Source organism: Ochrobactrum sp. A-1 (genome assembly GCF_022488005.1).
Lineage (GTDB): Bacteria > Pseudomonadota > Alphaproteobacteria > Rhizobiales > Rhizobiaceae > Brucella.
This window is the reverse complement of sequence record NZ_JAKVQC010000007.1, coordinates 1,107,501-1,330,872: the sequence shown is the minus strand read 5'-3', so window position 1 is coordinate 1,330,872 and position 223,372 is coordinate 1,107,501. Positions and strand designations below refer to the sequence as shown.

Below are 223,372 nucleotides of genomic sequence, written 5' to 3'. Positions count from 1 at the left end.
TCCGGCAGGCGTGGAAAGTGTGCCATCACGCCGTCGAGGGAGACCCATTCGTGCTTCGATTGCTCGAACACAGACAGGGTGGGCGGGGCAAAAGCCGGATCGGCAAAGGAACCGACCGCTACGCCGATCACGGATGGAGCAGCTTCGGGCAGCCAATAAACGGTTGAGCCGCAACTTGGACAGAAATGCATCCGGACCTTGCGACCGCTCTCGGCTGTCCGCACGAATTCTGCCGATGTGCCTGAAATTTCAACACAGTCTATCGAATAAAAAGCATTCGCACTGAAAGGCGAGCCCGTCCTTCGCTGGCAGGCGAAGCAATGGCACAGGGCCGTCAATTGTGGCGGCTCATGAGGCGTTACCGTCAGATTTCCGCATGCGCATTGAGCATAGGTCATGGATTTCTCCTGCAAGGTGAGATCGCATCGTCTGAAATGGAATTGGGATATTGCCCAAATGGCCAGAGTGGGCCGGAAGGAGCTGGCGAGGGCTTCGGGTTCGGCTGCAATTCTGGCAGCATCTGAACCGAATACTGTGCATTATCATCTCTCTGCACTCTATCCGCAAGCTCGGCTGGATAGAATTTCTCCCGCTTGCTTTTGCGCAAGATATTGCGGACGTTGTTGTCGGACTCCCATTCGGGAGAACACATGGGAGGAAAGATATGCAGCATTACAGGCAGCATTACAGACTGAAATCGCTTTCCCTTGCCGCTGTCATTGCCGTTGCGGGCCATCTGCCTTCGGCCTACGCGGCATCACCAGCGCCAGCAGAAGGCCAGAATGGCATGGTGGTTACGGCCCAGCATCTTGCCTCGCAGGTCGGTATCGATGTGCTGAAGAACGGCGGCAATGCAGTCGATGCGGCTGTCGCCGTCGGCTACGCGCTGGCGGTTGTCTATCCGACGGCCGGTAATCTCGGCGGGGGCGGCTTCATGACGATCCGCTTCAAGGACGGAAAGAGCACTTTTCTTGATTTTCGCGAGCGCGCGCCGCTCGCCGCCACCAAGACCATGTATCTGGACAAGGATGGAAAACCCGTCGAAGGCGCCAGTACTGAAACCTATCTCGCCATCGGCGTGCCAGGCACGGTGGCTGGCCTTGAGGAAGCGCGCGAAAAATATGGCACCCGCAAGCGCGAGGAGTTGATCGAGCCAGCACTGAAACTTGCCAAGGACGGCTTCACGCTGGAGCTGGGCGATATTCTCTCCTTTGCCGATGGCAATGAAAGACTGGCGAAAGACCCGGCAGCGGCGAAAATCTTCCTGAAAGACGGCAAGCCGCTGGGCTTGGGCGAGAAGCTTGTTCAGCCGGATCTGGCGAAATCGCTTTCGGCCATTTCGGAAAAGGGCACGTCGGCTTTCTACCAGGGCGATATTGCCGATCTGATCGTCAAATCGAGCAAGGAAAATGGCGGCATTCTCGCCAAGGCCGATTTCGAGCAATACAAGGTCCGTGAGCTGGAACCGGTCAAGTGCAGCTATCGCGGCTATGACATCGTCTCATCGCCGCCGCCTTCTTCCGGTGGACTGATCATCTGCGAAATCCTGAACGTGCTTGAGGGCTATCCGATTTCCTATCTCGGCTACGGCTCGGCAGAAACCACGCGTTTGATGGTGGAAGCGATGCGCCATGCCTATGTGGATCGCAACACGGCGTTGGGCGACCCTGATTTCGTCGACAATCCAATCGAGAAGCTCACCAGCAAGGCCTATGCCGCAGAAATCCGCAGTCGTATCGATCCTTATCGCGCCGGTGTCAGCGAGGCGCTGAAACCGGCCGAATTCAAGGAGTCCAACGAAACCACGCATTATTCCATCGTGGACAAGGACGGCAATGCGGTCGCCGTGACCTATACGCTGAATGGATCGTTCGGCACGGCCAAAGTGGCCGAAGGCACCGGCATTCTCCTCAACAACGAGATGGACGACTTCACCATCAAGCCGGGCGTGGCCAATCTCTACGGTCTCATACAAGGCGAAGCAAATGCCATCGAACCGCGCAAGTCACCGCTGTCCTCGATGAGTCCGACCATTGTGTCGAAGGATGGCAAGCCGTTCATGGTCATCGGCAATCCCGGCGGTTCGCGCATCATCACGATCACGCTTGAGGCAATCATGAATGTGATCGATCACGGTATGGACATTCAGGAGGCGATTGACGCCCCGCGCATCCATCACCAGTGGCTGCCCGACCGCGTCTATACGGAAGCGAACGCGCTTTCGCCGGATACGATCCGGTTGCTCACCGGTATGGGCTATACGGTCGGTGAAGACGCTGACTGGCCGGTCTGGGGTGAGGCAGCGGGCATTCTTGTCGGTGGCAAGGATATGGCAGCCATCGAAAAGGGCGGCGACAACCGCTATTATGGCGCCATAGACAGCCGTGCCGTCGCTGGTGCTGCATTAGGGTACTAAAACTGAACCACTTCGGCGGTAGCTGAGGGCATAGAAGCGAGGAGACGAGATGACGTCACGTCTCCTCGCTATTGAGGCTGATCAACCAGCGCTTCTGTCGGTTATCCGTGCAGTCTTCAATATTTCGATCACCATTTCCGATGCCTTGTTGAGCGAACCGACCGGCAGAAACTCGTAAATCGAGTGGAAGTTATGCGCGCCGCAGAACAGGTTGGGGCATGGCAGCCCTTTTTCGGATAGCACCGCACCGTCATAACCGCCGCGCATAGGCAGCGGTGTCGGTGTCACGCCTATTGCCTTCATGGCCTGAAGGGCAAGCACGACCGGGTAGCGATTTTCGCCCTGCAGGCTTTCGGCGGCGTTCCGATAGACAGCCTTGTAGTCTACATGAACTGTGCCGTCGCCATGGAGCTGGTTGAAACTTGCGGCGAGGTTCTCGATGAACGCACGACGTGTTTCGTAACCGTCCTTCGTGAAATCCCGGATATCGATAATGAGGCTTGTCTCGGCAACGGTCCCCTGAATGCCCTTGGCCCAATAATAGCCTTCAGTGCCTTCCGTATATTCCGGGCGTTCGCCGCCTGGCATCATTGCAATGAATTGCTGAGCATAGAGAATGGCATTGCGCAATTTGCCCTTCGCCGACATCGGATGGGCTGGCTGGCCCTTGAAGGTGAGGCGGAATTCACCGGCGTTCCAGTTCTCATACACGATCTCGCCAACCGCACAGCAATCGAGCGTATAGGCGAAATCGGCTTTCAGTGACGCGACGTCGAGCGCCTTGGCTCCAAGCAACCCGATTTCCTCATCGGGAACAAAGACGACCTTGACTGTGCCGTGCTCGATTTCGGGGTGAGTAGTCAGGAGCTGCATGGCATGCATGATCTCGGCGATGGCGGACTTGTTATCGGCGCCGAGCAGGCTGGTGCCGTCCGTCACGATGATCCTGTCTCCGACATAACGTTCCAGCTCGGGAAATTCGGCAAGTCGCATGACGGCGCCAGTCGCTTCATTGAGCAGGATATCCCCACCCTGATAATCGACCACATGGGCGCGGGTGTCGGTCGTATATTCGCTGGACGTATCGAGATGGGCGACCCATGCAATCGTCGGGAACTGCTGATCGGCATTCGAAACATTGGCAGGCAATGTGCCAACAACGATCGAGTGGTCACGCTCTTCGACTTCCATGCCCATGGCGCGCATTTCGCTGGCGAGCAACTTTGCGAGATCGGTTTGCCCTTCGCTCGACGGGAGTTTGCCTGCATTCGGCACAGCGGTTGTGTTGATGCGGGTATAGGCTAGAAAGCGGTCTACGATATCCATCTTGTTTTCTCGGCTAGAGCATTTCCAGCAAAAGTGCGAAGCGGTTTTGCGTCGGATAATGCGTAAAAACAAATAGATAGAGCATTTTCAGCAATTCGGTTTAAATTGAAAATGCTCTATTGGTCAACTTGGCTCGGATTTCATCTGAGCACGAAAGAAGAATAGCGGGCGTTTAGGCCCGCCACCCGGAATTTATCGCCAGTTGTCGAACCGGCGCAGGAAAAGACTTATTCCTCGATGTCGACGTCTTCGAAAAGATAGCCGCCAAAGGGATCGATGCGGAAGTCTTTGACTTTCTTGCTGATCGGCTGTTCGACGATCTGATGGGCGATTGTCAGCCAGGGGGCCTGTTCCTTGAAGACGACCTGCGCCTGCTCATAGAGCTTGGTGCGTTCTGCCTGATCGGTCGTCAGCTTGGCTGCCTGAATGAGCTTCTCGAAATCCTGATTGCACCAGTTTGCGCGGTTTGCGCTGCCGATGGCCTGACAGCTCAGAAGGGCTGCGAGGAAATTGTCGGGATCGGCGATGCCACCGGTCCAGCCAAGCATGACGGCGCCGTCGCGATCCTTTTCCAGCGAACGCTTGAGATATTCACCCCAGTCATAGGTGACGATTTCCGCCGTTACGCCCACCTTGGCGAAGTCGGACTGCATAAGTTCGGCTGCGCGGCGCGCGTTCGGCATATAGGGCCGCTGCACGGGCATCGCCCAGATTTTCATCTTCAGGTCTTTGACGCCCGCTTCATCAAGCAGCTTGCGCGACTGTTCGGGGTCATAAGGATCATCCTTGACGTTCTTGTTGTAGCCCCAGACACTCGGCGGCAGCGGATTGACCGAAACGACTGCCGAGCCGAGATAGACTGCATCGATGATCGCGGCCTTGTTGACCGCCATGTTCAGCGCCTTGCGGACACGTACGTCGTCAAACGGCTTCTGTTGGGTGTTATAGGCAAGGAAGGACAGATTCAAACCTTCCTTGTGCAGCATCTCAACAGCCGGGTCCTTCTTCATCTCCGCAATATCGGCAGGGTTGGGAGCGGCGATGACATGGCACTCGCCCGACTTCAGCTTCTGATAGCGCACTGCCGCATCCGGTGTGATCGCAAAGATGAGATTGTCGATCTTCTGCTTGCCTGCCCAGTAGTCGGGATTGGCCTGATAGCGGATGGCGCTATCCTTCTGATAGGCGACAAACTGATAAGGGCCGGTTCCGACTGGCTGCTGGCTGAACTCCGTAATACGGCCTTCCGCAACGAGCTTGTCGGCATATTCCTTGGACTGAATGACGGCGAATGTCAGCGACAGTGTCGAGATAAAGGTCGCTTCGGGATGCGCCAGCACAAACTTGACCGTGTGATCGTCAATCTTTTCGATTTTCTCGATCAGCGAAGGGAAGGAATAGGCCCCGAATTGCGGCCATGCGCCCTGATTGTAGTAGGGATTGTCTTTGTTCCCCTGACGGTCGAACGTGAAGATCACATCGTCCGCATTGAATTCACGCGTCGGGGTGAAAAAACTTGTGGTGTGAAACTTCACGCCTTTTCGCAGATGAAACGTATATTCCTTGCCGTCGGCAGAAACGTCCCAGCTTTCCGCGAGGCCGGGTTCCAGCTCCGTCGAGCCGCGCTTGATCTTGATAAGTCCATTGGAAACATTGCGCGCCGACGCGTCATATACGGCGCCAGACGTCGTCTGCGCTGCATCGAACATTTCAGGAGATGCCTCGGAGCAATAGATCAATGTCTTCGCAAAGACCTGTCCAACTGCCGTGCTGTTGAGCGCAGCCGCGACCAGCGCGGCTGAAAATAGTTTTCCGTAAGTATTCATGAGGCTGCATTCCCTTGCTGGCGACGCGACCGACCTTCGGCGGTGTGTTGTTCAGTATCGACTTTTCGAGATGATTCTAAACAGCGGTGCAATTTTATATGAGCGCGCAAAGGCTCGCGAAGCAAGCTCAAAAGGTTCGGGCGGCATGCCTGGAAAGGGATTAACCGGCGCTGCCGGTCCCGGGAATTTCAGGGATCATCTGGCGCAGCAGGTTTCGCAAGATCGAACGCACGGCGACCGTGGCCGCAGATTGTTCACGGTCGCGGGGCGTGATGAGGCGAACCTCACGCACGATGGCCGGGTCTGTCAGGGGGCGGGCCACGATGCCACGACCGCGCAAGGCGGTGAATGCATAGGCGGGCAGGACAGCGATACCTGCGTCGGCTTCAATCAACGATAGCACCGTATGGACTTGATTGACCTCCATATGAGGGCGAAGCGACAATTTCGTCTGTTCGAAGCCAATTTCGGTCAAAAGCCGGATGTTGCTTTTCTGTGTGAGCGTGATGATGGGCTGATTATCGAGTTCGGACCAGGCGACCTGTTTATATCCCGCAAAATCGTGATGGGGTGATACGAAAATCATCAACTGATCGCGCAGTGCCGTCTGGCTTTCGACGTCCGAATCTTCCCCGGAAAAAGTGCCGACACCGAGGTCGCAACGCCCGTTGCGAACCTGTTCGATGACCACTTCAGGCCCGACATCCTCGATCTTGATGACCAGGTTGGGATGCTCGTCCGCCACGCGGCGAACCAGATGTGGAAGCACTGTCGTGCACAGCAATGGCGGGGCGGCGATACTGACTTGGCCGCGCCGTAATTTCCCCAGATCGCGCACAACTTCGGCGGCACGATCAATCTCTGCAAGACCGGCAAGCGCACCCTCGGCAAAGGCGCGTCCTGCATCGGTCAGGCTGACGCGTCGTGTCGTCCGGTCGAAAAGCCGTGCATCCAGCACCGTCTCCAGGTCGCGGATCGTATGGGAAAGATTGGCCTGGGTTGTCCTGACACGTTCGGCGGCGCGGGAAAAATTTCCCAGTTCGACCACGGCCTGAAAACATTCGATCTGGCGGAGAGTGGGGCGCATCGGATCACTTATGAGTTTTTGTTTATGAATATATTCTACTTACAAGACTTCTCGAATGAAAGAAAGTCAGGCTCGATCAGGAAGACGCGGGTTTGGAGTGACCCGCCCCCGAAGCGAGGATTCCGATGAAGTATGACCGCCAGAACGCCAAGGCCCACTCACGCGCTACAATGCGCGGTATCTGGGCTGCGGCAAACACACCTTTCAACGAGGACGGATCGATCGATGAAGGCGGCTTTCGCAAGAATGTCGACCACTGGATCAACGACCTGGGCATTGAGGGACTTTTCGTCGCGGGAAAGCAGGGCGAATTCTTCTCGATGTCGGTTGACGAGCGCAAGCGCATGTTCGATCTGGCTGTCTCGGCGGTAGGTGACAAGGCGCAGACGATCATGTCCTGCTCGGACCAGAACATGGATGTGGTTATCGATCTGGCCAAGCACGCGCAGGCCAGTGGTGCTGACTATATCGTTGTCCATGCGCCCGTTCTGCATTTCCTGCGTGCACAGGATGAAACGCTGCTGCGCTACTATGAAACGATTGCCTCGAAAGTGGATATCGGCCTTGCGCTGTGGTCCCATCCCGATAGCGGCTATCTGATGAGCCCGGAGCTCTGCAATCGTCTGGCCGATATCGAAACGGTCGTCGCGATCAAGTATTCGGTCCCGCGCGACATGTATCGCAAGCTCACCGAACTGGCGGGCGACCGCATTCTGGTCTCGACCGCATCGGAAGACGAGTGGCTGGACAATATTCTCGAGCTCGGCTGGCAGCTTTATCTCTGCTCTTCGCCGCCCTACACATTGCAGACCAAGGTTGATCGCCGCATGCGCGATTATACCGATCTGGCCTTTGCGGGCAAAGAAGCTGAAGCACGCGCCGTCTGGCAAAGCCTCGAGCCTGTCCGCCATGCCTTCAAGTCGACGCGACCGGCTGAAAAACCCACTTCGCATCAAAAATACTGGCAGGAGCTGCTCGGTCAGGTTGGTGGACCTGTTCGTGCGCCGATGCTTGAACTGACCGATGCCGAAAAACGGGCAATCCGCGAGGCCTTTGATAGCTGCGGCCTCAAACTATCCTGATCGAACCGAAAAGGGGAACAAGAATGACAAAACTAAGCGCTTTCAATTTTCAAAAATGGATCGATGAACACAAGCACCTGCTGAAGCCGCCTGTCGGCAATCAGCTGGTGTTCAAGGATGCCAACCTGATGGTTACGGTCGTCGGTGGTCCGAACAAGCGCACCGATTATCACGACGATCCGGTGGAGGAGTTCTTCTACCAGCTCAAGGGCGACATGCTGCTGAAGCTGCATGATACGTCGACGGGCGAGTTTTACGATGTGCCGATCCGCGAAGGCGATATCTTCCTTCTGCCAGCGCATATCCGTCATTCACCGCAGCGCCCGCAGGAAGGCTCCATCGGGCTGGTGATCGAACCGGCACGGCCCGAAGGTTTGCTCGACGCCGTCGAATGGTACTGCTTCGAATGCAGCAGCCTCGTTCATCGCGCCGAAGTAGATCTGGAGTCCATCGTCGAGGATCTGCCGCCGCTTTACGCCGCTTTCTACAACGACGAGAAGCTGCGGACCTGCCCGCATTGCAAGACTATTCATCCCGGCAAGAACCCGCCTGAGGGCTGGGTTGCGCTCTGATGAGGCACGCCCGGCGTAACTGCCGGGCGTCCACGCATGAAAAGACAAGGGGAAATGAAATGAGAACGAAACTCCTAATGATCGGCCTGTTGGCGGGGCTGACGACAGGTGCTGCTGCCGAACCGGTCAAGATCGGTGTGATAACGACCTTGTCGGGCCCGGGAGGCTATCTAGGCCAGGACGTGCGCGATGGCATGAAGCTTGCCATTGATGCAGAAGGCGGCAAACTCGGTGGTGTGCCGGTCGAACTGAAGGTCGAGGATGATGCGGCCAAGCCCGGAAACGGACGACAGATCGCCGAGCGGTTCATGTCGGAAGACGGCGTCAAGCTGTTTACCGGCATCATCTTCTCGAATGTCGCCGGTGCAGCAGTGCCTGATATCATCGACAATGACAGCCTCTATATCAGCGCCAATGCAGGACCGTCGAACATGGCGGGCAAAGGCTGCGATGCCAATTATTTCGTGGTTTCCTGGCAAAATGACTCGCTCCATGAGGCATCGGGCATTGCTGCGGAACAGGAAGGCTACAAGCGTGCTTTCATTCTTGCGCCGAACTATCAGGCGGGCAAGGATGCGCTGGCTGGCTTCAAACGCCGATTCAAGGGCGAAATTGTCGGCGAAATCTACACGCAGCTCGATCAGACCGACTACTCCGCAGAGATGGCGCAGATACGCGCTGCCAATCCCGATGTAGTTTTCCAGTCGCATCCCGGCGGCATGGGCATTGCGTTCCTGCGCCAGTATCAGCAGGCTGGTCTTCTAGGCAAGATTCCGATGGTTCTTTCCGAACCCTCCAGCGATGCAGTGATCCTGAAATCGCTGGGTGACGCTTCGGTCGGGCTTATGGCCACCAGCCACTGGAGCCCGGATATGGACAATGCCGCAAGCAAGGAACTCGTGGCAAAGTGGAAAGCCGCCTATCCTGACCGCCCTCTGACTTATTACGGCACGCAGGGTTACGATGTGGCCCGCCTGATTGCTTCTGCCTTGAAGCAGACCGGTGGCGTCGACGATATAGATGCGGTGCGCGAAGCGCTGCGGAAAGCTGATTTCCAGTCGGTACGCGGTAATTTTGCCTTCGGGCCGAACCAGCATCCGTTGCAGGATTGGTATCTACTCGACATCATCAAGGGGGAGGATGGCAATCCGACCACCAAGATCAAGAAGAAGCTGATCGAGAATTACGGTGATTCCTACGCTGCAGAGTGCAAGCTCTGACAGCAAAGCCGTCCGGCGCGCGCGAAAGTGCGCGCCACGCTTCTTTTCATTTCTTATGAAGGTCGTTTCGTCCAATGACACTCATCTTCGAGCAACTTTTGAATGGCCTTCTCTACGGCGTCATGTTGTTCCTTCTGGCAGCAGGGCTGACGCTGATCTTCGGGATCATGGGCGTCATCAACCTCGCTCACGGCTCGCTCTACATGATAGGCGCTTTCATCGGCACATGGGTGGCCGTGCAGACGGGAAATTTCTGGCTCGGTCTGCCCGCAGCAATTCTGGCCGCGACGATTGCCGGTATCGTGATCGAGCTTGGCATCATGCGAAAGCTCTATCAGCGCGATCATCTGGATCAGGTGCTTGCGACTTTCTCGCTCATTCTGATTTTCAACGAACTGACCGTGCTGATCTTTGGCCGCCAGCCGATTTTCACGCAGTTGCCCGCATCGCTCGCGCAGCCGATCGAGCTGTTTTCAGGCCTGAGCTATCCGCCGTTCCGGCTGCTCATCATTGTGGCTGGTTTGTTGGTTGCCGGTGGTCTCTATCTGCTCATCAACCGCACCCGTATCGGCATGCTGGTCCGGGCCGGGTCGACCAATCGCGATATGGTGCGCGCACTCGGTATCGATATCCGTCTGCTCTATACGCTGGTGTTTGCACTTGGTGCAGCCTTTGCGGGTCTTGCGGGTTTCATGACCGGGCCGATCCTTGCCGTGCAGGTCGGAATGGGCGAGCAGATTTTGCTTGCCACCTTCGTGGTCGTGGTTATCGGCGGCGTCGGTTCGATCAAGGGGGCCTTCATCGCTGGAATTTCACTTGGCATCATCGATACCTGCTTGCGTGCCTTTCTGCCTACCATACTGCGCCATTTCATGGCGGGAGCCGAGGCTGACGCACTAGGCGTGGGCATCGCCTCCATGGGTATCTATCTGCTGATGGCTATCGTTCTTCTGTTCCGCCCGAGAGGCCTCTTTCCGGTGGGAGCCTGATTCATGTCATATCGCTTTTTGTTCGTTCTTCTTGGCTGTGTGGTGCTCGCACTTTTCCCCTTTGGTGCCGAAGCGCTGGGGCAAACGGCTGCGTCGAGCCTTGTCGCCCGGATCATGATCTATGCTATCGCCGCGGCCAGCCTCAATCTGATCCTCGGCTATGGCGGGATGGTTTCCTTCGGTCATGCTGCCTTCTTCGGCATCGGCTCCTATGTCGTGGGCATCCTTTATTTTCACCATGCCGAAGAGACTATGCTTTTCGGCTTCATTCCGGGTTCTGACCAGTTTCTGATCACCGTTCCGGCGGCAATGCTGGTGGCAGGTCTTGCCGCTTTGGTGATCGGAGCATTGGCATTGCGCACTTCCGGTGTGCAGTTCATCATGATTACGCTCGCCTTCGCGCAGATGCTCTTCTTCCTCTTCGTTTCGCTCAAAACCTATGGTGGCGAAGACGGTATCATCGTGCGTCGAGCCAATGATCTTTTCGGCCTCAGCCTGCGTGACAAGACGACGATGTATTATGTCATTCTCGTCTCGATGATCCTGTATTTCGCTTTCCTCTGGCGGGTCGTGCATTCGTCCTATGGCGCGGTGCTTTCCGGCATTCGCCAGAGCGAGCGGCGCATGACGGCCATGGGAATCGAAACCTATCGCTACAAGCTCTATGGCTTCGTCCTCGCCGGAATGGGCGCTGGTCTGGCGGGCGCGCTTCTCACTATTTTCATGCGGTTTGCGAGCCCGGATACGCTGCACTGGACCAAGTCGGGAGAGTTGATGGTGATGGTCATTCTGGGTGGTGTCGGCACTTTCTTTGGGCCGATCTGGGGCGCGGCTGCATTCCTGATCCTCCAGACCTATCTCGCCTCCTGGACCGAGCATTGGCAGCTCGCCATGGGCATCATTCTGCTCGTCGTGGTTTTGGGAACCAAGGGCGGCATTGTCGGCGGCTGGCGTGCGCTTTGCCGTCCGTTTCGCAAAGACCGCAAGGTGGAGGTGCCCGCATGACTGCGATATTGCAGGTCCGCGATCTGGTGAAGCGCTTTGCCGGTCTGGTCGCGACGGATCATGTGACACTCGACGTCACGGAAGGGCATATCCATGCCCTGATCGGACCGAACGGAGCGGGCAAGTCAACGCTCATCAACCAGCTTTGCGGTGAATTGACGCCCACATCGGGAACGATCAGCCTGATGGGCGAAGATATCACCAAACTGCCAGCGGCCACGCGTGTCGGGCGTGGATTGGGACGCACATTCCAGATATCGACGCTCCTGAACGATATGAGTGTACGCCAGAATATCGCCATGGCGGTGCAGGCGCGCGAGGGGCACAATTTCCGGATTCTCGACAGCCTGAAAGGCCGCAGCGCCATCTGGCATGAGGTTGATGCAATCCTTGCCGGGAGCCGTCTGGCCAATCACCCGGAGAAGCTTGCAGGCGATCTGTCGAGCGGTGGGCGCAAGCAGCTGGAACTGCTGATGGCGCTGGCCGGAAAGCCGAAGCTTCTGCTCCTCGATGAGCCGATGGCTGGTCTCGGCCATGTCGAAAGCCAGGAAATGATTGAGCTTTTGCAGGGGCTGCGCGGCAAGGTTTCAATGCTGCTTGTCGAGCACGACATGGAGGCGGTGTTTGCGCTCGCTGACCGCATATCGGTGCTGGTCTATGGCCGTGTCATTCTGACGGGTACGGTGGAAGACATACGGGCGAGCGAAGCTGTGCGGGAAGCCTATCTCGGCGGGGAGGAGGAACTGTGCTGAAAATCGACGGACTTCAGGCTGCTTATGGCCATTCACAGGTATTGTTCGACGTCTCGCTGGAAGTGAATGAGGGGGAACTGGTCACGCTCATGGGCCGCAACGGCATGGGCAAGACCACGACCATACGCACATTGATGGGTCTCCTCGCTCCCAAAGGGGGGCAGGTCCAGATCGCAGGTCGCGACACGACCAGCTACAGCCCGGAAAAAGTCGCGCGTCTGGGTGTCGGCCTCGTGCCGGAAGGACGGCAGATTTTCCCGACATTGACCGTGCGGGAAAATCTGGTCGCAACCGCGTCGAACCGCTGCAAGCGGCAGTCGCCGTGGGATCTCGGCAAGATATATGCGCTTTTCCCGCGTATGCAGGAGCGTGCGGATCAGACGGCGGGCACGCTTTCAGGCGGCGAACAACAGATGCTGGCCATCGGGCGTGCATTGATGACGAACCCGCATCTTCTGATCCTCGATGAAGCGACGGAAGGTCTTGCACCTGTCATCCGCACGGAAATCTGGCATTGCATCATGCAATTGCGTGAAATGGGCCAGTCGATCCTCCTGATCGACAAGAATATTGCGGTTTTGAAGAAGTTGGCGGATCGTCATTATATTGTCGAGAAAGGCCGAACGGTCTGGCGCGGGACGAGTGCTGATCTGGAACGTGACCGTGACCAGGTGCATGCCTATGTCGGCATCTGAGACAATCATCCTCGTTGGATGGGGTGCTATCGGCAAGCGGGTCGCAGAACTTCTTGCTGAGCGAAAAAGTGCCGTAAGGATCGGCGCTGTGGCGGTACGCGACAGGTCGGCATCCCGTGACGGACTGCCTGCTGGTGCTATGCTCATCGAAGATCCTGCCGAGCTTGCAGCCACCGGCGCGAGCCTTGTGGTGGAGGCGGCAGGTCGTCCCAGCGTCTTGCCTTGGGGCGAGGCGGCGCTTTCCGCCGGAATGGATTTCGCGGTTTCATCGACATCGGCTTTCGTAGAAGACGCGATCTTTCAAAGGCTGAAGGATGCTGCTGCGGCCAGCGGTGCGAGACTGATTATTCCACCCGGCGCGCTGGGTGGCATCGACGCGCTGTCGGCTGCAAGCCGGCTTTCGATTGCAAGCGTCGAGCATCGTATCATCAAGCCTGCAAAAGCATGGGCGGGCACGCGGGCCGCCCAAATGGTGCCGCTTGACGAAATCAGCGAGGCCACGGTCTTCTTTACGGATACGGCCCGCAAGGCAGCGGATGCCTTTCCGCAAAATGCCAATGTCGCGGTCATTACTTCGCTCGCAGGAATTGGTCTCGATCGCACGCGTGTTACACTGGTTGCAGATCCGGCGGCGCGCCTCAACATGCATGAGATCATCGCTGAAGGCGATTTCGGCAGGATGCACCTGCGTTTTGAGAATGGGCCGCTGGCGACTAACCCGAAATCGTCCGAAATGACCGCGCTCAACCTCGTGCGCGCGATCGAGAACCGTGTCGCCACAACGATTATCTGATACGTAAAAACAAAAAATAGAGCATTTCCAATGGTTCATGAAAAACCGGAAATGCTCCAGGTTTTAACAAGAAAAGCCCGCCATCTGGCGGGCTTTTCTATTATGCGGACATCCTATTCCGCATCCATCTTGCATTGTGCGGCATAGATATCGCTATGCGCGGTCAGGACTTTCTTCTCCGTCTTCAGGTAGGGCTTGCCGTTGGAATCTTCAGCCACGCCGAGCGCATACCAATCCTGGACGGGATGCTGGTTCGTTCCGAGTTTGAATTCCCCGCGCACGGAAGGAATTTGCGCGGAAAGCCTTGGTATCGATGTCGTCACCCGAGACGCCAGCAAGACCTGCACCCATCATCAGTGCGGCATCATAGCCTTGTGCGGCATAATAGGTGATCGGGCGATCCCCGAATTTCGCTTTCCAGGCGGCAACGAATTTCTTGTTTTCCGGATTGTCGAAATCGTCGTTCCAGTGACTGGTTACCCGTACGCCGTCGGCTGCCTTTCCGACCACATTGACGATGACCTGATCGAGCGATGCCGGATGAACGACCATCGGGATTTCTTTCAGCAGGCCTGACTGCTGATATTGCTGCAGAAACGCAATGCCCATGCCGCCGGGCTCAAATTCATACACCATGGAAGGCTTCGCAGCGCGGATCTGCGCGATTTCCGCAGCAAAATCGGTCTGATCCATCTGGGTATAAACTTCGCCGACGATCTTGCCCTTGTAGAAGCGCTTGAACGCATCCATCGTCTCGCGCCCGGCCTGATAATTCGGTGCGATCAGGAAGGCCGAGTTATAATTCATCGACTGTGCCAGTGCGCCAGCACTTTCCCCCTGGCCGTCATCCTGCCAGGAGCTGACGAAATAGTTCGGATGGCATTCCTTGCCTGCAAATTCGGCAGAGGCGGTGTTGGGGCTGATATAGATGCCGCCTTCATCGAGAATATCAGGCAGAGCCGCACCGGCGACATTGGCGAAGACCATGCCGGTAAAGAGCTTTACGCCCTGTTCGGATAGCATGCCTTCGGCAATCTGCTTGGCATTGCCCGGCTTGAGGCCGTCATCCTCGACCTTGAGCGCTACCGGTTTTCCTCCCAGTTCGCCGCCGTTCTGATCGATTGCGAGCTGGAATCCGTCACGAATATCCTGCCCGAGATAGCCGGCCGGGCCCGAAAGGGTCGTGATCATGCCGATGGTGACGGGTTCCTTGGCAAAGGCCGAGATAGTTCCGGCCAAGGATAGACAAAGTGCCGAAGCACCAAGCAGTGAAAGCTTGAGCATGAAAGTTCCTCTCTTGATTGCCCTTCACGACCTTTTCTCTGCCCCGCACTTGAACGCGCAGTTTCTGACAGGAGGTCTTGGCGGTCATTTCATGCTGAAACTTGAAGCCCGTAAACTGAACACTCTTCGCACTGCTATGAGGCTTAGGAATATCAGAACGGTGTGTTGAGGGTGAGAGGGAGTCTGCTTTCAGTTCTCCCGGGCAATTTCCCGAAGCACTTGAATGAAGAGGTCTGCCGTGGCCGAACGGTTGCTTTCGGGAAGCGTGGTGATCCCCAGAAAGCCCGACGTCGCGCCGAGCTGCACAGGCAGAATAGCAAGCTGGCCGGAGGCTTCTTCAATCCGGGCCACCTGCGCGGGCATGACGCAGATATAGTCTGCCTGCAAAAGCAGTCCCTTGTTGATGAGCGGCGAAACGGATTCAACGGATTGCGCAGGTGGCGGAACGCCCTCTTCGCGAAAGGCGCGGTCGATCTGAAGGCGGAGATTGGTTTCCTTTGGCGGCAAAATCCAGTACCATTCGATTAGATCATGGAGACAAAGCGCGGGGCGCAGCGTCAATGGATGGTCGCGGCGCACCACGACGACGGCGTTATCCGGAATCAGGACTTCCTGCACAAGATTGACCGGCTCGTGCCGCTCGGAAAGACGGCCTATCACCATGTCGAGCTCCCCCGCCCGCAATGCTGGCATCAAGACGTCATCCGTTCCCGTTACGACCTTGACCACGATGCGGCGATTGTCGCGCCGGACTTTGGCAATGGCTCTTGGAAGCAGATCGGCTGATGCAGAAAGCAAGGTTCCGATGGCCAGCCGCCCGCCAGTGCCATCGCGCAGATCGGCAAGATTTTGTTCTGCCACCATAAGATGGGCAAGGAGACGCCTGGCGTCAGTGGTCAGTTGCATGCCCGCGTGGGTCGGGACGACGCCCCTGTTGGTGCGTGTGAAAAGCCGCAATCCGGTCAGGGCTTCGATTTCCTGCAACGCCTTGGTGACTGCGGATTGGGTAACGTTCAACCGGTCGGCAGCGCGCGCGATGCTGCGCTCCTCCTCGATCGCATCGATGATGCGGATATACCGGATCGTCAGATGATTGGTGAGCAATGCCATATCGCCTCCTCAAGGATATGCCTGCACACAGATATTCTATTTCCTCATATCTGTCGCGGTCAGAATTCACTTTCCTTTGTCGGCAGGACTTGGAAATCTCTCCTCGAAATGGGTTGAGGAGAATTGGAATGACGAAACGTCACGCGGAGATCGCTGGCGCGGGCATTGCGGGACTGGCTTCTGCTACAGCGCTCGCGCAGCGCGGGTGGAGTGTCAGGGTACATGAGCGCTCGCCCAATCTGCGCACTTTCGGCGCCGGGATTTATATCTGGAGCAATGGCCTGCATGTACTCAAGGCCTTGGGTGCCTATGACGAGGCCGTGATCGGCGCTCATGAGGGACCGGAATTCCATACGCGCGATCACCGCAATGAAACGATGGAAGAGATTCCAATCAATGGCAACGGACCAGCGCGCCTTATCACGATCCTGCGCGAGACATTGCTGACGGCATTGCTCAATGCTGCGCGTCGTGCCGGAGTTGAAGTCGTCACTGGGGCGGAAGCTGTCGGTGCAACGCCCGAAGGCGAATTGCTGCTGGCCGATGGTAAACGACTTGCCGCCGATCTGGTCATCGGGGCGGATGGCATCAATTCGAAGGTCAGGGATTCGCTTGATCTCATGTTGTACCGCAAGCCGCTCGGCTACGGCGCGGTGCGCATGATGATAAAGCGTGAGAGCGCAGACGCTCCCGTTGAAGATTTGCCGCGCTATATCGAGCATTTCTCAGGCTCGCGCCGCATCCTTTATACGCCGGCCAGCGAGACCGATCTCTATATTGCGCTCTGCGCAGCGGTCGAAGACGAGATGGCTTATCGCATACCGGTCGATACCGCGCTCTGGACCGAAAGTTTCCCGCATCTTGCATCTTTGATCGCTCGTTTCGGCGATGCCGGGCGGTGGGATGCATTCGAAGTCCTGAAGCTGAAATCATGGAGCAAGGGCCGGGTGGCAATCCTCGGCGATGGTGCCCATGCGATGCCACCTTATCTCGGACAGGGTGGCGGTTGCGCCTTAATGAACGCGCTGGGGCTGGCTGTTGCGCTGGACGAACATACGGATGTGAGCAAAGCGCTGGCCGCTTGGGAAGCGCGTGAGCGTCCGATGACCGAACATACGCAGGACACTGCGGAGCGGCTTGGCGACATGAATTACTGGCCCGACGACGTGCGCTCGCAAGTGCTGAAAATTACCGGGAAATGCGCTCAGCTTGGTGCGGAACGCATGAAGACCGCTTTGCATATTCCAACAGGCGCAGCCTGAAACACCGGATGATGGAGATTTTTATGAAAACGATGAAAATTGGCAATAATGTTTTTTCCTGGGATGAAACTGGAAGCGGTCCTGCGATCGTGCTGCTTTCTGGATGGTGCCAGGATCACCGCCTGTTCAAGACATTGGTGCCGGAACTGGCGAAAGATCATCGCGTTATCCGCTTCGACTGGCGCGGGCATGGCGACCATCGCGAACATGACAGTGATTTCGACATCAACCAGCAAGCCGACGATCTCGTCGCTTTCGTCAACGCTCTGGAGCTCGAGACCTTTCTTCCCGTTTCGACGTCCCATGGCGGCTGGGCCAATATCGAGGTCACCGATCGGCTGGGTTCCAGCCGCGTGCCCAAATCAGTCGTAATCGACTGGATCATGAACCAGCCGAACGAAACCTTCTTTGAGCTGATCGACGGTATTCAAGACCGGCAGGTCTGGGAAAATGGCCGTGAGGGCTTCTTCGACTACTGGATCGGCGATACGAAGAACGCCGATATCGTCAATCACGTGAACAACGAGATGGCGGGTTATTCCTATGAAATGTGGGCGCGTTCGGGGCGGGAGATCGGCAAAGCCTATCGCAAATGGGGCAGCCCAATGCAACGGATGGCGGCCATGGCCGAAAACCGTCCGATCACCCATATCTATTCGCAGCCATTCGAACCGGAATATACGCAGGCGCAGGTGGATTTCGCAGCACGCAATCCATGGTTCCAGCCCAAGAAACTGCCCGGTACGACCCATTTCCCAACGCTTGAACAGCCTGTGAATGTGGCAAACGTTATTAGCGTGTTCAACGCATGATGCATTTGGTTGAAGAAGCAGGTTTCGAACCGGCTCGCCTGGATCGAGACTATAATGCCAAGGCGACCGTTTCGCCGGACGCCTTTGCCGCCGAAATGGCACGCTATCGCGCGGCAAGTGTTGCGCCGCGGGCCGATTGGGGTCGGCACTTCGACGTGGTCTATGACGAAGAAAGCGGACAACGGATCGATATTTTCGGTCCGTCGTCCACGAATGAACCATGTCCGGTTTTCGTGTTTATTCACGGCGGTTACTGGCGCGCTTTGTCAAAGGATGATTCTGCCATGATGGCGGAAATGCTCGCAGCCGAAGGCATTGCGACCGTCACAGTCGATTATCGTCTGGCGCCGGAAGTCTCCCTTGCGGAAATTACGCGGGAGGTGCGCGCGGCACTTGCCTTCGTCTGGCGTCATGGACGGGAATACGGTCTCGACCCGGACCGGATATCGGTTGGGGGGAGTTCGGCGGGTGGTCATCTTGCCGGAGCGCTTGTTGCGGAAGGCTGGCATGATGATTTCGGAGTGTCTCGAGATATTGTGAAGTTCGCCATGCCGGTCAGCGGCCTTTTCGAACTTGCGCCCCTGGCGGCAACTTTCCCACAGGAGTGGTTGAGCCTCGGTCCTGCCGATGTCGATGAACTTAGCCCGATCCGTCACATTCCCGTGCGGGGCTGTCCGATTACTGTGGCATGGGCAGAGCATGAGGCAGACGGCTTCAAGCGTCAGTCGCGAGCCTATGCCGAAGGCTGGGCTGCGGCAGGCGGAGAGGCGAAGACCATCGAGGTCGCCAACCGGAACCATTACAATATTCTGATGGACTGGTGCTCGCCCGAAACCGAGATGTCGCAGGCTCTTCTCGCCGGTATTCGCAACATCGGTTCAAGCGCATCCCGAAAAGTGTGAAACGGTTTTCGGAAAAGATGCGCGGTTCAAAACAAGTGATTAGAGCGCCGATCTGATCCAATCAGTTCGAAACGCGCTTTAATCGGCTTCCAAAAGAAATTCCGCAGCCGCGTTTCGATGCGCGGCTGACGATCTTACATGGGCAAAATTGCCTCCATACACACTAATTCATGCGATTATCCTCATGGATATATAGTTTTAAGATGAATTGTCGCATGAATTAAAACATCTCATTCTGACTGTAACGATGATCTGGGCGTGACCCGAATTTCTAGATTGCAGAGGCTTTCTGATGCAAAAATCCGATGTGCAGCTTTTCATAGGCGGTGAATGGCGCAAAACCGCCAATACGCTTCCAATTATCAACCCTGCGGACGAAACTGAAATCGGGCAGGTTGCGGTCGCGGAACGTGAGGATCTCGAGGCGGCACTTCAGGCGGCGTGGGACGGTTATCAAATCTGGCGCAATACTTCGCCGGCGAACCGTGCAGCGATCATCATGAAAGCGTCGGCGCTCATGCGCGAGCGCCAGGAAGAGATCGCACGGGCGATTACGCTGGAAAACGGCAAGCCGATCACTGAAGCCCGGCTTGAGGTTATTCGCGGTTGCGAATTCTTCGAATGGGACGCTGGTGAGTGCATTCGTTTCTATGGCCGCGTTATTCCGAGCGCACCCGGCATTCGCTATATCGTCGTGCATGAGCCGATTGGTCCGGTCGCAGCATTTGCACCGTGGAATTTCCCGATGAGCCAGCCAGCACGCAAGATTGCAGGCGCTCTGGCCGCCGGTTGCTCCATTATCCTGAAAGCTTCCGAGGAAACGCCGACGGCGGTGACGCATATTGCGCGCGCGTTTGAAGATGCGGGCCTGCCTGCCGGTGTACTCAATCTGGTTTTCGGCGTTCCTGCCGATATTTCGCAGTTCCTGATTCCGCGCCCCGAAATCCGCGCTATTGCATTCACCGGATCAACTGCCGTCGGCAAACATCTGACCGAGATTGCTGCGCGCCATATGAAACCGGCTCTGATGGAACTTGGCGGGCACGCTCCCGTCATCGTTTGCGAGGATGCCGATCCGGTCGTCGCGGGTATCACCTCGGCGCGCCGCAAATACCGCAATTCCGGCCAGGTATGCACTTCGCCGACACGCTTCTTCGTTCATGAAAGCCATTATGAACGTTTCACTTCGGCTTTCATCGAAACGGCCCAGTCGATCCGCGTCGGTAACGGCATGGATGAAGGGGTCCAGATGGGTCCCGTTGCCAATGATCGTCGCGTCACGGCGCTGGAAGAACTGGTCAGCGATGCCGAGGCGAAAGGCGCGAAACTGCTTTTCGGTGGTCGTCGCCTGAAGAATAATGGCTATTTCTTCCCACCGACGGCTCTGGCGGAATTGCCGGACGATGCCCGTGTTATGTCGGAGGAGCCCTTTGGTCCGCTGGCACTCATCAATCCGGTTGCGTCTCTCGATGCGGCCATTGAAAAGGCAAATTCGCTTCCGTTCGGTCTGGCGGCATATGGCTTTGCCAGTTCGGCGGAAAATGTGGATCGTCTGATGACGGGGCTGGAAGCTGGAAACGTCTCGATCAATACGCTCGAAGCTTCTGTAGCCGAAACCCCGTTCGGCGGCGTCAAGGATAGCGGACTTGGCCGCGAAGGCGGAGCCGAAGGGCTGCATCACTATACGGTCGTGAAAAACGTTTCACACCGTCTGGTGAGCAGTCTCTAATCAGGCGTATGCCATTTTTCAAACCCGTCGCCATCGATCACCGGCGGCGGGTAGCCTTTATCAGCTGGATGTAAGGGCCAGCGTGCGGATTGCTTCCAGATGTGCGCGCATGGCCTGGTGGGCACGGTCGCTTTGCCGTGCCTCGATTGCATCGACGATTGCCAGATGCATCGCGCTTTGCTCTGTCGCGTATTCGCGTTTACGGGCCTCCCGAAAGATCGCATCATGTCTGCGCTGCCATGTCGAGCGTCCCCGGACAGAGGCGAGCGAACTGAAAATCGCGGCAAGTAGTGCATTACCGCTCGAGCGCGCGACCGCCTTGTGAAAGGCATCATCCAAACGTTCATATTCCCGCCAGTCATGAGCCGTACCCGTCGCCAGCGCAAGCTTGCGCAAGGAGGCGAGGTCATCTTGCGTGGCATATTGGGCTGCGGCTGCGGCAAGGGCGGGCTCATAGACCAGCCTTGCATCCATAAGGTCCTGAGCGGATGCGGATTCGATGATCCGGTCCAGGGGCCGTTCGATGGTCGAGGCGGGCGGGCCCATGAAGGTGCCCTTGCCCTGTTGACGCCACACCAGGCCTTCGATCTCAAGCTGCCGTAGCACCTTGCGCGTCGTTTCGCGGCTGCAGCCGAGCGCCGCCGACAAAACACGCTCGGGCGGGATCTTATCCTGCGGGCCGAAATTCTTTTCCACGAGCAGCTTCCGCATGCGTTGCATCGCTTCGGCGGTCGGCATGCGATCTGTCATCCGGTGGCGCTCCATACCAATTTGTAGACCAATTACGCAGGGACCTATCCCCCATGCAACGGTCGGTCAAGTTGACGAATGGCCGACGAACCAATGGTGGACGAATAGATGCGCCTTGATCCTTTTTTGATTCTGATGATTGCCGCGGTTGTTCTGGCAACTCTCTTTCCGGCGACCGGCAACGCAGCAGACATTGTCAGTATGCTGGGAACTATCGGTGTTGCCCTGCTGTTTTTCGGCCACGGAGCGGCCCTGTCTCACAAGGCGATCGTTTCGGGTTTGAAGCAATGGCAATTGCATGGGTTTATTTTCGCGACGACATTTATCGTTTTCCCGTTGATCGTGCAGCCTTTGCGGCTCGTTCCCGAAAGCATCCTGCCATCTGATCTGGTTCTCGGTTTCATCTATTTGGGTGTTCTGCCTTCGGCAATTTCAAGCTCTATTGCCTACACCGCCATGGCCAGGGGCAATGTGCCTGCCGCGGTCTGCAATTCGGCAGGGTCGAATGTCTTCGGATTGTTGCTGACGCCGCTTCTGATGACGATTTTCATGCGTTCGTCCGGGTCTATCGATTTGGGGCAGGCTTTGCGCGATGTAGTGATTGAATTGCTGTTGCCGTTCGGTCTGGGACAAGCCAGCCATCGCTGGCTCGGGCCGTTCCTTTCGACGCGCAAGCACTGGCTGGAGAATTACGATCAGTCGGTGATTGTGCTGATCATATATTCGGCTTTCTCCCAATCGGTCACCGCCGGACTCTGGCAGGTTTTGCCACCATCGGGGCTCATCATGGCAATCGTGCTTTGCGTCGTTCTTCTGGCGGGCGTGATTGGCTTTACGATGGTTGGCTCGCGCTGGTTGGGCTTTACCCGTGAAGATGAGATTGCGGCTGTGTTCTGCGGGTCCAAGAAGAGCCTGGCATCCGGGCTTCCACTCGCTCAGGTCCTGTTCGCTGGCCTGCCCGGCTTCGGCATGATCGTGTTGCCGATCATGCTCTATAACCAGATCCAGATTCTGGTGGGCGCTGTTTTGGCGCGCCGCTATGCGATGCGGTTTTCCACAACCGACACCGCCACGCAGACGGGTTGAGCATGGCAAAAGACGAGATGGTACGAGATGGGCCAGCAGAATGGCTGCGCCCATTAGACAGGCAGCCGCTTGTGATACAAGTTGCGGAGAGCGTGCGGCTTGCGATCCTTGAAGGGCGATGGCGCAGAGGCGAGCGCCTGCCAAACGAGGCTGATCTGGCCGATGATCTCAAGGTTTCTCGTGCAACCTTGAGAGAGGCAATCGGCATGTTGGTTTTTGCCGGAATTGTCGTGCGTCGGCATGGATCAGGCACATTTGTTAGAGACGAGAAGCAGGAAGAAAGAGAGAGGGCGGTTAAACCGGCTTCCTTTTAACGGGAACTGCTCTAGGAGCGGAGGACGTCGACGACACTCGCAAGCTGCATGTCCTGCTCACCCGCCTCCATGGTGCGCCGGAGGACTTCGGACACGCTAGCGGCAGCACCGCGCGCAGCCTCGACCAGCGTGTTCCCTCGCGTAAGTTTGGCAGTCAGAAGGCCTGTGAAAAGGTCGCCGGTCCCGACCGGAACGATCGGCAGGCGCGGTGAGGTCAGTCGCGTGCAGGTTTCGTGGTCGAAGACAATATTTTCGAGCAAGCCGTCTGGCGTGTCCGCCAGATTGCAACCTGTCACGACCAGCCTTGCGCCGCGAAGCGCCTGCACCTGAGCAGCTGCCATTTCAAGCACAGGCCAGGACATCACTTCGCTGCGCGCAATAAGACCCAGCTCGAACTGGTTGGGGGTCAACAGATCGGCCAGCGGAACAAGTCTCTCGATGATACATTCCACCACCTGATCGGCGACGAAAATGCCCAGATTCATATCGCCCATCACCGGGTCGCAAATGTATTTGATGTCCGGATTGATCTTGCGCGCGCGTTCGACGAACGCGGCGACAACATCCCCGTTGGCCCGAGAGCCGAGATAGCCAGAAACGATATAGCGGCTTGTTTCAATCAGCCCGCGTTCTTCAACGCCGCGCAGGAGATCGCCGACGAGTTCGGATTCGAGAACACGCCCGCGCATGGTTTCGAAATGCGGATTGTTCGACAGCAAAGTCGTGGGGACTGCGGCGACATTCAACCCATGGGTCTGCATGGGCGGAACCGCAGCGCTGTTGCCGACATGTCCGTGCACGACCTGGCTCTGGATTGAAATGATGGAGGTGGTCATTTCCTTGATTTCTGTAGTCATTTCGCAGCTCCTTCGCTCATGCTCAGTTTGGCCCGTTCACGGCGCGGCAGGCGACCGTTGAGAACGATAAAGGCAACAAGTCCGATTATCAGCCCCCAGAAAGCGCCGCCGATACCGAAGAGACTGATGTTCGCGGCGGACGCCAGAAAGGTGATCAGCGCTGCCTCGCGATGCGTGGGGTCAGACATTGCACCAGCCAGACTACTGCCTATCGTGCCCAGCAGGGCCAGACCTGCGAGTGTTGTGATGAAGCTTGCCGGAAATGCCATGAAAACAGCGGCGAGCGTCACACCGAATATGCCGACGAGAATGTAGAACACGCCCGCTGCAATACCGGCAATCCAGCGCTTTGATGGGTTCTCGTGTGCTTCGGGTCCGGTCGCGATCGCCGCCGTGATTGCCGCAATGTTGAAGGCATGCGATCCGAAGGGCGCCATGATGAGCGAACCGAGACCTGTTGCGGTGACGATTGGATTGGCGCTGGTCTTGAAGCCGTCATTGCGTAGAACCAGCATCCCCGGCATGTACTGCCCCGTCAATGTGATGAGGAACAATGGCAGCGCGACGGACAGCAGGGCATTGAGAGAAAATTCGGGCATGGTGAAAACCGGAGCTGCAAATTCCAGCCGCAATCCAGACAGGTCGACCCGGTTTTGCAGAAGCAGAAAAGCCAGCCCGAGCAGGAGAATGCCGACCACAGCATAGCGAGCGGATAGCCGTTTCAAAATGACATAGGCAACAATCAGCAGTCCGACCAGCAACGGATCAATAGTGGCACCGCCGAAGGCTCCGATTCCGAATTGCAGAAGGATGCCAGCAAGCAGACCTGCCGCAATACCCGGTGGTATCAGACGGATGACTTTCTCGAAATAGCCCGACACACCGAGGATAATGAAGGCGAAAGCCGAAATCATGTAGACACCGATCGCCTCTGCATAGGATGTGGTGGCAAGCGCTGTGACAAGAAAGGCAGCGGCTGGGGTCGACCAGGCGGTAATGATCGGCTCACGATAGTGCCAGCTAAGGTAAAGGCCGGTCAGGCCGACGCCGATAGAGACTGACCAGACCCAGGAGGCCGTCAGTTCCGGGCTCAATCCCGCGACCTTTGCAGCCTGAAAAACAAGAATAAATGTGCCACCATAGTTGACGATGACGGAGATCAGCCCGGCCACAATGGGATGGGTAAGATCGCTCAAGCGGATTTTTGATGTTGATGCACGGGATGAAACCATCCTGGGAAACCTCCTGGGAATCGAGGCGCATGGCCGACAAGATGTCTTGACAATTAGTCGTTTAATGGCCTGATGATCCCATCCATTTTTCCATTTAGGACCAGACCATTTGTTCAAGCACTCCCAACTTGAATCTGTGAAGGCGTGGATTGCCCATCCCGCCCATGCGGCCATGCCGCTCCACGCCCGCATTCAACGATCGATCAGGCAATTGATCGTTGATGGGGCGCTTGGACCGGGAAAGGCGCTTCCGGCTTCGCGTGGTCTCGCCAAATCGCTGGGCGTGTCCCGAGACACGATTGAGGCGGCCTATGCGCAGCTGCATGCGGAGGGCTTCATCGACCGTCGGATAGGCAGCGGCAGCTTTGTGGCGCAGATAACGGAATTCACGCCCGGACACAGCGTTTCCCAGCGCGATGCGCTTTTGCGCAATCAGGCGCCCAATCTGAGCAAGCGCGGCGCGATCATGTTTCGCAGCGGTGGTGTGCGTGAGCTGCTGGCACCGCGGCCTTTCGCTCATGGTGTTCCCGAAACCCGGAACTTCCCGCTTCCGCTGTGGGAGCGTCTGGAGCGGCAGGTGTTGAAGGAAATCGGTACGCAGGCCTTGCTCCATGGCCATCCGCAGGGAACCGAGCCTTTGCGACGCGCCGTCGCCGAATACATGAACCTGGAACGCGGCGGCCGTGCGACGCCGGACAGGGTGCTGATCCTCACCAGCTCGCAACAGGCACTGACTTTATGTGCAAACATGCTGTTCGATCCCAGTGACCGGATCTTCATCGAGGATCCTGCCTATTACGGCGCACGCAAAGCGTTCGATGCCGCTGGACTTGAAGCCATCCCGGTCGGTGTGGATGACCAGGGCATTGTGATCGAGCGGATGGTAAGCGAAACGAGTAAAGCCAAGGCCGTGTTTCTCACGCCTTCGCACCAGTTTCCAACCGGTGCGACCCTGTCACTGGATCGTCGCCTGGCACTGATCGAATGGGCCGCCCGCCAGCAGGCATGGATTATCGAGGATGATTACGACAGCGAGTTTCACTACGCTGGCAAACCGACGGCCTGTGTGCAGGGCCTCGACCGGCATGACCGGACAATCTATATCGGCACTTTCACCAAATCACTCTTTCCGGGCCTGCGTATCGGCTACATGGTTTTGCCGCCGCAACTGGTCAAACCGATGACCGTTGCGCGCACCCTGCTCGACGGGCATTCCGCACCAATAGCGCAGTTGACGCTTGCCCGGTTCATGGAGGGCGGACATTTCGGCGTACATGTCCGGTCTATGCGCGGCATCTATGCCGAACGGCGTGATGTGCTGGCGGGACTGATCGAAAAACATCTGGCGGATTTCGTTGAGCCACAAGTACCTGCCGGAGGGTTGCAAATGTCTTGCGTGCTCACCGGCGACCTATCGGAACGCAATGCCGTAACGGCTGCCCAGCGTGTCGGCATTGAACTCCTCGGCTTGTCCGGGCTCTATGCTAAGGGTGGTGGAAAAGCCGGTTTTCTGATGGGATTTGCGGCCTATACGACAACGGAAATCGAAATCGCGGTCAAAAAACTGGCAAGGGCTTTTCAGGCGGCCGTGAAACCATAATTTTTTCAGCAAACGCCGCATTTGCCAGCCTTGTTAAACTCCAATAATCTCACAAGACTTAATAATATTATGATTATCAGTTGGGTCGATACTCTGTCTGAACAGCGGCTGATACCGGGATGTAATTTATGAACCTCCACAATAAAAGCATCCGGTCTGCCGCACTTCCGATCCTCATGTGGTTGCTGTTCAATATTCTGGCGATAGGTAGCCTTGTCCTCTATCAGCGTGCCGCGTTGTTGTCCGAACTTCAGGCCGCCAGCTTTACGTTGCACCGCGAGGCTTCACAACGTGCTGACCAGCACGATGCCCATTTGACGGCGCTTTCGACGATTGCTCAATCCAAGGCGCGAACGGCCGATCTCTCGCAGGACGATGTTTTCGTCGAAGTGGCGGCAACGATCACTCGTTTCTATCCGCGCATAGATGAAATTCAATTGGTGCCGATGGAGCCAACCGCCCCAGTGACCGGCACCAGAAAGCTGGAACCGGAACTGGTCGACGCCATACGGGCGGCGGCTCGCTCGTCCCACGGCGTTCCCGAACTGTTGGCACCGGCAGAACGGCCCGGACATTATCTGATCGTAAAACGCAGCCCGAATACGGATAATCCGCATGACGGCCTGGCTCTGGCGATCAATGCTGGCAGCCTGATTACCTCTGACGACGCATTCTGGAGCGGTAAGGGCGTTGCCCGACGCCTCGTCATGCCCGACGGAACCGTTCTGTTCAGTAGCCCGGCCTCGTTCGGCGAAGCGCGCTTCTCCAAGAAACTGGGCAGTGCTACACAGCCGCTTCTTTTCCAGACCGCTCTCGCAATGGGATGGACCGATCTGTTGCCACTCGACCAGTTGATTGCGATTCTCACCCTCACGAATTTACTGTTCTTCGGCGGATTGGTCATCGTTCGCCAGACACAGCGCACACGCCATGCGGAACGTCGGGCGGAACTGAGCAGCCTTGAGGCCCGGCTGGCTCACGCCTCGCGTGTCAACACGATGGGCGAAATGGCAAGCGGCATGGCGCATGAACTGACACAGCCTCTAACGGCAATTCTCGCTGGCGCGCAGGCAGGGCGCCGCTTGTTGGTCCGCAACAATACGGAGGCTCTCGCTGGAGCGCTGGACGATATGGTGGACCAAGCGCGCCGTGCATCGGCCATTCTGGATCGGCTGCGCAACTGGTCTCGCCCACAGCGTCGGCAGACGACACCCGCCGATCTACGCCTGTCGCTTCAAAATGTGCAGACCTTGCTGGCTTCCGAAGCTGCCCGGCAGAATGTCAAAGTTGAGCTTGTGATGCCGGAAACACCTTTGATGGCTGCGGTTGATCCGGTAGAAATGGAGCAAGTGATGTTCAACCTTCTGCGCAATGCGATTGAATCCTTTCATGACGATGATCAGGACCGGCGGGTAAATGCATCACTGAAAGCTGACAGATCGGTTGCCATTCTGGAAATTGCGGACAATGGTCCCGGCGTTGCGCCTGAACTCTTGCCGCGCCTCTTTACCCCCTTTACCACAAGCCGCCCGGAAGGAACCGGCCTCGGTCTGGCGCTCAGCCAGCGGCTGGTGGAGCGTTTTGGCGGCGAGATTTCCTATATTCCAGAGGAGCGCGGCGCGCTGTTTCGCGTTGTGCTTCCAATCGCTCAAGACACGGGAAATTAAGAGGATGGTTCAGCCGGTCTATCTCGTCGATGACGATGAAGCAGTACGAAAGTCGCTCAGCCTTCTCCTGTCGACCATAGACATCGAGGTCAGAAGTTTTGCCGATCCTTCGGCATTTCTGGCCCAGCTGCCACGGCTGAAGCCGGGATGTATGATTTTCGACATTCGCATGCCGGTCATGACGGGGCTGAAACTCCAGGAGCTGTTAGCCGGGCAGGAGATTGACTGGCCGGTGATCATCATCTCCGGCCATGGCGATATCGAAGCCTGCCGTCGCGCCTTTCGAAATGGTGCGGTGGATTACCTTTCCAAGCCCGTTGATGAGCAGGATCTGATCGATGCAATCCAGAAAGCGCAGCAATTGCTTGAACACAGGCTGGGGAGCAAGGCGCTGAGAGCCGAAACGCTGGCACTGCTCGATACGCTGACAATACGTGAACGCGAGGTTCTTGACCGTATCGCGCAAGGATTTACCACCCGGCAAATTGCCGATGGTCTTGAATTGTCGCCCCGCACGATAGACAGCCACCGTGCGGCCATCGGCGCGAAACTGGGTACAACCTCACAAGCGGAAATGACCCGTTTGTGGCTGGAGGGGCAGCCAAATCCGTAGAACTACCGATAAGATCGTAAATGCTACGGATTTCGCTGGACGCTGGCGGCGACTAAATGTTCCTCATCACAAACGAGGAACGACCATGATCCGTAAACTTGCAATAATCGCCCTGTCGATGGCTCCGGCTACCGGTTTCGCTCAAACGCTTCCCACCACGCCCTATCTGCCGCTTGATCTCGCAACCAAGGCTGCACAGGCTGCGCTGGATGCCTGCGTTGCCAAGGGCAACAATGTGAGCGTCGCAGTCGTGGCCCGCGACGGATCGACCAAGGTTTTGCTCAAGGCCGACCTTTCCGGCCCGCATACTGGCAATAGCGCTGAAGGAAAGGCATTCACGTCAGCAGCTCTCGGTCGCGATTCCGGTGAACTGGCGGAGTTTATTGCATCGAAGCCAGCCAATAATGGCATGCGGGACATGGATTCTCGCTTCGTCATTCAGGCAGGCGGACTGCCGATCAAGATCGGCGACGCGCTGGTCGGTGGCATTGGTGTTGGCGGTGCGCCATCGGGTGCAACCGATGCGGAATGCGCACTTGCCGGTCTGCAGGCCATCGCAGCGAAGTAATAAATCAGGTCGGGGCTGGACGTTGTCCGGCCCCGGCTTTTTAAGATTATTCATCAATATTGTTGAACGATATCTTCTATGTTAGAGCTTGTCCGTCAAGGAATACGCAGTCGCGTATCGTGACGATCCAAATGCAAGAGAATGGCAGAGCGCTTCATGAAGATAAATTCAATCACGTCGCGACCTAACGATGCGGCCGCTCGCATGGCTGTCAAACCGGTGATCTGCTATCCGGTCGATACGCTGCCACGGCCTGATCTTGATGCCTATCGCGCCCTTCGTGACAAGCTTGTTCTTGTCGAGCGGATTGTCGTGCAACCAAGGGAAGCGGAGTGTTGGACCATTCCGGCAGGGCATTTCTGTCGTATCGTTTGCAGCGAGGGGCCCCAAGTGGGCGACCTCAATCTGTTTAATGCGGACGATCTCAACGAGAAATTTTATAGCGGCAAGACGCGCGCACTGAACGGAACCCATGTGGGAATGGGGGATCAGCTTTTCTCCAGCTTTCCTTATCTACGGCCGATGGCGACCATCACCCATGATAGTCTCGACTGGTATGGTTTCGACGAGTTTGGCGGTGCAGTCCATGATGTGATCGGCACGCGCTGCGATCCGTACACGAACAATCTTCTAACTGATGGGGCGCAGTATCACCACTGCTGCCATTCCAACCTCACGCGTGCCTTTGCGAAACAGACGGGCAAGCCGCTGCATGAGGCTGAAACCTACATTCACGATGTGCTCAACGTGTTCATGTGCACCGGTTTCACCCGCGATACGGGGCAATATTTCATGAAGGCAAGCCCCGTACGGCCAGGCGATTATCTGGAGTTTTTCGCGGAGATCAACCTGCTCGGCTGCCTCTCGGCCTGTCCGGGAGGGGACTGCTCGGCGGAACATTCGTCCGATACTGCAGCTTGCCATCCGATGGTGGTGGAGCTTTACAAGCCGGAGCGTCTGCCGGGAGGCTGGGCGCCCGCTACTCTTAATGGATATGATCGCACCACGGTCTTTGAGCGGGGCCGCAAACCAGTAAAAACGCCGCGATCAATCACGGCGTTTTTTTCGACTGCCGAAAAATCAATGCTTCATACCAAGCCTCGTTGAGTTTCTCTCATCGAGACTTGGTTAAGCCCGTGCCGCAATCAAGCATTTTCAGGGGTGTGATGCGTTAGCATCTTAACGCCCGGCTATCAGTCGGCAGAAGCGTAACTGCCGTCTTCGCGATGCACTTCATTGCCTGCCAGCGGCGGCGTGAAAACGCAGACCAGCACGAGGTCGCCCTTGGTGGCGCGCAAGATATGCGGGTCATTTTCATTGAGAGCGTAGATGGTACCGGGGCGGATCGGAAACACCTCGCCGGTCAGCTTGTGTTCGACTTCGCCTTCACCTGAAATGCAATAATTGGTTTCGAAGTGGTTTTTATAATGTAGGTGCAGTTCCGCGCCGTCCTTGACACGGGTTTCATGCACCGAATGACCCATGCCGTCGTCACGTACGATCATGCGGCGGCTCTCCCAGCCGGGCCCGGAAGCGTCACGTGCGGTGCCGGCGATTTCGTCGGATGTTACGACAATCATACTATTCTCCTCATGTCAGTGTCAGAAAAGCTGTTAAAGTTTGGCGGCCAGCGGCTCGAGTAACTCTGCGATGGCCAACAGTGCTTCGTCCTCGCCGCGACGTCCGGTCAACATGAGACCGACAGGGTGCTTGCCGATTGGCAGCGAGATGCTGGGCAGGTCCAGACGATTGGCGAATTCGGTCAGCGAGAATGCGCGCCGGTTGAGCGCCAGATAGGTGTCCTCATCCACAAGTGCTGCCAGCACGGGAGGCAGCATGGGAACGGTCGGCAGAATGAAACCGTCAAACCCCTTGATGTCCGCATCGAACTGTTCACGGCAGGCTGCAAGAGCACTCACAGCGTTCACATAGAGATAGGCGGGGTTTTCCCGACCTTTCTGAATGCGCGTTCCGACCAGAGGGTCGTAGCTGGCGAAATCGACGGCGAGCCGGTCGCGATGGAGCGCATAGGCTTCAGCGCCGATCATCCCCCCATCGACGGCGATCTTCGCGCTCTCGGTCAGGCTGGGAAGTTCTATATCCCGAATGACAATCCCTGAGGCTTCCAGCGCGGACCGGCACGTACCGAACAGCTTCCCGATGATTTCATCAAAGGCGGTTTCCGAAGGCAATCGGGGAACTGCCAGCCTTATCGGCTTTGAGGTCGATGGCTTCCTTGTTGCGGTGCCGGTTGCAACATCGTCGATCAGGCGGCAATGGGCGACCGAGGAGGCGATGATGCCCGGCACGTCGAAGCTCGTCGACAGCCAGTGCATTCCATCGGTTTCGTAGCGTCCGCGACTTGGTTTGAAGCCCACTACACCGCAGAAGGCGGCCGGGATACGCGCCGACCCGCTCGTGTCGGAGCAGACGGCGAAATCGCTGTATCCCCGCGCGACGGCCACGGCCGCGCCGGAACTTGAGCCGCCCGCGATCGCCTCTCCTGCAGGGTCCAGCGGCGTGCGCGGCGTGCCAAAATGCGTATTCACCCCCAGCGCGCCATAAGCAAATTCAGTCATGTTGGTCTGGGCGAGCAAGGTCGCGCCGCCCAAACGAAGCCTGTGCACCAGAGCGGCACTTGTAATTGCGGGAGCAGCGTCCTGAAGCGCTTTCGAACCGCAGCTCGTCACCCAGCCTTCTGTATCGAAACAGGCCTTGACGGTCATGGTCAGACCAGCGAGTGGCGGGAGTTCCTCATTACTTTCGCTGAGTGATTGCCAGCATCCAAGCTCCGTGCGAGCCGTCTCGAACCGCTGGTTGAGAAAAATCTCTCGAGCATTCCAGTCGCGTACCGCATAGTCGGCCAGCGCCAGATCAAGCTTTTCGATCCGGTTGCACGATATTGCGAGTTCTGATCCGGACTTATCTTGCGGGGCGTATTTCATAAGTTGTGTCCATTGGCGCAATCGGCTTCGATCAGTTTCGGATCAGCGTTGTCAGCATTTTTTCCGAATCCGTCAGATAGTTTTCAAGCTGATCGGCTGCTGCTTCGCAGTCTCCCGCCGCAATGAGGCGATAGATTTCGGCTTCCCTTTTCAACCACGGCTCATGGAAAGCCTGTTCGTTGCCAGTGACGAAAACCAGACGCAGCTGGGTGACGAGCAGAGAGAACATCTGATCGAAGATAGGGCTGCCGTGCAGGGATACGATTTCCTGATGGAAGCGAAGGCTCTGGCGGGCCACAGCCGTCCAGTCCGACCGGGCGGTCGCCTCGCTTTCGTTGCGGATAACCTCATCCAGCCTTTCCAGCCAGTCGGCTGGAATTGAGGTGCGCCCTCGGAGCGCACCCAGCTCGACCACGCGGCGCACCACGAAGATGTCGCGAATATCCGTTTCCGTCAGTCTTTTGACGCGGACACTCTTGTTCGGCTCCTGCGAAACCAGTCCTTGCTGGCGCAAAAGCTGCATGGCTTCGCGCAAGGTGTTGCGCGACACGTCATAGACATTGATCAGTTCGGCTTCGATCAGGCTCGTGCCGCTGAGCAGGCGGCCTTTGAGAATGTCATCGCGTATGGCATTTGCTACACGGATGAATGCGGGATCGCGAAGGGCGGAAGGCTGGTTCATGGATCAGACCGTCATATTTTTCAGAAAAGGTTTCAGCTGCGGATAGATACCCGATTTGAGTTTATCCGGCGTATCGTCGCAGACGACCTTTCCTGCGTCCATAAAGAGAATCCTGTCGGATACCTCGAAAGCGAAGTTCATTTCATGTGTGACAATCACCATCGTCACACCTTCGCTTGCAAGTGAGCGAATAACGCCCAGCACCTCCTCAACTGTTTCCGGGTCAAGCGCCGAAGTCGGCTCATCGAAAAGAATGATACTTGGTGACATCATCAGGGCGCGAGCGATCGCGACACGCTGTTGCTGTCCGCCGGAGAGCTGATGCGGATATTTTCCTGCATGGGCGGCCATGCCCACCTTGTTCAGATAATGGAAGGCCAGCCGCTCAAGATCGTGCCGCGCACCGACTTTGTGGTACAAAGGGGCGAGCAACATGTTTTCAAGCACTGTCTTGTGATTGAAAAGATTAAAGCTCTGGAACACCATGCCGACATCCCGGATCAGCGAGACGTCTTCCTTGAAGGTATGCTTGCCAGATGCCGTCACTTCTGCCGAGATGAAGGGCGATCCATGCAGTTTTATTTCACCGGCATCAAGGCGCTCCAGTCCGTTGAGCAGGCGAATGAAGGTCGTCTTGCCTGATCCCGAGCGACCGATGATAGAGATCACCTCGCCGGATTTCACTGTCAGGCTGACGCCCTTCAACACCTCATGCGAGCCATAGGCCTTGTGAAGCTCGGTTGCTTTCAAGGCTATTGTACTGCTCTGCTGGGTTTTGGCTTGCACGCGGTCAGCAGGAAGCTCGTGACCGGACAGTTTGGCAGAAACCTCCTGTGGCGACAATGTGCGCGCCTTCTTGCCGCGCCGTATCACATCCGAGCGTCGTTCCAGCATTGAAAGACCGCGATCGAACAGTGTGACGATCAGGACGTAAAAGAAGGCGACGACAGTGAGCGTTTCGAGTACCAGGAAATTCTGCGTATAGAGCCGCTGCCCGACGAGCAGGATTTCGGCAAGCGAGATGACCGAGACCAGAGAAGTAAGCTTGACGATGGTGACAAGCTCGTTCGACATGGCGGGTAGTGACACCCGGATTGCCTGCGGTATGACGATCAGGCGCTGGATACCGAAAAAGCTCAGCCCCAGTGCGCGTCCAGCCTCAAGCTGGCCCTTGTGAATGGCGAGCAGGCCACCGCGATGGATTTCAGCCATATAGGCGGTTTCGCTGATGACAAGCGCGATCAGACCAGCAGCGAAAGCATTTGAAAGGAGAGAACGAAGGACTGGGAAAACCTGCGGCAGACTGTAGATGAAAATCAGCAGTACCAGAAGCGGAAGGCTGCGGAAGAACCAGATATAGGCCCGCGCCGGGCCGTTGATCACCGCCCAGGACGACTGCTTTGCCAGCGCCAGCCCGAACCCCGCGATCGCCGCCAGAAGCCAGCTTAGCAGGCTGAGCTTGATAACAATCCAGCTCGCCTCCCAGAAGTCCCGATCCGCGAGCAGACCGAGCGCATAATGCCAATCATAGTTCAAGCGTGCCTCCCGTTTCGGCCATGCTGAGGGTAATGGGGGCAAACCGCCCCGATACCGGTGTGGAGCGCGTTTCGATCTGATTGAACCAGACCGACGCTCCAACTATTTGTTTTGTAAATCACTTCTGGTCCGAAGCCGTTTCGCACTTTCCGGAATGTGCTCTATTGAGCCGTGGAAACAACCGCTTTGATCTCGTCGTCGGTGACGGGTTCCATGCCGTAGGCTTTGATGAGCGCGTCATAGGAACCGTCCTTTCGCATCTGCGCGAAAGCATCGTTCACAGCAGTGAAAAGCTCTTTGTTTTGGGGCGTAGTGGCGACCCCCACCATGATCGGATAGATGAGTGCGCTGGATGTGACGGCATAATCGTCAGGAACTCCGCAACGCTTGCGTGACCTGCGCATCGGTGTCGAATTCGCGAGTCTCGATGGTGCCAAGATTGTTCTTTGCGCAATAGTCTTCCGACAGCGCCTTCAGCTTTGGAAGCCAGGTGGCGCCTTGCATCGAGCCGATGACCTTGCCACACAATTCCTTCTCATTCGACGGACGGTATTTCGCATCCTTCAGTACGAGCAGAGACGAACCAGCCTTGATGTAAGGGATGAAATTAAGGATTTTCTGCCGTTCCGGCGTCACATAAAGCGCCGATGCAATGACGTCGAAGTGGTTGGCGCGCGCACCTGTGATGAGGCTGGTGAATCGCGTGTCCTTGAATTCTGCAGCAAGCCCGAGCTGCTTTGCGATCCCTTGCATCAGCTCGACGTCGAATCCCGCCGGCTTGCCGTCCTTCATGTAGACGAAGGGCGGATAGGTCAGGTCGGACCCGACGGACAGCGTGTTTTCCTTGACGGTCTGCGGCGCAGCCGCTGCCGCGTGCGGCGCAAGGGCGGTGGCTGCAAGCACGCCGGCCAGCACGGCTGATTTCAGCTTGGCTGCGTGTTTTGCAATTATCCGAATAGACATGCTTTCCCCTTTTTGTTCAATAATATTGTTCAACAATTATAGAACAGAAAAGGCGGTGTCAACTCAAAGACGTTTTCGCGACAACGATCTCGAACCGCTAGGCGGATAGGCGAACTCATCGTTACCTTTAATTTCGGATGCCGGCTCCAGACCTTTTGAAGGTCTGAACAATACGGCGTCACCTGCAGAATCCGGCTGATGCCGCCAGATCGTATCGTCATTCCTTCAATTCGTTAGGCGTTCGGGCTGGGCGCGGGGTCAAATAAATAAGCGTAATATACAATACAAATCTAATATACGAATGGATAAAATAAGTATAATTAAAATATGATATAATAAATACACTATTTTAAGATGTTGACTGGAAGTATATTGAAATGAAATAACGATTATATTTGAATGGCAGTGGTCGTGATTCCGCCTTTTATTTTGATGGCGTCGTGCATTTTCACTGCAGTTTTGATTGGAATTATGTTTTAGCGCATTGCGATGCGCTTTTGCCAAGGGGCCTTACGGCATGATCGATTGCTGCTTTGCTGAAAAATTCCGCGACGAGAACAACCGCACTCTCGTATCCCATGAGCTAGAGGGCGCGCCGTTGCCGCATGGAATTGGGCGGGGGCCTTGGGATGCAGCCGCTCTGAGCCAAACGGGCAAGGCGAGTGGCAGGAGCCTCTTGGCGCACGTGGCACTGGTATTGGCGCTGTCCGTTTCCGGTCTCGCGCACCTTTAATACCTACCAGAAGAATCTGTGCCATCGCTTTTGAAAAGCTAGGTGTGGTCGAACTTTTTTAGATAGTTCTGACAACATCGTGGATTCTCCAACTATCATTATGATAGAATATTTATAATTACGCGTCGCTAAGCAATATCGGAACAATTGCGGCGTTCTCCGAGTTTGTCTCACGCAGCAAATCTATGTCTTCGACGAAACATAGGGGAGAGTGAGATGGGTGAGTTGTTGTTTTGGATTGTTCTGGTTGGACTGCCAGTGCTTCTCGTGGGCGGCTTCGCATTTGCGCGCTATCTGCAGCGTATTGGTCGTGCCAGCCCAGGCGAAGATGGCGCTTAGCGGAAGCAGGGCTAGATCGATGGCACCCCGTGCAAACTGGAAAGGACAGCTGAAAATTGATCAGCTGTTGTGCCCAGTCGCGTTGTTTACGGCAGCATCGACTTCTGATCGTGTGTCATTCCATCTAATTAATCGCAAGACCGGAAATCGCCTCAACCGGGAATTCGTGGACAGTGATACAGGCAAACCAGTACCGCGCGAAAACCAGCTCAAGGGTTATGAAGTATCGTCCGGCACCTATTTGAGTTTTGACGAAGAGGAAGTTGCTTCGGCCATTCCCGAAAGCGATAAAACACTGAATGTCACGCGTTTTATCAAATGCGACGAGATCGATGATGTCTATCTCGACCGGCCATATTATCTCGCCCCTGTTGGAGACAGCGATAGTTTCGTACTCGTTCGTGAGGGCATGAAAGCCGAAAACGTGGCCGCAATCGCAGAGGCTGTTCTTTTCCGACGTACGCGACAAGTTCTGATCCGTGCCGACGATGATGGTTTGATAGCCACGACGCTTAATTTCGAATATGAGGTACGAGCGACAGCGGAGGCATTTGCCGACTTGGGCACTTTCAAGTTCGATCAAGAAATGCTCGACCTGGCGCAGCATATTATCGACACCAAGATGGGCAGTTTCGACCCCGTAGGCTTCGATGACCGTTACGATGCAGCACTGGCAGATTTGATAAAGGCCAAGATTGAGGGGAGACCGCTCAAGAAGCCGGTTGCGCCGAAGACTGCCGAGGTTATCGATCTCAAGGAGGCTCTTCGCAAGAGTGCAAGCCTGGGTCGGGCGGGGCAGGCGCCGACCAAAGCAACAAAAGGCAAAGCCAAGTCCGGGGCAACGTCTAGGACAAAGTCTAGAAAAAAGGCCGGTTGATCATGGGACAGGCGCTTGAAACCTATCGCAGGAAACGCGATTTTACGCGGACTAAGGAACCACGCGGTAAGTCCTCACGAATGAAAGGTGATCTCTTCGTCGTGCAGAAACACGATGCCAGAAGATTGCATTATGATTTTCGCCTTGAGATGGATGGCGTGTTGAAAAGCTGGGCCGTGACGCGCGGTCCAAGCCTTGTTTCCGGTGAAAAGCGACTTGCTGTGCATGTCGAGGACCATCCTCTTGAATATGGGGGCTTCGAAGGCACGATCCCGAAAGGTGAATATGGGGGAGGTACAGTTATCGTCTGGGATACAGGGCGCTGGAAACCCATTGGCGACCCACATAAGCAATACAAAAAAGGACATCTTGAATTTGAGCTCTACGGGGAAAAGCTCAAAGGTCGCTGGCATTTGGTCCGGATGCACGGAAAGCCAGACGAGAAGCGAGAGAATTGGCTCCTCATCAAGGGTGAGGATGAATTCGCCAGAAATCCAGATGAACCTGACATTCTCGAAGAGATGCCGAAATCAGTAAAAACCGGTCGCGTCATCGCCGATGTCGAACACGAAGCGCCAGGCTGGTCGTCGAAAACTGGTCCGATCGACAAGAAGTCGACCGCTCAAGAGAAGGGTGGGGGCGCAAATATCAAAAATGCGAAGAAGCGACCGATGCCGAATTTCGTCAAACCTGAGCTCGCTACGCTCGTGTCATCTGCTCCAGATGGAAACCGCTGGCTTCACGAGATTAAGTTCGACGGTTATCGCATCCAGGCTCATATTGCGGGGGGCAAGGTCGCCCTTTATTCGCGTGGGGGACTGGATTGGACTGAAAAATTTGGCCAGCAGATCGCCAGCGATCTTGTTGGTACGGGTGTGAACGAAGCCATATTTGACGGGGAAATCGTTGTCGAAAACCAGTCGGGACTGTCCGACTTTTCAGCTTTGCAAGAGGATTTAAGCGAAGGGCGTTCGGATCGGTTCGTCTATTATCTCTTCGATCTTCTGCATGTTGATGGCGAAGATCTCCGCCAGACTCCTCTGATTGAGCGCAAAACGTTGCTTGAAAAATTAATTTCCGGATCATCGTCAACGCTTCGCTTCAGCGAGGCTTTTGATGCCGATGGGGCTGCGGTACTGAAGAATGCCTGCGGACTTGGCCTTGAGGGCATTGTGTCGAAGCTCAGAGAGGCCGCTTATAGAAGCGGTCGCAGCAACGATTGGCGTAAGTCGAAATGCATTGGACGACAGGAATTCGTCATTGCAGGCTATGTTCCCTCGACGGCAACGCGAGCGGCAATCGGTTCGCTTCTTTTAGGTGTACAGGATAAAAAGGGGCTGGTTCCCGTGGGCCGGGTGGGAACGGGCTTTTCGGTTAGGATGGCAAAAGAACTTTACAAACAGCTGCAAGCCATGCGGCTGGAAGAAAGCCCATTCGCTGTGCAACTGACGGCAGATGAAAGGCGCGGTGCCAATTTCGTCACACCGCAGCTGGTAGCGGAAATCGAATTTCGTGCCTGGACTGCCGATAAGCGATTGCGTCACGCGTCCTTCAGGGGGGTGCGAAACGATAAGGCTGCCAAGGACGTCATATGGGAGAAGCAAACCATGTCACCTCGTATTTCCAGTAACGGCCCCGAGGAGATCGACGTGAAGCTCACACATCCCGACCGGGTTTACTGGCCGGGCGAGGGTGTCACAAAACAGGGTCTCGCAGATTATTATTCCGCTATCTGGTCTCGCATCGAACCTTTCATCGTCAACCGCCCACTCGCATTGTTACGCTGCCCAACCGGAATTGACGGAGAACACTTCTTTCAAAAGCACGCGTGGAAGGGGTTGAATGAACATATTATCGAGGTTCAGGACCCAAAGAACAAGGAAGAAGAGCCTTATATCAGCATTCGGGACTTCAACGGGCTGATCGGTTTGGTGCAAGCCGCGACGCTGGAAATTCACCCATGGGGTTCGACTCTCAAAAATTGGGAGCTACCGGATACATTGACGATGGATCTCGATCCGGGTGAGGGGGTTCCCTGGCCGCGCGTGATCGAAGCCGCAACCGAGATCAAGGAACGTCTAGAAAAACTCGGATTGACGACGTTTGTTAAAACGTCCGGCGGCAAGGGACTGCATGTGGTCGCGCCATTGAAGCCGAAGGTCGACTGGGACGCCCTCAAGAGCTTTACAAAAGCTATTGCCGACCAGATGGCTGCAGACAGCCCTGATCGCTATGTTTCGACGATTTCCAAGGCCAAGCGTAAAGGAAAAATTCTCATCGATTATCTGCGCAATCAGCGCGGCATGACTGCTGTAGCACCCTATTCGCCGCGGGCACGTCCCGGTGCTGCAGTTTCCATGCCGCTTGGGTGGGAGGAAGTGACGTCAGCAATAGGCCCGGCCCATTTTACTATTCTCAACACACCGACCCGGCTGGTCGCATTGAATAGCGATCCCTGGCAGGATTTTCGCAGCGCGGAAACGCCGCTGCCTAAGCTGAAGAAATAGGCAGAGCTCTTCGCATCAGCTTTTTTTGTTTTCACCGGCGAGGCTTTTTCGTAGAGCATCCATGATGTTGATAACATTGCTTTCGGTTTCTGGTGCAGTCTTGCGCGGCTTCGACCCCGTTGCCGTTTTCTTTTTCTTCTTTGCAGCAATCATCGACTGAAGGTTCTTCTGCATTGGGTCCTGAAGGAAATCGGGATTCCAATCTTCCGTCTTGCCCTTGATGAGCTTGCGGACCATGGAAAGAAGCTTCGTATCGGGTTTGCCTTCCTTAGTGTCTGAAAAATAGTCGGTCGCTTTCCGCACTTCATCGCCGAAGCGCAGCGTCCACAGGACGATCCCGTGTCCGCGTGGCTCAAGCAGCACTGCTCTTTCGCGTCGGTACATGACAAGGCGGGCCAGACCGAAGACTGCGCTTTTTTCCATTGCCTCCCGAATGACGGAAAAGGCTTCCTGGCCTACTTTGTCGGATGGCGCGAGATAATGCGGTTTGTCGTACCAGATCCAGCCAATGCGGTCGCGCGGTACAAATTTGTCGATGTTTATAGTTCTGGTGCTCTCGAGTGCCACAGCCTCCAGCTCATCCTCTTCAAGAATGACATAGCTGCCGTCGCCTTTCTCAAACCCCTTGACCTCGTCGTCATCCCGCACGGGCTTGTGCGTAACCGAATCTACGTACCGGCTGATCACCCGGTTGCCGGTCTCCGCATTCAAGGTGTGAAAACGCACCTTCTCGCTGTCGCTGGTCGCAGGCGTCAGCTCCACCGCACAGGTGACAAGCGAAAGTTTGAGATAGCCTTTCCAGAAACTGTGGGGCACGACCTGATCCTCCGGGAAGAACAGGATAACCTGTTTGACGCCCGATAGTTCCCGATCAGATTTGTTCAGCCTGGGAACCAGTCGCGGTTTTTAGTGGTTATGCGGCAAGGAAAATACGACTGGGGTTACCCATTGCTTAAAAAGTCTTCCGCTGTCCCACAGCTCAAAAACGCTGCTACTCAGGACGGGCTGCTTCACGTCAGCGACACCGCGCCGGGAATTAGACGGCTGCGTTGTGGGAGTGGTTTTCGTTATGTCCGTTTTGATAAAAAGGCGATTTCCCCTGCTGATCGAAACAGGATTGCTAAGCTTGCCATTCCACCTGCATGGAGCGATGTCTGGATATGTTGCGATCAGCGCGGACACATACAGGCGACCGGTCGCGATGCGCGCGGAAGAAAGCAATATCGTTACCATTCCGCGTGGATGGCGATGCAGGAGGAAACCAAATTCTCAAGTCTGCTAGACTTCGCCCGTGCACTCAGCCGACTGCGTAAAGCACTTGATGCCGATATGCAGCGACGCTCGCTCTGCCGTGAAAAGGTCATAGCGACCGTCATCTGGCTGATGGATCGGCTATTGCTGCGGGTTGGAAATCCAGATTATGCGCGGGACAACAAGAGCTTTGGGGTTACTACCCTTCGCAATCGGCATCTGCGGGATGACGGTAAGGAATTGCGGCTCGTCTTTACCGGCAAATCAGGCAAAATGTGGAGTCTCAAGCTTTCCGACAAACGGGTTGCGCGTATCGTGCGCTCCATACAGGAACTGCCTGGGCAGCAGTTATTTCAATATATTGACGAGGCGGGTGATCGCTGTCCTGTTTCTTCCCAGGATATAAATGACTATCTGCGGGTGACCATGCGAACCGATTTCACGTCGAAGCATTTCCGGACATGGGCTGCAACGGCAACTGCCCTTGAGTTGCTACGCTGCCTCGATTTGCCTGACAGTGACAGGGTGCAAAAGGAGAGGCTTAATAGCGAAATCGATAAGGTTGCGCACCTGCTCGGCAATACCAGAGCGATATGTCGGAAGTCTTATATACATCCTGCCATCCCCGAATACTGGCTGGCCGGAAAACTTGGCTCGCAGATCGATGCCGCTGGAGCTATCCGGCTAGTTGCGCCTGAGCTTAGCGATGCCGAGCGTCGCACTTTGAAATGGCTGCTTTTCATCGAGGCGGAAAAGAGCTGACCAACGGATGACGATGGCTGTTGACGGTTCACGATTTCGCGGCACGATGCGGTTATTGATTGGCAGGCGCAGAACGCCATTAGTCATCATGATGGCTCGATCAATATGTTTTAGGTTAGTGGAAAGACTTAATTAACCGCTTTTAACAGCAGGTGGCGAAATGTCGGCTCTCGATCTGGTTGTGACATTAATACTACAGACATATTTCATTCATGAGTTATCCTTTAAATAACGAAATAACCTTAGGCTATTAGATCACGGAGAAATGCCATGAAAATTAAGTCTCTTCTTTTGGCGTCAACTGTTGCTCTTATTGCTACAACCGGTGCGAAAGCTGCTGACGCTATCGTTGAGGAGCCTGCGCCAGTAATCGTTGCTGAACCTGTTTTTAGCTGGACTGGCGCTTATATTGGTGGGCAGATTGGCTACGGGTGGGGAAAATCGGAATTCGAAGATGCTTTCCGTGTGAAACCGGACGGTTTTCTCGGTGGTCTTTATGCCGGTTATAACTTTGATGTCGGCAATAACTTCATTCTCGGTATCGACGGCGATATCACCTATAATAATCTAAAGGACAACTACAGCGCTACTGACGGAGATATTGCTGGTGACCTTGAGAGCAAGTTGCGGTGGTCGGGTGCTGTTCGCGCACGGGCTGGTGTCGCATTTGATCGCTTCATGCCCTATATCGCGGGCGGTGTTGCCTTCGGTAGCGTGAAAAACACGCTTTCAGCAACGGACGGTGTGGATGAAATCAGCGTATCGCAAAGCAAAACCTATACTGGCTGGACGGCTGGTGCGGGTGTTGACTACGCTGCTACTGACAACCTCATTCTGCGCCTTGAATATCGCTACACTGATTACGGTAAGAAGGACTTTGATTTTGGCACGGATGTAAGTGTCGAAGACAAGTTCAAAACACATGACGTTCGTTTGGGCGTAGCTTACAAGTTTTGACAAGCGTAATCTCGGAAATATAGAAAGGCGGCCCGTGGGGCCGCCTTTTTGTTGCAGAGGCTCTTACGAATAATATTCGCCTGGCATTTACGGCTTGAACCCAATATGTTTTTCCTTGGTCGCCTTTGAATCTTCCGCATACCGGTATGGAAAAATTTATGGATAGTGCAGTGCTTTTCTTGCATGCGCGTGGACAGTCGGCCGATGAAATCCGGATGTTGGATTGGAACAGCAATCCAATCGGAAAGCCAGAAAAGTGGCCCACTTCTCTGATAACTGCGGTTCAGATGATGCTGGCTTCGCATTTCCCAAAGGCTATTATCTGGGGACCGGAATTCACCACGATTTATAACGACGCCTTCCGACAGATTCTCGGTGAGAAAGAGAACTGCATGGGAGCATCATTCCGCGATATTTGGGCCGAGGCTTGGGATGAAATTCAACCGATGGTCCAGAAGGCCTATGCGGGTGAGGCCATTTTTATAGAAGACTTTCCCTTGGTGATTGATCGGCACGGATATCCTGAGCAATGTTATTTTACTTTCTGCTACAGCCCGATTTACGATGAAAGAGGGCGAGTGGCTGGCATGATGGATACCGTCATCGAGACCACGACAAAGGTTGAGGCGGAAAAGCATGCTCGCATACTGAATGCCGAACTCGCTCATCGGATCAAGAATACCTTTAGCGTCGTAGCAGCGATTGCTGGCCAGACCTTCAATAACAATGCTGATGAAGAGGTGATCAACACCTTTACCAGGCGCCTGTTTGCACTCGGAAATGCACACGATGTGCTGCGATTGGGCAAAAGTTCTGAAGGTTCCCTTCGTCAGATTGTGAGCGGAATAACAAACGCGCTGGCGGTGGCGGATCGCGTGCAGATAAGCGGACCGGACGTTCTGATCGGCCCTAAAGGAGCTTCAACGCTTTCGCTTCTAATCCACGAACTGACCACCAATGCGATCAAATATGGCGCTCTTTCAAACAGTGAGGGGCGTGTGCTGTTGGAAGTGGCTGTCTCAAAAAGGCAAGACGATGCGGTCTTCTCGTTGCATTGGGCTGAGTTTGGCGGGCCACCTGTTATCGCGCCAACTAAGACCGGATTTGGCTCCAAGCTGATAAGAATGGGGTTGTTGGGCGCCGGCGAGGTTGACGCTGACTACCGAACAGAAGGGTTTGCTGTGAAATTCTCTGCCCCTCTTCGCCAATTGCAGGGTGAGGGTCGTCTTTTTGACTCTACTTAGTTGGATCAGGAATGCTTCATTCCAGTCCCTTTTCGTCATGATCCCCCTTATGAGCAGCAGACAGATGGGTATTTGACGTGTTTGGGCCGCCTTGAGATCGGTTCTGAAAGGTCATGCTCGGCCAAAGAGTTACGCCAGGATTCCTGACATCGAAGCGGCCTGTTCGAAAGCAAGTCTCGCGTCTTCGGTACTTCCAATGTCGTGCGTGCATAAAAGGCAAGCCTTGATAGCGACGCCGAGACTACATAATTCGAACCTATTCCATTGAGACAGTAGTATATTCTCGGCATCTGCTACGGTTCTCACCGTCTGCGTAATGCCGTCCGCAATTTCAATGACGACAGCGTCATCCCAGTGCACCTGTTCCATGTCGAAATCCTTTATACAGTGAACCCTTCACCAATTCGAAAGTTCCGTGGCTCAACAAGTTTATCGCCAGGAGTCGATCAGCTCACCCGTGCAGACGAGTTCCAATTGCTCACTAAATCGTTGGTGACAAAGAGAGATAATTGCATCGTGGGTTTGATTGGAAACGCTGCATACTGCGTCGTGGACAATGATCACCCGATATCCGCGATCTACCGCGCCCAATAGTGTTGCGAGAACACAAAGATCGGTCTCCGCTCCGCTGACGATCACAGTATGAACGCGCCGTTTGTGCAGATATCGCTGGAGGAAGCCTTCGGTCCAGGGGGAGTAAACAGTCTTATCAAGTACAACAGCAGGTGGCGAAAAATCTCCTAACGGGTCGACGAGGTCGATGAATGACGGATCAATACGATTGAGAGTAAAGGTTTCCCACTTGCGGTAGTAACCTCTCCATGCTCCTAGGGCAGCGTCGGGTGACCTTGGAGGTATAAAGCGGGTAAAGATCGTTTCTTCACTGCGCTGGGAGCAGATATCCACGATATTGGGCAAGATCGCGTCAATCCATGGCACGTGCCAAGGCGAAGCAGGTCCGAAAAGATTCTGCATGTCTATGCATAGATGCATGCAGCCGTCCCGCAAATCTCCACGCAGAAGCCCGGTTTCCAGAGGCATGTTATCCTTCAAGTCTTTCTACGACGATCTGCCCACAGGCTCCCTCAAGGAGACGCAACATCCGCGCCCTTGCTTCGTTCACCGCGTCGGCTGTTGACAAGTGAACATGCTGCGGGTTTTGGAAGTAGACAGAAACGGCAGTTCCTGCATCGTCAAAAAACTGAACCGTATAGGCTTCATCGTCTTCCATCGAAACGACTTGGGTTTCCATAGTCATTTGCCAAACTCCTGCCAAATATGCCGAACCAGCCAGCATTGCTTTCGTTCCAGATTGAAATTCTCGGGGTTTCAGCGACGAGGCGAAGCCGAATACGGCTGGTTCCAACGCTCATCGCGTTCCGCTTCAAAAACCGTACGCTATCGTACAGACAGTCCTTGAGGAGGAACTAACTGGCTGGCTGGGCCTTACCTTACCTGGGGAAGGAGGAGACAAATGCCCTCGATATCCGAGTTCGAAGAAGAGTTGCTGGCACTTGGACCTGCGCTTCACCAGTTCGCCAGAACGATGTGCCATCAGCGTTCCGACGTGGAGGACCTTGTTCAGGAAACGCTATTAAAAGCTCTACGCCATCGCGATAAGTTCGTCCCCTATGGATCGCTCAAATCCTGGCTGTTCACCATCATGAAGAACACATTCTGCACCAAGATCAAGAGATCCCGCCGCGAAGATGCAATTGAGGAGTGGGAGGGGCCAAAAATCAGCCCATCGCAGGACTGGGCTATGGAATTGCAGGATGTCGGGCGGGCTTACAGTAAACTGTCGCCGGCACATAAGAGCGTTCTCGATCTGGTGATATTTAGCGGGCTGAGTTACGAAAAGGCAGCGATGGCGACAGGCTGTACGGTCGGAACGATCAAGAGCAGGCTTAATAGAGCCAGAGCGCAACTCGAGAGCAGCTTGTATACGGCTGAAAAGAGTCTTCGGAAACGATAGCTTAAACGAATTTCTGCAAGTGATTAGAGTTGGCCGCGAAATCCTGATGTCGGGGGGCAAATCGTGGGGGAGTAAGTCTTACTGCCAGCTCTGAAATGTAATCAAGGTCGCGCAAGCCGCTTTCATATAGTCGTATGATGCATCCTGCAAGCTCAGAGGCTGAATAAGGACGGTCGCTTTCTTCGAGAATTATCGCAGACCGAGAAAAGCAACTACGCATGAAATTAACTTCATCTGAGGAGTAAATCCTGCTGGCTTCATTAAATAACGGCATAACAGTCTCCATCAAGAAACGAAGCTTCAACGATACGCCGTTTACTGCACATAGATAGTCTTAAAACTTCTTCTTTCGCTTTGGTACGATAGCGTACGGAATGGAGACGGTAACCGGTGGGTTTTGGGAACCAACCTTTGTTCCGCGTGTTCCTCTTCATGATGTTGGAATGAGGTTCGCCATATGCCGTTTCCGCCACAAAATACCATGGCCAACAAACTCTTGGCATTGCTTCCGTCGTCGGATTATGAGGCCATCATCCGCGACACGATCTATGTGGAACTTCCGCGTGGGACGATACTTGCAGAAACGGGAAAACCGATCGCGAAGGTTTATTTTCTCACGACAGGTATCGGTTCGGTTATTGTGACGACCGCCGAAGGAAAACGTGCAGAAGCGGGAATTTTCGGCTTCGATGGGTATATTCCAACCTCTGCAATCGCTGGCGTCGAAAACAGTTCTTATGATGTCCTGGTTCAGGTTGCTGCGCAAGGTTATGAAATGCCTTATAAGAAGTTTCGGTGGTGGATGGACGAAAACCGCAGTTTTTCCAGGATCATGATCCGCTCCATCGAAGCGTTTTCCGTTCAGCTTGCCTATACCGCCGTCTCGAATGCCATTCATGAAGTCACGCAACGATTGGCCCGATGGCTCCTGATGTGTGATGATCGAATATTAGGCAATGAAATAGCAATCACTCACGAGTTTCTGTCGATAATGCTTGCCATTCGTCGTCCAAGTGTCACGACTTCTCTTCATGTTCTTGAAGGATTGGGCTTGATCAAGTCCAAACGAGGAGTTGTCTTTATTCGGAATCGTCACGGGCTGGAAAGCTATGCTCGAGACGCCTATGGCTGGCCGGAAAAGGAATACTTGCGGCTGATGCAGGGATTTCGACCTGTCGGTGACGCCTAGTTTTGAGGGCCGAAAAGCTGGCTATATTCTTCTTCGGGTTTTCCATAGGCTTCGCCGGCGAAATCTTCGAGCCCTCTCCGGTCACGTATTGTGATGCGGCCTCGCTCTGATCGCACCAGTTTTTTGCCTTCCAGTAGGTGAAGTCCTGTCGTAATGCTGGGGCGTCTTACACCGAGCATGAGAGCTATGAAGTCGTGGGTCAGGATAATTTCATCCCCGTCAACACGATCGTGCGACATCAAGAGCCAGCGCGCCAGCCGTTCGTGAATATGCAAGTTTACGTTCGCCCAGACAGTATAAGAAACCTGTGAGGCGAACGTCTGAATGTAGCGAGCCAATAAACTGGCAAACACGCTGTTGCGATTGATTTCCGCTTGTGCAGCACTGACGGCTATCCGATAACCATATCCGCTGACTTGCATGATCACTTCATGAATGCTGGTTGTAGCCCCAACCGCTCCTGAGGTTGGTGAAAACCCTTCGCGTCCGACCATGCCAGCCTCTGCCAGCTGACCTCTGGTCGTTACGGCGATGACCGAACTGATCCCGCCGCAAAGAAAGTAGAGATAGTCGATCGGTTGATTGGCCCTGACAATAACCTGACCGCGCTCAAGCGTGACAGGTTCCAGGGACGAATAAATACTATTGAGAATATCTGGAGGCAGACGCTTCAACAGGCGGTTGTTCAGTTTAGATTCGTCGTACATCTGTGCTACTGCGGGCAAAGTATCAGCTATTCGCCGTCGTGCCCCCCCCCACTCTCTTTGACGGTTGGGATTCTATAACACTCTGATCCGGCAAATGATTTTTGGTACGGTAGCAGACAAATCTGGAAATGTGCTGCGATCGAATTTTCCTTTGACGGCAAGCTGAAACTTTTTGTCCCGCTATTGGTTGCATCTTCACAACCCGAAAACAGGAGGCCCAGATAATGCAATTCAAACTGCTGGGAGAGGGAGCGGGGCAGCGGATCTTCGTCGTCATTCTCGTTCCGGAAGAAGCGGTGGTCGCGACACTTACCCGGTTTGTGCGGGAACAGGATCTAACGGCAGCCTCGGTGACCGCGATTGGAGCTTTCCGACGCGCTACGCTTGGATTTTTCGACCTTGAGCAACAAGACTATCACCGGATCGAACTTGACGAGCAATGCGAGGTACTCAGCTTGCTGGGTGATTGCGCTCTGGACGAAGAGGGCAGTCCAAGCCTTCATTTGCATGTGGTTTTGGGAATGCGCAATGGTGAGGCGAAAGGCGGGCACCTGATTGAAGCCTTGGTGCAACCGACGCTCGAAGTAATTATCAAGGAAAATACCAGCACTATGGTGAGGACCTATCGACCGGAATTCGGCATAGCGCTGATTGATCCACTAAAATAACAATGCAGGGGAGCGATGGCCGCAAAGCGAACGAGTACGCATCACAAAATTGGCTTGCCACCCGTGACTGCTATGGTGGCGCCGGATGTGAAACTCGATAGCGGGTCCGCCAGCATGACATAAGCCGAAGCGAGTTCCGCCGGTTGAGCAGGTCTTTTCATCGGTGTCTGTTTGCCAAAATTCCGCACCGCATCCTCTGGCAGAGTCGACGGTATGAGCGGGGTCCAGACCGGACCGGGCGCAACCGCGTTGGCGCGGATTCCCTTTTCTGCAAGAAGCTGTGCAAGACCTGCGGTGAAATTCTGGATCGCACCCTTTGTTGTCGCATAGGCCAAAAGGGTTGGATTTGGCATATCCGAATTGATGGAGGCCGTGTTGATAATGGCAGCGCCGGGTTTCATATAGGGAAGGGCTGCTTTTGTCAGATAAAACATCGCGTGAATATTGATGCGAAATGTTAGCTCCCATTCTCCGTCGCTGATATCACCGAGTTCGGAGAAACTTGCCTGATGAGCGGCGTTGTTCACCAGAATATCGATTCCGCCTAGTTCGCCTACCGCACGATCAATCAAATCGCGACAGATTTGGGCATGCTGGATATCGCATTTCATCAAGACGGCTTTTCGGCCGTCTTTCTCGATAAGCGCTTTGGTTTCCAGTGCGTCCTCATCCTCTTCCAGATAAGCAATCAGGATATCCGCGCCTTCCCGTGCAAATGCAATCGCAACCGCACGACCAATGCCGCTATCTCCTCCAGTAATGATTGCCCTCAACCCCTTCAGTTTCCCCGAACCGCTATAGGTTGTTTCGCCGTGATCTGGTTTCGGATTCATCTTATTGGTTATGCCCGGCATCGGTTGCTGCTTTGTTTCGAATGGTGGCTTGGGATATTGGCTTTCCATATCGGCTTGTCCTTCCTTTTCGCCTTATCGCCCTAACAACGAAATACGCTGCCTGTTCCAGGCGCTCAGAAGCATTTGAAGGAGAAACAGTGATCAATCGATTTGGAAGGACTATTACTGTTCCACATTACGATGAAGAAACAGTGCTTCCGCTATCGTGGATAGGTCATTGTTGCGAGCGCTGAATATAAACCCAGCGAAGCGCTGGCCATCCAGCCTGGGATTGTCCGACAGGGCAAATATAAAGGGTACGGCGCCTCGTTCCAGTTCGGAGATGAGTGGAAGTACCGCTTCCGGCTCCAGAGCGACATCCATAACGACGGCGTCAATCGCTTCGCATTCCAGATAGTCCAACGCCTGGCTGGCCGTTGTGACGGGGCCGAGTATTACTGCGCCAGCATTCGCTAATCTGAATTTCGCTTCTTCCGAAAGCAGAAATCCATCTTCGAAAACCAAAATGCGCTTTCCTGCGAAAAGACGCATAGCATCATTATTAGGACTAATCATTACAAGCAGTTGGCCATGTCTATTACCGAATGACAAGATGTCTCGTGCAGAATTTACATTCCGAGCGATGACACGATTTCGGGAGTGCCGATGCTTGGATAACACCATCTAGGCTCCATCCACGATATCGTGAAGTTTATGACGGGCGCGGTGCAGACGGCTTTTGACCGTTCCGATCGAGCAATCGCAAAGCCTGGCTGTGCGTTCATAACTTTTGCCTTCCAACGCCACCAGCATCAGAACGCGGCGATATTTAAGGGGCAGCGTTTCCATTGCTGTTTGCACGTCGTGCGCCTCAAGCGTGAACTCTTGAGAAGGTTTGACCGAGGCTGTTGGCGATACACATTCGGTCAGGCCCGGCGCCTCGCGCTTTTGAATGCGAATACGCGTGCAGAACGTGTTGCGCATGATGGTAAAAAGCCAGGATTTAAGCGGCGAATAGGGTATGTATTTTTCCCGGTTAGCGAGCGCCTTCATCAGTGTTTCCTGCACCAGATCCTCTGCATCTTCTCTTTGATTATAGAATGTGCGGGAAAACGCGCGCAAAGCCGGTATCATCTCAACGAGATGTTCCGGCTCCAGCATGTAGTCGGGGTTTGGCTTGAAAGACATCGTCTTAGCCTTTCCGAACAAAAGTCCGGTTTGAGAATGGGGCGGCACGAGGCCGCCCCTTTGAATTACGAATTCTTATGGCTCTGTTGACCTGCCTTTACATGCTGCTCATGGGTTCCCCCACGGGAAGACGTCTGCTGTTGCTTGTCGCCGCCTCCGCTGCTCGCATGCTTGCCATCGTTTTTGTGGCTCTGCTGGCCGGCTTTCACGTGTTGTTCGTGTGTGCCACCTTGCGTGTGGTTCTGTGCCATTCTCTTTCCTTTCAGTGGTTTTAGACCATTGATTGTTGGGAGTGGAATTTGTCGCGCGTGACATAAGCCTAACCAGAGATAGCAAATGATGTTCCGGGAAAACGACTGTAATAAACTTCACGTTTCAGCGGCGCGCTCGAACTCCGCGACTTTGGCCAGTTCTTTGAGAAACATCGCCCGTTCGCGATCAAAGCCGGTCTGGGCACGTAAGCGTAGCAGGTAGGATGGGTGGATCGTCACAAGGATAAGGTGGTTCTCGAACTCGAGAGGGATGCCGCGTATCGCTGCGATTTTCATCGGCTTTCCGAAAAGGGAACGGGCGGCAACTGCGCCCAGCGCAACGATGATGTGGGGTTCAACCAGTTCAATTTCCTGCTGGAGCCACCAGCGACAAGCTTCAATGTGGCTGGTTGACGGGCGCTGGTGAATGCGTCTTTTACCGCGCTGTGTATGTCGAAAATGTTTAACCGCATTGGTGATGTAGCATCGCTCTCGTTTGATCCCGACTTCACTGAGGCACCTATCGAAGAGTTGGCCAGCCGGGCCGATCAAGGGGCGGCCTCCGATATCTTCCTTGTCGCCGGGTTGTTCGGCAACGAAGAAAATTCGGGCATCAATGGGCCCTTTGCCGAAAACGGTTTGTGTTGCATTTCGATAGAGCTCGCAACGCTGACAAGTCTGCGCTTCTGTGCAGACTTGTTGAAGGATGTGCTGGCGACGCGTGATTGCTGAAGATGTCATTGCCGACCTGTGGCCGAAGGTGGCGGCTGCGATTCCGTGGATGCAGGTGGTTTGCTGTTGTCATCCATGAAACCGCGACCGGGGCGCATTTTTCCGTAGAATTCAACGGCGCCCCAGACAATCATTGCCAGTGTAAGACTGGAAATGAGTATTGTGAGAATACGTCGTCCATTCAGACCTTGTCTGGCCTTGCGTGGATCTACCTCTTTCATAGAACAATCCACCTAGCACCAGCGCTGGCGTTCGCGTTCAATTTCGTCTGCGGTGTAAGGTGCGCCCGACGCATTGAAACTTTCCCATCCTTCTTCAAGATAAGCGTCACGTCTCTGACCGATATTGACGCGTCCCCAATCTTCCAGAATAGCTTCGACTTTCCTTCGCTCGGCTTCATCGCAACGAACTGCAACCAGCGTGCTACCACGGCGAATGGCTTCGCTATAGGCCTGCGCCTCTTCTTCCGGCACGCCGGTTTCGATAAGCGCACCCACAATACCGCCGGCGACACCGCCAGCCGTGGCGCCGCCGACCAGCCCGACCAGCGTGGCTGTCAGCCAGCCACCGGCCACGACCGGACCGACCCCCGGGATGGAAAGCAGGCCCAGCCCGGTCAACAATCCTGCACCCCCACCTGCGACGGCGCCGAGACCGGCACCAGCTTCTACGCCTGTGACGGCACTCTGTTCGTCCTTGAGAGCTTCGCCTGCATATCGGCCGTCGGTGTTATTCGAGATCAGGCTGATATTTTCAGCCGGAATCCCTGCTTCTTCGAGCGCACGAACGGCATCGGCCGCTTCGTCGTGGTTGTCGAATAGACCCGTGATATATGCCATTTTAATCTCCTGTTTGGTTTTCCGATCTCAACCCGTCATTGCGTGGTGATATTTCCTTGAAAATCGAGAAGGACCTTCACGGGCTGACCGTCGCGCGCAGCATCGGCGCGCCAAACGCCATCTACACCGAGTTGAAGATTCATGACGTTGGTGAAACCCTCTTCGTTCAGGCGTTCCTTTGCCTGATCCTCGGTAAAACTGTTCTGCCCAGGCACCGGTGCCTTCGGATTTTTCTCTCCGGGCGTGGTAACTGCGGGAGTCTGAGGTTCTTCAGTAGGTGTGGTTTGGGCATACGCCGCTGGCGCGAGCAGCAAGAAGGTTGCCTCTGCGAGATATCGAATAGACCGTTTCATCGTTGGCTCCCTTGTTTCTGAGGGACTGCCCCAACCAATGAACCCGTACATTGTTCCGTTAGCGTGCGCCGAGAACCATTTCTCTGATCCAGCGGGTCAAAAGCTGATTGTAAATCTTTTGATGATGGTCTTCGGTTAGTGCGTGATCCGCGCCACCCAACATCCGAACGGTCAACGAACGGGAATTGATGAAAGCAGTTTGATAACTTGCGACCGTCGGATGGGGAACGATGGTATCATGCTCGGACTCGACCAGCAGCACATCGCCATTAAATTCTCGGGCCTGTCGCAGTGCGCGGTTGTCATCAAAGTTTATGAGCGCGGAACGATAGGATTGCAGGTCATTGCGATCGAGCCTTGCTTTAGGGATTTGCCAAAGCTGGTCGCGATAAAGTGCAGGGGCTCTTAGTGCCAACCAACGGACGGGCCGGAACTCGGTCAGCAAAGTTGCGAGATAACCGCCATAGCTGCTGCCTATGACGACAATCGACCCCTCTTCGACCATCTTGAGACTGGCCAGTCGGTCATAAGCGGCAATGGCGTCATCAAGATTTTCCCCGCGCGTTACCGTTTTGTTGCCAGACAGCAATTCGCCGTGGCCACGCATGTCGAAGGTGAGGCAAACGCAGCCGAGAGAGGATATCGCATTTGCTCTTTCGATATCGCGTTCCTGGCTACCGGCCCAACCGTGCAGAAATAGAACGCCTGGGATGGTGGTATCCGGAGAGATGACAGTCGCGGCCAGTTCGTACTGGTCGACGCTGACGGCGGTCACGTTACGGATCATGATAGATTTTCTCAATTCGCGCATATTTGTGGAGAGGTCGCCCGAAATCGTCGTCACCGACATAGACGACGAAATCGTCCTCGTTGAATGTAGATGGCTGACCATAGCTCTCGCGCAATACTGCCTGTACGGCGGTAACAGTTTTGTCCTGCGCCAGTTTTTCCAATGCCAGAACTTCGGCAGGGGAGGCACCTCCCACACGCCATGATTGTTCCAATACGCCGCAGCGGACGCCATTTTCCGTTATCGGCCCGACAAGAACGTCGTAGTTTCTGCGCGACGCAACGAGACCGAGATGTTGCAGAGCTGCTTCATCGTAGCGTCTGGCATTCTCTACGATCCTGCGTGCAACGGGCGATTGGACTTGGTGAAGCAGAGCGTCCCAGCCGCCGCGCACCACACGCAAACGGATACCCGCATAAACTTTACTCCCGTCCTCGTCGTGCGAAGTATATTGACGGCCTAGATAACTTCCGATGTGATTTTCGATCTGGACCTGTCCGACGGAATAGGTGGTGGAGTTTTCAACGTCCTCTTCGACGACGAGCCCGTTCGCAATTTCGCGATCAGACACGGTTTCCAGAAATCCGTCGAGGGCGCGAACGGTTTCGATGACGGTCTGGTCTTTGCCGCCGGACGCATAGGGATTTTTGAATCGAACCTTGTGCTTTTTTAGCAGGGCACCAGCGGCATCCAGTGCATGGCCATGTGAAAAGACCGAAAAGCCGGGTAGAACACAATCCTGCAAACAAGCTGCAAAGTTTCCCACCCAACCTTCCGGCAAATCATCATCGTCGCGCCAGTGTGGATGGGTAACGAGTTTTGTTGTCATAAAACCGTGGTGAACGATGCCACCGTAAAAACTATCAATGCTCATTTCGGGGTGCCCGTCCTGGCGGACTAAAGCAAAAGTCGGGATGAAAAAAGTTCCATCACTCTCGTCAAAGGCTTGCAGAGTGGGTAATAACTGTCTCCCGGTTAGTGAAGATAGGCGTGCCGCCAATGCTTCAACGCTAGCTACATTATGAAAACTATCGGAAGACCGGCAGACGACGCGAATTTTTCGCACGGGATCATCGCGGAACTGTGCGCTTTCCATGTCCTCACCTCGCTGCCGGTCTTGAAAAGTTTGCAATCAGGCGGCTTCCGCGCGGAGATTGGCAGAGGACTCGGCGAGTTTCGTGAGATCCTTATCGGTCTGGCCTTCTTCCTGCAGGGTCTGGTCGAGGAGTTTCGCCATATCCTTGTGGCCCAGGGTTTCGGCCCAACGCTTCAATGTGCCGTAACGCGTGATTTCGTAATGTTCGACCGCCTGGGCCGCAGATATCAAACCGGCATCAAGGGCGGGACTATTCGCAAACTCCTCGATGATTTCCTCACCTTCAGCAATAATGCCTTCAATGGCGTCACAGGTCTTGCCCTGCGCACGCTTACCGAGAATCTCGAAGCATTGTTGCAGTCGTTCCACGTGTCCTTCGGTCTGTTCCCTGTGTTTTTCGAACGCGCTCTTCAGCTTTTCATCTGTGGCTGCACGGGACATCTTGGGAAGCGTTTTAAGAATCTTGCGCTCCGCATAATAAATGTCCTTGAGCGTGTCATAGAAAAGATCGTCAAGATTGCGTTGCTTGGTGCTGGCCATTTCCGGCTCCTCCTTGGTAATGAACTGTTCTTGTCGTGCGGTTGAAAATTGCGACGACGGTGCACCTAACCCGCTAGGAATAATTTTGTTTCGCGCGATCGAAAAAACAGGCGAGCAGTCGCAATCAGGGTTGCGTCGGGGAACTGGACGGTTGGGCGGGACTTTCTGGAGAGACGTCCCCCTTGTCCGATGTGATGAACAGGGTTCCCAGCCCGAACAATGCGGCGGCTAACATGATGACGGCAAGCCACTTCAGGATAATCATCGTTATTTCCTGTTCGTTCTGTCAGGACTTCGATTTATGCTCCGGCTTGCCCTTCTGTCTGGTGGAGGCCAATTTTTCGAGCTCTTTCTCGCTCATGGACTTGGCCATTTCCCTGGATGCTCCACGGAGTTGACTTTTTGATTTGTCTCCGCGTTTTGCAGCCAAGGCCGCGCCCGCAGCCTGTTGTTGTGCTTTGGATTTTGAAGGCATCTTCATCTCCTGTGAGGGTTCAATCGGTCTCGACCGTTGTTTTCGCGTCTCATTTTGTGCGGACGGGGTTGGCAAGATCATTTGGGCGCTCGCCATTGGAGCGTTCAAAGTCGAAGTTCTTTTGCGGGTCGTTCGGTTGAGGATGACATGGATTGCCGGGCGCGTCGGACTGCTCGTGCGTCGGGCGTGCCTGATGGTCCCGTGTTTCGTGCTGGGATGGTTCGCCCGCTCCGACGCGATCCTTGTTGAAGAAGAGTAAACAGATGTTTGAGGGTGCAGTGTTGAACATTGTGCTTTCTCCGTTCCGACGTCCCGATGGTTAACAGCGCTCCGAACAAGCTTGCAGGCACATTGTTCCACCAAGAGCAGCGAAACTCTGGGGCGCTGGATCATGGATCACGGTTGCAGACAAGTGAAAGGGAACATGAGCTGCCCTCAGCGGTTATCGAAACTTGCAACAGAGGAGTTTTGATATGGTCCAGGCAAAGAAATGGTCAGCCGACGTGACCGAACACAGCGACGCTCTAGATCTCGAACCGCATGTATTCGAGCAGGAGGATCCGAAGAAAATTGCAGCTTCCCTGAAACGCTCGGCTGACAAGAGCCACAAACGCAAGGCAGAACCGTTTCGCTCGGCCATGTCCATGCTGACCTTCTACATCAACCGCGCTGGCAAGAACTTGCCGGAAAAGCGCAAGCAAGTGCTGGAAACCGCCAAAGAAGAATTGCGCAAGGCTTACGGCAAACCAGATCAGGCTTAACCTGCTTTGGACAAGGGAGAGACCAATGAAAATCTATATCGCTGAATGGTGGACAATCGCTCTATCTGCGGGTTCTGTGACAGCGTCCGACCCGCCGGAAATTCCCGAAAATGAACCTGAAGGCATTCCGGTCGAGCCGCCGGAGACCATTCCGCAACCAGATAAGGGGCCATTCAGCCCCGACGAACCCGAACAGATACCGCCCCTTCCGATACCAGAACATCCATCACCCGGGCCGGTCAATCCGGGCCAGCCGACAATGCTTTGCGCGCCACCCTCCTGTTATTCTGAACCGGGATAAGGAGCGGCCTTCAACAATCGTGCCAGATGTACGCAATTGGCAGCCAGTATTTTGGTAGCGGAAACGACTGTTTCGGGTACTTCTTCCAGATCGACGAAATTGGTTGATTGCATCGCCTCGCCCACCCAATAGGTTACGCCGTTGGCAGGCAGGGTGAAGCCCACATCGTTCAACGCCTGATAGAGCTGGGATGACACGAAATGCGCGCCGTCCTCGTTGCCGACCACGGCCGCGACGGCCACACGCCCGTAAGACGGCATTCGGTTGGCATCATCGGTCTCTGAAAGAAATGCATCCATACGTTCCAGCACGCGCTTGCAGATGCTTGATGGTTGTCCGAGCCAGATCGGCGTGCCGAAAATAAGAATATCCGCATCTAGGATTTTGGTTCTGAGTGCCGGCCACTCGTCGTCTTCGCTTTCGCGCGATGTGACACCGGGTTCGATGTTGAATTCACTCAGCCGCACATGCTCCGTTTGCACGCCATAAGGAACAAGATGCGTATCGAGATAATGTAGCATCCTGTCAGTCGAGGATGGATTCTGGTCGGCACTTCGTTTCAAGGTGGCATTGAGCGCGATAGCTTTGAGCGGAGGAAGGGAAGACACAGTCATTGTCCACCTCCCTTTCTCCTGGTGTGCTTGGGTTCACTCAACGCATCAGCAAGGTTTTTGCGGTCAGGATCGGCAAGATTGTGCCCCGCGGCATCGCGTTTCTTTGCGGGATCGTCGTCAGCGGGTTCGTAACCACGAGGCCGGTTTTCCGACGGGCCTTCCCATTTCGGCTTCTGATCGGTGGTGCCGGTTTTCGGATCGTGTTTCATGGAAACCTCCGTTTATTGAGACGGCGGCCCAACCTTTCAAACCTCGGATTGTTTCATTGAGTGAAAAGGAGCACCGAATGATGGAGCGGGAAATGGCAAGGTTGAAGCAATGAAATTCTGCGGAACAATTGGTTTTCCTCATGGTTGGAGCTTAGAGGCCCACAATGATGAAAACAGTTCCACCGGATAAAAGCTCTGGCGCTCGCGCAAGAGGCGCGATCCAACGGGGTGAAACCGGCGACAAGGTTCCCGGCTTTGATCCTGCGGTAGCGCCAATGGAAACAGATGCAGAGGCTGGCGGCAGCGCTCAACCGGCTGAAAATCACGGGAGACGGCCGTTAGCGGCTCCGGTAAAACCCGATGACAGCAATGCTTCCAGTCATGCGTCCGGCCTGCGCGCATGGCCACCGAAAGAGAATGCGCGATCCGCAAGAAAAACTACGCAGATGCGTGAAGGTCCAGCCTACATGGTCTGGTGGTTCATCATTGCCGTGGTTGTCATCGGATATTTTATAGTCTCATGGATGTGGTCATGAACAAGCGATCAGAACATGAACGAGGGGAGAGACAGGCTTCGCCGCGAGCGCTCCGATATTTTCCGCGCTTCGTATTAGTCATAGTGGCAGTTCTGCTCCTTCTCCTTCTCGGGTGGAGCCTGACCGGTGGTGGATCGGTAACGCAAAAGCAAGGCATCCAGACACCTCCCGCCATAGGTTCCGCCGACCAGAAGACCAAGCCGCCGGTAGAAAATGACCGACCAGAGACCGGCACGGGCGGCGACCAGCCGGTGCAGGCGCCCGCTCACCAGAAATGAGGATCAATCATGAACGAGAAATCAACCACCCCACTGACGGATGATGAAGACATCAAGTTCCTGGCCGAGAACTCGGATATTTCTCCGCTGCAGGCTCGGCAGTTGATCGAGCGTTTTGGAAGAGATCGACAAAAATTGCTTGAAGAAGCAAAGAAATTTAAAGCGGAAGGGTAGAACCATGGCTCAGATCACACGTGACCACGATGAGATCCGCCAGTGGGTTGAAGACCGAAATGGGCGGCCCGCAATGGTGGAAACCGGTAGTGAAGGCGGTATATTGCGTATCGATTTCGCAGAAAAAGACCAGAATCTGGAGGAAATCAATTGGGATGATTTCTTCGCCATCTTTGACGATAGAAAGCTGGCTTTTCTCTACGAAGAAACGGAGGATAGCCGCTTTAACAAGTTTATAGATGCTGAGCAGAATTCCTGATTGCAACTAACCCGCAAACCCTAGTTCGGTTCGGAATTCAGGAAGGAGCCTTCGAACCGGGCAGAACGTTCACATTCGCTGCGACGGGCGTATCAGGGTGACGCTCCATATGTCTCTTGTGAGCAAGTCGCGACGCCAGTTCCGCGATGTAGTTCAAATCCCTCAGCCCGTTCTGGTAAAGCATAACGATTGCAGACGAAAGGTCAGTCGCAGCATATTCCCTGTCGCTTTCTTCAAGAATGATCGCGGCGTTGGAAAAGCAGCTGCGCATGAAGTTCACTTCTTCTGGCTTATAAATGCGGCTCGCTTCGTTGAAGAGCGGCATCTCCTTCTCCTTTCCGAAGCATCGACGATACGCTTCCAGACTATTTAAGATAGCCCCATTTGATCACTTCGTGTTTCAAGCGCGCTGAGGGATCAAGGTAATCGTCCGCTGCCGTCTTCGGGGTGGCGTTCGAGATTCTGTCTGTTGAGACAGTCGAGAACCCGCTCTGCCTCTTCTTCGTTCAATGCGATCTGCAGCTTGCCTTCAAACGTGATCGGATTACCCTTGAAAGCGTCAATCACCGACCACGTACCATCGCCATTTTTGTGAAGTTTGTATCCGTTTTCTATCATGGTCTTCTCCCGTTCTTCGCGGCCAAAATCATATCAGTTCATGTCGGGCCAGGCCTTATTTCCCACAAGCGGTACGAACATCACACCGCCGAGATCTTCCTCGTTGAATTCCTCCGTAGATTTACGGGTGATGCACAAAAGGCGCTGGGTACCCGCCATACTGCCGACCGGTATGATGAGCCGCCCGCCTGGTTTGAGCTGCTCTTTGAGCGGGGAGGGGACTTCCGGAGCACCCGCTGCAACAATTATCGCGTCGAAAGGAGCTTCTTCTGGCCAACCATTGCTGCCGTCGCCCGTGCGCACATGGATATTATCGCAGCCGAGGTCTTCGAAGCGTTGTTGCGCGGCTTCGGCAAGGGTGGAATACCGTTCGACAGTAAATATCTGACCGGCAATCTGTGCTATGATCGCCGCAGCGTAGCCGGAGCCTGTTCCAATTTCGAGAACGTGTTCACCCCCACCCAGATGCGCCGATGCAATCATAAAGGCAGTCATATATGGTTGTGAGATCGTTTGGCCATTTTTGATTGGTAGAGGTGTGTCTTCATAGGCAAACTCGATAAAGCCTTCATCGATGAATTTCTCACGAGCCAACGTGCCCATCGCTTCCAGCACGCGCGTGTCATGGATACCGCGATGGACAAGCTGCTTCACCATTTGGACACGAGCTTTCTCAAAATTTCTCATGGTCGCTCTCTCGGATCGAAATGGACTGAATTCAATCTCTGTAGACATCAGCACCAAGGCCAGAGAAACAGGAAAAACGAAAGGCCTATCCAAATGGTTCCAATGAACGGCTCATAAGCGGGCGTGGCATCAGTATTACGCTAATCAAATATGATGCAGCATTTCATGAGAAAGGCCGAATGCTGATTGCGAGCTTTGGCCCCGGATCATCATATCGGTATCAACTGCTGGACTTCACGATAGACGGGTAGTATCCCGACTAGCAACGAGATGGCCGGATCAACAGTCACGACCGCTTCCGAGTTCTTTTTAGTTAAAACCCGATAGTCTCGTACGAATGTGACGATTGAATGCTGATCGTTAGAAAGAACGTCAGGGAAAATCAGCCGCGCTAAGGAGTTGGCGTTTGTCTGCTTTAGTCCCAAAAAACTAACATGATTTTCAAGTTGCTAGGCTGTTGCTAAGCTAAATTCATTCTTGGCGCAAAAATTTAGTTTGTGCAAATCATCTTAACAATTCCAAGGAGATCGAATGGTGGGCGTGACAGGGATTGAACCTGTGACCCCTACGATGTCAACACACGGATTAGGTGTTTTGTATGACACATGTATGATGCGTAATACATATAAATCTAATCAGTTCAGCAAGTTAGTATCGGGCGTTGTCTGGCGTTTGTAGGCTAAATTTGCTACCATCTTGCAAATATTTGCAAGCGCGCTAGCAACCGCTACCATGGAATTTCGCACTCTTCTATGTAGCGAATTGCGTCATCTGCGGGCGCTTCTCCCGTACCGCTACAAAGCGGGCAAGAAACGTACTCATGTTGGGAGGCAAAGAACTCATTCCCCAGCTGAGTGCATACGGAAATAAGCTTTTGCCCTACGCATCTGGGGCATTTGGGGTAGAGTTCGCCTGCCTCTATAGCAATTAGGGTATCTGCAAACAATTTTTTCATTCTGCTGCCTCCAAAGATCCGCCAGAGATTGTGTCTACAGCCGCGCGCAGATCGTCCGGGCTGTGTTTCGCATAGACCTTTTCAACCATGGCCTGCGAGTTTCCTAACACTTTCGCGATGATCCACAAAGGAACGCCGCGACGGGCCATATGCGTCGCTGCCGTGTGGCGCAGGACATGGGGTGAAATGCCGGTGCTCTTGGGCTTGGTTCCGGCCGGCACCTTGGCACGCTTGCCGACGATGCCGGATTTGATCACGACGTGCTGGATCGGTGCCCAGATTGCCCCGCCATTATCCATGACGAGCTCGCCTATCCGCTCTTTATAAGCGCGCTCCAGGATCGGCAGCAAAGCTTTCGAAATCGGCACCACGGCACGACGCTTGTTCGTTTTCTTCCGTCCCGGAACGTTCAGGTCAATCACCATTGTTTCGAAGTCGACCCGATCCCACGTCAGTTCCATAATCGCGGACTTGCGAGCGGCCGTCTCAAGCGCGATCCATAGGAACCGCTCGACGCGTGACAGACGCTCACCGCGGCGGCATAAGGCTGCGGCGTCGAGCAGCCGCTGGATCTCTTCGGTGCGCAACCAACGATCACGTGGTTCACCCGGAGAAGGGAGTTCGATCGCTTCAATAATAGCGGCCGGGATCAGCTTCTGCTTGGGTGACGCGGCGAAGTGCAAACAGGCCATCAGATAGGACAGTTCCTTCGCGCAGGTCTGCGGCTTAACCTTCCGGCCGAGCTGGCCAGATGTACGTTTTGACACGTAGTCGTCTGTCGTTATTTGCGACACTTCCGGCACGGTTAATGACCCGAAGTGCGGCTGAAGATTTTTCCATGCGTAGTTGGCAGCGTCCTGATTGACGCCTTCCTTTAGCACGTGCTTCTTCCAGTACACGCTCCATAAGTCGCTAACGTACGTTTGCGGAACGCCCGGGGTAGATTTCCCCTTATGCTCTAAGGTCAGCCATCGGGAAAAGAAGCCCTTCGCTTGTTCCAGATCTTTAGTGCGAGCGCTGACCCGTTTTCCCACGCGCTGCTCTGTCCAGTGGACGTAATAGACGCCATTGCTGGCTCGTTTAAGGTACGGTGCGTTTGACACTTAATTCGCTCCAGATATTCATTCAGATCCTTTTCGTCGATCAGGACGGGGCGCCCGGGCAGATATGGAAGTTTGCCGGACAGCCGTAGCGCCTTGATCTTCGAACGTGAGCAGCGCATCCGCGCCGCCACTTCGGCTTCAGTCATCAGCATTGCCGTCTGCCTGGATGAGCTCGGCGATCTTGACCGCCGTCGCCAGCGAGACAGAACGATCGATCTTGATCCATGCACGGGTAGGATCGCCCGCACTGGTCTTGAACTCGAAATCCGGATGGGCGCTGGCGATGGCCTCTTCAACCATGTTCGGCAGTAACTCTTCCGCCGTGACCCCCAGTGCTTCGGCCAGCTTCGCCGCGTTCTGTGGTGACGGGAAAGAGCGGCCAGTGACATAGGTCGATATAGCGTCGCGCGTCAGTCCGGAACGCCGTGCGAGTTCCGCCTGTCGCCATCCCTTGGCGGTCATAAGCTGGTATACACGACGACCGAACTGTTCTTTGGTCAGGTACGACGGCGTTAGTTCGCTTTCGGGCGAAGAGCCGCCAGACAGGTGGGTTCGAGTAGCCTTAGCCATATTCAAAATCCGTTTCATCTGTTTCAGTGGCTGTTTCGTATGCGTATTACATAGCGCAAAACGACATACTGTCAACATATTCCGTCATATAGCCGCTTGACGTCGGACAAAATGTCGGCCATGGTTAACAGACAATCAACATACATCATACAGAGCAGCCATGTTTGAGACGTTAACCTTTTTGAAAGAGAATTTCGGTTCGCCGCAGAATGTTCTTGCTCTGTTCTCATTTTACGGTTTTAATGCCCCTACGTTGTCAGCAGTCGAAAAATGGTTCCAGAGGGGCAGCGTACCGGGGGGTTATCTAATCCTTCTTCTTTGTATCGTGGAGATGGAGCGGGGCGAGCCAGTACGCATTTCACATTATTTGCAAGGTGGTAAATGATGTCAGGGTATAGTGAGAATGAGTACAGGTTATTCTGGCAAATCGTTGGCGAGCTTCGCCAGGCGATACGGGACGAGGAAGAACAGTCCCTGATCGATTACCACATCGACGAACTCCAGACCGTGTTTGCGCACACGGACAATCCGAAACTGCGCAAGCACTGTGCAGAACTACTTGAAGTTCTCCGACCGAAACAGGCCCACCGGGCCTGATATTTTCTTTTCGACGAGTGTATGAAATGACGACCAACAAAGTAGAAGTTGTGCTTTTAGGGCCGCCGCTGGCCAAGGGGAGGCCGCGCTTCGTGAAGTCGACGGGCCGAACTCACACACCGGAACGGACGCTGAATTATGAAAGCCGGCTCGCACATGCTGCAGCCGAGGCAATGGCCAATCGACCGTTGTTCCAGGGGCCGCTTCTGGCCGAAGTCCTGATCCGCATGCCGATCCCGGACAGTAAGCCAAAGAAATGGAAAGAAGCGGCGCTCGCCGGTTCCATCTATCCCACGAAAAAGCCGGACGTGGATAACTTCGCGAAGATGCTCGATGCGTTGAACCTGATCGTCTGGACGGACGACAGCCAGATCGTCGAACTGACCGTTCGCAAGATATACAGCGACAAACCGGCTTTTGTAGCGACAATTACAGAAATCGAGCCAATAGGAGCTTTCGGATGACGTCTGCTGAGAACCTTATCAACGCTTCGCTATCGCAAGGTCTGGAACCACTACTAAAGAGTAAAGCGGTTCCAGATCGCGTCTCAATCCTCCAGGAAGGCGCGAAGCTGACCTTCGGTGCGCGCGACGCGGAATACGGTCCGCCAGAAGTCAATATGGCCTGTTCCGGTGCTTTGAAGAAAGCGCTTCGCGATCACATGACCCGCAAAATGACGCCCGCTGAGCTGGAGGCCATCGATATGGCCTTGACCAAAATAGGCCGTCTGGCGACCGGCACGCCGAAGCGCGACACCTATGTCGACGCCGCTACATATCTTGCAATCGCTGGCGAAATCGGGCTGAACGCGAAAAGTGAATAGCCGGTAAATTATTCGCTTGACTATGTGTATGACATGTCGATAATGACGACATACACGCCATACAAGGCAATAGCAGTGACGACCACACGGGAGGATATCATGTAACCGCATCTGCGCGACAGCCGGAAAACGCGCCCGGCACCCTACCTTCCTGAACATGATGAAACTGACTGAGCTGGTATGCTGTACACCCCGAAACCCACCCAAATTTCTGGCGCTGTCTTCCTTGCGAAGAATACCAATGCGCTGCTCGCGGACGAACCCCGCGTAGGCAAGACCGGTGCGGCAATCATCGGCGCAGACCTCATCCTTGCAAAATCTATTCTGGTCGTTACGACAGCTTCCGGGCGCGGCGTGTGGAAACGCGGTTTCGCTGACTGGTCTGTGCTGGATCGTTCCGTCCAGATCGCGCTCCCCAAAGACGAACTACGTGCCGATGTCGTCATTGTTGGCTGGCAAACCATTTCGCATCCGAAACTATTGGCCGCTCTTCTTTCCCGTAAATGGGATCTGCTGTTGTCTGACGAAGATCACTTCGCGAAGAGCTTTGACGCTGCGCGCACTCGCGCCATGTATGGTGAGTTGCACAACGGCGGCGAAGTCCTGAACAATCTGAAAGCGCTATACGCCCGCGCCGCCTGCGTCTGGCCTTTAACGGGAACGCCACAGCCGCATGACCCAGGCGACTGGTATCCACGAATGCGCGCGCTCTGTCCGGAACGTCTGAAAGCCAATCCCGAGAAAGGATGGCCAGATGTCACTACGTGGGAGGCTTTCAGATATCGCTATTGCGTGGTCAAGCCGAAGAAGATTTCCAACTTCCGCAAGATACTGGTCGTCATCGGCGGGCAGAACCTCGCCGAGCTGAAGGACCGGCTGCAAGGCTTCTTCATGCTTCGCACGCAAAAGGATGTCGGCATCCAGCCGCCAGTTTATGAACTTCTGCCGCTGATCGTCACTGACAGGCAGCGCAAACAGGCCGAAGGTGATTTGGACCGCGCGACCATCTTGAAAGCCGCAGCGGAAGGAAACACCAGAGATCTCGACATGCATCTTGGGCCGCTACGCCGGATAACCGGTGAAATCAAAGCCCATGCGGTCGTCGATGCAGTCAAGGAAGAATTTGAATGCGGGCTCGACAAGATCGTGCTGGCCTACTGGCATAAGGAAGTCGGAAAGATCCTGCTGGACGGGCTTTCGCACGTCGGTGTTGTAGGAATTGACGGTTCAACGCCGTCATACATCAGACAAAAGAACGAGGAAGCGTTCAAGCAGCCGAACGGCCCGCGCGTGTTTCTCGCGCAGATCGAGGCCGCCGGCGAAGCGATCGATCTGTCCGCTTCGGCCGTTCTCTGGTTCGTCGAAACCGTATTCTCCCCGAAGTCGATGAAGCAGATGTCGCTTCGGGTCACAAATCACACACAGGCCAGACAGGCCGTTGTGAAGGTCTGCGTTTTGGAAGGGTCCATCGACGAGGCGCTGCAGGCCAGCCTCATGCGTCTATGGACCGCTATTCGCGAGGTAATATCCTAATGAGCATCACCATCACTATCTCTGGAAATACCGCCAATGACGTTCAGGAGCACCTGCGTCAGTTGCTGAACGGCACGGTTGGCGGCACTCTGATCGTCCAGCCGGTCGAAAACCAGAATGTCGTCACGGATGAATGGCTGGCGTCGCAGGGCAAAGACGATACGGCGGCCGCGCCAGTCAAGCGCGAACGCGGCAAGCCAGCACCGGGCCGCGCACGCCGCACCAAAGAGGAAATAGCCGAGGATGAAGCGGCCGACGCTGCTGACGCCAAGTTGTCGGAAGAAGCGACAGACGCTGGCATACAGTCCGATACGGGCAAGGACGTGAAGGCTGCGATCTCTACCGGTGAAAGCCGGGTCGGCCCAGAAGACGATCCGGAAACTGAAGCGCAGGACGCAGCGGACGAAAAGGCCGAGGCGGAAGCAAACCGCAAGGGCCTGACGCTTGACGACGTTCGCCATGCCGTCGGTGCGTACAACAAGAAATTCGGTATGGCCGCTGCGGTGGCCGATATCCCGTCTATTCTTGGCTGCGCGATTGTCGAAGTGCCGGAAGACGGCATTGCCGACGCAATCGCCAAGATCGAGGAAGCAGTCAATCTGAACCCGATGGGCCGCGATATCGTCGGTGCGGAGAAGTCGAAGGCTGAACCGGCGAAGAACGAACCGGGCGCGACGTTGGACGACGTAAAATCGGCCATGTTGGATTATGCCGAGAAGTTCGACGGCCAGCGCACTGACTTCAACAAGATGCCGAACACGATGGCCGACTGCCCGGCGATCTTCAAGCTGATCTTCGGCGACAAGGTCACGAAGCTTTCCGAGATCCCTGCTGATGGCGAGGCTTACGCCAAGGCCGTTTCAGGCATCCGTGAAGCTATCGCCAAAGATCCATTCAAGCGAGGCGCGAAGTAATGGCTCTGTTCCGTAAAAAGCCTGTGGTGGTCGAAGCCCGCAAATTCGACGCCGTCTATCTAAACGAGCAAGAGCAGTTGGCTGATTGGTGTGGGGGGAGGTTGCGGGGGGTCAAACTTCACGTCCAGGATCGAGTTATTCAGATCGACACTCTCGAAGGTGAAATCGAAGCGAGCTTCGGCGACTGGATAATCAAAGGCGTCAAGGGCGAGTTTTACCCATGTAAGCCTGACGTTTTCGACCTGACGTATGAGGCCGTAGATGGTTGATCATGGCCAACGCGCTCACGCCACTTGGTCCGCGTCTGCCACGGCCAGAAACTGGCATTGCTCCGGGGCGCTGGCGCTTGGCCGCTTCGCCCCGCCGCAGAAGTCCAGCATTCACGCAGACCGCGGCACGGCCTGCCATCAGATCGCGGAAAAATGCCTGCGGTCTGGCGAAGATGCCTTAGCTTTTCTCGGCACTGTCGAGAAGTGCAAGGATCGGGAAATAGAGATCGACGAAGAACTGGTCAATTCGGCGCAGGAATACGTCGATTACTGCCGCAAGCGCATTGAGGCTTATCGTGTCGAAACCGGTGGTGAGGCCCAGTTCTGGATCGAGGAACGTTTCAGTCTATCGGTTCTGAATACGCCGTTCGATGCGGGCGGAACGGGCGACTTCGTGCTGTACTTCCCGTTATGGAAGCTGCTCGAAATCGTCGATCTGAAGAACGGGATGGGCGTCGTTGACGTCAACGAAAACCCGCAGCTTCGGACTTATGGGCTCGGCGCGCTTCTGGCGCATTCCGATCTCGACGTTGAAAACGTCAAGGTGACGATCGTCCAACCGCGAGCACCGCACAAGGACGGCCGTATTCGATCGGAAACCTTCCATGTGGCCGATCTCATCGACTGGACCGCCGCATTACTGGAACGCATGAAACTGTCCAAGCAGGCTATGGAGGAATACGACGCCTGCAACGGCAATACGGTTTTGATCGACGAGTGGGTCGAAAAATGGCTGACGCCAGGAAAATGCACGTTCTGCCCAGTAGAAGGATCCTGCCCGAAACTGCGGAAACGTGCCTTGGAAGTGGCGGCTGCGTGGTTCGACGACCGCGACCAGCTGCAGATCGGCAATTCGGCTCTTGATACAAGTCCAGAGGCGCTGAACCGGGATCTCAACAACATCTCTATTCTGGAAGACTGGATCAAGGCGCGTCGCGCTCTTGCCCATTCCATGGCTGAAGATGGTGTTGTTTTTGACGACTGGCAACTGGCAGACAAAATCGGCAACCGAAAATGGGCCGACGACGCTGAAGCGGCCACGCTGCTTCTGGAACAGGGCTTGGACGAAGACCAGGTCTATGTCCGCAAACTCGTCTCCCCGGCGCAGGCCGAGAAGGCACTAGGATCGAAACGAAAGGGCGTCATCGACCCGCTCGTTACGCGAGAGGTCAGCGGCACCAATTTGGTGTCAAAGGCCAAAACATCCCGCCCGGCCGCCAAGAGTAAGGCCGAGCGTTATTTTGAACCGCAACAGTGAAAAGGACTGCCAAGATGGCTAAATCTATGTATCGCACCGAAGAGTTCAAGGCTCCGGATTGTGTTGTTTCGTTCGCGTTCAATATGTTCAAGGGCCGCGAGCTGAAGAAGGACGACGGCTCGACGAAGACCCAGTTCGGCGCGACCTTTATTTTCGAAGACATCCACCGCCCGTTCTTCGAAGAGTGGCTGAAGAAGGCCATTATCGGCGAATGGGGCGAAAAGGGACTGGAACGCGCGAAGGCGGGTTTGATCAAGTCGCCGCTGCTTTCCGGCACCGGCAAGGAAGCCCGCAACAAGGAGACGGGTGATCTTCATCCCGGCATGGGCGAAGGCAAGTTCTTCATCCGTGCCAACGCCAACGAAGCCCCGCAGGTGCGCTGGAAATCACCGATCATCCCGGCCACTGAACAGGACGTTTATTCCGGCTGCCGTGGCTTCCCCGTGTTGAACGCCTACACGTGGCATAATGACAAGAATGGCGACGGCGTGTCGTTTGGCCTTCAGTATTTCCAGAAGACTGGCGAGGGCGAGCGTATCGGCAGCAGTGGCGGCGTCGACGTCAACAAGTGGTACGAAAAGGTCGAAACCGGCGAGGAAGCTCCTGAAAGCACTTCGAACGGCGCCGGAGCGGGCGGCCTTTTTGGCTGATATGTATGAAATAACGACCGACAACGGCCAATGGTGGCCGTTGTCCTAAAATCACGGAGAGAAGAAATGAACAATCTCGATATTCAGAGCGCCAGCAAATTCGGCATGCTTGGTGGATCGGCAGCGGTGAAGAAGCAGACCGTTTTCAGCCGGATCAGCAGCACAAACACGCAGACGGCCACCATTGCGGCTCGCATCGAAGCTCTGACGGATCAGCTGTTTGGTGTGACGCCCGAGGCCACCGGGAAGGGCGGCATTGACGCCGCTCCGGCAGGAGTAGTGCAGCAAGCCTTCGACGACCTGAACAGTGCGGACGATAATCTGGCCCGCATCGTGCGCGCCATCACCAAGCTGGAGGAGCTTCTGCCATGAGCGAAAAGCCAGATCTCGAAGGTGGCGACAACGCACAGGTTATCGCGGTCGGTCAATTGCGGGCTTTTCTGGAGCGCCGGGAACGACTGGAAGAAGAAAAGGCCACCATCGGCGAAGACATCAAAGAACTGAACGCGGAAATCAAAGCCTCTGGCTTCGACATGAAGGCGTTCAACGAAATGGTGAAACTTCGCAAAATGGACCCAACGGAACGCAAGATCCGCGAGGCGCAGCGCCAGCTTTATGGCGAGTTACTGGGGGTATTCGGATGACAATTGGAGAAGAAAAACCAAACTTAACCCGAGTGAACGCCCGTCTGTTCCGCGCCGCTTACAATTGTGTTTCGACGGAAGAAACGCGCTACTATCTCAACGGCGTTCAGATCGAGCGTCACCCCGTTAAAGGGGTATTTCTTGTGGCCACTGATGGTCGCAGAATGGTGGTCATCCATGACGAAAGCGGCTCGATTGAAGGTGATAGTCGGATCGTACGCTTAGATAAGGTCGCGCTAACGGCGTGCAAGGCTGGCAAAGGTGAAGCAAAAGACCGCATATTGGTCGTCTCAGGTGCAAATGCCACTGTGACGTCTTATGACGATTTACCAGTTCATGCCGCTTACGGCGTCGTCATCGACGGCACGTTTCCAGACTGGCGGCGCATTGCACGGCCAAACCTATCTAGCGTGGGCGCTGCCGCGTACAATCCGAAACATTTGGCCGATTTTGGTAAAGTCGCTGACGAATTAAGTGAGGGAAAAAACACCGCAATTAGTATAGCTGGGGGGCCGCCTGACCCTGCATTGATCAGGTTCAATAACATCGATCACGCCTATGGCGTGCTGATGCCGATCAGGTTCGCCGGTAACGTGCTTGCCTTCCCTATGGAGGTTGAACGCTATGACCCTTGAACAAGCAATCGACGAGGCGGCCACAAACGGCCGTCTCTCCATCACACTGTTTCCATCCAGCGCGGGCGGTTATCAGGCCAATCTGTCATTCGACGGCCGCAAGTCCTGGCGCGTGGAAATGTCTTCCAACCCGGCCGATGCTCTTAAAAAGGTGCTCGGCCTGATACCGGGCGCTGCAGGTCAAATGAGGCCAGAGCCCGAAAATGACGGAGGTGTATTCGGATGAGTTTCTTTCGTGAAGTTGAAGGTGAGGCGGCCATTCTGATTGAAAATGGCGTCTGCAAACAGACCGCTATCTTTGTGCGTGACGAGCAGCTTTACGCAAAGGTCAGCGGCGGGTTCATCAGGTTAATGGCCGATGGCTCGACAACCAAGGCCAAGTTTCAGTTGAACTTCCTGTCGTGGAACGGGCCATTGTGCCGTGACGCCTTGGGCCGTCTCTGCACTTCGAAAGCCCCAGGAGCGAAACCGCTTGGCGATGACCGCCGCGTCGCTTTGCTCGGCGCAAGCGTATGAAATGACGACCGCCATGGCAGCCTATTACAACGAGTTCGACAAGAACGCCGCGGCATGGCTGCGGGAGTTGATCAAAGCCGGTCTTATCGCGCCGGGCGATGTGGACGAAAGGAGCATAGAAGATGTTACGCCGGCCGAATTGCGAGGATACACGCAATGCCATTTCTTCGCCGGGATCGGCGTCTGGTCATACGCGCTCCGTAGAGCAGGATGGCCAGATGACCGCCCCGTCTGGACCGGTTCCTGCCCATGCCAGCCTTTCAGCGCGGCAGGCAAAGGAAATGGGTTTACTGACGAGCGGCACCTATGGCCGCACTTCCACTGGCTTATTGAAAACTGCCGCCCTCCAGTCGTCTTTGGCGAGCAGGTTGCGAGCAAGGACGGACTTGGCTGGCTCGACCTTGTACAAGCTGACCTGGAAGGATCGGGCTACGCCAGCGGGGCAGTCGATACCTGCGCTGCGGGCTTCGGCGCGCCGCATATCAGACAGCGGCTCTATTGGGTGGCCCACTCCGACAAGTCGGGATCACAAGGACGGTGCGGAGTGCCAGAACGTACCGCTGAACGCGCTGTTGGGTCGAGTGGCCTGGTTGACGGGCTGGCCGACAGCGCAGGCGTCGGACGGATCGGGCGGTGGGCAGGCGGCGAGGACCATAAACCCGGAGAGATCGAACGATCTGAACGACTTTGCGATGCTGGCAGGTTGGCCAACGACAACGACGACGGGCGCATTGCGACACCCATCGCCGGATTTCACAACTCCGAACATCACGCTGAACCACGCAGCAGCATTGTCGGACGGACCCGCCCGACTAACGGCCACTGGCGAGATGCTGATTGGCTCTTCTGCCGGGATGGAAAGTGGCGGCCAGTTGAACCCGGCACATTCCCGCTGGCTCATGGGGCTGCCGCCCGAGTGGGACGATTGCGCGGTTACGGCAATGCAATCGTTGCGCCTGCAGCGCAAGCGTTCATCGAAGCCGTCGACGAATGTCTTCGATTGACACCGATGTATGAAATAACGACCGATACAGGAGTGTTCGGCTGATGGACTGGAACCGCTATTTTATGGGCTTTGCAAAACACGCAGCCTTGAAATCCAAGGACAGCACGCAAGTAGGAGCCATTCTTGTCGGCCCGGAAAAGGAAGTTCGCCTGACAGGCTTCAACGGCCCCGCCCGTGGCGTGCAGGACTTGGCCGAACGTCGCGAACGGCCAGTGAAATACCTCTACGCATCACATGCCGAAGCCAACCTGATCGCTTTTGCGGCCCGGGAAGGCATCAGCACGAAGGACTGTTCGGTCTACGTGACCCATCATCCATGTGCCGGCTGCGCTCGAACGCTTATTCAGGCGGGCGTCAAACACGTATTCGTTGCTGACGGGAAGACCGCTATGCCGGTTGAGGACTTCCAGGCCGCATCGATAATGTTCGGAGAAGCGGGCGTCGAGGTACGGCAGATATGAGTAAGGGAGTAGAGATAGATTTCGAAACCCGTAGCGCCGTGGAGCTGAAAACCCACGGCGTTTATCGCTATATGGCAGATCCGTCGACGACGGCGCTTATGGCCTCATATCAGATCGATGGTGGCCCGGTCCAACGTTGGCGCTATGGCCAACCCTGTCCGGCCGATTTGCGCGAAGCAATAGAGCGTGGCGACACGATATCGGCGCATAATGCTGCGTTCGAACGCCTGTTGATGCAACGCGTTCTGGCGCCGCGTCATGGCTGGCCAATGCCGAAGACGTCGCAATTCCGTTGCACCGCAGCGACGGCCGCAGCGATGGCCTTGCCTCGCAAGCTGGAACATTTGGGCGAGGCGCTGGACTTGCCGGTTCAGAAGGACAAGGCCGGGGCGGCGCTGATCCGGAAATTCTCCAAGCCACGTGCCGCGCGTAAAGGCGAGACTGCCATCGGCATTCTGTTCAATGAGCCGCAGGACTTCCAACCGGATTTCGAACGCTTCCATGATTACTGCGACGACGACGTCAGGACAGAGGCCGAAGCTGACAAGCGCATGGTGCCGCTTTCGACGTTCGAGCAGCAAGTCTACACGATGTCGGAGATCATCAACGATCGCGGCGTTCGCATCGATCTGAAATCAGCACATGCCGCACTGCGCCTAGCGGAGAAAGCAAAAAAGGCGCTCGACCGCGAAATGCGACTTGCCACAGGCGGCTTCGTCACTGCCTGCTCGCAAGTGGCCAAGCTCACGGAATGGGTACAGGCACAAGGTGTCCCCATGTCGTCGGCCGCAAAGGCCGAACTGGAATCTCTACTGGAGCTGAACGATCTCCCCTCGCACGTTCGGAAGGCCATAGAAATCCGACAGGAAGGCTCCAAGAGCAGCGTTTCCAAGATCAAGGCTATGATTGATCGTGCCGGAGATGACGGCCGCGTGCGAGGCGCTTTCGTCTATCACTCCGCATCGACTGGCCGGTGGCAGTCTGTCGGCGTGAACTTCGCCAATATGCCGCGCCCTCGACGCTGTTACGATGACGCGCATCTGAATACGCAGATCCTGTTCGAAGCGATCCGCTCCGAAGATCCTGATTATCTGCAGATGATGTACGGCGCCGAGCTCGGGCGGCCGCTTCATCTCCTGTCCGACGCTATTCGCGGCTTCATCTGGGCTGGTCCAGGCCGCAAGCTGGTTCAGGCCGACTATTCCGGTATCGAAGGTGCTGTCATTGCCTGGTCATCCGGCGAGGATTGGAAAGTCGCCGAAATGCACAAGATTATCGCCGATCCATCGATCCCGGACCTGTATCGCCAGACCGCGGCCGACATCATGAACACCACAACAGATGTCGTGACGAAGAAGCATCCTTTCCGCCAGTCCGTCGGCAAAGTTTCCGAGCTGGCGCTCGGTTTCGGAGGCGGTGTGATGGCCTTCGTTTCCATGGCGAAGAACTACGGCGTCGATCTGAACATGCTGTTCGCACCGGTTTGGGAAACGGCTGACGAGGAAAGACGCGAGAAGGCGGCCCGTCGCTATGAGGGCGTGCTGAAACGCGGCAAGGAAGGCACCGATATCCTGACACGCGAGGCGTGGCTGGCGTGCGAGTTGATTAAGGTCGGCTGGCGTGCCAAGAACGCGGCGATCGCCAAGGGCTGGTCGCTGCGCGAGGAAGCCATACGCGAGGCAATCCGCAATCCCGGTCAGAAAGTCCACGTGCTGAACCTGACTTATCTGGTAACGAACGGGTTCTTGTGGTGCCGTCTGCCGTCTGGCCGTTGTCTTGCTTACGCATCGCCGAAGCTGAAGGACCAAGTCTGGGCGAAGGTGAAGCTGCCCGACGGCGAATGGTCCGACAGCGAGGTCATGGATCGTGAACTGGCCGAAAAGCTGGCGCTGAAAGGCGAAGTGCAGATCCAGGGACCGACGTCGCCAGCGATTTCAGTCTTGGGCGTCGGCAAGAACGGCCGTATGCAGCGCGAGCACCTTTATGGCGGTCTGGTCGCGGAGAATGACACGCAGGCCATAGCTCGCGATTTGCTCGTCAACGGTATGATAAAAGCTGAAGCGGCCGGCTATGAAATCGTCGCGCACGTCTACGATGAAATGATCGCCGAGGTTCCCATTGGTTTCGGGGATTTGCGAGAATTCGAGAAGCTGATTTGCGAGCTTCCGGACTGGGCGGCAGGGATGCCGTTGACTGCAGGCGGGTTCGAAGCGAAGCGGTATCGTAAAGATTAAACCACGTGGCGCCACCACTCGCCACGTATTGCGTAGCCTATCGTGTTATGTGACACGCCGAACAAAACCGCCATTTTCCTTTGCGACATGGCGGTTTTATTTTGCCTTATCCATCGCACGTCATCATCCGTGAGTTTACTGTGATAGTGTGCTTCGCCCTTTTGTGGGTTCATGGTGCCATGCTCAATCCGATCCAAGGCGTTGCTCGATCGCGTGCCGTACCGTAGATTTTCTACCTGATTATTAACGCGCGTTCCGTCACAGTGGCAGACCTCCATACCATTCGGGCAAGGGCCTATGAACGCTTCCGCAACTACCCGATGCACGTAAGCGTACTGCCGCTTCATTGCGGGGAAGGTGAAGGAAACCATCAGATAACCGTTCTTCGCCGCGCTGGCTTTCAAAACACGACCGCTGCAATACTTCCGCGGAATAGACCTTAAGCGACCCATGTCGCTCACCTCATACAACCCTTCCCAACCTACGACAGGCAACCATTTTTCCATAACGCTATCCTCTTTGGTGAGGCCGCATTATAGCAAAGCGTATGGTGTATGTCGATTGTATGTTGACAGCCAAAAGATCGTGTATTACACATATGAATATCGGTTAACCGAAAAGAATTTGACGGAGACGAGATGGTTTTCAAGCCGAAATATGACGCCCCTACTGAGATGATTTCCGCTCGTATCCCGGTCCCATTGCATGAGCAGCTGAAGGACCGTGCGAAGGAAGAAGGCAAGCCGAAGAACGCGGTTCTGATCGACATTCTGGAAAACGATCTTGGCGCGCAGCGGCCGTCGACGACGGAAGGTGCGTTCGGATGACTTTCGACGAATTGAGGCAAGCGTTCCCGCATCTGGGGTTTGCGGTCTATGCGATGACCCCGGGCGCACCGGTCACTCTGGAAGTGTACGACGGTGGCCGCGTTTTCAGCTTCAGCGCCGCGTCGGCGCAAGAGGCGATCGACGAGGCCTTCCCGGTCGAGGAACCGGAAACAGCGGAGCCTGTGCCGAACGCTTTCGAATAGCGTGTATGGAATGACGACCAACAAAGGAGTAAGCTTATGGACGCTGACCGGCTCATAAACATAAAAGAAGTCCAACATATTGTAGGGCTTAAACACGCCATGATCTACGCCATGGTCAATAAAAACACGTTCCCAAAGCCGATAAAAATTGGACGGGCGGCGCGCTGGTCACCCAACGTAGTTCAGAACTGGGTAGCCGAAACCGTCAATAATGGCGGTGCGAAATGACTGGCCCTTCACTAAAAACCCAAGCCAAGCGCTTCATGGTTCGTCGCATCGCCAAGGCATTCGGCCCGTCTACGACTGTTCGCGAGATCGCGGAAGAAACTGGACTGGACCGGCATTTCGTCGCCAAGGTTCTGCGCGGGATGCGCTTGCCCCATACGGACGGTCGCGACGGCAATCACAACGAAAATATTCGTATGGCGTCCACCGCACCGGTTGACGTGCTGATACGCGGGGCGTTGCTGCATTCAGAAGTTCGTATGCGCGTCTTTGACTAACCGCAATGTATGAAAAGACGACCAACATAGGAGATAGTAATGTCGCGTCACTTTGCTGACAAGATTCTGATCGGTTCGATCCTGGCGATGGGCCTGATCATGTTCGCGGGGGTGCTGCAGCCATGAGCATCCATCAACAGAAAGTACGTCCGGGCAGTCGTCTGATGGAGCGTGAAAGTTCATCTCCATACGGAAAGCCGCAGCCTGCGCGCGTAATGGCCATTGCCGAAGGATGGGTCATGGTTAGGTTCAAAGGCGCTGCCCCGATCCTGGTTTACATGCGCGAGCTCCATCTGCGTTTCGAGGTGACGAAATGGTAGAGCGCCTTCCGCAGTACCGTATTCGCAGCCAGCATTCGGAAGCACCGACGGCCGCCCTTGAAGTGGCCATTACCAAGCTGCTTCTCGACATCGGCTTCACCCAGAAACGCATCGCCGCGCTTTTCGACTGTAACCAGGGCCGCATTGCCGAGATTTCGCGCGGCAAGGTCGGAGCGGGCATTTCCTACAAATTTGAAACTATCAGGGGGATTAAATGACCACCACCGACAAATCCCATCTTCTCCGCTTCGGATATGCGCCAGGCAACTATTGGTTTGTTTGTAAAGACTGCGGAGACAAGCAGGCTGTAGGAGATAAGCGTGCCACCCGTTGCTATGCGTGTGCTGAAACCCTGTACTCGCAAGTGTCATCTGTCGAAGCCGTAGCAGACAAGCACCGGGCCATCACCACCCTACCGGAAGAAGCCGTGAAGGCGGCACTTGATACGTGGCTGGATCACGAGTTTGATGGAACTCTTGACTATCCAAGGATGAGAAACGCCCTCACCGCAGCTCTCCCCTTCCTCCCCGTGCAAGGGGCTGTGAAGAAGCTGGAGTGGCGCGACGTAGATGCAGCATGCGCTTGGTGTTATGCCCAAACACCTATCGGTGAGTATCGCGTCACTTGGTCGTTTAACGAGAGCGGTCAAAAACTTCATTACCCAGACGGTACGACAAAACAATTCGATGGCGCTGGATATGGCGATAGAGACGCCGCCAAAGCCGCAGCTTTCCAAGATTATCAAAACAGAATTCTATCGGCATTGGAGCTGTAACATGCGTCAAGACGTAGACACATCTATACTCCGCGACATTCTCCATTACGATGCAGATACAGGGATACTGTTCTGGAAACAGCGCCCAAGTAAATATTTCAGTGACACGCCGACACGGAATAAAGAAGGCCACGCCAAATGGTGGAACGGAAGGTTTGCAGGAAAACGAGCTTGTAAATCAGATGGTCACCGTGGGTACTTGCGTGTAAGCATCTTTAGGGAAGAATATCCAGCCCATCGTGTTATTTGGGCCATGGTTCATGGAGAATGGTCGACCAAGAGCATTGATCATATCGACGGTGACAAAGCCAATAACAGGACTAGCAATCTTCGTGAGGCGACAACAGCCGAAAACAACAAGAACCGGGCACCCCACGGAAAATCACAGTACCGTGGAGTAAGCTGGCGCACTCGTCAGAATTGCTGGGTATCTGCGATTAAAACTGATGGGAAGGTAAGTTTCCTAGGATGCTTCAAAGAGGAAATTGAAGCGGCGAAGGCCTACGACCGCGCTGCGATAATACAGCATGGGGAGTTCGCGCGCACGAATTTCCCAAAAGCCGACTATGAGGCTCGCATCCTCTCCGCGCTTGAGCCATCCGCTCCCGATATGGGAAATCCCATAACGGACAAGACCGTGAAGATGGTCTTGGCGGAAGCCATTGCTCAAGTTTGGTATCAGACACGCGATTGCGATGTGGAAGAGATAGACCGCATCATCGCTCACCTGAACCGCAATGGGTTGCTGATCGTCGGTATCCAGCGTTTTAAAATGATGGCGGACGCTATTCAAAGTGCCGCTGCGTATCTGGCATTGTCACAGCCGAACAGCGCAGAGAAGCTCATTGCTGACCTTGATGCGGCATTGAAAACCGAGGTCGGAAATCCGGCCACGGAGCCATCCGCAGCGCGTGATCTGGCTGGCCTACCCTTCTGGAAATGTGACGCTTGCGGCAACTTTGTCGGATGCCACCACAAGACCAAGCAGCGAACCGCCCCGCTCGGATGCATCCCGACGCCGGAAATCAAGGAAGCCCGCTCGCACATACATCGCATCCTTGATCCACTATGGAAATCAGGGCGGTTCTCGCGTCGGGAACTGTATTCCAAAATCGCGAACTCTCTTGGCATCAAAGAATATCACACCGCCGAATTGCGAAGCGTCGAACAGGCGCGAGACGCATATCGTGCAATTCTGGAGATTTCAGCATGGCCGACATCATTACGCGTCTCTCCAAGCTAGACGCGCCTGACAGGGAAGTGGATGAACGCGAAGGCTATATTCGCGAGCTTTCCAAAGGAACACAGTACGGACACGAACATGATGCGTCTGCAATTGCACACCACACGGATCGCATCGCCCTCTTGCGCGCAAAGGAGGCCAGCAAGCTATGAGTGAGAGCCTTGTATTCCGCAAAAGCCTTAAACAGTCAGATGCATATAATCTCGTGATCCGCCGACACGACCTATCTGGCGTCGAATACGAACACATCTGCACGGTATCGACGGAAACCGCCGTCGAAATGAACCGTCTAGCCGAACGGGGGATAGGCTTTCTACACTGCCATCCTTATCAATGGGGAACCAACCATGCCGAGTAAGGAACTCATCGAGAAGGTGGCGCGGGCCATCAACGGACCTTTCCACCCTGTGACGGAAGGATCGCCATACACATTGGATCAGCTTCGCGATATTCGCTGGCAACAGATTAATGACGTGGAACGAAAGCTGTGTTTGTCCGGTGCAAAAGCCGCCATCTCCACCATCCTCGCCGCTCTACAGGAGCCGACAGAGGAGATGCTTCTAGCCGCGAAGGGCTTTGGCGACACGCAGGCGTGGCAGGAAATGCTCGCCGCATCCGCACTTGGGGAGCAGAGCGAATGAAGCTGACAGCGGGGAAATGCATTGTCGCCTATTGGATGATTGCTTTGCTGACGTTTGGCTACATCGCGTCAGCGGAAAGGAAAGTAGACCCCGGCGTTGAAGTGATAGCCGTTCAGTCTGTAATTGGCGGTGTAGGCTGGCCTCTTTACTGGACGTGGGAAGGTTTCTCTATCGGTCGCCAAGCTCTGAAAGGCGGTGAGTAGATGGACTGGAAACCAATCGAAACAGCACCGAAGGACGGGACGGAGTTTCTTGCTTTCGGATCATACCGATATGAAGGCGACGACGTTGACACGATTTATCATTACGTTGTGTCCTACGCCAACAACGAAACTCATCCTTGGGAAGCAGACGGCACTCAGTACGGGCCTAAATTCTTCAGCCACTGGATGCCATTGCCGCCGCCACCGTCTGGCCGCGCCGCACTGCGGGAAAGGGAGTGAGGATGACGCTACTTCCCGCCAATTTTATGCATTTCAGACTTACCCCAAAACCGAGATTTCGCGATGGTTTCACCGGCTGTCATGATTTCCCGGCCAAGGCGGTCCAGAAGCTCATAATCTTCACTCCCGATTTCCAAATGTGTAGAGCAGCTATTCATAAGGTCTTTCAGCGCGATAAGCCGCAACAAGAGCTGCTGCTTTTCAGCTTCGGTAAGCGCCGGATTGCGGAAGGATTTGGATCGAGAAATGGCGTTTCTCCTTGTTCAGGCTGGCTGTCTTACATTGAGAACAATCAGAGAACAAATCACAATTCCAAGGACGTTTAGAAATGTCGAACAAAGACGTTCCAAGAAAAACCGCCAGGCTGGAAGCGTCCAGCAATTACCCGCTGGTCGTCGATCTGTTCTATGCGATCGATAACGATCCACGCACATTGAACCAAGTTGCGGATAGCGCCGGGGTCTATCGTTGTGCCGTCAGAATGTGGAAGACGGGCAGGAGCCTGCCGTCACTGGCTCTGTTCGACGCAATGGCCCGTTCCGTTGGGTTGAAGCTGATGCTGGTTCCAATCGACGCCGAAGATCCGATCAGGCAGGCGAGGTCCAGACGTCGGCCGATATAGTTGTATGAAATAACTACCGACAAAAACGGCGATCTGCTATCTTGCGGGTTCGGCCAAAAGAAAACGGCGCAGTTCTGATCACCGCGCCGTTTCCATAAGCTTCACCATCCAAAGGAGTACACTGGTATGAATACATCATCCAGTATCATAAATCAATCCGAAACACATTATGTAGGTTCCCGCGACACCGAGATTGTAGCGTACGCTCCGATCAGCGAAGTCAAATCGCTCGTGTCTGTTCTGCTTGAAAAGACGACCATCATCGGCAGCCATGGCAGCGAATACCGTCGGCTGCGCGACCGTCGCTATGCAAAATATCTGCTCCGCTGCGCTGAAAACATGGCCTCTGTCGGCGCGCAAAAGGTCGCGCTGACAGCCGAGGACTACAAATGGCTGAAGACCGCAGCAGGGGAGGGTGCGCGATGAGCTACGTTAATCTGGAAAAGGACCGGCTGGAAAATTTGCTGATCGACGCCGAGAACGCATTGCTTCTGCGTCGCGCGAAAGCTGACCAGAAAGCCAATGAGGCAATGGCCAAGGAAGAGGAACGGCGCCGTAAAATGGGTTGGTTTCGTCGTGTTTTTGAGTTCATCGACGAAGCGCATCCCGGCTACCTCGCATGCCGCGACATGGACCTCTGGTCAGCAAACCAAGCCCGCATATGCATCAACCGGGATCTGACGCGCGTTCGCAAGCTCAACACAATCCTGAAGGTTGAAGGTAACCTGACGCTTTCGGTCGAGACATACCAGTTCCTGATGAGGGCATGCGATGAGCAATGACAACGTCGTGCCGTTGAACCCGTTCCGGGATCTCTGGGCTCTTGGATACCATCGTCTTGTTCCGATCACCCCGCCGAATTGCACAGTCTCCGAAAAGTCCAGCTTCGCACGCAGATTGAAAGCCGGCGACGACGCCCGGGGAAAAGCCCCCGGCGTGCGCTGGTCCGACGGATCATGGTCTGGCTTTGACTGGCTGCATCATGAGACGGACGAAACGGATCTGGACAGATGGGCAAGAATGGGCGCTGGCGTCGGTATCAGGACGGGCGATGGCCTTGTTTTGATTGACGCGGATACGGAGAACGAGGACCGCGCCAAAATCATTTTGCAGAAAGTCCATGAGCACTTCGGTGATCTGCCGGTTCGTATCGGCAAATATCCGAAAGCCGGATACCTGGTCAGGACTGACAACGACTTCCAGTACACGCGCATAGAGTTCGGCGAGCGTAACGAGAATGGCAGCCTGCAGGAACGCGTCGAGATACTGGCAGAGGGCAGGCAGTTCGTTGCCCACGGGGTCCACCCGAAGACAGGCAAGCCCTACAGATGGCCAAAGCCTCTCCAGCCATTGAATGCACTGCCTTATGTCCAGAGCGACGCACTGGTCGCGTTTTTGAACGATCTGCGGCCGTTGCTGCCAGCAGCGTCCGACGTCGTCAGGGAAGGCGCGCAGACCGATATCAATCAGGCTGCCTTGAAGGCCGATATCGAACTGGTCAAACGCGCAGTCAGTCTGATCCCAAACACATCCGATCATTTCCCGACGCGCGAAGCCTATCGCATGATGGGCTATGCGATCAAAGGAGCGACGCAGGACAGCCCGGAAGCAGGCTTCGAGATGTTTGCAGAATGGTGCGAGCGCTGGCAGGACGGAACGAACGATCCGGACGTGGTTGCCGGGGACTGGGGCCGCATGAAGCCACCTTTCCGTGTCGGCGCGGCTTTCCTGTTCGATCTGGCCGAGAAACACGGCAATGGCCAGTTCAGCCGGGCGGAACAGTGGTTCGACGCAACAGTGGCCGCTTCTGCGAGCTATGAGCCCCTGTTCCCGCCAGAAAGTTTGCCAAAAGGTTTTTTGGAAGGAGAGGGCGGAAATGGTGGACGGCGGTTCATATTCACGCCGCTTATGGAAGCTGCCGAAAGCGCGCTGACCAGCTCGACGGCCCCGCTTGTGAAGGGGCTGCTGGATCAAGGGGCTATGACTGTTCTGTATGGGGAAAGCAACAGTGGCAAAACGTTCGTTACCATGGATCTTTGTTACCACATTGCATCCGGTCGCGAATGGGGCGGCATGCGCGTGACACGGATGCCCGTGCTGTATGTGGCCGCGGAAGGCGGGCAAGGTGCGAAGAAGCGTGCGGCCGCTCTGGCGGCTAAATATGGGGCGGTGGAAGGATTTTACTTCCTGTTGCATCCGGTGAACCTGCTGCGGGTCGATGCAGACTTGAAACCGCTTATTGACGGGGTGAGGGCTTTTGACGTCAGGTTCGGGCTTATAGTCATTGACACGTTATCGCGTGCCATGGCGGGCGGCGATGAAAACGCGTCGACGGATATGGGCGCCATGGTCAAGCACTTGGACGTGTTGCGCAAGGCAACCGGCGCGCATGTCCTGACTGTGCATCATTCCGGCAAGGACAAGGCCAAAGGCGCGCGTGGGCATAGTCTGTTGCGTGCTGCCACAGATACGGAAATCGAAATAGCCGACAATGAAATATCTGTCACGAAACAGCGCGATCTGGACAAGGCTTTCGCGTCGGGGTTTGCGCTCGACGTGGTGACTTTGGGTATTGATAACGATGGGGATCCTATCACGTCGTGCACCGTCAGGCTCGTGAAAGAGCAGGCAATCGTCGTTGAAAAGACAACGGACAAGGAAAATCTTGTCCTGGATGCTATCAAGATTTTCCACGATGATATGGGTGATACACGTGACTTTTCGGCCGCTCAAATCGCTCAAATCATGGCCGATTTTGCAGACAAAATGTCCGCAAATGCGGTCAGAACGTACCTCGGACGGCTTGTAAAAAAGGGCCTTTTGAAAAAGGGGGCGCAACAAGCGTACAATTTGTCCGGCGCAACAAGCGCAACAAAAGGCCGTTGCGATGCGTTTGAATGATTTCAATAGGTTAGCTATGGGGCGCAACAAGCGCAACAAGAGCGCAACAAGCGCAAAATCGCTCGGCGGCCTATGCGCAACAAGCGCAACAACCCCCTATAAGGGTGTTGCGCTGTTGCGCCTGTTGCGCAACGTGCTTTGGCCTCTATATTATTTGATAGGAAATAGAAGATAGGCCATAGTTGTAATACATATGGCGGGTCAGAGAGGGGAATTGGCCGTGTCGACGTTATCGGAAGCAGAGTGGAAATTGCTTGAGGCTGGAACGCCAGATATCAAAACATCAGCGAGCGTGTTTGATGTTGCGAAGCGTGAGGGGCGAAGCTTTTTTATTTACGGGCTTGCCCGGTCAGCTCTGGCACGTAAGGGGCTGGTCGTTGCATATAGCGGCGGGTTCTATGTCTTGACGGCTGAAGGGGTCGAGGCTGTTCAGGACATGAAAACGTCGATTGTGTTCTAGCGTCGCGTGGCTCGCGAATAGAGCCACTTGACCAGAAGGCCGAACAAGAGCGGCACCGCGGCAAATGCCAGCACTCCTATGATCGCCAGCGACCCCAGTTTCAACAGCCCTGGCAGGAATAGGAACGCGACCAGTAGAATTGTGGCTATGGTTGCGAGGATGATCATACTTCCACCGTTACCGTTGTCATGAATTTTGAAGTGTCGACTGTCATGCCTTCAGGCGCGGCATTCGTTTTGAAATGCCCGTAGGGGAACAAGTCCCGGCGTACTCGCTTCAGTATGCCTAGAAACAAATCGCTATTGGCATATGCACCGTATTTGCGATGTTGGCGGAAGGCCTGCATGTCGCAGTGGTGGCGCTTAAATTCGGGGACGTAAATAATCAGGTTGCCCGTCTCCGAGCCGTCGGCGTTAAGTTCTGCGACGGCCTTTGTTTTGAAAGCTATGGTTGCCATGTTGGTCTCTCCTTAAATTTCGCGGGATCCGAGAAAGCCGCGCTCACCGTCACGCGCCAAGTAGAACGCTTGTCTAGCTGCGTGGGCTGCATCCAGCGCCGACATGACGGATTTAGGAACGTCAATTCCGCACTCAATCGCGCGGTACGCTCCCCAACGACCATCTGTGTAGTGCGGCTTGCACGCGGCGTCGAAAGCGGCGTCGGCGTCGTCTGCGATGACGCGGAGGGTTTTAAGATCAGCGGGCATGTTGTTCACTCCGTAAGTGATGGTCGTTGAATGATACAAATCACGCGCGGATGATTGCGTTATGCGGTCCGCAGTGGCGTCCGTGAGGGGTGATTGTCCAGTTTAGGGAGTTGTGGAAAACGCGCGGACGATCCAAAGCCAAGGCGCAACGGATTGCTCTTGCTTCCTTTGAACCTATCGAGTTTGATTTCATCCACACTGCATCAAATTGGTCTCTTAGCGCTTCACGTTCGGCGTCTAGCTGTTTACGGTTGCCTATTTTCATGTCGTTTACTCCGAAAGTGCTGGTCGTGTTATCAGACAAATTATTCGCGTTCGCCCGATGTATTTATGTGGTCGCCACGTAAGTAGATCTCCGTTGCGCTGCGCCATTTGTCGTCAGCGTTCGCCATTCCGCCTGGAAAGAAGCTGTCGACTTTGCGGACTTCGATCACGTTTTGAACAGTAGCGTTCAAGTGCTCAGCTAACGCGTCCGCGCTTTCCTTGCGTTCCCATACCACGATGCATTGTACAGGGCGGACGTTTGAGACTGTTACTGCATATAGGTTCACGTCGGTTACTCCGTTAATCGTTGGTCGTCATTTCTTATGTCGCTATGTGTAATACACATGAATATGACGTGTCAACAGGCAAATCATACAAATCATACAAAATGTCTGAAATGTGTGGTATACCCGCGCTTCGCATCACGGATTTTCGGGATGGGACAGATTTATAGTAAAGTGTTATAACATAACGGCAAAGGTAAGGTGGCACATGCCGAAGAAAAACGGCGGCTTAACGTCGATGGAAAGAGCCTTTGTGAAGGTGATGGCGGATACGAATAATGCTCCATACGCGGCGGCAAAAGCGGGTTATCGGCACCCCGACAGCAACGGTTCAGTTTTGATGAAGAAGCCAGCAATTGCAGAAAGCGTCCGAGAGAAAGCCCGGCAGCGGCTGCGCAATGAAGGCGCGGAAATAGGCGTTCGGGTGCTTATCGAGATCGCCACGGACGCAAAACAGCCCGCGGGCGCACGCACCACGGCCGCGACAAACCTTACGAAATTGTCGGGTATTGCGGTTGATGACGCCACGCAGGGCAAGGAATTGCACGAAATGACCGGCCAGGAGCTGGCAGCGTACCGCAACCAGCTCGAACGGCAGCGCCAGCTCATTGACAAGGCCATGTCCGACGCCGCAACGCCGATCATTGAAGGCGAGGTCAAAACGATCGATGAGCCTGAAAATGATGGTGCTTTCGGGTAGATATTTGCAAGGTGCTACCAAGCGAATAGGCTAAGTACTTGATAACACTGCAACTACCACTGTGTTAGAAACGTAGTGGCTTGCGAATAGTGGGGCTGCAAGGTGGCCCGGGGCGGCGTCGAAGGGTGGGGCCGCCCCCTGGCATCAGTCCGAACGACCCAACGCTGGCGCCACCCCACGCCCGCACAAATTTGCGCCGAAAATTACGATCCGGACATCACGTCCGTCGCGCCCGAACCAAATTTCACTTGCTTTCTGGCGTCGGGTTGATGTATGAAAAGGCGACAGATGAAATTGCGATCCAGGTGCTATGGGTTGGCGGGTGTCTCACCGAAGCCAACGTGTTAAATGCCCGTCCTTCTGAGGGTGAGACTACCATTAGGGGATCGCAGCCAATACCGCACATGGTGATCGGTGCTGTTCCGGGATAGCAGCCCAATTGCTAACCGATCACAGACAAGTGGCCCGGCTATGTGCGGGAACAAAGCAGAACGGCGGCGCTTAAAAAGCGATAGGTGACATAAGGCGAGCTTGCTGTGGTCACGTACAGGCACCGCCAAGTCGTTCTGATATTATCCGTATGGTGGTAGGCCACCGCGTATCGATAGTTGACTTCATCAGACAAACATCATACAAAACAGGCGTTCCTCCACAGGACAACTCCGTGATTTGGTCGTCACGAACGCAAAACCGCTGATCCATCCTCCCGGATCGGCGGTTTTTGTTTGCCCATATCGCGGACGTATGGCATAAGTCGGTCGACAAAACCGGCAACAGGCCAAAGGTACGGGCGATATGGCGGATCCCACGAAATATACTCCGACGTATAACTTCACCGCGTTCCAGACGCAGGCTCCGACGTCGCCAATGCCTGCGCCCCGGCTGGACGAACAGTTCGACAACATCTCGCAGTCCGTCAACCAGACCGTCGATGCGCTTGGCGACATCCGACGTTCAGACGGCCGGCTGAGAAATGGGATTGTCACCCCGGAAAGCCTGTCATCGGCGCTGAACATCGGTTTCACCATGGCCGGGCAGTGGACCGTTGGAGAGAGTTACAACGGCGGCGACGGTGTCGTCCATAATCAGAAATTCTACGTGGCCAACGTGGCAAATATCGCTACGCTAGCCAACGCACCGGATCTGGACGCTGCGACGTGGAGTTATCTGTTTTCGGTCGACGATCTGGTTGTTGCAGGCGCCCTCTCAATTCCGGTCGTTGCGGGCGTGGGTGATGGAACGACGAAGACGTTCACTCTGCCTGTTGCTCCCGCCAGCGTGAACAACGTTTTCGCCAAGGTTGGCGTGAATGTCCTCAGCGTGAACGCATATACCGTTTCCGGACCCTCGATTACACTGGCCACGGCACCGGCAATCGGCGTCGCTTATGAATTTCGCATTCTGTCGACGATTGCAGTGACTGAACTTGAACAGGCAGTCTATGACGCCCGGGACACTGCCATCGCCAAGGCCGCAGAAGCGGCCGCAAGTGCTTCGTCAGCGGCCGGATCGGCGTCTGCGGCGTCTGGAAGCGCGTCGGCGGCCGCATCCAGCGCCAACGCGGCCAATACCAGCAAAACTGATGCTGCGGCGTCAGCGTCGGCTGCTGCAGGAAGTGCTTCGGCGGCCGCTACCAGTGCCACGAATGCGTCGGGATCTGCCACATCGGCCGGAAACAGCGCCTCGGCCGCCGCTGGAAGTGCGTCGGCGGCTTCGACCAGTGCAACAAACGCCTCAAACAGCGCGACAAGCGCCGCATCCAGCCAGACGGCCGCCGCAAACAGCGCTTCGTCAGCTTCGACCAGCGCCACCAATGCATTGGCCAGCGAAAACGCGGCCGAGGACGCCGCTGATCGGGCGGAGGCCGCAGCTGCAGGTGTGGAGTTTCCGGTTTCTTATGCGCCGCAGACGTTGACGCTGGCGCAGCAGGGTCGGGCTCGCGCCAACATTGGAGCGGGTATCCTTGCCGGGTTTCGCAACAAGATCATCAATGGTGGCTTTGATCTTTGGCAACGGGGCAATAACATTGTTGCTACGTCTACAGGAGTTTACGCTGCGGATAGGTGGCGCATTGGTACTTTCACGACCGCATCACTCGGCACAGCCACGCCGGGCACCTCCGATGTTCCGGGCAACCCCACGAGTTATATTAAAATAACCAGGACGCAAGCCGCATCTGTTGTGAACTCGGTGATCCTCCAACGCATCGAAGATGTTAAGACCTTAGCAGGGATGGCTGCAACGCTGACTTTCTATGCGCAGCTTCCTTTGGGAAAGGTTTTGCGTGCGGGTATAACGCAGATTTTCGGGGATGCTGGCAGTGCGAGTGTAAACACGGCAGTCGGAAACTTCGTCGGTACTGGCGTTTGGGAAAAGTATCAATTCACTATCGATGTCCCTCCAGTGTTGGGGAAAACGGTAGGCGGCAACAGCTCCTTGCAAGTGTCGATTGATGAAACGGAGAATTTCTCCAGTTTCACTATTAATCTTGCCCGCGTCTCCTTAGTGGAAGGCGATGCCACCGCCGAAGAAGATCCGTTTTCGCCGCGTCACATTCATCAAGAGCTGGAGCTGTGTAGAAGGTACTATTACATCCCGACCGCTGGTACGAGCGCCATGTTTGCTTTGGGCTATGCTAGATCGGCTAGTGTTTTTAGAGCCTTGATGAGTTTCCCCATACAGATGCGCATCAGCACTCCTACCGTCATCAACAGCCCTGTCAGCGACATGGCCTTACATATTGGTGGGTTCTCAGGCTATGCTTCATCTGTGGCATTTACTGCGGGGTTCGCATCGCTCGTGATGGAGTTCACAGTTTCCGGTATAACACAAGGACATGGCGGCATGGTTGTGAAAGGTTCGGGATCAACCTTCATAGCTATTGACGCGGAGCTTTAAACTATGATCACAAGTGCGAAATACACAGAGTACGGCTCCATCATCGCAACCATCGACGGCGTTGAAATGACCGTGCCCGACGATATGGCAAACCGCCACCGCGCTATGCTTGTAGATTGGGAAGCGGAAGGGAATGTGATTACCCCATATACGGAACCAGGGCTGACGCCAGAAGAAAGGCGTGAGCGTATGCCAAACTTATCTGCGAGACAGCTTCGTCTGGGGCTTCTTCATCTTGGAAAGTTGGCCGACGTGCCGGTTGCCATCGCCGCGCTACCGGAGCCGGAACGTTCGCAGGCGCAAATCGAATGGGATTACGCCAGCGAATTTCGCCGCCTTCACCCTCTCATTGTCCAGCTTATCCCGATCCTCGACCTGACCGACGAGCAGGTCGATCCCGTGTGGGAGCAGTTCGCCACTGTATAGTTGCTCTTTTCGTGTCGGAAGTGTATGAAATAGCGACCGACAAACATGGATAGCCGACAATGGCCGCAAACAACTTCCAGTCCTGTCTTGCAGAAACCCTGAAATGGGAAGGTGGTTGGGCGGATCACCCCAAGGATCCGGGTGGGGCCACGATGAAGGGTATCACCCTTGCGACCTTCCGGAAATGGAAGCCCGGCGCGACGAAGACGCAGCTGCGCAACATTTCGCAGGACATGGTCGAGAAGATTTACAAGGCGGATTACTGGGTTCCGGTTCGCGGCGACACGCTGGCGAAAGGTGTGGATCTGGCTACGTTCGATTACGGCGTCAACTCCGGTCCTGCGACTGCGCGGAAGAAGCTGCAGCAGGTCGTCGGCGGTTCGGACGTCGACACGATCAAGAAACTCTGCAAGGCCAGACTGACTGTCTATCAGTCGTTAAAGACGTGGGTCACGTTCGGCAAGGGCTGGACGCGCCGCATTACGGCGATCGAGGCGAAAGCCGCGTCGTGGGCGTTGGCGGCCCAAAAGGTCGCGTCACCTCAGATAAACGAAACGCTGAAGAATGAAGCCAATCAGGCCAAAGCAACGGCGAAGAAGCAATCGGCTGGCGCGACCGGAACGGCAGCAAGTGGCGTCGGCGGTTATTCGGCCGCCAATCCTGACCAGATTGCCGCGTGGGTCGTCGCCGCGCTCATTATCGCAGCCATCGGCCTGGTCGGCTGGCTGATCTGGCGTTCACACGTCAACAAAAAGCGCTCCGAAGCCTACAATCTGGAGGCTGCGGCATGAGCAACGCCATTCTCGACACCATTCTGCAATCGGCCGTTCGTACCGGCTCCGGAATAGTCAAGGACATCATCACGGCGCAGCTCGGCCCAACGATTGGCGGCGTTGCCGGATCGGTGATCGACACAGTGGCCGAGAACATGGGCGTGACGCCGGCAGAAATCCCCTCTCAGCTTCCATCCGACATCGATCAGGCCGTCCGCGCGACGGACGATGACCCAGCCATTCTGAAGCTTTATCTGGAACAGCAAAAGACGACTGCCGATCTGCTGAAGGCCGAAATGGACAAGTCGGAAAGTCTGTGGACCTGGGCGTGGCGTCCAGCGTGGATGTGGTTCCTGATGTTCCTCTGGGCTTGGAACGTCGTTCTGGCGAACATGATCGCCGGGATAACCGGCGGGGTACTCACGATTGCACCATGGGAAGTGTTGGGCGCGATCACCGCGACTTACACGGCCATGTATCTGGGCGGGCATACAGTAAAGGCAACCTGGGGGCGGAAGTGAGCGAAGAGGCCGAGCCCATGCAGGTAAAAACGCCAAGCTTCAAATACGAAATCAACTTCAACACTGTTTTGATGGTGTTGGGTTTTGGCGCTACCATGACTGCGTGGGGCGTAACCTGGGGCTCCTTTACCTCGAATGTCAGGGCGATGGACGAGAAGTTCAGCTCGGAGATAGTTCGGCTCGATAAGCGGATTGATCAAGGCGTCGCCTATGAAGGCAAGAACGACGAGCGCAATCGGTCGATCGAATTAGACGTTCGTAAAATCGAAAATCTCACATACCGGATCACGGTCAATGAGCAGACGACGTCGACACTGGTAAAAGCGTCTGACGAAATGAAAACACTCATCACGACGGTTGCAACCGACGTGAAATATCTTCGCGAAGAAGCACAGCGAAACGCGAACAAGAATGGGCGGGGCCAGTAATGGGCCATCCGAACCATATCAACCCCAAGACTGGCAAACGCTACGGTTGGGTCGACCCCAACGCGTTGGAGCGGTCGCGTCGTGAGGTCGAGAAGCAGCTGCAGGTCGTAGCGCGCATGGAAGTTGCGGCGAAAGCCCGCGATGATCTGTTGCTGTACACGAAATTCACAATGCCGGATCCGCAGGCGCCGAACGATCACGAAAAATCGTCGTATAGGGACCAGAAGTTCCACCGTGCGGTCGCGCAGGACTTGCAGCGGTTGATCCGGGGCGAACTACTGAACGAAGATGGCTCCGTTTGCAATCAAGTCATTTTTTGTATGCCGCCACGTCATGGAAAGACGCAGCTCGGCACGAAAAGCCTATCTGCGTGGATCAGCGGCAACTATCCGCAATGGGATATCGCGGTCGCTTCGTACTCTGACACAATGGCCGAGGACATGGGTTCAGATACGCGCGCCATTCTCGGGACAACGCAGCACAAACAGGTCTTCCCTGATTACAGGCTGCGTCGCGGCGCCAACTCAAAAAGTAACATTCAGACCGAAAAGGGCGGTCGAATGGTGTTCGTTGGTCGCGGCGGCGCACTGACCGGTCGCGGCATGAACGTTGGCGTAGCGGACGACCTTTTCAAAGACCACGAAGAGGCCAGATCGCAGGCTATTCGCGATCAGGCATGGAACTGGTTCACTAAAGTTTTCATGACCCGCCGTATGGGGCGTAAGATTGTCATTCTGACGATGACCCGCTGGCATTCGGATGACGTTATCGGCCGCATTACGGATCCTGAGAACGCCCACTACAACGCTATCGAGGCGAAGAAGTGGAAGATTATCCGGCTGCCTGCTATCGCTGAAGACGACGATCCTTTGGGGCGCGAGCCTGGAACGGCGCTTTGGGAGCCAGACTACGGCGTCGATTTTCTTTTGAGCCAGCAACGTCTGGATCCGCTTGGCTTCGCAGCGCTCTATCAACAACGGCCGACGGCAGCTGACGGCGTTCTGTTTCGACGAGAAACGATCCAGTACTATACGCCCGACCAGTTGCCCGAGGATCTACGATTTTACTGTTCCTCTGACCATGCGGTTGGAACGAACCAGCGCAACGATCCGTCGTGTCTTTTGAAAGTCGGCGTCGATGCGCAGGACAACATTTACGTTATCGACGCTATCTGGAAGAAAATGCCCGCAGACGTAGCCGTCGAAGCGATGTTGCAGATGGCACGCGGGAACATGCGCCCTTTGATGTGGTGGGCCGAGCGCGGCCACATTTCCAAGTCCATCGGGCCATTTCTCCGAAAGCGAATGCTGGAGACGCGGACCTACATCAACCTGGTCGAGATGACCCCGAGTGTCGACAAAGAGCAGCGCGCGCAGTCAATCGCCGCTCGCGTCGCGATGGGTAAGGTACTTTTTCCAAAGAACGCCTTCTGGACTGAAAAGGCCGTCAATGAGCTGCTGGCATTCCCCAACGGAACGCATGACGATTTCGTCGACGCGCTAGCCTACATCGGCCTTGGGCTGAACAGTCAGTTCGGACCGAAGAAAGCCACTTCTCAGAAATCCACACCGAAGGTCGGTTCGTTTGCCTGGATGAAGGCCAATGACCGGCGAATTGCAGAACAGAAACGCGCCGCCGCGCAAGGAGGCTTTTGATGGCCGATGAAATCACGAATTTTGTAGGCGACGGCGATCCGGATATGATGCCGCAGGACACGCCAGCCGAGACAGCCGAGACGCCAGAAAGCGAGGCTGAAAGAAACCTGGTCAAGAGGATCCAGGCGACGATCAAGGCCGACAAGGATCATTTCAAGGATGATTTTGCGCAGATGCGCCGCGACATGTATGCCGCGAAGTACGGGCGCGTGCCGGACTATCCGAAGGAACATTACAAGGCCAATCTCGCCGGCCGCCACGTGAAGCAGAAGACCGCGGCGCTGTACGCCAAGAACCCGAAAGCCGTTGCCCGACGCCGAGACAGTCTGGACTTTGCGATTTGGGATGAAAACCCGCAGTCGTTACAGATGGCCATGCAGACGATATCGATGGCGCAGCAGATGCAAGGCGCTATACAGCCGCAGTTGGATCCAGCTACGGGGCAGATGATCTCACCTCCCATCCCGCCAGAAATCGAACAGGCTTTCACGGCTGCAACCGAACTGGTCGAGGATTTCCAGCAAGGCATGACGCGACGGACGACGATCCAGAAGATCGGCAAAACGCTGGAGATCCTGTTTGCGCAAGCCTTGCGTGAGCAAAAGCCGGTCGATTTCAAAACGGGCATGAAGAAAATGGTTCGCCGCGCCTGCACGACTGGCGTCGGTTATGTTGAACTGGGTTTTCAGCGCGAATATGGCCAGCGCCCGGCAATGGCCGAAAAGATGGCTGATTTTCGCGATCGTCTCGACCATCTTCGCAATCTGGCGACGCAAGTTGCTGATGGAACGATCACGGAAGACGATCCGGAAATAGCAGAACTTCAACACGCGATAGAAACGCTTCAAAACGAACCGGAAGTCCTGTTGCGCGAGGGGCTTATTGTCGATTTTCCGCAATCAACACGGGTCATTCCGGATAAACTGACGCGGGAGCTTGTAGGCTTTGTCGGCGCGCGCCACCTGACTATCGAATACCTGTTCACTGAAGACCAGGTGCGCGAGATGTTCGACGTCGATATCGGCAACAGTTACATCGGATATGCGCAGGACGGCAAGGCGAACACTTCGGAAAGCTCGGCCAACATTGTTCCTGACGATGATACATACGGCGATATGACGGAAGCGAAAGCGGTCGGTAAAGGCACCGGCTTGATCTGCGTCTGGAAGCACTACGACAAGCCAAGCGGGCAGGTCTACTATGTCGCGGATGGCTATCAGAAGTTCCTGCGCAAACCCGCTGCGCCTGACGTGTTCGTCGAGGATTTCTGGCCTGTTTACGCGCTCACCTTCAACGAAGTGGAAAGCGACGACAGCCCGTTCCCGCCGTCCGACGTATTTCTTATGATCGACCAGCAGATGGAGTACAACCGGTCGCGTCAGGGAATGCGCGAGCATCGTCAGGCCGCGCGTCCGCGGTGGGCCTATCAGAATGGGCTGTTGCAGGACGAGGATGTTGCCCGAATATCAACAGCCAAGCCTTTTGACGCCATCGCAATCGATCTTCCCGACGGGCAGGGTCTGAAAGACGTTCTGCAGCCCGTTCCGGTACCGGGGGTTGACCCTAACCTGTACGAAACCGGGCAGATATTCAGTGATATCGAGTTGACGGTTGGATCCTCCGAAGCGCAGTTCGGTGGTCTTTCGAAAGCGACAGCTACGGAAAGCGCCATTGCAGCAAACGCCTCCGCGTCGTCGGACAGCTCGGGCGTCGACGATCTCGACGCCTTCCTGACGATGGTGGCGCGCGCTGCGGGGCAGATTTTGCTTCGGGAGATGTCTGAAGAACAGGTCAAGGCTGTTGTCGGGATCGGAGCCGTATGGCCGCAGATGACACTTGCTGATATCGCCAACGAGCTGTTTCTGGAAGTCGAAGCGGGATCGTCAGGCAAGCCAAATCAGGCCGTCGAGATCCGCAACTGGAAAGAAATGCTGCCGTTCTTGCTACAGATGCCGAACATCTCGCCAATGTGGCTCGCGCGCGAAACCGTACGTCGCCTGGACGACAAGGCCGATCTTACGGAAGCACTGGCCGAAGGCACCATGTCGGTTATGGCCGCGAACAAGATGGCCCAGATCGGCACCGGCGATCCGGCGACCGATCCTAACTCCCAAGGCGAGCAAGGTGCCGACAATGCACCAACCCAGACGGAGCAGTCTGCAGGCAGCGAGCCGGCCTTTGGCAGCAATCAAGTGTAAGGCGTATGTCGACTGTATGTAAGACGTATGTTGATTTAGGCGCGAATACGTAATATGTTTCCGGCAACGATAGGAGAGATCATGCCGAAAGGTGAAGAGTTCATTGAAGATATGGATGACGTATCTTCTGTCGAGGACGAAGCAGACGGCGCGAACAGCGTTGAACAGTCTGCGAATGCGGTTTCGTCCACCGCAGCTGAAGACGTTAGCAACACGGTTGCCGACGATGATGCACTTTCGGTCGTTCGCGATGTCGTCGACCAGCATCAGGCGGAAACTGCGGCCTCGTCAGCCAACGATGAAGAAGTCGGTAACGGTACCGACGATCTGGAACCCAATGCGACGGATGACGAAGGTTTTTCCGACGTCCCGTTTAACAAACATCCACGTTTCCAGGAGCTGCTGCGGCAACGCAACGGCTACAAGGTAGACGCCGAACGTTATCAGAACGTCCAAGGCTTTATTGATCAGCACGGGTTACAGGCCGATGAGGCCGCAAACCTCCTGATCATCGGCGGACTGATGAAGACGAACCCGGCTGAAGCCTGGCGCATGATGCGGCCAGCTGTCGAGCGCGTCTTGATTGCGGCCGGTGAAGTGTTGCCTGACGACTTGAAGCAGATGGTGGAAGCCGGAGAAATGACCCGCGCTGCCGCCTTGGAAGTCAGTCGTTCTCGCGCGCAAGCACAATCGTACGGCGCACAGCGTCAGTTCGATCAACAGCGCGAACAGCAACGCAATCAGCGGGAAACTGCGGAAGCGATCGACAAAACGATCAGCACTTGGGAACTGGGCCGTCGTCAGCGGGATCCGAACTTCGAAGCCAAAATGCCTGCAATCCAGAAGGAGATTGCTTGGCTTCAGGCGACGGAAGGCAAGCCCAACACGCCGGAAGGCGTACAGGCGCAGCTCAATAAAGCTTACGCTGCTGTTTCGGCAGCGCCGGCCACCCCGCGCTCCAAGCCAACAATCCGACCCGTCAACGGAGGGCAGGCGAACGGAAACGTACGCCCCAAGTCTGGCTCAACCCTCGACATAATCAATGCCGAGATTGCCAAGCGAGGCGTTGCATCAAGGTAAGAGACGATGCCTTTTACTCCTGACGAAATCGCAAATATTAACAATTCGACCCTCGACACGTACATCGACAAAGGCAAGGTCTGGAAACAGGACGTTGCCAACAAGCCGATGCTGAAGGCGTTCAACGCCAAGGCTGGCAAGTTTGTCGGCGGCAAGGAAAACGTGTCGTTCGCAGTCGGCTCCGGTTACGGCGGTGGCTCGCTGCAGGGCTACACCGGCGACGATCAGCTTCGTCACTACAATCCTACCGGCACCAAGCGCGTGTACTTCCCTTGGAAGGAACACTACATCGGCAAGGTCATAACCATGACCGAACTGAAGAAGGACGGTATTGACGTCATTGAAAATGGCGCCGATCAGACCACGCGCGAAATGTCCGGTCGCGAAGCGCAGGCACTGGCCAATCTGTTCGATGAAAAGAACGAAAAGCTTGGCGCCGACTACGCCTTCTCGCTCGACAACCTGATCCACGAAGATGGCTCGGCCGACGCCAAATCGCTGGCCGGTATCCGCTCCTTCATTCTGGATGTGCCAGGCGTCGGTCTGACCGGTGGTTTGAACCGCGTCTCGAATGCCTGGTGGCGTAACCGCGCGGCTACCGCTGCCAACGGTACGGCAGGCGGGCAGGGCGCAATTACTTCAAGCACTGCTGACGGCGGCGCGCTCATTTCGTTCCTTCAAGCCGAGCATCGCCAGTTGGATATGTTCTCTCAGGGAACCACTGATCGTCGCTATTTCGCGGGATCTGATTTCATTGCAGCTTACGAAAAGGAACTGCGGGCCAACGGCAACTATTCTCAGACCGGTTGGTGGAAGCAGGGCCGTTCCGACGGTGCGATGGACGACGTAAAGTGGGGCGGTCATCCGATCGAGTACGACCCTACCATGGACCGTATGGGCCTCTCGAAGCGTCTGTACATTCTGGATATGGGCAAGACGGGCCTCCGTCTCCTGTATATGGATGGCCAGCGCATGAAGAAGCACAACCCTGCACGTCCATATGACCGCATGGTCATGTACGACGGTATCTCCATGACGGGCGTGATCGTTGCTAAGCAACTCAACACGTCCGGCGTGTATGATATCGCGTAAGACATCGGTCGACAGAAAGGACAAATGAGATGACTAGCTCTATTGGAACTTCGAAAGTCACCTTGGCGGCAGCTGTCGCCAATGGCGCAACGGTCACAGTACCGTACCCGACCGGTCAGACGCAGACGAGCCTGACCGGTACGACTGGCGGTTCTGTCGCTGTCGGCGACAATGATGTTTTCCCGCAGGCTGCAAGCGGCGCAGGCACTGTCGCTTTCGCATTCGGCGCGTCGAACATCACGATCACGAACAACTCCGGTATTTCGTGGCCAGCGAATACTGTCGTCACGGCCGGTTTCGGCCATATCGACATCGACGGCAATTACAACCTCACGTGGCCCAAGCAGGTTCAGGACGCTGCTCTGGCTCCTGCAACGCCGTAAGCCGCGCATTTAATGACGGGGCTTCGGCCCCGTCTTTCTGATTAACGGAGAGATGAAAATGGACGTTTGTAATGCAATGCTGGCCCTTGGCGGTGATCGGGGCAATACGGTTCCCAAATACGGGATTACGGCGGCAGAAATTGCCGTGCTTCAGGCCATTCACGGCGATGAAGCTGTGACTGATATCGAAGTTATCGGCGACGTGGAGCGGTCGAACCGCGACGAACTTGCGCGTTTGCGTCAGGCATACGGTCGCGCCCGCCCGGAAGGAAGCGACGTTTCGCATGTCGATACCCTTTTCCCTGGAGCGGCAGCACGTGTATTCGACACAGTCGATGAGCTGGAACTGGATGAAATTTTCTTCAAAGCCGAGAAGCGCGCAGTGCCTGAAGCCAAGGCTTCGGAAAAGACGGCGGACGCATCCGGGAAATCGAAGAAGGGCAAGGGAAAAGCGGCCGCGTCGCAGACTGAAAGTTCCGGCACCGATGACGTGAATGACGACGGTGTCCAGGACATCGGCGACGAACATTCCGAAGACAACAAAATTTTCGGGTAAAACATCATGGCTCGCGGCACGACGCTTATCCGGCTGCTCGACAAGCTGCGAGCCGAAGCCCGGATCTCCAAAAATCCGACGCACAATATTCAGGTTCGCGAAGCTCACGTCGACCTGCTGCAGCGCGTTCAGGATCGTCTATGGGATGATTTCGACTGGCCGCATTTGCGGGTCGAGCGCCAATTCCCCTTAGCGAACGGGCAGCGCTATTATGCGCCTCCGGAAGACATTCTGATCGACAATATCGAGAAGATCGAAGTCTTCCGGGACGGAACGTGGGTTCCTTTGGATCCGGGTATCTGTGGCTACGATTACGGCATTTATAACAGCGATCTCGACGATCGAGCTTGGCCAACGCTGAAGTGGCAGATCCACGAAGGCGAGCAGATCGAAGTGTGGCCCATTTCGGACATGGACGCTGATCCGGTTACGCGAGACGGCTACATCAAAGTAACTGGCGTTCGGAATTTGCGGCCGTTGGTGGCTGACAGCGATCGTGCCGATCTAGACGACAATCTGATCGTTCTTTACGCAGCTTCCGAGCTATTGGCAGCCAGCGGCGCCAAGGACGCTCAAATGAAGCTGGAGCAGGCCAACCGCATATACGCACGACTGCGCAGCGGGCTCACTCCTAAAAAGACCACACGCATGTTCGGTGCCGGAGCAGTGCCGCGCTCGTCACGCATCGTCATTTCACGCTACAGACCGCCAGGTACTTAAACATGGGCCAGATTTGGGTACGTGAATTTCTCGGCGGCCTTGATCGTCGTCGCATGTCGGAGACGACATCAGGTGGCATTCTTGTTGAAGCTATCGACGGCCACATCACGCGCGGCGGGGAATTTGAGAAGCGGGCAGCGTTTGTAAACAGGTATCAGCTCCCGGCCGGAACGGTCGGCCTTGCTTATACCCGAACCGGACTGGTCGTCTTCGGAAGCGGCGCTGCGCCTGCTATGCCGGTCGGCGTTCGATACCAGAGGCTACAGCATCCGGCAGGTACTCCGACGCTCATTTCAGTTAAGGCGTTCGATTTGTTTGGCGGCAAAATATACGCCATAGGCGTGTTTTCCGATGGAACGACGCATCATTTTTACAACGGCGTTCGGGTGACAGACTGGAACGATACGCGCGCGCGAGCCATTCTCACAGTAACCGGTGGTGGCGTCTTCGCGGCCGTATCGGCGCAAGGTACCGTAACCATAACAGGCGGAATGAGCGGGGCGGGTAACGCAATCAATGCGCTCACTGTCAACGGCGTAGCCATCACAAACGGCCCGGTGTCGCATACTGGCGATAACGTGACGACCGCCACCGCACTCGCAGAAGCGATCAACGAGTTCGTGTCGACACCCGACTATTCAGCTACTGCTTCAGGCAACGTCGTGACAGTGAAAGCGGTTACTGCAGGCGCTGCATCGAACGGATACGTCATTCAGCCGATCGTTGCCGGATCCGTTACTGCAACAGGCTCGACCATGGCAGGCGGCGTGAACGCCAGCACTTCAGTGCTGAACAACCTGACCATTGGCGGCGTGGCGATAATCGGCCAGCCGGTATTCTGGACCGAAAGTCATGCTACGACGGCAGCGGCAATCGCCGAAGCTATAAATGCGTTTCCGTCGGACCCGGAATATACGGCGTTGACGGTTGGCGCGACTATCATAATTCAAGCTGCAGATAGCGGCACGGCCGGAAACGGCAAAGCCGTTACTCCAACGGTCGCAAACGGGCTTTCTTTCAGCCCAAGCAGCACCACTACGAGCGGGGGAGCCGAACCCGGCGCCACGTTCACGCCCGGAAATTTTGCGCGAACCATCGGCGCAAAAATGTACGTGGCCAGCGATGAAAACCTGCATTTTTCCATGATTAAGAACCCGACGAAGTGGACGACTGGTAACACGGGCGCCGGTTTCATCGACATGTCCATGGAAGCGTCCGGCTCGGAGCAGTTAACGGCCGTCGCTAAGTATCAGAACATGGTGGCCGTATTCTCTGCAGAAAACGTGCTCGTCTGGTATATGGACCCGGACCCGAACCTGAACAAACTTTCGCAGGTTCTCAATAACACCGGCACGTCCAGCGCACGCTCAGTCACGCAGTTCGGCGATGACGACATTTTCTATCTCGATACAAGCGGTATTCGCTCTTTGCGAGCACGTGACGCCTCCAATGCAGCTTCGACGACCGATATCGGGTCGCCCATTGACCCGATCGTTGCACCGATTGCTCGCACGCTGACCGCGGACGAAAGAACAAGAGTGTTCGGCGGGATCGAGCCGACAGAAGGCCGTTTTTGGCTCGCTATCAAAGACACCATCTTCGTGTTTTCTTACTTCAGTGGCGCCAAGGTGAGCGCCTGGACGATGTATAAGCCGGGCTTCAACATCGACGAAATGGTCGTCTGGAACCGGCGCGTATACGTTCGCTCCGGCAATAACATTTATGTCTATGGCGGCGACGGGGTCGATCTCGTTTACGATAACACTGAAGCCGTTGCCCGGTTGCCATATCTGGACGCTGACGCCCCGACCCGTAAGAAAACCCTAAGCGGGCATGATGCTGCGGCTGAAGGTCGATGGGAAGTATCCGTGTCCATGGATCCGAACTTTCCTGACGTGCCCGAAGTGCTCGGCAATGTCATTGACACGACCTACGTCAGCGAACGACTTCCGGCCCAAGGTGCATCCACACATTTCAGCTTTACCTACCGGTCGAAAGGCCCGGGGCCGGCGAAACTTGGCGCTATTGTCATCCACTACGACGCGGCGGAAGACAATGACTAGGCTGACGCTGAATGTCCCCACCAAAGACGATTTCCTTCACGTCGCCCGGAACATGCGGGCGCGTGATGCAGCCGAATTTATGGCCGTATCAGCGGCTCAGACGCGGGAGCAACTGGCCGATGTTCTGGCGGAAAGTTACGCCTCGCATCCTGGCGTCATCTGCGGCTACGCGAACGGGGAACCAACTGCAATAGGGGCCATGGTTCTGGCCCGGCCCAACGTAGTCACGTTGATGTTTTTCGCGACCGACGGCTTCAAGACAATTGCGGCACCGCTCACACGCTTCATCCGCCAGCGTTTGTTTCCTCGCTACGAAAACAGCGGGGTTCACCGGATCGAATGCGTCTCTATCGACGGCTACGAGGAAACGCACCGGTGGATCCGGGCGCTCGGGCTGAAGCACGAAGCGAAACACGAAGGCTACGGCCGCAACGGAGAAACTTTCCATACATTTTCGAAGGTGAAGATCGATGTTCGTTAGATTGGCGCTGGAAAGCGACTTTCCGGCAATCGTGGAAATGGCCAGAATTAATGCGGCTCAAACCATGGCCCACCACACCTTTGTTCCAGAGAAGGTGTACGAGACTTGCTATCGATATATTGAACGCGCGAACCCCACGATGTTCGTGGTGGAGCACAACCGCAAAGTCATCGGCTTTATGAAAGCGTCGATGAGTGAGTATGATTTTACTGATGGATTTTACACGACACTTGAGGTAATTTTCGTCTTGCCGGAAAACAGAGGAAGTCGGGCAGCCTCACTCCTTCTCCGGGAGTTCATTTCGTGGAGCGACAGGCTCGGCGCGAAAGAGAACACCGGAGGTAATGACAACGAATTTCACTCAGAACAGACAGCACGGTTTTTCGAGAAGCATGGCTTCTCCCGCGTCGGTTACTTTGTGAGACGTATCAGGGGTGTTTCCGGTGGGAAAGAAGGGCGGCGGTAACGACGAAGCCAAAAAAGCCCGTCAAGCTGAAGAGAAGCGTCAAGCTGAAATTCGGGCAGGCACGCAGCGTATCAACGACATTTTTGACGGATCGTGGAGCGGTTCTGGCGCACTCGGCGCGGATACTGCATTTGACCCGAACGGGACGTACTATAACGCTGATGGATCTGTCTGGTCGGCGCCAACCTCCAGTAGCGGTGACAATAAACTACTGCAGCTATCCAACGGTGTGCTTGGGCGAGCCAACGGTAACTGGGCGCAAACCGGTTCCGGGGGGCGAAATTTTGGTGCGCAACCCCAAGGTGAGGGCAGCTGGATGCTCAAGCGCGGGCCTCACGGTGACAGTGAACGCGTTTGGGTGCCGTCGAAAACTTCCGGCTCCGGCAACCAGATGTCGGCGCAAGAAAAGGCGTTCCGAGAAGCGCTTGCCGGGGGCCAGCTCTATTCTGGCAGACAGAAATCAAATGGGTTCGATGACAACTTCTTCTCCGGCAGGCGACAGGCGTATATCGATTACGCGTCGCCACAGCTGGAAGAGCAGTACGGAGATGCGCAGAAGCAGCTGACTTTCGCATTGACGCGTTCCGGCAATCTCGACAGTTCCATGCGGGCTGACAAATCTGCCGAGCTGCAGAAAATGTACGATTTGAACAAGCAGAAGATCGCAGACGATGCGCTGTCCTACGAAACACAATCGCGTAACGCGGTTGAAGACGCCCGGTCGAACCTCATTGCAACGCTGAATGCGACTGGCGACGCACAGGGCGCAGCTAACGCGGCTTTGGCCAGATCACAGGCGCTTTCGCAGGCACCCGCCTACAACCCATTGAGCCAATTGTTCACCGATTTCACGGCCGGACTTGGCACGCAAGCGGCCATGGAACGAGCCGAAGCGGCAAGCCAAGGCGGCTACAAGTCGAAATACAACACCGGCCTCTTCGGCAACGCCGGTCGTGTGGCTGTAAGTTAAGGAGGCGAACTTGTGTGATCCCCTTACGATAGCAGGTATCGCCCTGACAGCCGGTTCCACCGTCGCTAACACGATGGCGGCGAACAAGGTCCAGAACGCTCGCGACGACGCAATGGCGGCTGAACGCATTCGCCAGCAAGGGCTTGATCAGGAAGCGGCTGCGCTGAATACGCAGTCGCAGGACCGATACAAGGATTTCGGCGGCCAGCAGGAAGACAAAGCTACGCAGCTTGGCGATTACTTCGCGCAGCAGCAGATCGAAGCAGGCAATGCGAACGATGAAAATACGGCCGCGATGATCATGCCGCAGTCCGGTTCGAACATCGTCGTTCAGGAAGAAGCGAAGCAACGCGGCAAGGCCAGAGATTTCGCAAACCAGAACGCAAAAAATCTCGGCAATCTGCGCAGCTTCGGAGATCTGATCGGCTCGATCGGTCGGGATCAGGCACGGGACGCAACGCAAGTCGGCGTGATCGGCGGCTTCAAACGTGGTTCGAGCGGCATTCTTCCCTACGAACTGGAAGCAGCCAACAGCGCAGGCAATGGCATGAAGATGTTCGGTGACATTCTCGGGCTCGGGGGCGGATTAGCGGTAAATGCTGGACTTGGCGGCGGTTCGCTGCCGTCGTTCGGTGGGGCCGCCGCTGCCAAAACCGCACCGGCTGGAGCCAGTTCGAGCCTGTATAGTCTTTACGGAAACAAGACGGGGTTATTCTAATGCCGATCCGATCTAACGGTTACTATAACGACCCCGGCTTCGCACAGGCCGCTTCAAATCTCGCATCATTGTTCGCCCCGCCAAGCGGTTCAGACGCTGCGGGATGGGCCGCGGCGAATGCGAAGAACGCCGAAGCGCGCCGTCTGGCCGATTTCTTTCAAGCGGCGAACGACCCGAGCGTCGCGCGCGAGGCTCTTGACCGCATGGGCATTGGGGCGGGTGCATACGCACCAAACCAGAGCTACTATTCGGTCGATCTTGGGGATCAAACGACGCGGCGTGGCCAAGATATTTCTGCGGCTACATCTGTAGCGAACAACCAGAACACTGTACGTGGGTCCACTATTGCGAGCCTGTACGGAGCGTTGAACCCTGGTCAAGTACGGCCAGAAGTTCCCGAGAACATCGCTGCAACCATCGGGCTTCCGACGGTCGGAGAAGTCAGCGGCGCTCCGAAAGCACCATCAATGGACGAAGTGCAAGCGGCCGTTTTTGGTCAGTTAACGCCAGATCAACAACGAGCAAAGGTGATGCACGACGTGCCAGTCGAGCAAGTTGTTGGGCCCGACGGAACGCCCCAGTTTGTAACGCGCAACGATGCTATCGGGCAGCAGCCATACAACAAGGGGAGCGTTTCAGAACTGGCGCAGCTGCAGACAGAGCGTGCGGCGCTCCCGGCAGGAGATCCGCGCATCGGGGAATACGACGCCCGGATCAGCGCCCTCGGACGCGGCCAGCAGCAGAGCCGCTATGACGCGGTCAATGATGAAGATCTCGCGAAGGAAAACGCGACCATTGCTTCGGCCGCGTCAACTGCGCTCGCGGATCGGAAGACTTATGACGTGATCCTCGCCGCTGCGCAAAATCCGAACGTCGATCAGGGCTCCATGGCTAACGCCAAACTTCAACTCCGCAAGATGCTTAACGCCTTCGGGGTCGACATGGGAGACACTGCGCCCGCCGAAATGTTGAATGCGCTCGGCAATCAGCTTGCATTGAAGCTTCGCGACCCAAGTTCCGGCGCAGGTATGCCGGGCGCGATGTCCGACGCTGACCGTGAATATCTCAAGAGCATGAGTATTTCGCTCGGAAACACACCGCAGGCCAATGCTCTGTTGGCGCAATATTACATCGGTTCGCAGCAGCGGGCTATCGACCTGAACAACTTGCGGACGGAGTACGTAAAAGAGCATGGCCGACTGGATGAAGGGTGGCGTGCTGCGAAAAACGAATACCTCCGTAATTACGACCCAACTGAAAAACTCAGAACGGCCCTTGCGGGGAAAAAGGAAGGCGACACCGACACGGGGTCGGCGGTTACGCCGCCCTCACCTCCATCACCCCCTACGCCTCCCGCACCAGCTCGGTTTGAGCGCGGTCCCGATGGCCGCCTCCGGAGGGTCACGCCATGAAGATCGAATTTGAAGGTCAACAATATGAGTTTCCGGATGATGCGACGGATGATGAGATCGCCGAGGTGTTGGGCTCACTTCCCGCAGCAATGCCTGCGGTGAATACCGGCGCGACGGTTGGTAACTCTCCGGCCTCCGTCGCGCCGGAAGACGTTCGCGACAATACCGGCGTCCCTGGCGGCCAAGCCACAGGCAGCCAGCAACCGCCGACCGCTTTGGGCAAGATAGCGGAAGGTGCGGACGATCTCGCGCGTATCGCAGCGAACGGGCTTACGTTCGGGGCCGCAGATCGCATAGCAGGTTGGGCCAGCGGTAACGGAACAGAACGCGAGCGACAACTCACCGATCAAGCGCGCCAAAACGCAGGTCCGATAGGGACCGCAGTTGATATCGGCGCTTCTGCCGTCGTTCCAATGAAGCTTGGAAGTGAAGGGGTAACGTTACTTGGCCGGTTTGGCACTGACGCAATGACTGGCGTCAAGGGACTTTTGGCCCGCGCTGGACTGGCGGCGGGCGAGGGAGCCGCTTACGGTACTGTCGGGGCAGCTGCGCGCGACGAGGATCCACTGAAAGGAGCGCTGTTCGGTGCACTTGCTGGCGGGGGCGGCAGCATGGCCGTGGAGGGGCTTTCTGCGGCCGGGCAGAAAATTGCTGGCGCGTTTAACAAACGGCCATCGATCCCTACTGTTGACGATGTATCGGCAGCTAAACGTGCTGCGTACGACGCCGTCGATAATTCGGGGACGACGTACGGACCGAAGTTTACGGAACGTTTGCAAAACGACATCGACGGCGCAATGCAGGTGTCGCGAAACGTCGACATGTCGCCCGGGGTCAACACACCTCTGAAGCGTCTGGGGGACTTTGTTGACAACAAGCAAGGTGTAATGAGCGTTCGCGACTTGGATAATTTGCGGAAAACGACATCCAGCGGCTGGTCGAGCGCTCCCGGCGCCGAGCACAACAACGCCATGGTGAGCGAGGTTATCGGCCAGATCGATGACGCAATCGAACGAGCAGCCACTAACCCAAATTTGGCTGGCGTATTGACGGGCGACGCTTCGAAGACCGCGAACGCTCTGCAGGAAGCGCGGAAATTCGCGCAACGCGAATTTAAGGTGAACGATATCGACACCATAACTGACGCTGCCGCACTGCGCGCGGCATCAAAGGGTAGCGGGGCGGACATTGAGAACACCACACGACAAGGCTTTTTGCGCATGCAGCAAAATAAAAAGCTCATGCGCGGCTGGACGTCCGACGAAGAAGACGCGCTGAAGACGATTATTACGGGAACGAAGGGCCAGAATTGGGCGCGTCTGGCAGGTAAATTGGCCCCAACGGGCGTTGTGTCTCTCGGGTTGAGCGGTGGCGCAGGCGGGTCGGCAGGCGCAGCCCTCGGCGGGTATCTGGGCGGCCCAACCGGCGCGGCCGTAGGCGGTCCGATCGGCGCTGGCGCAGCGTACTTAACAGGTATGGCCGGAAAAGCAATTTCCGAAGCAATACAGCGCGGGCAGTTGCAGGATCTGACAGACATCATTCTGTCCGGTGGGTCGCGAGCTGCGACACAAGCTGCTCCGAATGCCGTGCAGCGTGCCATTCCGCAGCTCGAAGACCCACTCATCCGCGCAATCATTGGTAACGCTGCGCAGTAGGAGGTAACAGTGGCAACGGATTTCTGGAAACCTTACGCGGTAGGTGGTGCTCTTCGAGCCGATAGCTTTTCCGGCATGGACCCACGTTTCGGGTCAGCGCTCCAGCAGATGTTTTCGGCGGCACCACCTGACATTCAGCAGCAACTGCGCGTACATTCAGGCTATCGGTCACCGCAGCGGCAAACAGAGTTGTGGAACCAGGCGCTGACAAAATATGGGAGCCCGGAAGCAGCCCGTAAATGGGTAGCGCCTCCAGGGCGTTCAAATCACAATCACGGATATGCAGCCGATATTAAGTACTTGACGCCAATCGCCCGTCAATGGGCGCACGAAAACGCGGGACGGTTCGGGTTGGCGTTTCCGCTGAATAATGAAAATTGGCACATAGAACTTGCCGGTGTCCGCGGCAAAGGACAGAACCGGCCGCAGCCACAACTTGCAGCTGGCTCGAACGCCAATTCAGGCGCCGCAGGATCGCTTGGCGGCGTCCCCGCTCGTACGGTCGAGACAACACCCGTCGCGCCAACACTGCAGGATATGTACGCAAACGCGCAAGCGGCCACATTCACGCCGCCTACTGTCGGAGACGCTATGGCCGGGTTCTTGCAAACCAGAGCCGTTCAACAGCAAGCGCAAGCCGAACGCGACGCCGCAGACATGGAGCGGCGACGCGCCTTGTTCAGCGATTTGGCAGCTATGTACGGTTAATGCCGGTACAATGTGCCTTTTAGACAATCGTTGTTCGGGCTTTCGTCAAAACAAAGTCTCGCAATATTGCTATTTGTGCTCGCCATTAACGTTACGTCGCCGTAATAGTACGGGTAATCGTAGGTGAACTGGTCACAAACAAAAAGAACCGCGCCGAATTTGTAATGGTCCTTTTCGTGAACGCACGTAGGTATTGCCGCATACCCACGCCATATTGATACATAGCCGCTTTCATTGAGCGCTTCTCTTTCGTCGGCGACTGCGAAAACAGCGGGTAGGAAAGACGATATTAATATCACCAATCGAATTTTGTTGCGCATGATAACCCTCCGTTAAGAGGGTTATCACTTGAAAAGTAGTGGGCGTCAATTTTAGCTTGCGACGTTCAACTGCCTGTACGTGTTGAAATACTCCAGCGCCACATCAAACGGCACGATCGCTTCGATCCTCGCATGGCCACCCCTCAATAGCTGCAACTTGAACGTTGACCATTCAGGAACGCGTGGCGCTGGCGGGCGCCGGTTGTGTTCCTTGACGTGGACCAGCTTGCCCTGGCGCCAGTCCATAAACACGTCGATGATGAGCTTGCGGATCTGCGCCGCCTTCGGCGTGCGCGACAGTGCGCAAATAACGAGCGCTTGGCCTTCATTCAGATAGTAGGCTTTGCCGGGGCGTCCGCCTTGCTTACCGGGGTTTGCATCGCGGCGATGCAAACTGCCGTACATCTCTAACTCGTCTCTGTTTCGTTCAATGAGAATGCGAACACTGGTCGAGCGGCCAAAATCTAAGCGCTCGGCCAGATCCACGTCGAGAATGCACGGTTCGCCATCGATAACGGCCAGAGAAGTGGTTGGAATAAAATTGGTCATTTGGTTTCATCCGTTGGTTAGAGTGAAACCCGACGTCACGCTTCGAAACGTGGTGGCCGGGCAATAACGGGTTCGAAGACTGTGCCAACGGACACAGCGAACCTCGCGGTTCCCCGTTACGCCCGACCATAGAAAAAGCGCCCGTAGAAAGGTGCTTCTATGGCGCTTCGGCGCCGTTGGCTTTTGCGGCTTCGAACCCGCATTCACAGATTTTTGCTGCGAACCACACAACGATGCACCGATTTGTCCTACTCGTCAAGCGGCCATGATTCGTTTTAGCCTTGCATGGCAAAATCGAAGATGGCCGGCAGACAAGATAACAACGCTAGTTCAACATCTTATTCACATGTGTATGACGCAAAGTCAATGAAAATCATACGTTGTGTATGATTTATGCCGAGAGCCTTTTCTATGTGTCATACACACGAAGTTGAAAATGGGCCGAAAAACGCCCTAAAAAACAGCCCCGCTACCAAAAGCGCTACCAAAACTGTATGTTGGGCGGCCTACACGGCCGAAGCCCAATCCGCGTAACTTACTGGAATGATTGAGGGATCGAATGGTGGGCGTGACAGGGATTGAACCTGTGACCCCTACGATGTCAACGTAGTGCTCTCCCGCTGAGCTACACGCCCATTCGATGTGGCGCATACACCATATCGCGTTGCGCCCGTCAATGCTCTTTTTTGAAGTTTTTTCGTCTTTTTGTTGATGACAAAACAAAGAGCCGCGAATCCGCCGGATCGCCTCAGGCGGCGATCAACATTTTCTCAATTTCGTTCACCAAATCACGCAGGTGGAACGGCTTGGAAAGCACCTTTGCGTCGCGTGGCGCGTCCGAATCGGGATTAAGCGCAACAGCCGCAAAGCCGGTAATGAACATTATTTTCAGGTCTGGATCGATTTCCGTCGCGCGGCGCGCCAATTCGATGCCGTCCATTTCCGGCATGACAATGTCGGTCAGCAGAAGGGAGAAAGGCTCTTCCTGCAATCTTTCATAGGCACTCGCACCATTGTCGAAGTGCGTCACGTGATACCCGGCTTTTTCCAACGCCTTGACGAGGAAGCGGCGCATATCATTGTCATCTTCAGCTAGAAGGATTCTCTTCATTGTTCCGTCCGAATTCTGTGTCGTGTTCATCGCCCAAAAGCTGACCCTTAACGACTCAATATCCACCGTAGAAAACGCTTCTTTGGTAAATATGGAATGAATGCTCGCGCGAATGTTAATTGTTATGGCGCGTATTTGGCAACAAGCTGTTCAGTGTGACAGGATTGTCGCATATGCACGCCGTGCAAGGGGTGCAAGATTCGTCTTCCGGCCATTTGCACGCATGGGCTGTCTGACGTAATTTATTGCGTTACTGACGTGGATTGTTGTCGGATGGCCTGAATGTTCCGGTCGAAAACGGGTGAAGAATGAGTTTGGAGCGCGATTTTAGTCTGATACCGCCCTTCGAGATATGCGCTCCGGCGGAACAGCGTATTCCGTTTGTTTTCAATTCACCGCATAGCGGGCGTTACTATCCGCATTCCTTCGTTGAAGCCTCGCGCCTCGATGCCGTGAGCATACGCCATTCGGAAGACTGTTATGTCGATGAGCTTTTTGCTTCGGCCATGCGGCTCGGTGCCCCGCTGCTCAAGGCGCATTTCCCGCGTGCGTTTCTCGATGTGAACCGCGAGGCCTATGAACTCGATCCACGCATGTTCGCCGAGCCGTTGCCGCCTTTCGTCAATAGTCAGTCGGCGCGTGTTGCCGGTGGGCTCGGCACAGTGCCACGTCTGGTCGGTGAGGGGCAGCTAATCTATCCGGGGCGCATTCCGCTCGCCGAAGCATTTTACCGTATCGAAGGCCTCTACAAGCCCTACCACCAAACCTTAGAAGCGTTGCTTCAATCCACTCGCCAGCGTTTTGGTTATGCGGTTTTAATAGACTGTCACTCGATGCCTGGTGGCGCGAGGCCCGGTGAAGTCGGATCGCGTCCGGATTTCATTGTCGGTGATCGTTTCGGTCGGTCGTGCAGCGAAAGGCTGACGCAGGCTGCCATCGATCTGCTGCAGGATCTGGGTTACACCGTTGCGCACAACAAGCCCTATGCTGGTGGGTTTATCACGGAGCACTACGGACGGCCTGCTATGGCCTGCCATGCCTTGCAGATTGAGATCAATCGCAGTCTCTATGTGAACGAGCAGAACCTGCACAAGCTTGCCGGTTTCGAAACGCTCTGTGCCGATCTGCACGGGTTCCTGAGCGATCTGACATCCCTGCCGGATGATCTCTTTATCGCCCCACCTCTGGCAGCGGAATAATCCGTTCCGTCGAGCGCTTCTCGCAGATAAAAAGAACCGCGCCCGAACGATACGAGCGCGGTCAAAGACTAGGGAGGAAATGCCCCGAAAGGCATCGACAGGAAAACCTGTCTGGGATTTAAGTTACGTCTGAATGGCGCTAACGTCAAGAAAGTACGCATATTTTTTGAGCTAATTTCAGTATGCTCAATACGTAGGCAAAATTAGCATGGTTTGCATAAGCATGCGCCATGTCTTGGAAACAGGAGTTCGGGGTTGCTGATCGACAAGGCATTTTTTTCTGAAGTGGCTGCCGCCGCGGCGCGCGAAACACTTCCGCGTTTTCGTCAGCTGACGGAAATCGACAACAAATATAGCGTCGGTTTCGATCCGGTGACCGAAGCGGATCGGGCGGCAGAGCGTGCGATTCGTGCAGTTATTGGCAGTGTTTTTCCTGACCACGGTATTCTGGGGGAAGAATACGGGCCGGAGAATATCGACCGTAGCCACGTCTGGGTCATTGACCCCATTGACGGAACCCGAGCCTTCATTTCCGGCCTGCCGGTCTGGGGTACGCTTTTGGGGTTGACTGTCGATGGCGACGCCAAGGCGGGAATGATGTCACAACCCTTCACAGGCGAACTGTTCTACAGCGATGGTGATGGCGCTTATCTCCAGCGGGCCGATGGGGTGCCACGTCGGCTTTCCGTGCGCAGGAATGCCGCCTTGGCCGATGCAACGATGTTCACGACGACGCCCGCTCTTTTCAAAGGTGAAAGTCGTAAGGGATTTGATCGTCTGGAAGGCGCTGTTCGACTGTCGCGTTACGGGGTTGATTGCTATGCCTTCGCGATGCTGGCAAGCGGATTTGCCGATATTGTCGTTGAAGCCGGTCTGCAGCCTTATGACATTGTCGCTCTCATTCCGCTGATTGAGCAGGCTGGCGGCGTGGTGACGCAACGTGACGGCAGCCCGGCGGAAAAGGGCGGTAATGTTATCGCCGCCGCCTCTCCTGACCTGCACAGGGCAGCGCTTGATCTGCTGAATAGCTAAAGCATTTCTCCCAAAAGTGGGAACCGGTTTTGGGAGAAAGACATGCGTAAAAATAAAAGCTGAAAGCATGTCGTTTGAATATGATAGGGCGCGACAGGCTTTAAATACCGGAGGCCAAGGGTTCAATGGTCTCCGGCATGGTTTCCACTTCCGACGATCCGGGTATGAAGGCATCGAAGGCAGCCCAGAGCTGCTCGCGATAAAAGTCGGCTTCCTGAAGCATCTCATGACGTGCGCCGGTAATTGTCGTTAGCGAGACATTGCGCGTGCGCGCGACAAAGCGTTCGATCACCGACGTGGAAACCACGCGGTCCGCGCCAGCGGCAATGATGAGGACAGGTACTGTGGGTCCATTATAGAAATCCGGTTGATTGATGCGCCGAGACGTTTCGAGAGCGCTCCAGAGCCAGCGAGCTGTCGGACCGCCAAGCGCAAGTTCCGGGTTAAGACGTGGGATTTCCATATTCCGCATGAAGCGCGCCGGGTCGCTGGTTAGCGGATTGCCTGCAAAGGGACGTGAGGCCAGCCTGCGCCCGCCGGAAGCATAAACCCGGCCAAGGCCAAGCCATCGAAAGGCCGATGCGATGCGGCGTACATTGTCATCGCTGAGCTTTTGTCCATCAAGCCCCATGAAGGGCGCACAAAGCACCATGCGACTGATGCGCGATGTCAGCCTGCCCATCGAGGAAAGCGCCACGAGCGCACCAGCCGAATGGCCGAGGATGTAGAAGGGCGGGGGACAGTCGGGCAAAGCGATCTGGTCAAGGATAAGGTCGAGATCGTCGGAATAGTCGTCGAAACTGCGGACATAGCCGCGCTGGCGATCCTTCAGCAGCCGGTGCGAGCCGCCTTGTCCGCGCCAGTCGAAAGTCACGACCGCGAAGCCGCGTTCGCTCAGATCGGTCATGGTTTCGAAATATTTTTCGATGAACTCATTGCGTCCCTGAAGCAGGACAACCGTTCCCCGTAACGGCCTCGTTTCTGCTTTCAGGATGGCATAGCGCAGGGTTTTGCCGCCCTTCGCTTCAAGCAGGCCAGCCTTTATTCCGTGCGGAATGGGATTCGCATCGGTTTCGAAAAGCAGTTCCGACATCCGATTGCGGGCCTTTCTGTTTCAGGTTGGGATAGTGCTGTCAGCATAATGGGGCAATTGATGATAAAAAGTAACCGGAAGTTCGAGAGCGAACTTCCGGCTCAAAGAACAGCCGGTGCAAGGGACGTTACGCTGGCTGGTCTGTGGAGAGAATTCTAAAAAAACGCTTAGTACCCGCCAGGTCGGCGTTCGCCGACGATGCGGCCTGAATAGGCGTCGACCATCACGATGACGCGGCGACCGTTCGGTCTCGTGGCACGAACGAAATAGGTGTCGCGGTTAAGGCGCATATCGCCGACATCATAGCCGCGGCGTTCCAGCGAGCGCGCGATACGGCGCGGTCCCATGATGTCGCGGCGGCCATAATCGTCGCCCCAGCCTGGGCGGCGGTCCGGGCCACCATCCCAACCGGGCCGCGGGCCCGGATAAGGACGCGGCGGACGATAGCCGTCATCATCATAATACTGAACCTGAACGCGCAGTCCGCTGTCGGCTGCAAGGGATGATGTCGCAAAACCGGTTGCGACGGTAGCAAGTGCGGCAAAAGCGAGAACAGCTTTTTTCATAACCGTGATCCTTTAGTGAACCCGCTTTGCAGCAGGCATGGTGGGACATTAGCCCCAAGCAGCTGAACGCTCGCCAAAGATGATGTTCATTTTGGGTTCATTGTGCGGCGGATCGCCCAAAATGTAGGCCCCTATAGATCAGGAGTTGTTACGCAAAGTGACAGCCCGTGTAGACCGCGTTTCGCAATCGTCACGCGCGCGCGGCCTTGAAATGAAAAAGAACCGTTCCCAAATGAGTTTTGCGGTCGCCTGAAAGGGGCCGCCGGCATCAAGGAATTCGCCAGAAGGGAGTTTCGCCGCCGTGTATGATCCCGAAAACACCAGCGCGTTTCGGAAAAGATCATGCTGAAACAAGCATCATGTCGCTCTAAAGGAGGGCTAACACATGCGTCACGTAGATTTTTCCCCGCTTTATCGTTCCACGGTCGGTTTCGATCGGCTTTTCACCATGCTTGATACGCTCGCTTCGCCGGAGGGTAACCAGTCCTATCCGCCGTATAATATCGAGCGCACGGGTGAAAACACCTATCGCATCACCATGGCGGTCGCGGGCTTTTCCGAAAGCGAACTCGAAATCGAAGCACATCGCAACCAGCTGACCATCAAGGGTCAGAAGGCAGATGAAAATGCTTCCGATATTGGCGAAGTTCTCTATCGTGGTATTGCCTCGCGTGCTTTCGAGCGCCGTTTCCAGCTCGCCGACTTCGTTGAAGTCGCCGGTGCGAGCCTCAAGAACGGTCTCCTGCACATTGATCTCAAGCGTGAGATTCCTGAACAGATGAAACCGCGCAAGATCGAAGTTACCAAGGCTGGCTCTGACAGCGCTCAGCAGATTGAGGCAAAAATCGCTCATTAAGCTCGGTGGATAAGGAATAAGAAAAGGCGGCGCTTCAAGCGCCGCCTTTTTCGTCTTCATAGCTTCTACAGAGCGTCAGGCGATCAAGTCGGCGAACCGGTCGACATCTTCTTCCGTGTTGGCGAAGCTCGTCACGAAGCGGGCGAAAATTTCACCGTCACTGATGCGGTTCACTTCTGAATGTGGCGGGTTCCAGTCGTAGAAGATCGCTCCGGCATTGCGCAGGCGGTCATAGACTGACTGTTTCATGATGGCGAAGACCTCGTTGGCCTCCGGCTTCCAGGCAAGGCGCATCTGGCTCGACGCATTGATATGACCGGCGAGGCGCGTTGCAAGTGCATTGGAATGGCGGGCTAGTTCAAGCCAGAGATCATCCTGCAAGTAGGCGTCAAACTGCGCCGCGACAAAGCGGGTCTTGGAAAAAAGCTGTGCTGCGCGCTTGCGGATGAATGGAAGGTCCTTGGCGCGGGTGGGGTCCATGAAGACTAGCGCTTCGGCACACCAGCAGCCGTTTTTCGTGCCACCGAAGGAAACGATGTCCACACCCTGTTTCCAGGTCATTTCGGCAGGCGTCATGTTCAGCGAAACAAGCGCATTAGCAAAACGTGCACCGTCCATATGCAGCGGCAGGCCCGCATCGCGGCAGATCTTGGAAATGGTGGCAATATGTTCGGGCTGATAGAGCGTACCAACTTCGGTCGCCTGCGTGATGCTGACGGCCATGGGTTGTCCGGCATGAACGAAAGCTGGATTGAACCGCTTCAGTTCACGCTTGAGAAGCTCGGGGTCGATACGGCCATGCGCGCCGTCAATTGGATGCAAACGGGCGCCGCCGGTAAAATATTCAGGCGCGCCGCATTCGTCCTCAATCACATGTGCTTCACGGTGGACCAGCGATACCCCGCCGGGGCGATTGACGCTGGCGAGCGCCAGCGAGTTGGCTGCGGTTCCGGTTCCGACAAAGAACACGGCAACTTCGCGCTCAAACAATTCGTTGAAGCGTTGTTCTACGCGCTTGTCGATTTCGCTTGCGCCATAGGCTGCTGCAAAACCCGCAGCATGCAACGAAAGGCTCTCGGCGATTTTGGTATGGGCGCCTGCCCAATTGTCTGACGCAAAATGCACGTGTTTCTCCAGATGGGTTGAATGGGCTATCGCACAGTCGACATTTCTATAACCTGTCGGACAGAAGTGGTTAAGGCCCGGCTTACGCGAAAAATGTCATCAGTCTGCCTATTTTTTAGGCATTCCTGAAGCAAACGAAAGCGCGCCAAACTGACGCAATGGTGGCTAAACGCAATTAAAATCCAGTAAAATCACGGCTTTTGATATTTTATTACGGAAGATGATGAGAAAAATTGCGTTTCCATCTTGTGAGGCAATTTGAATTCTGTCATACGTAATTAGGACAGCAATGCTGTCCAATTAAACGCTGATGCAAACGGAAGCGCCGCAACGCTCTCCGAAAAGTTTCAGAAAGAGGCGCCGTACTGGCAGACACATAGTCTGGCGGTAACAGGCGCCCCGACCGCGACAGGAGGAATTCTAGTGCGCCATTTTCTGGTGGGCTGAGTGTCGTCTGTCCAAGCCTGATGAGAATAAGGCGCTAAACATCGTTCCTCGCACCGGCCTTGCCGCTCGCCCGGAGCCTCGTCCAACGCCTTGTCGATAAGGCTTCCTTTATATGTAAATCAACGGCGGGATGGTTGTCGCACCATCTCGGTATATACTGATCGCGCACCTCATGATGAGGGCCAAACGGAGGGAATGACGATGACGCATTTGACGCCATCTGTATCGAATGTGGTTTCTCACAACGTACAGAACGGAACGGTCAAAGCTGCGACGACCGCTCCCAACCGAACGACGCGAAAAACGAAAGCCGCGGGTTTGCCCGCAGCGCAAGGACTTTACGATCCGCGCAATGAACATGATGCATGCGGTGTTGGCTTTATTGCGCATATGAAGGGCAAGAAGTCGCATCAGGTCGTGGAAAACGGCCTCAAGATGCTGGAAAACCTCACCCATCGCGGTGCCGTTGGTGCCGATCCGCTGATGGGCGATGGTGCTGGCATTCTCGTGCAGATTCCGGATCGCTTCTTCCGCGAGGAAATGGCGCGTCAGGGCATCGATTTGCCGCAGCCCGGCCATTATGGCGTCGGCTATCTGTTCATGCCGCGCGATGCGGAACTGCGCGCCCATATTGAAGAGATCGTCAAGGAAGTCATCACTGCCGAAGGCCAGACCTTTATCGGCCTGCGCGAAGTGCCTGTTGATAATTCATCGCTTTCCAAGGCGCCGGATATCGCCGCAACCGAACCATTTCACATTCAGCTCTTCGTCGGACGCAATCCGATGCTGGAGACGGACGATGATTTCGAACGCCGCCTGTTCGTTCTGCGCAAGGTCATTTCCAACCGTATCTATCAGGAAAACGACGGCGACGATAAGGGCTTCTATGTCGTGTCCATGTCGGCACGTACGGTCGTCTACAAGGGCATGTTCCTCGCCTATCAGGTCGGTGCCTATTATCAGGATTTGAAGGACCCGCGTTTTGAAAGCGCGGTAGCGCTGGTGCATCAGCGCTTCTCCACCAACACTTTCCCGTCCTGGCGTCTTGCACATCCGTACCGCATGGTTGCGCATAACGGCGAAATCAACACGCTGCGCGGCAATGTGAACTGGATGGCTGCACGCCAGGCTTCAGTCGACTCGGAACTGTTCGGCAACGACATTTCCAAGCTCTGGCCGATTTCCTACGAAGGCCAGTCGGACACGGCCTGCTTCGACAATGCGCTCGAATTCCTGCATCAGGGCGGCTACAGCCTCGCACACGCGATGATGATGCTGATCCCGGAAGCATGGTCGGGCAACAAGCTGATGTCGGATGAACGCCGCGCGTTCTACGAATATCATGCGGCGCTCATGGAGCCGTGGGACGGTCCGGCAGCCGTGGCTTTCACGGACGGTCGCCAGATTGGCGCGACGCTTGATCGTAACGGCCTGCGTCCAGCGCGCTATATCGTGACGGACGATGATTTCGTCATTCTGGCTTCGGAAGCCGGTGTTCTGCCGGTCGAGGAAAAGAAAGTCGTCAAGAAGTGGCGCCTTCAGCCGGGCCGCATGCTGCTGATCGATATGGAAGAAGGCCGCATCGTTTCAGATGAGGAAATCAAGTCCCAGATCGCGCAGAAGCATCCCTACAAGCAGTGGCTCGCCAACACGCAGCTCATTCTGGAAGACCTTAATCCGGTCGAGCCGCGTGCGCTGCGCAAGGATGTGAGCCTGCTCGACCGCCAGCAGAGCTTCGGCTACACGCAGGAAGACACCAAGCTGTTGATGTCGCCCATGGCTACGACTGGTCAGGAAGCCATCGGTTCGATGGGTACGGATACGCCGATCTCGGCCATGTCCGACAAGTCGAAGATGCTGTTCACCTATTTCAAGCAGAACTTCGCGCAGGTCACCAACCCACCGATCGATCCGATTCGCGAAGAATTGGTGATGAGCCTTGTCTCCTTCATCGGCCCGCGTCCGAATATTTTCGACCTTGTCGGCACGTCACGCCGCAAGCGTCTGGAAGTGCGCCAGCCGATCCTGACCAATGGCGATCTGGAAAAGATCCGCTCCATTGGTCATACGGAAGACCGCTTCGATACCAAGACGCTCGACATCACCTATAATTCGGGTGAAGGTGCAGCCGGTATGCACGGCGCTATCGAACGCCTTTGTGACCGTGCAGAAGCGGCTGTTCACGGTGGCTACAACATCGTCATCCTTTCGGATCGTCAGGTTGGTCCGGACCGCATTCCGATCCCGGCTCTTCTGGCGACGGCAGCCGTGCACCATCACCTGATCCGCAAGGGCCTGCGCACGTCGGTTGGCCTCGTTGTGGAATCGGGCGAGCCGCGCGAAATACATCATTTCTGCTGCCTCGCCGGTTACGGTGCCGAGGCGATCAATCCTTACCTTGCCTTCGACACATTGCTCGACATGCATCGCCGTCGCGAGTTCCCGCCGGAAGTTGACGAGAATGAAGTCGTCAAGCGCTACATCAAGTCGATTGGCAAGGGCATCCTCAAGGTCATGTCCAAGATGGGCATCTCGACCTACCAGTCCTATTGCGGCGCGCAGATTTTCGATGCAGTTGGTCTGCAAACGGGCTTTGTTGACAAGTTCTTCTTCGGCACGGCAACGAGCATTGAAGGCGTTGGTCTCGATGAAATCGCGGAAGAAACCGTACGTCGCCACACTGATGCCTTTGGCAGCGATCCGGTTCTGCTGACCTCGCTGGAAGTTGGCGGTGAATATGCCTACCGTATGCGCGGCGAGGCTCACCTGTGGTCGCCGGATGCGGTTGCCAGACTGCAGCATGCAGTGCGCACCTCCAATCCGGAGACCTTCACCGAATATACGCGCATGCTCGACTCCAAGTCGGCGCAGGCGAAGACTATTCGCGGCCTGTTCAACATTCGTTTCGCTGACGAGCGTGGTCTGAAGCCGGTTTCCATCGATGAGGTCGAACCGGCAACGGAAATCGTCAGGCGCTTCTCGACGGGTGCGATGTCCTTCGGCTCGATCTCCAGAGAAGCCCACACAACGCTGGCGCGCGCCATGAATGCCATTGGCGGCAAGTCGAACACCGGCGAGGGTGGTGAGGAGCCGGATCGCTTCTATCCGTTGCCGGATGGCAAGCCGAACCCAGAACGCTCTGCCATCAAGCAGGTGGCATCGGGCCGTTTCGGTGTGACGACGGAATATCTCGTCAACTCCGATCTGATCCAGATCAAGGTCGCGCAAGGCGCAAAGCCCGGCGAAGGCGGCCAGCTGCCGGGCCACAAGGTCGATGCGACTATCGCCAAGACCCGTCACTCGACGCCGGGTGTAGGCCTCATTTCGCCGCCTCCACACCATGACATCTACTCGATCGAAGATCTGGCGCAGCTCATCTACGACCTGAAGAACGTCAATCCGGCTGCCGATATCTCGGTCAAGCTGGTGTCGGAAGTGGGTGTTGGCACGGTTGCTGCCGGTGTTGCCAAGGCACGTGCCGACCACATCACCGTGTCGGGTTATGATGGCGGTACGGGTGCTTCGCCGCTCACCTCGCTGAAGCATGCCGGAAGCCCTTGGGAAATCGGTCTTGCCGAAACCCATCAGACACTGGTGCTGAACGGGCTTCGCTCTCGCGTGGCCCTGCAGGTCGATGGTGGTCTGCGCACCGGTCGCGATGTCATCATCGGTGCGCTGCTCGGTGCCGACGAGTTCGGCTTCTCGACCGCTCCGCTGATTGCCGCCGGTTGCATCATGATGCGCAAATGCCATCTGAACACCTGCCCGGTGGGCGTGGCGACGCAGGATCCGGTTCTGCGCAAACGCTTCAAGGGTACGCCGGAACATGTCATCAACTTCTTCTTCTATTTGGCGGAAGAAGTGCGTGCTTTGTTGGCAGAGATGGGCTTCACCAAGCTGGAACAGATCATCGGCGAGACCGAGTTTCTGGAAAAGCAGGCCATGATCGACCATTGGAAAGCCAAGGGTCTCGATTTCAGCCGCATTTTCTACAAGCCTGAAGCCGAGAAGCACGAAATCTACTGGACCGAGCGTCAGCATCACCCGATTGAGGATGTCCTTGATCGCAAGCTGATTGCCGAAGCTATGCCCGCGCTGGAAGACCGCCAGCCGGTCAAGATCGATGTCGCCATCAAGAATGTGGATCGTTCTGCTGGTGCGATGCTTTCCGGTGAAGTTGCGAAGCGCTTCCGCCACAAGGGTCTGCCGGAAGACACCATCGCCGTTACGCTCCGCGGTACGGCTGGCCAGTCTTTCGGTGCGTTCCTGGCGCGTGGTGTTTCGTTCGAGCTGATCGGCGATGGCAACGACTATGTCGGCAAGGGCCTTTCGGGCGGTCGCATCGTCATCCGCCCGCCGGAAGACACGCGTATCGTCGCCGAAGATTCCATCATCGTCGGCAATACGGTGCTCTACGGCGCGCTTGAAGGCGAGTGCTACTTCCGCGGCGTTGCCGGCGAGCGTTTCGCCGTCCGTAACTCCGGTGCGGTCACGGTTGTCGAAGGCGTGGGCGATCACGGTTGCGAGTACATGACCGGCGGTGTCGTCGTGGTCATAGGCCAGACGGGGCGCAATTTTGCGGCGGGCATGTCGGGCGGTGTTGCCTATGTGCTGGATGAGGAAGGTGACTTCGCCCAGCGCTGCAACATGGCGATGGTCGAGCTGGAGCCGGTACCGGAAGAAGACGACATTCTCGAAAAGCTGCATCACCATGGCGGCGACCTTATGCACAAGGGCCGTGTGGACGTTTCAGCCAACATGACCCATCATGATGAGGAACGTCTGGTGCAGCTGATCGCCAATCATCTGCACTACACCGGCTCGACGCGGGCGAAGGACATTCTCGACAATTGGGAGAGCTATCGTCCCAAATTCGTGAAAGTCATGCCGGTCGAATACCGCCGCGCTTTGGAAGAGATGGAGCGTATGCAGATCGGTGTTGCGGCTGAATAGGACACGATCCTGAAAAGTGGAGCCCGGCCTTCGGGTCGGGCGCCCTTCGCCACGTGAGAGATAACAACGTCCTTGCAAGCCAGCGCATTGGAAGATGATGCGGCGGACAGGGCAACTTCCGGCAAAGCCGACCATGCGCTGGTCGCAGGCCGAGGGGAGTAAGAGAATGGGTAAGGTAACTGGTTTTCTTGAAATCGACCGGCAGGTAGCGAAGTACCAGCCAGCGTCGGATCGTATCCGTCACTTCCGTGAATTCACCATTCCGATGACGGATGGTGAAGTGCAGAAGCAGGCGGCACGCTGCATGGATTGCGGCATTCCGTTTTGCCATGGCCCGACGGGCTGCCCGGTGCACAACCAGATCCCGGACTGGAACGATCTCGTCTATAACAACAACTGGGATCAGGCGATCCGCAACCTGCATCTGACCAATAATTTCCCGGAATTCACTGGTCGCGTCTGCCCCGCGCCTTGCGAGGAAGCCTGTACGCTGAACCTCGAAGACACGCCGGTTGCGATCAAGACGGTCGAGCAGGCGCTGGGCGACAAGGCCTATGAACTTGGCTATATCGTGCCGCAGCCAGCCGCCAACAAGACCGGCAAGTCGGTCGCCATCATCGGTTCCGGCCCGGCTGGGCTTGCCGCTGCACAGCAGCTGGCGCGCGCCGGTCACATGGTCGATGTCTATGAGCGCGAAAGCCGCCCCGGCGGTCTGCTGCGTTACGGCATTCCTGATTTCAAGATGGAAAAGCACCACATCGACCGCCGCGTGGCGCAGATGGAAGGTGAGGGCGTCCGCTTCCTGTGCGGCGTGAATATCGGCGTCGACAAGCCGCTGCGGGGTCTTCTCGATACCTATGATGCCGTGCTTTACAGCGGCGGCTCCGAAACCCCGCGTCCCGCAGGCATTCCCGGTGCCGATCTTGAAGGCGTTTTCGACGCCATGCCTTATCTGGTGCAGCAGAACCGCCGCGTCGGTCGCGAGAACATCGAATCCGTTGCATGGGCTTCGGCTCCGATCCTCGCTGGTGGCAAGCACGTCGTCGTGGTCGGCGGTGGCGATACCGCATCGGACTGCGTGGGCACGGCCTTCCGTCAGGGGGCAGTGAACGTTACGCAGCTCGATATTCGTCCGCAGCCGCCGGAAAAGGAAGACAAGCTCAGCGTCTGGCCTTATTGGGCGACCAAGATGCGCACCTCCTCCAGCCAGGCGGAAGGCGCTTCCCGCGAGTTTCAGGTCGCAACGCTGGAATTCATCGGCGAAGAAGGCCGCCTCACGCATGTGAAGTGCTGTCAGGTGGACGAAAAGCGCAAGCCGATTGCTGGAACGGAGTTCTTCATCAAGGCCGATCTTGCTTTTATCGCAATCGGTTTTGCCGGACCGGCAGAAGACAGCGTGGTCAAGGAACTGGGCGAAAAGCTCGACATCGTTACCGACCGTCGCGGTTCCAGATCGGTCAAAGCCAATGAGCGTGACTACCGCACCAATGTCGATAAGCTTTATGCGGCAGGTGATGTGCGCCGCGGCCAGTCGCTGGTTGTCTGGGCAATCCGCGAAGGCCGCCAAGCGGCACACGCCATCGATGCTGATTTGATGGGGAGTTCCGTTCTACCGCGTTAGAGCTGCGATATTCCGGCTCTAGCGGCCTGCAAATGGCGTTGTTTTGCGCATCCGGTGCTCATGTACCTCCAGTACACTCCGCTCCGGTTCTCAAACTCCATCATTTTTGGCTCGCCAGCGCCGCAATCTCATCAGCTTTAATGAGCACACTGAAAATAAAAAGCCCGGAGTTTCCTCCGGGCTTTTTGTGTCTTTTGGGGATCAGCTTTGGCCGCGTCGCGACTTCATCACCAGATAGGCGATGGCGAGAAGCACGAACCAAAGCGGCGTGACTTTCAGTGCGGCTGCAGTATCCGGTTCTTGCGCCAGCGCCCAGAGAATGAAGGCGAAGAAGGCGAAGACCATCACGACGGCTGCGCGCCCGCCGGGCATTTTGAAAGTGGACTTTTCATGCAGGTCTGGGCGCTTGCGACGGTATTGCAGATATGACGCCAGAATGACCGACCAGATGAAGATGAAAAGCAGCGCTGAAATCGTCGTGACGATTGTGAAGGCTTCGATGATGCTCTGGCCAGCATAAAGCAGAACCACGCCTGCGAGCAGGAAAACACACGAGAAGAACAGCGAGTTCACCGGTACTTTCCGCTTGTTCAGCTTGCCGAGCGCCTTCGGCGCGAGTTTGGAAGTGGCAAGGCCGTAGATCATACGCGAAGTCGAGTAAATGCCGGAATTTGCGCTCGACGTTGCCGAAGTCAACACGACGAAATTCACGACATGGGCTGCGATGCCAAGACCCGCCAGCGAGAACATGGCAACGAACGGGCTCGAATTCGGGTCGACCTGATCCCAAGGAATGACGGTGATGATGACGAATAGCGCGCCGAGATAGAACAGCACCACGCGGATCGGAATTGAGTTGATCGCCTTGGGCAGATTGCGCACTGGGTCCTTGGTTTCTGCAGCGGCAGTACCGACTAGCTCGATGCCGACAAAAGCGAAAACCGCGATCTGGAAACCGGCAACAAAGCCAAGGAAACCGTTGGGGAAGAACCCGCCATGGTTCCACAGATGGGCGACCGATGCCTGGCTGCCATTGGGCAGGGTAAAGCCGGTCGAGAGCATGTACACACCCGCAATGATCAGTCCGACGATGGCGATGATCTTGATAAGCGCGAACCAGAATTCGATTTCACCGAAATTGCGCACGGTAGGCAGATTGAGCGCCAGAAGCGTGAAGATCAGCCCGAGCGCGGGTATCCAGAGCGCCAGTTCGGGAAACCAGAACGAAACATAGCCCGAAACCGCAACCACATCGGCCACACCGGTTACGATCCAGCACAGCCAATAGGTCCAGCCGGTGAAGAACTGCGCCCACGGTCCGAGATAATCGCCTGCGAAGTCCGCAAAGGAACGATATTCGAGATTGGACAGCAGGATTTCTCCCAGTGCACGCATGACGAAAAACAGCATGAAGCCGATAATGGCATAGACGAGCAGGATCGAAGGCCCGGCTAGTGAAATGGTTTTGCCCGACCCCATGAAAAGGCCGGTGCCGATGGCACCGCCAATGGCGATCAGCTGTAGATGTCGGTTAGAAAGATTGCGTGCAAGATGGGGTTCCTCCTCCCGATGTGGATCGACAGAAGGCTTTGATGCGATATTCATTCAAACGCCTCTTGTTTCTGGCGGACGCTGAAAAATAATTCCCGCAAGTGCAGAAGAGCGTCCTTCCTGTCCAGCCTTTTCAGGCAGACGGTGGCTTCTGATAGACGATGCGAGCGCTTCTGTGAACAGCGCGGAATGTAGTAATTAGAATCATATTGGATAGAGAAAGCCGCTGGCTATCAATAAAGTGACAGCTCGATCATACTGGTTAGGCTCAAAAATTTAGGGATTTGCGCCCTTCTGCGGCCAGGAAAAATCGTCTGCCCGTCCGGGTGAAGGCTTGCTCTCATTCCGGGCCGGGCGTGGAACTTGCGGACGCGCAACGAGGTTGCCGCCAAGCAGAACGCCGCTTTCATCCTTGTCGATGTCGCGAATACTGACCGGCGCTACACGATCAACGGGCTTGGACGGGTCATGAGTGCCTGCCGCAGGCAGAGGCTGGTCTTCGTCCTTTGCACCGCCGAGATAGGCTCGCAGCGGCTTTTCAGCGTAGAAAGCGAGCTTGCGCTTGCCGGCTGAAGTTATGTTGATGCCGTCATTGCCGCGCAAACGCGCGGTCTGACCGTTAATATCGAAGCCAGTCTGGGTAAAGTTTCCGTCCTCATCGACGAAGCCATCCCAGACATCAGCAAATTTCCCCCCCGCCTTTTCGGTGGCTGTACGATAAATTTCATTGAGCGCCAGCATATCCTGCGACATGCCTTTCGGGCGAAACGGCGGCTGCCCGATCCAGACCAGAGGAAAATGCTTGTCGTTGATCACCTTGATGAAGGCGGTGACACGCTTTTGATATTCCTCGTTCCATTCCGGCGACCGGGGCGGTAGGCTCGCGCCCTTCTCGGTGATCGCCTGCCTGTCGTTAGAGCCTATCATCACGACGACAGCAGCCGGTTTCTCCTCGTCCAGTATCTTGCCGATATTGTCGGGCCAATCAAAATGGTCGCTACGAACAAAGCCGGAAGAACCATTTATTCGGGTTACGATCTGGAAGTTGGGGTCCGACGCGAAAGCGACATCGAGGCCTTCGGCTAGGCCATTGCCGATGAAGTCACCAACGACGAGGATCTTCTTTGCGTCCGGCTTTTTCTCCACAAACTCGACCGCAGGGCTTGCCGCCGGTGGTGGTGTCGGGCGTGAAGCGGGAGAACTCGCTTTGGAGCGCTTGGCCTTTGGTCGTGCGCGTTGCGGCGTTGGCTGTTGATATTGGCGCTGTGGCTGCGCTTGCCGCGAGCCGAACAGGAGATCGAAAAGCGTTCTCGGCCGCTCCTGTGCGGATGCCGTGGCGATGTCAGAAAACAGCAGCGCTGTCATCGCCAGCACGATGCTGAAAGCTGTTACAAGCTTGGTCACAGTCCGATTTCCACGCATCCGTTTCGTCTTCATGGCTTGCATAATAGCTTGGCAATCCTGAAAAAGATAATGAGCGCACTTTTGGTAAAGTGCGCTCCATTCGATCAATCCGACAGTTTAACGACGGCGCAGAACCGACAGGACTTCCTTGCTTGGATGACCATCCGGTTGAAGCCCGTTGCGCTGCTGGAAGGCTTCGATAGCTGCCCGCGAGGTGGAGCCGATCTTGCCATCGATATTGCCGTCATAATAGCCGAGCGCCTTCAGATGCGTTTGTAGCTCCTGACGCTCGTTCATGGTGATCGGTGTGAACGGGCGGTTCCAGTCCTGCCGCAGTCCCTGGTAACCACCGATGCGGTCGGCAAGCAGGCCGACAGCAAGTGCGTATTTGTCGGCATTGTTGTAACGCTTCAAGACGAAGAAGTTTTTCGTCATCAGGAAGGCAGGTCCCTGACGGCCATCCGGCACTTTCAGTGTAGCCTTTTCGTTAGGATCGGGGAAGGCGCGCCCATTGGCCCGGACGAGACCGATCTTCTGCCACTCAGCGATCGAAAGCGAGCCGGAAGGGAACTTGCGTCCCTGCGGCAGCGCGACTTCGTAGCCCCAGCTACGGCCCGGTTGCCAGCCATTGCGATGTAGCAGATTTGCCGCTGTGCCAAGCGCATCGGGAATTGAATTCCAGATGTCGCGCTTGCCGTTGCCGTCCATATCGACGGCATAGACCTGATAGCTGGTCGGGATAAATTGCGTATGACCGAGCGCACCGGCCCAGGAACCGGAAAGATGTCCGCGATCGATATCGCCTGTCTGGAGGATCTTCATGGCAGCGATCAGCTGGGTACGGCCGTATTTGGCGCGCTTCGGATCGCCATAGGCAAGCGTGGCCAGTGAGCGGACCGTATCGCGCATGACGTCGTCACGTTTGAGGATTTCGCCGTAATTGCTTTCCATCGACCAGATGGCGAGCAGGATATTGCGATCGACCGAGAAACGCTGCTCGATACGCTGAAGCCAGGGTCCCCATTTCCGGGCCATGCTCTGGCCAACCGAGACGGACTGTTCGTTCACCCGGTTATCGATGTAATTCCAGACAGGTTCGGTAAATTCCGGCTGATACCGTGCTTTCTGCAGAACCACCGGGTCTGGCGCATCCACGCCGCGAAATGCGCGGTCGAAAGTGGACGGTGAAACACCTGCCTTTATGGCGACAGGGCGAAAACTGGCGACCCATTGGCGAAATTGCGCATCAGCCAGTGCGGAACCAGTTGTCAGCGTTGAGGCGAGCACAGCTATCGCAACCGTTGCAGCTGCTTTCAGCTTCATCGTCTGGCCCACCGTGAATGGAAATCGCAGCATTCTGTGTTTCCCTTCTGCAATCAAATTTAGCCGATACCGGCGCGTTTCCCTTCGACCTGAATTCTACTCGCCCCGGATTGCATTAGTTAATTAATACCATCCTGTGTTGAATTTGAGCCAGCAGAAAATTCCGGATCGAACCGTTGAACGTTCAAATTAGAACCTGTCGGTTAGCAATTGGTTTACCATCGCGAGACCTGCGTTAAAATTTGCCTGAAGTTTCGAAAAATTTTTGAATCAAGCAACATTAAGGTCGGGTCATTGAATGTGATGGGATGGGGCATGTAATTTCGTCGTTCTTTAATGAAAAGGCCTTATTTGAAATTCAGTCGTTTCAATGCTTTGATAGAAAATCTGAAATAGTGAAATCGAGGAGAGGAATGAGTTCGATCCGAAAAATTCGCAAGGCCGTGTTCCCCGTCGCAGGTCTTGGCACCCGCTTCCTGCCCGCCACCAAATCCATCCCCAAAGAAATGCTGACGGTCGTGGATAAGCCCGTCATCCAGTATGTGGTCGATGAGGCGCGCGAAGCTGGTATCGAACATCTGATTTTCGTCACCGGACGCAACAAAGCGGTCATCGAAGACTATTTCGATGCGCAGGTAGAGCTTTATTCCACGCTCGCCGAGCGCGGCAAGACGGCGGAACTGGAGCATCTTCAGGATATCCAGCCGCAGCCAGGAACGACGAGCTTCACCCGCCAGCAAGTGCCGCTCGGCCTTGGCCATGCGGTCTGGTGTGCCCGCGAGCTCGTCGGCGATGAGCCTTTCGCTCTCCTGCTGCCGGATATGGTCATGCAGTCGAAGAAGGGCTGCCTGAAGGAAATGGTCGAGCTTTATGAGAAGACCGGCGGCAATGTCATTGCCGTGCAGGAATGCGATCCAGAAGAAGCGCATAAATACGGTATCGTCGGCAAGGGCGATGCCATCGGTAGCGGTTTTGAAATCACGCAGATGGTCGAAAAGCCTGTCAGGGGCACGGCCCCGTCCAATCTCTACATCAATGGTCGCTACATTTTGCAGCCGGAAATCTTCGAGCTTCTGAGCAAGCAGGAAAAGGGCGCAGGCAACGAAATTCAGCTGACGGATGCGATGCTGAAGCTTGCCGATGCCCAGAAATTCTTCGGCTTCGATTATCGGGGCCTGACGTTCGACTGCGGCTCCAAGGCCGGCTTCATCGAGGCCAATGTTGCCTTCGCGCTGTGGCGCAACGATATTCGCCCATCGGTCGAAGGCTCGATCGGCAATCTGCTGAATACCATCAAACCAGCCTGATAGAATTGGTCTGATCTCTGGTCACGCCCCCTGCAAAGGGGGCGTTTTTTTATGGCCGCTGGTACGATTTCCGTGAAACTTGCTTTTTTTGACAATGACAATAGGTTTTTGACCTAGTAGGTCCCTCAAAAAGTGTGAAACATTTTCAGATAATCCGTCAAACAAGTTCCTCCCCTCATAAGGAATAAAGCATGCAAGAATTCCAGCAGACGATGGGTGCAGGTGCGCTCATCTCGATAGCGGTAGGCGCTGTTCTATTATTGCTTTTGCTTATCATCCGGTTTCGTGTCCATGCCTTCGTAGCGCTTATAATCGTCAGCCTTTTGACGGCGCTCGCCACTGGTATTCCGGCTGGCAATATTCTGACGACTATCACGTCCGCCTTCGGATCGACCCTTGGAGGCGTGGCGCTGCTAGTCGGTCTTGGCGCCATGCTGGGCCGGTTGCTCGAAATATCCGGCGGCGCGCAGGCGCTTGCCGACGATCTCATCCGGCGGTTCGGCGAAAAGCGGGCACCCATGGCGCTTGGTATCGCATCGCTGATCTTCGGCTTTCCCATCTTTTTCGATGCGGGACTGGTTGTGATGCTTCCCGTGGTCTTCACGGTCGCGCGACGTCTCAAGGGAAGCCTGCTTCTCTATGGTATTCCGGTCGCTGCGGCCTTTTCGGTGATGCACGTTTTCGTCCCGCCTCATCCCGGCCCGGTAGCAGCATCCGAGCTTCTGGGTGCGGATGTGGGACTTCTCATTCTCGTTGGCATCGTGGTGGTTATACCGGTCTGGTTCATTGCCGGTCACCTTTTCGGCGGCTGGATCGGTAAGCGGATCAATCTCCCTATCCCCGACAGTTTTGATGCCGGGACGAATGCGGAAGAGGCCGTGAACCCTCCGAGTTCCAGCTTGGTGATCTTGCTTCTTTTGCTGCCGCTGGTTCTCATCTTCATCAATACTGGTCTCGATTTTGCCCGCGCGCAAGGATGGGTGAGCGCCGATGCAAATTGGTATCAGCTGGCGCGAATGATCGGCTCGACCCCGGTTGCTCTTCTGATTTCTGTGCTGGTGGCATCTTATGTGTTGGGTCCACGGCGAGGCAGAGACCTCGCCAGCGTCGAACGTATTCTCGATTCGGCGCTTGGCCCGGTTTGTTCTATCATCCTGATTACGGGCGCAGGCGGCATGTTCGGCGGTGTCTTGCGTGCTTCCGGCATTGGTGACGCCTTGTCCAATGCGTTCGCCAATACGGGACTACCCGTTATCGTGGCAGGCTTCCTGATTGCAACGATTTTGCGGGTGGCACAGGGATCGGCAACGGTGGCGCTGATAACCGCTGCCGGGCTTGTTCAGCCTGCGGTTCAGGCTGCCGGATATCACGGGCTTGAGACTGCAGCGGTGGTGATCGCGCTTGCTGCAGGGTCCGTCATGCTGTCCCATGTCAACGATTCAGGCTTCTGGCTCGTCGGACGTTTCTTCAACATGGACGTCAAGACGACACTCAAAACCTGGACTGTTCTGGAAACCCTTATCGGTCTTCTTGGGTTCGGTATGGCGTGCATTCTGTTCTGGCTCGCTTAAGCTAACCACGAAACGGCATCCCGAAAGGGGTGCCGTTCTATCTGTTTGTTTTTACGCATGTCTTTATCCCGAAATGGGCTCCCACTTTCGGGAGACAAGCTCTAGCGCTGAACCTTCACGCCGAGATAAACGCTATCGGCGGTATATTCTCGGTCGGATATTTTGCTTGTCAGGAACTCGTGGCGGAGGCGCGCATCCAGCCCGACGAAACGATTGATCCAGTAAGTTGCGCCGATCTGTGCGCCGATCGTGTAATCGGTCCCGGTGCCATCCTTGTTCTGCCGGATATTTGCATCAAGCCTGCCATTGAGGCTGAGGTCGGAGCGTATGCGGCGGGTCACGTCAAGACTTGCAAAATGCAGGAGCGACCCGGCAATGCCGGGTGTGGTCGAGGTATCGACGATTGTTTGCGCATAGAGGCGCACATCGGTTCCGCGCAGCGGCGACCAGTTGAGCGCTGCATTGATCGACGGCCCGCTGATGTCGCTGAGACGAGAATCATCGCTGTTGGCGCGCATGTAACCGGCCGCAAATTCGCCGTTCAGCTTCTCGCCCACATCAAGCATCATACCGCCGCGCAGTGCAAACTGCGACCCGCTACGCTCGTAGCCATTGCTGTCGAGCTTTTCATCGAAGATGCGCTTGCCCAGTTCCACTTCGGTGAAGGGTTTGATTGCGGGAGACAAGGAAAAGCCGCCGCGCAACGTAATGCTGGCATAGGTATTGTCACGGTCCTTCTGGCTGACCTTGCCGCCAGACGACAGCTCCGCATCGCCATAGATATTGTGCTCTACCCGCCCGGTTGCACTGCCGAAGATCAGGCCCATGTCGCGCTCGACGCCGAGACTTCCGTTGAGGGTGTGAACCAGAGGCCGCTGCAAGGCATCGACAACCCCGTTGGGGCTCGACGCGCTTTCGCGACGCAGCCGGTAACCCGCGCCGGTGTTGACGGTCGTCTGGTCACCGAGATCGAAGCGAAGCTTGCCCTGTATGTCGACCTGCGGTTCCGAGACATCTTCTCCCGAAATGGACTTGGCCCAGGTGCCCGATGCGTCCAGCGTTGCCTGATGACGCGCCCAGTCCGACTGGGCATTGAGCCGCAATGTAGTTTCACTGAGAACCGCGCTGGAGCCGGTCGCGCTGTTGTCGCCGTTGGTTGTGGCACGGATACCCTGTTCGAGCGAAGGTCGCAGGATGAACGAGCCGGTACGAATGCCGACCGGCGCGAACGGATCGGTTTCCTGCATAGAGCCGCGCCCTTGCTCGGGCAATTGACGTAGATTCTCACGCTGTGCACGGCCGGTCTCTTCGCTTGTCTCGGCGTCAATCGAGCCGACACGAATATTGTCGGGTTGAAGCGACTGGCGGTCCTGCTGTGCAGGAGCAATCGGAGCCGCCTGCACTGTGGTTGCCGGGTCTACCGCCGTCGTGTTTTCAGGCGGGGTGTAACTGTCGTCGGTCGTCTCGCTGGCGCCGTCATCATATCCAGGAGCGGCAAGTCCGCGATTTGCGAGCGTTTCGGGCGAGGAGGCTGAAAGTACGTCTTCGGCGACGCTCCCGCGAAGATAAGCTTCCTGAGCAAGGGCGGAACCATGACAGATCGCCAGCGTCACGCCCGATAAAAACAGGCATCGCAGCCTGCGGGCAATGGGCGTCGAACCGCCAGATGGGGCCTTGGCAAAAAGCATGTCGTGTTTTCAAACCGTCGCAACGTGGTAGATGAACGGTAAAGGCACATGGTTAATTCTTGGTTGCCGTGGCCGACTTCATGACCATGTGTGCAGCACAAATGTTTGGACAACCGGCTACGAAGAAGTTAACCCTTGCCGCCATGGAAAAGCTCGATCAGATCATCCCTCCGGCAGATGCGGAAGCGGCCATCGCTTCGGCGTTGCGCACCATAAAGACTGAAAATGCTGGCCTCACGGCGCTTGAAGAAGCACTGAATGACGGTCTTTCCGGTCCCTTTGTCGAAGCGGTGAAGCGTATCGTCGCCTCGAGCGGGCGTCTGGTCGTTACGGGTGTAGGCAAGAGCGGCCATATTGGTTCCAAGCTTGCTGCCACCTTTGCCTCGACCGGCACATCGGCATTCTTCGTTCATTCGGCAGAAGCCAATCACGGTGATCTCGGCATGATCGGCCGCGACGATGTCATTCTGGCCATCTCATGGTCGGGTGAAACGGCAGAACTGAAGGGGATCGTCAATTATTCGCAGCGCTTCCGCATTCCGCTGATCGCAATCACCGCTGGTGAGAATTCGGCACTCGGTCGCGCGGCGGATGTCGTGCTGCTCCTGCCGAAAACAGCCGAGGCCTGCCCGCACGGTCTGGCGCCCACGACCTCGACCATGATGCAACTTGCCATCGGTGATGCGCTGGCAATCGCACTTCTGGAAGCGCGCGGCTTTACCCCGAGCGATTTCAAGACCTTTCATCCCGGCGGTTCGCTGGGCGCAAGCCTCATCCATATCCGCGATATTATGCATCGCGGCGAACGCTTGCCTTTGGTGAAGACCGGCACATCCATGCCAGACGCGATGAGGGTTCTGGCGCAAAAGAGCTTCGGCTGCGTGGTGGTCGTCGATGATGGCGGCGATCTGGTGGGCATCGTCACAGACGGCGACATCTCGCGCAATCTGAGCCGCAACCTTGCGGCTTTGGCGGTCGACGACATCATGACGCGCAAGCCGAAGACGGTTGACCAGAATATGCTGGCAACTGCGGCACTTAACACCATCAATGAAAATCACATCGGAGCGCTGATTGTCGTGGACGCCGGACGCCCGATCGGGCTCGTGCACTTCCACGATCTGTTGCGGATAGGCGCGGCGTAAGGGAGTAAGGGAGTAAGCTAAAAATCACTCGCTTTAGCTTATCCTATTCCCCTATTCAGCAACTTCAATCTCCAGCGAAACCGGATCGAAGGCAACGACCCGGACTTCTGTTCCTGTTGGCAGATCGGGGCCTTTCACGCGCCACATCGTATCGTTGATACGGATTCGCCCGCGACCGTTGATGATCGGCTCCGTCAAGGTGGTGCGCTGGCCGACGAGTTGCTCGCCGCGACGATTGAGCAAGGGTTCATCGGCATCGGTGCTGCGCGAGCCGAAGAAGCGACGTCCCGCCAGCACGAAAATGACGGCCAGAACCAGAAAAACGACAGTCTGAAACTGCCAGCCAAACCCTGTTGTCGAAGACAGGAGAAAGGCAAGCGCGCCGGTCACAAGCGCTGCAAGCCCGAACCAGATGAAGAAGAAGCCGGGCGCCGAGATTTCCAGTATCAGCAGGATCAGCCCGAAAACGAGCCAGTTCCAGATGCCGAGGCCGGACAGATATTCAATAATCATGGCGCCCTCTATTCCTTGTGTTGAGCAGCTTTAGCGTCCAGCGGACGGAACGCTGCGCGGACGGGAAGGGGTCGGTGGCTGCGGTGCCGGGTCTACCGGCCTGCTGCCATTACCAAAGACTTCCTTGGCAATTGCACCAATACCGCCGAGCGAGCCGATAAGGGCACTCGCCTCAAGCGGCATCAGCACGACCTTTTGGTTCTTGGCGCTGGCGATATTGCTGAGAGCTTCCGTATATTTCTGCGCAACGAAGTAGTTAAGCGCCTGCACATTGCCGTTGGCAACGGCATCGGAAACCATGGTGGTGGCTTTCGCTTCGGCTTCTGCGAGGCGCTCACGTGCCTCTGCCTCGCGCTTGGCTGCTTCCAGCTTGCCTTCAGCTTCGAGAATCTGTGACTGTTTCTGACCTTCAGCACGCAGAATCTGTGCGTTACGATCGCCCTCGGCTTCAAGAACTTGCGCGCGCTTGTCACGCTCTGCCTTCATCTGGCGTGCCATGGAGGTGACGATATCTTCTGGCGGATTGATATCCTTGATTTCCACGCGCGTCATTTTAAGGCCCCATGGATGGGCCGCCTCATCGACAACCCGCAACAGGCGGTCATTGATCGCGTCGCGGTTCGATAGCAGTTCGTCGAGATCCATCGAGCCCATGACGGTACGGATATTGGTCATGGTCAGGTTGAGGATCGCATATTGCAGGTTCGCTACCTGATAGGCCGCCTGCGCTGCATTCAGCACCTGATAGAAAGCCACGCCGTCAACACCGACGATAGCGTTATCGCGGGTGATGACCTCCTGCGTCGGCACATCGAGCACTTGCTCCATCATGTTGAGACGCGCACCGATACGATCGAAAAACGGTACGATCAGGTTCAGTCCTGGATTGAGCGTACGCGTATAGCGACCGAACCGCTCGACGGTGTAATTATATCCCTGTGGCACGGTCTTGATACCGGCAAACAGCGTCGCCAGAACCAGTGCAGCCAGAATGAGCAGCGTAATATCGAAACCGGTCATTGTCTTTCCTTAAGGCAATAGGACAGTAGGTCAATAAGGTAGTAGGTGGAGTCTATCATAGGTCAGAACATACTGCCCTATTCCCTTACTCCCCTACTCACTTCAATCTAAACCCATCCCTGCAATTCGCGACGCACCAGTGTCTCGATGACCTTCATGCCGTCTTCGCTGTCGTTGAGACAAGGAATATGACTGAAATTTTCGCCGCCGTTTTCAAGAAATTCTTCAGCGGCCTCATTGCCGATCTCATCCACTGTTTCCAGACAGTCGGCAACGAAACCCGGATTGAGAACGGCCATCGACTTGACCCCGTGTTTGGCCAAGTCTTCCACCGTTTCGTCGGTATAGGGCTGGAGCCATTCTTCAGGCCCGAAGCGCGACTGGAATGTGGAGCGAAACTGGCTATCATCAAGGCCCAGCCGGGCCTGTAAAAGACGTGATGTTTCAAGACATTGCTGGCGGTAGGGGTCGCCCTTGTCCGAATAGCTTTTCGGTATACCGTGATAGGATGCGAGGATCACTTCCGGCTTGAAGGAAAGTGTTTCCAGATGCTTCTCGATGGAGCGGGCCAGTGCTTCGATATAAACGGGTTCTGTTTCATAGGACGGCACGATGCGCACTGCTGGCTGAAAACGCTTTTTCATCAGCGCTTCGAAGAACTTGTCGTTGACCGTCGCTGTCGTCGTTGCCGAATATTGCGGGTAGAGCGGAAACATGACGATCCGCTCGCAACCTTGCTGCAGCAAACGATCAGTCACGCTTTCGATGGATGGCTGGCCGTAGCGCATCGCCCAGTCCACGACCACATTTGGATAGTCGGCAAGTGCCTTGGCAAGCTTCTCGCCCTGCGCGCGCGTATAAGTCCGCAACGGAGATTCGTTTTTCTCGCGGTTCCAGATACGGTCGTAAAGCTTGCCGGAACGCTTCGGGCGAGTGTTGAGAACGATGCCGTAAAGGATTGGATACCAGATGAGCCGCGGCCATTCGATAACACGGCGATCTGAGAGAAATTCGGCCAGATAGCGGCGCATCGGGCCATAGTTCGTGCCATCCGGAGTACCAAGATTAACCAGCAGAACACCGACCTTTGGCAGTTTTGCCTGCATCTCCGGCTTGGTTGTCTGGCTGGGTTTCTCCTGCACTTTATCCATCTCACTCATCTTCCGACTCCTGTTCAGCCGGAAAACTAGAGAAAAAAAGACAAATTACAATCCTGACAATTACCGCTGGCGAAATTCTATCGGCGCAGATGTTTTCCGCGCCGTAAATATTTGAAATTTACCCAAGATATCGGGTGCTTACCCTACCGCCTTACGCGTCAGGGAGAAGCGTGAACCCGATGACGACGTGCAGTTGAGCTGCGACGGCGAGACGAGTGCGCAGTTCACCTTCGACGAGGTGCCGCGCACGATGGAGCGCATGTCGATTTCAACAAGCTGCGGCGACTGGTAACGGTAGTTGCCTTCGGCAAGCTTTTCGTTCGTGTCGGTGGAGCGGGTCTCGAAAATACCGCCGTTGAATGACGAAACGATGCCGTTTGGATCAACCCAGCTGCCTTCGATGCCTGCCGGGGCGCGAGAGACGGTTGGGGCATTGCCGCCAACCGGGCCAGTCGTTTCGCACGCGGCCAACGCCAGCGACATGACTGCAAGAGGGGCAATGATGCGGAAGCGTTTCATATCCATGCTCTCCATTAGAACATCTCCGGGCCAAAACTGTACGACGGCTGGCCTTTGAAATGCGTAAAACCAAGTATTTAGAGCGGCTTCAACGATTCCGTGCTGATTGGAACCGCTCGGGGATGATTAGTTTGATGTATTGAAACTTGCATGAAAACAAGCCCTCAATGTGAGGATTACGCGATTGTTGCGAAACTGCCGCAATGAAAACTGCCCGGCCTTGCCGGGCAGTTAATCAGTTTAGCGAACCAGAATATTCCGGAATTGCCATGGATCTTTGGTATCGAGGTCTTCCTTGAACAGATGACCGCGACCTTCCAGTGGTGTCCAGTCCGTGTAATAGCCGTTCAATGGGCCCAGATATTGCATCTGGACTTCGAGGCAGCGACGGTAATCCATCTCGTCGGTCTCGACGATACCGCTTCGTGGATTTTCCAGCGCCCAGACCATGCCCGCCAGAACAGCCGAGGAAACCTGCAGTCCGGTTGCATTCTGATAAGGCGCGAGCTTGCGCGCTTCCTCGACGGTTAACTGCGAGCCATACCAATAGGCATTTTTTTCGTGGCCATAGAGCAGCACGCCGAGTTCGTCGCCGCCGTCCAGAATTTCATGCTCTTCAAGAACATGCTGCACCGGCTGCGCCCGGCCAGCAGCGCCAAACATTTCATCAAGCGCCAGAATGGCATCATTGCTCGGATGATAAGCGTAATGGCAGGTGAGGCGGAAGTCGAGCTTGCCCTTCTTGTCACGCAGCGTGAAGAAATCGGCGATGGAGATCGCTTCATTATGGGTGACCAGCAGACCATATTGGGCACCGAGCGTCGGGCACCAGGTGCGAATACGGGTATTGCCGCCGGGCTGCTCGAGGAAGATGGCGGCCTTGTTGCCCTTCTTCTGCTTGCGGGCGTTCTTGGGCATCCATTTTTCATGGCTGCCCCAGCCAAGTTCTGCCGGTTGCAGGCCTTCGGCGATGAAGCCTTCGACGGACCATGTATTCCAGAACGTGTTGAAAGGCTTCGGCTCTTTTGCGCGCTGGGTATCGCGTTCCGCGATATGAATACCCTTGACGCCTGCCTTTTTCATCAGTTTCGCCCAGCCGTGCCGATCATCGGCTGCTGGTTCGGTGAAATCGAGCTTCAGTTCAGTTGCAAGATCGACGAGCGCTTTCTTGACGAACCACGAAACCATGCCGGGATTGGCGCCGCAGCAGGAAACGGCGGTCGTACCGCCGGGATTCTTGCGCTTTTCAGCGCGAACCGTTTCGCGTAGCGCATAATTGGTGCGCGAGGCATTGTCAGCATCGGTATCGAAATAGAAGCCGAGCCAGGGTTCCACCACCGTGTCGATATAAAGGGCACCATGCTCTCGGGCATAACGCATCAGATCAAGTGATCCGGTATCGACGGAAAGATTAACGATAAAAGGCTGGCCTTCTGTCTCTTTCAAAAGAGGCCCGAGAACTTTTTTGTAATTATCCTTGGTGATCGCTTCCCTGAGAAAGCGAATACCCTTGTCGTCGAGGATCTTGCGATTGGCTTCGCTCGGATCAATCACGACCATGCGCGATTTGTCGAATTTGAAATGACGCTCAATCAGCGGCAGGGTACCGCGCCCGATCGACCCAAAGCCGATCATGATGACGGGGCCGGTTATCTCGCCATAGACTTGCCATTTCGCTTTCGCCATTTTCTTCCTCTTGATAGCCGCAGAATTGCGGTGTCGGGTTATCCTTACCCCGGTTTAGCTTATGCGCGGGAACGATAACACAACTTCATAGAAAGAAAGAAACGTCACAAGCTCATGACATCAATACATGTTTAACGTGTTTTAGCTTTTTAAGCCTCGACCAGCTTCGCGCGGATCATACCGCGCAACGAATTGCCGACGAGAATGTTGCGCGCGCTTTTGAGCGCTTCAACGGTAACGATACCCTCTTCGACGACATTGTTGTTCAGCAATTCGCGGCGCAGCACGCCGTCAAGCAGACCGCATGAAAGAGCGGGTGTCGTGCAGGTCGTGCCTCCAACGTCGAGAAATATCGACGTAATTGTTCCCTCGCAGACTTCGCCCCGATCATTGAGCAGGATGACCTCATCAACCTCCGCCGGTGAATACTCCTCACGTGCGGCGATATAGACCTGCCGCCTTGTCGTCTTGTGGCGCAGCAGGGGATCGTTGTGATTGAGGCGCGTCCGGGCGATTGCGACTTGCCAGACCGTCTGGCATGACAGCGGTTCGTATGGCGTGCTGGTGACCGTGGCAACTCCGTCCGGTGCAAGCGTCAGCCGCAGTTTCAGGGCTTGTTCGCCAGTACCGTGTTCCGCAACCTTCTGACGGACGGCTTCCATATTGCACGAAAACCCAAGCTCATAGGCAGAATTCGCAAGGCGTGCCATATGCAGATCGAAGCGTAGAACGCCTGAGAGCGGTTCCCAGCGCATGGTTTCGATCAGCTGATAATTCGGCTCCATGATCACAGCCCGTGCCCCGTGTGGCTCGACAGTGCCGCGAACCGTGCTTTCAGAAGACATTCCTCGTACTCCGCTTGCGCCGTGGAATCGAAGACCACGCCACCCCCGACATTGAAGATCGCACGATTTTCATTGAGAAGCGAGATCGTCCGGATAGCAACGTTGAAACGCATCCGGCCGCTGGGCTCGATCCAGCCGAGCGAGCCGCAATAAATGTCGCGCGGCCCGGTCTCCAGCTTACGCAAGATTTCCATGGCGCTGATCTTCGGCGCGCCGGTGATCGAGCCGCACGGGAAAAGGGCGGCAAAAAGCGAACGCAGCGGCAGGCTTTCTTTCAGTCTGGCCCGCACGCGGCTGATCATCTGGTGAACCGTAGGATAGGTTTCGACGCGGAAGAGTTCCGGCACGTCCAGCGATCCCACTTCGCTGACAAGCGAAATGTCGTTGCGAAGCAGATCGACGATCATGCGGTTTTCGGCCTGATTCTTCGGATCGTTCAGCAGAAACTGCCGGTTCTGCTCATCTTCTTCCGGCGTCGCACCACGCGGCATGGTGCCTTTCATTGGATGGGTTTCAATCCATCCGTCGCCGTCGACTTCAAAGAAAAGTTCCGGCGAGCGCGACAGGACAATGGGCCCCCCGAGATCGCAATAGGTCGCATAGCGGACCGGCTGACGCTTGGCGAGCCTATTGAACAGGATCAGCGGATCGCCGCTCCACTCAGCATGGATCGGAAAGGTAAGGTTGCCCTGATAGCAATCGCCCTCGCGCAAATGACGGTGGAGCCGTTCGAAACGCGGCGCGTAATCGTCGAACGACCATTGCGCGAGCGGATCGCGCAGAAAGGTGGCATTGTCTTCGCTGCGGTTGTGCATCGACTGGTCGGAGGGACCATCGAACACGCCGAAGCACAGAAGCGGGGCATAGCGCCCCTCTGGCAGCAACGGCTTCAGCTTGGGCTCGAGAAGATAGCCGGCTTCATAGGATAGATAACCCGCAAGCCATTTTCCGGCATTCTGGGCCGCCTGCATCGCATCCCATGCAGGCTCGAATTCATCTGGCGTGTCGGCGCGGATGATCGATGAGGGGGCCGTGAAAAGCACATCGCGGCCCGCCTTGTCGTCCCGGAACAGGATAAGCGGCTTATTGCTTTGGTGAAACACGCAAGTGCTCAGTCTTCCATGGCTTCAAGCTCGTCGATAATGCCTTCGATCACCGACAGGCCTTTGCTCCAGAAATCGGGATCGCTTGCATCCAGACCGAACGGCGCAAGCAATTCCTTGTGGTGCTTGGTGCCGCCAGCCTTCAGCATGTCGAAATACTTCTGCTGGAAGCCCTTTTCCGAATTCTGGTAGACAGCATAGAGCGAGTTTACCAGACAGTCGCCGAAGGCATAGGCATAGACATAGAACGGCGAATGGATGAAATGCGGGATATAGGTCCAGAAGGTCTCGTAACCCGGATTGAGATTGACGGCATCGCCAAGGCTTTCGCGCTGAACATCCATCCAGATTTCGCCGATGCGTTCTGCAGTCAATTCACCTTCGCGGCGCTCGGTATGTACACGGCGCTCGAACTGGTAAAAGGCGATCTGGCGCACGACCGTATTGATCATGTCTTCGGCCTTCTGTGCCAGCATGGCCTTGCGCTCGCGCTTGTCCTTCGTGCGCTCCAGAAGCGAACGGAAGGTCAGCATTTCGCCGAACACGGATGCAGTTTCGGCAAGCGTCAGCGGCGTTGACGCCATGAGAGCGCCCTGACCGCCCGCGAGAACCTGATGCACGCCATGGCCAAGCTCATGTGCCAGCGTCATCACATCGCGCGGCTTGCCCATATAGTTGAGAAGCACGTAAGGGTGCGCAGACGGAACAGTCGGATGCGCAAATGCGCCGGGCGCCTTGCCGGGGCGAACTGGCGCGTCGATCCAGTTCTTGTCGAAGAAATTTTTCGCAATCTCGGCCATTTCAGGCGCGAAATTGCCATAGGCGGAAAGCACGGTTTCGCGTGCCTCATCCCAGGGGATTAGCGCTTGCGGGGTTTCAGGCAGGGGCGCGTTGCGATCCCAGTTTTCAAGCTTTTCGAGGCCGAGCCACTTGGCTTTCAGGGCGTAGTAGCGGTGCGAAAGGCGTGGATAGGCATCTTCCACTGCCTTGGCGAGCGCGTCCACCACTTCCCGCTCAACGCGGTTGGCGAGATGGCGGCTATCGGCGATATCCTGAAAACCACGCCAGCGATCGGATATTTCCTTATCCTTGGCGAGCGTGTTGGTGATCAGCGTGAATGTGCGCAGATTGGCTGCAAAAGTTTTGGCGAGAGCTTCAGACGCCTTTTTGCGCACAGCGCCATCGGCATCCTGAAGCATGTTCAGTGTCGGCTCGATGCTGAGTTCCTTGCCGTCGATCTCAAAACGGAGACCAGACATGGTTTCATCGAACAGCCGATTCCAGGCGCTATAGCCGGTAATCGACTTTTCATGGAAGAGCTGTTCCAGCTTGTCATCGAGCTGGTACGGCTTGTCCATACGCAGATCGGTCAGCCATGGGCGATAATGGCCGATGGCCGCATTGTCGCTCATCGCCCTTTCCAGGACCGCGTCGTCGATGCGGTTCAGTTCCAGGCCGAAGAAAATGAGATGGGTGCTGGCATCGGTCAGCTTTTGCTGCACGTCGCCGAAAAGCTTCATGCGCTTCGGATCGGACGTATCGCCATAATAATAAAGACCTGCGAAGGAGCCGATGCGGCCCATCAGTTCGTCCAGAGCCTCGAATTCCTTGATCGCATCGGCAAAATTGCCGCCCTTGGCCTTGGCTGCTTCGTCACCGAGCTTGCCCTTCCAGCGACCCTCGAAAGCTGCGGCATCGCTCATGGCCTTTTCGATGGCGCTCTTCAGCTCCGTACTGTCCGCAGACGGATAGAGATCGCCAAGATTCCATTCCGGCAGGTTGCCGAGATCAATCTTTCCGGCTGCAGCCGCATCGCCGACAGGTGCGTGCAAAACCTTGTTAAAGGAAACGGATTCTGAAAAACGGGTCATGAACATTCTCCTATTCGGTCTCTTCTCGCATGTCTTGCCAGGATCGCCAAGAGCTGGGAAAAGCGCCCCGAATTTTTGTGATGGCTTGCCCAACGAAGGATTGCTGGGCGGCAAATATCTGAATTGGAAAACGTATTCGGGATACAATTTTGTGAATGGGACACTGAGGCGCATTTTAGTACCTTGCATTCGATGAAGGCTTGGCCCCAAATAACGCGCCTAGAATATGAGACATTTAAACTGTTTAAATATTCTGGGCGTGGGAACTCCATAGGTTGATGATAGCTGTTAATGGCCACGCGCATACTCATAGCGGATGACGATCCGATTCATCGACGCAATCTGGAAGCGATAGTCATGCGCATGGGCTATCGGACCATTCTTGCTGACGGTGGAGCCAGCGTGCTCGGCTTTGTAAGCCAGCGTAAGGATATAGTCCTGATGCTGCTGGATCTGTCGATGCCCGATATGGACGGCCTGACTGTTTTACGTCGGATGCGCGAAGCTGGAAATAATGTTCCCGTTATCGTTCTCGTTCAAAACGATGATCTCCAGCCGGTTTTACAGGCAATGAAAATGGGCGCTGCCGATTTCGTGACCAAGCCTGTGGTCTTCGAGCGTGTGCAGGTTTCCGTTTCCAATGTCCTGAAGATCGATGCGCTGACGCAGGAAATCCGTCGCGCCCGGTCCTCCTTGAAAGCTCATCTGACACTTTCCGACATGGCGATTAAAAGTCCGGAAATGGAACGGGTCAGCATTCTGGCGCGACGAGCTTCGGCGTTGGATGCCCCGCTTCTGATCGAGGGAGAGCCCGGCAGCGGCAAGGAGACGCTGGCACGTGCCATTTGCAGCGGCGGTGCCCGTTGGCGCGGCCCTTTCGTGGCCGTCGATTGCCGTAGTCTGACCATCGAGAATGCTGACGAAGTCTTCTTTGGCGTTTCGACAGCACGCCGCGACCGTCGCGACGATGATGCAATCCGTAGCATCGGAAAACTTGCCGAAGCCGACGGCGGTACACTTTTCCTCGATGAAGTGGGTGCGTTGCCGCGCCACACGCAGATCAAGCTTTTCGCTGCCATGCAATCTGGCCAGTTCGAAACTGGTGGTGGAGGCGAGCGCGCTCTCTCCAATGCCCGCATCATGGCATCGAATAGTCGCCCCCTGGCCGATCTCGTCCACATGGGACGTTTCCATGCCGGGCTTTACCATTTGCTCGGCTCCTTTGCTGTGGCCATGCCGCCGTTGCGCAACCGTCTGGAAGATATTCCGATCCTGCTGCACCAGTTCATGATGCGCTATGTGAGCGAGGAGCGGATGGGGCATATAACCGGGATCACCACCCATGCGCTGGAAAAGCTAAAGGCCTATCATTGGCCAGGCAATGTGCGGGAGCTGAAAAATGCCGTTTATCGCGCTGTACTTCTCTGCGAGACTGGCGAACTGACGGCGGCTGATTTCGCTCAGATCGGTTTGGGAACCGAGGCGGCAAGGGCTGCACAGCAATCCGCCCGGTTCAATCTTGTCGATCACGATCCAAGCGTGAGTGGCGCGGCGGGCGTGTTCAGCGGGATCGACGGGGCAGGCGAAGTGCGCACACTTGCCGCAGCCGAGGAGGAAATGATCCGGTTTGCGATCGCTCATTATGACGGCCAGATCAGCGAAGTTGCCCGGCGCCTGGGGATAGGAAGAACCACGCTTTACCGGAAACTCAAGGAATATGGCATCGATGTGGCGTCGATTTCCGGCAAGGGACCGGGAGGTGAAGAAGAGGGTGAAGCCACCCCCTTCAACCGTGCCGCCAGCTGACAAAACTGCATGTAACTGTTTGAATTTTAGTCATTTATAATAGATTCGCTGTCGTTCCTCGCAGGTGGTGTTGCGGATTAAAGACTGTTAATAATTTTTTAACCATGGCGAAAATAGATGCACGTGTGTGGCTTTTTTGCCATGGTGTTTCCTCATTTGTTGTTCACTAAGCGTCCATTAACCATTAAATCCGACAATCGGAGCTCGAGCGGAACTGGGACGCAGGCTTTTTGTGGCACCACAAAGAAAGTCCCGAGGGATGCCTGGAGAATATCTCTGGGGGCGGAAAAACGGTAAGGCGATACGATTCGATGAACAGCATATCGACCATTAAAGCGCGCTTTGCGAAGATGTGGACCGGGATGAAGGCATCTATGTCCGTTCCGTCTGCCCTTGCCGCTGCTGCGGTTCTCATGGCGCTGTCTCCTTCGCAGGCTTCGGCTGAAACCCGTTCTCTCAAGCTTTACTACGTCCATACGGGCGAAAAGGCGGAAATCGTCTTCAAGAGAAACGGGCGCTTCGATGCCCAGGGTTTGAAGAAGCTGAACGTTTTCCTGCGTGACTGGCGCCGTAACGAACCGACCAAGATGGACCCGCGCCTGTTCGATCTGGTCTGGCAGGTTTATCGCTCCTCCGGATCGAGCCAGTATATCACCGTCGTTTCGGCTTATCGTTCGCCAGCGACCAACGCCATGCTGCGTTCGCGCTCGGCGAATACTGGCGTTGCCAAGAAGAGCCAGCACATGCTTGGCCGCGCAATGGACTTTTACATCCCCGGCGTCCCGTTGGCGAAGCTACGCGGGATCGGCATGCGCTATCAGATCGGTGGTGTCGGCTATTATCCGCGTTCGGGTTCGCCATTCGTCCATATGGATGTCGGCAATGTTCGCTCCTGGCCGCGCATGAGCCGTCGCGAATTGCTCGCACTGTTCCCCGACGGTAAGACTGCTCACCTTCCCGCAGACGGCAAGCCGTTGCCTGGCTACGAGCAGGCACTGGCCATGATCGAAAAGCGCAAGGCTGGTGGCGGCGAGGTCATGGTGGCTAGCAACTCTGCTCCGCGTCGCAGCAAAAGCTTGTTTGGTGCGCTGTTTGGCGGTGGAGCAGATGAAGAAGAAGATACTGGTGATGTGAGCGCCCCACCAGCGACGGCACGTCCGGCTCGTGCAGCGCCTGCGCGTCAGGCTCCGGCAGCAGTCCCGGAAGAGTCGGTCCAGCAGCCGCGTGAAACGATGGTTGCCGCTCTGCCTTCCCGCGATGCTCCGCTTCCAATGCAGGCACCGCGTCCGGAAACAGGCCTTGATGCTCAGGCCCAAGCACAGGCGCAGGCCGCAGCCGAAGTTCCGGTTGCCGCGCTCAATGTTCCGATTCCGGCTCGCAAACCGGCAATGGCGCCACAAGATGCCGTTGCGCTTGCCGCGGCCGAGCCTGCCGCCGATGCTGCCCGTGCTGCGGTGGATGCGAACACGGTTCAGGTTGCAGATGCTGGTACGCCTTCGCCGCTGATGAATGGTTTTGTGCCGATCCCATCGGCCCGCCCACAGCTTGAAACGGACAATGTGCAGCTTGCAGCTGCAGTGGTCCCATCGGCGCGTCCAACACGTCCGGGTGAAAACCCTGCCGCAAGCGGTCAAGACGCGATTGCCGCGCTGGTCAATCGCGAGCAGACCGAACCGACCCAGGTTGCCGATGCAGGCGACGTGGCTGTGCCGCAGCCGGGTGAAACGGCAGCTTTCCCGCTGCCGAAGGAAGCGCCGCGTGCCAATACGCAGCTTGCTCTTCTATCCAAGAAGGATGAAATTGGCGAGCTGATCGCGCCGCCTTCCGACGACTACTATGACAGTAAGCCGGTTGCAGATGGCGCGCCGAAACAGGCTCCGGCAGCGGTGCAGACTGCCTCGGTAGCCCGCACGGCCCCAACCAAGCCTACGGCCACTGCTTCTGCGGCAGTCCATAAACAGGTTGCGGCGATTGGCAAGGCAGCCGAAACGGGCGTTCGCACCACCGCAAAGGGCGGACGTTATGTGGCCAAGGCTCAGTCCAAGCCACGTGCGGTTGTCCAGCCAGCCGTAATGCCGACTTCCGAAGTCGCCATGTCGTCGGAATCGGTGTCGAGCACCGTACCGGTGACCAATCCGGTCCTGCGCAACGATGCGATACGCTCCGCACCGGCAATGGTCTATACGGCAGGATTTCAGCGTGGCAATCTGCCGACCGAACGCGCCAACCAGTTCAGCGGCAATGCCGTTACCTTCCTGACGGTGGCCAAGTTCACGGAAACCAACTGACCGCCGGAAGAATAACAAAAACCAAAAGAAAAGGGGCCTTAAAGGCCCCTTTTTGCATTGGCATTTAGTCATGTTCAGCTTTTCAGATCAGCTGCTTCGCTCGCAAGGTCTGTGATCGCATCCCATTCGCCAGCTTCAACGAGTTCTTTCGGTGCAACCCACGAGCCGCCGACGCAGACAACGTTCGGCAGTGACAGATAGCTCTTGGCGTTGGCAAGGCTGATACCGCCTGTCGGGCAGAAGAAGGTTCCGGCCAGTGGTGAGGACAGCGCCTTCAGAAACGGGGCGCCGCCTGCTTGTTCAGCGGGGAAGAATTTCAGATGGGTGTAGCCTTCTTCGCGGAGTGCCAGCATTTCGCTTGGCGTGATGGCCGCAGGCAGAAGCGGCACGTCGCTGTCATTGGCTGCGGCGACGATGTATTTCGTCGCGCCGGGGCTGACGATAAAGCGCGAACCCGCCTTCGCTGCGTCCTCATATTGTTTGGCATTGAGGATCGTGCCAGCGCCGACGATTGCTTCCGGCACTTCCGACGCAACCGCACGGATGGCATCAAGTGCCGCAGCCGTGCGCAGGGTGATTTCGATTGCGGGCAATCCGCCCTTGGCAAGCGCACGCGCCAGCGGAACAGCATGTTCCACCTTGTCGATCAACAGAACCGGAATGACCGGTTGGCCTGTCATGATGGGGACGAGAAGATCGGTTTTCTGGGACATCGGCTTGCTCGGCTGTTTGAGTGGATAAATCGATTTAAATCCCCTTTGATGGTTTGTCTACCGTCGAAGGGGGACTTGCTCATGCGGCTCTTCTAGAACTGTCGAGTTGCTTTTGCCAGCGTTGATAGGCTTCGGCCATGCGCGTGTCATAATTGTTGCGGGCAAAGGCCGGTCCATTGTACCGTCGGGCGAACTCGCGCCAGTCGTGGGCTCTTAGTACTTGGAGAAGCTCTGCCTTTTCGATAAAGCGCAGCATCAGCCGCGCCTGCCCGGCAACCGATCCTCGTGCCTCTGCTACAAGATCATCGACGGTGCGATAGCCAAGCCATTCCCAATGTGCACCCATGACTTGCCCCAGCCCCCAGGATGTAGATTCAAGCGCTGCCTTTTTGCTCAAGCCCATCGCACGTTCAAGCAGAAGCCAGCGCGCGGCTTGCGATTTCGGATTGCGTATCTGGCCCGCAACCGGCGCCGACAGCCCGTTGCTCCTTGCATAGTCACGCAGGCGACCAGATAGCCTGCGATCAAAATAATGCCCTTCGAACCGGATCGCCGGTTCCTTGCCTCCGCTGATATCGAACAGCGCCCGACCGCCGCTTTCCACTTCTGCAATTGCCAGCAAAGCCGCCGGATCGATCTCCACCTCATTTGCCATCGCCGTCAGGGCTATGATCGTCTGGCTGTCGAACATGTATCTCTCCTCGAAAAGTTGCTCTTCGAGGCGGATTTTGAGGCGACTTGGTCGCATGAGGATAAAGTTGACTTGAATTCGCCGTTTGTGGGGATTAGTTGCGGGTTAAATTTTCAAAGAAGACAGAACCGATGAGCAATTTGCCTTTCACCGTTGCCGCCCTTTATTGCTTTGCGCCGCTCCCGCAATATGAAAGCCTGCGCGAGCCGCTGGCGCAGCTTTGCTGCTCGGTTGGCATCAAGGGAACACTGCTTCTGGCGGCGGAAGGCATCAACGGGACCGTTGCAGGCACTGCCGAGGCGATTGATAAACTCGTCCAGTACATCACAGCTGTTCCCGGTCTGGCTCAGCCGGAGCTCAAATATTCCCATGCGATCGAGATGCCGTTCCATCGCATGAAGGTGCGGCTGAAGCGGGAGATCGTCACAATGGGTGTCGATGGCATTGATCCGCTAAAAAGTGTTGGCACCTATATCGCGCCGCAGGACTGGAATGCTCTGATTGCCGACGAAAACACGGTCGTTGTCGATACGCGCAATGATTATGAATATGCGATCGGCACATTCGAAGGGGCGCTTGATCCGCAGACCAAGACATTCCGCGAGTTTCCCGAGTGGGTCGAGCAGAACCGCGACAAGCTGGAAGGCAAGAAAATTGCCATGTTCTGCACGGGCGGTATTCGCTGTGAAAAGGCGACGGCCTTCGTCAAGGGACTGGGCTTCGATGATGTGTTTCATCTCAAGGGTGGCATCCTGAAGTATCTTGAAGAAGTCCCGCGTGAGGAGAGCATGTGGAACGGCGAGTGCTTCGTGTTCGATGAGCGTGTGGCAGTGGGCCATGGGCTTGCTGAAAGCGATGTTGAGCTTTGCCGCGCCTGCCGTCGTCCGCTCACGCCTGAAGACAAGCTTTCGCAGTTTTTTGAGGAAGGTGTTTCCTGTGCCGGTTGCTATGACGAGCGCACACCGGAAGATCGCGCCCGCTATGCGGAACGCCAGAAGCAGGTGAAGCTTGCCGAACTGCGCGGGGCGCACAAACACATCGGTAGCTGATGCCGCACGCCCTTCATAGGGCTGGTCAAACAGATTTCACCGCATTATGGTGGCTCTGGTTCTGGAACGATCTGAATTCGTTACGGAATTTTGGGCGGCTTTTGCATGGACGCCCGTGCATCAAGGGTTTGACGGCATCCGGGTCGCGTTTGCCTCCATCACACCCATCATCGCAAGTCGGGGCATAGGAAATCTCCCATGCTCGCACAGAAACAACGCCGGTTTTCCGGCGGATGATGGTTTTGTCCGTTGCTACGGGCAATATGGAGGACATTTATGAAAAAACTGATCGCCGCATTTCTCATCACCTTTGCTGCGGGTGCAGCCTCAGTCGCTCACGCTGCCGAAAAGGTGACTGTTTTCGCCGCTGCCAGCATGAAGGACGTTATCGAGGAAGCCGCCAAGCAGATGAAGGCCAAGGACGGCACTGAAGTGGTCGCGTCGTTTGCATCTTCGTCGGTCCTTGCCAAGCAGATCGAGCAGGGTGCACCAGCCCAGATTTTCATTTCCGCCGATCTCGACTGGATGGATTATGTCGAAAAGGCCGATGCCATCGACAAGGCTTCGCGCAAGGTCATCGCTGGCAATGCGCTGGTTATTGCAACGCAGAAGGATACGCCGAAGGGTGAGGCCAAGGAGCTTTTGAGCGCCGGTCGCTTTGCCATGGGTGATCCGTCGAATGTCCCGGCGGGCAAATACGGCAAGGCAGCGCTTGAAAAGCTCGATATCTGGAAGGATGTCGAGAAGAATGCAGTCTTCGCCGAGAACGTACGTGTTGCGCTGCAATATGTTAGCCGGGCGGAAGTGAAGGCCGCCATCGTCTACGCATCGGACCGTGCCGCAGCACCGGAACTGGTCGAAGCCTATAGCTTCCCGGCGACCAGCCACGCACCGATCCTTTATCCGGCGGCGCTTGTTGCGAAGAACGAAACCGATGCCGCCAAGGCTTTCCTAGCTTTCTTGACCAGCGATGCCGGCCAGGCGATCATCAAGGATAAGGGCTTTGTAGGCGCTGCGGAGGCTGCCGAATAAATGATAGAGGGCAACGTCTGGCAGATTGTGTCTCTGTCGCTCCGGGTTGCCGGAATAGCCATCATTGTCGCTCTGCCGGTTGCCTTTATCGTTGGCTGGATTCTTGCCCGGTTCAATTTTCCGGGCAAGTCGCTGGCGCAGGCCATCGTCACCATGCCGCTGGTCCTGCCGCCGGTGGTCACGGGCTATCTGCTTTTGGTCCTGTTTGGCGCGCGGGGTGCCTTTGGTGCACCTTTGCAGGAATGGTTCGGCGTTTCCTTTGCTTTTCGCTGGACGGGTGCCGCACTTGCTGCCGGTGTCATGGCATTTCCGCTGCTCGTTCGCCCGATCCGGCTTTCGATAGAAGGGCTTGATCGCGGGCTTGAAGAAGCGGCGCGCACACTTGGTGCCAACCGGTTCACAGCCTTCTTCACGGTTATTCTGCCGCCTCTGCTGCCGGGGGTGCTGGCAGGCGCAGTGCTTGGTTTTGCCAAGGCGCTGGGTGAATTTGGCGCCACGATCACATTCGTATCCAACATTCCAGGCGAAACGCAGACCCTTTCGCTTGCCATCTATGCCCTGATGCAGACCCCATCCGGCGATGCCGAGGCATTCCGTTTGATTGCCATATCCGCAGCGATCTCGATTGCGGCCGTAGTCCTTTCCGAATGGCTGCAGCGCAGGCTTGCAGGAGCAACGAAATGAGCGGGCTTTCTGTCTCGATTACAGGCCGCAATGGCAGGTTTCCTGTTGAAGCTGATTTCGCAGCCGACTGGGGCGTGACCGCATTGTTCGGTCATTCGGGTGCGGGCAAGACGACGCTTCTGAAAATGATTGCCGGAACCTTGCGCCCGGAACACGGACGCATTGCGGTCGGTGATTTCACGCTGTTCGATGCTGCCAAAGGCGTCAATCTGCCACCGGAAAAGCGCCGCATCGGCTATGTGTTTCAGGAAGCACGGCTTTTCCCGCATATGAGCGTGAAGCGGAACCTGACTTATGCACGCTGGGCAGGCCACAGGCAGACAACACGCAGCTTCGATGAGGTTGTGGCGCTGCTCGGCATCGACCATCTTCTCGACAGGCGGCCATCGACGCTTTCCGGAGGCGAGCGCCAGCGTGTCGCCATTGGCCGGGCACTGCTGTCCGATCCGGCGCTGCTTTTGCTGGATGAGCCGCTTTCCTCGCTCGATCATGCGCGCAGGCAGGAAATCCTTCCCTTTATCGAGCGTCTTCGCGATGAAAGCCATGTGCCGATCGTTTATGTGAGCCATGAAATCGATGAAGTCGCACGGCTTGCCGATGAAATCGTGCTTCTGTCTGCTGGCCGGGTAACGGCAAGCGGTGCGGCGGCGGATGTTTTTCCGCTGATCGACGCAGAGGGCGAGGGCGGCGGCGTGCTGCTGGAGGGGATGGTTTTGTCCTATGACGAGCGCTACAAGCTGGCGGAGATTGATCTTGGCGGCGCGTCGTTCCAGCTCAGCGATGCAGGGCTAAAACAGAATATGCATGTGCGGCTGCGCGTGCGAGCACGTGACGTCTCCATAGCGCGCAAGGCGCCGGAGAAGATCAGCATTCGCAACGTGCTACCGGTTACAGTAACGGGCATCGAAGCCGACGAAGGGCCGAATGCGCATGTCTCGCTCGATTTTCAAGGCCGTCGTCTTGGTGCACGGCTGACGCGGCGCTCGGTTGACGAATTGGCGCTGCGATCGGGGGACCATGTAGTTGCGCTGGTAAAGGCGGTTTCGGTTGATCGGGCGGCTATTCGGGAAAAATGACACAGGGACAATAATCCGGTTTTCGCCCCGCCTCTTTTATGCTCCTGTCTCTGGCGAATAGGAGAATATGCATGACTGATTTGCAGAACTGGACGCCGCGCCCCAAGCCGGAACGCAAAGTGCTTGAAGGCCGTTATGTGCGGCTGGAACCGCTGGACCCGAAGAAGCATGGGGACGAACTTTTCGCCGCTTCGTCGGTCAATGATGCAGATCAGCGCTTTAAATGGTTGTTCGAATTTCCGCCTGCCACCCGAGACGAATTCGAGCCCTGGCTGGACAAGGTGGCGAAGAGCGAAGACCCGCTGTTCTTCGCTGTCATCGACAAGGCAAGCGGCAAGGTTGCCGGACGCCAGACCTTGATGCGCATCGACCCGACCCATGGCGTTATCGAGATAGGCAGCATCTATTGGGGGCCGCTGATTTCGCGCAAGCCTGCCGCCACCGAAGCGCAGTTCCTGTTCATGCAATATATTTTCGACGAGCTTGGTTATCGCCGCTACGAATGGAAGTGCCACAACGAAAACGAACCTTCCAAGCGGGCTGCCGAGCGTTTCGGCTTTTCGTTCGAGGGAATTTTCCGCCAGCATATGGTGGCGAAGGGCAAGAACCGCGATACGGCGTGGTTTTCCATTCTCGACAGCGAATGGCCTGCCTTGAAGAAAGCCTATCAGGCATGGCTTGCGCCGGAAAACTTTGATAGTGACGGTCAGCAGAAGAAGAAGCTTGAGGAGTTTCGTGATCTTGGCTGAGCGTAAGAAGAGCAACCCGGCAATTGCCGCTGCCATTATCCTGATCGGCTTCGGGGTGCTTGCCTATTTCGTGCCCAGCATCATGCTGGCGCTGGGCGAACGCTCACAAATCGCGGCGATCATCTTCCCGATTGTTTTCGTTCTGGGCTTCTTCGCCATTTTCTGGCTGCGCTCGCGCCGTCAGAACAAGGATTAACCAACCAGCGAAGCACTAAGTAAAAGCGCCCCTGTCAGCGCGATGAACAGGGCGGCGGCGACTTCGATTGCCGCCTTCAGCCGACCCGACATGGCATTGCTGCCTGCAAATCTGAGTGCCGTGTTCTTTGCAGTGACGGCCAGCGTGGCGAGAACAGCGACGGTGATGAATGTGCCGAACGCCATGGCGAAAACCGAGAGAAGCCCGCCGACCATCAGGCCATTCAACAACGCAAATGTGAGCACGATCAGCGCACCCGAGCAGGGGCGCAGGCCCACCGACAAAATCGCCGACCAAGCCGTTTTCCAGTTGAAATCTTCGCCTAGCGTCGATGGATCGGCAATATGGGCATTGCCGCAGGCGGCGCACACATCACCTTCGCCGATGAAGATATGATCCGATGCCTTGGTGGCTGCAGGTTTGTAATTGAGCTTTACCGTGGTTCCGACCGCTGCCGCCCGCGTGGTTTGCGAAATACTGCCCTGCCATGCCCGACCGGAAGCCATTGCCGGTTCAGGTGCTGCTGAAAAAAGCGATGAGGCCGGGCTGGGGTTTGCATTGTCCTGCTTCTTGAAAAGCAGCGGCAGTTTGCGCGCCAGAAGCCAGAGGCCGAAAAACAGAACAAGCGCAAAGCTTGCAATTTCCATGTAGCGGGCGGTCTGGTTCATGGAAATGCCGGTGCCGCGCAGCATGAACCATGCGAGGCCAACCACGGCGATGGCCATGATCGCCTGCAAAAGCGATGAAATGAACGACAGAAGGATGCCGCGCCGGAGCGCCGTTTCATTGGCGATCATATAGGAGGAGATGACGGCCTTGCCGTGGCCGGGCCCTGCCGCATGAAAAATGCCGTAGACGAAGGAAAGTCCGACCAGAACGGAAGCCTGCCATGGATCTTCGCGCATGGCTTTCAGTGCGTTGGTCATGGCGAGGTAAAACGAGCGCTGCTGCTCGTTCATCCAGAGAATGATATGCGCGAACGGCCCGGTTGGCTTCATCGCCACCTCATTCGCGCCAATGCCGAGCGATGATTGCGCATAGGCTTGCGCAACGATCATCATAAGGCAAAGGGTTAGAATGAAGGTAACCGGTTTTCTCATCAGCCTGTCTTTCCTTTCGGCTCACAATCAATTTCGAGACGGGTTGCGAATATTTTCGACATGTCCGTGCCCATGGGGTCATTGAAGAAAGCATCGGTCAGTGTCGCCTGGTTCTGGGCGAGTGCCTCATCCGGATCAGGCCGCACGACTTTGGAGGTGCAGCCTGCGGGCAGGCCTTTTACAACCAGATCGCTGTCATTCATGTAATCAATGGCGGTATAGAAGGTGGGGTCATAGACACCGAAGCTGACCTTGTGGCCAGCGGCGAGTTGCAACGGCTTTTCAGGCTTGCTCGTGAAAATGATGAGCAGACGATTATCGACGAAATCTGCGGCAAGATCGGTCGGCCTTGCCATTTTCACGTCCTTGCCGTCGTCCAGAACGGTCTGGAAATATTTGAATTCGGCAATTGAACCATTGATGACATGGCCGAGGTCAATCAGCTCGTTTTTGTCGAGTTGCAGATCGCCATTCTTGTCAAATTCCATCAGAACGGTCGAAGAGAAAACATCGTCGAAACGCCAGACATGCGCAAGCTGTTGTACGGTGCCGTCGGGTGCAATGGAAAGCTCCAGCCGCGCCTCAGCGAAGACATGTGGGTGAGCGAGCGCAAGTGTTGGCAAACATCCGGCCAGCAATGCAATTGCGGCAGACTGGATGAAACGACGCTTGAGCCAGGGCAAAACCACCATAGAAAATTCCATTAGATCACGCTTATGCCCGAAGGCGGCGAAAGTGGGACGCTTTACTTGTTTTATCGTGCATCTTAGTCCCGAAAACCGTTTCACCCTTTTCGGAATGCGCTCTATTCCCGTTCCTTGAACCATTGGGTCAGAAAATCGACCAATGCACGGATTTTTGCCGGCAGATAGCGCCGATGCGGATAGACGGCGTAAATACCGCCATCCTTCACGATGAATTCGTCCAGACAGGCGACGAGCCTGCCGCGTTCGATTTCTTCTTCGGCAATGAATGCTGGCAGCATGCAGAAGCCGAGCCCGGCGAGTGCCGCATTCTTGGTGGCGACCGGGCTGTTCACCTCAATCGGACCGTTGACGGGAACCGTCATCATCGAACCATCGGTATTGCGGAAATGCCAGTTGTTGCGCGAGCGTGCATTGGTGTCGATGATGCAGGGCCGGTCAGCCAAATCCTCGGGACGTTCGGGTTTGCCGACGCGGGCAATGAGTTCCGGCGCGCCGCACAGGATAGAATGGAACGGTGACAGGCGCTTGGCAATGAGAGAAGAGTCCTGCAAGCGCGTGATGCGGATCGCAAGATCGAAGCCTTCTTCCACCAGATCGACAAAGCGATCATCCAGCCGCACGTCGAGCACGATTTCCGGATGCGCGAGGCAGAAGTCGATCAGTGATTGGCCGATGACGGCATCGGCAAAAGTGCGCGGGGCCGACAGTTTGATGCGCCCGCGCGCATCTGAACTGGTTTCGCTGACGGCATCTTGCAGCGCGTCGATCTCGCGAATGATTTCAACTGCGCGGTGATAGTAGGTGTGCCCGGCTTCGGTCAGCGAGAACTGACGGGTTGTGCGGTTGAGAAGCCGTGCGCCGAGCTCGTCTTCCAGTTCCCGCACATATTTGGAAAGGAGTGCCTTGGAGCGCCCGATTTTTCGCGCAGCGGCGGAAAAGCCTTCCGCCTCGACCACGTCGATGAAGGCGCGCATACGTGTGAGGGTGTCCATGGTCTAGCCCCGCTTCCCGATGATGTTTTTGACCAGCGCGATCAGCGCCCGATCGCTGCCACGTGGTCCGATGAAGGAAATGCCGAAAGGTGCGCCCTGCACCTGTCCCAAAGGTAATGTGATCTGCGGCAAGCCGGAAAGCACTGAAAGGCAAAGCAGGCGCAAAGCCTGTTCGCGATAGGCCTGCAAGGTCTCGAAAGGCTCTTTTGCCAGCGGAGCAGCACCCGGTACGGTCGGCAATGCCAGCACGGCGTCATTTCCGATAATCTGTTCCAGTTCCTGCGTGAATTGTGCCCGGCGCACACGCTGGCTGGCAACGAGATCAGCGGCCATTTCCGCACCGAAGGCAAAACGGTCCGCGACGCCGGGACCGAGCTTGCGATCACCCGAAGAAATCCAGTCACCATGCGTCGCCCAGGCTTCCGCGCCCTGAATGTGGCGGAAGACCAGGTAGAGTTCGTCTATCGAGAGCGTCGGCTGGCTCGCCGCCTTGAGTGTCATGAATTGCGGGCGCACTTCTGCAAACATGGCGCGATAGGCGTCTGTTTCTTCCTGGCCGAGGAGAAGCTGTTCCAGAACCGGCATATAGAGCAGTTGCGACAGCCTGAATTCTCGGGCGTCGTCGCCAAGCAGGATAGAGCCGACCCGTTCGTAAAGGTCGATATCGCGTGCAAACCATCCAATCGTATCGAGCGAGGGCGCTAGCGGCATGATACCTTCGAGCGGAATACGGCCATGGGTGGTGCGCAGGCCAATCAGGCCGCAAAAGCTTGCAGGCGCGCGGATGGAGCCGCCTGTGTCGGAGCCGAACGCAATATCGGCAAGCTTGCCGGCCACCGCCGCAGCCGAACCGGACGATGAGCCACCGGTAACGCGATCCGGTGCTGCCGGATTGATCGGATAGGGGAAATGCGAATTCTGCCCCATCAGGGAAAAGGCAAGTTCGTCGGTCTGCGCCTTGCCGACAAATTCGGCGCCTGCAGCGAGAAGCTTTTCCACCACGGGAGCCGATCTTTCAGCTCGAGGTGATTCGGCCTCGATCTGCGGATTGCCGCATCCGGTTGCCATTCCGGCGACGTCATAAATGTCTTTTACGGCCAGCCGCTCACCTTTAAGCAGTCCGTCCGGCGCGTGAACGGGTGAGTTTTCGGGTTTTGCAATGATCGCGTTGAAGGGATCGAAACTGGCCATTGTTCACAACATGCAGCAATTAACGGGTTGTTTACGCTCTTTCGAGGTGGGTTCGAGCCGAGAATGTTTCACTAATATTGAACAAGGGCAAGCATGTCGTTCAATGCGATGCGACTAAAAATAAATTCGTCCGAAGAAATTTTTGTCATTGAATGGACACGACTTTGCGCTTATATCGCGCTTGCCCAAAGTCGCACGTGCCTGTGGGTGTCCGCCGATCCTCGAATGGTGAGGAATTCGGTACGGTACCTGGACCTAACCGCTCCAGTCGATCTGTTGGCCAACCGCCAGATCGAGGACATCTTGAAGCAACGACGGTGCGGGCCTTTCTAGTGTCTTTCGGCTGTCCAAAAGCCGAAATTACTGAAGAGGCACACCTTCATTGCCAGAAGTGCGGATGCGGTTCTCCAATTCCAATCCAAGGCAGACAAAGCGGAGTAACGCGGACCTAGCGTTGTTCCATCGCCGCATGAGTTTTCGCGTGACATCAGCACCTCCAAAGGCTGGCCTCACGGCGGATGCGTTCATGCACACTTTGTCCCTTAGATGCGGCAACAGATAAGCCGTGCGGGAGAACGACCATGGCAACGCAGCGTATCATTGACTTCCTCAACACCCGCCGTCCAGACGGTCCTTGCCTCGTCGTCGATACCGACGTCGTGCGCGACAACTATCTAAGCTTCGAGAAGGCTTTGCCCTATTCGCGCATCTTCTATGCGGTGAAGGCAAATCCTGCGCCGGAAATCCTGCGCCTGCTCGCTTCGCTCGGCTCGTGCTTCGATACCGCTTCGGTTGCTGAAATCGAAATGGCTCTGGAAGCCGGCGCGACGCCAAACCGTATCTCCTATGGCAACACCATCAAGAAGGAGCGCGATATTGCGCGCGCTTTCGAGCTGGGTATTCGCCTTTATGCAGTCGACTGCGTTGAAGAAGTCGAGAAGGTTGCCCGCGCTGCTCCCGGCAGCCGCGTGTTCTGCCGTGTGCTGACGGACGGTGAAGGTGCTGAATGGCCGTTGTCGCGCAAGTTCGGTTGCGTGCCTGCGATGGCCATCGACGTTCTGCGCCGCGCAAAGTCGCTCGGTCTCGATTCCTACGGTGTATCGTTCCACGTCGGCTCGCAGCAGACGGACCTCACCGCATGGGATCGCGCGCTCGGCGATGCGGCATCGGTATTCCGCACCCTTGCTGACGAAGGCATTGTTCTGCGCATGGTCAATATGGGTGGCGGGTTCCCGACCCGTTATCTCAAGGACGTACCAACTGCTCAAGCTTACGGCATGGCGATCTTCGATGCGCTGTCCAAGCATTTCGGCAACCGTATCCCGGAAACCATTATCGAACCGGGCCGCGGCATGGTTGGCAATGCAGGCGTGATCAAGACTGAAGTGGTTCTGGTCTCGCGCAAGGCGGACAACGACAATGTGCGCTGGGTCTATCTCGACATCGGCAAGTTCGGCGGTCTCGCCGAAACCATGGACGAGGCGATCCGCTATCAGATCGTGACCCCGCATGACGGCAGCGAAACCGAACCATGCGTGCTGGCTGGCCCGACCTGCGACAGTGCGGACGTGCTTTATGAAAAGACGCCGTACCCGCTGCCGGTCTCGCTGACCATCGGTGATGAAATCCTCATCGAAGGTACGGGCGCGTATACCACCACCTATTCGGCGGTGGCGTTCAACGGCTTCGAACCGCTCCGATCCTACGTCATCTGATCATTCAGACTTGGTATGATCCTGAAAAGTGGGAACCGGTTTTCGGATTAGATCATACCTTTGAAAGTCCCGAATGGTCCTCTCAATCCGTCTGGTGCTGCAAGAGCATTTCCAGCAAAAGTGCGTAGCGGTTTTGCGTTGGACAATGCGACAAGCAGAAAGTTAGAGCGCCTTGCGCTCTAACACTGGACGGGGTGTGCTGCTGCCGCTTTGCGGGGATAGATGTCATGAATGCAACTCTGGAAATTCAGGAAAATACAGCAACCGTCGTCGCTCCGGCTTTCACAATAGCGGGCGAAACGCTGGAGTACGTGCTTGCGCGCGAAGCGCTGCTCGATCGTGCGATGGGCGAAGGTCGTCGCCGGAAATCATCGGAGAAGCTGCGTCGCGGTCGCCTGCCTGCGGACGGTCTGGCTTTTGCCGCGCTTGGCGAAGACGGATTGCTTGCAGGCACTGTGCGGCTGTGGGATGTTCATGCCGGTCTCGATGCTTTCGGCTTTCCGGTGCCTGCCTTGCTGCTCGGCCCGCTGGCGGTCGATCCGTCCGCTGCCGGTTGCGGTATCGGCTCGGCCTTGATGCGTCATGCGATCGATGAAGCAAAAGACCGCGGCCATGGCGCGATCATCCTTGTCGGCGATCCGGAATACTACGAGCGTTTCGGCTTCACCGCTGAAAAGACTGGCGAGCTTGCCATGCCCGGCCCTTATGAGAAGCGTCGCTTTCTGGCGCTTGAGCTGAAACCGGGCCATCTTGACGGGGCACACGGCATTCTGCGTGCCAGCGGGCGCAAGGTGGCGCGCGTTGAGACCTCTTTGCAGCAGTCCGCGTGAATTAAGATAAACGCAGCAGCCGTCCGAAGTTGCGGACGGCTGTGATTGCAAGGCCTGCAAGGAAGCCTGCAATCAGCCCGGCAATGACGATCAGCTTGCGTGATGTGCCTGCCGGATCGAGCGGCGGGCGAGCTTCCGACAAAACCCTGACATTGGCCGTATTCAGACCTTCCTGTTCGTTCGTCTCGCGCGAGCGCAGGAGGAAGGCTTCGTAGACCGAGCGCCGCGCTGTGGCTTCGCGTTCAAGTTCACGTAATTTCACCAGATCACCGCTATTGTTTGCCTGCTGCGATTTGAGCTGCGCCAGACGGGCGGTCAGGTCTTTTTCCTGCTGTACGGACCGGGCGACCTCAACTTGCAGCGAGGAGCGGATGCGCCGCAATTCGGCATCGATGTCGTTTAAAACCGTGCTTGCCTGCGATTGTGCTTGAATGAGCGCTGGATGGCGGGGGCCAAGCTGCGTGGAAAGGCCGCTTGCCGTCTGGCGCGCCTGCGCATATTGCGCGCGCAGCGCCGTCAATGTGTTGGAGCGCAGGTCTTCCGGCAACACCCCGGATACCACGCTGTCGGAAGTGGCACTGTTCAGCACCTGCACGCGGGCCTGAAGCCGCATCGTTTCGGCGCGCTGGTTGGTCAGCTGGTCGTTGAGCCGCGTCAGATCGTTGTCGCTGATCAGCTTGCCGTCGACATTGACCAGATCGTGCGAGGCGCGGAAATCGGCCGCTGCGCGCTCCGCTTGTTCGACATTGGCGCGCATATCGGCAAGACGGTTCGACAATTCGTCCGAGGTGCGCCGTGCGGCATCGGATTGCAGTGATGCAAGCTCGCTCTGGAAAACGGAACTGATCGTATTTGCAAGCGATGCCGATTTCTGCGGGTCTCGCGTTTTAACCGAGATCGAATAGATGAAGGTCTTGGCGTCGCGACCGATGGCGATGCTCTTGTGCAGATTATAGAGAACGCGGGTTTGCAGCGTCTGGCTGTCGCTCATCTTTTTGGGCGACAGCATATCCCTGATCTGCGCAAACAGCCCGGCAATGCCGGTCGGGACCAGAGTACCGTTGAATTCGGGGTCTTTTGTCAGGTCTGTCTTGTCGATGACCTTCAGCAGCACGCTGCTGGAATCGATGATGCGCGCCTGACTTTCCGCAACGGCAAGTGACGCATCGGTTGGGAGCTGACCAGGCGTTAGTTCGTCTCCCACCGTCTTGATATTGCGCGGATCGACCAGAATATCGGTCGAAGCGACATACATTTGCGGCAGGGACAATGCATAGAACGCGGCGATCACACCACCCAGCAACGTGCTTACAAGCAGGAGCCTGCGCGATCCTCGCAGTACGTCTATAGCGATGCGCGGATCGATCAACGGTTTCCACGCGGCATCCGGGACAGGTCTGTCAATGACAGGACGCTCGCGCGGGACCGGTGTCTGGACAGGCTCGCGGGCTGACTCAGGCGTTGGAGCGGGAGTTTCGACTACGGCCTTGCGGCGTTCGCGCTCCTGAACCTTGCGTTCCAGCTCCGCTTCGATCAGCGCGATGCGCTTTTGAAGCTCGGTGACATCGGAATCATCCAGTTCTTCTTCGAGAACTGGTTTTGCGGGTTCTGGCGTTTCCTGCGCGGCATGATCGTGCTGGCGAAAGAATGCAGCGCGTTCATCCGGTGTCGCAGGCGGTGTCCATGGTGGTACGGTTTCGCTGTCAAGGCGACTAGTCGGGCGACCAGCTGGGCGAGCGTTGGAGAATGCGAGAAGAGGTTTCTCAACTCCCGCCTTTCTGCGCTCCTCATGATCGCTCATCGCCGAAATCGTCCGTATCTAAAAGCCGTCTCAACCGTTTCCGGTCTCAACCGCTGCTTTGAAATTCACAAGCCAAGGCTCAAGCATGCCAAACCGGATTCCGGTCAGCTCGCACCTGAAGGCCGAATGTAATTTTTTATAGAAAACAAAACGTTAAAATAGTGTCGAAGCGAACTGCCAATTCCTTGGATCTGCAACTTTAGCTTTTGCTTGTTTACTCTTTGAGCTTGCAAAGAAGAGTTTAAGTCTTTTTAGCTAAACCCCTATATTGCGCTCCCGTTCCAACGGACCGGCAAGCGCACCAGACCATGATAGATGAGGCTCCCTGTTGATAGCGAAAGCGCTCCGGAAACTGTCAGGCAATAATGCCGGAATGGTGCGTGATTACCTGTCCCTGTTTTCGGGTTCCGCTGGCAGGCTGGTCGTATCACTCGTTTATTTTATCGCGCTTGCAAACACATTGCCGACCGGTGATTTCGGTATATTTGCGACCGCCTCGGGCACGGGCGTGGTTCTGTCGCGTATCGTTTCGCTGGGCTTCAGTTCGCCGCTTTACCGCATATCGACGGTGAAACCGCACTTGCTCGGTATCTATACAGCTGGTTTTCTCGTCGCCATTCTAGTTTCCCTGCCGCTGTTCGCGCTGGCGTCCTGGCTGGTCTATTTTGCCTTTTTCAGCCGGGATATTTCGTTTCTGCCTTTTGCGGTTGTGGTGTTTGCCGAGGCTTTGCTCTGGCGTTCGACAGAAATCATCATCATCGTCAACAACGGCCTGCGCCGGTTCGGCATATCGGCAGGATTGGTGATTTTCGGGACAGCGACGCGCGCCGTGGCGGCAGTCCTGTTCATGTGGCTGGCGAGTGTTCATGACATCGCCCATTGGGCGTGGTGGTATGCGGCGGCCAATGGCGTTGCGCTGTTGACGGCGCTGAAATTCTTTCCGTCTATCCGTCTTCGTTTCAAACCAGCGCTTTATATGCGGCGGCTTTCTGATGCGATTGCGGTCATGGGGGCCGAACTGCTGTTCTATATTCAGGCCGAGCTCGACAAGCTTCTTGTGCTGACAGTCGGCGGACCTGCGACGGCAGGTCTTTATGCGATCATCATGCGGCTTGTCGACCTGACGGCCCTGCCGGTGCGGTCCTTCAACATGATGCTGGTGCAAAAGCTCATGCGCACGCCTGACATGCTGTCTTCATTGCGCATCCGTGCCGGGCTGGAGCTTGCAGTCTTTGCCGTTTCGGTGGCGGGCCTCGGCGCGATGGTCGTGTTCCTGCAGATATTCCCGAACGCGCTTGGCTCAAGCGTTGCACCCATTGTCGGGTTGTTACCGCTCGTGTTGCTCGTGCCGGGGTTCCGCAATCTCATCGAATACCAGACCGAAATTCTATATGCGCGCGGCCAATCCGGTCTCAGAACACTGAGCATGGTACTGATGACGGCCGCGAAGGCATTCTTCGTCTGGCTGCTGCTCGTGAATTATGTCGATAGCCACGACTGGGTTCTCGGGCTCAACGTCGTATTCGCCGGGTTATATCTTCTGTCGCTGGTTTTCACCTATACGAGCATTCGTTTGCCGGCAAAACGGGTTTAGAGTAGTTCCTATTTTAACAGAATCGCCGGAATCGCTCTAAATATTTGTTTTGTCGCATTTCCAATGCAAAACCACTTCGCACTTTTGCTGGAAATGCTCTAGACAGTTATGATCCTGCGGATATCTTCTACGGAAAGTCCGAGGAAGGACTGCATGCCGATGGCGACTTGATAAGGTTCCATTTCGGCGATGAAAGTGCGGAATTCCGCTTCGCTCGGTGGCGGTGCGAACCATTGCATCCGGCACAGATCATGTGTGTCGGCGTAATGGCCGGAGCCCCCCAGCACGTCATCGACATAGCGGCCATAGATAAAGCATTCGGAAAAACGGCGCATGTTGCCAAGGGCTGCTACCCAATGCTGTCCGGTATGGGCTTCGATCCTCTCGCACATCGAGATCACGCTGTCGCGCCGCCACGAGACGAGCTGACCGATATAGTCGTTCAGCCCGCTTTTCCCATTCTTGATACCAAGCAGCTTTGCCGCATTTGCAGCCCAGACCGGATGTTCCGGCCATTCTGGATTGGCAAGCGCATTGGGACGCACGAAAAGCCGAAGCTTTTCGCCATGCCAAAGCGTGCCGCAATCGAAGGGACGCAGAAAGGCCGTGTCGGAATCCGTATAGAGAAATCCGTCTTCCTCGACGGCACCGGCAAGTGCGATGCGGCGTAACTGTTGCACATGCCAGCCGCGCAGCGGCTTGGTCCGGAGCGAGAGCCACACTCGTCTGCGCCACAGATAGGTCGGGTCCCAGAAGGCATGCAGCCAGGAGGGCAGCAGATCACGTTCATCGATGATGACACGGTGCGCGCTTTCGAGCTTGCGAAACAGGGCCACATCCTTGCTGTCGACAAGGATATAGTGCTTCGTGAAACCGCTTACATATTTGTCTATGGTTTCGCAAAGCAGCTTACAGCGCTCGAAATCCTGATCCCAACTGGCTGTGACGATTGCGGTTTTCACCGGGGTTCTCCCTTCATCCAGCCTTTGGCGACGCGCCACAGGAATACGGGATTGCCGATGAGATAGCGCTTTGCGAGCCGTCGCGGTTCCTGCAATAGCCGGTGCACCCATTCCATTTGGACCTTGCGCACCCATTGCGGTGCACGCTGTACGCGACCCGTATGCAGGTCGAACAGCGCCCCGACAGCGCTGGCTACGGTGCAATGTTCCGCCGTGATATGCTTGTCGATGAAGAGTTCCTGACGCGGCACACCCATGGCGACGAGCAAGATGTCGGGGTGAAAATCCTTGAGCTGACCGAGAATGCCGTCGAGATCGGCAGGCTTGAAGAAACCGTCTGAAATGACGCGATAGTCATGTCGTGGAATCTGCTGTTTGAAAAGCTGCGCGGCTTCGGCCGCAACGCCCGGACCGCCGCCCAGGAGGGCGATTTTCAGCGGACGTTTCATGTGTTCCAGCAGGCCCGGAATGAAGTCCGTTCCGTTAAGATTGGCCGGGAACCTGCTGCCATAGGCGACCTTGCTGGCAATATCGACCCCCACGCCGTCTGGCAGGATCAGGAAATCCTCCAGCGCAGCGCGATAGGCCGAGTCATTATCCGCAATGTTGGAATTATTGGCGTTGAGCCAGCCTTGTTTCATGAACCGGTCTTCATTGATGCGGTTCTCGAAAAAGGCAAAGGCGCTGTTCCAGTCGAAACAGGCGACCTTCACGCCAAGAATATTGCGGTAAGTGACATCTTCGGTATGCATCATTCCTGGTCCGTATTTTTCTCTTCGCCACGAAGTGCTTGCAGACCTCTGGCAACTGCTCGGTCCATGCCTTCGATTTGTGACCGTGTGAAGGCTTTGCCGTCCAGTCTCTGGCGATCCCCCGATCTTATCTTTTCAATGCGCTCGACGATTGCCGCAGCGAACCCTTGAGGGGCGTCGGCAATGGTGCAATTGTCCGGAATATTGCCGATACCGCGCACGGAATGAGACGTGGCGACACTTGGCATGCCCAGTTCGAATGTCTCGATGGTCTTGAGCTGCACCCCGGTTCCCGCACGGCTGATAAGTGGCACGAGCGCGCCGCTTTCCACAAATTCGGTCGCGTCGGGCACCTTGCCGACGAAATTGATACCGGACCCAACGCCAGACCATGTCGCAATCAGATCGGCAGGCGTGTTGCCGGCAATCGCGATGGAAATATCGTCGGGAAGATGCGGTTTTACCTCGCGCAGGAACCATTCGAGACCGATGCGGTTCGGGTGCCAAGTCCATGTGCCGATCAGAGCGAGGTCGTATTTGACAGGCCGCTGCTGTGCGGCTTGCATCCCGCCCGGCGTAACAAGGGGCATTGTCGCAAACCGATCACGGCCAAGTCCAAGTGCCGGGCCGTCATCCTCGGCAAAAGTAAAGACGAAACGGGCGTTCCCGATAAGACGACTTTCCAGTCCTTTGAGAATACGGGCTTCGCGGCCAAACAGGAACTTCTGGATGAAGCTTCCGGCGTCGGCGGCATTTTCTTCTGCTGAGCGATATTCCACATTATGCGCCACGAAAAGCGAGGGCTTGCCCTTGAAGATGTCTTCAAACGCGCCGGGCAGGGTGACACCGTTCAGCACATAGGCATCGAAAGGGCCGATCTTTGCGATGGCTGCGCGCAATGTTTCAGCCGGTATTACCCGCAGCTTCGCCGAGGAAACCGTCAGCCCGGCCAGAAAGGATTTCAGCACCCAGCCAATCTTTCGCCTGATGCCGGCGCCTTCGGTTCGCACCTCGACTTCACCCAGAACGACAGTATCCGCGGCATCGGCCTTCACACCTGGCCATGTGAAGCCGAGGACGGTCACCTTTGCGCCTGAACGACGCAAGCCATCGACCACAGCGGCGTTTGCCACTTCATAGCCGGTGGTCGGTACTCCGTGCGGAACAATCGATGTCACGAAAACAAGGTGAGGGGACGGCAATTCAACTCCTGAACAGTCATTCTGGCGCGCACGGCATGAAAAATCATGGGCTGCGTTTATTCTTTTCCTAATGCATTATTCATCTTAAAACCCTTAGCATCTCGGGCTGGGATGCTCTATGATAGTTTTGGTCAGTGTCTATAGCCCTGCGGTGAACTTTTCTTTAAACGTTTTTCAATAGTGGCGGATAAGCAAATATAGAAGTTCGAAATATCCGGTAGCGTTTATGTCTGATTTACCAAGTCATATAGAAGTAATTGCTAAAACACCTGGGCTTCGTTTCGATGAAGTCGAGGTTGTCGTTACATTACCGACGTTCCGCCGCCCGGAACATGTCATCCGCACGCTGGATACGCTCAACGCTCAGGTCACAAATCGCCGTTTCGCAGTCGTGGTGATCGAGAACGAGGCGGAGGACCGCGAAGGCGCCAAGGTTGCGGCACCGCAGTTCGAGGCCGGAAAATATACCGGCATGCTGATCGTTGAATCCCATCGCGGCAACTGCAACGCCTATAATGCGGGCTGGCTGACGGCGATGACCTATTTTCCGAACTTCAAATATGTCATCGTCATCGATGACGATGAATTGGCTGATCCCGCCTGGATCGAAAACATGGTAGCCACTGCGGAGCGCTATAGCGCCAGCCTCGTTGGCGGCCCGCAATATCCGATCTTCGAGAAGCCGGGCGCGGAGAAATGGGCGAGACACCCCGTCTTCCTGCCGCATTACAACAAGACCGGTCCGGTTCCGATCATCTATTCGTCCGGCAATCTGTTGATTGCGCGTCCGGTGTTGGAAGCCATCGGCTATCCGTTCATGGACTTGAAGTTCAACTTCACCGGCGGCGGCGATTCAGATTTCATCAATCGCTCACGGGCCAAGGGCTTCAACATCGCCTGGTGCAATGAAGGCATTGTCCGCGAGACCATTCCGGCGCGGCGGCTGGAGAACGACTGGATCAGGGCGCGTGGCTTGCGCAACGGCGTTCTGTCTACGCTGATCGAACAGCGCCAGCGCAAGAACGAGCCTTTCGGCCAGGTGCGCGTCTTCTTGAAGAGCCTCGCTCTTCTCGGCTATTCTCCGATCAAGGCCGTACGGCGCGGTTTCGCGGCGCGCTTCGTGCCGGTCGGGACCTATTTCATCCATATCGGGCTGGGCCGTGTCATGGCCCATTTTGGATATCTGAATGAGCAGTACCGCAACCCGGACAAGAACTGACACCCGTTCCGACGTTGCGACGCAAACCGACATGCGGGCGACAATTCGCACGATTGCGCTCGTTATCGCCACGATAACATTCTGCATTCTGCTGATTTCGTTCCGTCCGTTTAATCCGCTGAGTGCGGCGGCGGATGGCGAAGCGTCGGGCGGTGGTGACGTCATCAACCAGCTTGGTTTTGGCTGCCTCGGCGCGGTGGCGCTTCTGTCGCTTGCGATGTTTGCCGACCCGAAAAAAGTGGTCAAGATCGTCAGTCCCGGCTGGCTGTTGATGTTCGCCTTCCTGTTCGCCTCTGTTTTCGCAAGCCCCGATCCATCTACTGCGATACGCGGTGTGCTGTTGACGATGGTCGGCATTCTGACGGTCATTGCTGTTTTGAGCCTGCCGCAGGATGGCGACGCTTATGCGTCGATGCTGGTCACGGTGGCTTCCATCGTGATCGTCATTTCCTATGCGGGCGTTATTCTTCTACCGAATCTCGGCACACACGGCGCCGATGCGCTGGAACCGCAGAACGCCTATCTCTGGCGCGGTGTGTTCACACACAAGAACATTGCCGGGCCGGTCATGGCCGCCTTTGCCTTTGCCGGTGTCTATCTGTGGCGGCGCGGCTGGCGTGTCAGCGGCTTTCTGATTGCGGTCTCGGCATTGATCTTCGTTTCGCAAACCGGATCGAAGACCACGGTGGCGCTGGTGCCTCTCGCCATGCTTCTCGTGATCGGTCCCGGCATTTTCGGTCTCCGTTTCCTTGCACCGGTGGCGATCTTCACGATCCAGTTTCTGCTCGCACTATTCACTTTCGGCACGGTCCTGTTTGAGCCGATGCACCAGCTCGTTCTGCAGCTCGATGTCGACCCCACCTTCACCGGACGCACTTCCATCTGGGCCTTTGCCGTTGAGGCGCTTTCCCGTCGCCCGTGGATCGGCTTCGGCTATGAAAGCTTCTGGGGCACGCCGATCGTGAAAGAGGCGGCCAATCCATACTATCTCGATTGGGATGTGCGCGGCATCGTGCATGGACACAATGGTTATCTCGATATTGCGGTATCAATGGGAATTCCGGCGCTGATCTGCGCCATCTTCGTCATCATCGTCATGCCGCTGGTCAATTATTTGCGGTGCCGTCCGGTGCGCGAAAATCTGCTGCTTGCGGATTTCTTCCTGATGATCGTGTTCTTCGGGACGTTGAATGCCATGCTGGAAAGTTTTTTCTTTCGCCGCATGGACCCGGTCTGGCTGACGCTCGTCTTTGCGATCTTTGGCCTCAGGCTGACCGCGAAAATCATCATTCACAAAAGGGTAGCCGGAGCCACTACATGAATATCGCGATTGTCGGGACCGGGTTCGTTGCCGATTATTACATGACCACACTGCGTAATTATCCTGAGCTGACGCTGCGCGGGGTCTATGATCGTTCACCTGAACGACTGAAAGCGTTCTGCGCACACTATTCAGTTAGCGCCTACGACAGTTTCGAGGCTGTGCTGGCCGATCCGAATGTGGAGATCGTCGTCAATCTGACCACGCCCGAAAGCCATTTTGAAATCTCGCATGCAGCGCTTGTCGCCGGAAAGCATGTCTATTCCGAAAAGCCGCTGGCGATGAATTACGACGATGCGGAAGCGCTGGTCGCTTTTGCGCGGCAATCCGGCCTTACGCTGGCGGCAGCCCCGGCCAATGGCCTCAGCGAGGCCTATCGTCTGGTCGCAAGCGTGATCAACGGCATCGGTATGCCGCGTCTTATCTATGCCGAAATGGAAGACGGGCCGGTGTTTCGTGACAAATGGTCGACCTGGCGTTCGCAGTCGGGCGCACCATGGCCGGGGCTGCATGAGTTCGAGATCGGCTGCACGCTGGAACATGCAGGCTATGCACTGTCATGGCTGGTGTCGCTGTTCGGCCCGGTCGAGAGTGTCTCGGCATTTTCCGCCATAACCTTTCCTAACAAGGGGCCGGGGACCGAACATCTGCACATGGCGCCCGATTTTTCAGTTGGCTGTCTTGTTTTCAAGTCGGGGCTGGTGGCGCGCCTCACATCCGGGCTTGCGATGCCGAAGGACCGCAGCCTGACAATCGTTGCCGACAAGGGCTCGATTGTGGTGGAAGATCTATGGGATAATCGTTCGGCTGTGCGTCTTGAGCGCACAGAAGAAAAACGCCGTTTTCTGGCGCGCCTGTTCGGTATTCTGGAAATGCGCATCGGCAAGTTCCTGTCATGGAAACCGGTCGTCGGCACGAAGCTGTCCTATCCGAAGGCTGACAAGCGGTCGCTGCCGATGTACCCTTCGCAGATCGATTTCGTGCGCGGCATTGCCGATCAGGCTCGCGCTATCCAGACCGGTGACAAGGCGTTCTTTTCCGGTGATGTGGCACTGCATATCACTGAAATCGCGCTTGCCTTGAACAATGCTGGCGAGAATGCACAGCCTTACAGGATGAGAAGCAGCTTCTAACCTTTAGAGCGTGATGTTTTTAAGTTGAATCGTTATCCCGCTCTAAACTTTTGTTTGAGCATGATTTTATCCGAAAACCGGTTCCCACTTTTCGGAATCATGCTCTAGCCAGCACCTTGCGAACGATGTCGGCTACGGCTGCACTCTGGTCAAGCGGCATGATTGCATTGGAGATTTGGCCGCTGTGCACCGCATCGCGGACCGCTTCGGCCTGAAACTGCAGCCCGTTGCCGGAAAAGGCATAAGTTTCGATTGTGCGGCCCGGCAGGGGCAGGCGGTTCATCACCTTGCCGAAAAGGCCGTTACCGCCGTTCGGCCCGAGCGACGACCGTGCGGCAAGGGCAGAAAACAGGGTCAGCCTCTGGGCTTTCAGAAACGGCGTGTGGATCAGGATCGTGCCCTTGGTTCCCTCGATCAGCATGCGATTTTCGCCGTCGCGGTCGAAGCCGCAGGAGAGGCTGGCCGTGGCACCCTGCCAGCCAAGCTGGAACTCGGTGCGCATGTCCACACCGCTTTTTGCCCGCTGCCAGCGACCATCGACGTGATCTGGCAGACCTAGAAAATACTGTGCCAGCGATACCGGATACACTCCCAGATCGAATGCTGCGCCGCCGCCAAGGTCCGGGCTGAAGAAGCGGCTTTGCGGGTCGTAGGCACGGATATAGGAAAGATCGGCTTCGATGCGTGTCACAGTGCCGATGCGACCATTATCGATATGCTGTTTGGTAGCGCGGATAGCTGGCAGAAAACGGCTCCACATGGCTTCCATGGCGAAGACGTTTTTTGCTTTTGCCGCAGCTTCGACCTGCCGCGCGCCAGCAGCATCCAGCGAGAGCGGCTTTTCGATCAGGCAGGGCTTGCCGGCTGCGATTGCCTGCATGGCCTGCAGCACATGCATGGCGCTGGGCGTCGCAATATAGACGGCATCGATATCCGCGTCGGAAAGAAATTCACCTGAATCGCCAAACGCCTTGTCGGCGCCGATACGTCGCCGGAATGTTTCGGCGGTTTCTGATGTCCGCGAGCAGACTGCGGTAACGCGCATTCCGGTACTTGCCTGAATATCGGCAGCAAAGGCGGCGGCTATCGTGCCTGTGCCCCAAATGCCCCAGCGGAAATCCGTCTTTACCTGATTGTCGCGATTCACGTGCTTGCCCCACAGCTTCATACAGGTGCTATATAACCCATGTAATGCGGCTAACGAAGTTTGTTTATCCTGTCAGGGGAGGTGGACGTGATGTGTGGAATTGTCGTGGCTGTGGCGCGGGATGGCGAGCATCGTTTTTCAAAGCAGATCGTGCCGGAAATCCGCATCGTCACAGGACTTGGCGTCGAAGGCGATGCCCATCAGGGCGTGACGGTGAAGCATCGTTCACGCGTACGGGCCGACCCGACGCAACCCAATCTGCGGCAGGTGCATCTCATTCATGCCGAGCTTTTCGACGAGCTGGCGGAAAAGGGTTTTGACGTCGCGCCCGCTGATCTTGGCGAGAACGTCACCACGCGCGGCGTCGATCTTCTGGGGCTGCCACAGGGTGCTTTGATCCGAATTGGCGACGAGGTTGTTCTGGAAACAACAGGCCTGCGCAACCCTTGCGCCCAGATAGAGAATTTCCAGACCGGGCTTCTCGATGCCGTGCTGGGTCGCACGCCCGATGGCGAACTTGTCCGCAAGTCCGGCATCATGACCATCGTTCTTGCAGGTGGCACAGTGAAGGCGGATGATGCGATTATTGTTGAATTGCCACCGCTGCCGCATCGCAAACTGGAACGGGTCTGAAAATCGCAAAATACCGGCTTTTGACGTGAGCTAACCGATTTAACGCAGCGCTTGCACGGGCAAAACCGGTGATTTTCGTCAAGGGAGGTCTATCAACTTTGCGTCATATGCCCTAGATCATCCCACAATAGGATACAGATTGACATGCGCTGCTGCCGAAATCCGGCTTGCAGCCTATTCTTATCGGTTCGGCTTGTCGGCGTTCGATGTTCTGCATGTGTCTAGACGACGGCCGGTCGGTTGCATTTGCGAAGGGCACAAAATGGAAAAAGCAGATATCGGAATGGTCGGCCTTGGCGTCATGGGCTCCAACCTGGCGCTGAACATAGCCGAGAAAGGCTACACGGTAGCCGTCTATGACCGTGATGAGCCCGTGCTGAAAGCCTTCGTTGAAAAGGCTGGCCCGCTGCGCGACAAGATCATCCCTTGCCCCACTTTCGAGGATCTGGCCGCCAATATCCGCAAGCCGCGTCCAATTATCTTCCTCATCAAGGCAGGCAGCCCCGTCGATACAGAGACCACCCGCCTCAAGGCCTATCTTGAGAAGGGCGATATCATGATCGATGCCGGTAATTCCGATTACCGCGATACGGTGCGCCGTCTGAAGGCGCTTGGCTCCAACGACCCAACCTTTGTCGGCATGGGCGTTTCCGGCGGTGCGGAAGGCGCACGCCACGGCCCGTCGATGATGGTCGGCGGCACTGAGGAAGCCTATGAGCGCATCGCGCCGATCCTGCTTGCCGCTGCCGCCAAGTACAAGGACGAGCCTTGCTGTGCACTGGTCGGTCCGGATGGTGCGGGTCATTTCGTCAAGACGATCCACAATGGCATCGAATATGCCGACATGCAGATGATCGCCGAAATCTACGGCATCCTGCGCGACGGTCTCGGACTTTCCGCTCCAGCCATCGGCGATGTGTTCGAGAAGTGGAACGAAGGTCCGCTCAACTCCTATCTGATCGAAATCACGGCCAAGGTGCTGAAGGCGACCGACCCGGAAACCGGCAAGGCAATGGTCGATGTAATTCTCGACGAAGCTGGTCAGAAGGGCACGGGCCGCTGGGCAGCCATTGAAGCGCAGATGCTCGGTGTTCCGGCAACGGCAATCGAAGCCGCTGTTGCCGCCCGTTCGCTTTCCTCGCTGAAGGCCACGCGTGAGCTTGCCGCGAAAGCCTATAAACCGGGTTCGCGCAGCCTCGACATTTCCGATCAGGCGAAATTCCTCTCCGATCTGGAGCATGGCCTGCTGGCTGGCAAGATCGCCGCCTATGCCCAAGGCTTCGCGGTGATGGAAGCCGCCTCGCAGGAGCATGGCTGGAACATTCCGCTTGCCGAAACGGCGCGCATCTGGCGCGCAGGCTGCATCATTCGTTCGCAGCTTCTGGACGATATCGCCCATGCCTTCGAAGACAGCGAAAGCCGCAACCTGCTGCTCGCACCTGCGTTTGTCGACCGCATGAGCAAGGCTTCCAAGGGCCTTCGCCAGATCGTCGCCAAGGCGGCGCTCGCTGGCCTGCCTCTGCCTGCACTGGGCTCGGCGCTCAGCTATTTCGACAGCTTCACGCAGCCGCTCGGCACGGCCAATCTCATTCAGGGCCAGCGCGATTTCTTCGGTTCGCACGGCTTCAAGCGTATCGACAAGGATGGTGATTTCCACTGTCCCTGGGGCGAATAAAATTCGCTGTAATTGAAAAAGCCGCCCATCGGGCGGCTTTTTTATTTTAATCCGCCAGCACGAGCAGGTCATGCGAGGCGAAATGCACCGTCACCTTGTCGCCGCGCTGCGGTGGAGGCTGGGTCGGGTCGTTGAACGTGTCAAACGACAGGCGGTTCTTGCCAAGCGCCACACGCGTGCGGATGACGGAGCCGAGGAAGTGCACGTCCTCAATGGTCGCATCCAGTGAGGTATCGTGGCTCTTGCGAGCTTCGAGGCTGACAGCTTCCGGGCGCAAGGCGAGCGTCAGCGGCTTTCCCTTCGGATGATGGTCGAGCTTTTCCTGCACGGTGATGGTGCGGCCGTCGAGATCGATGCTGTTCTTGCCGGGTTCGCTGACCGAGGCTTCCAGCATGTTGAGCGTGCCGACGAAGGATGCCACGAAGCGCGAGGCCGGGCGGTTATAGATGTCGAAGGGCGAGCCGATCTGGTCGGCGCGACCTTCATGCATGACCACGATGCGGTCGGAGATCGACAGCGCTTCCTCCTGATCGTGGGTGACGAAGACCGTCGTAATGCCAAGCTTCTGCTGGATGGCGCGGATTTCTTCGCGCAAGGATATGCGGATTTTCGCATCCAGCGCCGATAGCGGCTCGTCGAGCAGAAGAACCTGCGGCTTGGTTGCAAGCGCGCGGGCCAGTGCCACGCGCTGCTGCTGGCCGCCCGACATCTGATAGGGATAACGGTCCGCCAGATGATCGAGGCGGATAAGGCCGAGCATTTCCTTTACGGTGGCGTCGATTTCCGCCTTCGGCTTTCCGGCAACGCGCAGGCCGAATGACACGTTCTGCGCCACCGTCATATTGGGAAACAGCGCATAGGCCTGAAACACCATGCCGATATTGCGCTGGTTGGGCTTCAGGTCGACCACATCCTTGCCATTGATTTCGATGGCACCGCTGTCGGGCATCTCGAAACCGGCGATCATGCGGAGAACAGTTGTCTTTCCGCAGCCCGATGGACCGAGAAAGGAGACGAACTCGCCCTTTTCCACTGCGAGGTTGAAATCGTGGACGACGGTATTGGCGCCGAAGCTCTTTTTCAGGTTTTTGATATTGAGAAAAGCCATGAATGTTACCCGGCGGTTGTCTTGAATTTATTGAGGCGCGAGACGAGCTGCAGCATGATGATGCTGAGCCACGTTATGCCGAACGAAATGATTGCCAGCGCTGACGGTTCGTAGGCGCGGTTTGCACCAACCAACTGCAGGTAAGGACCAAAGGCCGGACGGTTCAGAAGCGAGGCCAGCGTGAATTCGCCGATGACGATGGCGAATGTTATGAAGGCACCGCTCATCACGCCGGAAATCACGTTCGGGAAGATCACCTTGAACATGATACGGCCCCAGCCCGCGCCGAGGCTTTGTGCGGCTTCCGTCAGCGTATTGACGTCGATGGTGCGCATCGCCGTATCAACAGCGCGGTACATATAGGGCAGCGACAGCGTCATATAGCCGAACATCAAAAGCACGTCCGTTGCCCGCGTCGATGCTGTAAATGGCAGCCACGACGACGAATTATAGATGCGCAGATAACCGAATACGATGACGATGGCCGGAATAACCAGCGGCATCAGCGTGATGAACTCCATCACCGGGCGCAACTGCGGCAGGCGCAGGCGCACCCAATAGGCGGTTGGTACAACCAGCAGCACACCGAAAACGATGGTCAGCAGGCCAAGCAGGATCGAATAGCCGAAGGTTGCCTGAAAATTCGGATCGGAGAACACGACCCGATAGGCATCGAAGGAATATTCGCCGCGCCGCATGCGCAGCGAGAATTCGAATGTGCCGATCAGGGGCACGAGGAAGTAGATGGCGCCAATCAGGAAGGCGATCCAGGCACCGATCTTCTGGAGGTTTATGCCTTTCTTTTTCATCGTTGCCACCTCTCGGCGCGAATGCGCAGCCAGATATAGATGAGGTTGGAAACACCCGTAATGACAATCATGCCAAGTGCCAGTGCGTAGCCGAGGTTCTGGTTATGCAGAACGTCGCCGCGGATCTGGGCATAGAGCAGGATAGGCACGATGTTGAGCGAGGAGCCCGTCAATGCGTAGGCCGTTGCAATCGCCCCGAAGGCATTGGCGAACAGCAGAAGCGTCGTGCCGAGCAGGCTTGGCCACAGGATCGGAAAAGCCACCATGCGCCAATATTGTGCATTGGTTGCGCCGAGGATCGAGGACGCCTCGCGCCATTCCTTCTTCAGGCCGTCGAGCGCGGGCGTCAGGATTAGCACCATCAGCGGTATCTGGAAGAACAGATAGGTCAGCGTCAGGCCGAAGAAGGAGAGCAGGTTGAAACCTGTCGAATAAAGATTGAAACCGAACCACTCCCTGAGAAGGATCGTCACAAAGCCGGTTCGTCCCAGTGTCGCCAGAAAGGCGAAAGCAAGCGGTACACCCGCAAAGTTCGACGCCACACCGGAAAAGGTCAATACCGTCGGACGCAGCCATGATGGCAGGTTGCCGAGAACCACCGCCCAGGCCAGAAAGAAGCCGATGATCGCGCCGCCTATGGCCGATGCGAGGCTGACCTTGATCGATATCCAGTAGGCGCTCATGATTTGCGGCTGGAACAGATCGTGGATGTTCTGAAGCGTGAAGTTTCCGGCCGGGTCCTGAAATGCACCGATGATGAGATACATCGTCGGCCAGATCAGAAACAAAATGGCGAAGATGAAAAATGGTGTCACGCCAAGCCATGACAACGGAAGCTGGCGCTTGCGCACTCCGCTGGGGGATGATGTTTCGGCTATTGAACTCATGCGTTCTTTCTTTAGACCGGTTCCCGCCAGAACGGAACTGACAGACCCGTTCCGACTTTTTGTTTTTATTTTTGCGATCAGCAGGCTGCCATTCGCCCCTGCCGGAGATAACTAGAGCATTTCCTGTTTTGATTGAATCATTGAAAATGCTCTATCCATTTGTTTTTACGCGCATCTTTCGAACTGCGCATCCTGTTTGCCAAAGAGCGTGGCGCTGTTTGGAAAAGAGGACCGGCGACACAGATGAAAGCCGCTTTGGTATCGCGCCGACCGTGTAAGGCCGACGCGATATGTGTTCGATGCGACAGGCGCGCTTACTGTACGTTTGCGCCCACGACACTGTCCCATTCCTTGGTGATCGTGGTCTGTGCGGCCTCGATCTGTTCCAGGGTCGGGAAGATAGCCTTTTCATAGGCTTCTGCCGGTGGCAGTTTGTCGAGCAGTTCCTGCGGGATCTTGCCAGCCTTCGCCATTGCATTGAAGCGGATCGGGTGGCAGTAGCCCTTCAGATAGCCGAGCTGGCCTTCATCCGAATAGATATGTTCCATCCACAGCTTCGCAGCATTTGGATGCGGTGCGTAGGCGCTGATTGCCTGAACATAGACACCAGCGATAACGCCGGACTTCGGAATGATGGTTTCGACTTCCGGATTGCCCTTGAGCGTGTCGCGGTCGGCGAGCGCGTTGTAGTCCCAGCGGATGACGATCGGGGTCGAGCCCTGTGCCAGCGAGGCGGCCTTGCCGATGACCGGAACGAAATTGCCGTTGGCATTCAGTTCCTTGTAGAATTCAAGGCCCTTCTTGCCGGCAGCTTCACCCGGCTCTGCGCCGCGGGCGATACCGGCGGCATGAACGCCGAGGATAGCCTGTGCGGAAACGCGCGGGTCACCTGCAAGCGCAACGGAGTTGGCGTAGTCGCTCTTGAGGAGGTCTTCCCAGTCCTGAGGGGCGTCCTTGACGATGTCCTTGTTCACTTCGAATGCGAGAACACCGTAATAATCGCCGTACCAGTAGCCTTCGGCATCCTTGGCGCTGTCCGGAATTTCGTCCCAGGTTGCGACCTTGTAAGGCTGGATGAGGCCATCTTTCTTGGCCGAAGCGCCGAACGCAAAGCCGACGTCGATGACGTCAGGAGCCTGCGGCCCCTTGTTGTCCTTGTTGGCCTTGATGGCTTCGACTTCATCGCCCGAACCGGCGTCCGGGTTCAGTTCGTTGACCTTGAGGCCATACTTGTCCTTGAAGCTCTGGATGATTTCGCCATAGCCGCACCAGTCATGCGGGAGTGCGATGGTGGTCAGTTCGCCTTCTGCCTTGGCTGCTGCGATCAGTTCGGCTGACGGTTCGGCAGCGGCGATGGAAACCCCGGCAACGGCGATTGCCGTCGAAAGCGACAGCAGACGCGCTGTGTAAGCAAGCATTGTTTGACTCCCCTGTTTAAGGTCCGGCGAACGCCCCCGGTCGATTCCGGTGCTCGCGCATTCCCGATACCCGCCCTAGATGACGGTTGGATGACAGTTTGTGGCTTGTCACAAACTGTCAGCGCTGGAAAGTGAAACACGTTTTCAGGGACTTAGCAATTCATCCGTTTGCGGGAACAGCATTTTTATGACAGGAAATGTGACAGGAAATTCACCACTGTCATAATTCTGCGAGAGGCTTTTCCCTACGCGACAAGGGTTTGTCCCAGCGCGGCATCAATGCCGGATATTGAGGATAAACGAAAATTTTCGAAAGACGAGTGAACCTTCACGGGTTTCGTATGAAGCTGGAGGATGGGGAGCTTAATGCCCCCCATCGCCACCGGCGACCTGCTTCGGTTTGCGCAGCATGATGGCGCAGACGGCAAGCGAGCAAAACATCATCGTGAGAATGAAGAACACGTCGATGAAGGACAGCAGGGTCGCCTGCTGGCGCACCATGCCGGAAAGTTTCGAAATGGCGATTGTCGCGCCATCCATACCAGCAGCGTTGTACTTCGCCGTCAGATTGGCGACCATCTTGTCAGCTTCGGCATTGCCCCAGCGAACATGCTCGGCCAAACGCTCGTAATGCATGTCGCCACGGCGGGTCAGGATCGTGTTGATAACGGCAAGACCGACAGCGCCGCCCAGATTACGGGTCAGGTTGAATAGGCCGGATGCGTTTTTCAACAGAGAAGGCGGAAGCGTGCCGAGCGCGAGATTGTTGATCGGCACCATGCAGAGCATCAGCGAACAGCCACGCAGGATTTGCGGCAGCAGCAGTTCGTAGAAATCCCAGTCTGCGGTAAGGCCAGTCACCATCCAGGTGCCTGCCGCAAAGCCGAGGAAGCCGATCATCATCATGAGGCGCGGGTCCATCCTGTTGGACAGGAAACCGGCAACCGGCGCGGTGAAGAACATGGCAAGACCGCTGACAAAGAGCGCTTCGCCGATCATGAGGGCGTCATAACCGCGAACGCTGCTCAGATAGAGCGGATAGAGATAGGTAAGGCCGTAGAGGCCGACGCCCATCACGAAGGAGAACAGCGAGCCGAACGCGAAATTGACATTCTTGAAAGCGCGCAAGTCCACGATGGGCTGCTCCGCCGTAAACGCTCGGTAGAAAAAGACGATGCCGCCGACGGTCATGACGATGGAAAGGAAGAAGATCGCGTCATCCTGCAGCCAGTCGTTGCGCGGACCTTCTTCCAGAACATATTCCATCGAGCCGAGAAATGCGGCCATGCCGATGAGACCCCACCAGTCGAACTTGCTGAGAAGCGAACTGTCGCCCTCGTCGAAGTCGATCAGGTTCCATGCGGCGATGGTGACGAGAATGCCGGGGCCGACATTGACCAGAAACAGCCAGTGCCAGGAGAAGGCGTGACTGAGATAGCCACCGACCGTCGGGCCGATTGTGGGCGCGAGCGTTGCGACCAGACCGATCATCGGCGAGACGATCGAGCGCTTGGATGGCGGGAAAATAGTGAAGGCAGCCGCGAACACACTGGGGATCATGCCACCGCCGATAAAACCCTGAATGGCGCGGTAGACGATCATCTGCTCGATGTTCGTCGCCGTTGCACAGAGCATGCTGGCGAGGGTGAAACCCGCAGCTGAAATCGTGAAGAGCACGCGCGTCGACAACAGTCGCCCAAGGAAGCCCGAGAGCGGAATCATGATGACTTCCGCGATCAGGTAGGACGTCTGAACCCATGAGATCTCGTCAGAACTGGCGCTTAGACCCGCCTGGATTTCGGCCAGCGATGCCGAGACGATCTGGATGTCCAGGATCGCCATGAACATGCCGAACACCATGGCCAGAAAGGCAACGGCCTTCTTCGGGTCAATGCGGTCATCTGCCGGGGTCATGGACCCCATTGTCGTATCTGCGGCCATGACGGCGCACTCCGGAATGGAAGAGAAAGGCGGCGCGAAACCCGTTTCGCCGCGCCGCCATCTGTTATTTCAAATCAACCCGCAGGTTCGGTCAGTTGGCCTTCTCGTCAGGCGCAGTGCGCGTATCGATATCGACCACGACACTTAGGCCCGCGCGGATCTTGCCGGATTCCAGCGCTTCCTTCGGGATCATGATGCGAACAGGAACGCGCTGCACGATCTTGGTGAAGTTGCCAGTCGCATTTTCCGGCGGCAACAGCGAGAACACTGCGCCCGAGGCCGGAGCGATGGACGCGACCTTGCCGTCGAACTTGGTGCCGTCGATTGCATCGACATAGATATGCGCGGTTTCGCCGGTCTTGATCTTTGCGAGCTGCGTTTCCTTGAAGTTCGCATCGATATAAAGCTCATTGACCGGAACAAGTGCGGCGATCTTCTGGCCGGGCGAAACAAGATCACCTTTCTTGCCTGCGAGATTGCCGATCACACCGTCAAACGGCGCGCGCAGCGTCGTGAAGGACAGATCGCGTGCGGCTTTGTCACGGGCAAGTTCCAGCGATTTCATCGTGCTTTCGGCTTCGCTATACTGGGCGTTGAGCACTTCGATATTGGCCTTGGCGGAAGCGATCTGCGCATCGCCACCGGCGACCTTGGCGCGGGCCTGGTCCAGCGAGGACTGGGCGGTGTCGAGTTCGGCCTGCGCGACAAACCGTGTTTCATGCAGCTTCTGTACGCGTGCAATCGTGTTCTGTGCATTGGTCAGAACTGCGGTTGCGGCCTGCTTGTCGGCATTTGCCTGCTGGAGCACGGCCTGTGCCGCATCGGTTTCCGCCTTGATGCGAATGAGGGTCTGCTTCTGGGTCGCCAGTTTGGCTTCTGCTTCATCGAGTGCGATCTTGTAGTCGCCCGCATCGAGCTGGAAGATCACGTCGCCAGCCTTGACCTGCTGGTTGGCAACCACCGGGATATTCTCGATGTAACCGGTAACCTTCGGTGCGATGGACGCGATGTCGCCCTGAACATAAGCGTCGTCGGTCGAAACCATGAAACGTCCGACCGTCCACCAGTCATAGGCGAACCAGAGGCCACCGGCGACCGCGACCGCCAGAATGCCGGGAAACAGGACACGCTTGCCGAAGCCCTTCTTCTTGCCGCCCTTGGCGGTTACGCCAGTTTCCGCGGGCGCGGCTTCCTGTGGGTTCGGTACGGTATGGGGCTGCGATCTCTCGTTCAAAGGCGCCTCATTCGTCGCCGGCTGGGTTGCCGAGGCGAAGTTCTTGGCGTTCGGGAACGGATGAATATCGGCCTTATCAACGGACTTCGGGGCGGACATAGGGGAAACTTTCTGCACATCCTTCGGATTGAACCGCTCGGTTCGATGTTGACATAAATCAATAAGATGCGCATATCAAGAGGATATCGAACCGCTTGGTTCGAAAAAAGTTAAGAGTCTTGTGAAATGAAACCCGATCGCAACGCCCAAGGAACAACCGATACGATGATGCATGACCGCAACCGGCATGATGAGAAAAGCGTCAGCCGACCCGGTGAGGGCAAATCGTCCGGTTCCGAAACGGAATGCGGTCGCACACGGCTCGGCGCCGGTCAGGATCCTGCGAAACGCCGCCAAATCCTTGAAGGCGCTCAGGATGTGTTCCTGCGTATGGGGTTCGATGCAGCCAGCATGAACGACATCACGCGCGAGGCTGGTGTCTCAAAGGGCACGATCTACGTCTACTTCAACAGCAAGGAAGACCTGTTTGTAGCTCTTTGCGAACATTATCGCGATACAATGTTTCGTGAACTCATCGAAAAACTCGACAAGGGTTTCAATTCACGTCAGGAGCTGACCGATTTCGGCATTGCATTGGTGACGCTGATAACCTCATCGACGGCAGTGCGGGCACAGCGCATCGTTCTGGGCGTCAGCGAGCGCAAGCCGGAGCTTGCAGCCCGTTTCTACGAGCGCGGGCCGAAGCGCAGCCTCGTTCTTATGGCCGATTATCTCAAGGAGATGATCGAGCGGGGGGAGCTGGAGCCTTTCGATCCTGAAAAGATGGCCTATCAGCTTTCTGATCTGTTCTTGTCCGGCTTGTATAGGCCCCGTCTGTTTGGCGCATTGTCCGAGCCCCCATCGGCGGAAACGATTCGCAAGAATGTTGAACTCGCGATAGATTTTTTCTATCGCGCTTATGGTCGAAATCAGCGAAGTGTTCAGAAAGAGAACAGTTGATTTTTGTGAATCGGCTTAGCGAAGTTTATTTCGCTGTTTGACTTATAAATTTCCCAAGAGAGCCTTAATTTTTGCACCGTTCTTGTGTGTAATGGTTTGCAATCCATTAATTGCGGGTTGTCAGAGACCCCATTTTTTATGTCACTTATAAATGATTGAAAAGCTCTAGGGCTACGATTCGCTGATATTCCAAATACAGTAACGAGTACCCCTCGGGCTTGAGTACCAAGGATATTATAGAAATGACACTCGATCTCATTCATTTTCCGAATTTTAAAAAGACCTTCTTTGGAACGGCCTTCCAAAGCGACACACTGGCTCTCCTGACGCGAATTCGCGATGAGATCGGTTGCCGCCATATCATGCACACCTATCGCGGACGTATGGGCGATTGCGCGAAAACGAACTCCTCCGACCTCACGGTTGTGATGACTGTGCCGACTAATTGGGCTGCGCGCTATTCCACGAAGAACTATTTCGTCGTCGATCCAATCTTTCAGGAAGATGCGCCTTATTTTCAAAACGATGCCAGCGGTATTGTTCGCGACCTTCAGGCGGATGCCAGTGAATGTCCGGCTATTGCGGAAATGTTGCAGGACGCCGAGAAGCATGGCCTTGGCAATATTTTCATAGCGGTTTCTGCCCGCAGCCAGAAAGGTGCTGTCGGCTGCTCCCTGTTCAGCTTCGAGATCAGCCCCGATGAGGATCGCGAACAGTTCGTGGCCAAGCTGCGTCCGCGCCTGTTGAGCTTGTCCGGGATCATTCATTCAGCCCTGTGCGGCTGCAAGGATGTCGGGACGGTGGCCAGCCTACTGACGCCGCGTGAAGTCGATTGCCTGCGCTGGGCGGCGAATGGCAAGACAGATGGAGAGATTGCGGAAATCCTGAGCATCGCGCGCTGGACCGTCGTGACCTATCTCCAGAATGCGAAGATCAAGCTCAATTGCTCCAATCGTACTTCAGCGGTGGCGACGGCGCTGTCGCTCGGCATCATCGAAATGCCTGAAGTGAACCATCTGGTTTAATGCCAACTGCAACATGCAAATGACAACGACACCGGATGCTTCGGGCATCTGGTGATCGACTGTTTATTTTTCGGCAAACCGCTTCGCGGTTTGGCGGAAAATGCTTCAGGCCCGTTTTCTCAGCGGCAGGCGCGCGGCGTCAAATGCGTTGGCGAGCCTGGCCGTATTCTTCGCCGGGTCTTCGTCGGCATCCTCGAAGGCGATATGGTTCAGCTCCACACCAGCCGTCTTGTCGGTCAGCGTCAGGCGGAAATAGGCATAGACACCCTGATTGCGGAACTCCATGTCGAGCACGATGGCAGGTAGTGATTGCCAGTCACAATGATATTCGCCGCCATGGCCAAGTTCCAGCGTGCCGGGGAAGAAGTAAAGCTCGGTGGCCGAACTGACGATATCGGCGATATTGGCGAAAAGCTCGCAGCGTATGAAGGCAATGTAATCCGCCGGATCGACCAGGCGAAGATCGGTTGCGACCTCGCGCAGGTTCTGGGCAATGATCGCCTCGCGTTCGTTCGAGAATTGCAGGCTCTTCATAGTTTCACCACCGATCTGGGGGAACAGGCTGTCACTGTTCTGAAATATATAAATATCATGGCCATCTATCAATGTATCGCATGCCGCGTATTGATGACCCGGATAAGCTCGGCCACCGCCTTGTAGAATTCGGGTGCGATCATCTGGTCGACATTGACCTGTTTATAGAGCGCGCGGGCTAGCGGAACGTCCTCGAATATCGGGATGGAGTGCTGTGCTGCTATTTCTCTGATCTTCAATGCGATGAGATCCTGTCCCTTTGCAACGACAATCGGGGCCGCGTCCTGATCGGGCTTGTAACGCAGTGCTACGGAAAAATGAGTCGGATTTGCGACGATCAGCGTTGCCGTCGGAACAGTGTTGATCATGCGGCGGCGGGCGCGGTCGCGGCCAAGCGAACGCAGGCGCGATTTGACCAGCGGGTCACCTTCCGACTGCTTCAGCTCGTCCTTTACCTCCTGTCGCGTCATGCGCAGTTCCTGCCGCCAGTGAATGCGTGACCACGCAAGATCGAATGCCGCAATTGCGGTAATGGCCAGCACATTGGCGACGAGCAGACGCACCATGTTCTCGCGCAGAAATTCCGGCAAGGCTCTCGGGTCGGAAGCGACGGCATCGGTAAACAGGCTGTTGCCGTTGAAGAAAACGATAAAGACGATGACACTCGCGGCCAGAAACTTTGCCAGAGATTTGAGAAACTCGACCTGACCGGCGCGCCCGAAAATCCGCTGCCAGCCCTTGAGCGGGGATATGCGCGATGCCTGCGGGCGGATGCGTTCGCCAACGAAGCGCGGCGCATTCTGGAATGCGGAGGCCGCAATACCGGCAAGCGGGATGATGATGAAAACCGGCACCAGCGCTGCGCCGACAGCCAGCGCCAGCACACCGAACAGACGGCTTGCATCTTCCGCGCTGTTGAGGAGCCAGTCTTCGGGACGGTCGATCAGCTCGCGCAGGAAGACAGCCAGCTTCGTGGTGGCAGGTCCCGCGACAAAGACTGCGATAATCAGAAAGGAAGCGATACCGGCGAGGATCGGCGTTTCGCGGGAGAAGGGCATGTTGCCCTTTTCCAAGGCGTCGCGGATCTTCTGCTCGGTGGCTTCTTCTGTTTTGCTTTCCTTGTCAGCATCATCTGCCATGGGTCACACGAAATCAGGACGAAGCTTCGCTTGCGTCGAGGGTGATGATACCGCGCTCGGAAAGATCGATGGCGATACGGGCTATCGTGCGGCGCGCATCGGCAATGTTCTGCGCGGTTATGTTGCCCTGCTCGGCGCCAAGCTCGGTTTCCACCATGCGGCGGCCACGGGTCGAGAGCGACGAGAGAACAAGTTCCTGAAGTCTTGCATCGGCTCCGCGCAACGCGGTGGCGATCTGTTCCGTCTGCACTTCATCGAAGAGCAGCAGGCGCGCGCGTTGCGACAGGCGCTCGATGTCTTCAAAGGTGAAGAGCTTGGCCTTGATGCGGTTGAGATCGTCGCGGTTGAGATCTTCAAGGCTCGCCATGAGTTCTTCCATCTCGCTTCTGTCGAGCTGGTTGAAGATGTTGGCGATCTGGCCGTGATGAGCCTTGACCGGTCCGGAATCGCTGCGGCCAAGAAGATCGCGCCGCAGCACGTCTTCGAGAAGTTCCGCAGCCGCTGGCGCCACATTGCCGATATGGAGCGAGCGCTGCACGACGGCATTGCGCAGTTGCGGCGGCAGGACGACGAACAGCCGGGCCGCAAGATCGGAAGGCAGCTTCGACACGATATAGGCGATGATCTGCGGATGCTGGTCCGTCAGATAGGCCTGCAGGCTTTCCACCGGCAGGCGTCCAAGCTGCACCCAGACCGATTCCTGAACGAGCTGTGGCTGGACGCGGTCTTCCAGAACTGCATCGACTTCTTCCTGCGGCAGAGCCTCCCGCAACAGGCCTTCAAAGCGTTGGGCGGCTTCTGAAACCGGCGCGCCTTCGGCAAAGGAATCCTCGAACTGCTTGACGAGCTGTTCGAAATCAAGCGGCGAAATCGGTTCCAGCGTGCGGGCATGACCGGCAAGCTTGCGCAGGTCCTCGGCATTGAAATGCTTCAGGAGACGTGCGGCGGCAGGCCGTCCGATTGCAACGAGGATCGCCGCCGCCTTTTGCGGGCCGGTCAGCGTATCGACGAGGCCGGTAGCGGTACCTTCAATATCTTCCGCGAGGGCTTGCTGTTCATGGTCGGCCATGGTCACGTCCGTTACTTGCCGATGATTTCGGTGAGGCTGACACCGAAACGCGAGGAATCATCTTCAAGGACGATCACTTCGCCACGGGCGATGACGCGGCCATTGACCACGATATCGACCGGATCACCGATCTGCTTGTCGAGCGTGATGACCGCACCGCGACCGAGCTTCATCAGATTGGCAACCGGCATGGTCGTGCCGCCAAGAACAACTTGAACATCCACGGGAATGCCCATGATGAGTTCGAGATTTGGCTTGGATGGGCCCTTCTGTGTGCTGCGCGGCTTTTCTTCGCGCAGTTCCTCAATGGCTTCGTCCAGTTCCTGCTGCATGTTCTTGTCCTTGTTGTCAGCGCTCATGCCTGCCCCGCAAGTTCGACGGTAGCTTTACGAACCGCGCGACGCACGAAAACGGGTAGCGCGTTCTTTTCCTTCGGGAGCGATTGTTCGGTGGCGGTCGCGATTTTTTCTTGTGCTCGTGGCGTGCTGTCGGCGACGTTGCGCGCATGGCGGATATCGCGGGTCAGCGCCTTGCGCAGCCTGTTCAGTTCTTCGATAGCCTCGTCCATTTCTCGGCGCACGCGCTGCGTTTCGGCAAGACGGGCTTCAAGCTTGTTGTTTTCGTCCGCCAAAGCAGTGCCAAGATCGGTGCGTTCGCTCTGGATCGCGTTGACGGCGCGCTCCAAACCGTTGGAGGCAGCTGCAATGCGCAGCGCCAGCACCTTGCCAAGCTTGATCGTCTCGTTGGCCTTGCGGCCAACCACGATGAGCGCGGCAAGCGAGGCAAGAGCCATCAATGTGGAAAGCACGTTAGCCAGCAACAAGCTCATCGATGAAATCCTCTTCCTGATTGACCGGGTCGCCGACCTTGACTGTGAAATGAATGCCCGATTTTCCGAGCGTGCACTTGAAAAGCTGCTGATCGCCGGCGCGCAGGCGTACCTGTTCCATGGCGTCGGTGGGCAGTTTGAGAACCTGACCGATTTCCAGCATCGACAATGCGTCCAGCGTCATCGATCCCTGTTGGATGAAAGCTTCGAGTTCGATGCGCGCACGGCTGACTTCCTGCCGCATCTTCTTCGCCCAGCTCGGATCGGTCTGGTTCATCGGGCGGCGCAAAAAGGCTGCCACGGCATCCTGCATCGGCTTGTGCGTGCTGCGGGGCAGAAGCAGGTGCACCTGGCCGGTTTTACCCGCGGCAGTAACATCGATGCGGCAGGCGAAAAGGCGCGAGCGCTCGAAATTCTCACGGTCGAATTCGGCTGTGTCGGTGCATTCACCGGCGGCAAAAAGCGCCTGTCCGCTCGCCTGTCCGCTTCCGGCAAAAACCTGATCAAGCGAACCGGCGAGATGACCGGCAAGAAGAGCGGAAATCTTTTGTTCCAGCATGCCGAAAGGCCGGTCCTCATCGACAGAGCCGACATTGCCCATATTACCTTGGGCGCCATACATGGCTTCGATCACTGAGAAAACGAGCGTCGCATCGGCGGTGAGATAAAGTGTGCTGCCCCAACGCTCGGCCTTCAGAGGTGCGATGATCGCCGCCTTGTCGAGAATATCGGCAAAGGCAGCATCGTCGGTGCTTTCCACCTGACCTGCCTCGACGTCGAATGCGGCAGCGCAGCCATGTTTCAGCCGGTCACAGAAATGCGTTGAGGCATCCTTGAATACATGGGCAAGCGATTTCAGGTCGTCGCCCGAAAGGCCCGCTGCCCGCAGCAGGTTCTCGGCCAGAACATCATTTTTGCGGTTTTGCCCCAATGTGGCAGTTTCAGGGGTTGTCATCTTACGCTGCCTGCTGGGTCGGCGCGCTCGCCATGGTTTCCTGTTCGACCACATCGATGGTCGGACGATCATAGGCGGAGATGGTCTTGCGGCCATATTCCACGGCGATCTGCGGCAGGGAGCCGTTCATATAGGCGAGAAGCGTCTGCTTCACGACGATGTAGAGGCGATTGTTCTTTTCGCGGGTCGATTTGATCTTGGCTGCGATCGGGCCGACAACGCCATAAGAGAAGAAGATACCGGCAAAGGTGCCGACAAGGGCGGCGCCGATCAGATGGCCCAACACTTCCGGCGACTGGTCGAGTGCGCCCATGGCCTTGATGACGCCCAGCACGGCGGCAACGATGCCAAGTGCGGGCAGGGCTTCGGAAATGCTGACCATTGCGTGGTAGGGCTTGAGCTTGTCACGGGCGATGGTGTGGATTTCCTCGTCCATCAGCGCCTCGATTTCATGTGAGCGCACATTGCCGACGATGATGAGACGGCAATAATCGCAGATGAAATTGGTGAGGTCCTCTTTCTTCAATACGCTCGGATAGGCCTGAAAGATCGACGATTCCTTCGGATTGTCGATGTGGACTTCCACTTCGTTGCGCGATTTGGCGCGCAGCTCGCGCATCAGGCTGTAGAGCACGCCCAGAACATCGAGATAGTCACGCTGCTTCGGGACCGCGTTGCTGAATGCTTCCATGCAGGCGCGGCCCGTGTCTTTCACGAGCGAGAAAGGGTTGGCAATGAAGAAGGTCCCGAGTGCGGCACCCAGAATGATGACGAATTCCCAGGGCTGGATGAGCACGCTGACATGTCCGCCCATGGCGATAAAGCCGCCCAGCATACAGCCCAGTGTGATGACAAGACCGACAATAATGCCCAATGCTCGAGACTCCCGCGTACATTCTGTTTGTCTGGAACCTAAGCACCGCGGCTTGCGCGAACCTTGTCTGTAGCGCGCAGATAAAATCAGCTTCGGACAAGCTTGGTCTTTCATAAAGGATTGAAATACCGGAAGGGGGTCATGCGCATGGTCGATACGATGACGAGTTATCGCCTGATCGCGGCGGATATGACGCGGTCGTTGCAGCGTGTTGCGAAGGAACCATTGGTGGAGCGGGAAACCGCCTACTACAAGGAGAATATCGGCAAGGTGAAGTCCATTGATGATTTCATGGCCGATAGCCGTCTTTATAATTACGCGATGAAGGCGTTTGGTCTGGAAGACATGGCCTTCGCCAAGGCGTTCGTCCGCAAGATATTGACCGAGGGCGTCACGAGCGACGATGCCATGGCGAACAAGCTGACCGACAAGCGCTATAAGGAATTTGCGACCGTCTTCGATTTCGCAGGCAAGGGCGCGGAAGCGACTGAGAGCACTGCGGCGCAGCAAGGTGTCGTGGACAAATATCTTCGTCAGACGCTGGAAACGGAAGCCGGAAGCCAGAATGAAGGCGTGCGGCTGGCACTTTATTTTGCACGCAAGGCGCCGACCATCACCAATGCCTATGAAATCCTTGGCGACAAGGCGCTAGTGTCGATGATCCAGACGACCTTCGGCTGGCCATCCAGCATATCCAATGCCGATATCGACAAGCAGGCGAAGATGATCGAGGACAAGATCGACTTCACCAAGATGTCCGATCCCGAATATGTCTCGAAGCTCATTTCGCGCTTCACCGCCATGTATGAGATGAACAATCCAACGGCGAGCAGCCCGGCGTCGATTGCGTCCCTGCTTCTGGGCGGAACGTCTTCCGTCGGCATTTCGATGGATATCCTGAGCACCTTGCAGAATTTCAAGCCGGGCGGGCGTTAGGCGATGCAAAGCAATTCGATCTATGTCGGGCTTTCGTCGCTCATCACGCTGGAACGGCGGATGGACGCGATTGCCCATAATGTCGCCAATGTCTCAACCGTCGGTTTCCGTGGAGAAGGCACCAAGTTCGACACCATCGTTTCGAACAAGGCCAGTGACGATGTCAGTTTTGCCACTGCGGGCAAGAGCTTCATCCGTACCGAAGCAGGCCCGATGATCAAGACCGACAATCCGCTGGACGTTGCGGTCAAGGGCGATGTCTGGATGTCGGTCACGACACCGCAGGGACAGATCTACACCCGCGACGGGCGCATGAACATGCTGCCGACGGGCGATCTCGTTTCTATTACCGGCCATCCGGTTCTCGATGTCGGCGGTGCGCCCATCGTGCTCAATCCAGGTGGTGGTGCGCCGAAGATTTCGAGCGACGGTGCGATCTATCAGAACGGTGCGCAGGTCGGCTCCATCGGCCTCTTCACGATTCCCGCCGATGCCGACCTGACCTATGCCGGTACGTCCGGTGTGATCCCGAACAAGCCTGCCCAGCCGGTGGTCGATGACAACAGTGTGGGCGTCGTGCAAGGCATGATCGAGGGTTCGAATGTCGATGCCATGACGGAGATGACCCGCCTTATCAGCGTCAGCCGCGCCTTCGAACAGGTCAATAATCTGCTGTCGCAGCAGGAAAGCACTGTCTCTGAAGCCATCAAGACCTTGGGCTCCAGAAACGGATGACGCCTGATCTGCCGCTCTCTCGTCTGGCCGCTTTTGCCCGTCAGCAATCGGTGGCGCCAAAACCGCTGACCGGTATCGGCGGAACGGTGAGCGACGTGTCGCGCTCGGCCATTGCCGTGCGCGGGCTTTCGCGTGATGCGCGTTTGGGCGATGCGGTGGCGATCCATGCGCAAGGCGGCCAGAGCCTTGCCGAAATCATCCGGGTGGCTGACACACAGGTGCTGGTGAAGCCCTTCGATGACCGCATCATTCCCTCGCTTGGCGCTGCGGTTTTCGAGGAAGGGCTGCTCAGCATCCGCCCGGCACCGGAATGGCGCGGGCGTGTCATCAATGCGCTTGGCGATGCGGTTGACGGAAAGGGCGTGTTGCAACCCGGCACCCGGCCGATGGCATCCGAGAACCTGGCGCCCGCAGCCCTGCGTCGTGGGCGTGTCGACAAGGGCTTGCGCACCGGCGTCAATGTCATCGATATTTTCACGCCGCTTTGCTTTGGCCAGCGTATCGGCATCTTTGCAGGCTCTGGTGTCGGCAAGTCGACGCTGCTTGCCATGATGACGCGTGCGGCGGATTTCGACACGGTGGTGCTGGCGCTGACCGGCGAGCGTGGACGTGAAGTGCGCGAGATGCTGGAAGAGACAATGGCCGGCCATCTCGACAAGACCATAACCGTGGTGGCGACGGGCGATGAAAGCCCGATGATGCGCCGCCTCGCACCCAATACTGCGACGGCAATCGCCGAATATTTCCGTGATCTTGGCCAGAATGTCCTGCTGATCGTCGATTCCGTCACGCGCTTTGCCCATGCGGCGCGCGAAGTGGCGATTGCCGCCGAGGAACCGCCGGTTTCACGCGGTTATCCGCCGAGCGTCTTCAGCCAGTTACCCCGCCTTCTGGAGCGGGCCGGTCCCGGTATCACGGAAGCGGGTGGCAGCATCACCGGCATCTATTCGGTGCTGGTCGATGGCGACGATCACAATGATCCGGTTTCCGACACGATCCGCGGTACGCTGGACGGCCACATCGTGCTTGATCGCGCAATTGCGGCGCAAGGGCGCTTTCCGGCAGTCGATATTCCCGGCTCGGTTTCGCGTCTGGCAAAGCACAACTGGACACCGGAACAGCGCAAGCTGGTCAGCCAATTGCGGGGTATGGTTGCCCGTTTCGAGGAAACTCGCGACCTGCGTGCCATCGGGGCGTACCAGAAAGGCCATGACGGCCTTCTGGATCAGGCGGTCGATCTCGTGCCGCGCATTTACGACGCCTTGCAGCAATCGCCGGAAACCGGCCTATCGGATGATCCCTATAACGACCTTGCCGCGGCACTGCGCGGCGACAGACAGGCGCAACACGCATGATGACGGGCTTTCGCAAGACAAAGGAAGAGAAACTCCTTGCAGATCTGACGGCGGAGGTCGAAGCCGCCGCACGGCAGGAAGGCATGAAGAAGCCGCATAACAAGGTGGATCGCTACCTGAAGATCGCGGCCATCACGCTCGCCGCCGGAAGCGCGATGCTGCCTTTCGTCACCTATCTTCAGCGTGTCGATCTGGGCTCGCCCGAGAAGGCCGAACGCAAGATCATCGATCCGCTGGACCGCTCGGAACAGAAAACCGTGCGCCGTTTCCCGTCCTTCCGCCCGTCCGAACAGGTCGCGCCGAATGCTGACGTGGACAACACGATGACAGGCTCGGTCATGTCGAACGGCAAGGGACTTCCGGGAACCGGAATGGGCAATGGCGGCGACGGAAGCGGGGAAGGGCAGGCCTTCCCAAAGCCGGTTTTCGCGCTGCGCGAAGTTGTCGGCGGCATGGCGATGATCGAGGATACGTCGGGCTACTGGTTTGTCGAAAAAGGCTCGCTGCTGCCGGATGGCAGTCACCTTGTTTCGATCGGTCGTGGTGCGGGCACATGGCAGCTCACGACATCGTCGGGCGATGTGATTGAGATGCGGAAATAGGGGAGTAGGGCAGTAAGGGAATAGGGGAGTATATTTGCCCCGCGCAATCAGCGCTCTTTCTCACGCAACGACATATCGTTCTTAGAAAACATATTCCCTTACCCCCTATTCCACTACTCCCTTATTCTGCGCAAGCTTGACGCAAGTTCCGGCCTTTAAGTTAACGAACTATAAAGGCGGGATACTCAATGAGCTCCATTCATCTTTTCGATCTGGCTGCAAGGCAGGCGCAGTGGTTGTCGGTTCGACAGGCCACCGTTGCGGGCAATGTCGCCAACGCGAACACGCCGGATTTTCGGGCGCGGGACGTGCAGCCCTTCGCGGATGTGCTGGACAAGACGCAGCTCACCATGGCTGCCACCAGCTCCCTGCATCTGGAAGCCGAGGCAGACGGGATCGCCGGTGCGCGCCTGCGCCCGGATGACATCACCGAGCAGACCCATTCCGGCAATACGGTCGATGTCGAACAGGAAATGATGAAAGCCGGTGAAATAGCCCGCGAATATTCGCTCAACACAAGCATCGTCAAGGCGTTCCATCGCATGATGCTTTCGGTCGCGAAGGGGTAATTATGTCTTCCGATGCTTTGCAAAGCACATTGAAGATCGCAGCGTCGGGCCTTTCGGCCCAATCGACGCGTCTGCGCATCGTTTCCGAGAATATCGCCAATGCGCAGTCGACCGCCAAGACTGCCGACGCCGATCCCTATCGCCGCAAGACGGTTTCCTTCCGTACCGAGCTGGAACAGGGCACTGGTGCAGCCGAAGTCCGCATTGCCGAAGTCGGCAAGGACACATCGGCCTTTATCGAACAATACGAGCCGAGCCATCCCGCAGCGGATGAGCGCGGCTATGTCCGCTATCCAAACGTCAACATGGTCGTCGAAATGGCGGACATGCGTGAAGCCAACCGTTCTTATGAAGCCAATTTGCAGGTCGTGAGACAAGCCCGTGAGCTGATCTCCATGACGATCGATCTCCTGAGGAGCACATAATGTACGACTCGATCATGAGCATTTCGGCGCGCAATGCCCTGTCGCGCCTGTCGGAAACCGTTGCCGAAACGGGTGTGGGTTCCGCTTCCACGCCGCAGGCTGTTCCGGCCGCTCCCGGTGCCTCGTTCGGCGAAGTCCTGTCGCAGATGACGGATTCCGTCGGGCAAAAGCTGCAGGCGGCGGAGGCAACCTCCATTCAGGGCATCAAGGGCGATGCGCCGGTGCGCGATGTGGTCAGCTCCGTCATGGAAGCCGAACAGTCGCTCCAGACGGCCATCGCGATCCGTGACAAGATCGTGCAGGCCTATCTCGAAATCAGCCGCATGCCAATCTGATTTACGGCAGCTAAGGATACGCCATGAAAGCCCTGACGATTGCCGCCACCGGCATGAACGCCCAGCAGCTCAATCTGGAAGTGATTGCCAACAACATCGCCAATATCAACACAACCGGCTTCAAGCGCGCGCGTGCTGAATTCTCCGATCTGCTTTATCAATCCGAGCGGACGGCAGGCGTGCCCAATCAGGCGAACCAGTCCATCGTGCCGGAAGGCGCGCTAGTTGGTCTCGGCGTGCAGACGGCGGCGGTGCGAAACCTCCACATGCAGGGCAGTTTCAACCAGACCGGTAATCCATTCGATCTGGCTTTGACGGGCAAGGGCTGGTTTCAGATTCAAAGCCCGACCGGCGAGACGCTTTATGCGCGCGCCGGCGCGTTCAACAAGAATGCCGATGGCCAGCTCGTGACACTCGACGGCAATCCGGTTGAACCGGCGATCACCATTCCGCCAGATGCTGTTGAAGTGACTGTCACTGATACGGGACAGGTTTTCGCCAAGCTGCAGGACCAGGTCAATCAGGTCGACCTCGGCCAGCTGACGCTCGCCAACTTCACCAATGAAGCAGGTCTGGAGCCGCTCGGCGGAAATCTCTACCGCGAGACGGAAGCTTCCGGCGGTCCGCTGGTCGGCGTTCCGGGTGATCCGGGCTACGGTTCGATCAAACAAGGCTATCTCGAAGCGTCGAATGTCGATCCGGTGAAGGAAATCACCGATCTCATCACGGCGCAGCGTGCTTATGAAATGAATTCCAAGGTTATTCAGGCTGCCGACGAAATGGCGGCAACCGTGTCGAAGAACTTGCGCTGACGGTGATGGCGATGGGCTGTGTGAAGGCGATCTTTCAAAAGAAAAGGCTGGCTCTTGCCGGTGGCTTCCTGCTTGCCGCAATGGCTGGCGCCGGTGCTGCAGACCGCATCGCTTTTGTCGTGCCTTCGGCTACCGTCTATCCCGGCCAGATCGTGAGCGACACCGCACTTCTGGAAAAGCAGTTCTTTATAAATGCGCCAGCGGCGAACCAATATGTGCTGTCCGCGGATCAGGCGGCAGGCAAGGTGGCGCGCAAGACGCTGCTTCCCGGCAAGCCGATCCTCGTGTCGGCATTGGGCGAGCCGTCTCTGGTCACGCGCGGGGTTCCGGCACCGCTGGTCTTTACCGCCGGCACGCTGACCATAACCGCCATGGGCACGCCGCTTGAATCCGGGGCGGCTGGCGATTTCATCAAGGTTCGTAACGTCGACAGCGGCATCATCGTGTCCGGCACGGTGCTGGCCAATGGTCGCATTCAGGTGGGGATGCAGTGAGAAAGACTTGCGCCGCCCTTATCACCGCTTTGGCACTCATTTTCCAGCCCGTCGCGGGCTTTGCTGATGAGTCGTCGAAGAACGCGCGGGAATTCGGTTCGGCAGTGGATGCCGATGCCGATTGGCTTGGCTCGGGTGGCGACCCGTCGAAAATGGCCTATGCCGAACTTGGCCGGGGCAGCGCGGTTGCGCGCCTGAAGGATATCGCCACCATTCAGGGCGTGCGCGAAAACCAGCTTGTGGGCTATGGTCTTGTCATCGGCCTCAAGGGCACCGGTGACAGCCTGCGCAATTCGCCGTTCACCGAACAATCCATGCGCGCCATGCTGGACAATCTTGGTATCAGCGCGCCGCGGAATTCCACTCGCTCGAAGAATACGGCGGCGGTCATCGTGACGGCTAATCTGCCCGCCTTTGCCGGTGCTGGATCCCGCATCGATGTGACGGTGTCCTCGCTCGGCGATGCCACATCGCTGCAGGGCGGTACGCTGGTCATGACCCAGCTCATGGGTGCCGACAACCAGATCTATGCTGTCGCGCAAGGCAACATGATCGTTTCCGGTTTTTCGGCGGAAGGTGAAGCTGCAAGTGTGACGCAGGGTGTGCCGACTTCCGGTCGCATCCCGAATGGCGCGCTGGTCGAGCGCGAAGTGGCGGGTAATTTCGGCAAGGACAGCGAAATGATCGTCGAGCTGCGCGATCCCGATTTCACCACTGCCGTGCGCGCTGCCGATACGATCAACGTCTTCGCCAAGCGCCGTTACGGTCGCGGTGTCGCCATTGCACGCGATGCCAAGACGATCCGCCTGTCGCGTCCGAAAAACGTGCCTGCCGCGCGTTTCCTCGCAGAGCTTGAAGGTCTGCCGATTACGACCGACGAAGTGGCGCGTGTGGTGGTCGATGAGCGGACGGGAACCGTCGTCATCGGCGAGAAGGTTCGCATCTCCAAAGTGGCGATCAGCCATGGCAGCCTGACGGTTCGTGTGACGGAAACGCCGATGGTGGTTCAGCCGGAGCCGTTCAGCGACGGTGTAACCGCTGTTGAACCGAACACCGATATTGCCGTCAACCAGCAGAACGCCAAGATCGGCATTCTGACCGGCGCAAATCTTGAAAATCTGGTGAAGGGCCTGAACCAGATCGGCGTGAAGCCGACCGGCATCATCGCAATATTGCAGGCCATCAAGACATCCGGCGCACTTCATGCGGAACTGGTGGTGCAATGACCATGGCTCATAGAATGATCCGGTATGGTTCGGCAGTGGCGCTGCTTCTGGCTGCCTCTGCCCCAGCTTTAGCGCAGCAGGCGGCGACGGCTGCTCCAGCGCCGGTTGAAGCATCGGCGGCACAGCAGCTTGCCTCTCCGCCGCCGCTCGGCAACCTCGATGAGATCCGCAAATTCTGCGGCAATATCGACGATCAAGCGGCAGACGCCCGCTATGCATTGCAGGCCAAGCAATTGACCGATCTGAAGGCCGATGTCGAGGAACGGATGCGTGCGCTTGAGGAAAAGCGCCGGGAATATGAAATGTGGCTGAAGCGCCGTGACGAGTTTGTCAGCAAGGCACAGGATTCGCTGGTCGACATTATCTCGAAAATGAAGCCGGACGCGGCGGCGGCACAGATGGCGCTGATCGGCGACGAAGCGGCAGCGGCGCTCATCCTCAAGCTCAATCCGCGTGTGTCCAGCATCATCCTCAATGAAATGCCGCCGGAAAAGGCGGCCAAGCTGGCGCGCGTCATCGTCGGTTCGCAGCGCACGACGACCGCGTCGCAAGCTGTGAAGGATCAGCGCGCCGCGGCACAGTCCGGGAATACGGTTCAATGAAAAACAGCATGAACAAAGCGACCCTTGCAGCAGCAGTAGCGGTTCTTCTGGCCGGTTGTGCCACCAAGCCCGAGGAAATCGGTCGGGCACCCGACCTGTCCCCGGTCGCGGCGCATCTTGGCATGCAGAACAATCCGCAGTTCAACGGCTATCCGGCGCGCCCGAGCAAGGCGACCTATTCGCTCTGGGACCAGCGTTCCACCAATTTCTTCAAGGACCCGCGTGCGGCCACGCCGGGCGATGTCCTGACGGTTATCATTTCCATCAACGACCGCGCCAACCTCGATAACAAGACGGACCGCGAGCGTGTGTCGAAAGGCATTTACGGCGCGGGTGGTTCGTTCGCGACGAGCAGCAGCACGGGTGCTGGCGCTGGCGGCGACATGGATGCTTCGGTCAACACCCATTCCGACAGCAAGTCGAAGGGCAAGGGCACCATCGAGCGCAGTGAAGATATCCGCCTGCAGGTCGCGGCCATCGTCACCGACACGCTACCCAACGGAAACATGATTATCCGCGGGTCGCAGGAAGTGCGCGTCAATAACGAGCTGCGTGTGCTCAATGTCGCTGGTGTCGTGCGTCCGCGCGATATTTCCGGCAACAACACGATTTCCTACGACAAGATCGCCGAAGCCCGCATTTCCTATGGCGGGCGCGGACGACTGAGCGAGATTCAGCAGCCGCCTTACGGCCAGCAGATTCTCGATCAGGTTTCTCCTTTCTAGGTTGGCTGGCATGAGCGACACGACGGCAACGGAAAAAGACGGCAAGGCGAAAGGCTCCCTGACGGGGTTGCTGGCGGCTGTCGCAGTTCTGACCGTCATCGCTGGCGGCGGCGGCTGGTATATGGGCGGCATGATTTCCGCCGATCAGCTCGCATCGGCCAAGCCTTCCGGCAAGGAAGACAAGCCGAAGCAGGGCGATTTTGAATCGCGCTCCATCGGCACTGTCGTGCCCTTGCAGCCGATTGTCACCAATCTCGGCATTCCGCAGAACACATGGGTGCGTCTTGAAGCCTCGCTGGTGGCAAAGCCGGGCCATGAAATTCCGGCGACGATGGCGGCAAGCGTCGGCGACGATTTCCTGAGCTTCCTGCGCAGCGTCAATCTCATGCAATTGCAGGGCGCGGCGGGACTCGCCTATCTCCGCTCCGATTTGGAAGAACGCGCGCGCCTGCGTTCGGAAGGCGCGGTCGACCGGGTCTTTATTTCGGCACTGGTCGTAGAATGAAAAAACTCCTTGGCCTCGGCCTCATCCTGACGCTCGCTCTTACCGTTTCCGCACAGGCGCAACAGGCGCTGACGCTCGACAACCTGCTGCCTGCGGGCAGCGGTGCTGCGAGCGGCCAGATCGTGCAGCTGTTCGGGCTGCTGACGGTGCTGTCCATTGCGCCGGGCCTGCTCATCATGGTGACGAGCTTCACGCGCTTTGCCATCGCCTTTTCGTTGCTGCGGTCCGGCCTCGGTCTCCAGACCGCGCCTGCCAGCATGGTGATGATTTCTCTTGCCCTGTTCATGACGTTCTATGTCATGGCGCCCGCCTTCGACCGGGCCTGGAACAATGGTGTGCAGCCCTTGATGCGCAATGAAATCACGCAGCAGGCAGCTTTCACCGAAATTTCGCAGCCTTTCCGTGAATTCATGATGGGCCAGGTGCGCGACAAGGACCTGCGGCTCTTTGAAGATCTCGCTGATCCGTCGTTTCGCACTGGTGATGACGGTATCGTCGATTTCCGCGTGCTGGTTCCGGCCTTCATGATTTCGGAACTGCGGCGCGGTTTTGAAATCGGTTTCCTGATCGTGCTGCCATTTCTGGTGATCGACCTTGTTGTGGCGACGCTCACCATGTCCATGGGCATGATGATGCTCCCGCCGACGGTGATCTCGCTGCCGTTCAAGATTCTGTTCTTCGTGCTGATCGATGGCTGGAATATTCTGGTCGGAAGCCTGATACGGTCCTTCTCCTGACCCATTTTGGTACGCTTCGGACCATGCCTGCGAAAATTCAGCATGAGAATCTGCGAATCCGTTAAATTTCGACCGAATAAATTAGCCTTTATTTAATGTTTGGGTTCTAACTGTCGGCTCATGGTGGGTTTCCGCGCGTTACGCGGCAACAGGCATGATGCCGCTCCACCATGCCGGTAATCTAAAAATCCGGCCTGTCCCTCAGATTGTTTTTCCCAAGGGGCAAAAAACTATGGCTAGCATTCTTACAAATTCGTCGGCTCTGACCGCTCTCCAGACGCTTTCTTCGACCAATAAGGCACTGGAATCGACCCAGAACCGTATCTCGACCGGTCTTCGCATTGGCGAAGCTTCGGACAACGCGTCGTATTGGTCCATCGCTACGTCGATGAAGTCCGACAACAAGGCCAACTCGGCTGTTCAGGACGCTCTCGGCCTCGGCGCTGGCAAGGTCGACACTGCTTATTCCGCGATCAACAAGATCAAGGACGAAGTTGATAAGCTGAAGACGAAGCTCGTTTCGGCACAGGGCGCAAGCTACGAAGACCAGATGAAGATTGCGACCGAAATCAAGACGATTCAGTCGAATATCAAGTCTTTCGCAGCAAACGCCAACTATGCAGGTTCCAATCTGCTGCAGAGCGATTCTACCAAGGACCCGGCTACTGCTCTCGATCCGTCCAATCCTGCTGACCTGAAGGTTGTCGCATCTTACAACCGTACGGGATCTTCCGTGACCATCGATACGGTAACGGTTTCTGCGGCTGATACACGTGTTATCGATACTGACGATGCGGGCGCTGGCATGGTCGACGCTCTGCTCAAGGATGATTTCTTCAAGCCTACAGCCGGTACTGGTGGCGCAGCTGATGTACCAGTCGATGCAGCCGGTATCAAGGATGCGCTTGAAGCTGTTGAAGGCGCTCTCGGCAAGCTGACCACCGGTGCTGCTGCACTCGGTGCGGCCAAGTCGCAGATCGACAGCCAGAAGAGCTTCCTGTCGGGTCTTCAGGACTCCATCGAAAAGGGCGTTGGCACGCTCGTTGACGCTGACATGAACAAGGAATCGGCACGTCTGTCGGCTCTGCAGGTTCAGCAGCAGCTCGGCGTTCAGGCTCTGTCGATCGCCAACTCGTCGAACCAGAACATCCTGTCGCTGTTCCGCGGCTAATCTGAGTAAACAGCAAGGGCGCCGGGTTGCCGGCGCTCGCGAGTTCTCAGGTAAATCAGGGGTTCGCATCCGAACCGACCTGATCGGATCGGATGTCTTTGGGCGGAAAACGGGGCGCGGGATTTATTCCGCGCCCCAATTCTTTGCGCTCATTCTCTTTTCTGAAAGCATCTGCTTCATCAGCCGCCACTTTCGCGCAAGCTTCGCGGGCTAGTTTGCATCCATCATGATGGCGGTGGTGTGGATGCAGCAGAATTTCCAGCAATTGATCGAACAGCTCAAGGGTACGCTCGGCAAGCTCGGCGCGCGAAAACTCATCGCGCTCGGACTGGTGGGCGCGGCACTCATGGGCGCGATCCTCTATACGAGCATCTATCTGAGCCGCCCATCCTACGAAACGCTCTATGTCGGCCTTTCGCGCGATGACGTGAACCGCATGGGCCTCGCGCTCGGCGAAGCAGGCATTCCTTTCGACGTGAAAGCCGACGGCTCGTCCATCCTCGTGCCCATCGGCAAAGCCGAAAATGCCCGTATGTATCTGGCCGAAAAGGGCCTGCCGACCTCTAACAATGCCGGTTACGAGCTGTTCGACAATATGGGTTCGCTCGGCCTCACCTCGTTTATGCAGGAAATCACCCGGGTGCGCGCGCTCGAAGGCGAAATCGCCCGCACAATCCAGGCCATTCGTGGCGTGAAAGCTGCGCGCGTTCACATAGTCATGGCAGAAAAAGGGTCGTTCCGTCGTGGTGACCAGAAGCCGTCCGCCTCGGTGGTCATTCGCGCCGAAGGCGGCTTTGCTGCCGAATCCGCCCAATCCATCCGCCAGCTGGTCGCCGCCGCCGTTCCGTCGCTCGATGCTTCCGCCGTCACCGTTCTCGACACCAACGGTCGCTTGCTGGCATCGGCAGGCGAAGCCGCCAATGGCGCAGCCCTCATGACCGCCTCGCTGGAACAGCAGGTTGCAGGCAATGTGGATGACAGCATCCGCAAGGCGCTGGCGCCTTATCTCGGCATGGGACATTTCCAAACCAGCGTTCAGGCCGTGCTCGATACGGACCGCCGCCAGATCAACGAGACGACCTACGATCCTGAATCCCGCGTTGAGCGTTCCGTGCGCGTGGTCCGTGAAAGCGGGGATTCCCGCAACAATCGCAACGACAACGCAACCGGCGTGGAACAGAACATTCCGCAGGAAGAAATCCAGAACCGCAACGGCGAAAGCTCCACCGAAAAGACTGATCGCCGCGAGGAGCTGACCAATTACGAAATGAACAGCAAGACGGTTTCCACCGTCAGCGACGGCTATGCCGTCAAGCGGCTGTCCATTGCCGTGGTCATCGATCAGGCGCGGCTTCTGGAAACTGCGGGAACCACGCCGCCGCCAGCCAATTTTGTCGATCAGCAGATCACCAAGATCCGCGATCTCGTTGCAACCGCAGCCGGTCTCAATGCTGATCGTGGCGACGTCATCAATGTAACGGCGGTGAACTTCCTCGATCCTGCCGGCGCCGATATGGAACCGGTCTCCACGCCATGGACCGATACGGTGCTTCGCCAGAGCGGCTCCTACGTCAATGCGCTCGCCATTCTTGCCGCCGTCGGTCTCCTGATCTGGTTCGGTCTGCGTCCGCTGCTGCGTGATCAGAATGCCACGCCGACCGGCACGGAAGTGGCCGTCCGCGAGACAAGCGAAGTGGCGACGCCGAATTTCGTCGGCGGTCAGGCGGCTGGCGAGGGCGTGCAGGCCGTCATTGGCGGGCCGGAAGCCTATGCCGACCAGATGAAGACCAGCCTCAGCGATCTTCGCCAGCGCATGCGCATGCCTGCCAAATTGCGTCTGGAACAGATGATTGACATGGATGAGGAGCGCGTAGCCTCCATTCTCAAGCAATGGATTCATGAAACCGCCGCGAGCCGTGAAGCCCAACCATTGAGGGAATCGGCCGTAAAGGCTTCGGTCATGCCGGAGCTTGAGGCGGCCTGACGATGAGCGCGCTTTCCCTCAGCCGTTATCTTCCCGATTTTTCGACCCATCATATCGAGGATGAGGCGGTCGAGATCATTGCTGCGCCTGCGCCGCCGAAAGAAACGCCCCCGCCACAGGCGGGCGGCGATGGAGCAAAGCGCCCCGCTTCGGCTGAGAAAGCCGCCGCTGCCGAACAGGCCGAAGTCGCCGCCATCATCGCCATCGAGGAAGAAAAGCGCCTGGCATTCGAAGCAGGGCGCGAGGACGGCCACCGGGAAGCACAGGCGCTTTACGAGGCCGAGAAGGCACGGCTTGTCCGCGAGCACGAGACCGAAATCGAGACCTTGCGTGCTGCATTCTCGCGTGAGCAGGCCTTGCTCTTGGCGGGTAGTCTGACCGAAGCACTGACCGCGCTTGAGCAAAATTATTCCGGCCAGATCGCCGAAATCCTGATGCCTTTGCTGGCGGAAAAGATGGAGCGTGAGGCGGTCGCAGAATTTGCGCGGCGCATTGCGGCGCTGGCGCTTGATGGCGAAGCACCGGAAATCTCCGGTCCGGCGCGTTTGGTTGCGCCGCTTCGCGATCATGCTGCCCTGTTGCCGTCAGGTTGCCGGTTTTCAGAAACCGGGGCGGACGAACTTTCCTTTTCCTTTGGCGACCGGATGCTTGAAACACGCATCGCGCCGCTTCTTGAAGAATTGAAGGCTGCGGTTCAATGAGCATCGATCCCGAAACCAAACGTGAGATCATCATTGTTCGCCGAGGTGGACATGACGACCATGACAGCCATCATGGTGGTGTGTGGAAGATCGCCTATGCCGACTTCATGACTGCAATGATGGCCTTCTTCCTCGTCATGTGGCTCATCAATGCCGCCAATGAGGAAACCAAGGCGGCGGTTGCAAGCTATTTCAATCCCGTCAAACTGATGGACCGGCATTCAAGCCCCAAGGGCGTGCAGGATGTCGAGAAGAAAGACGGCAAGGTTCGCTATGAAAGCGACCAGCAGATCGAAAACAGCACCAAGGTCATCAACGACACGACTGTTTCTCCGCCAAGCGACCAGGAAGAGCGCCAGCTTTTCCGCGAACCCTATGCGGTCCTGTCGGAACTGGCCCACGAAACCGGTGTGTTGCAGAACCAGTCTGCCAAGGGCGATGGCGGCACGTCGCAATCCGGTCCCGCAACGGGTGCGGAGGGTGGCGAAGCCTATCGCGATCCGTTCAGCCCGGATTACTGGTCGAGCAAGGCTGTCGAAGACCTGACCCCGCCCGATGCCGCGCCTGCTACGCCGCCTAAGCCGGAAGCAACCCAGCCGAAGCCCGAGGAGGCCGAAAAGACTGCTGAAACGCAGGAACAGTTGATTGCTGACTTGAAGAAGGCAGCCGAGGGCGAAACTGCGAAAGAGAGTGCGCAGGCGAAAAAGGCCGAGCCAATGCCCGATGTGACGGTCGTTCCGGTCGATGGCGGCGTGATGATCCAGCTGACCGACAAGATCGACTATGGCATGTTCACCATCGGATCGGCCAAGCCGGATGCCCGCGTGGTGCAGATGCTGGAGCGTATCGCACAGGTGATTTCCCGACAGCCGGGCGAAGTCATCATCAGCGGACATACGGATGCGCGTCCGTTCAAGAGCGCGACCTATGACAATTGGCGCCTGTCCTCGGCACGCGCGCAGATGGCTTATTACATGCTGGTGCGCGGCGGGCTCGATGAAAAGCGTGTGCTGCGTGTGGAAGGCTATGCCGACCGCCAGCCGAAGAACACCAACGATCCGAATGCGGCTGAGAACCGTCGCATCGATATTTTCCTGAAGTCTGCTCCATGAAGCAGTCCGGGAGGCGGCTCGCCATGCGTTCCTTGCTGGCATGTGTTGCAGGCTTCTCCCTGATGGGAGCGGCTTATCCAGCCATTGCGCAAACGCAGGCATTGGCCGAGACCCGTAAGCTGCCCGTTCTGGAACCCTACAAGCTCGTGCGTTCGCTGCGCATGTTGCAGGATCAGGTCGTTGCCGGAAAACCGGAAGCCGTGGTGATGCTGAACAAGCTTCTGGGCTTTGTCAGCGCGGATATGGGCCGAGCGTCGAATGACGTCTGGAGCAATCCGGAAAATGTCTACGCGGCGATCATCTATCTCTTCAACGGCGGTAATCCGGAAGCGGTGCGCAAGGTCCTTGCAGACCTCAAGACGGATGCTGTGCCGCCGGAACTGGTCAAGGGTGCATTGGCCTATGCTTCCGGCCAGACGATTGAAGTGGTGAAGCTTTTCTCGGTTCCGCTCTCATCCGATGTTCCGGCGGAACTGAAGGCATCCATCGTGCTGGTGACCGCCAGCCAGATGACCGCCTTCGACCCAGCGACGGCCTTGATGCGGCTCGATCAGGTGCGGCTTGAAGCGCCGGGCACCTTGTTTGAGGAAGCCGCGATCCGTCGTTCGATGCCGATTGCTGCCAAACTTGGCGATGCCGACAAGATCAGGCTCCTGTCGCGAAACTATCTCCAGCGCTTTCCCCGTTCGCCCTATATGCGTGATTTCATGGCGCAATTTGTCGATGCTGCGGTGAAACTCAACGACCGTATCGGCAATGCGGAACTGGCAAAGCTGATCGGCTCGGCTGATCCGGTGATGCAATATTCGCTTTATCTGCAGATTGCGCGCGGCGCGCTTGTCGATGGTCAGACGGAGCGGGCGCGGTTCATGTCGGCGGAGGCGAAAAAGCTTGCCGACAGACTGAAAGCCGACCCCACCCGCGCCAATCTTTATGCGGCCGCAAGCGATGTGGCTTCGGATTCGGCGGGTAGCGCACTGCGCGAACTGTCGCAGATTTCACCCGACAAATTGCAGGAGCGTGACCGGAAATTGCTGAAAGCCGCTGAAGCGGTCGGCACTGTGGTAACCCGCACGCCGGACGCTTTGCCACCTGCAAAACCGGCCCTCACCGAACGGGATGTGCCACCGATGGCAGTGGCGGAGTCGCAGGAGCATGAGGCCGTAAAGCCTGAGCCGACCCCGGTGGCAGTTAGCATGAAGCCGGTCAGGAACCAGCCGGAAGACGATTTGCAGAAAACGATGGAAGATGCGCGGCGCAAGCTTGCCGAGATCGATGCCTTGCTAGGAAAGACCGTTCAATGAGCATTGATATTTTGCTGAATTCTACCAGCCGACTTGCCTCGCTCGCCCGCAATTCCGGTCCTTCCCAGGCCAAAGCTGAGGGCGAGGGACGGGATAATGCTGACCCGGCAAGATTGTTCAGTTCACTTCTCGAAAAGCCGCAGGGCAAGGTCGAAAAGAAGGATGACAGCGAAGCCAATTCGGGTTCGGATGAGGCGGATGCGAGGGATGAGGAAGGTTCAAAGCCCGTCATCCTGTTCGCGCTGCCACAAAATCTCCTTTCTTTGGACGCTTCTTCGCCTGATTTGAAAGGGGCAAATCACGGTTTTTTCACGCCGAATACTGCGAAAAACGACATAAACACCTCGGATCCGCTTTCTGCCTTAATTAAAGACATCGACCCGAAACAGGTCGAAGGGCAGGGGGACGAGCTGCAAGCCGATCTACGGGCCGATCAGAAGAAACGCACGCCTGAACCGGTATCTTCGAAGACGGCGGCAACCCCATCGGCCAACGCCAAACCGGGCCAGGCAATCACCCAGGACGCACCGACGGCCAACGGTGACAATCAGGCCGAAAATTCCGGGGACGTTCTCGCCAGCCTTCTGAAAGCGGATAAGGGGCAGGCGCAGCAGCAGTCGGGTCAGATGCCTGACAGAACCGATATCCAGCAGCAGCCGACCGCAAAGGGCAATGCGCCTGCGGACATCAAGGCGGCCACCACGCCATCGCAGGCGGCAGCCCGGATTGCAGACATTCAGGTGGTATCCGAACGTAGCTTCGGCACGGTGAAGACCTTGCAGATCAGGCTCGATCCGGTGGAACTTGGAGCGGTGACGGCGCGCATTCGCGTGGGGTCGGAAGGTGTTGAGGTACATCTCGTCGCTGAAAAGACCCATGGGGCGGAAGCGCTCGCAGCCGACCGTTCGATGATCGAGAAAGCCCTGAAGGCGGCGGGTATCGCCGACGACGCAAAAATTTCGGTGACCGTTGCCGACCGCAACGCGGCGGGTGCCGTGCAGCAGGCGCAGGCATTGCAGAATGCGGGTCAGCAACAGGCGAACGGCCAGCAATCGGGCCAGCAGCAGGCTTTCAACATGCAGCAAGGCTTCGACGGGCGTGACGGCGGCCAGGCGCAGGCGGGTTTTATGGGCGGTGAGGGCAGGCAGAATGGCGAATCCGGTCAGGCAGGACGCGAACGTTCGGACATGCAAGCCGCTCAGGAAAGCGGGAACAGCATTTCTCGCAATGATGGCCGCAACCGCAGCCTGGTTGTCTGACAGTAGCCCGGCCCGTGCCGAAAATATCTGTGAGCGTGAAATGCACCGGGCGTCGACCCGCTACGACGTTCCGCTCGGTATCCTCTATGCGGTCGGCCTGACGGAAACCGGCCGCAAGAATTCCCTGCAACCTTATGCGATGAATATCGAAGGCCGTGCTGAATTCATGCCATCGCAGATGGCTGCGGTGAGACGCTTCGACGAGGTTCGGGCCGAAGGTGCGAAACTGATCGATCTCGGTTGCATGCAGATCAACTACTACTATCACGGCAAGGAATTTCCGTCGGTCGCCGCGATGCTGATGCCGAGCCTCAATGTCGATTATGCGGCGCGCTTTCTGCGGCAGCTTCGACAGCGCGAAGGCAACTGGACGATGGCGGTCGCGCGCTACCACGCGGGGCCGAATAACGATCCTGCCCAGAAGCGTTATGTCTGTCGCGTGATGACGAATATGGTCGCCACCGGCTTCGGAAACTGGACGCCTCAGGCGCGAAGCTTCTGCTTCGGCTGAACTGGAATCCGTTGAAATTTTACAGGTTGTAACAGATTGTCAGCTGCAATCGACTTGACAATGATCAACCTGTGATTGTCTGCTCCGATGTGCGCTAAATTAGCCGGCGGATTTTTAAGCCCTTGTAAAGAATCGTAAAAGTTCGTGAGCCGTTAACATTCGGTTAAGGTTCCTACGCCTATAGAAGTAGGCGCGTTGCAATCAATGCGATTCCTATTAAATTAGAATTTACTAAATTTCCTCCCAATATATTGCGGGCAATTATTTGCCATTGTTGCCGATTCCTCCTGCCAGTTATTCCTATCGTGCTTGGGCTAACATATTGATTCGGAAGGCGGGCCGATGATTGTTGTCGTTGACGACAGAGATTTAGTGACTGAAGGGTACTCTTCCTGGTTCGGTCGCGAGGGCATCACGACAACGGGTTTTACCCCTACCGATTTCGACGAATGGGTGGAGAGCGTTCCACAGCAGGATATCATGGCTGTCGAGGCCTTCCTGATCGGCGAATGTGCGGATCAGCATCGGCTCCCGGCCCGGATTCGTGAACGCTGCAAGGCGCCTGTGATCGCCGTCAATGACCGCCCGTCACTGGAACATACGCTTGAGCTTTTTCAATCCGGGGTTGACGACGTTGTTCGCAAGCCGGTGCATGTGCGTGAAATCCTTGCACGTATCAATGCAATCCGCCGCCGCGCAGGCGCGTCCGCCGCTTCCAACGACAGCGGCACCGAGCTCGGACCGATCCGTGTTTTCTCCGATGGCCGCGATCCGCAGATCAACGGCGTTGATTTTCCGCTGCCGCGTCGCGAGCGACGCATTCTGGAATATCTAATCGCCAATCGCGGTCGCCGCCTGAACAAAGCGCAGATTTTCAGCGCGATCTACGGCATTTTCGACAGTGAAGTCGAAGAAAACGTCGTTGAAAGTCATATCAGCAAATTGCGCAAGAAGCTGCGTGAGCAGCTGGGCTTCGACCCCATCGATTCCAAGCGCTTCCTCGGCTACTGCATCAATATCGAGTGATATTGCTGCGTCTTCAGCATCCCCCAGTATCGCGACTTCGAGCATTTTCACGACTTTCCGAAATCGCGCCGGTCCCCCAGTAAAAGCGTAAGAATCCCAAGGCTACAGTTTCACGCAAGCGTGGTTCGTTAGCTTATTCGTGGATTCTTAACTTCTCAGGAGCTGCCAATGAGCCTCTACGGTATGATGCGGACCGGTGTTTCGGGAATGAACGCGCAGGCGAACCGCCTGTCTGCGGTCGCCGACAATATCGCGAATGCAAGCACCGTCGGTTACAAGCGTGCGGAAACCCAGTTTTCATCGCTCGTTCTGCCGAGCACCGGTGGTCAGTATAATTCCGGCAGCGTTCTGACCAATGTACGTTACGGCATTTCCGATCAGGGCGGTATCCGCTCCACATCCTCCACGACAGACCTTGCCATCGACGGCAACGGCTATTTCGTGGTGCAGGGGGCGGATGGCTCGACATTCCTGACACGCGCCGGTTCCTTCGTTCCCGACAAGAACGGCAATCTGGTCAATTCAGCCGGCTATTATTTGCTGGGCGCAGGCCCGAACGATCCGGCTGGCGCGCTGACGATACCTGGCCTGAACATCATCAATGTCAATAGCGCAGCACTTCCGCCCGAGGCCAGCACATCTGGCAATTTCACGGTCAATTTGCCGTCTACCGATCAGGTTCCGGCGGCGGGCGAGTTCAATCACAAGACGTCGCTGATCTCCTATAATGATAAGGGCGAGAAGATCACGCTGGATGTCTATTTCACCAAGACCGGCGCGGATGAATGGAGCGTCACGGTCAAAAACGCTGCCGATGACGCGGTGGTCGGTGGCCCAACGACGCTGACATTCGATCCGACAACGGGCGACATGACATCTGCTGGTGGCATTGCGATCGATCTTGGACCTTACGGCGGCCAGAACCTCAACCTCAATCTGGGTGCATCGACGCAGCGCGCCGGTGACTACACGATCTCGCAGGCGCAGATTAACGGTCAGGCGCCATCTGCGGTCAAGGGTGTGGATGTGGCCAATGACGGCTCGGTCGTCGCTATCTACGAAAACGGCACGCAGAAGGTTCTGGCACGCATTCCGCTTGCCAATGTCGCGAGCCCGGATCGCATGACGGTCGTGAGCGGCAACGTGTTTCTGCCGAGCGCGGAATCGGGTGATGTCCGCCTCGGTTTTCCGCAGAGCGATGGCATGGGCAAGGTCATGTCCGGCACATTGGAGGAATCCAACGCCGATATTGCGCAGGAGCTGACCGACATGATCGAGGCGCAGCGCAGTTACACGGCCAATTCGAAAGTCTTCCAGACCGGCTCTGAACTGATGGACGTGCTGGTCAACCTGAAGAGATAAGCTGGACTGTTCCGGGCGAGGGTGAAAAGCCTTTCCCGGAACGAGTGGATTGAATTTGACGTTTGAAACCCGACTGAATGAGATGCTGTTTCAAACGTCAAATTCGAAAAATCCACGAGATACATAAAGTTACTAGTGGTCTTTGCGATTCCGACATTTGCTCGGCGTCTGTATCAGAGGGACGCAAATGTCGAAATCAGACCACTAGCGCATTGAGAATACGAACCGTTCAGGCAACAGACACGGTTCGCACACGGGGCAGTTCCGATATCAGCGGAATTATCAGGGGCTTTCCAGGTGTTTGTTTTAGCCGCATTTCCGGACGCGAAACCGCTTCGCGGCCTTCGGGACTGCACTTGTAGGATGGGGTAAGATGTCGCTTAGTTCTGCTCTTCTGACGGCCAAAAGTTCGCTTGCGGCAACGTCCAAGCAGACCTCCGTTGTCTCAAGCAATATTGCTAGGGCCAACGATCCGGATTATTCCCGGCGCACCAGTTCTCTCGTATCTGGGCCTTACGGCTCCCTTTACGTGGGTATCAGTCGGTCGGCGGATGAAGCCTTGTTCAACAAGTTCATCCAGTCGAACAGCACGGCCTTTTCCTCTTCCATTCTCGCAGACGGGCTTAACCGTCTTTCGTCGCTCTATTCGGCAGACAATTATTCCGGCTCGCCATCGTCCCTGATCGGCGATCTGCGCGATGCGCTTCAGACCTATGCTGCGTCACCCTCCAACAGCGCGCTTGGCGACAGTGTTGTTTCCACGGCGCAATCGCTCGCCAATGCACTTAATGCCGGAACCAAGCAGGTTCAGTCCCTGCGCAACGACGCTGACCGCGACATTGCGGATTCCGTTGCCAACATCAATGATCTGCTTGCCAAGTTCGAAAAGGTGAATCAGGAGATCGTCGGCGGCACGCGCGCCAATCGCGATGTCTCCGACTATATGGATCAGCGCGACTCGATCCTGAAGCAGCTTTCCGGCGAGATCGGCATCACCACCATGATACGCGGTGACAATGACATGGTCATTTTTGCCGAAAACGGTGTAACCCTCTTCGAGACGACAGCGCGCAAGGTGAGCTTTGAGCAATCGACGGTACTAACGCCGGGCATTGCTGGCAAGGCGGTGCTGGTGGATGGCGTTCCGCTCAACCACGAGACCTTCGACCAGCCTTATGGAACGGGCCGCCTCAGCGGCTTGCTGCAGCTTCGCGATCAGATCGCCCCGCAATATCAGATGCAGCTTGATGAAATTGCGCGCAATCTGGTGACGATGTTTGCCGAAAGCGACCAGACCGGCGTTGGCGCGGATCAGACGGGCCTGTTCAGCTGGGCCGGATCGCCGGATGTTCCAGGTGCAGGCCTTTCGGCAGGCATTGCAGGCACCATCAAGGTATCTTCGGCCTTCGTTACGTCTGAAGGCGGCAGTCCGCTTCTTCTGCGTGATGGCGGAGCCAACGGGCCTGACTACAAATACAATAGCGAAGGTGCGGCAGGTTTCAGCGATCGCCTGCGTGCGCTCAATGAAGCGTTTTCTGAGCCGATGACTTTCAATTCGGTGGCGGGTCTGGCGACAAACTCCAGCCTGACGGATTATAGCTCATCGTCGATCAGCTGGCTTGAAGGCAAGCGCCAGAAGGCCAGCAGCGAATTCTCCTATAATGCGACGATTGCCGGTCAGGCAGATGCGGCGCTCTCCAACGCCAATGGTGTCGATATGGACACCGAAATGGCGCTGCTTCTCGATCTTGAACATTCCTACCAGGCATCGAGCCGGGTGCTGACCACGATCAGCGCAATGCTCGACGATCTTCTCAACGCGGTGTGAGGCCAATGAAAGCGCAATCGATTTCCACCTATGGCGCAACGTCAGCCCTGCGAGCCCTTGTGGCGAAGAACAAGGCCGAAATGTTGAAGGCGCAGCAGGAAGCGACCACGGGAACCGTGTTCGATGTCGGCCTGTCGCTCGGCTCCAAGTCCGGCCAGACCGTATCGTTGCGCAAGGAATATGATCGTCTGAGCGTGTTGACGGACATGAACAAGCTGGTGCAGCAGCGCATGAATGCGACGCAGACCGCAGCCGGCACGATCATCGAGAACACGCAGAACTTTCTGGGCGACCTGACGGGCGCCAACAATACCGCTGAAAGCGCTGCGACAATTGCAAAATCGGCAAAATCCATTCTCAATTCCGTCACCGGCCTGCTCAACACCAGCTTTAATGGCGAATATATCTTTGCTGGTGTGAACACCGATGTGAAGCCGGTTGCCGACTATACCGAAGGCAGCACCGCGCAGACGGCGGTGCGTCAGGCATTTCAGGATCATTTCGGCTTTGCAATCGACGATCCGCAGGTGGCGAATATCACCGGCGACGAGATGAAGGCCTTCCTGGAAGGCGATTTTGCCGATCAGTTCAATGATGCCAACTGGGCCGCAAACTGGTCGGATGCATCGGACACGGTCATCAAGAGCCGGATTTCGCCGACCGAAACCGCTGATACGTCGATCTCCGCCAATGCGGACGGTTTCCGCAAGACGATCATGTCGGCGGTCATGGTGGCGGAATTTGCAACCATCGGTCTCAACAGCTCGGCTTTCGAAGCCCTGACGCATCAGGCCATGCAGACCACGACGACGGCGATCACCGAAACCACGTCGGAGCAGACGACGCTCGGTCTTGCCCAATCGCGCACTGAAGCTGCCACCACACGTATCGCGGCGCAGCAGAAGATCCTGAACCAGTCTGTGCTCAATCTCGAAGAAGTCGATCCTTACGAAGCGGCAACGCGCGTCAACGCGTTGAAGACGCAGATTGAAACTTCCTATTCGCTAACGGTTCAGCTGCAGAATATGAGCCTGCTCAACTATCTCAGATAGTCGAGATGAAATGAGGACGGACGCAGCATGATGCGAGCCCGTTCGAACTGATAGACGGAGATACCATGTATCAGATGCGCTACGAAGATGTCATGAATGACGATATGGCGAGCGCCAAGGAACGGGAGCGGGCACTGTTCGACCGTTCCATCGCGATGCTCGAGGCGGCGAAGGCAAACGGCAGCGGCTCCCGCGAGGCGATCGACGCGACCTATTTCACCACCAAGCTCTGGACCACGATCATCGATGATCTGGGGTCGGAAGAAAATGTGCTGCCGAAGGAACTGAAGGCCGCGATCATTTCCGTCGGTATTTTCGTACTGAAGGAAATCGAACGCATCCGTCAGGGTGAAAGCAACGATTACGCCACGCTGATCGAGATCACGCAATCGATCCGGGATGGGCTTTGAAATGACCCCGAACGGAAAACCGGCCATTCGCCTTTCGCTGCGCGCGGGCGAAAGAATCTTCATCAACGGTGCAGTACTGCGAGCCGACCGCAAGGTTTCGCTCGAACTCCTGAACGATGCGACCTTCCTTCTGGAAAACCATGTTCTCCAGCCGGAAGACACGACCACACCGCTGCGCCAGCTTTATTTCGCGGCGCAGATGATGCTGATCGAACCGGCCATGCGCGAACAGGCTCACACGACTTTCGCGCAGATGCTGAAGGGCATGTTTTTGACCTTCAAGGATGCAGAAATCCTGAATGCGCTGAAGCTGGTCGACGAACTGGTCCATAACGGGCGTATTTTCGAGGCGCTCAAGACCATTCGCGCGCAATATCCACGCGAGGCCGAACTGATGGGTCATGAAAGCCCGGCTTTGCCTGTGCTCAAAACCCGGAAATCTGCGGAGGCAAACCCATGACCACGACACCGCCGATTGGCGCGAATACGACGAATAACAACACGACGAACAACAGCAATTCGGCGGCCAACAAGGCAAGCGTCGATTATAATTCCTTCCTGAAGCTTCTGGTGACCCAGATGCAGAATCAGGACCCGACGCAGCCGATGGATGCGACGCAATATGTTTCGCAGCTTGCGACCTTCTCCAATGTCGAGCAGGCCGTCCAGATGAACAGCAAGCTTGAAACGCTGATCGCCAACACGTCGCTGACGCAGGCCGAAGGCTGGATCGGCCGCACGCTGACCAATGCCGACGGCAGCATATCGGGCGTCGTGAAATCCGTGACCATTCAGTCCAGCGGCATGCTGGCCGAACTGGAAGACGGCAAGACGCTGATGATCGGCGCAGGCGTCAAGATCAGCTAGGATCCGACGCGGTGAACGAAGCCGACGCGCTTGATATCGTCAATTCTGCGATCTGGACCGTGCTTATGGCAAGCGGCCCGGCAGTGCTTGCCGCCATGCTTGCAGGCATCGGCATCGCACTTTTCCAGGCGCTGACGCAGATTCAGGAAATGACGCTGACCTTCGTGCCGAAGATCATCGTCATTTTCGTCGTGCTGGCTCTGACCGCGCCTTTCGTCGGTGCGCAGATCAATTCCTTCACGCTATTGGCTTATTCCCGCATAGAAAAAGGCTTTTAGAGCCTGTTCCAAAAGTCGCCATCTGTGGCTGCAAATGGCAATTTGTCTGCGTTCCGGTGCTCATGTACCCAGAAGTACACTCCGCTCCGGTACTCGAAAATCACCATTTTCGCACACACATGCCGCTTTTTGATTCAGGCTCTTCGCACAGCCCTCGCGCAAGCTTCGCAAGCTAAGGTCCGTCCCGAAACAGGAGATGGATGTGCAGCAGGCAGCAGCTAAACCCTTGATGAAAAGCGGACTTCTGACCGGCAGCGATATGGGTCTGGCGGTTGGCATCATCATCATTCTGACGGTGCTTTTCCTGCCTGTTCCGGCTGTCGTGCTGGATATCGGCCTGGCATTCTCCATCGCGTTCTCGGTTTTGATCCTGATGGTGGCGCTCTGGATTCAGCGCCCACTCGACTTTTCCGCCTTTCCGACGGTACTGCTCATCGCCACCATGATGCGATTGTCGCTGAATATTGCGACGACGCGCGTGATTCTCACCCACGGCAATGAAGGCTATCTCGCCGCCGGGCATGTGATCCATGGCTTCTCGCAATTCGTGATGGGCGGCGACTTCGTCATCGGTCTGGTCGTTTTCTGCATTCTCATTATCGTCAACTTCCTCGTCATCACCAAGGGCGCGACACGTATCGCGGAAGTGGGCGCGCGCTTCACCCTCGACGCTATCCCCGGCAAGCAGATGGCCATCGATGCCGATCTCTCATCGGGTCTGATCGATGAAAAGGAAGCGCAGCGCCGCCGTCGCGAGCTGGAAGAGGAAAGCTCCTTCTTCGGCTCCATGGACGGTGCTTCGAAATTCGTACGCGGCGATGCCATTGCAGGTCTCATCATCACCGCCGTCAATATTTTCGGCGGTATCATCATCGGCGCTACACGCCACGACATGGATATTGCGCACGCAGCCGATGTCTTCACCAAGCTGTCGGTCGGCGATGGTCTGGTCACACAGATTCCGGCCCTGATCGTGTCGCTTGCCGCCGGTCTTCTGGTGTCGAAGGGCGGCACACGCGGCTCCGCCGATCAGGCGATCTTCGGTCAGCTGGGTGCCTATCCTAAGGCGCTTCTGGTTGCGGCGATGCTGCTCTTCGTCCTCGGCATCATGCCGGGCCTGCCAGCCTTCCCATTCTTCATGCTGGGTGGCGCAATGGCCTTCATCGGTATTGCCGTACCCCGTCGACAAGCGCGCCAGCGCGAGGCGGAAGCGAGCGAAGCCGGCAAGAAGCAGCGCGAGGCGGAAGAGCAGGAGCGCAACTCGGTCAAGGCGTCGCTCGAAACCAACCAGATCGAACTTTGCCTCGGCAAGCAGCTTTCCGCCCGCCTGATTGCATCGCAGCAGGAGCTGGCGCATCGCGTCAACAAGATGCGCCGCAAGTTCGCGCAGGAATACGGGTTCGTCATTCCGGAAATCAAGGTCACGGACGATATTGCGCTTCCGCCCAAAAGCTATCGCATCAAAATACACGGCACGGCTGTCGCCAGTCACGAGTTGCGTGTCGGCGAAACGCTTGTCGTGCTTGGCGACCGCCCGATCCCATCCATTCCGGGTGAGGAAGTGCGCGAACCGGCCTTCGGCATGCGCGCCTATTCCGTACCGGAAACCTTCGCGTCCGATCTGCGCCGCGACGGCTATATGACCGTGGATAATCTCTCGGTCCTGCTGACGCATTTGAGCGAAATCGTCCGCAACAATCTGGCCCAGCTTCTTTCCTACAAGGACATGCGCATTCTGCTGGACCGTCTCGGCTCTGAATATCGCAAGCTTCTGGAAGATATCTGCCCGTCGCATATTTCCTATTCGGGCCTGCAGGCGGTTCTGAAGCTGCTGCTCGCCGAGCGCATCTCCATCCGCAACCTGCATCTGATTCTCGAAGCCATTGCGGAAATCGCGCCGCTCGTCCGCCGCCCGGAAATGATCGTGGAGCATGTCCGCATGCGCATGGCACAGCAGATTTGCGGCGACCTCTCCGACAATGGCGTGCTGAACGTTCTGCGCCTCGGCAATCGCTGGGATCTGGTTTTCCACCAGAGCCTCAAGCGCGACGCCAAGGGCGAAATCGTCGAATTTGACATCGATCCGCGCCTGCTGGAACAGTTCGGCACGGAGGCCTCCACCGTCATTCGCAAGCATTTCGACAATGGCGAGCGTTTCGTGCTGGTTTCGTCACCGGAAGCGCGGCCATATATTCGCATGATTATCGAGCGGCTGTTCGCCACCCTGCCAGTGCTGTCCCATGTTGAAATCGCGCGTGGCGTGGAGGTGAAATCGCTCGGCGCCATCTCGTAGGAGGTCAGCGTTTGTCGATCCTCTGATCCTTCGATCCTTCGAGACGGTTCCCTTCGCTCCGCTCAGGACACCTCCTCAGGATGAGGGGAGCGAGGGGTGGAGACGCCCCTGCCCGCGCTCAGGGCGCCTTCTCAGGATGAGGAAAGAGTTCCAGCGTCCACACCCCTCATCCTGAGGAGCCATGCCGAGCTTGTCGAGGCTTGGCGTCTCGAAGGGCAAGGGGAGTATCTATTGCTTCATACGATGAAAGGGCCTTGAGTGCCTGTCTCGCAACTGCCGCTTAACGAAATCATCCTGGCCGCCGTTCTGGCGTTCTGCCGCATCGGCGCGTGTCTGATGCTGATGCCGGGGCTTTCGAGTGCGCGCATTCCGTTGCAGGTCAGGCTCTACATCGCACTGGCCTGTTCATTCGCGGTCCTGCCGCTGGTGTTGCAGCGTATCGTTACCGTTGTCGATGCCGGGCAGCCGTGGACCCTGTTCCGCCTGATGGCGAGCGAAATGTTCGTCGGCGCGGTGATCGGCATTCTGGCGCATATCTATTTCTGGGCGCTGCAATTCATGACCAGTACGATGGCGGTTTCAGTCGGCTATTCCGGTTCTCCTGCCGATGCCATTACCGAAAGCGAACCGCAGGCGACGCTTGCAACCATTGTCACTTTCAGCGCTCTGTTCCTGTTCTTCATTACCGACATGCATCTGGAAATCTTCCGGGCGCTGCTCAATTCCTATGTGGCCATTCCGGTTGACGGGCAGTTTCGCCCCGATGCGGCGATGATCGACTTCACCGATGCGCTTTCGGCGGCTTTTCTGGCAACGCTGCGCATTGCGGCGCCGTTCATCGTCTTTGCGATTCTCGTCAACTTCGCCATCGGTCTGGTGAACAAGCTGACCCCGACGATACCGGTTTACTTTGTGTCTATGCCATTCGTGCTGGGGGGAGGGCTGCTGGTGATCTATTTCATCCTGCCGGAACTCCTGCGCTTCTTCACCAATGAAACTGCAACGCAGTTGCGCGAGCTGTTTTGAGGGCAGCTATGACGAATCCGCGCAATCTCAAGAAGCTCATTGAACTGCAAAAGCTCGGCAGCGCCCGGCTGGAACAGGCTCTTGCTGCAGCCAATGCGCGCAAGGGCGCGCTGGAGGAAGAGCGGGAGGCGCTTATCGCCATGCAGGATCGCCGCTATGATGGCGATGCGCTCAATATCGATCCGTCGCTGCTCATCAAGCGCCTCGGCAGCAACGCTACCGAATCGCAGCAGCTTGAGCAGCGTCTCGAATCACAACGCAAAGCACTTTTGCAGGAACAAAGACGTGTCGAGTTGCTGGAGGATCGCCTGACGGAGACCGAGAACGATCGCGAACGGCGCGAACTTTCCAGCCTGATCGAGGAATTTATTAGCCGGAAAACGACAAATAAGTCGCAAAACCCTGATTGAGCGCAAAATCGAGGCTGAACGCACGCACAAGTTTCAGTCAAGTTTGACCCATTATGGTGCAAGTAACAAAGCACATCCCAAAAAGTGCGAAGCGGTTTTTGGATAAGATGCGCGCAAGGACGATCAGAACGCATCCCAAAAAGTGCGAAGCGGTTTTTGGACAAGATGCGCGACAAAACTAAACGTTAGAGCGCCGATCTGATGCAATCAGATCGAAACGCGCTCTAAAACAAGGAGTTGTGCATGGCGATCAACCCGCCATCAGATCTGGTGATGGACGTGGCGCGTGCCGCCGATCCGCAAGCCTATCGCATGGCGGCGGAACGGTTGAGAGCGCCGTCCGCATCGGCAACCATGGTGGCATCCGCCGCTGGTGGACTGACGCGGGATAATTTCGCAAGCTTCTCCGACAGCCTTGCGGCTGGGATCAGCGTGCGGCCGGATGCGCAGAATGCAGCCAATCCGGCTTATCGCAAATTTGAGGCCTTCATGCTGCAATCCTTCGTGCAGTCGATGTTCACCAGTGACACGTCGGCGACCTTCGGGAAGGGGATTGCCGGTGAATACTGGAAGTCCATGATGGCGGAAGCCATGGCAAACAAGATGGCGGATGGCGGCGGTGTCGGCATTGCCAAGTTGCTTGAAGAACAGGCGGCGCGCAACGGGCGGGCAGACGCGCCGACGACGCTAGCGTTAGGAGACGTGATCGACAATCTGGGAGACCATGTGAGTGAAAACGCCGTATCGAAGGACATTGTGCATGGCTTCGAACGCAAGCTCATTCAAAAGCAGCTCGACAACAACAGCGATACGGACCCGGCGCGCGGCTGATTGGCCCGCAACGATAGCGTCCGCCATGCTTCATAATTGAGGACCCCTAAATGACCGAGACAAGCTCTCAAAACAGCCTGCCGCCAGAGGATTCGCAAATCGTCACTGTCACGAGCGAACCGGGTCAGGCGCTGGCAGAGGAACCGGCCGAGAACCCCACATTGAAGCCGGTCGTACGGGCAATCCAACGTCTGGAAGATGTCATCGATACTGAAACGCGTCTTCTGCTGGAAGGCGGCAATCCGGATCTGGCGGAAATCAACTCCCGCAAGAGCCGTGGGCTTTACGATTTCAACAAGGCGATCAAAAAAGCGGCCACCGCTGCCGAACCGGCAACGATGAAGCGGCTTCAGCCACTGCTCGACAGCCTGAAGCAGAAGCTTGAGAAGAATTGCGAGGCGCTGCAGCTGCATCTGCGCGCCGTTGGCGAACTGGCCGACCTCATTCGCGGTGCGCTGGAAACGCAGGAAGCTGACGGCACCTACAGCATGCAGAGCGTGAGGCTCGGTCACGCAAGATGATCCGCATCATTGCCATCGGTCTGTGGATCTGCGCCGTCGCTTTCGGTTCGCTTTTCTTGGCGGTTCGCCAGAACGCCTCATCTTCGGATGGGGCGCAAGCCGCAACCGGCGGGTTTGGCGGCGTGGATTACGTCAAGACGGATGTGATGAGCGTGCCGATCATCTCGAATGGCGGCGTCGCCGGTTATGTGGTGACGCAGCTTGTCTATACGATCGATTCGAACATCCGAAAGAAGCTGACTGTGCCGCTGGAGTTTTTCATCAGCGATGAAATCTTCCGCAAGTTCTACGGCAGCTATTCGGATACAAAAGATGTCGAGAAGGTGAGTTTTGAGGACGTTCGCGCCTCGATCATCACCGATCTCAATGAACGGTTCCCCGAGCCGGTCATCAAGGACCTTCTGGTCGAGCAGTTCAACTATATTTCAGCGGAAGAAATCCGCGCCATGAACATGCGCGGCACGCCGACACCGACAGCCCCGGCTAAACATGAGCCAGAGAAACAGGCTAACGCACAGCCTGTTGGTCACAGCGAATAGTATTTTCCTGCAAGCTGGGCGAGGCGCTCTTCGTCCAGCGGTGTGACGGTAGGGTCCGATACAAGTTCCACCCCCATTTCACGACCATTGCGCCAGGCAATCCGGGCCAGAAGCGCGCGGCCATAATAATCGTCAAACAGCCAGAAACGTTCAGGCAGGGTCGGGACTTCGACAGTTCTGAGCTTGGCACCATGGGGTGCAATATCGCTGAACTGGCATTCGATGATAAACCGTCCGTCGAGGCCCACAATCTTTCCGGAGCGCAGCCTTGTACGCTGTCTCTCTTCCCTGCGACGTTCGTGGGATGGCTTAACCCGTGCCATATCAAAATCTTACCTGCTATTCCCCTGGGCCTAATCTAGCAGGTTTCGATTGCGGATGCGTTACTTTTTAGATCGGGAACCTTCGGACATGGTTACCTTGAACAGGTTCCTGTTTGTTGGGTATGATCTTTTTCCGCGTTTCCGAACGCAAAACCGTTTCACACTTTTGGCTCGGAAATGCTTCAGTGCTCGCCGCAGGCTTCGCAGAGGCCGCGCAACTCCAATGTCGTCTTGCGTGACTTGAAACCGTTCTGAAGGCTCCATGCGCTGACGAGATTCTCGATGGCCGCGTCGGAGAACTCCGTCACCTGACCGCATTTCTCGCAGATGGCGAAAGCCACGAGACCCTGCTGATGGCATTGCGGATGCGCGCAGGCAACGAAGGCATTGAGGCTTTCGAGGCGATGAATCAGCCCGTAGTCGAGCAGCTTTTCCAATGCGCGATAAACCTGCAGCGGTGCGCGGAAGCCGTCGTCACGCAGCTGGTCGAGGATCGTATAGGCGCTGAGCGGCCCTTCCGCCTTGGACAAGACGTCAAAAACCAATGTCTGATTGCGGGTCAGATCCTGCGGGGCGTGATGGTGGTGATGCGTGCTCATTGTCCAGCGATCCGTTTTGGTGATGCCTGTTCCCTCTTATGTAGGGGTAGCAGGCTCAAAATGAAAATGGCAAGCGCCGCGACCACGATGGACGGGCCGGACGGCGTGTCGAAATGAATGGAACCATAAAGTCCGCCGATAACCCCCGCGGCCCCGATCAAGGAGGCCAGAATGGCCATCTGCTCGGGCGTGGAGGAAAAACGGCGCGCCGTCGCTGCCGGAATGATGAGCAGCGAGGTTATCAATAGAATCCCGACGATCTTCATCGCAATGGCGATGACGATAGCCAGAAGCAGCATGAAAACAATGCGCGACAGGGCCGGGTTCATGCCTTCGGCGCGGGCAATATCCTCGCTGACGGTGGCGGCAAGAAAAGGTCGCCAAAGCCAGGCCAGAATCGCCAGCACGAATATGCCGCCGCCATAGATGAAGGCGATATCCATCCGCGAGACGGCAAGAATATCGCCGAACAGGAACGACAGCAGGTCAACACGCACCCATGTCATGAAGGCGACGAGGACGAGGCCAAGCGACAGCGTGGCATGGGACAGGATGCCGAGCAGCGAATCCGCGGATAATGTATGGCGGCGCTGCAAGAGCAGCAGGATGGCTGAAATCGCCACCGCAACCGCGAAGACGCCAATCATCAGATTGATGTCGAAAATAAGCGCCAGCGCCACGCCGAGAAGCGCGGAATGGGCCATGGTGTCGCCGAAATAGGCCATGCGACGCCAGACAATGAAGCAGCCGAGCGGTCCGGTGGTGAGCGCCAGTCCGACACCGGCGATGATGGCGCGTGTGAAGAAATCGTCAAGCACGCGGCGCACTCCCTTCGTGATGATGATGCCCGTGTCCATGCTCGTGGTCATATTCATGATGATGGCCATCATCGGCATGACAGTGATCCGTCACGGAACCATCGGAATGCAGCACCCGCCCGTCAGGCAGATGCGTGTGATCGTGGTGATGCTCATAAACGGCAAGCGGCCCAACGGCCCGGCTGCCGAACAGCCGCACATATTCAGGGCTCGCCGTTACGTCGCGCGGCGTTCCGCTGCAGCAAACATGCCCGTTGAGACAGATGACGCGGTCGGTCGCCGCCATGACCAGATGCAGGTCGTGCGAAATCAGCAGCACGCCGCAGCCTGTATCGTCGCGCAGTTTCGCAATCAGTTCGTAGAGCGCGGCTTCGCCGGAGAAATCGACGCCTTGCACCGGTTCATCCAGCACCATGAGGTCCGGCTTGCGGGCAAGCGCCCGCGCCATCAGTGCCCGCTGGAACTCGCCGCCCGACAGGTTGGCGATCTCGGCCTTTGCAAGATGCGGGATGCCCACCACTTCCAATGCCGCTTCAATGTCCTTACGCGAGAGAGGTCCCGTCAGGGTCATCAGGCGCTCAACCGAAAGCGGCAGCGTACGGTCGATATTGATCTTTTGCGGCACATAGCCGATGCGCAGGCCCGGCGCGTGTATCACGCTGCCTTCGTCGGACTTCAGGATGCGCAGCGCCATCTTGGCGGCAGTGCTTTTTCCCGCGCCATTTGGACCGATCAGGGTCACGATCTCCCCGCGCTCGACGCTCAGGTCGACATTGCGCACGAGCCAGCGCCCGTCGCGGTAGACGCCGGCATCTTTCAGTTCGATCAATGTTTCCCGCGCCTTCTCGGCGGGGAGGACGGTCTTCCTGCTCATCTCTTCGGGGCTTTCACTGCCTGCATGTTCTTGTCCCACACATGGGTCATCCGCCGCTATGATTTTTCCAAAATGGGGGTTGCTTCACCTTATGGCAGACGTTATAGCATAACGCAACTGACGTTATAAAATAACATATCACTTGAATATGATACCTTTCCCCAATCGTACAAGAGAGAGACTATGAAACATCTCCGCTCCCTCCTCCTCGCTTCAGCATTTCTGGCCGGTACGGCAAATGCCTCGCTTGCCGCAGAACGCGATGGCGTCGTGGTATCAATCAAGCCGCTCCATTCAATCGTTTCCGCAATCATGCAGGGCGTGGGCGAGCCGAAACTGATCGTTCAGGGCGCGGGTTCGGAACATGTCTACAGCCTGAAGCCTTCGGATGCAGAAGCAATCGAGCATGCCAAGGTGATTTTCTGGGCCGGTCCGTCGATGGAAACCTTCCTCGACAAGCCTATCGATACGCTTGGCGATGGCGCGAAGGTCGTCGCGCTTGGGGATGCGGACGGACTGACCAAGCTGAAGTTCCGTGAAGGCGGTCCGTTTGAAGCGCACGACCATGGCCATGAAGGGCATAAACACGGCGCTGAAGGTCACGATCATGCCGAGGCTTCGGAGGGCGGTCATGACCATCACCATGGCCACGGTGAGTATGATTTGCACTTCTGGCTCGATCCGCAGAACGGAAAGGTTCTGGCGACGGATATCGCCAAGACGCTCAGCGAAAGCGACCCGGAACATGCGGCGCAATATGAAAAGAATGCCAAGGACTACGGCGAGAAGCTCGACGCGCTGACCAAGGATGTCGCGAGCGAACTGGAGCCGGTAAAAGACAAGCCATTCATCGTCTTCCATGACGCCTATCAGTATTTCGAAAATCGCTTCGGCGTGAAGGCGGTCGGATCGATCACGGTCAGCCCCGAAAAGGCGCCGGGTGCTGCGCGCATCAAGGAAATTCACGAGAAGATAAAATCGCTTGGCGCAACCTGCGTGTTCTCCGAACCGCAGTTCGAACCGAAGCTGGTGAAAACCGTTATCGAAGGAACCGATGCCAAAACCGGTGCTCTCGATCCTTTAGGCGCGGAATTGAAGGATGGCCCTGATCTCTATCCGCAGCTCATCCGTAATCTGGCCGATTCCCTGAAAGGTTGTCTGTCAAAGTAACAGCTGCGACCGCCCTCGGAACTGAGTGCTTGGGCACTCGGAAAGTGGTTGCAAATGTGCCGGGCTGTAACCTACCGACAGCCCGGCACTCCAGAATATGCGGATTGGCGCCTTATCAAGCGCCAAGCGGGTTTACGAACTTGCTGAACACAGAAGGGCGGTTCTGACCACCTATTTTCACCAGTTAAAACGTAATGATATAACATTAAGGAGAAAAGAATGCGTAGCTTTGTGAGAGCACTTCAGGCCGGTGCCGTTTTGGCTTTTCTTGCTCCCGCAGTCGCGGGTGCGCACGGCATCTGGATTGCAGAACGTCACGGAACGCAGGCGGTTGTTTACGGTCACGGCGCAAGCGACGAAGCCTATGATCCGCAGAAGCTAAAGACTGTTACGGCAAAGGATGTAACGGGCAAGGATGTCGCCGTCGAGATCAAACCACAGGAAGATCATGTTCTGCTCGGCGTACCCAAGGATGCAGTTGTCGTCAGCAGCACGTTTGACAATGGCTTCTGGGCCGAAGGTCCGGACGGCAAGTGGGTCAACAAGCCGAAATCGGAAGTGCCGGGCGCCAAACAGTCCAGCCAGAGCCGGAAGTTTGCCGTCGCCATTCTGGATCATTTGCGCAAAAAGCCAGAAGCCCAGGGCCTACCCTTCGAAATCGTTCCATTGATGGACCCGACAATATTGGAGGCGGGCAACGAGCTCCCCGTGCAGATTCTGTTTGACGGAAAGCCGGTGGAAGGCGTCGAGGTCACGGCGGACTATGTCAATGACAGTCATGCGGCACCGGTGAAGACCGATGCGGAAGGCATCGCCAGGATCAATATCCGCAACGCGGGTCTCAATGTCGTCGGGGCAGGCTATTCCAGGCCACTGTCCGATTCAAAGGAAGCGGACAAACTCAGCTTTTTCACGACGCTGACCTTTAATCTCGATCATCACCATCACGACTGACCCTACCCGATTTTGAGCGCGTTTCGATCTGATTGAATCAGATCGGCGCTCTAACGGTTTGTTTCAACGCGCATCTCGTTCCGAAAACCGTTTCACACTTTTCGGGATGCGCTCTAAACGAGGAACGGAGTCATGAGAAAAAGACTACCCGTTACGGTCTTGTCCGGTTTTCTCGGAGCCGGAAAAACGACACTGCTCAATCACGTGCTCAATAATCGCGAGAACCGCCGCGTTGCGGTGATTGTCAACGATATGAGTGAGGTGAATATAGATGCCGCCCTTGTTCGTGATGGCGGCGCCAATCTCTCTCGCACGGATGAACAACTGGTCGAAATGACCAATGGCTGCATCTGCTGCACATTGCGCGATGACCTCCTGAAGGAGGTTTCACAATTGGCAGCGCAGGGGCGCTTCGATTATTTGCTGATCGAATCGACCGGCATAGCCGAGCCATTGCCGGTTGCCGCCACGTTCGAGTTTCGCGACGAGAAGGGCAACAGTCTTTCGGACGTCGCCCGGCTCGATACGATGGTGACCGTTGTGGATGCCGCCAATCTGCTGAAGGACTATGCGTCGAGCGATTTTCTGCGTGATCGCGGCGGATCCCTTGGAGAGGATGACGAGCGCACGCTTGTCGATCTTCTGGTCGAACAGATCGAGTTCGCCGACGTCGTCGTGCTGAACAAAATATCGACCGCTTCAAAAGAGGAGCGTGATCTGGCGCACAAGGTCATCCGCTCGCTCAATCCCGATGCCCGCATCGAGGAGGTCGATTTCGGTGAAGTGACGCTTGACGCCATACTGGACACGAAGCTCTTCGACTTCAACAAGGCGCATGAGCATCCGCTCTGGTACAAGGAGCTGCATGGCTTTGCCTCGCATACGCCCGAGACCGAGGAATATGGCGTTCGCTCCTTTGTCTATCGTGCGCGGCGTCCCTTCGATCCAGAACGGTTCCAGTCCTTCATCGACAAGGGCTGGCCGGGTGTCGTGCGGGCGAAGGGCTTCTTCTGGCTTGCCACTCGTCCGGATTTTGTCGGTGAAATCAGTCAGGCAGGCGCGTTGGTGCGCACCGGAAAAAGAGGGCGCTGGTGGTCATCCGTGCCGGAGCAATACTGGCCGGCAGAACCTGAATGGCAACGCGCCATGGAACCGTATTTCCATAAAATATGGGGTGATCGGCGTCAGGAGATTGTGTTCATCGGTATCGATCCGATGCAGGAAGATGCGCTCATCACTGAGCTGGATCAATGTCTCCTTGAGGAACAAGACTTTGCGCCAGAGCGCTGGTCGGGGCTGAACGATCCGTTCCCGAACTGGTCGGCAGCCGCCTGAGGCCTATTTAGACAGTAAGGCTATATCCATGGCCTTGCTGTCAGCGAGCGTCCGGTGATCCAGAACGCTGGCGATGGCTTCGCGCACATCCAGCATCATATGGCGCACCTCGCATTCGTCCTCATCGCAGTCGTCACACGGGCGATAGTCTGTCTTGCTGGCGCAGGCGATGGGGGCAAGTGCGCCATCGAGCGCGCGGATGATATTGCCGATGGCGATTTCGTTGGCCGGACGGGCAAGGCAGAAGCCGCCGCCCTTGCCCTTGCGGCTCAGGACGAATCCGGCATTGCGAAGCTCGGTAAAAATATTGTCGAGAAACTTGCGCGGTATATGGTGCTTTTCGGCGATTTCGCTGGCCGAAACCAGTTGTCCATCTGTAACGCCTGCCAGATGCACCATGGCTTTCAGGCCATATTTGCCCTTTTTAGTCAGCATGCCACCCCTGTGGAGCATTTCCTCTGGGAACGGAAACCGGTTTCCGTCCGGAAATGCATGAAAAGAATACGCCACACACGCCGCCGACTTTAACCGGCACCGTTTCGCAAGATCAGGCCGAATATTCTGTGAGTGCCTGTATATAAGAAGTTAGGGGGTAAACCCCGTCGCGACAAGTCTTTTTGCCGCTACAATATCGGCCCGAAAATCCGGATCGATTTTCGGCAAGCGGGATGCGTGCATTCTATAGTGTGGAACGTCAGTGAGGGTGCATGGCGTTCTGGCGGTTATTTTGTCCGTTTGCCAGCAAGGCGAGCGACAATGCTCCTTGCAACGCATCGCCAAGCGCAGGCCGAAAGAGTTTCCGATACGGCAGAAATGGCAGCGCTGCATAGGATGGGGCGAGGCCTCCCGTCAGACTGAACCGGCCACGTGTTTCAATGCCGAGCCGGTCCAGACCGCGGCCAATATAAGAGCAGGCGCGTTGCAGGATCGAAAGGCCGAGCGCATCGCCTTTATGTGCGTAGTCGAAAACGATGGGAGCGAAGGTGGCGTAGTCTGCGGCCGTCGCCGTGCGCGAGAAGGTGATGATCTGGCGAGGGTCGCCGCCGAACCGCGCCAGCACCGCATCGGCAAGTTCCGTACGGTCGGCCATGCCGTCCAGAGCAAGCAGCGTCTCTTCAAGAAGTTCGCGGCCAAGCCGCGCGCCGCCCGCATGATCGCTCAGCATGAAGCCGCGCCCGCCGACAATCTCGAATGCGTCCTGTTCTCTTTTAACGAAGACCGAGCCGGTGCCGAGAATGACGATAGCACCGTCATCTGGACCGAGCGCACCTTGCAGGGCGGTAACAGCGTCGGAAACGATCTTCACCTTGCCGAAGGGCAGGCTCTGTTCCACGCGGTCCTTGTCGACAAGCGAATTTGCGCCCGCCAGCCCCAACACGGCGCAGGTCTCACTCAATATAGAAACATCCAGTCCCGCT

General features: G+C 56.4%; 246 protein-coding genes, 1 tRNA gene and 2 pseudogenes (2 of these 249 only partly in view). 155 read left to right on the top strand and 94 right to left on the bottom strand.

What is annotated here, in order from left to right; all coding sequences use genetic code 11:
• Positions 1-398 carry the 5' portion of a GFA family protein gene (locus MKS82_RS24585; RefSeq protein ID WP_240579442.1) on the bottom strand. 10 nt of this gene lie to the left of the window's left edge, so the window shows 398 of its 408 coding nt (coding positions 1-398); the start codon lies at positions 396-398; the stop codon falls past the left edge of the window.
• Between the two features lie 266 nt (positions 399-664).
• Between MKS82_RS24585 and ggt the strand changes: the two genes are divergently transcribed.
• Positions 665-2,416, top strand: coding sequence for a gamma-glutamyltransferase (gene ggt / locus MKS82_RS24580; protein WP_109988252.1), 1,752 nt, complete (start codon positions 665-667; stop codon positions 2,414-2,416).
• Between the two features lie 81 nt (positions 2,417-2,497).
• Here the strand turns inward: ggt and pepT are convergent, their stop codons facing one another.
• The 3 genes from pepT to MKS82_RS24565 all read right to left on the bottom strand — a co-directional run bounded on the left by pepT (position 2,498) and on the right by MKS82_RS24565 (position 6,655).
• Positions 2,498-3,742, bottom strand: coding sequence for a peptidase T (gene pepT / locus MKS82_RS24575; protein ID WP_109988253.1), 1,245 nt, complete (start codon positions 3,740-3,742; stop codon positions 2,498-2,500).
• A 227-nt stretch (positions 3,743-3,969) separates the two neighbouring features.
• Positions 3,970-5,568, bottom strand: coding sequence for an ABC transporter substrate-binding protein (locus MKS82_RS24570; protein WP_109988254.1), 1,599 nt, complete (start codon positions 5,566-5,568; stop codon positions 3,970-3,972).
• Between the two features lie 160 nt (positions 5,569-5,728).
• Positions 5,729-6,655 carry a LysR family transcriptional regulator gene (locus tag MKS82_RS24565; protein WP_109988255.1) on the bottom strand — a complete coding sequence of 309 codons (927 nt, stop codon included), beginning with the start codon at positions 6,653-6,655 and terminating at the stop codon, positions 5,729-5,731.
• 125 nt (positions 6,656-6,780) lie between these two features.
• On the opposite strand from MKS82_RS24565, the gene MKS82_RS24560 reads away from it, so the two are divergent.
• From MKS82_RS24560 to MKS82_RS24525, 8 genes are all read left to right on the top strand, one after another.
• Positions 6,781-7,737 carry a dihydrodipicolinate synthase family protein gene (locus MKS82_RS24560; RefSeq protein WP_109988256.1) on the top strand — a complete coding sequence of 319 codons (957 nt, stop codon included), beginning with the start codon at positions 6,781-6,783 and terminating at the stop codon, positions 7,735-7,737.
• 23 nt (positions 7,738-7,760) lie between these two features.
• Positions 7,761-8,309, top strand: coding sequence for a 3-hydroxyanthranilate 3,4-dioxygenase (locus MKS82_RS24555; RefSeq protein ID WP_109988257.1), 549 nt, complete (start codon positions 7,761-7,763; stop codon positions 8,307-8,309).
• A 59-nt stretch (positions 8,310-8,368) separates the two neighbouring features.
• Positions 8,369-9,529, top strand: coding sequence for an ABC transporter substrate-binding protein (locus tag MKS82_RS24550; RefSeq protein WP_109988258.1), 1,161 nt, complete (start codon positions 8,369-8,371; stop codon positions 9,527-9,529).
• A 74-nt stretch (positions 9,530-9,603) separates the two neighbouring features.
• Positions 9,604-10,518, top strand: coding sequence for a branched-chain amino acid ABC transporter permease (locus tag MKS82_RS24545; protein ID WP_109988259.1), 915 nt, complete (start codon positions 9,604-9,606; stop codon positions 10,516-10,518).
• Between the two features lie 3 nt (positions 10,519-10,521).
• Positions 10,522-11,523 (top strand): branched-chain amino acid ABC transporter permease, encoded by a 1,002-nt coding sequence (locus MKS82_RS24540; protein ID WP_109988260.1) that lies wholly within the window; start codon positions 10,522-10,524, stop codon positions 11,521-11,523.
• Positions 11,520-12,275, top strand: a complete 756-nt coding sequence (locus MKS82_RS24535) for an ABC transporter ATP-binding protein (protein WP_109988261.1) — start codon at positions 11,520-11,522, stop codon at positions 12,273-12,275. The genes MKS82_RS24540 and MKS82_RS24535 overlap by 4 nt, the downstream gene beginning before the upstream one ends.
• A complete protein-coding gene (locus MKS82_RS24530) occupies positions 12,269-12,970 on the top strand; it encodes an ABC transporter ATP-binding protein (protein WP_109988262.1) in 702 nt (233 codons plus the stop codon). The genes MKS82_RS24535 and MKS82_RS24530 overlap by 7 nt, the downstream gene beginning before the upstream one ends.
• A complete protein-coding gene (locus MKS82_RS24525; protein WP_109988263.1) occupies positions 12,957-13,763 on the top strand; it encodes an aspartate dehydrogenase in 807 nt (268 codons plus the stop codon). The genes MKS82_RS24530 and MKS82_RS24525 overlap by 14 nt, the downstream gene beginning before the upstream one ends.
• Before the next feature lie 210 nt (positions 13,764-13,973).
• On the opposite strand, the gene MKS82_RS24520 is transcribed toward MKS82_RS24525, so the two are convergent.
• Together MKS82_RS24520 and MKS82_RS24515 are read right to left on the bottom strand one after the other, a co-directional pair.
• Positions 13,974-15,047, bottom strand: coding sequence for an ABC transporter substrate-binding protein (locus MKS82_RS24520; RefSeq protein WP_445558095.1), 1,074 nt, complete (start codon positions 15,045-15,047; stop codon positions 13,974-13,976).
• A 189-nt stretch (positions 15,048-15,236) separates the two neighbouring features.
• Positions 15,237-16,157 carry a LysR substrate-binding domain-containing protein gene (locus tag MKS82_RS24515; protein WP_109988264.1) on the bottom strand — a complete coding sequence of 307 codons (921 nt, stop codon included), beginning with the start codon at positions 16,155-16,157 and terminating at the stop codon, positions 15,237-15,239.
• A gap of 128 nt (positions 16,158-16,285) precedes the next feature.
• Between MKS82_RS24515 and MKS82_RS24510 the strand changes: the two genes are divergently transcribed.
• The 4 genes from MKS82_RS24510 (at position 16,286) to MKS82_RS24495 (ending at position 20,862) form a co-directional block, all read left to right on the top strand.
• On the top strand, positions 16,286-17,419 hold the full coding sequence (locus tag MKS82_RS24510; protein WP_109988265.1) for an FAD-dependent oxidoreductase: 1,134 nt from the start codon (positions 16,286-16,288) through the stop codon (positions 17,417-17,419).
• Positions 17,420-17,442: 23 nt separating this feature from the next.
• A complete protein-coding gene (locus MKS82_RS24505) occupies positions 17,443-18,231 on the top strand; it encodes an alpha/beta hydrolase (RefSeq protein WP_109988329.1) in 789 nt (262 codons plus the stop codon).
• The gene (locus MKS82_RS24500) at positions 18,228-19,133 is read left to right on the top strand and encodes an alpha/beta hydrolase (RefSeq protein ID WP_109988266.1); all 906 of its coding nucleotides are present in this window, start codon (positions 18,228-18,230) and stop codon (positions 19,131-19,133) included. The genes MKS82_RS24505 and MKS82_RS24500 overlap by 4 nt, the downstream gene beginning before the upstream one ends.
• 292 nt (positions 19,134-19,425) lie before the next feature.
• On the top strand, positions 19,426-20,862 hold the full coding sequence (locus MKS82_RS24495) for an NAD-dependent succinate-semialdehyde dehydrogenase (protein WP_240579441.1): 1,437 nt from the start codon (positions 19,426-19,428) through the stop codon (positions 20,860-20,862).
• 60 nt (positions 20,863-20,922) lie between these two features.
• Here MKS82_RS24495 and MKS82_RS24490 read toward each other — a convergent pair whose 3' ends face one another.
• Positions 20,923-21,612, bottom strand: coding sequence for a FadR/GntR family transcriptional regulator (locus MKS82_RS24490; RefSeq protein ID WP_109988268.1), 690 nt, complete (start codon positions 21,610-21,612; stop codon positions 20,923-20,925).
• A 108-nt stretch (positions 21,613-21,720) separates the two neighbouring features.
• Here MKS82_RS24490 and MKS82_RS24485 point away from each other — a divergent pair, with 108 nt between their 5' ends.
• Together MKS82_RS24485 and MKS82_RS24480 are read left to right on the top strand one after the other, a co-directional pair.
• On the top strand, positions 21,721-22,698 hold the full coding sequence (locus MKS82_RS24485) for a bile acid:sodium symporter family protein (RefSeq protein WP_109988269.1): 978 nt from the start codon (positions 21,721-21,723) through the stop codon (positions 22,696-22,698).
• A 2-nt stretch (positions 22,699-22,700) separates the two neighbouring features.
• Entirely contained in the window at positions 22,701-23,012 is a 312-nt protein-coding gene (locus MKS82_RS24480) for a GntR family transcriptional regulator (RefSeq protein WP_109988270.1), read from the top strand.
• A gap of 11 nt (positions 23,013-23,023) precedes the next feature.
• Here the strand turns inward: MKS82_RS24480 and pdxY are convergent, their stop codons facing one another.
• Complete coding sequence (pdxY, locus tag MKS82_RS24475; protein ID WP_181394299.1) at positions 23,024-23,869, bottom strand: pyridoxal kinase; 846 nt, start codon at positions 23,867-23,869, stop codon at positions 23,024-23,026.
• On the bottom strand, positions 23,866-25,101 hold the full coding sequence (locus MKS82_RS24470) for a benzoate/H(+) symporter BenE family transporter (protein ID WP_240579440.1): 1,236 nt from the start codon (positions 25,099-25,101) through the stop codon (positions 23,866-23,868). The genes pdxY and MKS82_RS24470 overlap by 4 nt, the downstream gene beginning before the upstream one ends.
• A gap of 109 nt (positions 25,102-25,210) precedes the next feature.
• On the opposite strand from MKS82_RS24470, the gene pdxR reads away from it, so the two are divergent.
• The 5 genes from pdxR (at position 25,211) to MKS82_RS24445 (ending at position 30,656) form a co-directional block, all read left to right on the top strand.
• On the top strand, positions 25,211-26,701 hold the full coding sequence (gene pdxR / locus MKS82_RS24465) for a MocR-like pyridoxine biosynthesis transcription factor PdxR (protein ID WP_109988272.1): 1,491 nt from the start codon (positions 25,211-25,213) through the stop codon (positions 26,699-26,701).
• 128 nt (positions 26,702-26,829) lie between these two features.
• Positions 26,830-28,368 (top strand): sensor histidine kinase, encoded by a 1,539-nt coding sequence (locus MKS82_RS24460; RefSeq protein WP_109988273.1) that lies wholly within the window; start codon positions 26,830-26,832, stop codon positions 28,366-28,368.
• A 4-nt stretch (positions 28,369-28,372) separates the two neighbouring features.
• On the top strand, positions 28,373-28,981 hold the full coding sequence (locus MKS82_RS24455) for a response regulator transcription factor (RefSeq protein ID WP_109988274.1): 609 nt from the start codon (positions 28,373-28,375) through the stop codon (positions 28,979-28,981).
• 85 nt (positions 28,982-29,066) lie between these two features.
• Positions 29,067-29,549 carry a GlcG/HbpS family heme-binding protein gene (locus MKS82_RS24450; protein WP_109988275.1) on the top strand — a complete coding sequence of 161 codons (483 nt, stop codon included), beginning with the start codon at positions 29,067-29,069 and terminating at the stop codon, positions 29,547-29,549.
• Between the two features lie 156 nt (positions 29,550-29,705).
• Complete coding sequence (locus tag MKS82_RS24445) at positions 29,706-30,656, top strand: urea carboxylase-associated family protein (RefSeq protein WP_240579439.1); 951 nt, start codon at positions 29,706-29,708, stop codon at positions 30,654-30,656.
• Between the two features lie 86 nt (positions 30,657-30,742).
• On the opposite strand, the gene MKS82_RS24440 is transcribed toward MKS82_RS24445, so the two are convergent.
• The 6 genes from MKS82_RS24440 to MKS82_RS24415 all read right to left on the bottom strand — a co-directional run bounded on the left by MKS82_RS24440 (position 30,743) and on the right by MKS82_RS24415 (position 35,675).
• Positions 30,743-31,129, bottom strand: a complete 387-nt coding sequence (locus MKS82_RS24440; RefSeq protein WP_109988276.1) for an ectoine synthase — start codon at positions 31,127-31,129, stop codon at positions 30,743-30,745.
• Positions 31,130-31,162: 33 nt separating this feature from the next.
• Complete coding sequence (locus MKS82_RS24435; protein WP_109988277.1) at positions 31,163-32,494, bottom strand: amidase; 1,332 nt, start codon at positions 32,492-32,494, stop codon at positions 31,163-31,165.
• A 31-nt stretch (positions 32,495-32,525) separates the two neighbouring features.
• A complete protein-coding gene (locus MKS82_RS24430; protein WP_109988278.1) occupies positions 32,526-33,176 on the bottom strand; it encodes a GntR family transcriptional regulator in 651 nt (216 codons plus the stop codon).
• A 3-nt stretch (positions 33,177-33,179) separates the two neighbouring features.
• Positions 33,180-34,712, bottom strand: coding sequence for an amino acid ABC transporter permease/ATP-binding protein (locus MKS82_RS24425; protein WP_109988279.1), 1,533 nt, complete (start codon positions 34,710-34,712; stop codon positions 33,180-33,182).
• Between the two features lie 161 nt (positions 34,713-34,873).
• On the bottom strand, positions 34,874-35,116 hold the full coding sequence (locus tag MKS82_RS24420) for a transporter substrate-binding domain-containing protein (RefSeq protein WP_240579438.1): 243 nt from the start codon (positions 35,114-35,116) through the stop codon (positions 34,874-34,876).
• Positions 35,082-35,675 (bottom strand): ABC transporter substrate-binding protein, encoded by a 594-nt coding sequence (locus MKS82_RS24415; protein ID WP_240579437.1) that lies wholly within the window; start codon positions 35,673-35,675, stop codon positions 35,082-35,084. Before MKS82_RS24415 ends, MKS82_RS24420 begins: the two co-directional genes overlap by 35 nt.
• 949 nt (positions 35,676-36,624) lie before the next feature.
• Between MKS82_RS24415 and MKS82_RS29580 the strand changes: the two genes are divergently transcribed.
• The 3 genes from MKS82_RS29580 to ligD are packed head-to-tail and all read left to right on the top strand — an operon-like array spanning position 36,625 to position 40,131.
• Positions 36,625-36,747, top strand: a complete 123-nt coding sequence (locus tag MKS82_RS29580; protein ID WP_276313432.1) for a hypothetical protein — start codon at positions 36,625-36,627, stop codon at positions 36,745-36,747.
• Positions 36,748-36,766: 19 nt separating this feature from the next.
• On the top strand, positions 36,767-37,624 hold the full coding sequence (gene ku, locus MKS82_RS24410) for a non-homologous end joining protein Ku (RefSeq protein ID WP_109988281.1): 858 nt from the start codon (positions 36,767-36,769) through the stop codon (positions 37,622-37,624).
• Positions 37,625-37,626: 2 nt separating this feature from the next.
• A complete protein-coding gene (gene ligD / locus MKS82_RS24405; protein ID WP_109988282.1) occupies positions 37,627-40,131 on the top strand; it encodes a DNA ligase D in 2,505 nt (834 codons plus the stop codon).
• 15 nt (positions 40,132-40,146) lie between these two features.
• Here ligD and ku (MKS82_RS24400) read toward each other — a convergent pair whose 3' ends face one another.
• Positions 40,147-40,947, bottom strand: coding sequence for a non-homologous end joining protein Ku (ku, locus tag MKS82_RS24400; RefSeq protein ID WP_109988283.1), 801 nt, complete (start codon positions 40,945-40,947; stop codon positions 40,147-40,149).
• Positions 40,948-41,046: 99 nt separating this feature from the next.
• On the opposite strand from ku (MKS82_RS24400), the pseudogene MKS82_RS29700 reads away from it, so the two are divergent.
• The 4 genes and pseudogenes from MKS82_RS29700 to MKS82_RS24385 form a co-directional block, all read left to right on the top strand.
• Positions 41,047-41,322 (top strand): annotated as a pseudogene (locus MKS82_RS29700) (DNA topoisomerase IB); the annotation flags it as partial.
• Between the two features lie 57 nt (positions 41,323-41,379).
• Positions 41,380-42,144: a DNA topoisomerase IB gene (locus tag MKS82_RS24395; RefSeq protein ID WP_240579436.1), complete on the top strand. Its 765-nt coding sequence runs from the start codon at positions 41,380-41,382 to the stop codon at positions 42,142-42,144.
• A gap of 270 nt (positions 42,145-42,414) precedes the next feature.
• Positions 42,415-43,101 (top strand): outer membrane protein, encoded by a 687-nt coding sequence (locus MKS82_RS24390; RefSeq protein WP_109988285.1) that lies wholly within the window; start codon positions 42,415-42,417, stop codon positions 43,099-43,101.
• A gap of 158 nt (positions 43,102-43,259) precedes the next feature.
• Positions 43,260-44,345: an HWE histidine kinase domain-containing protein gene (locus MKS82_RS24385; RefSeq protein ID WP_235913453.1), complete on the top strand. Its 1,086-nt coding sequence runs from the start codon at positions 43,260-43,262 to the stop codon at positions 44,343-44,345.
• A gap of 129 nt (positions 44,346-44,474) precedes the next feature.
• On the opposite strand, the gene MKS82_RS24380 is transcribed toward MKS82_RS24385, so the two are convergent.
• Genes MKS82_RS24380 through MKS82_RS24370 form a run of 3 tightly spaced genes read right to left on the bottom strand, consistent with a single transcriptional unit; the run spans position 44,475 to position 45,603 of the window.
• Positions 44,475-44,714, bottom strand: coding sequence for a DUF982 domain-containing protein (locus MKS82_RS24380; RefSeq protein WP_109988287.1), 240 nt, complete (start codon positions 44,712-44,714; stop codon positions 44,475-44,477).
• Positions 44,715-44,774: 60 nt separating this feature from the next.
• Complete coding sequence (locus MKS82_RS24375; protein WP_240579435.1) at positions 44,775-45,386, bottom strand: cysteine hydrolase family protein; 612 nt, start codon at positions 45,384-45,386, stop codon at positions 44,775-44,777.
• A gap of 1 nt (position 45,387) precedes the next feature.
• Positions 45,388-45,603: a hypothetical protein gene (locus tag MKS82_RS24370; RefSeq protein WP_176038450.1), complete on the bottom strand. Its 216-nt coding sequence runs from the start codon at positions 45,601-45,603 to the stop codon at positions 45,388-45,390.
• A 216-nt stretch (positions 45,604-45,819) separates the two neighbouring features.
• Here MKS82_RS24370 and MKS82_RS24365 point away from each other — a divergent pair, with 216 nt between their 5' ends.
• Positions 45,820-46,320: an RNA polymerase sigma factor gene (locus MKS82_RS24365; RefSeq protein ID WP_109988290.1), complete on the top strand. Its 501-nt coding sequence runs from the start codon at positions 45,820-45,822 to the stop codon at positions 46,318-46,320.
• A 457-nt stretch (positions 46,321-46,777) separates the two neighbouring features.
• A complete protein-coding gene (locus MKS82_RS24360) occupies positions 46,778-47,509 on the top strand; it encodes a Crp/Fnr family transcriptional regulator (protein WP_094515391.1) in 732 nt (243 codons plus the stop codon).
• Here MKS82_RS24360 and MKS82_RS24355 read toward each other — a convergent pair.
• The gene (locus MKS82_RS24355) at positions 47,506-48,216 is read right to left on the bottom strand and encodes a Crp/Fnr family transcriptional regulator (protein WP_109988292.1); all 711 of its coding nucleotides are present in this window, start codon (positions 48,214-48,216) and stop codon (positions 47,506-47,508) included. The two genes, MKS82_RS24360 and MKS82_RS24355, sit on opposite strands and share 4 nt — an antisense overlap.
• 224 nt (positions 48,217-48,440) lie before the next feature.
• On the opposite strand from MKS82_RS24355, the gene MKS82_RS24350 reads away from it, so the two are divergent.
• Positions 48,441-48,884, top strand: a complete 444-nt coding sequence (locus MKS82_RS24350) for a PPC domain-containing DNA-binding protein (RefSeq protein WP_240579434.1) — start codon at positions 48,441-48,443, stop codon at positions 48,882-48,884.
• Positions 48,885-48,925: 41 nt separating this feature from the next.
• On the opposite strand, the gene MKS82_RS24345 is transcribed toward MKS82_RS24350, so the two are convergent.
• The 13 genes from MKS82_RS24345 to MKS82_RS24285 all read right to left on the bottom strand — a co-directional run bounded on the left by MKS82_RS24345 (position 48,926) and on the right by MKS82_RS24285 (position 56,270).
• Positions 48,926-49,786 (bottom strand): SDR family oxidoreductase, encoded by an 861-nt coding sequence (locus tag MKS82_RS24345; protein ID WP_240579433.1) that lies wholly within the window; start codon positions 49,784-49,786, stop codon positions 48,926-48,928.
• Between the two features lie 114 nt (positions 49,787-49,900).
• On the bottom strand, positions 49,901-50,242 hold the full coding sequence (locus MKS82_RS24340; protein ID WP_235969155.1) for a transcriptional regulator: 342 nt from the start codon (positions 50,240-50,242) through the stop codon (positions 49,901-49,903).
• 159 nt (positions 50,243-50,401) lie between these two features.
• Entirely contained in the window at positions 50,402-50,905 is a 504-nt protein-coding gene (locus tag MKS82_RS24335) for a sigma-70 family RNA polymerase sigma factor (protein ID WP_109988296.1), read from the bottom strand.
• A gap of 65 nt (positions 50,906-50,970) precedes the next feature.
• Positions 50,971-51,156 carry a hypothetical protein gene (locus tag MKS82_RS24330; RefSeq protein ID WP_109988297.1) on the bottom strand — a complete coding sequence of 62 codons (186 nt, stop codon included), beginning with the start codon at positions 51,154-51,156 and terminating at the stop codon, positions 50,971-50,973.
• Between the two features lie 117 nt (positions 51,157-51,273).
• Entirely contained in the window at positions 51,274-51,897 is a 624-nt protein-coding gene (locus MKS82_RS24325; protein ID WP_240579432.1) for a UdgX family uracil-DNA binding protein, read from the bottom strand.
• Positions 51,894-52,109: a hypothetical protein gene (locus tag MKS82_RS24320; protein ID WP_109988299.1), complete on the bottom strand. Its 216-nt coding sequence runs from the start codon at positions 52,107-52,109 to the stop codon at positions 51,894-51,896. Before MKS82_RS24320 ends, MKS82_RS24325 begins: the two co-directional genes overlap by 4 nt.
• Positions 52,110-52,121: 12 nt before the next feature.
• Positions 52,122-52,727 (bottom strand): hypothetical protein, encoded by a 606-nt coding sequence (locus tag MKS82_RS24315; RefSeq protein WP_109988300.1) that lies wholly within the window; start codon positions 52,725-52,727, stop codon positions 52,122-52,124.
• Positions 52,728-52,762: 35 nt separating this feature from the next.
• Complete coding sequence (locus tag MKS82_RS24310) at positions 52,763-53,080, bottom strand: hypothetical protein (RefSeq protein WP_109988301.1); 318 nt, start codon at positions 53,078-53,080, stop codon at positions 52,763-52,765.
• A 58-nt stretch (positions 53,081-53,138) separates the two neighbouring features.
• Positions 53,139-53,867: an alpha/beta hydrolase family protein gene (locus MKS82_RS24305; RefSeq protein WP_109988302.1), complete on the bottom strand. Its 729-nt coding sequence runs from the start codon at positions 53,865-53,867 to the stop codon at positions 53,139-53,141.
• Positions 53,857-54,966, bottom strand: a complete 1,110-nt coding sequence (locus MKS82_RS24300; RefSeq protein WP_109988303.1) for a DUF3182 family protein — start codon at positions 54,964-54,966, stop codon at positions 53,857-53,859. Before MKS82_RS24300 ends, MKS82_RS24305 begins: the two co-directional genes overlap by 11 nt.
• Before the next feature lie 36 nt (positions 54,967-55,002).
• Positions 55,003-55,506, bottom strand: a complete 504-nt coding sequence (locus MKS82_RS24295; RefSeq protein WP_109988304.1) for a YciE/YciF ferroxidase family protein — start codon at positions 55,504-55,506, stop codon at positions 55,003-55,005.
• Positions 55,507-55,792: 286 nt separating this feature from the next.
• Positions 55,793-55,981: a DUF3008 family protein gene (locus MKS82_RS24290; RefSeq protein ID WP_109988305.1), complete on the bottom strand. Its 189-nt coding sequence runs from the start codon at positions 55,979-55,981 to the stop codon at positions 55,793-55,795.
• 49 nt (positions 55,982-56,030) lie between these two features.
• Positions 56,031-56,270, bottom strand: coding sequence for a hypothetical protein (locus MKS82_RS24285; RefSeq protein WP_240579431.1), 240 nt, complete (start codon positions 56,268-56,270; stop codon positions 56,031-56,033).
• A gap of 184 nt (positions 56,271-56,454) precedes the next feature.
• Here MKS82_RS24285 and MKS82_RS24280 point away from each other — a divergent pair, with 184 nt between their 5' ends.
• The gene (locus tag MKS82_RS24280; RefSeq protein WP_109988306.1) at positions 56,455-56,742 is read left to right on the top strand and encodes a DUF3175 domain-containing protein; all 288 of its coding nucleotides are present in this window, start codon (positions 56,455-56,457) and stop codon (positions 56,740-56,742) included.
• 25 nt (positions 56,743-56,767) lie between these two features.
• Positions 56,768-57,043 (top strand): chitin-binding protein, encoded by a 276-nt coding sequence (locus tag MKS82_RS24275; RefSeq protein WP_109988307.1) that lies wholly within the window; start codon positions 56,768-56,770, stop codon positions 57,041-57,043.
• Here the strand turns inward: MKS82_RS24275 and MKS82_RS24270 are convergent.
• Complete coding sequence (locus MKS82_RS24270; RefSeq protein ID WP_109988308.1) at positions 57,025-57,657, bottom strand: flavodoxin family protein; 633 nt, start codon at positions 57,655-57,657, stop codon at positions 57,025-57,027. The genes MKS82_RS24275 and MKS82_RS24270 overlap by 19 nt on opposite strands.
• On the bottom strand, positions 57,654-57,866 hold the full coding sequence (locus MKS82_RS24265) for a hypothetical protein (RefSeq protein ID WP_109988309.1): 213 nt from the start codon (positions 57,864-57,866) through the stop codon (positions 57,654-57,656). The genes MKS82_RS24270 and MKS82_RS24265 overlap by 4 nt, the downstream gene beginning before the upstream one ends.
• Positions 57,867-58,030: 164 nt before the next feature.
• On the opposite strand from MKS82_RS24265, the gene MKS82_RS24260 reads away from it, so the two are divergent.
• Positions 58,031-58,402 carry a hypothetical protein gene (locus MKS82_RS24260; protein ID WP_109988310.1) on the top strand — a complete coding sequence of 124 codons (372 nt, stop codon included), beginning with the start codon at positions 58,031-58,033 and terminating at the stop codon, positions 58,400-58,402.
• Positions 58,403-58,476: 74 nt separating this feature from the next.
• Here MKS82_RS24260 and MKS82_RS24255 read toward each other — a convergent pair whose 3' ends face one another.
• Positions 58,477-58,671 (bottom strand): hypothetical protein, encoded by a 195-nt coding sequence (locus MKS82_RS24255; protein WP_155269254.1) that lies wholly within the window; start codon positions 58,669-58,671, stop codon positions 58,477-58,479.
• 18 nt (positions 58,672-58,689) lie between these two features.
• On the opposite strand from MKS82_RS24255, the gene MKS82_RS24250 reads away from it, so the two are divergent.
• A complete protein-coding gene (locus MKS82_RS24250; protein ID WP_086000501.1) occupies positions 58,690-58,854 on the top strand; it encodes a hypothetical protein in 165 nt (54 codons plus the stop codon).
• Positions 58,855-58,858: 4 nt separating this feature from the next.
• Positions 58,859-59,113 carry a hypothetical protein gene (locus tag MKS82_RS24245; protein ID WP_109988312.1) on the top strand — a complete coding sequence of 85 codons (255 nt, stop codon included), beginning with the start codon at positions 58,859-58,861 and terminating at the stop codon, positions 59,111-59,113.
• A gap of 37 nt (positions 59,114-59,150) precedes the next feature.
• Here MKS82_RS24245 and MKS82_RS24240 read toward each other — a convergent pair whose 3' ends face one another.
• The 6 genes and pseudogenes from MKS82_RS24240 to MKS82_RS24215 all read right to left on the bottom strand — a co-directional run bounded on the left by MKS82_RS24240 (position 59,151) and on the right by MKS82_RS24215 (position 63,046).
• Positions 59,151-59,438, bottom strand: coding sequence for a hypothetical protein (locus MKS82_RS24240; protein ID WP_109988313.1), 288 nt, complete (start codon positions 59,436-59,438; stop codon positions 59,151-59,153).
• A gap of 92 nt (positions 59,439-59,530) precedes the next feature.
• Positions 59,531-59,731, bottom strand: a complete 201-nt coding sequence (locus MKS82_RS24235) for a hypothetical protein (protein ID WP_109988314.1) — start codon at positions 59,729-59,731, stop codon at positions 59,531-59,533.
• A 33-nt stretch (positions 59,732-59,764) separates the two neighbouring features.
• Entirely contained in the window at positions 59,765-60,418 is a 654-nt protein-coding gene (locus MKS82_RS24230) for a protein-L-isoaspartate(D-aspartate) O-methyltransferase (RefSeq protein WP_276313491.1), read from the bottom strand.
• Between the two features lie 951 nt (positions 60,419-61,369).
• Positions 61,370-62,476 carry a site-specific integrase gene (locus tag MKS82_RS29695; RefSeq protein WP_240579429.1) on the bottom strand — a complete coding sequence of 369 codons (1,107 nt, stop codon included), beginning with the start codon at positions 62,474-62,476 and terminating at the stop codon, positions 61,370-61,372.
• A gap of 65 nt (positions 62,477-62,541) precedes the next feature.
• Positions 62,542-62,595 (bottom strand): annotated as a pseudogene (locus MKS82_RS29690) (helix-turn-helix domain-containing protein); the annotation flags it as partial.
• A 19-nt stretch (positions 62,596-62,614) separates the two neighbouring features.
• The gene (locus MKS82_RS24215) at positions 62,615-63,046 is read right to left on the bottom strand and encodes a helix-turn-helix domain-containing protein (RefSeq protein ID WP_240579428.1); all 432 of its coding nucleotides are present in this window, start codon (positions 63,044-63,046) and stop codon (positions 62,615-62,617) included.
• Positions 63,047-63,206: 160 nt separating this feature from the next.
• Here MKS82_RS24215 and MKS82_RS24210 point away from each other — a divergent pair, with 160 nt between their 5' ends.
• The 16 genes from MKS82_RS24210 to MKS82_RS24135 all read left to right on the top strand — a co-directional run bounded on the left by MKS82_RS24210 (position 63,207) and on the right by MKS82_RS24135 (position 74,586).
• The gene (locus tag MKS82_RS24210; RefSeq protein WP_240579427.1) at positions 63,207-63,431 is read left to right on the top strand and encodes a hypothetical protein; all 225 of its coding nucleotides are present in this window, start codon (positions 63,207-63,209) and stop codon (positions 63,429-63,431) included.
• 238 nt (positions 63,432-63,669) lie between these two features.
• The gene (locus tag MKS82_RS24205) at positions 63,670-64,107 is read left to right on the top strand and encodes a RusA family crossover junction endodeoxyribonuclease (protein ID WP_240579426.1); all 438 of its coding nucleotides are present in this window, start codon (positions 63,670-63,672) and stop codon (positions 64,105-64,107) included.
• The gene (locus MKS82_RS24200) at positions 64,104-64,466 is read left to right on the top strand and encodes a DUF6378 domain-containing protein (protein ID WP_240579425.1); all 363 of its coding nucleotides are present in this window, start codon (positions 64,104-64,106) and stop codon (positions 64,464-64,466) included. Before MKS82_RS24205 ends, MKS82_RS24200 begins: the two co-directional genes overlap by 4 nt.
• 180 nt (positions 64,467-64,646) lie before the next feature.
• A complete protein-coding gene (locus MKS82_RS24195; protein WP_240579424.1) occupies positions 64,647-65,999 on the top strand; it encodes a hypothetical protein in 1,353 nt (450 codons plus the stop codon).
• Positions 65,999-66,913, top strand: coding sequence for a hypothetical protein (locus MKS82_RS24190; protein WP_240579423.1), 915 nt, complete (start codon positions 65,999-66,001; stop codon positions 66,911-66,913). Before MKS82_RS24195 ends, MKS82_RS24190 begins: the two co-directional genes overlap by 1 nt.
• Entirely contained in the window at positions 66,913-67,182 is a 270-nt protein-coding gene (locus MKS82_RS24185) for a hypothetical protein (protein ID WP_240579422.1), read from the top strand. The genes MKS82_RS24190 and MKS82_RS24185 overlap by 1 nt, the downstream gene beginning before the upstream one ends.
• Entirely contained in the window at positions 67,175-68,440 is a 1,266-nt protein-coding gene (locus tag MKS82_RS24180; RefSeq protein WP_240579421.1) for a DUF2800 domain-containing protein, read from the top strand. Before MKS82_RS24185 ends, MKS82_RS24180 begins: the two co-directional genes overlap by 8 nt.
• Before the next feature lie 14 nt (positions 68,441-68,454).
• The gene (locus MKS82_RS24175) at positions 68,455-69,090 is read left to right on the top strand and encodes an ssDNA-binding protein (protein ID WP_240579420.1); all 636 of its coding nucleotides are present in this window, start codon (positions 68,455-68,457) and stop codon (positions 69,088-69,090) included.
• A gap of 66 nt (positions 69,091-69,156) precedes the next feature.
• Positions 69,157-69,462, top strand: coding sequence for a hypothetical protein (locus MKS82_RS24170; protein WP_240579419.1), 306 nt, complete (start codon positions 69,157-69,159; stop codon positions 69,460-69,462).
• A complete protein-coding gene (locus MKS82_RS24165) occupies positions 69,459-69,734 on the top strand; it encodes a GapR family DNA-binding domain-containing protein (protein ID WP_240579418.1) in 276 nt (91 codons plus the stop codon). Before MKS82_RS24170 ends, MKS82_RS24165 begins: the two co-directional genes overlap by 4 nt.
• Positions 69,731-70,369, top strand: a complete 639-nt coding sequence (locus tag MKS82_RS24160) for a DNA polymerase III subunit beta family protein (RefSeq protein ID WP_240579417.1) — start codon at positions 69,731-69,733, stop codon at positions 70,367-70,369. Before MKS82_RS24165 ends, MKS82_RS24160 begins: the two co-directional genes overlap by 4 nt.
• Entirely contained in the window at positions 70,359-70,595 is a 237-nt protein-coding gene (locus MKS82_RS24155; RefSeq protein WP_240579416.1) for a hypothetical protein, read from the top strand. Before MKS82_RS24160 ends, MKS82_RS24155 begins: the two co-directional genes overlap by 11 nt.
• Positions 70,592-70,885 (top strand): hypothetical protein, encoded by a 294-nt coding sequence (locus tag MKS82_RS24150; protein WP_240579415.1) that lies wholly within the window; start codon positions 70,592-70,594, stop codon positions 70,883-70,885. The genes MKS82_RS24155 and MKS82_RS24150 overlap by 4 nt, the downstream gene beginning before the upstream one ends.
• Positions 70,848-71,933: a DNA cytosine methyltransferase gene (locus tag MKS82_RS24145; protein ID WP_240579507.1), complete on the top strand. Its 1,086-nt coding sequence runs from the start codon at positions 70,848-70,850 to the stop codon at positions 71,931-71,933. Before MKS82_RS24150 ends, MKS82_RS24145 begins: the two co-directional genes overlap by 38 nt.
• Complete coding sequence (locus MKS82_RS24140; protein WP_240579414.1) at positions 71,933-72,352, top strand: deoxycytidylate deaminase; 420 nt, start codon at positions 71,933-71,935, stop codon at positions 72,350-72,352. The genes MKS82_RS24145 and MKS82_RS24140 overlap by 1 nt, the downstream gene beginning before the upstream one ends.
• Entirely contained in the window at positions 72,349-74,586 is a 2,238-nt protein-coding gene (locus tag MKS82_RS24135; RefSeq protein ID WP_240579413.1) for a DNA polymerase, read from the top strand. The genes MKS82_RS24140 and MKS82_RS24135 overlap by 4 nt, the downstream gene beginning before the upstream one ends.
• Here MKS82_RS24135 and MKS82_RS24130 read toward each other — a convergent pair.
• Positions 74,583-75,092: an NUMOD4 domain-containing protein gene (locus MKS82_RS24130; RefSeq protein ID WP_240579412.1), complete on the bottom strand. Its 510-nt coding sequence runs from the start codon at positions 75,090-75,092 to the stop codon at positions 74,583-74,585. The two genes, MKS82_RS24135 and MKS82_RS24130, sit on opposite strands and share 4 nt — an antisense overlap.
• A gap of 132 nt (positions 75,093-75,224) precedes the next feature.
• Between MKS82_RS24130 and MKS82_RS24125 the strand changes: the two genes are divergently transcribed.
• The 19 genes from MKS82_RS24125 (at position 75,225) to MKS82_RS24035 (ending at position 83,524) form a co-directional block, all read left to right on the top strand.
• Entirely contained in the window at positions 75,225-75,413 is a 189-nt protein-coding gene (locus MKS82_RS24125) for a hypothetical protein (RefSeq protein WP_240579411.1), read from the top strand.
• Complete coding sequence (locus tag MKS82_RS24120) at positions 75,410-75,616, top strand: hypothetical protein (RefSeq protein WP_240579410.1); 207 nt, start codon at positions 75,410-75,412, stop codon at positions 75,614-75,616. The genes MKS82_RS24125 and MKS82_RS24120 overlap by 4 nt, the downstream gene beginning before the upstream one ends.
• Before the next feature lie 36 nt (positions 75,617-75,652).
• Positions 75,653-75,844, top strand: a complete 192-nt coding sequence (locus MKS82_RS24115) for an AlpA family phage regulatory protein (RefSeq protein ID WP_240579409.1) — start codon at positions 75,653-75,655, stop codon at positions 75,842-75,844.
• The gene (locus MKS82_RS24110; RefSeq protein WP_240579408.1) at positions 75,841-76,119 is read left to right on the top strand and encodes a hypothetical protein; all 279 of its coding nucleotides are present in this window, start codon (positions 75,841-75,843) and stop codon (positions 76,117-76,119) included. The genes MKS82_RS24115 and MKS82_RS24110 overlap by 4 nt, the downstream gene beginning before the upstream one ends.
• A 122-nt stretch (positions 76,120-76,241) precedes the next feature.
• Entirely contained in the window at positions 76,242-76,439 is a 198-nt protein-coding gene (locus MKS82_RS24105) for a hypothetical protein (RefSeq protein ID WP_240579407.1), read from the top strand.
• Complete coding sequence (locus MKS82_RS24100; protein WP_240579406.1) at positions 76,433-76,657, top strand: hypothetical protein; 225 nt, start codon at positions 76,433-76,435, stop codon at positions 76,655-76,657. The genes MKS82_RS24105 and MKS82_RS24100 overlap by 7 nt, the downstream gene beginning before the upstream one ends.
• Positions 76,654-77,214: a hypothetical protein gene (locus MKS82_RS24095; protein WP_240579405.1), complete on the top strand. Its 561-nt coding sequence runs from the start codon at positions 76,654-76,656 to the stop codon at positions 77,212-77,214. The genes MKS82_RS24100 and MKS82_RS24095 overlap by 4 nt, the downstream gene beginning before the upstream one ends.
• Before the next feature lies 1 nt (position 77,215).
• A complete protein-coding gene (locus tag MKS82_RS24090; RefSeq protein WP_240579404.1) occupies positions 77,216-78,457 on the top strand; it encodes an HNH endonuclease in 1,242 nt (413 codons plus the stop codon).
• Positions 78,424-78,609 carry a hypothetical protein gene (locus MKS82_RS24085; RefSeq protein ID WP_240579403.1) on the top strand — a complete coding sequence of 62 codons (186 nt, stop codon included), beginning with the start codon at positions 78,424-78,426 and terminating at the stop codon, positions 78,607-78,609. Before MKS82_RS24090 ends, MKS82_RS24085 begins: the two co-directional genes overlap by 34 nt.
• Positions 78,606-78,815 (top strand): hypothetical protein, encoded by a 210-nt coding sequence (locus MKS82_RS24080; RefSeq protein ID WP_240579402.1) that lies wholly within the window; start codon positions 78,606-78,608, stop codon positions 78,813-78,815. Before MKS82_RS24085 ends, MKS82_RS24080 begins: the two co-directional genes overlap by 4 nt.
• Positions 78,805-79,098 (top strand): hypothetical protein, encoded by a 294-nt coding sequence (locus MKS82_RS24075; RefSeq protein WP_240579401.1) that lies wholly within the window; start codon positions 78,805-78,807, stop codon positions 79,096-79,098. The genes MKS82_RS24080 and MKS82_RS24075 overlap by 11 nt, the downstream gene beginning before the upstream one ends.
• Positions 79,095-79,301 (top strand): hypothetical protein, encoded by a 207-nt coding sequence (locus tag MKS82_RS24070; RefSeq protein WP_240579400.1) that lies wholly within the window; start codon positions 79,095-79,097, stop codon positions 79,299-79,301. Before MKS82_RS24075 ends, MKS82_RS24070 begins: the two co-directional genes overlap by 4 nt.
• Complete coding sequence (locus tag MKS82_RS24065) at positions 79,302-79,541, top strand: DUF551 domain-containing protein (protein WP_240579399.1); 240 nt, start codon at positions 79,302-79,304, stop codon at positions 79,539-79,541.
• A 2-nt stretch (positions 79,542-79,543) separates the two neighbouring features.
• Entirely contained in the window at positions 79,544-79,867 is a 324-nt protein-coding gene (locus tag MKS82_RS24060) for a hypothetical protein (protein WP_240579398.1), read from the top strand.
• A gap of 2 nt (positions 79,868-79,869) precedes the next feature.
• Complete coding sequence (locus MKS82_RS24055; RefSeq protein WP_240579397.1) at positions 79,870-80,163, top strand: hypothetical protein; 294 nt, start codon at positions 79,870-79,872, stop codon at positions 80,161-80,163.
• A 126-nt stretch (positions 80,164-80,289) separates the two neighbouring features.
• Positions 80,290-80,589, top strand: a complete 300-nt coding sequence (locus tag MKS82_RS24050; protein ID WP_240579396.1) for a hypothetical protein — start codon at positions 80,290-80,292, stop codon at positions 80,587-80,589.
• On the top strand, positions 80,586-80,945 hold the full coding sequence (locus tag MKS82_RS24045) for a hypothetical protein (protein ID WP_240579395.1): 360 nt from the start codon (positions 80,586-80,588) through the stop codon (positions 80,943-80,945). Before MKS82_RS24050 ends, MKS82_RS24045 begins: the two co-directional genes overlap by 4 nt.
• Positions 80,935-83,064 carry an AAA family ATPase gene (locus tag MKS82_RS24040; RefSeq protein WP_240579394.1) on the top strand — a complete coding sequence of 710 codons (2,130 nt, stop codon included), beginning with the start codon at positions 80,935-80,937 and terminating at the stop codon, positions 83,062-83,064. Before MKS82_RS24045 ends, MKS82_RS24040 begins: the two co-directional genes overlap by 11 nt.
• Before the next feature lie 220 nt (positions 83,065-83,284).
• Entirely contained in the window at positions 83,285-83,524 is a 240-nt protein-coding gene (locus MKS82_RS24035) for a hypothetical protein (RefSeq protein ID WP_240579393.1), read from the top strand.
• Here the strand turns inward: MKS82_RS24035 and MKS82_RS24030 are convergent.
• The 3 genes from MKS82_RS24030 to MKS82_RS24020 are packed head-to-tail and all read right to left on the bottom strand — an operon-like array spanning position 83,521 to position 84,230.
• On the bottom strand, positions 83,521-83,691 hold the full coding sequence (locus tag MKS82_RS24030) for a hypothetical protein (protein ID WP_240579392.1): 171 nt from the start codon (positions 83,689-83,691) through the stop codon (positions 83,521-83,523). The two genes, MKS82_RS24035 and MKS82_RS24030, sit on opposite strands and share 4 nt — an antisense overlap.
• Entirely contained in the window at positions 83,688-83,981 is a 294-nt protein-coding gene (locus MKS82_RS24025) for a hypothetical protein (RefSeq protein WP_240579391.1), read from the bottom strand. Before MKS82_RS24025 ends, MKS82_RS24030 begins: the two co-directional genes overlap by 4 nt.
• A 12-nt stretch (positions 83,982-83,993) precedes the next feature.
• On the bottom strand, positions 83,994-84,230 hold the full coding sequence (locus MKS82_RS24020) for a hypothetical protein (RefSeq protein WP_240579390.1): 237 nt from the start codon (positions 84,228-84,230) through the stop codon (positions 83,994-83,996).
• A gap of 756 nt (positions 84,231-84,986) precedes the next feature.
• Between MKS82_RS24020 and MKS82_RS24015 the strand changes: the two genes are divergently transcribed.
• From MKS82_RS24015 to MKS82_RS23915, 21 genes are all read left to right on the top strand, one after another.
• Complete coding sequence (locus MKS82_RS24015) at positions 84,987-85,478, top strand: terminase small subunit (protein WP_240579389.1); 492 nt, start codon at positions 84,987-84,989, stop codon at positions 85,476-85,478.
• A 795-nt stretch (positions 85,479-86,273) separates the two neighbouring features.
• On the top strand, positions 86,274-88,376 hold the full coding sequence (locus MKS82_RS24010; RefSeq protein WP_240579388.1) for a hypothetical protein: 2,103 nt from the start codon (positions 86,274-86,276) through the stop codon (positions 88,374-88,376).
• A 3-nt stretch (positions 88,377-88,379) separates the two neighbouring features.
• The gene (locus MKS82_RS24005; protein ID WP_240579387.1) at positions 88,380-88,802 is read left to right on the top strand and encodes a hypothetical protein; all 423 of its coding nucleotides are present in this window, start codon (positions 88,380-88,382) and stop codon (positions 88,800-88,802) included.
• A 59-nt stretch (positions 88,803-88,861) separates the two neighbouring features.
• A complete protein-coding gene (locus tag MKS82_RS24000; protein WP_240579386.1) occupies positions 88,862-89,593 on the top strand; it encodes a glycosyl hydrolase 108 family protein in 732 nt (243 codons plus the stop codon).
• Positions 89,590-90,096: a hypothetical protein gene (locus MKS82_RS23995; RefSeq protein WP_240579385.1), complete on the top strand. Its 507-nt coding sequence runs from the start codon at positions 89,590-89,592 to the stop codon at positions 90,094-90,096. Before MKS82_RS24000 ends, MKS82_RS23995 begins: the two co-directional genes overlap by 4 nt.
• Positions 90,093-90,524 carry a hypothetical protein gene (locus tag MKS82_RS23990; RefSeq protein WP_240579384.1) on the top strand — a complete coding sequence of 144 codons (432 nt, stop codon included), beginning with the start codon at positions 90,093-90,095 and terminating at the stop codon, positions 90,522-90,524. The genes MKS82_RS23995 and MKS82_RS23990 overlap by 4 nt, the downstream gene beginning before the upstream one ends.
• Positions 90,524-92,179 carry a phage terminase large subunit gene (gene terL, locus MKS82_RS23985; RefSeq protein ID WP_240579383.1) on the top strand — a complete coding sequence of 552 codons (1,656 nt, stop codon included), beginning with the start codon at positions 90,524-90,526 and terminating at the stop codon, positions 92,177-92,179. Before MKS82_RS23990 ends, terL begins: the two co-directional genes overlap by 1 nt.
• Positions 92,179-94,377 carry a hypothetical protein gene (locus MKS82_RS23980; RefSeq protein WP_240579382.1) on the top strand — a complete coding sequence of 733 codons (2,199 nt, stop codon included), beginning with the start codon at positions 92,179-92,181 and terminating at the stop codon, positions 94,375-94,377. The genes terL and MKS82_RS23980 overlap by 1 nt, the downstream gene beginning before the upstream one ends.
• Positions 94,378-94,458: 81 nt before the next feature.
• On the top strand, positions 94,459-95,457 hold the full coding sequence (locus MKS82_RS23975) for a hypothetical protein (RefSeq protein ID WP_240579381.1): 999 nt from the start codon (positions 94,459-94,461) through the stop codon (positions 95,455-95,457).
• Between the two features lie 6 nt (positions 95,458-95,463).
• Positions 95,464-96,549 carry a phage major capsid protein gene (locus tag MKS82_RS23970; RefSeq protein ID WP_240579380.1) on the top strand — a complete coding sequence of 362 codons (1,086 nt, stop codon included), beginning with the start codon at positions 95,464-95,466 and terminating at the stop codon, positions 96,547-96,549.
• Positions 96,550-96,578: 29 nt separating this feature from the next.
• A complete protein-coding gene (locus MKS82_RS23965) occupies positions 96,579-96,932 on the top strand; it encodes a hypothetical protein (RefSeq protein ID WP_240579379.1) in 354 nt (117 codons plus the stop codon).
• A 58-nt stretch (positions 96,933-96,990) separates the two neighbouring features.
• Positions 96,991-97,488: a hypothetical protein gene (locus MKS82_RS23960; protein ID WP_240579378.1), complete on the top strand. Its 498-nt coding sequence runs from the start codon at positions 96,991-96,993 to the stop codon at positions 97,486-97,488.
• Positions 97,489-97,494: 6 nt separating this feature from the next.
• A complete protein-coding gene (locus tag MKS82_RS23955; RefSeq protein ID WP_240579377.1) occupies positions 97,495-98,208 on the top strand; it encodes a phage adaptor protein in 714 nt (237 codons plus the stop codon).
• Between the two features lie 2 nt (positions 98,209-98,210).
• Positions 98,211-100,271: a hypothetical protein gene (locus MKS82_RS23950; protein WP_240579376.1), complete on the top strand. Its 2,061-nt coding sequence runs from the start codon at positions 98,211-98,213 to the stop codon at positions 100,269-100,271.
• Entirely contained in the window at positions 100,264-100,752 is a 489-nt protein-coding gene (locus MKS82_RS23945; RefSeq protein ID WP_240579375.1) for a hypothetical protein, read from the top strand. The genes MKS82_RS23950 and MKS82_RS23945 overlap by 8 nt, the downstream gene beginning before the upstream one ends.
• Positions 100,742-101,218, top strand: a complete 477-nt coding sequence (locus tag MKS82_RS23940) for a GNAT family N-acetyltransferase (protein ID WP_240579374.1) — start codon at positions 100,742-100,744, stop codon at positions 101,216-101,218. Before MKS82_RS23945 ends, MKS82_RS23940 begins: the two co-directional genes overlap by 11 nt.
• A complete protein-coding gene (locus MKS82_RS23935; protein WP_240579373.1) occupies positions 101,196-102,188 on the top strand; it encodes a hypothetical protein in 993 nt (330 codons plus the stop codon). The genes MKS82_RS23940 and MKS82_RS23935 overlap by 23 nt, the downstream gene beginning before the upstream one ends.
• Before the next feature lie 10 nt (positions 102,189-102,198).
• Positions 102,199-102,906 carry a hypothetical protein gene (locus tag MKS82_RS23930; RefSeq protein WP_240579372.1) on the top strand — a complete coding sequence of 236 codons (708 nt, stop codon included), beginning with the start codon at positions 102,199-102,201 and terminating at the stop codon, positions 102,904-102,906.
• On the top strand, positions 102,906-104,318 hold the full coding sequence (locus MKS82_RS23925) for a hypothetical protein (RefSeq protein WP_240579371.1): 1,413 nt from the start codon (positions 102,906-102,908) through the stop codon (positions 104,316-104,318). Before MKS82_RS23930 ends, MKS82_RS23925 begins: the two co-directional genes overlap by 1 nt.
• Positions 104,315-105,973 carry a hypothetical protein gene (locus tag MKS82_RS23920; RefSeq protein ID WP_240579370.1) on the top strand — a complete coding sequence of 553 codons (1,659 nt, stop codon included), beginning with the start codon at positions 104,315-104,317 and terminating at the stop codon, positions 105,971-105,973. Before MKS82_RS23925 ends, MKS82_RS23920 begins: the two co-directional genes overlap by 4 nt.
• Before the next feature lie 9 nt (positions 105,974-105,982).
• Positions 105,983-106,681, top strand: a complete 699-nt coding sequence (locus MKS82_RS23915; RefSeq protein WP_240579369.1) for a M15 family metallopeptidase — start codon at positions 105,983-105,985, stop codon at positions 106,679-106,681.
• Positions 106,682-107,052: 371 nt separating this feature from the next.
• Here MKS82_RS23915 and MKS82_RS23910 read toward each other — a convergent pair whose 3' ends face one another.
• The 3 genes from MKS82_RS23910 to cpdR all read right to left on the bottom strand — a co-directional run bounded on the left by MKS82_RS23910 (position 107,053) and on the right by cpdR (position 108,661).
• Complete coding sequence (locus MKS82_RS23910; RefSeq protein ID WP_240579368.1) at positions 107,053-107,550, bottom strand: hypothetical protein; 498 nt, start codon at positions 107,548-107,550, stop codon at positions 107,053-107,055.
• 560 nt (positions 107,551-108,110) lie between these two features.
• Positions 108,111-108,185 (bottom strand) — tRNA-Val (locus MKS82_RS23905).
• Positions 108,186-108,298: 113 nt separating this feature from the next.
• A complete protein-coding gene (cpdR, locus tag MKS82_RS23900; RefSeq protein WP_002966536.1) occupies positions 108,299-108,661 on the bottom strand; it encodes a cell cycle two-component system response regulator CpdR in 363 nt (120 codons plus the stop codon).
• A gap of 308 nt (positions 108,662-108,969) precedes the next feature.
• On the opposite strand from cpdR, the gene MKS82_RS23895 reads away from it, so the two are divergent.
• On the top strand, positions 108,970-109,860 hold the full coding sequence (locus MKS82_RS23895; RefSeq protein ID WP_109988316.1) for an N-formylglutamate amidohydrolase: 891 nt from the start codon (positions 108,970-108,972) through the stop codon (positions 109,858-109,860).
• Between the two features lie 255 nt (positions 109,861-110,115).
• Positions 110,116-110,892, top strand: coding sequence for a histidinol-phosphatase (hisN, locus tag MKS82_RS23890; RefSeq protein ID WP_109988317.1), 777 nt, complete (start codon positions 110,116-110,118; stop codon positions 110,890-110,892).
• A 100-nt stretch (positions 110,893-110,992) separates the two neighbouring features.
• On the opposite strand, the gene MKS82_RS23885 is transcribed toward hisN, so the two are convergent.
• Entirely contained in the window at positions 110,993-111,985 is a 993-nt protein-coding gene (locus tag MKS82_RS23885) for an alpha/beta fold hydrolase (RefSeq protein ID WP_109988318.1), read from the bottom strand.
• A gap of 167 nt (positions 111,986-112,152) precedes the next feature.
• Positions 112,153-112,551 (bottom strand): antifreeze protein, encoded by a 399-nt coding sequence (locus MKS82_RS23880; protein ID WP_109988319.1) that lies wholly within the window; start codon positions 112,549-112,551, stop codon positions 112,153-112,155.
• A gap of 385 nt (positions 112,552-112,936) precedes the next feature.
• Between MKS82_RS23880 and MKS82_RS23875 the strand changes: the two genes are divergently transcribed.
• Positions 112,937-113,407 (top strand): Hsp20 family protein, encoded by a 471-nt coding sequence (locus MKS82_RS23875; protein ID WP_109988320.1) that lies wholly within the window; start codon positions 112,937-112,939, stop codon positions 113,405-113,407.
• A 75-nt stretch (positions 113,408-113,482) separates the two neighbouring features.
• Here the strand turns inward: MKS82_RS23875 and MKS82_RS23870 are convergent, their stop codons facing one another.
• Positions 113,483-114,532: a threonine aldolase family protein gene (locus MKS82_RS23870; protein ID WP_109988321.1), complete on the bottom strand. Its 1,050-nt coding sequence runs from the start codon at positions 114,530-114,532 to the stop codon at positions 113,483-113,485.
• Between the two features lie 648 nt (positions 114,533-115,180).
• On the opposite strand from MKS82_RS23870, the gene gltB reads away from it, so the two are divergent.
• Positions 115,181-119,932, top strand: coding sequence for a glutamate synthase large subunit (gltB, locus tag MKS82_RS23865; protein WP_109988331.1), 4,752 nt, complete (start codon positions 115,181-115,183; stop codon positions 119,930-119,932).
• Between the two features lie 166 nt (positions 119,933-120,098).
• Positions 120,099-121,553 carry a glutamate synthase subunit beta gene (locus tag MKS82_RS23860; RefSeq protein ID WP_109988322.1) on the top strand — a complete coding sequence of 485 codons (1,455 nt, stop codon included), beginning with the start codon at positions 120,099-120,101 and terminating at the stop codon, positions 121,551-121,553.
• Between the two features lie 201 nt (positions 121,554-121,754).
• On the opposite strand, the gene cycA is transcribed toward MKS82_RS23860, so the two are convergent.
• The 3 genes from cycA to MKS82_RS23845 all read right to left on the bottom strand — a co-directional run bounded on the left by cycA (position 121,755) and on the right by MKS82_RS23845 (position 125,864).
• Positions 121,755-123,158 (bottom strand): D-serine/D-alanine/glycine transporter, encoded by a 1,404-nt coding sequence (gene cycA / locus MKS82_RS23855; RefSeq protein ID WP_109988879.1) that lies wholly within the window; start codon positions 123,156-123,158, stop codon positions 121,755-121,757.
• A gap of 222 nt (positions 123,159-123,380) precedes the next feature.
• Positions 123,381-124,526: an SGNH/GDSL hydrolase family protein gene (locus MKS82_RS23850; RefSeq protein ID WP_109988878.1), complete on the bottom strand. Its 1,146-nt coding sequence runs from the start codon at positions 124,524-124,526 to the stop codon at positions 123,381-123,383.
• A gap of 99 nt (positions 124,527-124,625) precedes the next feature.
• Positions 124,626-125,864 carry a lytic murein transglycosylase gene (locus MKS82_RS23845; protein ID WP_240579367.1) on the bottom strand — a complete coding sequence of 413 codons (1,239 nt, stop codon included), beginning with the start codon at positions 125,862-125,864 and terminating at the stop codon, positions 124,626-124,628.
• Between the two features lie 380 nt (positions 125,865-126,244).
• Between MKS82_RS23845 and galU the strand changes: the two genes are divergently transcribed.
• Complete coding sequence (gene galU, locus MKS82_RS23840; RefSeq protein ID WP_109988876.1) at positions 126,245-127,138, top strand: UTP--glucose-1-phosphate uridylyltransferase GalU; 894 nt, start codon at positions 126,245-126,247, stop codon at positions 127,136-127,138.
• A gap of 191 nt (positions 127,139-127,329) precedes the next feature.
• Entirely contained in the window at positions 127,330-128,709 is a 1,380-nt protein-coding gene (locus MKS82_RS23835) for a GntP family permease (RefSeq protein WP_109988875.1), read from the top strand.
• A 101-nt stretch (positions 128,710-128,810) separates the two neighbouring features.
• Here the strand turns inward: MKS82_RS23835 and MKS82_RS23830 are convergent, their stop codons facing one another.
• Positions 128,811-130,397: an outer membrane beta-barrel protein gene (locus tag MKS82_RS23830; protein WP_109988874.1), complete on the bottom strand. Its 1,587-nt coding sequence runs from the start codon at positions 130,395-130,397 to the stop codon at positions 128,811-128,813.
• 143 nt (positions 130,398-130,540) lie between these two features.
• On the opposite strand from MKS82_RS23830, the gene MKS82_RS23825 reads away from it, so the two are divergent.
• Positions 130,541-131,542 (top strand): KpsF/GutQ family sugar-phosphate isomerase, encoded by a 1,002-nt coding sequence (locus MKS82_RS23825; protein WP_109988893.1) that lies wholly within the window; start codon positions 130,541-130,543, stop codon positions 131,540-131,542.
• A 51-nt stretch (positions 131,543-131,593) separates the two neighbouring features.
• On the opposite strand, the gene MKS82_RS23820 is transcribed toward MKS82_RS23825, so the two are convergent.
• From MKS82_RS23820 to MKS82_RS23785, 8 genes are all read right to left on the bottom strand, one after another.
• Complete coding sequence (locus tag MKS82_RS23820; protein WP_109988873.1) at positions 131,594-132,055, bottom strand: NfeD family protein; 462 nt, start codon at positions 132,053-132,055, stop codon at positions 131,594-131,596.
• A 30-nt stretch (positions 132,056-132,085) separates the two neighbouring features.
• Entirely contained in the window at positions 132,086-133,075 is a 990-nt protein-coding gene (locus MKS82_RS23815; protein WP_109988872.1) for an SPFH domain-containing protein, read from the bottom strand.
• 107 nt (positions 133,076-133,182) lie between these two features.
• Complete coding sequence (gene hemH, locus MKS82_RS23810) at positions 133,183-134,235, bottom strand: ferrochelatase (RefSeq protein ID WP_109988871.1); 1,053 nt, start codon at positions 134,233-134,235, stop codon at positions 133,183-133,185.
• 138 nt (positions 134,236-134,373) lie between these two features.
• A complete protein-coding gene (gene omp10, locus MKS82_RS23805) occupies positions 134,374-134,754 on the bottom strand; it encodes an outer membrane lipoprotein Omp10 (protein WP_109988892.1) in 381 nt (126 codons plus the stop codon).
• Positions 134,755-134,994: 240 nt separating this feature from the next.
• Positions 134,995-136,440, bottom strand: a complete 1,446-nt coding sequence (locus tag MKS82_RS23800) for a homospermidine synthase (RefSeq protein WP_109988870.1) — start codon at positions 136,438-136,440, stop codon at positions 134,995-134,997.
• A 149-nt stretch (positions 136,441-136,589) separates the two neighbouring features.
• On the bottom strand, positions 136,590-137,285 hold the full coding sequence (locus MKS82_RS23795) for an aminotransferase class IV family protein (protein WP_109988891.1): 696 nt from the start codon (positions 137,283-137,285) through the stop codon (positions 136,590-136,592).
• The gene (locus MKS82_RS23790) at positions 137,228-138,388 is read right to left on the bottom strand and encodes an aminodeoxychorismate synthase component I (protein WP_109988869.1); all 1,161 of its coding nucleotides are present in this window, start codon (positions 138,386-138,388) and stop codon (positions 137,228-137,230) included. The genes MKS82_RS23795 and MKS82_RS23790 overlap by 58 nt, the downstream gene beginning before the upstream one ends.
• A gap of 8 nt (positions 138,389-138,396) precedes the next feature.
• Positions 138,397-140,259: a M3 family oligoendopeptidase gene (locus tag MKS82_RS23785; protein WP_109988868.1), complete on the bottom strand. Its 1,863-nt coding sequence runs from the start codon at positions 140,257-140,259 to the stop codon at positions 138,397-138,399.
• 291 nt (positions 140,260-140,550) lie between these two features.
• Between MKS82_RS23785 and MKS82_RS23780 the strand changes: the two genes are divergently transcribed.
• Both MKS82_RS23780 and MKS82_RS23775 read left to right on the top strand, forming a co-directional pair.
• Complete coding sequence (locus tag MKS82_RS23780) at positions 140,551-142,065, top strand: sigma-54-dependent transcriptional regulator (RefSeq protein WP_109988867.1); 1,515 nt, start codon at positions 140,551-140,553, stop codon at positions 142,063-142,065.
• 311 nt (positions 142,066-142,376) lie between these two features.
• Positions 142,377-144,353, top strand: coding sequence for a DUF882 domain-containing protein (locus MKS82_RS23775; protein WP_240579366.1), 1,977 nt, complete (start codon positions 142,377-142,379; stop codon positions 144,351-144,353).
• Positions 144,354-144,427: 74 nt separating this feature from the next.
• Here MKS82_RS23775 and MKS82_RS23770 read toward each other — a convergent pair whose 3' ends face one another.
• A complete protein-coding gene (locus MKS82_RS23770; protein ID WP_109988866.1) occupies positions 144,428-145,066 on the bottom strand; it encodes a 2-dehydro-3-deoxy-phosphogluconate aldolase in 639 nt (212 codons plus the stop codon).
• Positions 145,067-145,145: 79 nt separating this feature from the next.
• A complete protein-coding gene (locus MKS82_RS23765) occupies positions 145,146-145,757 on the bottom strand; it encodes an N-acetylmuramidase family protein (protein WP_109988865.1) in 612 nt (203 codons plus the stop codon).
• A 131-nt stretch (positions 145,758-145,888) separates the two neighbouring features.
• On the opposite strand from MKS82_RS23765, the gene trhO reads away from it, so the two are divergent.
• The 6 genes from trhO (at position 145,889) to MKS82_RS23735 (ending at position 150,543) form a co-directional block, all read left to right on the top strand.
• Complete coding sequence (gene trhO / locus MKS82_RS23760; protein WP_109988864.1) at positions 145,889-146,806, top strand: oxygen-dependent tRNA uridine(34) hydroxylase TrhO; 918 nt, start codon at positions 145,889-145,891, stop codon at positions 146,804-146,806.
• A gap of 276 nt (positions 146,807-147,082) precedes the next feature.
• Positions 147,083-147,838: a molybdate ABC transporter substrate-binding protein gene (gene modA, locus MKS82_RS23755; protein ID WP_109988863.1), complete on the top strand. Its 756-nt coding sequence runs from the start codon at positions 147,083-147,085 to the stop codon at positions 147,836-147,838.
• On the top strand, positions 147,839-148,522 hold the full coding sequence (modB, locus tag MKS82_RS23750) for a molybdate ABC transporter permease subunit (protein ID WP_109988862.1): 684 nt from the start codon (positions 147,839-147,841) through the stop codon (positions 148,520-148,522).
• The gene (gene modC, locus MKS82_RS23745; RefSeq protein WP_109988861.1) at positions 148,519-149,598 is read left to right on the top strand and encodes a molybdenum ABC transporter ATP-binding protein; all 1,080 of its coding nucleotides are present in this window, start codon (positions 148,519-148,521) and stop codon (positions 149,596-149,598) included. Before modB ends, modC begins: the two co-directional genes overlap by 4 nt.
• 71 nt (positions 149,599-149,669) lie before the next feature.
• Positions 149,670-150,347: a GNAT family N-acetyltransferase gene (locus MKS82_RS23740; RefSeq protein WP_109988860.1), complete on the top strand. Its 678-nt coding sequence runs from the start codon at positions 149,670-149,672 to the stop codon at positions 150,345-150,347.
• Positions 150,334-150,543 carry a hypothetical protein gene (locus MKS82_RS23735; protein ID WP_010660689.1) on the top strand — a complete coding sequence of 70 codons (210 nt, stop codon included), beginning with the start codon at positions 150,334-150,336 and terminating at the stop codon, positions 150,541-150,543. The genes MKS82_RS23740 and MKS82_RS23735 overlap by 14 nt, the downstream gene beginning before the upstream one ends.
• Here the strand turns inward: MKS82_RS23735 and MKS82_RS23730 are convergent.
• The 4 genes from MKS82_RS23730 to MKS82_RS23715 all read right to left on the bottom strand — a co-directional run bounded on the left by MKS82_RS23730 (position 150,540) and on the right by MKS82_RS23715 (position 154,533).
• Entirely contained in the window at positions 150,540-151,643 is a 1,104-nt protein-coding gene (locus MKS82_RS23730; protein WP_109988859.1) for a nickel/cobalt transporter, read from the bottom strand. The two genes, MKS82_RS23735 and MKS82_RS23730, sit on opposite strands and share 4 nt — an antisense overlap.
• The gene (locus MKS82_RS23725) at positions 151,643-152,347 is read right to left on the bottom strand and encodes a DUF1007 family protein (RefSeq protein WP_109988858.1); all 705 of its coding nucleotides are present in this window, start codon (positions 152,345-152,347) and stop codon (positions 151,643-151,645) included. The genes MKS82_RS23730 and MKS82_RS23725 overlap by 1 nt, the downstream gene beginning before the upstream one ends.
• A gap of 101 nt (positions 152,348-152,448) precedes the next feature.
• On the bottom strand, positions 152,449-153,342 hold the full coding sequence (locus tag MKS82_RS23720; RefSeq protein WP_061347625.1) for a LysR family transcriptional regulator: 894 nt from the start codon (positions 153,340-153,342) through the stop codon (positions 152,449-152,451).
• A 3-nt stretch (positions 153,343-153,345) separates the two neighbouring features.
• The gene (locus MKS82_RS23715) at positions 153,346-154,533 is read right to left on the bottom strand and encodes an amidase (RefSeq protein WP_109988857.1); all 1,188 of its coding nucleotides are present in this window, start codon (positions 154,531-154,533) and stop codon (positions 153,346-153,348) included.
• Between the two features lie 581 nt (positions 154,534-155,114).
• On the opposite strand from MKS82_RS23715, the gene odc2 reads away from it, so the two are divergent.
• Both odc2 and MKS82_RS23705 read left to right on the top strand, forming a co-directional pair.
• Entirely contained in the window at positions 155,115-156,248 is a 1,134-nt protein-coding gene (gene odc2, locus MKS82_RS23710; RefSeq protein WP_109988855.1) for an ornithine/lysine decarboxylase, read from the top strand.
• A gap of 227 nt (positions 156,249-156,475) precedes the next feature.
• Positions 156,476-157,078: a GNAT family N-acetyltransferase gene (locus MKS82_RS23705; RefSeq protein WP_109988854.1), complete on the top strand. Its 603-nt coding sequence runs from the start codon at positions 156,476-156,478 to the stop codon at positions 157,076-157,078.
• 1 nt (position 157,079) lies between these two features.
• Here the strand turns inward: MKS82_RS23705 and MKS82_RS23700 are convergent, their stop codons facing one another.
• Positions 157,080-158,879 (bottom strand): GNVR domain-containing protein, encoded by a 1,800-nt coding sequence (locus tag MKS82_RS23700; RefSeq protein WP_240579365.1) that lies wholly within the window; start codon positions 158,877-158,879, stop codon positions 157,080-157,082.
• 328 nt (positions 158,880-159,207) lie between these two features.
• Between MKS82_RS23700 and MKS82_RS23695 the strand changes: the two genes are divergently transcribed.
• Positions 159,208-160,473, top strand: a complete 1,266-nt coding sequence (locus tag MKS82_RS23695; RefSeq protein WP_109988852.1) for a lipopolysaccharide biosynthesis protein — start codon at positions 159,208-159,210, stop codon at positions 160,471-160,473.
• Between the two features lie 98 nt (positions 160,474-160,571).
• Here MKS82_RS23695 and MKS82_RS23690 read toward each other — a convergent pair whose 3' ends face one another.
• The 3 genes from MKS82_RS23690 to MKS82_RS23680 are packed head-to-tail and all read right to left on the bottom strand — an operon-like array spanning position 160,572 to position 163,389.
• A complete protein-coding gene (locus MKS82_RS23690) occupies positions 160,572-161,435 on the bottom strand; it encodes a DUF6492 family protein (RefSeq protein ID WP_181394316.1) in 864 nt (287 codons plus the stop codon).
• On the bottom strand, positions 161,432-162,190 hold the full coding sequence (locus MKS82_RS23685) for a WecB/TagA/CpsF family glycosyltransferase (RefSeq protein ID WP_109988851.1): 759 nt from the start codon (positions 162,188-162,190) through the stop codon (positions 161,432-161,434). The genes MKS82_RS23690 and MKS82_RS23685 overlap by 4 nt, the downstream gene beginning before the upstream one ends.
• Positions 162,187-163,389: a glycosyltransferase gene (locus tag MKS82_RS23680; RefSeq protein WP_109988850.1), complete on the bottom strand. Its 1,203-nt coding sequence runs from the start codon at positions 163,387-163,389 to the stop codon at positions 162,187-162,189. Before MKS82_RS23680 ends, MKS82_RS23685 begins: the two co-directional genes overlap by 4 nt.
• Positions 163,390-163,615: 226 nt before the next feature.
• Here MKS82_RS23680 and MKS82_RS23675 point away from each other — a divergent pair, with 226 nt between their 5' ends.
• The 3 genes from MKS82_RS23675 to MKS82_RS23665 are packed head-to-tail and all read left to right on the top strand — an operon-like array spanning position 163,616 to position 167,062.
• Complete coding sequence (locus MKS82_RS23675; RefSeq protein WP_109988849.1) at positions 163,616-164,608, top strand: glycosyltransferase family 2 protein; 993 nt, start codon at positions 163,616-163,618, stop codon at positions 164,606-164,608.
• Positions 164,577-165,929, top strand: coding sequence for an O-antigen ligase family protein (locus MKS82_RS23670; RefSeq protein ID WP_109988848.1), 1,353 nt, complete (start codon positions 164,577-164,579; stop codon positions 165,927-165,929). Before MKS82_RS23675 ends, MKS82_RS23670 begins: the two co-directional genes overlap by 32 nt.
• Complete coding sequence (locus tag MKS82_RS23665; protein ID WP_109988847.1) at positions 165,926-167,062, top strand: Gfo/Idh/MocA family protein; 1,137 nt, start codon at positions 165,926-165,928, stop codon at positions 167,060-167,062. Before MKS82_RS23670 ends, MKS82_RS23665 begins: the two co-directional genes overlap by 4 nt.
• A gap of 97 nt (positions 167,063-167,159) precedes the next feature.
• Here the strand turns inward: MKS82_RS23665 and MKS82_RS23660 are convergent, their stop codons facing one another.
• Positions 167,160-168,209, bottom strand: a complete 1,050-nt coding sequence (locus tag MKS82_RS23660) for a Gfo/Idh/MocA family protein (protein ID WP_109988888.1) — start codon at positions 168,207-168,209, stop codon at positions 167,160-167,162.
• Between the two features lie 90 nt (positions 168,210-168,299).
• Between MKS82_RS23660 and MKS82_RS23655 the strand changes: the two genes are divergently transcribed.
• Complete coding sequence (locus tag MKS82_RS23655) at positions 168,300-168,842, top strand: MOSC domain-containing protein (RefSeq protein ID WP_109988846.1); 543 nt, start codon at positions 168,300-168,302, stop codon at positions 168,840-168,842.
• A gap of 262 nt (positions 168,843-169,104) precedes the next feature.
• Entirely contained in the window at positions 169,105-170,517 is a 1,413-nt protein-coding gene (gene gndA / locus MKS82_RS23650) for an NADP-dependent phosphogluconate dehydrogenase (RefSeq protein WP_109988887.1), read from the top strand.
• 46 nt (positions 170,518-170,563) lie between these two features.
• Here the strand turns inward: gndA and MKS82_RS23645 are convergent, their stop codons facing one another.
• From MKS82_RS23645 to MKS82_RS23620, 6 genes are all read right to left on the bottom strand, one after another.
• Positions 170,564-171,625 (bottom strand): ABC transporter ATP-binding protein, encoded by a 1,062-nt coding sequence (locus tag MKS82_RS23645; RefSeq protein ID WP_061347636.1) that lies wholly within the window; start codon positions 171,623-171,625, stop codon positions 170,564-170,566.
• Between the two features lie 5 nt (positions 171,626-171,630).
• Complete coding sequence (locus MKS82_RS23640; protein WP_109988845.1) at positions 171,631-172,434, bottom strand: ABC transporter permease; 804 nt, start codon at positions 172,432-172,434, stop codon at positions 171,631-171,633.
• Complete coding sequence (locus tag MKS82_RS23635) at positions 172,431-173,321, bottom strand: ABC transporter permease (protein ID WP_109988844.1); 891 nt, start codon at positions 173,319-173,321, stop codon at positions 172,431-172,433. The genes MKS82_RS23640 and MKS82_RS23635 overlap by 4 nt, the downstream gene beginning before the upstream one ends.
• Positions 173,322-173,635: 314 nt before the next feature.
• Positions 173,636-174,739 carry an ABC transporter substrate-binding protein gene (locus tag MKS82_RS23630; RefSeq protein ID WP_061347638.1) on the bottom strand — a complete coding sequence of 368 codons (1,104 nt, stop codon included), beginning with the start codon at positions 174,737-174,739 and terminating at the stop codon, positions 173,636-173,638.
• 363 nt (positions 174,740-175,102) lie between these two features.
• Complete coding sequence (locus tag MKS82_RS23625) at positions 175,103-176,680, bottom strand: DHA2 family efflux MFS transporter permease subunit (protein ID WP_240579364.1); 1,578 nt, start codon at positions 176,678-176,680, stop codon at positions 175,103-175,105.
• Between the two features lie 91 nt (positions 176,681-176,771).
• Complete coding sequence (locus tag MKS82_RS23620; protein ID WP_109988842.1) at positions 176,772-178,013, bottom strand: HlyD family secretion protein; 1,242 nt, start codon at positions 178,011-178,013, stop codon at positions 176,772-176,774.
• A 126-nt stretch (positions 178,014-178,139) separates the two neighbouring features.
• On the opposite strand from MKS82_RS23620, the gene MKS82_RS23615 reads away from it, so the two are divergent.
• Positions 178,140-178,913 carry a TetR/AcrR family transcriptional regulator gene (locus MKS82_RS23615; protein WP_109988841.1) on the top strand — a complete coding sequence of 258 codons (774 nt, stop codon included), beginning with the start codon at positions 178,140-178,142 and terminating at the stop codon, positions 178,911-178,913.
• 242 nt (positions 178,914-179,155) lie between these two features.
• Positions 179,156-179,938, top strand: a complete 783-nt coding sequence (locus MKS82_RS23610) for a helix-turn-helix transcriptional regulator (protein ID WP_109988840.1) — start codon at positions 179,156-179,158, stop codon at positions 179,936-179,938.
• A gap of 105 nt (positions 179,939-180,043) precedes the next feature.
• Here MKS82_RS23610 and MKS82_RS23605 read toward each other — a convergent pair whose 3' ends face one another.
• From MKS82_RS23605 to motA, 7 genes are all read right to left on the bottom strand, one after another.
• Complete coding sequence (locus tag MKS82_RS23605; protein ID WP_109988886.1) at positions 180,044-180,472, bottom strand: hypothetical protein; 429 nt, start codon at positions 180,470-180,472, stop codon at positions 180,044-180,046.
• Between the two features lie 68 nt (positions 180,473-180,540).
• Complete coding sequence (flhB, locus tag MKS82_RS23600; RefSeq protein WP_109988839.1) at positions 180,541-181,611, bottom strand: flagellar biosynthesis protein FlhB; 1,071 nt, start codon at positions 181,609-181,611, stop codon at positions 180,541-180,543.
• A 13-nt stretch (positions 181,612-181,624) separates the two neighbouring features.
• Positions 181,625-182,680: a flagellar motor switch protein FliG gene (locus MKS82_RS23595; RefSeq protein WP_109988838.1), complete on the bottom strand. Its 1,056-nt coding sequence runs from the start codon at positions 182,678-182,680 to the stop codon at positions 181,625-181,627.
• A gap of 11 nt (positions 182,681-182,691) precedes the next feature.
• Complete coding sequence (gene fliN, locus MKS82_RS23590; protein WP_061347645.1) at positions 182,692-183,039, bottom strand: flagellar motor switch protein FliN; 348 nt, start codon at positions 183,037-183,039, stop codon at positions 182,692-182,694.
• Positions 183,036-183,509 carry a BAB2_0123 family type IV secretion system effector gene (locus MKS82_RS23585; RefSeq protein WP_109988837.1) on the bottom strand — a complete coding sequence of 158 codons (474 nt, stop codon included), beginning with the start codon at positions 183,507-183,509 and terminating at the stop codon, positions 183,036-183,038. Before MKS82_RS23585 ends, fliN begins: the two co-directional genes overlap by 4 nt.
• Positions 183,490-184,464 (bottom strand): FliM/FliN family flagellar motor switch protein, encoded by a 975-nt coding sequence (locus tag MKS82_RS23580; RefSeq protein ID WP_109988836.1) that lies wholly within the window; start codon positions 184,462-184,464, stop codon positions 183,490-183,492. The genes MKS82_RS23585 and MKS82_RS23580 overlap by 20 nt, the downstream gene beginning before the upstream one ends.
• Position 184,465: 1 nt before the next feature.
• Positions 184,466-185,338: a flagellar motor stator protein MotA gene (gene motA / locus MKS82_RS23575; RefSeq protein WP_061347648.1), complete on the bottom strand. Its 873-nt coding sequence runs from the start codon at positions 185,336-185,338 to the stop codon at positions 184,466-184,468.
• A gap of 147 nt (positions 185,339-185,485) precedes the next feature.
• Between motA and MKS82_RS23570 the strand changes: the two genes are divergently transcribed.
• The 35 genes from MKS82_RS23570 (at position 185,486) to MKS82_RS23400 (ending at position 215,881) form a co-directional block, all read left to right on the top strand.
• Positions 185,486-186,274 (top strand): DUF1217 domain-containing protein, encoded by a 789-nt coding sequence (locus MKS82_RS23570; RefSeq protein ID WP_109988885.1) that lies wholly within the window; start codon positions 185,486-185,488, stop codon positions 186,272-186,274.
• Positions 186,275-186,277: 3 nt separating this feature from the next.
• Positions 186,278-187,009 carry a flagellar basal-body rod protein FlgF gene (gene flgF, locus MKS82_RS23565; RefSeq protein ID WP_109988835.1) on the top strand — a complete coding sequence of 244 codons (732 nt, stop codon included), beginning with the start codon at positions 186,278-186,280 and terminating at the stop codon, positions 187,007-187,009.
• Positions 187,006-188,364 carry a flagellar protein export ATPase FliI gene (gene fliI, locus MKS82_RS23560; protein ID WP_109988834.1) on the top strand — a complete coding sequence of 453 codons (1,359 nt, stop codon included), beginning with the start codon at positions 187,006-187,008 and terminating at the stop codon, positions 188,362-188,364. Before flgF ends, fliI begins: the two co-directional genes overlap by 4 nt.
• On the top strand, positions 188,361-188,966 hold the full coding sequence (locus MKS82_RS23555) for a hypothetical protein (RefSeq protein ID WP_109988833.1): 606 nt from the start codon (positions 188,361-188,363) through the stop codon (positions 188,964-188,966). Before fliI ends, MKS82_RS23555 begins: the two co-directional genes overlap by 4 nt.
• Positions 188,967-189,154: 188 nt before the next feature.
• Positions 189,155-189,535 carry a flagellar basal body rod protein FlgB gene (gene flgB, locus MKS82_RS23550; RefSeq protein ID WP_109988832.1) on the top strand — a complete coding sequence of 127 codons (381 nt, stop codon included), beginning with the start codon at positions 189,155-189,157 and terminating at the stop codon, positions 189,533-189,535.
• 2 nt (positions 189,536-189,537) lie between these two features.
• On the top strand, positions 189,538-189,960 hold the full coding sequence (gene flgC / locus MKS82_RS23545; RefSeq protein ID WP_109988831.1) for a flagellar basal body rod protein FlgC: 423 nt from the start codon (positions 189,538-189,540) through the stop codon (positions 189,958-189,960).
• The gene (locus tag MKS82_RS23540) at positions 189,960-190,295 is read left to right on the top strand and encodes a flagellar hook-basal body complex protein FliE (RefSeq protein ID WP_109988830.1); all 336 of its coding nucleotides are present in this window, start codon (positions 189,960-189,962) and stop codon (positions 190,293-190,295) included. The genes flgC and MKS82_RS23540 overlap by 1 nt, the downstream gene beginning before the upstream one ends.
• A 23-nt stretch (positions 190,296-190,318) precedes the next feature.
• Positions 190,319-191,107: a flagellar basal-body rod protein FlgG gene (flgG, locus tag MKS82_RS23535; RefSeq protein WP_012093514.1), complete on the top strand. Its 789-nt coding sequence runs from the start codon at positions 190,319-190,321 to the stop codon at positions 191,105-191,107.
• Positions 191,108-191,118: 11 nt separating this feature from the next.
• On the top strand, positions 191,119-191,601 hold the full coding sequence (flgA, locus tag MKS82_RS23530) for a flagellar basal body P-ring formation chaperone FlgA (protein ID WP_061347704.1): 483 nt from the start codon (positions 191,119-191,121) through the stop codon (positions 191,599-191,601).
• Positions 191,598-192,827, top strand: a complete 1,230-nt coding sequence (locus MKS82_RS23525; protein ID WP_109988829.1) for a flagellar basal body P-ring protein FlgI — start codon at positions 191,598-191,600, stop codon at positions 192,825-192,827. The genes flgA and MKS82_RS23525 overlap by 4 nt, the downstream gene beginning before the upstream one ends.
• On the top strand, positions 192,824-193,429 hold the full coding sequence (locus MKS82_RS23520) for a MotE family protein (RefSeq protein ID WP_109988828.1): 606 nt from the start codon (positions 192,824-192,826) through the stop codon (positions 193,427-193,429). The genes MKS82_RS23525 and MKS82_RS23520 overlap by 4 nt, the downstream gene beginning before the upstream one ends.
• A complete protein-coding gene (flgH, locus tag MKS82_RS23515; protein ID WP_109988827.1) occupies positions 193,426-194,154 on the top strand; it encodes a flagellar basal body L-ring protein FlgH in 729 nt (242 codons plus the stop codon). The genes MKS82_RS23520 and flgH overlap by 4 nt, the downstream gene beginning before the upstream one ends.
• Positions 194,155-194,164: 10 nt before the next feature.
• On the top strand, positions 194,165-194,659 hold the full coding sequence (locus MKS82_RS23510; protein ID WP_109988883.1) for a flagellar basal body-associated FliL family protein: 495 nt from the start codon (positions 194,165-194,167) through the stop codon (positions 194,657-194,659).
• Entirely contained in the window at positions 194,656-195,396 is a 741-nt protein-coding gene (gene fliP / locus MKS82_RS23505; RefSeq protein ID WP_109988826.1) for a flagellar type III secretion system pore protein FliP, read from the top strand. Before MKS82_RS23510 ends, fliP begins: the two co-directional genes overlap by 4 nt.
• Positions 195,397-195,628: 232 nt before the next feature.
• Positions 195,629-196,567 (top strand): flagellin N-terminal helical domain-containing protein, encoded by a 939-nt coding sequence (locus tag MKS82_RS23500; RefSeq protein WP_109988825.1) that lies wholly within the window; start codon positions 195,629-195,631, stop codon positions 196,565-196,567.
• Positions 196,568-196,796: 229 nt separating this feature from the next.
• Positions 196,797-198,551, top strand: a complete 1,755-nt coding sequence (gene fliF / locus MKS82_RS23495) for a flagellar basal-body MS-ring/collar protein FliF (RefSeq protein ID WP_109988882.1) — start codon at positions 196,797-196,799, stop codon at positions 198,549-198,551.
• Between the two features lie 2 nt (positions 198,552-198,553).
• Positions 198,554-199,252, top strand: a complete 699-nt coding sequence (locus tag MKS82_RS23490; RefSeq protein ID WP_240579363.1) for a hypothetical protein — start codon at positions 198,554-198,556, stop codon at positions 199,250-199,252.
• Positions 199,249-200,364, top strand: a complete 1,116-nt coding sequence (locus tag MKS82_RS23485) for a flagellar motor protein MotB (protein ID WP_109988823.1) — start codon at positions 199,249-199,251, stop codon at positions 200,362-200,364. The genes MKS82_RS23490 and MKS82_RS23485 overlap by 4 nt, the downstream gene beginning before the upstream one ends.
• The gene (locus tag MKS82_RS23480) at positions 200,361-201,668 is read left to right on the top strand and encodes a chemotaxis protein (RefSeq protein WP_445558094.1); all 1,308 of its coding nucleotides are present in this window, start codon (positions 200,361-200,363) and stop codon (positions 201,666-201,668) included. The genes MKS82_RS23485 and MKS82_RS23480 overlap by 4 nt, the downstream gene beginning before the upstream one ends.
• Positions 201,665-202,927, top strand: coding sequence for a flagellar hook-length control protein FliK (gene fliK, locus MKS82_RS23475; protein ID WP_109988822.1), 1,263 nt, complete (start codon positions 201,665-201,667; stop codon positions 202,925-202,927). Before MKS82_RS23480 ends, fliK begins: the two co-directional genes overlap by 4 nt.
• On the top strand, positions 202,896-203,438 hold the full coding sequence (locus MKS82_RS23470; RefSeq protein ID WP_109988821.1) for a transglycosylase SLT domain-containing protein: 543 nt from the start codon (positions 202,896-202,898) through the stop codon (positions 203,436-203,438). Before fliK ends, MKS82_RS23470 begins: the two co-directional genes overlap by 32 nt.
• A gap of 342 nt (positions 203,439-203,780) precedes the next feature.
• The gene (ftcR, locus tag MKS82_RS23465) at positions 203,781-204,464 is read left to right on the top strand and encodes a flagellar transcriptional regulator FtcR (RefSeq protein ID WP_109988820.1); all 684 of its coding nucleotides are present in this window, start codon (positions 203,781-203,783) and stop codon (positions 204,462-204,464) included.
• 168 nt (positions 204,465-204,632) lie between these two features.
• Entirely contained in the window at positions 204,633-205,826 is a 1,194-nt protein-coding gene (locus tag MKS82_RS23460; RefSeq protein ID WP_109988819.1) for a flagellar hook protein FlgE, read from the top strand.
• A gap of 373 nt (positions 205,827-206,199) precedes the next feature.
• Positions 206,200-207,654 (top strand): flagellar hook-associated protein FlgK, encoded by a 1,455-nt coding sequence (gene flgK / locus MKS82_RS23455; RefSeq protein WP_109988818.1) that lies wholly within the window; start codon positions 206,200-206,202, stop codon positions 207,652-207,654.
• A gap of 5 nt (positions 207,655-207,659) precedes the next feature.
• The gene (locus MKS82_RS23450) at positions 207,660-208,706 is read left to right on the top strand and encodes a flagellar hook-associated family protein (RefSeq protein WP_109988817.1); all 1,047 of its coding nucleotides are present in this window, start codon (positions 207,660-207,662) and stop codon (positions 208,704-208,706) included.
• Positions 208,707-208,771: 65 nt separating this feature from the next.
• Complete coding sequence (gene flaF / locus MKS82_RS23445; RefSeq protein ID WP_010660748.1) at positions 208,772-209,116, top strand: flagellar biosynthesis regulator FlaF; 345 nt, start codon at positions 208,772-208,774, stop codon at positions 209,114-209,116.
• 1 nt (position 209,117) lies between these two features.
• The gene (gene flbT, locus MKS82_RS23440; RefSeq protein WP_109988880.1) at positions 209,118-209,576 is read left to right on the top strand and encodes a flagellar biosynthesis repressor FlbT; all 459 of its coding nucleotides are present in this window, start codon (positions 209,118-209,120) and stop codon (positions 209,574-209,576) included.
• A complete protein-coding gene (flgD, locus tag MKS82_RS23435; protein ID WP_109988816.1) occupies positions 209,573-209,983 on the top strand; it encodes a flagellar hook assembly protein FlgD in 411 nt (136 codons plus the stop codon). Before flbT ends, flgD begins: the two co-directional genes overlap by 4 nt.
• An 11-nt stretch (positions 209,984-209,994) precedes the next feature.
• Positions 209,995-210,261, top strand: coding sequence for a flagellar biosynthesis protein FliQ (gene fliQ / locus MKS82_RS23430; RefSeq protein WP_006469393.1), 267 nt, complete (start codon positions 209,995-209,997; stop codon positions 210,259-210,261).
• Positions 210,262-210,457: 196 nt separating this feature from the next.
• A complete protein-coding gene (gene flhA / locus MKS82_RS23425) occupies positions 210,458-212,554 on the top strand; it encodes a flagellar biosynthesis protein FlhA (RefSeq protein ID WP_181394314.1) in 2,097 nt (698 codons plus the stop codon).
• 258 nt (positions 212,555-212,812) lie between these two features.
• Positions 212,813-213,580, top strand: coding sequence for a flagellar biosynthetic protein FliR (gene fliR, locus MKS82_RS23420; protein ID WP_109988814.1), 768 nt, complete (start codon positions 212,813-212,815; stop codon positions 213,578-213,580).
• Between the two features lie 8 nt (positions 213,581-213,588).
• Positions 213,589-213,990, top strand: coding sequence for a hypothetical protein (locus MKS82_RS23415; protein WP_109988813.1), 402 nt, complete (start codon positions 213,589-213,591; stop codon positions 213,988-213,990).
• 243 nt (positions 213,991-214,233) lie between these two features.
• A complete protein-coding gene (locus MKS82_RS23410; RefSeq protein ID WP_240579362.1) occupies positions 214,234-214,821 on the top strand; it encodes a rod-binding protein in 588 nt (195 codons plus the stop codon).
• A gap of 50 nt (positions 214,822-214,871) precedes the next feature.
• Positions 214,872-215,342: a flagellar protein FlgN gene (locus MKS82_RS23405; RefSeq protein ID WP_109988811.1), complete on the top strand. Its 471-nt coding sequence runs from the start codon at positions 214,872-214,874 to the stop codon at positions 215,340-215,342.
• On the top strand, positions 215,339-215,881 hold the full coding sequence (locus MKS82_RS23400; RefSeq protein WP_109988810.1) for a hypothetical protein: 543 nt from the start codon (positions 215,339-215,341) through the stop codon (positions 215,879-215,881). The genes MKS82_RS23405 and MKS82_RS23400 overlap by 4 nt, the downstream gene beginning before the upstream one ends.
• Here the strand turns inward: MKS82_RS23400 and MKS82_RS23395 are convergent.
• The 4 genes from MKS82_RS23395 to MKS82_RS23380 form a co-directional block, all read right to left on the bottom strand.
• The gene (locus MKS82_RS23395; RefSeq protein ID WP_109988809.1) at positions 215,869-216,204 is read right to left on the bottom strand and encodes a PilZ domain-containing protein; all 336 of its coding nucleotides are present in this window, start codon (positions 216,202-216,204) and stop codon (positions 215,869-215,871) included. The genes MKS82_RS23400 and MKS82_RS23395 overlap by 13 nt on opposite strands.
• A 182-nt stretch (positions 216,205-216,386) precedes the next feature.
• Positions 216,387-216,803, bottom strand: coding sequence for a Fur family transcriptional regulator (locus MKS82_RS23390; RefSeq protein WP_109988808.1), 417 nt, complete (start codon positions 216,801-216,803; stop codon positions 216,387-216,389).
• A complete protein-coding gene (znuB, locus tag MKS82_RS23385; protein WP_109988807.1) occupies positions 216,800-217,660 on the bottom strand; it encodes a zinc ABC transporter permease subunit ZnuB in 861 nt (286 codons plus the stop codon). The genes MKS82_RS23390 and znuB overlap by 4 nt, the downstream gene beginning before the upstream one ends.
• A complete protein-coding gene (locus tag MKS82_RS23380) occupies positions 217,614-218,495 on the bottom strand; it encodes an ATP-binding cassette domain-containing protein (protein WP_109988806.1) in 882 nt (293 codons plus the stop codon). Before MKS82_RS23380 ends, znuB begins: the two co-directional genes overlap by 47 nt.
• Positions 218,496-218,678: 183 nt before the next feature.
• Between MKS82_RS23380 and znuA the strand changes: the two genes are divergently transcribed.
• The 3 genes from znuA (at position 218,679) to zigA (ending at position 221,954) form a co-directional block, all read left to right on the top strand.
• Positions 218,679-219,665: a zinc ABC transporter substrate-binding protein ZnuA gene (znuA, locus tag MKS82_RS23375; protein ID WP_109988805.1), complete on the top strand. Its 987-nt coding sequence runs from the start codon at positions 218,679-218,681 to the stop codon at positions 219,663-219,665.
• 219 nt (positions 219,666-219,884) lie between these two features.
• Entirely contained in the window at positions 219,885-220,619 is a 735-nt protein-coding gene (locus MKS82_RS23370; RefSeq protein WP_240579361.1) for a DUF4198 domain-containing protein, read from the top strand.
• A 132-nt stretch (positions 220,620-220,751) separates the two neighbouring features.
• Entirely contained in the window at positions 220,752-221,954 is a 1,203-nt protein-coding gene (gene zigA, locus MKS82_RS23365) for a zinc metallochaperone GTPase ZigA (RefSeq protein WP_109988803.1), read from the top strand.
• A 3-nt stretch (positions 221,955-221,957) separates the two neighbouring features.
• Here zigA and MKS82_RS23360 read toward each other — a convergent pair whose 3' ends face one another.
• Together MKS82_RS23360 and MKS82_RS23355 are read right to left on the bottom strand one after the other, a co-directional pair.
• Positions 221,958-222,389: an RrF2 family transcriptional regulator gene (locus MKS82_RS23360; RefSeq protein WP_109988802.1), complete on the bottom strand. Its 432-nt coding sequence runs from the start codon at positions 222,387-222,389 to the stop codon at positions 221,958-221,960.
• 259 nt (positions 222,390-222,648) lie between these two features.
• Positions 222,649-223,372 carry the 3' portion of a BadF/BadG/BcrA/BcrD ATPase family protein gene (locus MKS82_RS23355; RefSeq protein ID WP_109989941.1) on the bottom strand. Its footprint extends 170 nt past the window's final position, so 724 of the gene's 894 nt are visible here — the last part of the coding sequence; its start codon lies off the right edge, out of view; it ends in the stop codon at positions 222,649-222,651.

Bases quoted from the DNA above. Each gene is read 5' to 3' on its own strand.
- MKS82_RS23665 (WP_109988847.1), top strand. From the start codon at position 165,926: ATGAATATCGCGATTGTCGGGACCGGGTTCGTTGCCGATTATTACATG.
- MKS82_RS23820 (WP_109988873.1), bottom strand. From the start codon at position 132,055: ATGATTATTGAATATCTGTCCGGCCTCGGCATCTGGAACTGGCTCGTT.
- MKS82_RS23520 (WP_109988828.1), top strand. From the start codon at position 192,824: ATGACCATGGCTCATAGAATGATCCGGTATGGTTCGGCAGTGGCGCTG.
- pepT (WP_109988253.1), bottom strand. From the start codon at position 3,742: ATGGATATCGTAGACCGCTTTCTAGCCTATACCCGCATCAACACAACC.
- MKS82_RS24065 (WP_240579399.1), top strand. From the start codon at position 79,302: ATGGACTGGAAACCAATCGAAACAGCACCGAAGGACGGGACGGAGTTT.
- MKS82_RS24215 (WP_240579428.1), bottom strand. From the start codon at position 63,046: ATGGCTAAGGCTACTCGAACCCACCTGTCTGGCGGCTCTTCGCCCGAA.
- flgG (WP_012093514.1), top strand. From the start codon at position 190,319: ATGAAAGCCCTGACGATTGCCGCCACCGGCATGAACGCCCAGCAGCTC.
- MKS82_RS24030 (WP_240579392.1), bottom strand. From the start codon at position 83,691: ATGATCATCCTCGCAACCATAGCCACAATTCTACTGGTCGCGTTCCTA.
- MKS82_RS23555 (WP_109988833.1), top strand. From the start codon at position 188,361: ATGATGACGGGCTTTCGCAAGACAAAGGAAGAGAAACTCCTTGCAGAT.
- MKS82_RS24570 (WP_109988254.1), bottom strand. From the start codon at position 5,568: ATGAATACTTACGGAAAACTATTTTCAGCCGCGCTGGTCGCGGCTGCG.
- MKS82_RS23720 (WP_061347625.1), bottom strand. From the start codon at position 153,342: ATGGACACCCTCACACGTATGCGCGCCTTCATCGACGTGGTCGAGGCG.
- MKS82_RS24010 (WP_240579388.1), top strand. From the start codon at position 86,274: ATGGCGGATCCCACGAAATATACTCCGACGTATAACTTCACCGCGTTC.
- MKS82_RS23610 (WP_109988840.1), top strand. From the start codon at position 179,156: ATGACACTCGATCTCATTCATTTTCCGAATTTTAAAAAGACCTTCTTT.
- MKS82_RS24135 (WP_240579413.1), top strand. From the start codon at position 72,349: ATGAGTAAGGGAGTAGAGATAGATTTCGAAACCCGTAGCGCCGTGGAG.
- MKS82_RS23625 (WP_240579364.1), bottom strand. From the start codon at position 176,680: ATGGCCGCAGATACGACAATGGGGTCCATGACCCCGGCAGATGACCGC.
- cpdR (WP_002966536.1), bottom strand. From the start codon at position 108,661: ATGAAGAGAATCCTTCTAGCTGAAGATGACAATGATATGCGCCGCTTC.
- MKS82_RS24325 (WP_240579432.1), bottom strand. From the start codon at position 51,897: ATGACATCTTCAGCAATCACGCGTCGCCAGCACATCCTTCAACAAGTC.
- modC (WP_109988861.1), top strand. From the start codon at position 148,519: ATGAGCGGGCTTTCTGTCTCGATTACAGGCCGCAATGGCAGGTTTCCT.
- MKS82_RS24085 (WP_240579403.1), top strand. From the start codon at position 78,424: ATGGCCGACATCATTACGCGTCTCTCCAAGCTAGACGCGCCTGACAGG.
- MKS82_RS23390 (WP_109988808.1), bottom strand. From the start codon at position 216,803: ATGAGCACGCATCACCACCATCACGCCCCGCAGGATCTGACCCGCAAT.
- MKS82_RS23910 (WP_240579368.1), bottom strand. From the start codon at position 107,550: ATGACCAATTTTATTCCAACCACTTCTCTGGCCGTTATCGATGGCGAA.
- MKS82_RS24445 (WP_240579439.1), top strand. From the start codon at position 29,706: ATGAAGATAAATTCAATCACGTCGCGACCTAACGATGCGGCCGCTCGC.
- MKS82_RS23980 (WP_240579382.1), top strand. From the start codon at position 92,179: ATGGCCGATGAAATCACGAATTTTGTAGGCGACGGCGATCCGGATATG.
- MKS82_RS24485 (WP_109988269.1), top strand. From the start codon at position 21,721: ATGCGCCTTGATCCTTTTTTGATTCTGATGATTGCCGCGGTTGTTCTG.
- flhA (WP_181394314.1), top strand. From the start codon at position 210,458: ATGGATGTGCAGCAGGCAGCAGCTAAACCCTTGATGAAAAGCGGACTT.
- MKS82_RS23670 (WP_109988848.1), top strand. From the start codon at position 164,577: ATGAGCAGTACCGCAACCCGGACAAGAACTGACACCCGTTCCGACGTT.
- MKS82_RS24550 (WP_109988258.1), top strand. From the start codon at position 8,369: ATGAGAACGAAACTCCTAATGATCGGCCTGTTGGCGGGGCTGACGACA.
- MKS82_RS23830 (WP_109988874.1), bottom strand. From the start codon at position 130,397: ATGCTTTTTGCCAAGGCCCCATCTGGCGGTTCGACGCCCATTGCCCGC.
- MKS82_RS24270 (WP_109988308.1), bottom strand. From the start codon at position 57,657: ATGACTGTGTCTTCCCTTCCTCCGCTCAAAGCTATCGCGCTCAATGCC.
- MKS82_RS23655 (WP_109988846.1), top strand. From the start codon at position 168,300: ATGTGTGGAATTGTCGTGGCTGTGGCGCGGGATGGCGAGCATCGTTTT.
- MKS82_RS24355 (WP_109988292.1), bottom strand. From the start codon at position 48,216: ATGTACGACGAATCTAAACTGAACAACCGCCTGTTGAAGCGTCTGCCT.
- MKS82_RS23700 (WP_240579365.1), bottom strand. From the start codon at position 158,879: ATGAGCGATCATGAGGAGCGCAGAAAGGCGGGAGTTGAGAAACCTCTT.
- MKS82_RS24495 (WP_240579441.1), top strand. From the start codon at position 19,426: ATGCAAAAATCCGATGTGCAGCTTTTCATAGGCGGTGAATGGCGCAAA.
- MKS82_RS24430 (WP_109988278.1), bottom strand. From the start codon at position 33,176: ATGAACCAGCCTTCCGCCCTTCGCGATCCCGCATTCATCCGTGTAGCA.
- MKS82_RS23775 (WP_240579366.1), top strand. From the start codon at position 142,377: ATGAACAGCATATCGACCATTAAAGCGCGCTTTGCGAAGATGTGGACC.
- MKS82_RS23605 (WP_109988886.1), bottom strand. From the start codon at position 180,472: ATGAAGAGCCTGCAATTCTCGAACGAACGCGAGGCGATCATTGCCCAG.
- zigA (WP_109988803.1), top strand. From the start codon at position 220,752: ATGAGAAAAAGACTACCCGTTACGGTCTTGTCCGGTTTTCTCGGAGCC.
- MKS82_RS23460 (WP_109988819.1), top strand. From the start codon at position 204,633: ATGAGCCTCTACGGTATGATGCGGACCGGTGTTTCGGGAATGAACGCG.
- MKS82_RS23685 (WP_109988851.1), bottom strand. From the start codon at position 162,190: ATGATGCATACCGAAGATGTCACTTACCGCAATATTCTTGGCGTGAAG.
- MKS82_RS24525 (WP_109988263.1), top strand. From the start codon at position 12,957: ATGTCGGCATCTGAGACAATCATCCTCGTTGGATGGGGTGCTATCGGC.
- MKS82_RS24360 (WP_094515391.1), top strand. From the start codon at position 46,778: ATGCCGTTTCCGCCACAAAATACCATGGCCAACAAACTCTTGGCATTG.
- MKS82_RS24190 (WP_240579423.1), top strand. From the start codon at position 65,999: ATGAGCATCACCATCACTATCTCTGGAAATACCGCCAATGACGTTCAG.
- gndA (WP_109988887.1), top strand. From the start codon at position 169,105: ATGGAAAAAGCAGATATCGGAATGGTCGGCCTTGGCGTCATGGGCTCC.
- MKS82_RS24025 (WP_240579391.1), bottom strand. From the start codon at position 83,981: ATGGCAACCATAGCTTTCAAAACAAAGGCCGTCGCAGAACTTAACGCC.
- MKS82_RS24555 (WP_109988257.1), top strand. From the start codon at position 7,761: ATGACAAAACTAAGCGCTTTCAATTTTCAAAAATGGATCGATGAACAC.
- MKS82_RS24540 (WP_109988260.1), top strand. From the start codon at position 10,522: ATGTCATATCGCTTTTTGTTCGTTCTTCTTGGCTGTGTGGTGCTCGCA.
- MKS82_RS24015 (WP_240579389.1), top strand. From the start codon at position 84,987: ATGCCGAAGAAAAACGGCGGCTTAACGTCGATGGAAAGAGCCTTTGTG.
- MKS82_RS23995 (WP_240579385.1), top strand. From the start codon at position 89,590: ATGAGCAACGCCATTCTCGACACCATTCTGCAATCGGCCGTTCGTACC.
- MKS82_RS24040 (WP_240579394.1), top strand. From the start codon at position 80,935: ATGAGCAATGACAACGTCGTGCCGTTGAACCCGTTCCGGGATCTCTGG.
- fliI (WP_109988834.1), top strand. From the start codon at position 187,006: ATGACGCCTGATCTGCCGCTCTCTCGTCTGGCCGCTTTTGCCCGTCAG.
- MKS82_RS24210 (WP_240579427.1), top strand. From the start codon at position 63,207: ATGTTTGAGACGTTAACCTTTTTGAAAGAGAATTTCGGTTCGCCGCAG.
- MKS82_RS23675 (WP_109988849.1), top strand. From the start codon at position 163,616: ATGTCTGATTTACCAAGTCATATAGAAGTAATTGCTAAAACACCTGGG.
- MKS82_RS24265 (WP_109988309.1), bottom strand. From the start codon at position 57,866: ATGAAACACGATCCGAAAACCGGCACCACCGATCAGAAGCCGAAATGG.
- MKS82_RS23875 (WP_109988320.1), top strand. From the start codon at position 112,937: ATGCGTCACGTAGATTTTTCCCCGCTTTATCGTTCCACGGTCGGTTTC.
- MKS82_RS24080 (WP_240579402.1), top strand. From the start codon at position 78,606: ATGAGTGAGAGCCTTGTATTCCGCAAAAGCCTTAAACAGTCAGATGCA.
- MKS82_RS24160 (WP_240579417.1), top strand. From the start codon at position 69,731: ATGACAATTGGAGAAGAAAAACCAAACTTAACCCGAGTGAACGCCCGT.
- MKS82_RS24195 (WP_240579424.1), top strand. From the start codon at position 64,647: ATGCTGTACACCCCGAAACCCACCCAAATTTCTGGCGCTGTCTTCCTT.
- MKS82_RS24300 (WP_109988303.1), bottom strand. From the start codon at position 54,966: ATGGAAAGCGCACAGTTCCGCGATGATCCCGTGCGAAAAATTCGCGTC.
- MKS82_RS24145 (WP_240579507.1), top strand. From the start codon at position 70,848: ATGACCGCCGCGTCGCTTTGCTCGGCGCAAGCGTATGAAATGACGACC.
- MKS82_RS24230 (WP_276313491.1), bottom strand. From the start codon at position 60,418: ATGAGAAATTTTGAGAAAGCTCGTGTCCAAATGGTGAAGCAGCTTGTC.
- ku (WP_109988281.1), top strand. From the start codon at position 36,767: ATGGCACCCCGTGCAAACTGGAAAGGACAGCTGAAAATTGATCAGCTG.
- fliK (WP_109988822.1), top strand. From the start codon at position 201,665: ATGAGCATTGATATTTTGCTGAATTCTACCAGCCGACTTGCCTCGCTC.
- fliP (WP_109988826.1), top strand. From the start codon at position 194,656: ATGAAAAAACTCCTTGGCCTCGGCCTCATCCTGACGCTCGCTCTTACC.
- MKS82_RS24385 (WP_235913453.1), top strand. From the start codon at position 43,260: ATGGATAGTGCAGTGCTTTTCTTGCATGCGCGTGGACAGTCGGCCGAT.
- MKS82_RS23485 (WP_109988823.1), top strand. From the start codon at position 199,249: ATGAGCATCGATCCCGAAACCAAACGTGAGATCATCATTGTTCGCCGA.
- MKS82_RS24115 (WP_240579409.1), top strand. From the start codon at position 75,653: ATGGACGCTGACCGGCTCATAAACATAAAAGAAGTCCAACATATTGTA.
- MKS82_RS23925 (WP_240579371.1), top strand. From the start codon at position 102,906: ATGCCGATCCGATCTAACGGTTACTATAACGACCCCGGCTTCGCACAG.
- flgH (WP_109988827.1), top strand. From the start codon at position 193,426: ATGAAAAACAGCATGAACAAAGCGACCCTTGCAGCAGCAGTAGCGGTT.
- MKS82_RS23895 (WP_109988316.1), top strand. From the start codon at position 108,970: ATGAGTTTGGAGCGCGATTTTAGTCTGATACCGCCCTTCGAGATATGC.
- MKS82_RS23850 (WP_109988878.1), bottom strand. From the start codon at position 124,526: ATGCGTGGAAATCGGACTGTGACCAAGCTTGTAACAGCTTTCAGCATC.
- MKS82_RS24505 (WP_109988329.1), top strand. From the start codon at position 17,443: ATGAAAACGATGAAAATTGGCAATAATGTTTTTTCCTGGGATGAAACT.
- MKS82_RS24345 (WP_240579433.1), bottom strand. From the start codon at position 49,786: ATGGAAAGCCAATATCCCAAGCCACCATTCGAAACAAAGCAGCAACCG.
- galU (WP_109988876.1), top strand. From the start codon at position 126,245: ATGAGTTCGATCCGAAAAATTCGCAAGGCCGTGTTCCCCGTCGCAGGT.
- MKS82_RS24315 (WP_109988300.1), bottom strand. From the start codon at position 52,727: ATGGCATATATCACGGGTCTATTCGACAACCACGACGAAGCGGCCGAT.
- MKS82_RS24250 (WP_086000501.1), top strand. From the start codon at position 58,690: ATGAACGAGAAATCAACCACCCCACTGACGGATGATGAAGACATCAAG.
- MKS82_RS24320 (WP_109988299.1), bottom strand. From the start codon at position 52,109: ATGAAAGAGGTAGATCCACGCAAGGCCAGACAAGGTCTGAATGGACGA.
- flgF (WP_109988835.1), top strand. From the start codon at position 186,278: ATGCAAAGCAATTCGATCTATGTCGGGCTTTCGTCGCTCATCACGCTG.
- MKS82_RS23975 (WP_240579381.1), top strand. From the start codon at position 94,459: ATGCCGAAAGGTGAAGAGTTCATTGAAGATATGGATGACGTATCTTCT.
- MKS82_RS23360 (WP_109988802.1), bottom strand. From the start codon at position 222,389: ATGCTGACTAAAAAGGGCAAATATGGCCTGAAAGCCATGGTGCATCTG.
- MKS82_RS23585 (WP_109988837.1), bottom strand. From the start codon at position 183,509: ATGAGCTTGTTGCTGGCTAACGTGCTTTCCACATTGATGGCTCTTGCC.
- MKS82_RS24450 (WP_109988275.1), top strand. From the start codon at position 29,067: ATGATCCGTAAACTTGCAATAATCGCCCTGTCGATGGCTCCGGCTACC.
- MKS82_RS24095 (WP_240579405.1), top strand. From the start codon at position 76,654: ATGACCACCACCGACAAATCCCATCTTCTCCGCTTCGGATATGCGCCA.
- MKS82_RS24380 (WP_109988287.1), bottom strand. From the start codon at position 44,714: ATGGAACAGGTGCACTGGGATGACGCTGTCGTCATTGAAATTGCGGAC.
- MKS82_RS24455 (WP_109988274.1), top strand. From the start codon at position 28,373: ATGGTTCAGCCGGTCTATCTCGTCGATGACGATGAAGCAGTACGAAAG.
- MKS82_RS23825 (WP_109988893.1), top strand. From the start codon at position 130,541: ATGGAAAAGCTCGATCAGATCATCCCTCCGGCAGATGCGGAAGCGGCC.
- flgB (WP_109988832.1), top strand. From the start codon at position 189,155: ATGAGCTCCATTCATCTTTTCGATCTGGCTGCAAGGCAGGCGCAGTGG.
- omp10 (WP_109988892.1), bottom strand. From the start codon at position 134,754: ATGAAACGCTTCCGCATCATTGCCCCTCTTGCAGTCATGTCGCTGGCG.
- MKS82_RS23645 (WP_061347636.1), bottom strand. From the start codon at position 171,625: ATGGCTTTTCTCAATATCAAAAACCTGAAAAAGAGCTTCGGCGCCAAT.
- MKS82_RS24370 (WP_176038450.1), bottom strand. From the start codon at position 45,603: ATGACTATGGAAACCCAAGTCGTTTCGATGGAAGACGATGAAGCCTAT.
- MKS82_RS23635 (WP_109988844.1), bottom strand. From the start codon at position 173,321: ATGAGTTCAATAGCCGAAACATCATCCCCCAGCGGAGTGCGCAAGCGC.
- MKS82_RS24050 (WP_240579396.1), top strand. From the start codon at position 80,290: ATGAATACATCATCCAGTATCATAAATCAATCCGAAACACATTATGTA.
- MKS82_RS23415 (WP_109988813.1), top strand. From the start codon at position 213,589: ATGACGAATCCGCGCAATCTCAAGAAGCTCATTGAACTGCAAAAGCTC.
- MKS82_RS24510 (WP_109988265.1), top strand. From the start codon at position 16,286: ATGACGAAACGTCACGCGGAGATCGCTGGCGCGGGCATTGCGGGACTG.
- MKS82_RS23395 (WP_109988809.1), bottom strand. From the start codon at position 216,204: ATGGCACGGGTTAAGCCATCCCACGAACGTCGCAGGGAAGAGAGACAG.
- MKS82_RS24375 (WP_240579435.1), bottom strand. From the start codon at position 45,386: ATGCCTCTGGAAACCGGGCTTCTGCGTGGAGATTTGCGGGACGGCTGC.
- trhO (WP_109988864.1), top strand. From the start codon at position 145,889: ATGAGCAATTTGCCTTTCACCGTTGCCGCCCTTTATTGCTTTGCGCCG.
- flgA (WP_061347704.1), top strand. From the start codon at position 191,119: ATGGGCTGTGTGAAGGCGATCTTTCAAAAGAAAAGGCTGGCTCTTGCC.
- MKS82_RS24490 (WP_109988268.1), bottom strand. From the start codon at position 21,612: ATGACAGATCGCATGCCGACCGCCGAAGCGATGCAACGCATGCGGAAG.
- flgK (WP_109988818.1), top strand. From the start codon at position 206,200: ATGTCGCTTAGTTCTGCTCTTCTGACGGCCAAAAGTTCGCTTGCGGCA.
- MKS82_RS23410 (WP_240579362.1), top strand. From the start codon at position 214,234: ATGGCGATCAACCCGCCATCAGATCTGGTGATGGACGTGGCGCGTGCC.
- MKS82_RS24060 (WP_240579398.1), top strand. From the start codon at position 79,544: ATGACGCTACTTCCCGCCAATTTTATGCATTTCAGACTTACCCCAAAA.
- fliF (WP_109988882.1), top strand. From the start codon at position 196,797: ATGGCGGTGGTGTGGATGCAGCAGAATTTCCAGCAATTGATCGAACAG.
- MKS82_RS23730 (WP_109988859.1), bottom strand. From the start codon at position 151,643: ATGAGAAAACCGGTTACCTTCATTCTAACCCTTTGCCTTATGATGATC.
- MKS82_RS24110 (WP_240579408.1), top strand. From the start codon at position 75,841: ATGACTGGCCCTTCACTAAAAACCCAAGCCAAGCGCTTCATGGTTCGT.
- MKS82_RS24535 (WP_109988261.1), top strand. From the start codon at position 11,520: ATGACTGCGATATTGCAGGTCCGCGATCTGGTGAAGCGCTTTGCCGGT.
- flhB (WP_109988839.1), bottom strand. From the start codon at position 181,611: ATGGCAGATGATGCTGACAAGGAAAGCAAAACAGAAGAAGCCACCGAG.
- MKS82_RS24120 (WP_240579410.1), top strand. From the start codon at position 75,410: ATGACTTTCGACGAATTGAGGCAAGCGTTCCCGCATCTGGGGTTTGCG.
- MKS82_RS24275 (WP_109988307.1), top strand. From the start codon at position 56,768: ATGAAAATCTATATCGCTGAATGGTGGACAATCGCTCTATCTGCGGGT.
- MKS82_RS23965 (WP_240579379.1), top strand. From the start codon at position 96,579: ATGACTAGCTCTATTGGAACTTCGAAAGTCACCTTGGCGGCAGCTGTC.
- MKS82_RS23725 (WP_109988858.1), bottom strand. From the start codon at position 152,347: ATGGAATTTTCTATGGTGGTTTTGCCCTGGCTCAAGCGTCGTTTCATC.
- flgD (WP_109988816.1), top strand. From the start codon at position 209,573: ATGACCACGACACCGCCGATTGGCGCGAATACGACGAATAACAACACG.
- MKS82_RS24460 (WP_109988273.1), top strand. From the start codon at position 26,830: ATGAACCTCCACAATAAAAGCATCCGGTCTGCCGCACTTCCGATCCTC.
- MKS82_RS23540 (WP_109988830.1), top strand. From the start codon at position 189,960: ATGTACGACTCGATCATGAGCATTTCGGCGCGCAATGCCCTGTCGCGC.
- MKS82_RS23740 (WP_109988860.1), top strand. From the start codon at position 149,670: ATGACTGATTTGCAGAACTGGACGCCGCGCCCCAAGCCGGAACGCAAA.
- MKS82_RS23920 (WP_240579370.1), top strand. From the start codon at position 104,315: ATGAAGATCGAATTTGAAGGTCAACAATATGAGTTTCCGGATGATGCG.
- MKS82_RS23630 (WP_061347638.1), bottom strand. From the start codon at position 174,739: ATGCTTGCTTACACAGCGCGTCTGCTGTCGCTTTCGACGGCAATCGCC.
- MKS82_RS23780 (WP_109988867.1), top strand. From the start codon at position 140,551: ATGGCCACGCGCATACTCATAGCGGATGACGATCCGATTCATCGACGC.
- flbT (WP_109988880.1), top strand. From the start codon at position 209,118: ATGACCCCGAACGGAAAACCGGCCATTCGCCTTTCGCTGCGCGCGGGC.
- MKS82_RS24500 (WP_109988266.1), top strand. From the start codon at position 18,228: ATGATGCATTTGGTTGAAGAAGCAGGTTTCGAACCGGCTCGCCTGGAT.
- MKS82_RS23570 (WP_109988885.1), top strand. From the start codon at position 185,486: ATGGTCGATACGATGACGAGTTATCGCCTGATCGCGGCGGATATGACG.
- MKS82_RS24200 (WP_240579425.1), top strand. From the start codon at position 64,104: ATGACGTCTGCTGAGAACCTTATCAACGCTTCGCTATCGCAAGGTCTG.
- MKS82_RS23845 (WP_240579367.1), bottom strand. From the start codon at position 125,864: ATGCTGCGATTTCCATTCACGGTGGGCCAGACGATGAAGCTGAAAGCA.
- ligD (WP_109988282.1), top strand. From the start codon at position 37,627: ATGGGACAGGCGCTTGAAACCTATCGCAGGAAACGCGATTTTACGCGG.
- MKS82_RS24070 (WP_240579400.1), top strand. From the start codon at position 79,095: ATGAAGCTGACAGCGGGGAAATGCATTGTCGCCTATTGGATGATTGCT.
- pdxY (WP_181394299.1), bottom strand. From the start codon at position 23,869: ATGACTACAGAAATCAAGGAAATGACCACCTCCATCATTTCAATCCAG.
- MKS82_RS24545 (WP_109988259.1), top strand. From the start codon at position 9,604: ATGACACTCATCTTCGAGCAACTTTTGAATGGCCTTCTCTACGGCGTC.
- MKS82_RS24350 (WP_240579434.1), top strand. From the start codon at position 48,441: ATGCAATTCAAACTGCTGGGAGAGGGAGCGGGGCAGCGGATCTTCGTC.
- MKS82_RS24440 (WP_109988276.1), bottom strand. From the start codon at position 31,129: ATGATTGTCGTAACATCCGACGAAATCGCCGGCACCGCACGTGACGCT.
- MKS82_RS24155 (WP_240579416.1), top strand. From the start codon at position 70,359: ATGACCCTTGAACAAGCAATCGACGAGGCGGCCACAAACGGCCGTCTC.
- MKS82_RS23480 (WP_445558094.1), top strand. From the start codon at position 200,361: ATGAAGCAGTCCGGGAGGCGGCTCGCCATGCGTTCCTTGCTGGCATGT.
- MKS82_RS23715 (WP_109988857.1), bottom strand. From the start codon at position 154,533: ATGGCCAGTTTCGATCCCTTCAACGCGATCATTGCAAAACCCGAAAAC.
- MKS82_RS24090 (WP_240579404.1), top strand. From the start codon at position 77,216: ATGCGTCAAGACGTAGACACATCTATACTCCGCGACATTCTCCATTAC.
- ftcR (WP_109988820.1), top strand. From the start codon at position 203,781: ATGATTGTTGTCGTTGACGACAGAGATTTAGTGACTGAAGGGTACTCT.
- MKS82_RS23405 (WP_109988811.1), top strand. From the start codon at position 214,872: ATGACCGAGACAAGCTCTCAAAACAGCCTGCCGCCAGAGGATTCGCAA.
- ggt (WP_109988252.1), top strand. From the start codon at position 665: ATGCAGCATTACAGGCAGCATTACAGACTGAAATCGCTTTCCCTTGCC.
- MKS82_RS23815 (WP_109988872.1), bottom strand. From the start codon at position 133,075: ATGACCGGTTTCGATATTACGCTGCTCATTCTGGCTGCACTGGTTCTG.
- MKS82_RS24005 (WP_240579387.1), top strand. From the start codon at position 88,380: ATGATCACAAGTGCGAAATACACAGAGTACGGCTCCATCATCGCAACC.
- MKS82_RS24280 (WP_109988306.1), top strand. From the start codon at position 56,455: ATGGTCCAGGCAAAGAAATGGTCAGCCGACGTGACCGAACACAGCGAC.
- MKS82_RS23400 (WP_109988810.1), top strand. From the start codon at position 215,339: ATGATCCGCATCATTGCCATCGGTCTGTGGATCTGCGCCGTCGCTTTC.
- MKS82_RS24075 (WP_240579401.1), top strand. From the start codon at position 78,805: ATGCCGAGTAAGGAACTCATCGAGAAGGTGGCGCGGGCCATCAACGGA.
- MKS82_RS24285 (WP_240579431.1), bottom strand. From the start codon at position 56,270: ATGTTCAACACTGCACCCTCAAACATCTGTTTACTCTTCTTCAACAAG.
- MKS82_RS24185 (WP_240579422.1), top strand. From the start codon at position 66,913: ATGGCTCTGTTCCGTAAAAAGCCTGTGGTGGTCGAAGCCCGCAAATTC.
- MKS82_RS23640 (WP_109988845.1), bottom strand. From the start codon at position 172,434: ATGAAAAAGAAAGGCATAAACCTCCAGAAGATCGGTGCCTGGATCGCC.
- MKS82_RS24480 (WP_109988270.1), top strand. From the start codon at position 22,701: ATGGCAAAAGACGAGATGGTACGAGATGGGCCAGCAGAATGGCTGCGC.
- MKS82_RS24000 (WP_240579386.1), top strand. From the start codon at position 88,862: ATGGCCGCAAACAACTTCCAGTCCTGTCTTGCAGAAACCCTGAAATGG.
- MKS82_RS23490 (WP_240579363.1), top strand. From the start codon at position 198,554: ATGAGCGCGCTTTCCCTCAGCCGTTATCTTCCCGATTTTTCGACCCAT.
- MKS82_RS24520 (WP_445558095.1), bottom strand. From the start codon at position 15,047: ATGCTCAAGCTTTCACTGCTTGGTGCTTCGGCACTTTGTCTATCCTTG.
- MKS82_RS24020 (WP_240579390.1), bottom strand. From the start codon at position 84,230: ATGCCCGCTGATCTTAAAACCCTCCGCGTCATCGCAGACGACGCCGAC.
- MKS82_RS24560 (WP_109988256.1), top strand. From the start codon at position 6,781: ATGAAGTATGACCGCCAGAACGCCAAGGCCCACTCACGCGCTACAATG.
- MKS82_RS24150 (WP_240579415.1), top strand. From the start codon at position 70,592: ATGAGTTTCTTTCGTGAAGTTGAAGGTGAGGCGGCCATTCTGATTGAA.
- MKS82_RS24175 (WP_240579420.1), top strand. From the start codon at position 68,455: ATGGCTAAATCTATGTATCGCACCGAAGAGTTCAAGGCTCCGGATTGT.
- MKS82_RS23380 (WP_109988806.1), bottom strand. From the start codon at position 218,495: ATGAGCAGGAAGACCGTCCTCCCCGCCGAGAAGGCGCGGGAAACATTG.
- MKS82_RS24140 (WP_240579414.1), top strand. From the start codon at position 71,933: ATGGACTGGAACCGCTATTTTATGGGCTTTGCAAAACACGCAGCCTTG.
- odc2 (WP_109988855.1), top strand. From the start codon at position 155,115: ATGGCAACGCAGCGTATCATTGACTTCCTCAACACCCGCCGTCCAGAC.
- MKS82_RS23795 (WP_109988891.1), bottom strand. From the start codon at position 137,285: ATGTCTTCTGAAAGCACGGTTCGCGGCACTGTCGAGCCACACGGGGCA.
- MKS82_RS24435 (WP_109988277.1), bottom strand. From the start codon at position 32,494: ATGAAATACGCCCCGCAAGATAAGTCCGGATCAGAACTCGCAATATCG.
- MKS82_RS24295 (WP_109988304.1), bottom strand. From the start codon at position 55,506: ATGGCCAGCACCAAGCAACGCAATCTTGACGATCTTTTCTATGACACG.
- MKS82_RS23950 (WP_240579376.1), top strand. From the start codon at position 98,211: ATGGGCCAGATTTGGGTACGTGAATTTCTCGGCGGCCTTGATCGTCGT.
- znuA (WP_109988805.1), top strand. From the start codon at position 218,679: ATGAAACATCTCCGCTCCCTCCTCCTCGCTTCAGCATTTCTGGCCGGT.
- MKS82_RS24240 (WP_109988313.1), bottom strand. From the start codon at position 59,438: ATGCCGCTCTTCAACGAAGCGAGCCGCATTTATAAGCCAGAAGAAGTG.
- MKS82_RS23765 (WP_109988865.1), bottom strand. From the start codon at position 145,757: ATGTTCGACAGCCAGACGATCATAGCCCTGACGGCGATGGCAAATGAG.
- MKS82_RS29580 (WP_276313432.1), top strand. From the start codon at position 36,625: ATGGGTGAGTTGTTGTTTTGGATTGTTCTGGTTGGACTGCCAGTGCTT.
- modB (WP_109988862.1), top strand. From the start codon at position 147,839: ATGATAGAGGGCAACGTCTGGCAGATTGTGTCTCTGTCGCTCCGGGTT.
- MKS82_RS23970 (WP_240579380.1), top strand. From the start codon at position 95,464: ATGCCTTTTACTCCTGACGAAATCGCAAATATTAACAATTCGACCCTC.
- MKS82_RS24335 (WP_109988296.1), bottom strand. From the start codon at position 50,905: ATGTCTTTCAAGCCAAACCCCGACTACATGCTGGAGCCGGAACATCTC.
- MKS82_RS24305 (WP_109988302.1), bottom strand. From the start codon at position 53,867: ATGATCCGTAACGTGACCGCCGTCAGCGTCGACCAGTACGAACTGGCC.
- MKS82_RS23370 (WP_240579361.1), top strand. From the start codon at position 219,885: ATGCGTAGCTTTGTGAGAGCACTTCAGGCCGGTGCCGTTTTGGCTTTT.
- MKS82_RS24260 (WP_109988310.1), top strand. From the start codon at position 58,031: ATGATGAAAACAGTTCCACCGGATAAAAGCTCTGGCGCTCGCGCAAGA.
- MKS82_RS24180 (WP_240579421.1), top strand. From the start codon at position 67,175: ATGGTTGATCATGGCCAACGCGCTCACGCCACTTGGTCCGCGTCTGCC.
- MKS82_RS24170 (WP_240579419.1), top strand. From the start codon at position 69,157: ATGAACAATCTCGATATTCAGAGCGCCAGCAAATTCGGCATGCTTGGT.
- MKS82_RS24235 (WP_109988314.1), bottom strand. From the start codon at position 59,731: ATGATAGAAAACGGATACAAACTTCACAAAAATGGCGATGGTACGTGG.
- MKS82_RS24055 (WP_240579397.1), top strand. From the start codon at position 79,870: ATGTCGAACAAAGACGTTCCAAGAAAAACCGCCAGGCTGGAAGCGTCC.
- flaF (WP_010660748.1), top strand. From the start codon at position 208,772: ATGTATCAGATGCGCTACGAAGATGTCATGAATGACGATATGGCGAGC.
- modA (WP_109988863.1), top strand. From the start codon at position 147,083: ATGAAAAAACTGATCGCCGCATTTCTCATCACCTTTGCTGCGGGTGCA.
- znuB (WP_109988807.1), bottom strand. From the start codon at position 217,660: ATGGACACGGGCATCATCATCACGAAGGGAGTGCGCCGCGTGCTTGAC.
- MKS82_RS23785 (WP_109988868.1), bottom strand. From the start codon at position 140,259: ATGACCCGTTTTTCAGAATCCGTTTCCTTTAACAAGGTTTTGCACGCA.
- MKS82_RS23615 (WP_109988841.1), top strand. From the start codon at position 178,140: ATGAAACCCGATCGCAACGCCCAAGGAACAACCGATACGATGATGCAT.
- MKS82_RS24290 (WP_109988305.1), bottom strand. From the start codon at position 55,981: ATGCCTTCAAAATCCAAAGCACAACAACAGGCTGCGGGCGCGGCCTTG.
- MKS82_RS24245 (WP_109988312.1), top strand. From the start codon at position 58,859: ATGGCTCAGATCACACGTGACCACGATGAGATCCGCCAGTGGGTTGAA.
- MKS82_RS24105 (WP_240579407.1), top strand. From the start codon at position 76,242: ATGAGCATCCATCAACAGAAAGTACGTCCGGGCAGTCGTCTGATGGAG.
- MKS82_RS23800 (WP_109988870.1), bottom strand. From the start codon at position 136,440: ATGGCGAAAGCGAAATGGCAAGTCTATGGCGAGATAACCGGCCCCGTC.
- terL (WP_240579383.1), top strand. From the start codon at position 90,524: ATGGGCCATCCGAACCATATCAACCCCAAGACTGGCAAACGCTACGGT.
- MKS82_RS23580 (WP_109988836.1), bottom strand. From the start codon at position 184,464: ATGACAACCCCTGAAACTGCCACATTGGGGCAAAACCGCAAAAATGAT.
- MKS82_RS23945 (WP_240579375.1), top strand. From the start codon at position 100,264: ATGACTAGGCTGACGCTGAATGTCCCCACCAAAGACGATTTCCTTCAC.
- MKS82_RS24565 (WP_109988255.1), bottom strand. From the start codon at position 6,655: ATGCGCCCCACTCTCCGCCAGATCGAATGTTTTCAGGCCGTGGTCGAA.
- MKS82_RS23510 (WP_109988883.1), top strand. From the start codon at position 194,165: ATGAGCGACACGACGGCAACGGAAAAAGACGGCAAGGCGAAAGGCTCC.
- MKS82_RS24100 (WP_240579406.1), top strand. From the start codon at position 76,433: ATGGTAGAGCGCCTTCCGCAGTACCGTATTCGCAGCCAGCATTCGGAA.
- MKS82_RS23450 (WP_109988817.1), top strand. From the start codon at position 207,660: ATGAAAGCGCAATCGATTTCCACCTATGGCGCAACGTCAGCCCTGCGA.
- MKS82_RS24125 (WP_240579411.1), top strand. From the start codon at position 75,225: ATGGTTTTCAAGCCGAAATATGACGCCCCTACTGAGATGATTTCCGCT.
- MKS82_RS24365 (WP_109988290.1), top strand. From the start codon at position 45,820: ATGCCCTCGATATCCGAGTTCGAAGAAGAGTTGCTGGCACTTGGACCT.
- MKS82_RS23500 (WP_109988825.1), top strand. From the start codon at position 195,629: ATGGCTAGCATTCTTACAAATTCGTCGGCTCTGACCGCTCTCCAGACG.
- hemH (WP_109988871.1), bottom strand. From the start codon at position 134,235: ATGAGTGAGATGGATAAAGTGCAGGAGAAACCCAGCCAGACAACCAAG.
- MKS82_RS23595 (WP_109988838.1), bottom strand. From the start codon at position 182,680: ATGGCCGACCATGAACAGCAAGCCCTCGCGGAAGATATTGAAGGTACC.
- MKS82_RS24165 (WP_240579418.1), top strand. From the start codon at position 69,459: ATGAGCGAAAAGCCAGATCTCGAAGGTGGCGACAACGCACAGGTTATC.
- MKS82_RS23860 (WP_109988322.1), top strand. From the start codon at position 120,099: ATGGGTAAGGTAACTGGTTTTCTTGAAATCGACCGGCAGGTAGCGAAG.
- MKS82_RS23770 (WP_109988866.1), bottom strand. From the start codon at position 145,066: ATGTCCCAGAAAACCGATCTTCTCGTCCCCATCATGACAGGCCAACCG.
- MKS82_RS23880 (WP_109988319.1), bottom strand. From the start codon at position 112,551: ATGAAAAAAGCTGTTCTCGCTTTTGCCGCACTTGCTACCGTCGCAACC.
- MKS82_RS24130 (WP_240579412.1), bottom strand. From the start codon at position 75,092: ATGGAAAAATGGTTGCCTGTCGTAGGTTGGGAAGGGTTGTATGAGGTG.
- MKS82_RS24330 (WP_109988297.1), bottom strand. From the start codon at position 51,156: ATGGCACAGAACCACACGCAAGGTGGCACACACGAACAACACGTGAAA.
- MKS82_RS23620 (WP_109988842.1), bottom strand. From the start codon at position 178,013: ATGTCCGCCCCGAAGTCCGTTGATAAGGCCGATATTCATCCGTTCCCG.
- MKS82_RS23955 (WP_240579377.1), top strand. From the start codon at position 97,495: ATGGCTCGCGGCACGACGCTTATCCGGCTGCTCGACAAGCTGCGAGCC.
- flgC (WP_109988831.1), top strand. From the start codon at position 189,538: ATGTCTTCCGATGCTTTGCAAAGCACATTGAAGATCGCAGCGTCGGGC.
- MKS82_RS24515 (WP_109988264.1), bottom strand. From the start codon at position 16,157: ATGGCATTGCTCACCAATCATCTGACGATCCGGTATATCCGCATCATC.
- MKS82_RS24045 (WP_240579395.1), top strand. From the start codon at position 80,586: ATGAGCTACGTTAATCTGGAAAAGGACCGGCTGGAAAATTTGCTGATC.
- MKS82_RS23470 (WP_109988821.1), top strand. From the start codon at position 202,896: ATGATGGCCGCAACCGCAGCCTGGTTGTCTGACAGTAGCCCGGCCCGT.
- MKS82_RS24415 (WP_240579437.1), bottom strand. From the start codon at position 35,675: ATGTCTATTCGGATAATTGCAAAACACGCAGCCAAGCTGAAATCAGCC.
- MKS82_RS24420 (WP_240579438.1), bottom strand. From the start codon at position 35,116: ATGCGCAGGTCACGCAAGCGTTGCGGAGTTCCTGACGATTATGCCGTC.
- MKS82_RS24470 (WP_240579440.1), bottom strand. From the start codon at position 25,101: ATGGTTTCATCCCGTGCATCAACATCAAAAATCCGCTTGAGCGATCTT.
- MKS82_RS23705 (WP_109988854.1), top strand. From the start codon at position 156,476: ATGAATGCAACTCTGGAAATTCAGGAAAATACAGCAACCGTCGTCGCT.
- MKS82_RS23940 (WP_240579374.1), top strand. From the start codon at position 100,742: ATGTTCGTTAGATTGGCGCTGGAAAGCGACTTTCCGGCAATCGTGGAA.
- MKS82_RS24390 (WP_109988285.1), top strand. From the start codon at position 42,415: ATGAAAATTAAGTCTCTTCTTTTGGCGTCAACTGTTGCTCTTATTGCT.
- MKS82_RS24310 (WP_109988301.1), bottom strand. From the start codon at position 53,080: ATGAAACGGTCTATTCGATATCTCGCAGAGGCAACCTTCTTGCTGCTC.
- fliN (WP_061347645.1), bottom strand. From the start codon at position 183,039: ATGAGCGCTGACAACAAGGACAAGAACATGCAGCAGGAACTGGACGAA.
- MKS82_RS24205 (WP_240579426.1), top strand. From the start codon at position 63,670: ATGACGACCAACAAAGTAGAAGTTGTGCTTTTAGGGCCGCCGCTGGCC.
- MKS82_RS23885 (WP_109988318.1), bottom strand. From the start codon at position 111,985: ATGTCGGAACTGCTTTTCGAAACCGATGCGAATCCCATTCCGCACGGA.
- cycA (WP_109988879.1), bottom strand. From the start codon at position 123,158: ATGAATATCGCATCAAAGCCTTCTGTCGATCCACATCGGGAGGAGGAA.
- MKS82_RS23835 (WP_109988875.1), top strand. From the start codon at position 127,330: ATGCAAGAATTCCAGCAGACGATGGGTGCAGGTGCGCTCATCTCGATA.
- MKS82_RS23960 (WP_240579378.1), top strand. From the start codon at position 96,991: ATGGACGTTTGTAATGCAATGCTGGCCCTTGGCGGTGATCGGGGCAAT.
- MKS82_RS24395 (WP_240579436.1), top strand. From the start codon at position 41,380: ATGCAGGAGGAAACCAAATTCTCAAGTCTGCTAGACTTCGCCCGTGCA.
- gltB (WP_109988331.1), top strand. From the start codon at position 115,181: ATGACGCATTTGACGCCATCTGTATCGAATGTGGTTTCTCACAACGTA.